Origin of the sequence: Microbacterium festucae (assembly GCF_025421715.1) — a bacterium.
Classification (GTDB): Bacteria; Actinomycetota; Actinomycetes; order Actinomycetales; family Microbacteriaceae; genus Microbacterium; species Microbacterium festucae.
On the sequence record NZ_JAOEFC010000003.1, the window covers coordinates 112,737 to 335,349 of the forward strand.

208 protein-coding genes, 5 tRNA genes, 1 other RNA gene and 1 pseudogene (2 of these 215 only partly in view) are annotated in these 222,613 nt (G+C 71.4%); 134 read left to right on the forward strand and 81 right to left on the reverse strand.

All coding sequences use genetic code 11. From position 1 onward, the window contains the following. From N3K63_RS10850 to N3K63_RS10875, 6 genes are all read left to right on the forward strand, one after another. A protein-coding gene (locus N3K63_RS10850; protein WP_261580194.1) for an ABC transporter substrate-binding protein crosses the window boundary here: on the forward strand, positions 1-1,352 show its 3' portion. Its footprint begins 271 nt before the window's first position; only the last 1,352 of its 1,623 coding nucleotides appear in the window; the start codon falls outside the window, past its left edge; the stop codon is at positions 1,350-1,352. After that, entirely contained in the window at positions 1,352-2,383 is a 1,032-nt protein-coding gene (locus N3K63_RS10855; protein ID WP_261580195.1) for an LLM class flavin-dependent oxidoreductase, read from the forward strand. The genes N3K63_RS10850 and N3K63_RS10855 overlap by 1 nt, the downstream gene beginning before the upstream one ends. A 150-nt stretch (positions 2,384-2,533) precedes the next feature. Then, complete coding sequence (locus N3K63_RS10860; protein WP_261580196.1) at positions 2,534-3,757, forward strand: LLM class flavin-dependent oxidoreductase; 1,224 nt, start codon at positions 2,534-2,536, stop codon at positions 3,755-3,757. A gap of 44 nt (positions 3,758-3,801) precedes the next feature. Then, on the forward strand, positions 3,802-5,172 hold the full coding sequence (locus N3K63_RS10865; protein WP_261580197.1) for an NtaA/DmoA family FMN-dependent monooxygenase: 1,371 nt from the start codon (positions 3,802-3,804) through the stop codon (positions 5,170-5,172). A 48-nt stretch (positions 5,173-5,220) separates the two neighbouring features. Beyond that, positions 5,221-5,436 (forward strand): hypothetical protein, encoded by a 216-nt coding sequence (locus N3K63_RS10870; RefSeq protein WP_261580198.1) that lies wholly within the window; start codon positions 5,221-5,223, stop codon positions 5,434-5,436. Further along, positions 5,433-6,530, forward strand: a complete 1,098-nt coding sequence (locus N3K63_RS10875; RefSeq protein ID WP_261580199.1) for an FAD-dependent oxidoreductase — start codon at positions 5,433-5,435, stop codon at positions 6,528-6,530. The genes N3K63_RS10870 and N3K63_RS10875 overlap by 4 nt, the downstream gene beginning before the upstream one ends. On the opposite strand, the gene N3K63_RS10880 is transcribed toward N3K63_RS10875, so the two are convergent. From N3K63_RS10880 to N3K63_RS10920, 9 genes are all read right to left on the reverse strand, one after another. Continuing rightward, positions 6,517-7,074: a GNAT family N-acetyltransferase gene (locus tag N3K63_RS10880; RefSeq protein WP_261580200.1), complete on the reverse strand. Its 558-nt coding sequence runs from the start codon at positions 7,072-7,074 to the stop codon at positions 6,517-6,519. The genes N3K63_RS10875 and N3K63_RS10880 overlap by 14 nt on opposite strands. Beyond that, a complete protein-coding gene (locus N3K63_RS10885; RefSeq protein WP_261580201.1) occupies positions 7,071-8,213 on the reverse strand; it encodes an LLM class flavin-dependent oxidoreductase in 1,143 nt (380 codons plus the stop codon). Before N3K63_RS10885 ends, N3K63_RS10880 begins: the two co-directional genes overlap by 4 nt. Positions 8,214-8,299: 86 nt before the next feature. Continuing rightward, complete coding sequence (locus N3K63_RS10890) at positions 8,300-9,295, reverse strand: ABC transporter substrate-binding protein (protein ID WP_261580202.1); 996 nt, start codon at positions 9,293-9,295, stop codon at positions 8,300-8,302. 53 nt (positions 9,296-9,348) lie between these two features. Beyond that, complete coding sequence (locus N3K63_RS10895) at positions 9,349-10,137, reverse strand: amino acid ABC transporter ATP-binding protein (RefSeq protein ID WP_261580203.1); 789 nt, start codon at positions 10,135-10,137, stop codon at positions 9,349-9,351. Beyond that, positions 10,134-11,219: an amino acid ABC transporter permease gene (locus tag N3K63_RS10900; RefSeq protein WP_261580204.1), complete on the reverse strand. Its 1,086-nt coding sequence runs from the start codon at positions 11,217-11,219 to the stop codon at positions 10,134-10,136. Before N3K63_RS10900 ends, N3K63_RS10895 begins: the two co-directional genes overlap by 4 nt. Positions 11,220-11,393: 174 nt before the next feature. Further along, positions 11,394-12,713, reverse strand: a complete 1,320-nt coding sequence (locus N3K63_RS10905; protein WP_261580205.1) for a M20/M25/M40 family metallo-hydrolase — start codon at positions 12,711-12,713, stop codon at positions 11,394-11,396. Between the two features lie 10 nt (positions 12,714-12,723). Next, positions 12,724-13,077, reverse strand: coding sequence for a carboxymuconolactone decarboxylase family protein (locus N3K63_RS10910; protein ID WP_261580206.1), 354 nt, complete (start codon positions 13,075-13,077; stop codon positions 12,724-12,726). Between the two features lie 160 nt (positions 13,078-13,237). Then, positions 13,238-13,924, reverse strand: coding sequence for a hypothetical protein (locus tag N3K63_RS10915; RefSeq protein WP_261580207.1), 687 nt, complete (start codon positions 13,922-13,924; stop codon positions 13,238-13,240). 39 nt (positions 13,925-13,963) lie between these two features. After that, a complete protein-coding gene (locus N3K63_RS10920) occupies positions 13,964-14,368 on the reverse strand; it encodes a bleomycin resistance protein (protein ID WP_261580208.1) in 405 nt (134 codons plus the stop codon). 464 nt (positions 14,369-14,832) lie between these two features. Between N3K63_RS10920 and N3K63_RS10925 the strand changes: the two genes are divergently transcribed. Further along, complete coding sequence (locus N3K63_RS10925) at positions 14,833-16,590, forward strand: hypothetical protein (protein WP_261580209.1); 1,758 nt, start codon at positions 14,833-14,835, stop codon at positions 16,588-16,590. A 124-nt stretch (positions 16,591-16,714) separates the two neighbouring features. On the opposite strand, the gene N3K63_RS10930 is transcribed toward N3K63_RS10925, so the two are convergent. The 3 genes from N3K63_RS10930 to N3K63_RS10940 all read right to left on the reverse strand — a co-directional run bounded on the left by N3K63_RS10930 (position 16,715) and on the right by N3K63_RS10940 (position 20,798). Further along, positions 16,715-17,173, reverse strand: coding sequence for an ASCH domain-containing protein (locus N3K63_RS10930; RefSeq protein WP_261580210.1), 459 nt, complete (start codon positions 17,171-17,173; stop codon positions 16,715-16,717). Further along, complete coding sequence (locus N3K63_RS10935) at positions 17,170-19,215, reverse strand: GNAT family N-acetyltransferase (RefSeq protein WP_261580211.1); 2,046 nt, start codon at positions 19,213-19,215, stop codon at positions 17,170-17,172. Before N3K63_RS10935 ends, N3K63_RS10930 begins: the two co-directional genes overlap by 4 nt. A 290-nt stretch (positions 19,216-19,505) precedes the next feature. After that, positions 19,506-20,798 (reverse strand): PIN-like domain-containing protein, encoded by a 1,293-nt coding sequence (locus tag N3K63_RS10940; protein ID WP_261580212.1) that lies wholly within the window; start codon positions 20,796-20,798, stop codon positions 19,506-19,508. Positions 20,799-21,914: 1,116 nt separating this feature from the next. Between N3K63_RS10940 and N3K63_RS10945 the strand changes: the two genes are divergently transcribed. The 5 genes from N3K63_RS10945 to N3K63_RS10965 all read left to right on the forward strand — a co-directional run bounded on the left by N3K63_RS10945 (position 21,915) and on the right by N3K63_RS10965 (position 27,078). Next, positions 21,915-22,490 (forward strand): hypothetical protein, encoded by a 576-nt coding sequence (locus N3K63_RS10945; RefSeq protein ID WP_261580213.1) that lies wholly within the window; start codon positions 21,915-21,917, stop codon positions 22,488-22,490. A 174-nt stretch (positions 22,491-22,664) separates the two neighbouring features. After that, positions 22,665-23,645 (forward strand): LacI family DNA-binding transcriptional regulator, encoded by a 981-nt coding sequence (locus N3K63_RS10950; RefSeq protein ID WP_261580214.1) that lies wholly within the window; start codon positions 22,665-22,667, stop codon positions 23,643-23,645. Positions 23,646-23,868: 223 nt separating this feature from the next. Beyond that, positions 23,869-25,185 (forward strand): ABC transporter substrate-binding protein, encoded by a 1,317-nt coding sequence (locus N3K63_RS10955; protein WP_261580215.1) that lies wholly within the window; start codon positions 23,869-23,871, stop codon positions 25,183-25,185. 41 nt (positions 25,186-25,226) lie between these two features. Further along, a complete protein-coding gene (locus N3K63_RS10960; RefSeq protein WP_261580216.1) occupies positions 25,227-26,135 on the forward strand; it encodes a carbohydrate ABC transporter permease in 909 nt (302 codons plus the stop codon). Continuing rightward, positions 26,125-27,078 (forward strand): carbohydrate ABC transporter permease, encoded by a 954-nt coding sequence (locus N3K63_RS10965; protein ID WP_261580217.1) that lies wholly within the window; start codon positions 26,125-26,127, stop codon positions 27,076-27,078. The genes N3K63_RS10960 and N3K63_RS10965 overlap by 11 nt, the downstream gene beginning before the upstream one ends. Positions 27,079-27,130: 52 nt before the next feature. Here the strand turns inward: N3K63_RS10965 and N3K63_RS10970 are convergent, their stop codons facing one another. Then, the gene (locus tag N3K63_RS10970) at positions 27,131-29,506 is read right to left on the reverse strand and encodes a glycoside hydrolase family 2 protein (protein ID WP_261580218.1); all 2,376 of its coding nucleotides are present in this window, start codon (positions 29,504-29,506) and stop codon (positions 27,131-27,133) included. A 50-nt stretch (positions 29,507-29,556) separates the two neighbouring features. Next, entirely contained in the window at positions 29,557-31,194 is a 1,638-nt protein-coding gene (locus N3K63_RS10975; RefSeq protein ID WP_261580219.1) for an FAD-dependent oxidoreductase, read from the reverse strand. A gap of 227 nt (positions 31,195-31,421) precedes the next feature. Between N3K63_RS10975 and N3K63_RS10980 the strand changes: the two genes are divergently transcribed. Both N3K63_RS10980 and N3K63_RS10985 read left to right on the forward strand, forming a co-directional pair. After that, complete coding sequence (locus tag N3K63_RS10980) at positions 31,422-33,926, forward strand: beta-xylosidase family glycoside hydrolase (protein WP_261580220.1); 2,505 nt, start codon at positions 31,422-31,424, stop codon at positions 33,924-33,926. Between the two features lie 185 nt (positions 33,927-34,111). Then, positions 34,112-34,537 carry an SRPBCC domain-containing protein gene (locus N3K63_RS10985; protein WP_261580222.1) on the forward strand — a complete coding sequence of 142 codons (426 nt, stop codon included), beginning with the start codon at positions 34,112-34,114 and terminating at the stop codon, positions 34,535-34,537. Between the two features lie 102 nt (positions 34,538-34,639). Here the strand turns inward: N3K63_RS10985 and N3K63_RS10990 are convergent, their stop codons facing one another. Both N3K63_RS10990 and N3K63_RS10995 read right to left on the reverse strand, forming a co-directional pair. Further along, positions 34,640-35,038, reverse strand: coding sequence for a hypothetical protein (locus N3K63_RS10990; protein WP_261580223.1), 399 nt, complete (start codon positions 35,036-35,038; stop codon positions 34,640-34,642). Between the two features lie 127 nt (positions 35,039-35,165). After that, on the reverse strand, positions 35,166-35,585 hold the full coding sequence (locus tag N3K63_RS10995; RefSeq protein WP_261580224.1) for a hypothetical protein: 420 nt from the start codon (positions 35,583-35,585) through the stop codon (positions 35,166-35,168). Between the two features lie 975 nt (positions 35,586-36,560). Between N3K63_RS10995 and N3K63_RS11000 the strand changes: the two genes are divergently transcribed. Beyond that, positions 36,561-37,085 carry a VOC family protein gene (locus N3K63_RS11000; protein WP_261580225.1) on the forward strand — a complete coding sequence of 175 codons (525 nt, stop codon included), beginning with the start codon at positions 36,561-36,563 and terminating at the stop codon, positions 37,083-37,085. A 48-nt stretch (positions 37,086-37,133) separates the two neighbouring features. Here N3K63_RS11000 and N3K63_RS11005 read toward each other — a convergent pair whose 3' ends face one another. Then, the gene (locus N3K63_RS11005; protein ID WP_261580226.1) at positions 37,134-37,874 is read right to left on the reverse strand and encodes a hypothetical protein; all 741 of its coding nucleotides are present in this window, start codon (positions 37,872-37,874) and stop codon (positions 37,134-37,136) included. Between the two features lie 118 nt (positions 37,875-37,992). Between N3K63_RS11005 and N3K63_RS11010 the strand changes: the two genes are divergently transcribed. Further along, a complete protein-coding gene (locus N3K63_RS11010) occupies positions 37,993-38,325 on the forward strand; it encodes a hypothetical protein (RefSeq protein WP_261580227.1) in 333 nt (110 codons plus the stop codon). 143 nt (positions 38,326-38,468) lie between these two features. Here N3K63_RS11010 and N3K63_RS11015 read toward each other — a convergent pair whose 3' ends face one another. Together N3K63_RS11015 and N3K63_RS11020 are read right to left on the reverse strand one after the other, a co-directional pair. Beyond that, complete coding sequence (locus N3K63_RS11015) at positions 38,469-39,068, reverse strand: dihydrofolate reductase family protein (RefSeq protein ID WP_261580228.1); 600 nt, start codon at positions 39,066-39,068, stop codon at positions 38,469-38,471. Between the two features lie 163 nt (positions 39,069-39,231). Then, positions 39,232-39,720: a YajQ family cyclic di-GMP-binding protein gene (locus N3K63_RS11020; RefSeq protein ID WP_261580229.1), complete on the reverse strand. Its 489-nt coding sequence runs from the start codon at positions 39,718-39,720 to the stop codon at positions 39,232-39,234. Positions 39,721-39,784: 64 nt separating this feature from the next. On the opposite strand from N3K63_RS11020, the gene N3K63_RS11025 reads away from it, so the two are divergent. The 3 genes from N3K63_RS11025 (at position 39,785) to N3K63_RS11035 (ending at position 41,465) form a co-directional block, all read left to right on the forward strand. Next, entirely contained in the window at positions 39,785-40,270 is a 486-nt protein-coding gene (locus N3K63_RS11025) for an FBP domain-containing protein (protein ID WP_261580230.1), read from the forward strand. A 79-nt stretch (positions 40,271-40,349) separates the two neighbouring features. Continuing rightward, positions 40,350-40,434 (forward strand) — tRNA-Tyr (locus N3K63_RS11030). Positions 40,435-40,484: 50 nt separating this feature from the next. Continuing rightward, entirely contained in the window at positions 40,485-41,465 is a 981-nt protein-coding gene (locus N3K63_RS11035) for a hypothetical protein (protein WP_261580231.1), read from the forward strand. 45 nt (positions 41,466-41,510) lie between these two features. Here N3K63_RS11035 and N3K63_RS11040 read toward each other — a convergent pair whose 3' ends face one another. Next, a complete protein-coding gene (locus tag N3K63_RS11040) occupies positions 41,511-43,076 on the reverse strand; it encodes a phytoene desaturase family protein (protein ID WP_261580232.1) in 1,566 nt (521 codons plus the stop codon). A 31-nt stretch (positions 43,077-43,107) separates the two neighbouring features. Between N3K63_RS11040 and N3K63_RS11045 the strand changes: the two genes are divergently transcribed. From N3K63_RS11045 to N3K63_RS11065, 5 genes are all read left to right on the forward strand, one after another. Then, positions 43,108-43,929: an inositol monophosphatase family protein gene (locus N3K63_RS11045; RefSeq protein WP_261580233.1), complete on the forward strand. Its 822-nt coding sequence runs from the start codon at positions 43,108-43,110 to the stop codon at positions 43,927-43,929. A gap of 251 nt (positions 43,930-44,180) precedes the next feature. After that, the gene (locus N3K63_RS11050) at positions 44,181-45,446 is read left to right on the forward strand and encodes a M23 family metallopeptidase (RefSeq protein WP_261580234.1); all 1,266 of its coding nucleotides are present in this window, start codon (positions 44,181-44,183) and stop codon (positions 45,444-45,446) included. 65 nt (positions 45,447-45,511) lie between these two features. Beyond that, a tRNA-Thr gene (locus N3K63_RS11055) sits at positions 45,512-45,583 on the forward strand. Positions 45,584-45,607: 24 nt separating this feature from the next. Continuing rightward, positions 45,608-45,681: transfer RNA gene (locus tag N3K63_RS11060), tRNA-Met, on the forward strand. Positions 45,682-45,863: 182 nt separating this feature from the next. Then, entirely contained in the window at positions 45,864-46,103 is a 240-nt protein-coding gene (locus N3K63_RS11065) for a hypothetical protein (RefSeq protein ID WP_261580235.1), read from the forward strand. Between the two features lie 13 nt (positions 46,104-46,116). On the opposite strand, the gene N3K63_RS11070 is transcribed toward N3K63_RS11065, so the two are convergent. Next, a complete protein-coding gene (locus N3K63_RS11070; protein WP_261580236.1) occupies positions 46,117-46,926 on the reverse strand; it encodes a DNA/RNA non-specific endonuclease in 810 nt (269 codons plus the stop codon). A 158-nt stretch (positions 46,927-47,084) separates the two neighbouring features. On the opposite strand from N3K63_RS11070, the gene N3K63_RS11075 reads away from it, so the two are divergent. The 7 genes from N3K63_RS11075 to N3K63_RS11105 all read left to right on the forward strand — a co-directional run bounded on the left by N3K63_RS11075 (position 47,085) and on the right by N3K63_RS11105 (position 54,125). Next, positions 47,085-47,321, forward strand: a complete 237-nt coding sequence (locus N3K63_RS11075; RefSeq protein ID WP_261580237.1) for a hypothetical protein — start codon at positions 47,085-47,087, stop codon at positions 47,319-47,321. Positions 47,322-47,419: 98 nt separating this feature from the next. Then, entirely contained in the window at positions 47,420-49,147 is a 1,728-nt protein-coding gene (locus N3K63_RS11080) for an ABC transporter ATP-binding protein (protein WP_261580238.1), read from the forward strand. Continuing rightward, a complete protein-coding gene (locus N3K63_RS11085) occupies positions 49,144-51,279 on the forward strand; it encodes an ABC transporter ATP-binding protein (RefSeq protein ID WP_261580239.1) in 2,136 nt (711 codons plus the stop codon). The genes N3K63_RS11080 and N3K63_RS11085 overlap by 4 nt, the downstream gene beginning before the upstream one ends. After that, on the forward strand, positions 51,276-52,079 hold the full coding sequence (locus tag N3K63_RS11090; RefSeq protein WP_261580240.1) for a sulfite exporter TauE/SafE family protein: 804 nt from the start codon (positions 51,276-51,278) through the stop codon (positions 52,077-52,079). The genes N3K63_RS11085 and N3K63_RS11090 overlap by 4 nt, the downstream gene beginning before the upstream one ends. Positions 52,080-52,139: 60 nt before the next feature. Next, positions 52,140-52,586, forward strand: a complete 447-nt coding sequence (locus N3K63_RS11095; protein ID WP_261580241.1) for a MaoC family dehydratase N-terminal domain-containing protein — start codon at positions 52,140-52,142, stop codon at positions 52,584-52,586. Next, complete coding sequence (locus N3K63_RS11100; protein WP_261580242.1) at positions 52,583-52,984, forward strand: MaoC/PaaZ C-terminal domain-containing protein; 402 nt, start codon at positions 52,583-52,585, stop codon at positions 52,982-52,984. The genes N3K63_RS11095 and N3K63_RS11100 overlap by 4 nt, the downstream gene beginning before the upstream one ends. A gap of 4 nt (positions 52,985-52,988) precedes the next feature. Then, positions 52,989-54,125 (forward strand): UDP-N-acetylmuramate dehydrogenase, encoded by a 1,137-nt coding sequence (locus tag N3K63_RS11105; RefSeq protein ID WP_261580243.1) that lies wholly within the window; start codon positions 52,989-52,991, stop codon positions 54,123-54,125. Between the two features lie 63 nt (positions 54,126-54,188). Here the strand turns inward: N3K63_RS11105 and N3K63_RS11110 are convergent, their stop codons facing one another. Then, positions 54,189-55,388 carry a pyridoxal phosphate-dependent aminotransferase gene (locus N3K63_RS11110; RefSeq protein ID WP_261580244.1) on the reverse strand — a complete coding sequence of 400 codons (1,200 nt, stop codon included), beginning with the start codon at positions 55,386-55,388 and terminating at the stop codon, positions 54,189-54,191. A gap of 123 nt (positions 55,389-55,511) precedes the next feature. Between N3K63_RS11110 and N3K63_RS11115 the strand changes: the two genes are divergently transcribed. Together N3K63_RS11115 and N3K63_RS11120 are read left to right on the forward strand one after the other, a co-directional pair. Next, the gene (locus N3K63_RS11115) at positions 55,512-56,384 is read left to right on the forward strand and encodes an ABC transporter ATP-binding protein (protein ID WP_261580245.1); all 873 of its coding nucleotides are present in this window, start codon (positions 55,512-55,514) and stop codon (positions 56,382-56,384) included. Then, positions 56,381-57,190, forward strand: coding sequence for an ABC transporter permease (locus tag N3K63_RS11120; protein WP_261580246.1), 810 nt, complete (start codon positions 56,381-56,383; stop codon positions 57,188-57,190). Before N3K63_RS11115 ends, N3K63_RS11120 begins: the two co-directional genes overlap by 4 nt. Before the next feature lie 48 nt (positions 57,191-57,238). Here the strand turns inward: N3K63_RS11120 and N3K63_RS11125 are convergent, their stop codons facing one another. From N3K63_RS11125 to aceA, 4 genes are all read right to left on the reverse strand, one after another. After that, positions 57,239-57,574 carry a YciI family protein gene (locus tag N3K63_RS11125; RefSeq protein WP_261580247.1) on the reverse strand — a complete coding sequence of 112 codons (336 nt, stop codon included), beginning with the start codon at positions 57,572-57,574 and terminating at the stop codon, positions 57,239-57,241. A gap of 104 nt (positions 57,575-57,678) precedes the next feature. Then, positions 57,679-58,974 carry a lipase family protein gene (locus N3K63_RS11130; RefSeq protein WP_261580248.1) on the reverse strand — a complete coding sequence of 432 codons (1,296 nt, stop codon included), beginning with the start codon at positions 58,972-58,974 and terminating at the stop codon, positions 57,679-57,681. A 245-nt stretch (positions 58,975-59,219) separates the two neighbouring features. Then, positions 59,220-60,887, reverse strand: a complete 1,668-nt coding sequence (gene aceB / locus N3K63_RS11135) for a malate synthase A (protein WP_390895172.1) — start codon at positions 60,885-60,887, stop codon at positions 59,220-59,222. Between the two features lie 110 nt (positions 60,888-60,997). After that, the gene (gene aceA, locus N3K63_RS11140; protein ID WP_261580249.1) at positions 60,998-62,308 is read right to left on the reverse strand and encodes an isocitrate lyase; all 1,311 of its coding nucleotides are present in this window, start codon (positions 62,306-62,308) and stop codon (positions 60,998-61,000) included. Positions 62,309-62,447: 139 nt separating this feature from the next. Here aceA and N3K63_RS11145 point away from each other — a divergent pair, with 139 nt between their 5' ends. From N3K63_RS11145 to N3K63_RS11165, 5 genes are all read left to right on the forward strand, one after another. After that, positions 62,448-63,926 carry a helix-turn-helix transcriptional regulator gene (locus tag N3K63_RS11145; RefSeq protein WP_261580250.1) on the forward strand — a complete coding sequence of 493 codons (1,479 nt, stop codon included), beginning with the start codon at positions 62,448-62,450 and terminating at the stop codon, positions 63,924-63,926. Between the two features lie 93 nt (positions 63,927-64,019). After that, positions 64,020-64,616, forward strand: coding sequence for a TetR/AcrR family transcriptional regulator (locus tag N3K63_RS11150; protein WP_261580251.1), 597 nt, complete (start codon positions 64,020-64,022; stop codon positions 64,614-64,616). 25 nt (positions 64,617-64,641) lie between these two features. Continuing rightward, the gene (locus N3K63_RS11155) at positions 64,642-66,087 is read left to right on the forward strand and encodes an MFS transporter (protein WP_261580252.1); all 1,446 of its coding nucleotides are present in this window, start codon (positions 64,642-64,644) and stop codon (positions 66,085-66,087) included. Then, complete coding sequence (locus N3K63_RS11160) at positions 66,084-67,385, forward strand: metal-dependent hydrolase family protein (protein WP_261580253.1); 1,302 nt, start codon at positions 66,084-66,086, stop codon at positions 67,383-67,385. The genes N3K63_RS11155 and N3K63_RS11160 overlap by 4 nt, the downstream gene beginning before the upstream one ends. A gap of 36 nt (positions 67,386-67,421) precedes the next feature. Beyond that, on the forward strand, positions 67,422-68,612 hold the full coding sequence (locus N3K63_RS11165) for a M20 metallopeptidase family protein (protein WP_261580254.1): 1,191 nt from the start codon (positions 67,422-67,424) through the stop codon (positions 68,610-68,612). Between the two features lie 48 nt (positions 68,613-68,660). Here N3K63_RS11165 and N3K63_RS11170 read toward each other — a convergent pair whose 3' ends face one another. Next, the gene (locus tag N3K63_RS11170) at positions 68,661-70,187 is read right to left on the reverse strand and encodes a helix-turn-helix domain-containing protein (RefSeq protein WP_261580255.1); all 1,527 of its coding nucleotides are present in this window, start codon (positions 70,185-70,187) and stop codon (positions 68,661-68,663) included. Between the two features lie 114 nt (positions 70,188-70,301). Between N3K63_RS11170 and gabT the strand changes: the two genes are divergently transcribed. The 6 genes from gabT to N3K63_RS11200 are packed head-to-tail and all read left to right on the forward strand — an operon-like array spanning position 70,302 to position 78,417. After that, entirely contained in the window at positions 70,302-71,654 is a 1,353-nt protein-coding gene (gene gabT / locus N3K63_RS11175) for a 4-aminobutyrate--2-oxoglutarate transaminase (RefSeq protein ID WP_261580256.1), read from the forward strand. 56 nt (positions 71,655-71,710) lie between these two features. Next, complete coding sequence (locus N3K63_RS11180) at positions 71,711-73,069, forward strand: flavin monoamine oxidase family protein (protein WP_261580257.1); 1,359 nt, start codon at positions 71,711-71,713, stop codon at positions 73,067-73,069. Then, the gene (locus N3K63_RS11185) at positions 73,066-73,989 is read left to right on the forward strand and encodes a universal stress protein (protein WP_261580258.1); all 924 of its coding nucleotides are present in this window, start codon (positions 73,066-73,068) and stop codon (positions 73,987-73,989) included. Before N3K63_RS11180 ends, N3K63_RS11185 begins: the two co-directional genes overlap by 4 nt. Next, the gene (locus N3K63_RS11190) at positions 73,986-75,539 is read left to right on the forward strand and encodes an APC family permease (protein ID WP_261580259.1); all 1,554 of its coding nucleotides are present in this window, start codon (positions 73,986-73,988) and stop codon (positions 75,537-75,539) included. Before N3K63_RS11185 ends, N3K63_RS11190 begins: the two co-directional genes overlap by 4 nt. After that, the gene (locus N3K63_RS11195; protein ID WP_261580260.1) at positions 75,536-77,023 is read left to right on the forward strand and encodes an NAD-dependent succinate-semialdehyde dehydrogenase; all 1,488 of its coding nucleotides are present in this window, start codon (positions 75,536-75,538) and stop codon (positions 77,021-77,023) included. Before N3K63_RS11190 ends, N3K63_RS11195 begins: the two co-directional genes overlap by 4 nt. A 26-nt stretch (positions 77,024-77,049) precedes the next feature. Then, positions 77,050-78,417 (forward strand): NAD-dependent succinate-semialdehyde dehydrogenase, encoded by a 1,368-nt coding sequence (locus N3K63_RS11200; protein ID WP_261580261.1) that lies wholly within the window; start codon positions 77,050-77,052, stop codon positions 78,415-78,417. Positions 78,418-78,425: 8 nt separating this feature from the next. On the opposite strand, the gene N3K63_RS11205 is transcribed toward N3K63_RS11200, so the two are convergent. Further along, on the reverse strand, positions 78,426-80,537 hold the full coding sequence (locus N3K63_RS11205) for a bifunctional lysylphosphatidylglycerol flippase/synthetase MprF (protein ID WP_261580262.1): 2,112 nt from the start codon (positions 80,535-80,537) through the stop codon (positions 78,426-78,428). Between the two features lie 101 nt (positions 80,538-80,638). On the opposite strand from N3K63_RS11205, the gene N3K63_RS11210 reads away from it, so the two are divergent. From N3K63_RS11210 to N3K63_RS11240, 7 genes are all read left to right on the forward strand, one after another. Then, positions 80,639-81,070 (forward strand): pyridoxamine 5'-phosphate oxidase family protein, encoded by a 432-nt coding sequence (locus N3K63_RS11210; RefSeq protein WP_261580263.1) that lies wholly within the window; start codon positions 80,639-80,641, stop codon positions 81,068-81,070. 138 nt (positions 81,071-81,208) lie between these two features. Next, positions 81,209-81,281, forward strand: a tRNA-Trp gene (locus N3K63_RS11215). 45 nt (positions 81,282-81,326) lie between these two features. Further along, on the forward strand, positions 81,327-81,602 hold the full coding sequence (gene secE, locus N3K63_RS11220; RefSeq protein ID WP_261580264.1) for a preprotein translocase subunit SecE: 276 nt from the start codon (positions 81,327-81,329) through the stop codon (positions 81,600-81,602). A gap of 52 nt (positions 81,603-81,654) precedes the next feature. Next, positions 81,655-82,668, forward strand: a complete 1,014-nt coding sequence (gene nusG / locus N3K63_RS11225) for a transcription termination/antitermination protein NusG (protein ID WP_261580265.1) — start codon at positions 81,655-81,657, stop codon at positions 82,666-82,668. 988 nt (positions 82,669-83,656) lie between these two features. Then, positions 83,657-84,088 carry a 50S ribosomal protein L11 gene (rplK, locus tag N3K63_RS11230; RefSeq protein WP_261580266.1) on the forward strand — a complete coding sequence of 144 codons (432 nt, stop codon included), beginning with the start codon at positions 83,657-83,659 and terminating at the stop codon, positions 84,086-84,088. A gap of 13 nt (positions 84,089-84,101) precedes the next feature. Continuing rightward, positions 84,102-84,791, forward strand: a complete 690-nt coding sequence (rplA, locus tag N3K63_RS11235) for a 50S ribosomal protein L1 (RefSeq protein WP_261580267.1) — start codon at positions 84,102-84,104, stop codon at positions 84,789-84,791. 76 nt (positions 84,792-84,867) lie between these two features. Then, positions 84,868-85,905, forward strand: a complete 1,038-nt coding sequence (locus N3K63_RS11240) for an NAD(P)H-dependent flavin oxidoreductase (RefSeq protein WP_261580268.1) — start codon at positions 84,868-84,870, stop codon at positions 85,903-85,905. A gap of 27 nt (positions 85,906-85,932) precedes the next feature. Here N3K63_RS11240 and N3K63_RS11245 read toward each other — a convergent pair whose 3' ends face one another. Then, the gene (locus N3K63_RS11245; protein WP_261580269.1) at positions 85,933-86,208 is read right to left on the reverse strand and encodes an acylphosphatase; all 276 of its coding nucleotides are present in this window, start codon (positions 86,206-86,208) and stop codon (positions 85,933-85,935) included. A 45-nt stretch (positions 86,209-86,253) separates the two neighbouring features. Between N3K63_RS11245 and N3K63_RS11250 the strand changes: the two genes are divergently transcribed. Then, the gene (locus tag N3K63_RS11250; RefSeq protein ID WP_261580270.1) at positions 86,254-86,598 is read left to right on the forward strand and encodes an iron chaperone; all 345 of its coding nucleotides are present in this window, start codon (positions 86,254-86,256) and stop codon (positions 86,596-86,598) included. Positions 86,599-86,608: 10 nt separating this feature from the next. Here the strand turns inward: N3K63_RS11250 and N3K63_RS11255 are convergent, their stop codons facing one another. Beyond that, positions 86,609-87,250: a LysE/ArgO family amino acid transporter gene (locus N3K63_RS11255; RefSeq protein ID WP_261580271.1), complete on the reverse strand. Its 642-nt coding sequence runs from the start codon at positions 87,248-87,250 to the stop codon at positions 86,609-86,611. A gap of 68 nt (positions 87,251-87,318) precedes the next feature. On the opposite strand from N3K63_RS11255, the gene N3K63_RS11260 reads away from it, so the two are divergent. After that, positions 87,319-88,242 carry a LysR family transcriptional regulator ArgP gene (locus tag N3K63_RS11260; protein WP_261580272.1) on the forward strand — a complete coding sequence of 308 codons (924 nt, stop codon included), beginning with the start codon at positions 87,319-87,321 and terminating at the stop codon, positions 88,240-88,242. Here the strand turns inward: N3K63_RS11260 and N3K63_RS11265 are convergent, their stop codons facing one another. Continuing rightward, entirely contained in the window at positions 88,243-89,274 is a 1,032-nt protein-coding gene (locus N3K63_RS11265; RefSeq protein ID WP_261580273.1) for an NADP-dependent oxidoreductase, read from the reverse strand. A gap of 157 nt (positions 89,275-89,431) precedes the next feature. Next, the gene (locus tag N3K63_RS11270; RefSeq protein ID WP_261580274.1) at positions 89,432-90,622 is read right to left on the reverse strand and encodes an ROK family transcriptional regulator; all 1,191 of its coding nucleotides are present in this window, start codon (positions 90,620-90,622) and stop codon (positions 89,432-89,434) included. Positions 90,623-90,733: 111 nt separating this feature from the next. On the opposite strand from N3K63_RS11270, the gene N3K63_RS11275 reads away from it, so the two are divergent. The 7 genes from N3K63_RS11275 to N3K63_RS11305 all read left to right on the forward strand — a co-directional run bounded on the left by N3K63_RS11275 (position 90,734) and on the right by N3K63_RS11305 (position 98,783). Continuing rightward, positions 90,734-91,837 carry a Gfo/Idh/MocA family protein gene (locus N3K63_RS11275; RefSeq protein ID WP_261580275.1) on the forward strand — a complete coding sequence of 368 codons (1,104 nt, stop codon included), beginning with the start codon at positions 90,734-90,736 and terminating at the stop codon, positions 91,835-91,837. 8 nt (positions 91,838-91,845) lie between these two features. Continuing rightward, complete coding sequence (locus N3K63_RS11280) at positions 91,846-93,387, forward strand: sugar ABC transporter ATP-binding protein (protein WP_261580574.1); 1,542 nt, start codon at positions 91,846-91,848, stop codon at positions 93,385-93,387. Further along, the gene (locus tag N3K63_RS11285; protein ID WP_261580276.1) at positions 93,384-94,505 is read left to right on the forward strand and encodes an ABC transporter permease; all 1,122 of its coding nucleotides are present in this window, start codon (positions 93,384-93,386) and stop codon (positions 94,503-94,505) included. Before N3K63_RS11280 ends, N3K63_RS11285 begins: the two co-directional genes overlap by 4 nt. Then, on the forward strand, positions 94,502-95,590 hold the full coding sequence (locus N3K63_RS11290) for an ABC transporter permease (RefSeq protein WP_261580277.1): 1,089 nt from the start codon (positions 94,502-94,504) through the stop codon (positions 95,588-95,590). The genes N3K63_RS11285 and N3K63_RS11290 overlap by 4 nt, the downstream gene beginning before the upstream one ends. Before the next feature lie 2 nt (positions 95,591-95,592). Continuing rightward, entirely contained in the window at positions 95,593-96,807 is a 1,215-nt protein-coding gene (locus N3K63_RS11295; protein ID WP_261580278.1) for a substrate-binding domain-containing protein, read from the forward strand. 91 nt (positions 96,808-96,898) lie between these two features. After that, positions 96,899-97,777: a sugar phosphate isomerase/epimerase family protein gene (locus tag N3K63_RS11300; RefSeq protein ID WP_261580279.1), complete on the forward strand. Its 879-nt coding sequence runs from the start codon at positions 96,899-96,901 to the stop codon at positions 97,775-97,777. After that, on the forward strand, positions 97,770-98,783 hold the full coding sequence (locus N3K63_RS11305) for a sugar phosphate isomerase/epimerase family protein (protein ID WP_261580280.1): 1,014 nt from the start codon (positions 97,770-97,772) through the stop codon (positions 98,781-98,783). Before N3K63_RS11300 ends, N3K63_RS11305 begins: the two co-directional genes overlap by 8 nt. On the opposite strand, the gene N3K63_RS11310 is transcribed toward N3K63_RS11305, so the two are convergent. The 3 genes from N3K63_RS11310 to N3K63_RS11320 all read right to left on the reverse strand — a co-directional run bounded on the left by N3K63_RS11310 (position 98,780) and on the right by N3K63_RS11320 (position 101,843). Continuing rightward, a complete protein-coding gene (locus tag N3K63_RS11310) occupies positions 98,780-99,238 on the reverse strand; it encodes a MarR family winged helix-turn-helix transcriptional regulator (RefSeq protein WP_315943089.1) in 459 nt (152 codons plus the stop codon). The two genes, N3K63_RS11305 and N3K63_RS11310, sit on opposite strands and share 4 nt — an antisense overlap. Positions 99,239-99,247: 9 nt before the next feature. Continuing rightward, complete coding sequence (locus N3K63_RS11315) at positions 99,248-100,936, reverse strand: MDR family MFS transporter (protein ID WP_390895174.1); 1,689 nt, start codon at positions 100,934-100,936, stop codon at positions 99,248-99,250. Between the two features lie 226 nt (positions 100,937-101,162). Then, positions 101,163-101,843, reverse strand: a complete 681-nt coding sequence (locus N3K63_RS11320) for a YqaJ viral recombinase family protein (RefSeq protein WP_261580282.1) — start codon at positions 101,841-101,843, stop codon at positions 101,163-101,165. A gap of 317 nt (positions 101,844-102,160) precedes the next feature. On the opposite strand from N3K63_RS11320, the gene N3K63_RS11325 reads away from it, so the two are divergent. From N3K63_RS11325 to N3K63_RS11360, 8 genes are all read left to right on the forward strand, one after another. Further along, positions 102,161-103,144: a hypothetical protein gene (locus N3K63_RS11325; RefSeq protein ID WP_261580283.1), complete on the forward strand. Its 984-nt coding sequence runs from the start codon at positions 102,161-102,163 to the stop codon at positions 103,142-103,144. A gap of 345 nt (positions 103,145-103,489) precedes the next feature. Then, positions 103,490-103,978: a 50S ribosomal protein L10 gene (rplJ, locus tag N3K63_RS11330; RefSeq protein ID WP_261580284.1), complete on the forward strand. Its 489-nt coding sequence runs from the start codon at positions 103,490-103,492 to the stop codon at positions 103,976-103,978. A 48-nt stretch (positions 103,979-104,026) separates the two neighbouring features. Beyond that, on the forward strand, positions 104,027-104,410 hold the full coding sequence (gene rplL / locus N3K63_RS11335; protein ID WP_261580285.1) for a 50S ribosomal protein L7/L12: 384 nt from the start codon (positions 104,027-104,029) through the stop codon (positions 104,408-104,410). 270 nt (positions 104,411-104,680) lie between these two features. Next, positions 104,681-105,607: a carbohydrate ABC transporter permease gene (locus N3K63_RS11340; RefSeq protein WP_261580286.1), complete on the forward strand. Its 927-nt coding sequence runs from the start codon at positions 104,681-104,683 to the stop codon at positions 105,605-105,607. After that, complete coding sequence (locus tag N3K63_RS11345; RefSeq protein WP_390895175.1) at positions 105,594-106,514, forward strand: carbohydrate ABC transporter permease; 921 nt, start codon at positions 105,594-105,596, stop codon at positions 106,512-106,514. Before N3K63_RS11340 ends, N3K63_RS11345 begins: the two co-directional genes overlap by 14 nt. 106 nt (positions 106,515-106,620) lie before the next feature. After that, complete coding sequence (locus tag N3K63_RS11350) at positions 106,621-107,955, forward strand: ABC transporter substrate-binding protein (protein ID WP_261580287.1); 1,335 nt, start codon at positions 106,621-106,623, stop codon at positions 107,953-107,955. Positions 107,956-108,098: 143 nt separating this feature from the next. Beyond that, positions 108,099-109,955, forward strand: coding sequence for a DUF6807 family protein (locus N3K63_RS11355; protein ID WP_261580288.1), 1,857 nt, complete (start codon positions 108,099-108,101; stop codon positions 109,953-109,955). A 32-nt stretch (positions 109,956-109,987) separates the two neighbouring features. Then, a complete protein-coding gene (locus tag N3K63_RS11360; RefSeq protein ID WP_261580289.1) occupies positions 109,988-111,103 on the forward strand; it encodes a Gfo/Idh/MocA family protein in 1,116 nt (371 codons plus the stop codon). A 44-nt stretch (positions 111,104-111,147) separates the two neighbouring features. Here the strand turns inward: N3K63_RS11360 and N3K63_RS11365 are convergent, their stop codons facing one another. Further along, a complete protein-coding gene (locus N3K63_RS11365; protein ID WP_261580290.1) occupies positions 111,148-112,149 on the reverse strand; it encodes a LacI family DNA-binding transcriptional regulator in 1,002 nt (333 codons plus the stop codon). Between the two features lie 225 nt (positions 112,150-112,374). Between N3K63_RS11365 and N3K63_RS11370 the strand changes: the two genes are divergently transcribed. The 4 genes from N3K63_RS11370 (at position 112,375) to N3K63_RS11385 (ending at position 118,817) form a co-directional block, all read left to right on the forward strand. Beyond that, complete coding sequence (locus N3K63_RS11370) at positions 112,375-113,709, forward strand: ABC transporter substrate-binding protein (protein ID WP_261580291.1); 1,335 nt, start codon at positions 112,375-112,377, stop codon at positions 113,707-113,709. Positions 113,710-113,807: 98 nt separating this feature from the next. Further along, positions 113,808-114,947: a carbohydrate ABC transporter permease gene (locus N3K63_RS11375; RefSeq protein ID WP_261580292.1), complete on the forward strand. Its 1,140-nt coding sequence runs from the start codon at positions 113,808-113,810 to the stop codon at positions 114,945-114,947. Continuing rightward, the gene (locus N3K63_RS11380) at positions 114,947-115,903 is read left to right on the forward strand and encodes a carbohydrate ABC transporter permease (RefSeq protein WP_261580293.1); all 957 of its coding nucleotides are present in this window, start codon (positions 114,947-114,949) and stop codon (positions 115,901-115,903) included. Before N3K63_RS11375 ends, N3K63_RS11380 begins: the two co-directional genes overlap by 1 nt. A gap of 70 nt (positions 115,904-115,973) precedes the next feature. Then, on the forward strand, positions 115,974-118,817 hold the full coding sequence (locus N3K63_RS11385) for an HAD-IC family P-type ATPase (RefSeq protein WP_261580294.1): 2,844 nt from the start codon (positions 115,974-115,976) through the stop codon (positions 118,815-118,817). 9 nt (positions 118,818-118,826) lie between these two features. Here the strand turns inward: N3K63_RS11385 and N3K63_RS11390 are convergent, their stop codons facing one another. Both N3K63_RS11390 and N3K63_RS11395 read right to left on the reverse strand, forming a co-directional pair. Beyond that, complete coding sequence (locus N3K63_RS11390; protein ID WP_261580295.1) at positions 118,827-119,486, reverse strand: DUF305 domain-containing protein; 660 nt, start codon at positions 119,484-119,486, stop codon at positions 118,827-118,829. Positions 119,487-119,499: 13 nt separating this feature from the next. Beyond that, positions 119,500-120,210, reverse strand: coding sequence for a DUF3105 domain-containing protein (locus tag N3K63_RS11395; RefSeq protein ID WP_261580296.1), 711 nt, complete (start codon positions 120,208-120,210; stop codon positions 119,500-119,502). A 171-nt stretch (positions 120,211-120,381) separates the two neighbouring features. On the opposite strand from N3K63_RS11395, the gene N3K63_RS11400 reads away from it, so the two are divergent. From N3K63_RS11400 to N3K63_RS11430, 7 genes and pseudogenes are all read left to right on the forward strand, one after another. Next, positions 120,382-121,710: a multidrug effflux MFS transporter gene (locus tag N3K63_RS11400; protein ID WP_390895190.1), complete on the forward strand. Its 1,329-nt coding sequence runs from the start codon at positions 120,382-120,384 to the stop codon at positions 121,708-121,710. A gap of 19 nt (positions 121,711-121,729) precedes the next feature. After that, positions 121,730-122,380: a phosphatase PAP2 family protein gene (locus N3K63_RS11405; protein ID WP_261580298.1), complete on the forward strand. Its 651-nt coding sequence runs from the start codon at positions 121,730-121,732 to the stop codon at positions 122,378-122,380. Between the two features lie 50 nt (positions 122,381-122,430). Then, on the forward strand, positions 122,431-124,317 hold the full coding sequence (locus N3K63_RS11410; protein WP_261580299.1) for a DUF853 domain-containing protein: 1,887 nt from the start codon (positions 122,431-122,433) through the stop codon (positions 124,315-124,317). Positions 124,318-124,396: 79 nt separating this feature from the next. Further along, complete coding sequence (locus N3K63_RS11415; protein ID WP_261580300.1) at positions 124,397-125,935, forward strand: SDR family oxidoreductase; 1,539 nt, start codon at positions 124,397-124,399, stop codon at positions 125,933-125,935. A 133-nt stretch (positions 125,936-126,068) separates the two neighbouring features. Further along, positions 126,069-126,482 (forward strand): annotated as a pseudogene (locus N3K63_RS11420) (GNAT family N-acetyltransferase); the annotation flags it as partial. A gap of 129 nt (positions 126,483-126,611) precedes the next feature. Further along, complete coding sequence (locus N3K63_RS11425) at positions 126,612-127,067, forward strand: MogA/MoaB family molybdenum cofactor biosynthesis protein (protein ID WP_261580577.1); 456 nt, start codon at positions 126,612-126,614, stop codon at positions 127,065-127,067. After that, positions 127,067-127,495, forward strand: coding sequence for a molybdenum cofactor biosynthesis protein MoaE (locus N3K63_RS11430; protein WP_261580301.1), 429 nt, complete (start codon positions 127,067-127,069; stop codon positions 127,493-127,495). Before N3K63_RS11425 ends, N3K63_RS11430 begins: the two co-directional genes overlap by 1 nt. A gap of 24 nt (positions 127,496-127,519) precedes the next feature. On the opposite strand, the gene N3K63_RS11435 is transcribed toward N3K63_RS11430, so the two are convergent. The 6 genes from N3K63_RS11435 to N3K63_RS11460 are packed head-to-tail and all read right to left on the reverse strand — an operon-like array spanning position 127,520 to position 131,522. Further along, positions 127,520-127,753, reverse strand: a complete 234-nt coding sequence (locus N3K63_RS11435; protein WP_261580302.1) for a MoaD/ThiS family protein — start codon at positions 127,751-127,753, stop codon at positions 127,520-127,522. Continuing rightward, positions 127,753-128,022 carry a DUF6457 domain-containing protein gene (locus N3K63_RS11440; protein ID WP_261580303.1) on the reverse strand — a complete coding sequence of 90 codons (270 nt, stop codon included), beginning with the start codon at positions 128,020-128,022 and terminating at the stop codon, positions 127,753-127,755. The genes N3K63_RS11435 and N3K63_RS11440 overlap by 1 nt, the downstream gene beginning before the upstream one ends. Continuing rightward, entirely contained in the window at positions 128,019-128,678 is a 660-nt protein-coding gene (gene mobA, locus N3K63_RS11445; protein ID WP_261580304.1) for a molybdenum cofactor guanylyltransferase, read from the reverse strand. The genes N3K63_RS11440 and mobA overlap by 4 nt, the downstream gene beginning before the upstream one ends. Beyond that, positions 128,675-129,145 (reverse strand): cyclic pyranopterin monophosphate synthase MoaC, encoded by a 471-nt coding sequence (gene moaC, locus N3K63_RS11450; protein WP_261580305.1) that lies wholly within the window; start codon positions 129,143-129,145, stop codon positions 128,675-128,677. The genes mobA and moaC overlap by 4 nt, the downstream gene beginning before the upstream one ends. Continuing rightward, positions 129,142-130,395 (reverse strand): molybdopterin molybdotransferase MoeA, encoded by a 1,254-nt coding sequence (locus N3K63_RS11455; protein ID WP_261580306.1) that lies wholly within the window; start codon positions 130,393-130,395, stop codon positions 129,142-129,144. Before N3K63_RS11455 ends, moaC begins: the two co-directional genes overlap by 4 nt. Beyond that, the gene (locus tag N3K63_RS11460; protein WP_261580307.1) at positions 130,392-131,522 is read right to left on the reverse strand and encodes a ThiF family adenylyltransferase; all 1,131 of its coding nucleotides are present in this window, start codon (positions 131,520-131,522) and stop codon (positions 130,392-130,394) included. The genes N3K63_RS11455 and N3K63_RS11460 overlap by 4 nt, the downstream gene beginning before the upstream one ends. Positions 131,523-131,653: 131 nt before the next feature. Between N3K63_RS11460 and N3K63_RS11465 the strand changes: the two genes are divergently transcribed. Genes N3K63_RS11465 through N3K63_RS11480 form a run of 4 tightly spaced genes read left to right on the forward strand, consistent with a single transcriptional unit; the run spans position 131,654 to position 134,791 of the window. Continuing rightward, entirely contained in the window at positions 131,654-132,040 is a 387-nt protein-coding gene (locus tag N3K63_RS11465; RefSeq protein WP_261580308.1) for a TOBE domain-containing protein, read from the forward strand. After that, positions 132,037-132,828: a molybdate ABC transporter substrate-binding protein gene (gene modA, locus N3K63_RS11470; RefSeq protein ID WP_261580309.1), complete on the forward strand. Its 792-nt coding sequence runs from the start codon at positions 132,037-132,039 to the stop codon at positions 132,826-132,828. Before N3K63_RS11465 ends, modA begins: the two co-directional genes overlap by 4 nt. Before the next feature lie 38 nt (positions 132,829-132,866). Continuing rightward, positions 132,867-133,697, forward strand: coding sequence for an ABC transporter permease (locus tag N3K63_RS11475; protein WP_261580578.1), 831 nt, complete (start codon positions 132,867-132,869; stop codon positions 133,695-133,697). Beyond that, a complete protein-coding gene (locus tag N3K63_RS11480; protein WP_261580310.1) occupies positions 133,694-134,791 on the forward strand; it encodes a sulfate/molybdate ABC transporter ATP-binding protein in 1,098 nt (365 codons plus the stop codon). The genes N3K63_RS11475 and N3K63_RS11480 overlap by 4 nt, the downstream gene beginning before the upstream one ends. A 22-nt stretch (positions 134,792-134,813) precedes the next feature. On the opposite strand, the gene cydC is transcribed toward N3K63_RS11480, so the two are convergent. Together cydC and cydD are read right to left on the reverse strand one after the other, a co-directional pair. Next, on the reverse strand, positions 134,814-136,514 hold the full coding sequence (gene cydC / locus N3K63_RS11485) for a thiol reductant ABC exporter subunit CydC (RefSeq protein WP_261580311.1): 1,701 nt from the start codon (positions 136,512-136,514) through the stop codon (positions 134,814-134,816). Continuing rightward, on the reverse strand, positions 136,511-138,163 hold the full coding sequence (gene cydD, locus N3K63_RS11490) for a thiol reductant ABC exporter subunit CydD (protein WP_261580312.1): 1,653 nt from the start codon (positions 138,161-138,163) through the stop codon (positions 136,511-136,513). The genes cydC and cydD overlap by 4 nt, the downstream gene beginning before the upstream one ends. Before the next feature lie 126 nt (positions 138,164-138,289). Between cydD and moaA the strand changes: the two genes are divergently transcribed. Continuing rightward, entirely contained in the window at positions 138,290-139,342 is a 1,053-nt protein-coding gene (moaA, locus tag N3K63_RS11495; RefSeq protein WP_261580313.1) for a GTP 3',8-cyclase MoaA, read from the forward strand. A gap of 73 nt (positions 139,343-139,415) precedes the next feature. Here the strand turns inward: moaA and cydB are convergent, their stop codons facing one another. The 3 genes from cydB to N3K63_RS11510 form a co-directional block, all read right to left on the reverse strand. Continuing rightward, complete coding sequence (cydB, locus tag N3K63_RS11500; RefSeq protein ID WP_261580314.1) at positions 139,416-140,447, reverse strand: cytochrome d ubiquinol oxidase subunit II; 1,032 nt, start codon at positions 140,445-140,447, stop codon at positions 139,416-139,418. A gap of 9 nt (positions 140,448-140,456) precedes the next feature. Then, on the reverse strand, positions 140,457-141,899 hold the full coding sequence (locus N3K63_RS11505; protein WP_261580315.1) for a cytochrome ubiquinol oxidase subunit I: 1,443 nt from the start codon (positions 141,897-141,899) through the stop codon (positions 140,457-140,459). A 147-nt stretch (positions 141,900-142,046) separates the two neighbouring features. After that, entirely contained in the window at positions 142,047-142,667 is a 621-nt protein-coding gene (locus tag N3K63_RS11510; protein ID WP_261580316.1) for a helix-turn-helix transcriptional regulator, read from the reverse strand. Between the two features lie 143 nt (positions 142,668-142,810). On the opposite strand from N3K63_RS11510, the gene N3K63_RS11515 reads away from it, so the two are divergent. Continuing rightward, a complete protein-coding gene (locus tag N3K63_RS11515) occupies positions 142,811-144,124 on the forward strand; it encodes an alpha/beta hydrolase (RefSeq protein ID WP_261580317.1) in 1,314 nt (437 codons plus the stop codon). Between the two features lie 658 nt (positions 144,125-144,782). On the opposite strand, the gene N3K63_RS11520 is transcribed toward N3K63_RS11515, so the two are convergent. Further along, positions 144,783-145,808 carry an LLM class flavin-dependent oxidoreductase gene (locus N3K63_RS11520; RefSeq protein WP_261580318.1) on the reverse strand — a complete coding sequence of 342 codons (1,026 nt, stop codon included), beginning with the start codon at positions 145,806-145,808 and terminating at the stop codon, positions 144,783-144,785. A gap of 90 nt (positions 145,809-145,898) precedes the next feature. Between N3K63_RS11520 and N3K63_RS11525 the strand changes: the two genes are divergently transcribed. Together N3K63_RS11525 and N3K63_RS11530 are read left to right on the forward strand one after the other, a co-directional pair. Next, positions 145,899-146,849 carry an aldo/keto reductase gene (locus N3K63_RS11525; RefSeq protein ID WP_261580319.1) on the forward strand — a complete coding sequence of 317 codons (951 nt, stop codon included), beginning with the start codon at positions 145,899-145,901 and terminating at the stop codon, positions 146,847-146,849. Between the two features lie 35 nt (positions 146,850-146,884). Then, positions 146,885-147,685: a methyltransferase domain-containing protein gene (locus tag N3K63_RS11530; RefSeq protein WP_261580320.1), complete on the forward strand. Its 801-nt coding sequence runs from the start codon at positions 146,885-146,887 to the stop codon at positions 147,683-147,685. A 73-nt stretch (positions 147,686-147,758) separates the two neighbouring features. Here N3K63_RS11530 and N3K63_RS11535 read toward each other — a convergent pair whose 3' ends face one another. After that, positions 147,759-148,418 carry a hypothetical protein gene (locus tag N3K63_RS11535; RefSeq protein WP_261580321.1) on the reverse strand — a complete coding sequence of 220 codons (660 nt, stop codon included), beginning with the start codon at positions 148,416-148,418 and terminating at the stop codon, positions 147,759-147,761. 135 nt (positions 148,419-148,553) lie between these two features. Between N3K63_RS11535 and N3K63_RS11540 the strand changes: the two genes are divergently transcribed. After that, positions 148,554-149,564 (forward strand): SDR family NAD(P)-dependent oxidoreductase, encoded by a 1,011-nt coding sequence (locus tag N3K63_RS11540; RefSeq protein WP_261580322.1) that lies wholly within the window; start codon positions 148,554-148,556, stop codon positions 149,562-149,564. Between the two features lie 38 nt (positions 149,565-149,602). On the opposite strand, the gene N3K63_RS11545 is transcribed toward N3K63_RS11540, so the two are convergent. Further along, on the reverse strand, positions 149,603-149,905 hold the full coding sequence (locus tag N3K63_RS11545; RefSeq protein WP_261580323.1) for a hypothetical protein: 303 nt from the start codon (positions 149,903-149,905) through the stop codon (positions 149,603-149,605). Between the two features lie 30 nt (positions 149,906-149,935). Here N3K63_RS11545 and N3K63_RS11550 point away from each other — a divergent pair, with 30 nt between their 5' ends. From N3K63_RS11550 to N3K63_RS11580, 7 genes are all read left to right on the forward strand, one after another. Continuing rightward, complete coding sequence (locus N3K63_RS11550) at positions 149,936-150,313, forward strand: DUF3054 domain-containing protein (RefSeq protein WP_261580324.1); 378 nt, start codon at positions 149,936-149,938, stop codon at positions 150,311-150,313. Beyond that, positions 150,310-150,819 (forward strand): GNAT family N-acetyltransferase, encoded by a 510-nt coding sequence (locus N3K63_RS11555; protein ID WP_261580325.1) that lies wholly within the window; start codon positions 150,310-150,312, stop codon positions 150,817-150,819. The genes N3K63_RS11550 and N3K63_RS11555 overlap by 4 nt, the downstream gene beginning before the upstream one ends. Positions 150,820-151,050: 231 nt before the next feature. After that, entirely contained in the window at positions 151,051-152,139 is a 1,089-nt protein-coding gene (locus tag N3K63_RS11560) for a DNA glycosylase AlkZ-like family protein (RefSeq protein ID WP_261580326.1), read from the forward strand. 149 nt (positions 152,140-152,288) lie between these two features. After that, positions 152,289-153,242 carry a squalene cyclase gene (locus N3K63_RS11565; RefSeq protein WP_261580327.1) on the forward strand — a complete coding sequence of 318 codons (954 nt, stop codon included), beginning with the start codon at positions 152,289-152,291 and terminating at the stop codon, positions 153,240-153,242. 30 nt (positions 153,243-153,272) lie between these two features. Further along, positions 153,273-154,037, forward strand: coding sequence for an NYN domain-containing protein (locus N3K63_RS11570; protein WP_261580328.1), 765 nt, complete (start codon positions 153,273-153,275; stop codon positions 154,035-154,037). Positions 154,038-154,170: 133 nt separating this feature from the next. Further along, entirely contained in the window at positions 154,171-155,490 is a 1,320-nt protein-coding gene (locus N3K63_RS11575; RefSeq protein WP_261580329.1) for an O-acetylhomoserine aminocarboxypropyltransferase/cysteine synthase family protein, read from the forward strand. Beyond that, positions 155,487-156,803 carry an LLM class flavin-dependent oxidoreductase gene (locus tag N3K63_RS11580; protein WP_261580330.1) on the forward strand — a complete coding sequence of 439 codons (1,317 nt, stop codon included), beginning with the start codon at positions 155,487-155,489 and terminating at the stop codon, positions 156,801-156,803. The genes N3K63_RS11575 and N3K63_RS11580 overlap by 4 nt, the downstream gene beginning before the upstream one ends. 985 nt (positions 156,804-157,788) lie before the next feature. On the opposite strand, the gene N3K63_RS11585 is transcribed toward N3K63_RS11580, so the two are convergent. Genes N3K63_RS11585 through N3K63_RS11600 form a run of 4 tightly spaced genes read right to left on the reverse strand, consistent with a single transcriptional unit; the run spans position 157,789 to position 161,074 of the window. Beyond that, positions 157,789-158,706: an ABC transporter substrate-binding protein gene (locus N3K63_RS11585; RefSeq protein WP_261580331.1), complete on the reverse strand. Its 918-nt coding sequence runs from the start codon at positions 158,704-158,706 to the stop codon at positions 157,789-157,791. A 45-nt stretch (positions 158,707-158,751) separates the two neighbouring features. Beyond that, on the reverse strand, positions 158,752-159,465 hold the full coding sequence (locus N3K63_RS11590) for an ABC transporter permease (protein WP_261580332.1): 714 nt from the start codon (positions 159,463-159,465) through the stop codon (positions 158,752-158,754). Then, on the reverse strand, positions 159,462-160,154 hold the full coding sequence (locus N3K63_RS11595) for an ABC transporter permease (RefSeq protein WP_261580333.1): 693 nt from the start codon (positions 160,152-160,154) through the stop codon (positions 159,462-159,464). The genes N3K63_RS11590 and N3K63_RS11595 overlap by 4 nt, the downstream gene beginning before the upstream one ends. Further along, positions 160,151-161,074: an ABC transporter ATP-binding protein gene (locus N3K63_RS11600; protein ID WP_261580334.1), complete on the reverse strand. Its 924-nt coding sequence runs from the start codon at positions 161,072-161,074 to the stop codon at positions 160,151-160,153. The genes N3K63_RS11595 and N3K63_RS11600 overlap by 4 nt, the downstream gene beginning before the upstream one ends. Positions 161,075-161,170: 96 nt before the next feature. Here N3K63_RS11600 and N3K63_RS11605 point away from each other — a divergent pair, with 96 nt between their 5' ends. Further along, positions 161,171-162,598, forward strand: coding sequence for a dihydrolipoyl dehydrogenase family protein (locus N3K63_RS11605; protein ID WP_261580335.1), 1,428 nt, complete (start codon positions 161,171-161,173; stop codon positions 162,596-162,598). On the opposite strand, the gene N3K63_RS11610 is transcribed toward N3K63_RS11605, so the two are convergent. Together N3K63_RS11610 and N3K63_RS11615 are read right to left on the reverse strand one after the other, a co-directional pair. Then, a complete protein-coding gene (locus N3K63_RS11610; RefSeq protein ID WP_261580336.1) occupies positions 162,583-162,789 on the reverse strand; it encodes a helix-turn-helix domain-containing protein in 207 nt (68 codons plus the stop codon). The genes N3K63_RS11605 and N3K63_RS11610 overlap by 16 nt on opposite strands. Then, positions 162,789-163,253: a DUF2975 domain-containing protein gene (locus N3K63_RS11615; RefSeq protein WP_261580337.1), complete on the reverse strand. Its 465-nt coding sequence runs from the start codon at positions 163,251-163,253 to the stop codon at positions 162,789-162,791. The genes N3K63_RS11610 and N3K63_RS11615 overlap by 1 nt, the downstream gene beginning before the upstream one ends. 236 nt (positions 163,254-163,489) lie before the next feature. Here N3K63_RS11615 and N3K63_RS11620 point away from each other — a divergent pair, with 236 nt between their 5' ends. Then, positions 163,490-164,362 carry an EamA family transporter gene (locus N3K63_RS11620; protein WP_261580338.1) on the forward strand — a complete coding sequence of 291 codons (873 nt, stop codon included), beginning with the start codon at positions 163,490-163,492 and terminating at the stop codon, positions 164,360-164,362. A gap of 71 nt (positions 164,363-164,433) precedes the next feature. Here N3K63_RS11620 and N3K63_RS11625 read toward each other — a convergent pair whose 3' ends face one another. Further along, a complete protein-coding gene (locus tag N3K63_RS11625; RefSeq protein ID WP_261580339.1) occupies positions 164,434-165,189 on the reverse strand; it encodes a GntR family transcriptional regulator in 756 nt (251 codons plus the stop codon). Positions 165,190-165,358: 169 nt separating this feature from the next. On the opposite strand from N3K63_RS11625, the gene N3K63_RS11630 reads away from it, so the two are divergent. The 6 genes from N3K63_RS11630 to N3K63_RS11655 are packed head-to-tail and all read left to right on the forward strand — an operon-like array spanning position 165,359 to position 171,920. Then, complete coding sequence (locus tag N3K63_RS11630; RefSeq protein ID WP_261580340.1) at positions 165,359-166,291, forward strand: phosphate/phosphite/phosphonate ABC transporter substrate-binding protein; 933 nt, start codon at positions 165,359-165,361, stop codon at positions 166,289-166,291. A gap of 53 nt (positions 166,292-166,344) precedes the next feature. Continuing rightward, complete coding sequence (phnC, locus tag N3K63_RS11635; RefSeq protein WP_261580341.1) at positions 166,345-167,163, forward strand: phosphonate ABC transporter ATP-binding protein; 819 nt, start codon at positions 166,345-166,347, stop codon at positions 167,161-167,163. Next, positions 167,160-168,908 (forward strand): PhnE/PtxC family ABC transporter permease, encoded by a 1,749-nt coding sequence (locus tag N3K63_RS11640; RefSeq protein WP_261580342.1) that lies wholly within the window; start codon positions 167,160-167,162, stop codon positions 168,906-168,908. The genes phnC and N3K63_RS11640 overlap by 4 nt, the downstream gene beginning before the upstream one ends. Next, a complete protein-coding gene (locus tag N3K63_RS11645) occupies positions 168,905-170,080 on the forward strand; it encodes a TIGR03364 family FAD-dependent oxidoreductase (protein ID WP_261580343.1) in 1,176 nt (391 codons plus the stop codon). Before N3K63_RS11640 ends, N3K63_RS11645 begins: the two co-directional genes overlap by 4 nt. After that, a complete protein-coding gene (locus N3K63_RS11650) occupies positions 170,077-170,787 on the forward strand; it encodes an HAD family hydrolase (protein ID WP_261580344.1) in 711 nt (236 codons plus the stop codon). Before N3K63_RS11645 ends, N3K63_RS11650 begins: the two co-directional genes overlap by 4 nt. Then, positions 170,787-171,920 (forward strand): zinc-binding dehydrogenase, encoded by a 1,134-nt coding sequence (locus tag N3K63_RS11655; RefSeq protein ID WP_261580345.1) that lies wholly within the window; start codon positions 170,787-170,789, stop codon positions 171,918-171,920. The genes N3K63_RS11650 and N3K63_RS11655 overlap by 1 nt, the downstream gene beginning before the upstream one ends. 82 nt (positions 171,921-172,002) lie before the next feature. Here the strand turns inward: N3K63_RS11655 and N3K63_RS11660 are convergent, their stop codons facing one another. Next, positions 172,003-174,609 carry a xyloglucanase gene (locus N3K63_RS11660; protein WP_261580346.1) on the reverse strand — a complete coding sequence of 869 codons (2,607 nt, stop codon included), beginning with the start codon at positions 174,607-174,609 and terminating at the stop codon, positions 172,003-172,005. 172 nt (positions 174,610-174,781) lie between these two features. On the opposite strand from N3K63_RS11660, the gene N3K63_RS11665 reads away from it, so the two are divergent. Both N3K63_RS11665 and N3K63_RS11670 read left to right on the forward strand, forming a co-directional pair. Next, a complete protein-coding gene (locus tag N3K63_RS11665; protein ID WP_261580347.1) occupies positions 174,782-176,059 on the forward strand; it encodes a M18 family aminopeptidase in 1,278 nt (425 codons plus the stop codon). Positions 176,060-176,207: 148 nt separating this feature from the next. Beyond that, positions 176,208-177,428: an MFS transporter gene (locus N3K63_RS11670; RefSeq protein WP_261580348.1), complete on the forward strand. Its 1,221-nt coding sequence runs from the start codon at positions 176,208-176,210 to the stop codon at positions 177,426-177,428. A gap of 45 nt (positions 177,429-177,473) precedes the next feature. Here N3K63_RS11670 and N3K63_RS11675 read toward each other — a convergent pair whose 3' ends face one another. Beyond that, entirely contained in the window at positions 177,474-177,848 is a 375-nt protein-coding gene (locus N3K63_RS11675) for a hypothetical protein (protein WP_261580349.1), read from the reverse strand. An 85-nt stretch (positions 177,849-177,933) separates the two neighbouring features. Here N3K63_RS11675 and N3K63_RS11680 point away from each other — a divergent pair, with 85 nt between their 5' ends. Then, positions 177,934-178,440 carry a bifunctional nuclease family protein gene (locus tag N3K63_RS11680; protein WP_261580350.1) on the forward strand — a complete coding sequence of 169 codons (507 nt, stop codon included), beginning with the start codon at positions 177,934-177,936 and terminating at the stop codon, positions 178,438-178,440. 12 nt (positions 178,441-178,452) lie between these two features. Beyond that, positions 178,453-179,166 (forward strand): NUDIX hydrolase, encoded by a 714-nt coding sequence (locus tag N3K63_RS11685; RefSeq protein ID WP_261580351.1) that lies wholly within the window; start codon positions 178,453-178,455, stop codon positions 179,164-179,166. 17 nt (positions 179,167-179,183) lie between these two features. Here N3K63_RS11685 and N3K63_RS11690 read toward each other — a convergent pair whose 3' ends face one another. The 3 genes from N3K63_RS11690 to N3K63_RS11700 are packed head-to-tail and all read right to left on the reverse strand — an operon-like array spanning position 179,184 to position 181,968. Next, on the reverse strand, positions 179,184-180,221 hold the full coding sequence (locus N3K63_RS11690; protein ID WP_261580352.1) for a hypothetical protein: 1,038 nt from the start codon (positions 180,219-180,221) through the stop codon (positions 179,184-179,186). Continuing rightward, entirely contained in the window at positions 180,218-181,111 is an 894-nt protein-coding gene (locus tag N3K63_RS11695; RefSeq protein WP_261580353.1) for an ATP-grasp domain-containing protein, read from the reverse strand. Before N3K63_RS11695 ends, N3K63_RS11690 begins: the two co-directional genes overlap by 4 nt. Positions 181,112-181,122: 11 nt before the next feature. Continuing rightward, positions 181,123-181,968, reverse strand: coding sequence for an ion transporter (locus N3K63_RS11700; RefSeq protein ID WP_261580354.1), 846 nt, complete (start codon positions 181,966-181,968; stop codon positions 181,123-181,125). Positions 181,969-182,046: 78 nt separating this feature from the next. Here N3K63_RS11700 and N3K63_RS11705 point away from each other — a divergent pair, with 78 nt between their 5' ends. Next, the gene (locus N3K63_RS11705) at positions 182,047-182,652 is read left to right on the forward strand and encodes a dihydrofolate reductase family protein (RefSeq protein WP_261580355.1); all 606 of its coding nucleotides are present in this window, start codon (positions 182,047-182,049) and stop codon (positions 182,650-182,652) included. Positions 182,653-182,751: 99 nt separating this feature from the next. Here the strand turns inward: N3K63_RS11705 and N3K63_RS11710 are convergent, their stop codons facing one another. Continuing rightward, positions 182,752-183,609, reverse strand: a complete 858-nt coding sequence (locus tag N3K63_RS11710; RefSeq protein ID WP_261580356.1) for an SDR family oxidoreductase — start codon at positions 183,607-183,609, stop codon at positions 182,752-182,754. 96 nt (positions 183,610-183,705) lie between these two features. On the opposite strand from N3K63_RS11710, the gene N3K63_RS11715 reads away from it, so the two are divergent. Further along, the gene (locus N3K63_RS11715) at positions 183,706-184,068 is read left to right on the forward strand and encodes a winged helix-turn-helix transcriptional regulator (RefSeq protein ID WP_261580357.1); all 363 of its coding nucleotides are present in this window, start codon (positions 183,706-183,708) and stop codon (positions 184,066-184,068) included. 9 nt (positions 184,069-184,077) lie between these two features. Here the strand turns inward: N3K63_RS11715 and N3K63_RS11720 are convergent, their stop codons facing one another. The 5 genes from N3K63_RS11720 to N3K63_RS11740 form a co-directional block, all read right to left on the reverse strand. Beyond that, positions 184,078-185,103, reverse strand: coding sequence for a lactonase family protein (locus N3K63_RS11720; protein ID WP_261580358.1), 1,026 nt, complete (start codon positions 185,101-185,103; stop codon positions 184,078-184,080). Positions 185,104-185,140: 37 nt separating this feature from the next. After that, the gene (locus N3K63_RS11725; protein WP_261580579.1) at positions 185,141-186,196 is read right to left on the reverse strand and encodes a DNA polymerase IV; all 1,056 of its coding nucleotides are present in this window, start codon (positions 186,194-186,196) and stop codon (positions 185,141-185,143) included. Positions 186,197-186,332: 136 nt separating this feature from the next. After that, on the reverse strand, positions 186,333-187,532 hold the full coding sequence (locus N3K63_RS11730) for a glycosyltransferase (protein WP_261580359.1): 1,200 nt from the start codon (positions 187,530-187,532) through the stop codon (positions 186,333-186,335). A 113-nt stretch (positions 187,533-187,645) separates the two neighbouring features. Continuing rightward, complete coding sequence (locus N3K63_RS11735; RefSeq protein ID WP_261580360.1) at positions 187,646-188,137, reverse strand: FBP domain-containing protein; 492 nt, start codon at positions 188,135-188,137, stop codon at positions 187,646-187,648. A gap of 229 nt (positions 188,138-188,366) precedes the next feature. Beyond that, the gene (locus tag N3K63_RS11740; RefSeq protein WP_261580361.1) at positions 188,367-188,657 is read right to left on the reverse strand and encodes a hypothetical protein; all 291 of its coding nucleotides are present in this window, start codon (positions 188,655-188,657) and stop codon (positions 188,367-188,369) included. 41 nt (positions 188,658-188,698) lie between these two features. On the opposite strand from N3K63_RS11740, the gene N3K63_RS11745 reads away from it, so the two are divergent. From N3K63_RS11745 to N3K63_RS11765, 5 genes are all read left to right on the forward strand, one after another. After that, positions 188,699-189,175 carry a DUF2975 domain-containing protein gene (locus N3K63_RS11745; RefSeq protein WP_261580362.1) on the forward strand — a complete coding sequence of 159 codons (477 nt, stop codon included), beginning with the start codon at positions 188,699-188,701 and terminating at the stop codon, positions 189,173-189,175. Continuing rightward, on the forward strand, positions 189,175-189,411 hold the full coding sequence (locus tag N3K63_RS11750) for a helix-turn-helix domain-containing protein (protein ID WP_261580363.1): 237 nt from the start codon (positions 189,175-189,177) through the stop codon (positions 189,409-189,411). Before N3K63_RS11745 ends, N3K63_RS11750 begins: the two co-directional genes overlap by 1 nt. Positions 189,412-189,472: 61 nt before the next feature. Continuing rightward, positions 189,473-189,970 (forward strand): DUF427 domain-containing protein, encoded by a 498-nt coding sequence (locus N3K63_RS11755; RefSeq protein WP_261580364.1) that lies wholly within the window; start codon positions 189,473-189,475, stop codon positions 189,968-189,970. Between the two features lie 90 nt (positions 189,971-190,060). Continuing rightward, positions 190,061-190,705: an NAD(P)-dependent oxidoreductase gene (locus N3K63_RS11760; RefSeq protein WP_261580365.1), complete on the forward strand. Its 645-nt coding sequence runs from the start codon at positions 190,061-190,063 to the stop codon at positions 190,703-190,705. A gap of 13 nt (positions 190,706-190,718) precedes the next feature. Beyond that, the gene (locus N3K63_RS11765; RefSeq protein ID WP_261580366.1) at positions 190,719-191,117 is read left to right on the forward strand and encodes a hypothetical protein; all 399 of its coding nucleotides are present in this window, start codon (positions 190,719-190,721) and stop codon (positions 191,115-191,117) included. A gap of 21 nt (positions 191,118-191,138) precedes the next feature. Here N3K63_RS11765 and N3K63_RS11770 read toward each other — a convergent pair whose 3' ends face one another. After that, positions 191,139-191,774, reverse strand: a complete 636-nt coding sequence (locus N3K63_RS11770; RefSeq protein ID WP_261580367.1) for an NADPH-dependent F420 reductase — start codon at positions 191,772-191,774, stop codon at positions 191,139-191,141. Positions 191,775-191,885: 111 nt separating this feature from the next. Here N3K63_RS11770 and N3K63_RS11775 point away from each other — a divergent pair, with 111 nt between their 5' ends. After that, a complete protein-coding gene (locus tag N3K63_RS11775; protein ID WP_261580368.1) occupies positions 191,886-192,773 on the forward strand; it encodes an SDR family NAD(P)-dependent oxidoreductase in 888 nt (295 codons plus the stop codon). Next, positions 192,770-193,618 carry a hypothetical protein gene (locus N3K63_RS11780; RefSeq protein ID WP_261580369.1) on the forward strand — a complete coding sequence of 283 codons (849 nt, stop codon included), beginning with the start codon at positions 192,770-192,772 and terminating at the stop codon, positions 193,616-193,618. The genes N3K63_RS11775 and N3K63_RS11780 overlap by 4 nt, the downstream gene beginning before the upstream one ends. Positions 193,619-193,628: 10 nt before the next feature. On the opposite strand, the gene N3K63_RS11785 is transcribed toward N3K63_RS11780, so the two are convergent. After that, positions 193,629-194,399 carry a siderophore-interacting protein gene (locus N3K63_RS11785; RefSeq protein WP_261580370.1) on the reverse strand — a complete coding sequence of 257 codons (771 nt, stop codon included), beginning with the start codon at positions 194,397-194,399 and terminating at the stop codon, positions 193,629-193,631. An 83-nt stretch (positions 194,400-194,482) separates the two neighbouring features. On the opposite strand from N3K63_RS11785, the gene N3K63_RS11790 reads away from it, so the two are divergent. The 7 genes from N3K63_RS11790 to N3K63_RS11820 all read left to right on the forward strand — a co-directional run bounded on the left by N3K63_RS11790 (position 194,483) and on the right by N3K63_RS11820 (position 201,076). Continuing rightward, positions 194,483-195,034: an NYN domain-containing protein gene (locus N3K63_RS11790; protein WP_261580371.1), complete on the forward strand. Its 552-nt coding sequence runs from the start codon at positions 194,483-194,485 to the stop codon at positions 195,032-195,034. Between the two features lie 44 nt (positions 195,035-195,078). Beyond that, complete coding sequence (locus tag N3K63_RS11795) at positions 195,079-195,867, forward strand: SDR family NAD(P)-dependent oxidoreductase (RefSeq protein WP_261580372.1); 789 nt, start codon at positions 195,079-195,081, stop codon at positions 195,865-195,867. A gap of 98 nt (positions 195,868-195,965) precedes the next feature. Beyond that, positions 195,966-197,528 (forward strand): ABC transporter substrate-binding protein, encoded by a 1,563-nt coding sequence (locus tag N3K63_RS11800; protein WP_261580373.1) that lies wholly within the window; start codon positions 195,966-195,968, stop codon positions 197,526-197,528. Positions 197,529-197,623: 95 nt separating this feature from the next. Further along, on the forward strand, positions 197,624-198,583 hold the full coding sequence (locus N3K63_RS11805) for an ABC transporter permease (protein ID WP_261580374.1): 960 nt from the start codon (positions 197,624-197,626) through the stop codon (positions 198,581-198,583). Next, positions 198,580-199,431 carry an ABC transporter permease gene (locus N3K63_RS11810; RefSeq protein WP_261580375.1) on the forward strand — a complete coding sequence of 284 codons (852 nt, stop codon included), beginning with the start codon at positions 198,580-198,582 and terminating at the stop codon, positions 199,429-199,431. Before N3K63_RS11805 ends, N3K63_RS11810 begins: the two co-directional genes overlap by 4 nt. After that, positions 199,428-200,195: an ABC transporter ATP-binding protein gene (locus tag N3K63_RS11815; RefSeq protein WP_261580376.1), complete on the forward strand. Its 768-nt coding sequence runs from the start codon at positions 199,428-199,430 to the stop codon at positions 200,193-200,195. Before N3K63_RS11810 ends, N3K63_RS11815 begins: the two co-directional genes overlap by 4 nt. Beyond that, entirely contained in the window at positions 200,192-201,076 is an 885-nt protein-coding gene (locus N3K63_RS11820; protein WP_261580377.1) for an ATP-binding cassette domain-containing protein, read from the forward strand. The genes N3K63_RS11815 and N3K63_RS11820 overlap by 4 nt, the downstream gene beginning before the upstream one ends. Before the next feature lie 628 nt (positions 201,077-201,704). On the opposite strand, the gene N3K63_RS11825 is transcribed toward N3K63_RS11820, so the two are convergent. Continuing rightward, complete coding sequence (locus tag N3K63_RS11825) at positions 201,705-202,424, reverse strand: DUF1684 domain-containing protein (protein ID WP_261580378.1); 720 nt, start codon at positions 202,422-202,424, stop codon at positions 201,705-201,707. 70 nt (positions 202,425-202,494) lie between these two features. Here N3K63_RS11825 and N3K63_RS11830 point away from each other — a divergent pair, with 70 nt between their 5' ends. Together N3K63_RS11830 and N3K63_RS11835 are read left to right on the forward strand one after the other, a co-directional pair. Next, the gene (locus N3K63_RS11830) at positions 202,495-202,677 is read left to right on the forward strand and encodes a hypothetical protein (RefSeq protein WP_261580379.1); all 183 of its coding nucleotides are present in this window, start codon (positions 202,495-202,497) and stop codon (positions 202,675-202,677) included. Between the two features lie 14 nt (positions 202,678-202,691). Further along, positions 202,692-202,783 (forward strand) — tRNA-Ser (locus N3K63_RS11835). A 120-nt stretch (positions 202,784-202,903) separates the two neighbouring features. On the opposite strand, the gene N3K63_RS11840 is transcribed toward N3K63_RS11835, so the two are convergent. Genes N3K63_RS11840 through N3K63_RS11850 form a run of 3 tightly spaced genes read right to left on the reverse strand, consistent with a single transcriptional unit; the run spans position 202,904 to position 207,405 of the window. Continuing rightward, the gene (locus tag N3K63_RS11840; RefSeq protein ID WP_261580380.1) at positions 202,904-205,132 is read right to left on the reverse strand and encodes a transglutaminase TgpA family protein; all 2,229 of its coding nucleotides are present in this window, start codon (positions 205,130-205,132) and stop codon (positions 202,904-202,906) included. Further along, on the reverse strand, positions 205,119-206,363 hold the full coding sequence (locus tag N3K63_RS11845; protein WP_261580381.1) for a DUF58 domain-containing protein: 1,245 nt from the start codon (positions 206,361-206,363) through the stop codon (positions 205,119-205,121). The genes N3K63_RS11840 and N3K63_RS11845 overlap by 14 nt, the downstream gene beginning before the upstream one ends. Positions 206,364-206,394: 31 nt before the next feature. Further along, complete coding sequence (locus tag N3K63_RS11850) at positions 206,395-207,405, reverse strand: AAA family ATPase (RefSeq protein WP_261580382.1); 1,011 nt, start codon at positions 207,403-207,405, stop codon at positions 206,395-206,397. 116 nt (positions 207,406-207,521) lie between these two features. Here N3K63_RS11850 and ffs point away from each other — a divergent pair. Then, an RNA gene (ffs, locus tag N3K63_RS11855) (signal recognition particle sRNA small type) lies at positions 207,522-207,618 on the forward strand. Here ffs and N3K63_RS15195 read toward each other — a convergent pair. Both N3K63_RS15195 and N3K63_RS15200 read right to left on the reverse strand, forming a co-directional pair. Beyond that, positions 207,613-208,044 carry an NUDIX domain-containing protein gene (locus N3K63_RS15195; protein WP_315943090.1) on the reverse strand — a complete coding sequence of 144 codons (432 nt, stop codon included), beginning with the start codon at positions 208,042-208,044 and terminating at the stop codon, positions 207,613-207,615. The two genes, ffs and N3K63_RS15195, sit on opposite strands and share 6 nt — an antisense overlap. After that, a complete protein-coding gene (locus tag N3K63_RS15200; RefSeq protein ID WP_315943091.1) occupies positions 208,035-208,310 on the reverse strand; it encodes a hypothetical protein in 276 nt (91 codons plus the stop codon). The genes N3K63_RS15195 and N3K63_RS15200 overlap by 10 nt, the downstream gene beginning before the upstream one ends. A 122-nt stretch (positions 208,311-208,432) precedes the next feature. Between N3K63_RS15200 and pta the strand changes: the two genes are divergently transcribed. From pta to N3K63_RS11880, 4 genes are all read left to right on the forward strand, one after another. Then, a complete protein-coding gene (gene pta / locus N3K63_RS11865; RefSeq protein ID WP_261580383.1) occupies positions 208,433-210,598 on the forward strand; it encodes a phosphate acetyltransferase in 2,166 nt (721 codons plus the stop codon). After that, positions 210,595-211,797, forward strand: coding sequence for an acetate/propionate family kinase (locus tag N3K63_RS11870; protein ID WP_261580384.1), 1,203 nt, complete (start codon positions 210,595-210,597; stop codon positions 211,795-211,797). The genes pta and N3K63_RS11870 overlap by 4 nt, the downstream gene beginning before the upstream one ends. 59 nt (positions 211,798-211,856) lie before the next feature. Continuing rightward, the gene (locus N3K63_RS11875) at positions 211,857-212,585 is read left to right on the forward strand and encodes an HAD family hydrolase (protein WP_261580385.1); all 729 of its coding nucleotides are present in this window, start codon (positions 211,857-211,859) and stop codon (positions 212,583-212,585) included. A 61-nt stretch (positions 212,586-212,646) separates the two neighbouring features. After that, complete coding sequence (locus N3K63_RS11880) at positions 212,647-215,196, forward strand: glycoside hydrolase family 65 protein (protein WP_261580386.1); 2,550 nt, start codon at positions 212,647-212,649, stop codon at positions 215,194-215,196. A 21-nt stretch (positions 215,197-215,217) separates the two neighbouring features. Here N3K63_RS11880 and N3K63_RS11885 read toward each other — a convergent pair whose 3' ends face one another. Next, a complete protein-coding gene (locus N3K63_RS11885; RefSeq protein WP_261580387.1) occupies positions 215,218-216,306 on the reverse strand; it encodes an NAD(P)/FAD-dependent oxidoreductase in 1,089 nt (362 codons plus the stop codon). 128 nt (positions 216,307-216,434) lie between these two features. Between N3K63_RS11885 and N3K63_RS11890 the strand changes: the two genes are divergently transcribed. Genes N3K63_RS11890 through N3K63_RS11900 form a run of 3 tightly spaced genes read left to right on the forward strand, consistent with a single transcriptional unit; the run spans position 216,435 to position 220,238 of the window. Next, entirely contained in the window at positions 216,435-218,648 is a 2,214-nt protein-coding gene (locus tag N3K63_RS11890; RefSeq protein ID WP_261580388.1) for a DNA polymerase III subunit gamma and tau, read from the forward strand. Further along, a complete protein-coding gene (gene recR / locus N3K63_RS11895) occupies positions 218,648-219,241 on the forward strand; it encodes a recombination mediator RecR (RefSeq protein WP_261580389.1) in 594 nt (197 codons plus the stop codon). Before N3K63_RS11890 ends, recR begins: the two co-directional genes overlap by 1 nt. A 55-nt stretch (positions 219,242-219,296) precedes the next feature. Next, positions 219,297-220,238 carry a DMT family transporter gene (locus tag N3K63_RS11900; protein ID WP_261580390.1) on the forward strand — a complete coding sequence of 314 codons (942 nt, stop codon included), beginning with the start codon at positions 219,297-219,299 and terminating at the stop codon, positions 220,236-220,238. Positions 220,239-220,274: 36 nt separating this feature from the next. Here the strand turns inward: N3K63_RS11900 and N3K63_RS11905 are convergent, their stop codons facing one another. Then, a complete protein-coding gene (locus N3K63_RS11905) occupies positions 220,275-220,763 on the reverse strand; it encodes a hypothetical protein (protein ID WP_261580391.1) in 489 nt (162 codons plus the stop codon). Positions 220,764-220,786: 23 nt separating this feature from the next. Continuing rightward, positions 220,787-222,178 carry a threonine/serine exporter family protein gene (locus N3K63_RS11910; RefSeq protein WP_261580392.1) on the reverse strand — a complete coding sequence of 464 codons (1,392 nt, stop codon included), beginning with the start codon at positions 222,176-222,178 and terminating at the stop codon, positions 220,787-220,789. Between the two features lie 171 nt (positions 222,179-222,349). Between N3K63_RS11910 and N3K63_RS11915 the strand changes: the two genes are divergently transcribed. Then, positions 222,350-222,613, forward strand: partial view of an aspartate kinase gene (locus N3K63_RS11915; protein ID WP_261580393.1) — the 5' portion only. Its footprint extends 1,023 nt past the window's final position; only the first 264 of its 1,287 coding nucleotides appear in the window; the start codon lies at positions 222,350-222,352; its stop codon lies off the right edge, out of view.

Consider the following 222,613-nt stretch of genomic DNA (forward strand, 5'->3'; position numbering starts at 1 on the left):
CCTGGCTCGCCACGTCGTACACGGCCAATGACGACGCCACCTCGTTCACGTTCGAGCTGCGCACCGACGTCACCTTCTCCGACGGCACGCCGCTGACCGCCGCGAACGTCAAGGCCACCTTCGACGACATCGTCGCCGCCGGTGCGCTCAGCCAGGCCGTCAGCAGCTTCGTCGGCTACCAGGGCACCGAGGTCGTCGACGAGCACACCGCCCGGGTCGACTTCGCCAGCCCCAACGCCGCCTTCCCCAACTCCACCGCCGCCGTCGCCCTGGGCATCGTCGGCGATGCCACCCTCGCCGTGCCCTACGACCAGCGCGCCGACGGCGCCGCGGTCGTCGGCACCGGGCCGTTCACCCTCGAGGCCTACACGAAAGACGTCGAGACCGTGCTCACCGCGCGCGACGACTACGCGTGGGCGCCCGGGGCGCTCGGCAACGACGGCCGCGCCCACCTCGACTCGGTCACCTTCCAGATCGTGCCCGAGGCGAGCGTGCGCACCGGCAGCCTCACCTCCGACCAGGTCGACGTGATCGGCGGCGTGCAGCCCACCGACGTCGACGCCCTCGACCAGTCCGGCTACCCGCTGGTGTGGCGCGGCAACCCCGGCGTCACCTTCGGGCTCTCGTTCAACGTGTCGCGACCGCTGGTGGCCGACGTCGCCGTGCGCGAGGCGATCTCGGCCGCCATCGACGCCACGGTGGTGCGCGACACCGCGCTCAACGACTACTTCAACGTCGCCACCAGCGCCCTGGCCAAGACCACCCCGTCCTACGCCGACCAGAGCTCGTACTTCTCGTACGACCCCGAGCGCGCCGCCGACCTGCTCGACGAGGCCGGCTGGCGCGAGGGAGCCGACGGCATCCGCGAGAAAGACGGCCAGCCGCTGGCGCTCGACCTGCTCTGGATCACCAACTTCGGCCCGAACCAGACCTCGCTCGAACTCATCCAGCAGCAGCTGAAGCAGGTCGGCATCGACCTGACGCTCAGCGGCAGCACCGTGCCCGAGTTCCTCGAGAAGCAGTCGGCCGGCGACTTCGACCTCGCCTGGGGCAACGTCTCGCGCGCCGACGGCGACATCCTGCGGGTCTCGTTCTCGAAGGCCACCACCCGGTACGACATCGACGACCCCGAGCTGGAGGCGCTGCTGCAGGGTCAGCTCGCCGCCGGCGACCCGGCCGCACGCGACGCGCTGCTGGCCGACGCCCAAGAGCGGCTGGCGAGCCAGTACTACCAGATCCCGGTGCACGAGCTCACGTCGATCCTCGGCACGCAAGAGGTCGTGCACGACATCACGCTGGGCGCCGACTCCCGGCTGAACCCGCTCGTGGCCGCCTGGAAGCAGGCCGACTGATGCCGATCACCGACACGACCACGCTCATCAGCGAGGCGGGGTTCACCCTCGCCGGCACCTACCCCGAAGACGACCCGCGCGCCGGGCTGGAGGAGACCCTGGGCCTGTTCGAGTACGCCGAGGAACTGGGCTTCCAGCTCGCCGGCATCCGACAGCGCCACCTGGAGCGGGGTGTCTCGTCGGCGCTCACCTTCCTCGCCGCCGCCACCCAGCGCACCTCGGTCATCCGGCTCGAGACCGCCGTGGTGCCGCTGGGCTACGAGACGCCGTTCCGATTGGCCGAAGACTTCGCCACTGTCGACGCCCTCTCGGGCGGCCGCATCAGCGCGGGGATCAGCACCTCGGCGCCGCACGGCGCGCTGCTGCGCCCGCTCGGCCGCACCGACGGCGCCGCCGACGTCGACGCCTACACGCTGATCGAACGGTTCCTCGACGCGCTCGAGGGGAGGCCCCTCGCGGGCGAGCCCATCGCCACCCCGTACGGCCCGCAGACGCCGCGCGTGCAGCCGCACGTGCCGTCGCTGCGGGAACGGGTGTGGCTGGGCGGCGGATCGCAGCGCTCGGTGCGCTGGGCCGCCGAACGCGGCCTCAAACTGCTGCTGGGCAACCTCGCCTCCAGTGCCGGCGGCGACGTGTTCGAGCCGGCCCAGCGCGCCCACATCGACGAGTACTACGACGCGTTCGCGGGCACCGCGCCGGCGGTCGGGGTGGAGCGGGTGATCGTGCCCACCGACAGCGCCACGGCCGCGCAGCGCGCGCACTACGCCGACTACGCCGCCGCGCGGGAGGCGCGCACGCACGTTCCCACCGGCGGGCTGGTGTTCCAACGCGACCTCGTCGGCACGTCCGACGAGATCGTGCGCCGGCTGCGCGACGACCCCGCCATCGACGGGCGCACCGAGCTGCGCATCGCGCTGCCCTACGCGTTCGCGCAGGCCGAGTACCGCCAGATCCTGTCCGACATCCGACACGCGGTGCTGCCGCAGCTGGGCTGGCGCCCGGCCGGGCAGACCGCGCCGGTGGCCGCCTGAGCCCCCGGCGTTACCCCGCGTGACGGCCGGTGTCGGTGCTTGACGTCACGCCCGACGGCGCCGCCGCGGATGCGGGAGCCTCGAGGCATCCGCCCATCCGAGGCATCCGCAACAGACCACGACCGCATCAGATCATCGAAGGAGAACCCCATGACCGCACCGGTCCGAACCTCAGCCGAACGACTGCGCATCGGCGTGGCGCTGGAGGGCGCCGGCTGGCATCCGGCCGCCTGGCGGGAGCCGTCGTCGCGCCCCGCCGAGCTGTTCACCCCCGACTACTGGGTCGACCTCGTGCGCACCGCCGAGGCGGGACTGCTCGACTTCGTCACCATCGAAGACTCGCTGGCGCTGCAGTCGGCCGAGCCCTTCGCCGGTGACGAGCGCACCGACGAGGTGCGCGGCCGTCTCGACGCGCTGCTGATCGCCTCCCGGGTGGCCCCGGTCACCTCGCGTATCGGGCTGATCCCCACCGTCACGGTGACCCACACCGAGCCGTTCCACGTCTCGACGGGCCTGGCGACCCTCGACTACGCCAGCGAGGGCCGTGCCGGCTGGCAGGTGAAGGTGTCGGCCCGCCCCGACGAGTCGGCCCATGTCGGCCGGCGGGAGCAGCCGCAGCTGGTCGGCCTGGACGACCCCGCCCTGCCGGGCCTTGTCGCCGAGTACTTCGACGAGGCCGCCGATGTCGTCGAGGTGGTGCGCCGGCTCTGGGACAGCTGGGAGGACGATGCCGAGATCCGCGACGCCGCCACCGACCGCTTCCTCGACGCCGAGAAGGTGCACCGCGTCGACTTCGAGGGCCGGTTCTTCAGCGTCCGCGGGCCGTCGATCACCCCGCGCCCGCCGCAGGGGCAGCCCGTCGTGGCGGCCCTGGCCCACGCCGAGGTGCCCTACCTGCTGGCGGCGCGCTCGGCCGACGTCGTGTTCGTCACGCCGGCCGACACCGCCCACGCCCGCGGCATCCTCGACGAGATCGCCGCCGCCGAACGCGCCGCCGACCGGGCGGGCGAGCCGCTGCGCGTGTTCGCCGACCTCGTGGTGCTGCTCGACGAGCCGGGCGGCGAGCGCGCCGCCGAGCGCCTGGCCCGCCTCGACCGGCTCGGGCGCCCGCTCGTCTCCGATGCCCGCATCGTCGCCGGGTCGGCGGCAGAGCTCGCCGATGTCATCGCCGAGCTCGACGCCCTCGGCTACGCCGGCGTGCGCCTGCGCCCCGCCGTCGCCACCGACGACCTGCCGCGCATCGCCGGCGACCTCGTCGCCGAACTGCAGCGCCGCGGGCTGCTGCCCGCCGAGGCCGACCAGGCCGCCACCCTGCGGGGCCTGCTCGGGCTTCCCGAGGGCATCCCCAGCCGCTATGCGGCATCCGTCGCCTGAGAACACCGACCGCGCGAGATCCCTGAGAGAGGACGCAGCACATCATGACCGGACGCAAGCAGATCATCCTCGCCGCCTATGTCGGCGGCGTGAACGAGCACACCGCGTGGGAGCACCCGGATGCGGGCAGCCAGATCGCCTTCTCCACGTTCCGCCACGTCGCCCAGACCGCCGAGCGCGGCCGCTTCGACTACTTCTTCCTCGCGGAGGGACTGGCCCTGCGCGCCCGCGACGGCGTGATCTTCGACCACGACATCGCCGGGCGCCCCGACACGCTCTCGGTGCTGGCGGCCCTGGCCGCGGTGACCGAGCACCTGGGCCTGGTGGGCACGCTCAACGCCACGTTCAACGAGCCCTACGAGCTGGCCCGCCAGATCGCGACCCTCGACCACCTGTCGGGCGGCCGGGCCGGCTGGAACGTCGTGACCTCGTTCGACGCGTTCACAGGTGCCAACTTCCGCCGCGGCGGCTTCCTGCCCCACGCCCAGCGCTACGTGCGGGCGGAGGAGACGGTCGCCACGATCCGCGAACTGTGGGACTCGTGGGCCGCCGACGCGATCGTCGCCGACAAGGATGCCGGGGTGTTCCTGCGCGACGGCCAGGCCGGCCGGTTCGCCCACCACGGCACGCAGTTCGACATCGAGGGGCGCTTCACGGTGCCGCGCAGCCCGCAGGGGCGGCCGGTGGTCGTGCAGGCGGGGGTCTCGCCGCAGGGCCGCGACTTCGCCGCCTCCACCGCCGACGCGATCTTCTCGCCCTACTCGACCCTCGCCGAGGGCAAGGCGTTCTACGCCGACATCAAAGACCGGGTGGCCCGGTTCGGCCGCAACCCCGATCACGTCAAGATCCTGCCGTCGGCGGGCTTCGTGCTGGGGGACACGACGGCCGAGGCGGTGGAGAAGGCGCGTTTCATCAAGGAGCAGCAGCTGAGCGACCGCACCATCCAGGTGACGTTCGAGCAGGTGTGGAACCGCGACCTGTCGGCGTTCGACCTCGACGGCCCGGTGCCCGATATCGACCCCGATCCCGCCGCGGCGCCGTTCATTCAGGGGCGGGCGTTCATCTTCCAGGACCGCTTCGAGACGGTGCGCACCTGGCGGGAACTCGCCGCCGAACGCGGGCTCACCCTGCGCGGGCTCGCTCACGCCGTGGCCCGCGAGGCGACCTATGTCGGCACCGCCGCCGAGGTCGCCGACCAGCTCGACGCCTTCGTGCAGGAAGACGGCGCCGACGGTGTCGTCATCGGGTCGCACGTCGTGCCGTCGGGCCTCGACGAGTTCGTCGACAAGGTGGTGCCGCTGCTGCAGGAGCGCGGATCGCTGCGCACCGAGTACGAGGGCACCACGCTCCGTGACAACCTGGGACTGCCGGCTCCCGAGTCGGCACCCGCGCTGGCCGCACCGGCCCGCGCCTGAGCCGTCCCGCATCCGCCCCGCCCTGCCCCGCCCCCTGAGGAAGAAGCCATGAGCACCGTTCCCGCATCGACCACCGCCGCTCCGGCCGCCGCGACGTTCGCGCGCGACTGGCAGCAGTGGCACCGCGACCACGAGACGCGGCGCGCCGATGCGCACGGCTTCCTCGCCATCACCGGGCTGCACTGGCTCGGCGACGAGGCCGCCCGCATCCCCGGGGTGCCCGGCAGCTGGTCGAGCGGGGCGGGCGGGCCGGTCGCCGCGTGAGCGGCGAGGTGATCGACGTCGCCGTGATCGGCGGCGGCGCGATGGGAGCGGCCACCGCGTGGCACCTGGCCCGCGCCGGGCGGGCGGTGACCGTGTTCGAGCAGTTCGAGCCGGGCCACCGCCACGGCGCCTCGCACGGCGCCTCCCGCAACTTCAACGTCGCCTACACCGAGCCCGACTATCTCGCCTGGCTGCGCGACGCGCGCCTGCTGTGGCGCGAGCTCGAAGCCGAGTCGGGCGCGCCGCTGCTGCAGCAGACGGGCATCGTCAACCACGGCCCCGGCCGCGACCTCGCCGCCGCCGCCGAGGCCATCGCGGCGGGCGGGTTCGCCACCGAGCTGCTCGACGCCCGCGCGGCCCAGGAGCGGTGGCCGGGGTTCCGGTTCGCCGGCACCGTGCTGCACACCCCCGACGCGGGCCGGCTGAACGCCGACGCCGCCGTCACGGCGTTTCTCGCCGGGGCACAGGCGCGGGGTGCCCGGGTCGCCTGGCGCACCCGGGTGACCGGCATCGACGTGCGCGGCGACGACGAGGTGCACCTGCAGGTGGAAGACGCCGACGGCGCCCGCACCGTGCGCGCGCGGCGGGTGGTCACCACCGCCGGCGCGTGGACGGGCAAGACCCTCTACGGCGTCCCCGGCCCCGCCCTGCCCGTGCTGCGGGTGACCCAGGAGCAGCCCGCGCACTTCACCCCTCTCGACCCCGCGGCGCCGTGGCCCGGCTTCAACCACATCCCGGCCGCCGACGACCCGGCGACGGCGTGGTTCGCGGCGGGGGTCTACGGCATGGCAACCCCCGGCGAGGGCATCAAGGCGGGCTGGCATGCCGCCGGCCCCGAGATCGACCCCGACCGGCGCAGCTACCTGCCCGACCCGGCGCTCACCGCGTCGCTCGTGCGCTATGCCCGCGAGTGGCTGCCGGGCGTCGACAGCACCCGGTTCACCGAGGTGACCTGCACCTACACCTCCACGCCCGATGCGCGCTTCGTGCTCGAGCGGGTGGGGCCGGTGGTCGTCGGTGCCGGGTTCTCGGGACACGGCTTCAAGTTCACGCCCGTCATCGGGCGCACGCTCGCCGCGCTCAGCGCCGACTGAGCTCGGGCTCGGCGTCGGCGACCGCGGCGTCGTCGTCGAGGTCGAGCCCGAAGGCGCGCAGGTCGAGCCATCGGCCCGGCTCCACCTCGATGGGCGCCTCGCGCTCGGTGAGCCGACGGAAGCCGAGCTTCAGGTACAGCGCGTGCGCGCCGGTCATCTCGGGGCCGCTGTTCATCACCACGCGCCGGGCGCCGCGCGCGCGGGCCAGCCCGATCACGTGCCGGGTCAGCGCGTCGCCGATGCCGCGGCCGCGGGCGGCGGGGGCCACCGCGAGCTGGCGGAAGTCGAACTCGTCGTCGCGGGCGAGCTCCGACAGGCGCTCCCCGGGCCGCGGCACCCACACCGATCCGACGACCGTGCCGTCGGCATCCACCGCCACCCACACCTCGCCGGCGGCGACCCGTCCGGGCACGTTGCGCAGCGACGCCAGGTACTTCTCGCTGAGCCCGCGGTAGCTGTGCTGGTAGGCCTCGACGGTGATGCGGGAGGTCTCGTCGTGCTCGTCGGGGCGCACGAGGCGGATGGTGAGACCGGCGCCGCTCACGCGTGCGCTCCTGCGGCCACCGGCGCGGCGGCCGCCGGCGGTGCGTCCCACGCGGTGGCGAGCAGCTCGAACGAGCGCTCGCGGTCGGCGGGGTCGTGGGTGATCGTGGTCACGAGCAGCTCGTCGGCGCCCGTCACCCGCTGCAGCGTCTCGAGCCGTTCCACCACCCGGTCGGGGGCGCCGACCACCCGCGTGTCGAGGCGATCGCGCACGACCGCCAGCAGGTCGTCGGGGTAGGGCGTCGGCAGGGCCGCTGCCGGGGCGGGGTAGGCGATGGCGCCCTGGCCGGCGCGGATGCTGTGCACCCATTCACCGTAACCGAGCGCGAGCCGGTGGGCCGCGGCCTCGTCGTCGGCGGTGAGCACGTCGACCGACACGATCACGTGCGGGGCGGCGAGCACCCCGGGGCGGAAGGCGCGGCGGTAGGCGTCGACGGCATCCGTCACGAACCCGCCGGCCACGTGGTAGTTCGCGCCGAACGGCAGCCCGAGGCGGCCGGCGAGGGCGGCGCTGGGCCCGGCGGTGCTGCCGTGCAGCCACACCTCGATGGGCTGCCCTTCGGCGGGGGTGGCGTGGATCGGCACGCCCTCGGGCGCGACGTATGTGCCGCGCAGCAGCGCGAGGATGTCGAGCACGTCCTGCTCGAAGCGCTCGGCGTCGCCGGGGGTGCGGCGCAGCAGCCGCGCCTGCGCGGCGAACCGGTCGGAGTCGAACGCGAACGGGCGGGCCGCGGGCAGCACCAGCCCGTCGACGACGCGGTCTTCGCTCACGGCCGGCGCGGCGGGCGGGGTGCTGGTGGTGCCCGAGCGGCCGATGCCGAGATCGAAGCGGCCCGGATGCAGCGCCGCGACCGTGCCGGCGGCCTCGACGACCTGCAGGGCGGAGGAGTTGCCGATGATCGTGGCGGCGGTGCCGACGCGGATGCGGTCGGTGGCGGCGGCGATGGCGGCCAGCAGCACGTGCGGCGCCGAGCCGGCGACCCCGGGGTTGAGGTGATGCTCGGCGAGCCAGAAGCGCCGGTAGCCCCACTCCTCGGCGCGGCGGGCGAGGGCGATGGTGGCGCGCAGCCCGTCGGCCGGGGTGGCGCCGGCGCCGAAGGGGGACAGGTCGAGCACGGAGAGCGGGGCGCGGGTGGTCATCGGGGTCCTTCGCGGGTGCGGGCGGGCGGATGCGGGGGCGAAACGGGTGCGGCCCGGTCGCGCACGACCGGGCCGCACCTGCGAGGTCACGACTTGGGCAGACCCTCGGGGTTCACGACCGACTCGTCGATGCCCTCCGACTCCAGGCCCCACACCTTGAGCACCTCGTCGTAGCTGCCGTCGGCGATGAGCGCGTTGATCACGATGCTCACCGGCTCGATGAGGCCGTTGCCCTTGGCGGTGCCCGCCGCGATCTCGGCCTGCAGCGGCCAGCCGCCGGGGATGATGCCGACGAGCTTGGTGTTGCCGGTCTCGCGGGCCGCCCACGCCGAGGTGGCGTTGGGGCCGAAGTTGGCGTCGGCGCGGCCCGACTCCAGCGCGAGGGTCGCCGCCGCGTTGTCGTCGAAGTACTGCAGCTCGGCGGGAGCCTTGCCGGCGGCGGTGAGCTCCTCGTTCCAGCTCAGCAGCACCTTCTCCTGGTTGGTGCCCGAGCCGACGATCACCTTGAGGCCCGAGATGTCGTCGGCCTTCTCGATGCTGTCGATGTCGCTGTCGGCGCGCACGTAGAAGCCGAGCAGGTCTTGCCGGTAGCTGGCGAAGTCGTAGAGCTCCTTGCGCTCCTCGGTGACGGTCACGTTCGAGGTGATGAGGTCGTACTTGCCCGACTGGATGCCCAGCGGCCAGTCGGCCCACGCGACGACGACGGGGTTGTACTCCAGCCCCAGGCCCTCGGCGATCAGCGAGCCGAAGTTCGGCTCGGTGCCGGCGGGAAGGGTCTCGCCGTCGGGCACATAGCTCAGCGGCGGCACGAACGCGCCGACGGCCACGGTGAGCTTGCCGGCCTCGATGGGCTCGAAGCCGCTCGCCTTGAGCGCGGCCACGGCCTCGGGCACCGCCTCGGTGTGCACCCATTCGATCTCGTCGGTGGCGATGTTCTCCGCGGCGGCGTCGGTGGATGCCGGCGCCGGTTCGGACGCCTCGGCCGGGCGGTTGAGGGTGAGGGCGGCGGTCACGCCGACGATCGCGGCGACCGCGACGGCGGCCACGCCGATCACGATGCCCTGCTTCTTGCTGAGTGCCATGCTGTGTGTCTCCTTGGTGGATGCGGGGGTGCCGCGGTTCGGGTCGTGCGGGGTCAGCCGAGCACTTTGGCCAGGAACTCCTGGGTGCGCGGGTTCTGCGGGCGGGTCAGCACCTGTTCGGGGGTGCCTTCTTCGACGACCCGGCCGTGGTCGAGGAACACCACGCGGTCGGCCACTTCGCGGGCGAAGCCGATCTCGTGGGTCACGATGATGAGGGTGGTGCCCAGCTGGGCGAGGTCGCGGATCACGTCGAGCACCTCGCCGACCAGCTCGGGGTCGAGGGCGCTGGTGGGCTCGTCGAACAGCAGCACCTTGGGCTTGAGGGCCAGGGCGCGGGCGATCGCGACGCGCTGCTGCTGCCCGCCGGAGAGCTGCCGCGGGTAGGCGTCGGCCTTGTCTGCCAGCCCCACCCGGTCCAGCAGCCCCAGTGCCAGCTCGCGCGCATCCGCTTTGCCCAGGCGCTTCAGGGCGAGGGGCGCTTCGGTGATGTTCTCGAGCGCGGTGAGGTGGGGGAACAGGTTGAAGTTCTGGAAGACGATGCCCACCTGGGTGCGTCGCTGCAGGATCTCGCGCTCACGCAGCTCGTGCAGCTTGCCGCCGCGCAGCTCGTAGCCGATCAGCTCGCCGTCGACGGTGACCGAGCCGCTGTCGACGCTCTCGAGGTGGTTGATGGTGCGCAGCAGCGTCGACTTGCCCGAGCCGCTGGGGCCGAGCAGGGCCACCACTTCGCCGGGGGCGACGGTGAGGTCGATGCCCTTGAGCACCTCGAAGCCGCTGTAGCTCTTGTGCACGTTGTGGATCTCGACGAGGCCGCGGGTGGCGGCCGGTGCCAGGGTGCTCATGCGCCTGCTCCTCCGAACTTCACGTCGTTGCGGTCGCCGCGGGGGGCCGTGGTGTCGTCGCCGGCCGTGCCGGCGCCATCCGTTCCCGGCAGGGGAGGCGGCGGTGCGGGGGCGTCGCCCAGGCGCGCCCACTGCACGCTCGTCCAGTGCCGCAGCCGCTGCAGCGGGGTCGGCGGCAGCGATCGGGCTGAGCCCCGGGCGTAGTGCCGCTCGATGTAGTACTGGGCGATGCTCAGGATGGTGGTGATGATCGTGTACCAGACCACGGCCACCAGCAGCAGCGGGATCACCCGGCTGTTGCGGTTGTAGATCACCTGCACGGCGTAGAACAGCTCGGGGATCGCGATGACGAACACGACCGAGGCGCCCTTGACCAGCCCGATGACCTCGTTGGTGGCGTTGGGGATGATCGAGCGCATCGCCTGCGGCAGGATGATGCGCAGCAGCCGCCGAGAGGCGGGGATGCCGAGGGCGGCGGCCGCTTCGGACTGGCCGGCGTCGACCGAGATGAGCCCGCCGCGGATGATCTCGGCCGAGTAGGCGGCCTGGTGCAGGCTGAGGCCGAGGATGGCCGCGGCGAACGCGCTGATCAGCTGGACGGTGGGGAACTCGACGAGCCAGAAGTCGGTGGTGAACGGGGTGCCGAGGCCCAGCGTGGGGTAGAGGTAGCCCAGGTTGTACCAGACGATGATCTGCACGACCAGCGGCACCGAGCGGAAGAACCAGATGTACGCCCACGCCGCCGAGTTCAGCAGCGGCGACTTCGACAGGCGGCCGAGGGCGATCACGGTGCCGAGCAGGAACCCGATCGCGGCCGAGATCGCGGTGAGCGAGAGGGTGTAGCCGATGCCGATCAGCACGGGCTCGGAGAAGAAGTACTCGCCGAACGTGCCCCACATGTAGCGGTCGTTGGTGACCAGACTCCACGCGAACTGCGCGATCACGAACACGACCAGTGCGCCGATGATCCAGCGCCACCAGTGGCGCGTGTGGACGACGGTCACCGTGCCGAGGTCGACTTTGCCGGTCGTCGGCGCCGCGGCGGGCGCGGTGTCGACGGGGGCCGTCACGATCTGGGTCATGGGGTGCTCCTCGAGCTTGAGGGGGCGCGGGCGCGCCGGGGTGAAGGTCACGCTAGGGCGGCGTGCGAGGGCGCCACGACCGGGTGTTTCACACGCCGCAATGGGCCGATACGTGCCGACGCGCGGGGATACCGGGCGTAACATTCCGCGCGCCGGTGCGGCGCGGCGGCTACGTCAGGCGCTGCGGAGGATGCGCGCGGTCACGCGCGTGCAGAAGTGCAGCGACGCGACGGGGATCGCCTCGTCGGCGGTGTGGAACTGCCCGAACACGTCGAAGTCGTCGGGCACCTGCAGTGGGATGAAGCCGTACCCGCGGATGCCGAGGCGAGCCAGGTGCTTGTTGTCGGTGCTGGCCGGCAGCAGGTAGGGGATGACCGTGCCGCCGGGGTCTTCGGCCGAGATGGCCTGCTGCAGCACGCCCAGCAGGTCGGCGTCGACGGGCGACTCGATCGCGCGCAGCTCGCGCCCCCACGCGATGTCGATGTCGTCGCCGACGACGGCGGCGAGCTCTGCCCGCAGCGCCTCGTCTTGGCCGGGGAGCACGCGGATGTCGAAGCGCGCCGACGCGGTCGCGGGGATGACGTTGGTCTTGCCGCCGGCCTCGAGCACGGTGGGGGAGACGGTGTTGCGCAGGCCCGCCCCGATGAGCGGGGCGGCGAAGCCGAGTCGGGCGAGCTCGTCGGGGCCGGGGTCGTCGCCGAACGGCCGGCCGGCGGCCGCGCCGAACAGGGTGAGGAAGCGCTCGAGCGTGGCGGTGCGGTGCACCCGGAAGCGGTGCGCGCCGACCGCGGCCACCGCGCGCGCGAGGCGCACCACGGCGTTGTCGGAGGTGGGGATCGAGCCGTGCGCGGCGTGGCCGCGGGCGGTGAGGGTCGCCCAGGTGACGCCCTTCTCGGCGGTGGCGACGAGATAGGCACGGCGCCCGGGGGTGCCCAGCGGCAGCGAGAAGCCGCCCACTTCGCCGATGGCCTCGGTGGCGCCGGCCAGCAGGTCGGGGCGCTGCTCGACGATCCAGCGCGCTCCCCACACGCCGCCGGCCTCTTCGTCGGCGAAGAAGGCGAAGATGAGGTCGCGCCGGGGCACCACGCCCTCCCGGCGGAAGGCGCGGGCGATGGCGAGGATCGTGCCCGCGTAGTTCTTCATGTCGACGGCGCCGCGTCCGTAGAGGATGCCGTCGTGGATCTCGGCGCCGAACGGGGGATGGGTCCAGTCCGCCGCCGTCACCGGCACGACGTCGAGGTGGGCGTGCACCACCAGCGCCCCCGCATCCGGGTCCGACCCGGCCAGTCGTGCGATCACGCTCGCCCGGCCGGCGCGCGGCTCGACGAGCTCGGTGGTGTAGCCCACCTCTTCGAGGCGCTCTTGCACGAACCGTGCCGCTCGCGTCTCGCCGTCGCCGATGGTGGCGGCGTCGCCCGTGTTGACGCTGTCGATGCGGATCAGCGCCCGGATGAACTCGAGCGCCTCGGCTTCCAGCGGGGACGGAGCGGACACGGTCGTCGTATCAGTGCTGGTGCGCAGGCCGCGCGTCGTCGGCGAGTTTGAAGGCGAGGCGGCCGTGGGCGTAGCCGCCGCCGGCGCGGATGGCGGTGGCCACCCACGCCGTCTCGGCCAGCTCGGCCTCGGTCGCGCCGGCCTTCACCGCGTTCTGGGAGTGCCCGTCGATGCAGTACACGCACTGGGTGGTGATGCCCACCGCCAGCGCGATCAGCTCCCGGTACTTCAGCGGGATCTCGCGGCCCTCGGCGGCGAAGACGGCCTGGTCGAACGCGGCGAACGCGGCGAGGATGTCGGGCGTCTCCGACTTGTACACGCGGGTGTACGACTTGTCGGCGGCGCGGTCGAAGTACTCGGACATTGCTCTCCAGATGACGGGGTCAGCGGTCGGATGCGGCGAGGATGCCGTCTTCGACGCTAGCCATGCCCGCCGCCGCGCGCCCCCGCCGCCGACGCGCGGCGTCATGCGGCGCGAGCGGGGTGAGGCTGCCTCAACTTCGGTGGTGCTGATCGCACGCTCATCACCCGGGTGGTCGCCGGCGGAACTCGAGTCTGAGATGCGGCAGGTGCTCTCTCGGCACGACCGTGGTGAGGACGCCGCCGCTGGGGAGGTTCGCGCCGATCGCATAGACGAAGGGATCAGTGTCGATTTCGGCGCCCACCACGGGAGCGCCATCGATCATCACGTCGACGCCATGGTGGACGACGCGCTCGGATGCCAGTCCGGGTGCGCTCCAGTCGTGAAGGTCCAGCCCGGCTTGCTCGCGGAAGTGGTTCATGAGGATGTGATTGACGTGGTGCACCAGCAATGCGTCGAGCGTGCTGCGCTCCGACTGCTCGCGGTGCCAGGTGGTCTGCACCGCTTCCCACAGCATCGGGTACCTCATCCGCTCCACGGATTCGATCAGCCAAGCAGGGCGTGGCCAGGGAGGAACCTCGTCGAGTGAGCGCCGCGTCACGTCGTCGAGGTCGGCGAGGTTGACGGGGTCGGATTTGTCGGTCGGGTTGCGCCACAACGTCGACGAGACCGCCACGGACATGTGGTCGACGGCCGTCCCACTGCCGCTGGTCGAGACGCTGAAGCTCGCGAACTCGATGGATGGCTGCGTCGCGAACTCGATGATCGGCACGGGCATCGCTTTCGCGAGTTCCTCGCGCTCGAACCGCGGATCGGGTGCATCTTCGGGCAGAACTCCGGCATAGCGCACATCTCATCGTGACCGAGCCCGTCGGCTCGCGCCAGACCCTCAGCGGGCAGTGAGAGGCAGCTCCGGCGGAGCTTGTTCGATCAAGGCCAACTGAGTGCCGTCGAGGTCGATGAGGTAGCCGGCGCGCAGCCCCCACGGCTGCGTCCGCACGGCGTGAAGTCGTGGCACACCGATCGAGCCGACGTTGACCCCTGCCCGGATGATGGCCTCGAAGAGCTCATCGACGTTTGCCACGCGGAGTGAGCACATGAAGTCGCTCTTCGCCGGGTCTAGCGCGGGGTGTGGGAAGAACTCCAGTTGCAGGCTGCCCCGGACGAGGATCATCCATCCGTCGTCGCGGAACGCGCGCTCGAACCCGAAGCTCGAGTAGAACGCTTCGGTGGCGTCGAAGTTTCGCGACGGAAGGTTGGGAACTGCGCGGTCCCATTCACCGGGCGATGACATTCCTCCATCGTGCCAGTGCCGACTTGTGTCGCACACGATCCTCATGCGGGCGATGCTCGATGAAGGACGTTGGCGGGGCAGCACATGCCGTCAGACACACCGAACGAGGACGCCTGAGGTCGCGTCGACCGCGCGTCGAAAGTGTCGTGTCAAGTGTGATGATCATGTTCTCGGTAGTACCTCGGCGAATCTAGGCTTCTTGGTGGTGTCGCGAACGAGCGTTGTGTCGTCGTCTGCGGCGCTTGATACACGCTCAGGGTCGCGGTAGACATTTGCTGACCTCGGAGGCGCATATGGGACAAGTTGGTTTCGCCGCAGGATTCGTTCAGCAGACAACATTTGGACCGGGGAATGTCGAGGTCTTCATCCCGTGGCCGTCGGGCGGGTTTGCCCAGTACTACCGTGACGCGGAGTCAGGTATCTGGCACGGGCCCCTCGAGTGCACGCCGGAGTATGACGGTCGCGTGTACTCACTTAGCTGGGTTGAAGGCGACTATTCCACCGGGAGCAACCACGGCCACTACAACTACGAGATGCTCTGCGTCGAGGACCATGGCCTGTCCTATTGGTTCAGGGAGAACGTGGCGCCCTTTACGTGGCACCTGATCACAAATCTGATGAACGCCGCGGGGCGCGAACAGGTCGACGCATGGGCAAGTGTCGCACTCGCTCGTAGCCACAACGCATTTCACCGGTCGGGTGAGCCCAAGAACGAGGATCACGAGTACCTTTCAGCGTTCGTGACAGCGCCCGGTCTGGCAAACATCCCCCTGCTACTTCGTGACCCCGAGAGAGGCGACACTTGGAGCACGTCGGCAGCCACAGAGTTTTCGGGGGGCGGAAAGCAGGGCTATCCGCCCATTTCCGGAAAGCAAATCGAGAACCGGCTCGGTTTTCTAGGCGCAGGGTGGGCCCGGGGCACGGTGGGGACGCCGTCGAGTGACTTCTCCGACTTCCGTGAGGACAAGACCGGGTACGCGGATGGCGACGACATCATGGTAGTCGTGCGCGGCGATGGGCTCTTCGTTGCATACGAGGAACGCCGGACTATGCAGATCATCGGGGCCGGCCTCCGAGGCGTCCCTAGCGTCATCGAAACGGATCGCGGGGCGGGTTCCCGGCCATTGCAATGGGATGACCACGGCAACTACGAGGCATTCGCAGCTCGCCGCAACGGTGGCATCGCCCACTTCTGGCGAGCAAACCCCGCGCAGCAGCACGAGCAACTCACCTCCGTCTGGAAACTTGGCGCCACATTCGGGTCAGAACTCTACGACGAGATATCCGCGGTCCAGGTAAGCGACGACCAAACGCCGGCGCAGGATAAGTCGGGATCCGTCTGGGTCTTCGCGCGCGTGCATGGCGAGACGTGGGTCGACGTCTTCATCCAGCGCAACACTGCCGACGACGACTTCGCCTGGTCTCAGAGCACAACGCTCGGCCACAAGCCCGAATCACGGATCTACCGAGTCGACTGCATCGAGACAGCCTTCGACCCTAAGAAGGTCGGCCCCGGTGCGCTGCTCGCACTGAACGGTGGCGACGCTGACGCACGCTGGCGTTTCACTGTCGAGGAAGCCATGGATCTCATCGCCAGCCGGAAAAGGCGCTTCCTTATCGCCCCACCCGACGAGGACCCAGCATGGCTGCACATTCAGTCGAACCGATGGGGCGACTCCCTCACCGCCGACTGGGGCAACACGAAGGGGTACCCCCTGGAACTGCTCCAGATATGTGGGCAGCCACCCCAACCGTCCCGCGCGCCCGGCGGCATCATCGGTCGCAAATGGAGAGAGCTCGGCGGCCGAGAAGCACTGGGATGGCCGACGTCAGACGAATACAGCTTCACCGGCGGCACAGACCGGCGGAGGGATTTTGAACGCGGGCAGATCGCCTACTGCCCCGATCAAGGACCCATGATGCTCACATGGGCGTACCTTAACTCGGGCGGCGGGGTGGAATTCGGATGGGGCGACTCCGACCCCTTTTCGTACGACAAATGGATCGTGCGGTACGCACACAGCGACACAGGACCCATGGTCCCAAACCAGCAGCACGAACAGAACGGCATTCGCACCCGCGGGGAAATGCTTTGCGGACTCCCCGATGGTCGCTGGTGGAGCTTCGTCGTCGAAGGTGCCGACGAACATTGGGATGGCACCGTTGCGCGCCAGGGATTCACCATCCCACTGGAGGTCCAGTTCGATCCGCCAAGTCCCTGAGGATCACTACGCCCCGCGGCGCGAGGTGATCGGCGAATGCCACATCAGCCGCACCCCGGACGATCCTTCCGCGCACTCCGGGTCGGACGCGACGCGCGACGGAGCTTTGCTGGGGTACGCCCTGTTATGCGCCGGCCACTGCACACGCCAAAGCGGGTGCCTCCCGCGCGCGCAACCCATCTAAGATCCGGACGTGCTCGTCGGTTAAGTAGCGGAAGCTCTGAGGGGGTTCGATGCCTAGACGCAGACGCAGGTCATGGAGGGGCACGGGGTGGCTCCATCGGTGGAAGTTGTTCACGCGCAGGATCGCGGCTGCATCGAGATCAGAGAGGTAATCGCCGAGCGCCGCCTTCTCGATTTCGATCTGATCTCGGTATAGATTCCAGACCCGGTCAACACGGGGGCGGTCGATCGAGTCCAGCTGCGCGGTGCCCATGATTGCCTTATCGGGCGTGCTCGAATACAGGTAAAGCGTCGTTCCCGGAGGCTGGTAGGGGAATCTGCGGCGAACTTCGGCGGTCTTGGTGCCAGCCAAGATCGCGTGGGCATATCGGGGTCGGACCGACAGTAGAACGGCGGTCATCGAGCTCCAAGCTGCTGCTGTCGTCGGAGAATGCTGTCGAAGAACTGCGGATCTACGCGACGCATCGACATTAGGGGGTGCCTCACGCTGTGGTTTCTCATCAGTTCCTCCAGCTCTTGTCCGCCCAACGGGTGATCCAGGATTTCAGTGTCCTCGAACCGTACGACAGTCACCATCCCGTCGCGGGAAGCCGCACCCTCGATGTGCCGGCGTGTAAAGACGCCTAGGTGCGCGTTAGCTTGATGAGCTGCCGTGGGGGGCAGGCGGGTAACGTCCAACGTTCGCGAATGGGCCATCACTTTGCGCACCGTTCCGCTGCGGTCGCTTGTGACGTACCAAAGAATGCGCGACCCCCGCTCGGGCACCGGCCGGCTGGATCCGCTGTAGTAGACGTGCTCTCTTGAGAGACCGAGTCCACGTTTCCGGTCGCTCCAGAGCGCGCCGCGATCGATACCGAACAGGAGCTCGGCGAACCCAGGTTGTACGGGAATCACGTAGGTGGGAACGGCGAGATCTATGAGCACCAATGGCCAGAGCCGGCGTTCGAGCTCGCGTACGGCCTGCAGATCAGGTTCATCGCCGAGCATCGGTATGTCGTACTTGGTTCCACTGACGCGACCGTCTACGAGAGTTGCGCGAGGGGGGTCACTTCCGACGTAGCCGTCTTGAGCAAGTGCCGACTGAATCACGGGGCCGCTTTGAGCGTCGGTGATCTCGATGGTGGTGAGGCTGTTCTGCCGAGCGACGGAACGCAGGTGTCGGGTGAGCTGTAGCGCAATTGTCGTAGACGACTCACCGCGGCCGGTCCGAAGGATTGAGACCCGCATCACCGGTCCAACGCTTTCCTCCGCGACTAATGCGAGCGGGCGGCCCGATGTATCCGACAGCACTCTCGTTATCGTCGGGTGCTGCGAGATCGCGGCGCGGAGCCGCCGAGCCAGTGTTGATGCCCGCTCTTGAGTCTCGTGTGTAACGAACTTGGTCGCGAGTTCCTCGACGGACCAGGCAGATGCGGGGCGCCATTCCAGATCGAGGGACTCGATAAGGCGGGACCGGAACGTAGGAAGATCCAAGCGTTCGAGCATTTCAGCCACGAGTTCGTGTGGTCGGACGACGCGCACTCCGGCGCCGTCTGGCAGAGCGCGAGTTGCGGCGTGTATGAAGTTCTCGTCGTTGGTCACGACGAACGAGGCCCCAGCAGTGATCGCGTCTACGAGGTGGCAGAAGTCGTTGCGCAGTGACTCGTCGGCGGAAAGGGCGGAGTCGCCAACTTGGCCGAGCAGCTGCGTCAGCAAGGTGTTATCGTCAGCTCGGGTCGAGCGCAGCCTCATCAGCTCTTGCGAGCGCTCGCGTTGCAGTTCGCGCTCGCCGCGATCCGAGATTGCGTTGAGTTCTACATCGACGCGTGGGGACACAACTGGAACGATCGCGGCCTGGAGCCAACCCGCGAGCAGGCCGAGCGATGACTCCCGATCAGGACGGCTCACACTCGGGGAAGCGTAGAGATCCGACACAACATTTGTGTCGTATGCGACGAGCGGTAGTCCCGCCCCCATCGCGGCTTCTTCAAGCAAGTCGAGGCCACCAAGGGGCCTCCACCAAGCGCACAAGATCGACCCTGCGACTGCTCGCCCGGCCTTTTCTCCGCGTGGCGAAAGACCTGCGGATTCCCAAAAGCGGTCGAGGCCTTCGTAGTCTCGCCGACAGTAGGCGAGAACTCCGATCGCCGACGGGTTGCGGCGGATGGCCTCATCGATCAATGCCTTTCCAGCTCCGAGGCCGCGCGCGTCCCCAGCAACGCAAACGTGCACGAGCTTGATGTGGCCCGCTCGCGGTAGGTCATACAGGCAATAGCCGACAACCTCGCCGTCGACCCTTGCCGCGATCAACGTGCGTTTGCGAAGTCGGTCGGCGAATGCAGAATCGGGAAGAAACCCCAAGGTGCCGCTGTGCGTCTTCGCAAGGCGGAGAATCTGGCGCCAGTTCTCTAGCTGCACCACGCTGGGCTCGAGGTGCTCTACCGTGAGCTCAGGGATGGGCATACTACATACCTAGTGGACCCAGCAATGTCACCGCGGTACCGGCGCGCGCATCACGCCGAATGCGGCTAAAGGACTGGTGCACGATCCGCATTCGCTCAAGCGTGAACCCGGGAACCCTGTGCGCACTCGGCACGATTGAACTCCGCGATCACGCGCCGTTCAACCCGCGCATCGACTTCACTGTCTGTGGCCGGGACGAACGACTCGATCGTTGGACTTAGACCGGAGACGATCTTCGCATGATGGCGGGTAGTGCCGTGAGCGGTTCGACGCCCGAAGTTGGCAGAGTTTCAGGGCTCGTCGTAGCGGAAGTCGCCGCCTGGGCCGCCATCCTCTTCCGCATCCCGGTTGTCGGACGCACCAGTCGTGCCTTCGATTGCTGAGCCACGACCAGTAGCGCGTGACGAGTCCGTCGGGCGCCTAAGTCGACGGAGCAGTGCATCGTGACGAGCAGCGGCCTGTTCTTCCGGGGTGAGAGTGTGAGCGAGGTAGTTGGAGAAGTTCGACCAGTCGATGTTAGGGACCTTGATGTGCGCGAGGTACTCGGCCATGGCGCGACCCACGGCGGCAGCTGCTGCTGGATCGATGTTTGGCATCGTTATCTCGCGGAGCGCCTGACGCAGTGCTTCCAGTTGCTCGGGGGGGATGTCGGCGATCACTCGATCCATCGATGCGCCTGTGCCTGAAGGTGGGGGGGGCGGCACGAGCCGAGCGCGGGACACCTGTTGCACTTCCTCGACCGCCTCGTCGCCGATGTCTGAACCCTTTCTCCTCGCCGTCTCCAGGAAACGATCTGGCGTATAGAAGTGAATCCGCTTGCCTGTGGCGGAAGAGAATTCGTCCACGAGTTCGACGCGCGCACCAAGACGTTTGCCTCCCACGATGCGCCACCAGTCCTCTTTCAGATCGTCTGTGACAAAGATCACCGCCCGACCGGACTCGGTTGCATGCTCAATGATCTGCAGCCAGATGACGAGGTCGCCATACTGATCGTTTCCGGGCTTGTCCGAGTCCTTGAACCCAGGCGGCACCTTGTTCTCGAACCGTGCCGCGCCGTCCACGTAGACCTTGGCGAGTTCCTCTTCGCTCCAGCGTCTCCCGACGTGTCCCTCGTATAGGGCCGTGACGGCATCGAAGGTCTTCTCGTGGCCCTCGTGGCTCTCGGCGAACTCAGTGTGCGCCTCTCGAGCTTCGCGGAGTGCTTTTCGGAGGCGCTTCGAGGACTTCTTGAGATGCTTCGGAAGATCGGCCGTGCTGAGCGAAGGGTGTCGCTTGAATCTGTCGACTGCAGTTCGGACCTTGGCCTCAGCCTCCTCAATGGCTTTCTCAATCTCGTCGAACGCTTGGTTCTGCGAGGAGAGGACCGTGAGGTGATTGCGGTGATACTCAACACCCACGTGGAACGGGATCCACAGTTGGTCGGACTTCTCGTTCAGAAGCTTCAGGTACTCGGTTCGCGTGTGCCCGGAGTAGCGAAACAGGCTGAGAAGTGCGCTGGAGTCGAAGACGATGAGGCCGCTCGACCAAAGCTCGGCGTCCTCCTCTTCCGTGGGCGGGTAGTAGCCCGGAAACTCTTTGCGCATCTCGCGACCTCCTCCTGCCACCGTAGCGAACCGCCGCACGCGCCAAGACGTGCGCCAAGGTGCGCGCGAATCGAACAATCGGAGATGCGACCTGCTCGTCGCGGGTGAGAGTCCTCAGGGGGTCGTCGTAGCAGCCGGCGTCCACCCCGAGAGTGGTCTCGAGCGCCCTGTTGGGCGACACCCATGCGGATCGGTCCGCTCTCGCGTTCATTCTTGGTGCTGGCGATCGTGCGCGGTCCCCGAACGGGCTCCGTTGGCGCGCCGATAGGGTCGCGCCATGCAGGAGATGACAACGATCGTGACCATGGTTTCCGCGATGTGGCTGACGGTCGCTATCCTCGCGGGCGGACTCGCACGTACCCGCAACCATTCGGCCTGGGCAAGGTTCCTGCTAACCGTTCTCCTTGGACCAATCGCCGCATTTCTCGTGGTCGTCTGGCCGTCGGCGCCAAATAGGCAGGTAGCGCTATCGACGACGCTCTAATCGTTGTCGCGCGTCGGCAGCACTCATTAGTGCGCGAAGGCGGTTGGCACACGTCCCGTCGCGCACCTGCATCGAGTGATGCGATGCCGCGGGAACCCCGTCGCGTATAGCCCGCCCGTACAAAATCTCAGTGAGCGCCCGCCAAACGCGACAACCGAGCCTCGCGGGTTCTGCATCGGCATCAACGCAGGGGAGGCGTGGTGACAGGAGCGTGATTTGGCGGGGAGGGCCAGCCGGACACCACACCCTCCTCAAGCTGCGTCACAGCTCGTCGCATCCGATCTCCGAGTACGATGCGACGTCGTCACGGGGCTAGCGCGGCAGCCGCCCCAGCCCCGCAGGCGCCTCATCGGTAGTTCGTGAACCGCAGGTCGCCGTCGAGGTCGGCGAGGTTGACGGGGTCGGACGTGTCGGTCGGGTTGCGCCACAACGTCGACGAGATCGTCACAGATCTGGTCGACGGACGCCCCACTGCCGCTGGTCGAGATGCTGAAGCTCGCGAACTCGATGGATGGCTGCTTCGCGAACTCGATGATCGGCACGGGCATCGCTATCGCGAGTTCCTCGCGCTCGAGCCGCGGATCGGGTGCATCTTCGGGGAGAACTCCGGCATAGCGCACTAGGTTCGACGCATGGCGGACTTCGCATTCGACACGGTGCTCTCCCGCAGCGACGCCGATGACGTGGTCCGTGCCGTTGCGGCTCTGTACGACGTGCGTCGTCTGTCGGGGAGGGGCGTGTCCCAGAGCAGGGGAGAGGGACACCGGTTCCAGTTCGCGGTGGACGAAGCGCAGCAGTGGTGGGTGCTGGTCTCCGACAATGGTCGTCGCCAGACCTATCGAAACGGCTTCGTCGACCTCGGCGGCGTGGAGCCGCCGCGCGAGAGCGAGTTCTTCGCATCGATGCCGAAGTCGCTGCGGATGCTGTGGCCGCTGCGAATGCTCACCTGGGGGCGCGGGCGAGAGAGCTTCTCCCCGGTGCTCGTTCAGCCCGTCGGCCGGCGCTCGCTGCTGTTCACCTTCGAGCACGTCGACGACCCCGCGTTCCGACAGACGCTCGTCATCGACCGGCACACGGGGATCGCCAAGCGCATGGTCGGGTACGACCAGGCGATCATCGTGACCGCCATCGACGACCTCGACGCGTGGTCGCCCGATGAACTCCCGCACTTCGAGCCCGTCACGGGCCCCGTGCCGACCGACTACTGACGGCCGCGGGGCCGGCTGCGTCGAGCCACCCGGCATCCCCGCGGCGGGCCCGTCGTTCGAGGTGTGGTCCCGTTTCTCCTGCCCGGCAAGGGTTCGCAGTCTGGCAAGGTGGGAAGGATCCGTAGCGGCCGAACGACAGGTGTGTCAGGCATGAGTGAACCACGAAGGCTCAAGATGGCCGAGGTCGCCGAACTCGCTGGCGTCTCGATCTCGACGGTGTCGAAGGTCGCCAACGGCAGCGCCGATGTCGGAGAAGAGACCCGCGCGCGCGTCGCAGAGCTGCTGCAGCGATACGAGTACGTCCCTCGCCGCAAGCGCAGGACCTTCCTCACCGTCACAGTACTCGTCAGAGACATCTCCCTCGCAACGAACGTCGAGTTCCTGGCGGGTGCGATGGCGGAGGCGCAGAGTCAGCGGGTGCAGCTCGCGCTCGAGCAGCATAAGGACGACGAGCCCGAGGAAGGGTGGATCGAGCAGTTCACTCCGCAGGTGACTCGTGCGGTAATCGCGCTGAGCTCCGCGCTGCGGGCGGAGCACCACGAACAGCTCGCGTCGCGTGGTATCCCGCTCATCGTCGTGTATCCGCAGGACACAGAGAACCTTGTCGCGCCGAGCATCGGGGCGACCGACTGGGCGGGCGGCGTCTCCGCGGCCAAGCACCTGCTCTCCCTCGGCCATTCGCGGTTCGCGATGCTCGCCGGACCCCACCACACCCTCGTTGCTCGCGCACGCCTTTCGGGGTTCCGTGACGCGCTCGAATCCGCGGGGGCACCGCTGGCACCCCAGCATGTAGTCGAGGGGACGTTCGACTACGAGTCCGGCATTCGTCAAGCCCTCGAACTGCTGCGCGGTCCGGACCGACCGACCGCGATCTTCGCAGCGAGCGACCGTCAGGCAATGGGTGCGCTGGAGGCCGCCCGCAGGCTGGGCCTCAGGGTGCCAGAAGATCTCAGCCTTGTCGGGTTCGACGACATCGCTCCCTCGTCCATGACCGCGCCCCCGCTGACCACCGTGGCGCAACCGCTCAAAGAGATGGGTGCGCTCGCCATCACGATGGCGCTGAGCCTCATCGAGAACCAGCCTCTCGCCGTGCGCGATGCCGTGCTGACCACCTCCCTGGTCGTGCGTGGATCGACCGGAACGCCCCCTGCGTGACGAAGAACTCAGCCGATTCACGAAACTTTTGTATTGAGTTTCGTTAAAAGTATCGAGATTCTCCATTGCAATTTTCGGGCTGCCGCGTTACGTTCGTGTCAGCAGAGCCGCGACGGTTCGGTTTCGACCGGACCGGCCCGTCGCGGCAACGGCCGCTGTGACGTGCGCTCAAGCGCCGAATCGGTGGCCACCCGAGGCTCGACCCACCCAATCAAGGAGAATCATGGGCACCACTACGAGAGGCCGCAAGGTTGCTGCCCTCACCGCCGGGATCGCCGCGCTCGCTCTCACCCTCGCGGGCTGCGCAGGAGGCAGTGAGGCCGGAGCGCCGTCCGGCGAGCTCGATCCCGACGCGCCGCTGGATCTGAGGATGACCGTCTGGACCGCCGACGAGCAGCAACTGGCGCTGTTCCAGGAGATCGCCGACGGCTACATCGAGGCTCACCCCGAGCGGGTGGCGTCGGTCTCTTTCGAGCCGATCGGATTCGACGACTACATCCAGACCCTGACCACGCAGCTCGCCGGCAACAACACCCCGGACCTCGGATGGGTGCTGGAGAGCTATGCGCCGGAGTTTGTGGAATCTGGCGCCCTGGTCCCCCTCAACGAGACACTCGAGAACAGCGAGGGGTACGAATTCGACGACCTCCTGCCGTCCTCATTGGCGTTGTGGGAGAAGGACTCCGAGCTCTACGCCTACCCGTTCTCGAACAGCCCGTTCGCGGTCTTCGTGAACACCGACATGCTCGCGGCCGCGAATCAGCCGATGCCCGCCGACCTCGTTGAGAGTGGCGAGTGGACTTTCGACAATGCGCGCGAGATCGCAGCCGCCACTGCGCAGCAGAGCGGCAAGCAGGGCCTGGTCGTGCGTGACTTCGAGTATCGCGTCTGGGAGTTCCTCGCCACGGTCTGGGGTGGATGGGGCGCTTCGCCATGGAGCGAAGACGGCTCCCAGGCGCAGTTCTCTTCTCCGCAGATGGTCGAGGCGCTCCAGTGGGTGCACGACGCAGCGTTCGTCGATGGCGCAATGCCCACGCCGGGTCAGACCGCCGACTTCTTCGCAGGCGAGTCCGCGATGACGATCACGCAGATCTCCCGCGCGTCCGCGCTCGACGGCAGCTTCGAGTGGGATCTCGTGCCACTGCCCGCGGGCCCGGAAGGAAAGCAGAACGTGATCGGACAGGCCGGGGTGGGGGTCTTCGCCAACGGCCAGAATCCCGCGGTCGCCGCCGACTTCCTGGCCTACTTCACGAACCCGGAGAACGCGGCGAAGCTCGCGACGTACTTCCCGCCGCCGCGCGAGTCACTGCTGAACGCCGAGGTCCTGGCGACGGCCAATCCGAAGCTGACCAAAGAGCAGCTGCAGGCCGTCGTGATCGAAGGCATCGAGGGTGCCGTCACGAAGCCGTCGCACAAGAACTTCGCGCGGCTCCAGGAGCAGGTGCGCATCCAGCTCGATGCCCTCTGGCAGCCGGACGCCGATGTGCAGGGCGTGCTGGAGAGCACCGACGAGGCGATCCAGCCGCTGCTGGAGGGCTAGTCCGCCCGATGAGCACTGCTGTTCGAACGAAGAAGCCGGTGGTGCGACGCGACCGATCGCGCCGCACCACCGGTGCGCTCGCCCGCCAAGACTGGCTCACCGGCTATGCAATGGTCGCTCCGGCCGTGCTCGGCTCGATCTGCTTCGTCCTCATCCCGCTCGCCGCGGTCGTCTTCTACTCGCTGCATGACTGGAACGTGCTGTCCAACACCTTCAACTGGACAGGGCTGAGCAACTACGAGGCAATGCTCAACGACCAGGGTCTCAAGGACTCGCTCTTGGCGAGCCTCTGGTTCTCCATCGGGCTCGTGGGGCTCAACATCACGCTGGCGCTGCTCCTGGCTGTGCTGCTCAATCAGAAGCTCCCCGGGACGACCACCTTCCGCACGTTCTTCTTCTCGCCGGTCGTCGTGACGCTCGTGGCGTGGACCATCGTGTGGAGCTTCCTGCTGCAAGCCGACGGCGGCATCAACGGGTTCCTTGCCACGCTCGGTATCGAGGGGCCGAACTGGCTGCGCAACGACGTCACAGCGATGCTCTCGGTGATCATCGTCCAGGTGTTCAAGAACGTTGGACTCAACATGATCCTCTTCCTCGCGGCGCTGCAAGGGGTGCCCGAGGAGCTCTCCGAAGCAGCACGGATCGACGGAGCCGGCGCATTCCGCCGCTTCCGGTCGATCACCCTGCCGATGATCAGCCCGACCGTGCTGCTGGTCAGCATCCTGACCATCGTCGGCTCGCTCGAGGTCTTCGCGCAGATCGCCGTACTCACCGGGGGCGGCCCGGGCAACAGCACGACGGTCCTCGTCTACTACTTCTACCAGCAGGCGTTCATCTACAACGACTTCGGCTACGGTTCCGCGGTCGCCGTGCTGCTGTTCATCATTGTCCTGATCCTGACGCTCGTGCAGTGGCAGACGAGGAAGCGGTGGGTGCACCATGAGAACTGACCTCGACGCGGCGAAGCCGGAGATCGCGCCGGTGCTCGACCTGCAGAGCACGAAGGCGGTACTCCCGCCCCCCAAGACGCGTGAGCGCCGGCGTCGCGCGAACGGCACGCCGCGCATGACGGTGGGGCGATGGCTAGTGGTGCTGCTGCTTGCCGTCCTCAGCATCCCGTTCGTCTTCCCGACGCTGTGGATGGTGACGTCGAGCTTCAAGCCGATCAGCGAGATCCTCGAACGCGTCCCGAGCATCCTCCCCCGCAATCCGACTTTCGACGCCTACCGTCAGGTGTTCGAGCTGCAGCCTTTCGCGCAGCAGTACTGGAACAGCCTGTACATAGCGGCCATCGTCACCATCGGAACGATGCTGGTGGCCGCCATGGCCGGATACGCCTTCGCCCGCATCTCCTTCCCGGGGCAGAACGCGCTCTTCCTTTTGGTGCTCATCGGGATGCTCGTGCCCACTGAGGTCACGATCGTGCCGCTCTTCCGATTCGTCGCCGGCGTCGGCCTCAACGACACTCACTGGCCGCTGATCGTCATCCCGATCTTCGGGGCGCCGGCGGTGCTCGCGATCTTCATCATGCGCCAGTTCTTCGTCGCGCTTCCGGCAGAGCTGGAGGAGGCGGGACGGATGGACGGCCTCACGCGGTGGGGGATCTTCCGACGGATCGCACTGCCTCTGGCGGGCCCCGCACTCGGGGCCGTCGCGATCTTCACCTTCTTGAAGAGCTGGAACCTCTACCTCGAGCCGATCGTCTACCTGTCGACGAAGACGAACTTCACCTTGCCCCAGGCGCTGACACAGTACGTCGACGCCTACGGTGGGCCGATCTGGAACGTTCAGCTCGCGGCGACGACACTCACCGTCGTGCCGGTGCTGCTGGTGTTCCTCTTCGCCCAGCGGCAGTTCGTTCAGGGCCTGGCGAACACCGGTCTGAAAGGCTGAGCACGACCAAGAAGCGGGGGGGGCCGGGGTGGCGCGCCCGCTTCTTCGTGCCTCACGGCGCGGTGGCCGCCGACGCCGCAACCGTCTCATGGGCGACCGACCGGGTGACGAGGTCGTTCGCGCTGATGAGGGCTGCCTCAATGGCTTCGATGCTCGTCGGCCCTGCCCCCCGCACGACGAACGTGTGCGTGTCGCTGGGGAGCAGCGTCACGAGCGCGGTGTCGACCACTGCGTCGGGACCGAGCATGTCGGCGCGAAGCGTCAGATCGACGCAGACGGTATCAGAGCGCACGGTCACGAGCAGCTGGCCCGACTGCGATGCCGCCGAGACGGCCAGCCGAGGGGAAGTCAACGGGCTCTCTCGCGGTTCGCGATCGAGCCGATACTGGCGCCCGAACGGGCTGTCGAGCACGACGATGCCGACGGCGTCACCTGTCGCGTGGAAGATCTCGGGCAACGGTCGGCGTTGCCGCGATCGCGCCGGCGCATGCAGCGCGATCGGGGCGGTCGCGACCACCATGCCATCGAGCGTGAACCGCGTGACCGTGACCGTCGACTCTGCGTCGATCGCCGTATCGTTCACGAAGGTGAGCTCGCGATCCCCGAGGATGACGGTGACGGGCTCGAAGTCGGCGCGAACGGCGTACCAGGCGGGCTTGCGCCTGCCGGCGCTGTCGACCAGCGACCATGAGACCGCGGGCCAGCAGTCGTTGAGCTGCCAGATGAGGATGCCGCCGCAGCTGATCGGCTGGCTCCTGAATCCACGGACGGCGTGCCGCAATCCGTGCGCCTGGTTCAGCTGCGTGGTGAAGATCCAGTCCGAGACGTCTGCCGGGGGCGGAAGGTGCGGCGCGAATGATCGCTCCATCTTCGCGAGCCCGTCGATCGCCTTCTGATGCGCGGCCAGTTGGCCCGCTGAAGGGTCGAGCGGGCGCTCATCGAGCGCGTCGAGCAGCGTTCGCTCGGCCGCTGCGCCCTGAATGCCGAACTCCGAGACGAACCGCGGCATCGTGTCGGTGTAGTGACGGTAGTCCAGAGCGTTCCATACGTCCCAGAGATGGCTGAGTCCGTCTTCGGGTGCGTTCTGGTCGTCGGATGCCCACGAGAACGGGCTGCTGGGAACGTATGCGCGCGCAGGGTCGAGCTCGGCGACAACGGCAGGCAGCAGTTCACGGTAGTACCGCTCGCCCCACGTGCGATCGCCGATGGTGGCGTTCCATCCCCACTCGGTCATACCCCAGATGTTCTCGTTCGAACCGTTCCAGAGCATGAGGGAAGGATGGTGTGCAAGTCGGTTGACCGCGTCGACGGCCTCGGCGCGCACCTCGGACCATAGCGGTTCGTCTTCGGGATACGCGGCACACGCGAACAGGAAGTCCTGCCAGACCAGCAGGCCCAGACGATCGCAGAGATCGTAGAAGTCGTCGGACTCGTATACGCCGCCGCCCCACACACGCAGGGTGTTCATGTTCGATTCCGTCGCGTCGTGCAGCGAGCGCTCCAGGCGTGTCGTGTCGAGTCGGCTGGGGAAGACGTCGTCTGGAATCCAGTTCGCGCCGAGCAGCGGGATGCGGGCCCCGTTCACGACGACCGTGAACGGGTGGCCGTCCGCATCCGGCGCGCTGTCGATCTCGATTGTCCGAAAGCCCAGGTTGCCCGACCAGCGGTCGTCTCCGGCGCGGACGGTCAGCTCGTAGAGATGCGCATCGCCCGACCCCCGCGGCCACCACAGGCGCGGGGCAGCGACCTGCAGCTGCAGGTGCGCTCGCTGCTCGGCAGCGACCTCGACGGCGACCCCGGCGACTTCCGCGTGTATCGAGACGGGGCCGGGGACCCCGGCATGCTCGAGGTCGACGTCGATGCGCACGTGACCGCTCGCATCCGCTGTCGGTCGCACCGCGGCGATCCGTGCTCCCGACCACGACTCCAGACGCACGGGCCGCCAGATGCCCGCTGTGATGACGTCCGGTCCCCAGTCCCAGCCGAAGTTGCAGGCGGCCTTTCGAAGGAAGGCGAACGGATGCGGGTAGATCTTGGGCAGCTCTCCGAGACGTGCCGCCGCTTCGCGAAGGTAGGCCGGCGCCGAGGCGAAGTCGACGACGAGCTCGTTCTGTCCGCGGCGCAGCGCGCCTCTGACGTCGAACCGGTGCACGCGATGCTGGTTGCGGGTCGACCCGATCTCGACGTCGTTGAGGACGATGGTGGCGATCGTGTCGAGCCCGTCGAAGACGAGATCGTGTCGCTCGTGGCCGGTGTCATCCCAGGCGAAGCTCGTGCGATAGCGCCACGTCGCCTCGCCGACCCAGTGCAGTTCGGCTTCGTTCGCGCCGGCGAGCGGGTCGTCGATGAGGCCCGCTCGCATCAGATCGGTATGGACTACGCCCGGCACGATCGCCGGGATCAGTCGACCGCCGATCTTCGTGGGCACGCGACCGTCGAGAGCTTCCAGCGTCCAAGCGTCGTGAAGCGTCCGCCTGATCACCGCTCCCAGCCCCAGCGCGTGCCCTCGGGCCAGTGCAGTTGCACGCCGCGGTCGACAAGCGTCTGCTGGTAGGCGTCGACGAGATCCGCGTCGGCGTACAGCTCGTGGCTGTCGATACCCCGATCAATGCAAAACGCGGCGAGCGCGCCGGCGGCCTCGCCGATCGACCACTCGACAGGATGTAGTCGATAGCAGCCATTCGTGATCTGGGTCGTGCCGATGTTCTTGCAGGCGGGCAGAAGATTGCGCACGCGCTGGGGGATCAGGGCGCCGAGCGGGATCTCGAAGGGCTGGGGGAGATCGCTCTGGTGTCGTCCGCTCACGGTAGACGGGTGTCGGTCGATCCAGAAGTAGTGGCCGACTCCGACGCTGTCGGGGTAGACCGGTGCCGGCTGGTCGCCGCGCACGCTCAGAGCGACCTCTTGCTCCACGATCGTCTGCTTCGCGACGATGCGGCGCGATTCGCGGATGTAGGGGTACTGAGCGAAGCCGTCGGCCGTGCCGGCGATGTCGGCCCGCAGTCGGATGCCGGGGTAGCCCTTGCCCCCGTCAGGGCGCGGCACATCCGTCTGCAGCCAGTAGAGCAGCGACTTGGCGAGCTCTTTCGCCTGCTCCCAGTGGTGCGCGGCGTCGGGGACGTCGAACAGCGCGCCGCCGACGTAGTCGTTCATCGGCCAGTTCACGATGGTGATGTCGCTGGTGTAGAAGCCGGGGGCGAACTGATGGCGCGCCGCGATGCGGCGATAGGTCCAGAGGTCGGGCGAGTTGCCCATGTTCCGGTGATCCAGATCCACGTCCGGGAAAGGATAGGCGTCGTCGGGGTTCAGCTCCAGGCGCCACAGGCGGTCGGGCTTCTGGCCCGGCTCGATCGTGTCGCCGAGGCTGAGGAGTCGCTCGTGGTCGAGTTGCTCCGGCTCCCAGTCTCGGAACTTCTCGTACTCCGCCGGGCGCTCGATCGTGTGATCTTCGCCCTCCCGGTAGTCGATCGCGAAACACCATGTCGCGCCCTGCATATCGGTCGGGTCTGCGGTCTCCGCAGCGTGTGGCTCGCCCGTCATCTCTCTCGACTCGCGCCCCGAGACGTACTCGACGCCGCCGAGGGCCAGTAGGTCGCCGAGCTCGGTGGCATCGATGACGAACGGAGCGCGCAGCTGCGTGACCTGACCGTCCTCTCCCCGCACGGTCACCTCGGTGACCCGGTCGCCCTCGGTGCCGACCGCGATGGCTCTCGTTCGAGTGAGGACTGTCAGTCGATCCGCGCTTTCGTATGCCATCAGCATGTTCGAGATGACGCTCACCGCCACGCGCGGATCGACGCTGATCGGGCTCACCCACGCCGCACCGGGGTTGAGAAGCGGGTCGCGGCGCGCATCTTCGGTGAGGGGAAAGTGGTCGCGGTAGTACTGACGCAGCGCTTCGCGGAAGCTGCGGTAGGAGCTGTTCGCGCCGGTGGTCTCTATGAAGAGGTGCTCGTCGGTGGGGACGAGCTGGCTGGTGAGCTGACCGCCGAGCCAGAGATTCTCCTCTGTGAGGATGACCGATCTGCCGGCTTCGAGCGCCGCCTGGGCGGCCGCAACGCCGCCGAGGCCCCCGCCGATGACGATCAGATCCGACGTGAGCGTCTTCGCTTCCATGCTGCTCCTCTTCCTGCGAGGTTCGCCGCATCGAGCGACCTCGCTTCTGGGATCCTAGCAATTCCCTCGAATAATTCCTTCAAGTTTCGCCATGAATCACGAAAATTATGCGAAAAAGACTAGACGGGCACGGATGCGGTGCCTAGCTTTTGAGTACAGGTGCCCGCGCCGTTGCGGGTGCCCAGAGCAAAGGAGCCAACATGAGACTGCGCCCTCAATGGGTCGCGATGGTTGCTGCCACTGCGTTGTCCGCGGGCGGGATCGTCCTTGCAGACACCTCCTCACCCGCACTCGACGAGGGCGGAGAGCTTCCGATCTTCACCTCGACCGGACCCATCCTCGACCCGATGACGACGGAAACCTGGAACCCCACCCAGGAGTTCATCTTCCCGACGATCTTCCACGCCGGCGAGCACCTGGCGGATCCGCTGGGCGAGTGGTACTTCTACTTCGGACCGCACGACGCCCCCGGCGGCATCAACATGATGTACGCCGACTCGCTCGACGGGCCGTGGACGTTCTATGAGAACAATCCGATCGTGACCAGAACCTGGGAGCCGCATTACGACGTGTCGCACGTGGCAGCGGCGGACGTCGTCTACAACGATGAGCTCGACAAGATCGTGATGTACTTCCACGGCGAGAACGACACTGCCCGGTACGCGACGAGCGACGACGGCGTCACGTTCGAGTACGGAGACGTCTTCATGACGACCGACACTTTCGGCCAGAACTCCACGGAGACCTCCTACCATCGCGTCTTCGAGAACCCCGAGATCGACAACCCCGACTCAGCGGTCTTTGGCTACGCATGGGCCCAGTACTTCATGGTGAACGACCGGGACAACACCCGTCGCGTCGGGCTTGCCGTCTCCCACGATGGCCTCACGTGGGAGCCCCAGAGCGGGTGGGTCGCCGAGCCGAATGCGCAGACGGGTCCGAACATCGCGCCTTCCGGCTTCTGGCAGTACGAAGGCCAGAACTACGTGCTCTTCCACGGCAGCGTGGGAACGATCTTCGCCAAACGCGTCGACGAGGACCTTCGGTCGTACGGAGAGACCGAGGTCCTGTACGTGCCCGATGTCATCCCCCCAGAGGCAGGACGCTCGTCGTCGCCTCGCATCATCGAGTACGAGGGCGAGACGCGGATGTTCTACGAAGCGGGCGTGCGCGGGCACACGACGATCTTCCAGGCAGTGCTCGATCCCGAGGGCACGCGTGATCCGTTGAACCGCCGCCCGGCCGACCCGATGTATGAGGAGTGTCAGGCGGAGGGCTCGGACGAGTTCGATTCGACGGAACTCGGCGAGCAGTGGACGGTCGTGAACGGCGACCAGGCCGACGCGCGGCTCGAGAACGGCTCGCTGGTGCTCGACACGGCGGTCGCCACCACGGCGAACTTCGGGCTCGCTCCGAGCGTGCGGCAGAACCTGCCGACCGACCGTGCGTGGGAGTACACGACCGAACTGGAGTTCGACCCGACTCAGCTGCATCAGCAGGCCGGGATCCTTCTTCACCGCGACGACCGCAACAACGCACGAGCGACGTTCGGGTATGCGCGGCGTGGGGGCGAGAACTTCCAGTTGCGGTTCGACTTCACCTGGAAGCGCAACGGCACCGATCGGTTCGACACATGGGTGTGGGAAGACGCGTACTTCCCGGGCGACACGACCGGCGACCGCGTCTGGCTGCGGGTGACGAACCAGGGCGAATACATCACCGCCGCGCTCTCGCTCGATGGGCAGCGGTTCCTGAAGCTCGGTCAGCCGATCCCCACGGCACAGCTCGCGCCGACGACCGTTGGGCTCGGCGCGGCACGCAGCTCGGAGAGCATCGCGGAGATTCCCGCGGCGTTCCACTGGTTCCGCGGCTCGCCGAACGTCGCGCAACCTCTCTCGTGCGATGAGCCGCCAGTGCACGAGGCTCCCACCGTGACGGGATCGGTCTCCGGGCGCACGGTCACCCTGGAGGCGCGGCCGTTCGGCACGGCGACGATCGCGAACTTCGGCTACGTGATCAACGGTGGACGGTTCATTCCCTACACCGGTCCGTTCGACGTGCCCGGGACCGAGGCTGCCACGATCCGGTTCAGTGCGCGGGACTCGTTCGGGGCGAAGTCGGAGGACGGCGTCCTCGAGATCCCGGCGGTCGTCGAACAGGACAACGCGCGGCCGGAGGTGAAGTTGGCGGCTCCCGCGACCTCGGATGCCATGCAGGCGCTGGATGTTGTCGTCGAGGCGACCGACGCCGTCGGGCTCGCCAAGGTGATCGCCAATGTCTACGACAACGCCACTGGGAAGCTGGTGAAGTCGACGCAGTCGACCGCGGGCGGAGCAACGGCGTTCACGCACAAGGCGTCCGTCGCGCTCCCGGAGGGCGCGTACACCGTGCGCTACAACGCGCACGACACGTCGGGAAACGTCTCGCAGACGGGGTCGTTCGCGTTTGTGATCGACACCACACCGCCGCGTGCGACCGTCAAGGCGGACGGGCCGGGCGGCTACACGGTCGCCACCGGGGAAACCTACGACGTGATCTCGTTCAAGCTCTACGACGCACATAAGATCGACAGGGTCGAGCTGAACGGGAAGGTGAAGGACCTCACCGACAACGTGTGGTCGGACGTCAACTTCATCGCTCCGTCGACGTTCGGTGCGGTGGAAGGGGAGAACACCCTCGTGGTGCACGACGTGGCTGGCAACACCGCCGCTGTGTCGTTCACCCTGAACTGACGGTCAACGGGAGTGCGCGCCCGGGCCTTGCCTGGGCGCGCACTCTCGTGTTCCCGCTGATCCGCTGCAGAGCGAATCGGACCGGCGACGGGGTTCCGGTCGCAGGGCTGGTCTTGAGGCGAGGATCAGCCCGTGATTAGCATCGAGGAATGGGGCGGGTAGACCGAGCAAGTGTGTTGGTGCACGTGGCTCCTGAGCTGGTGTTTCGGGCGTGGACCGATTCGGCTGCCCTGCTGCAGTGGTTGCCGCCGAAGGGCATGCACGCGCGGTTCGAGCGGTTCGACATGCGGGAGGGTGGCTCCTACCGCCTCGCGCTCGTGTACGACGATGCGTCGGAAGCGCCGGGAAAGACGACCGCTGATGCTGATGTCTCCGACGTTCGGATCAGTCGGATCGTGGAGGGCTCCCGCATTGTGCAGGAGGTTGATTTCGAATCTGACGATCCTGCGTTCCAAGGGACGATGACAATGGAGTGGAGGCTGCGCGCCGACCGCGAGGGAACCACGGTGGAGTTTGAAGCGCGGAACATCCCCTCCGGAATCCGAGCTCGAGACCACGCCGAGGGTCTCACGTCATCCTTGGCAAACTTGGCCGGCTACCTCGAGCCCTAGCGGGGCGCCGCGGAGACTGTCTGATGGGGTCGGTCAGCGCGCGGCCTCGATCTGCATCCTCTCGCCGGTCGCACGCCGGCTCGCTGCGCGCGACTTCGCGGCTCAGGACGTGAATGCAAAGAGGTAATTCGCCTGAGCGAACCCGAACGCGCTCACGAACACAACGCCTCCCAAGATGGCCGATCCGACGAGCGCGACCAGAGCCCAGAGCCAGCGCGCCCCGCCCGCCCGACGGGGCGGCCAGATCGCGACGGCGGTGGCTCCCATGAACGCGACCGCGAATCCTCCCCATTCAAGCCCGCTCGCGGTGCGGTACACCGTCTCCTCCGCCTGGGTCGCCGGCCATGGGATATCGCCTTGAACGGTTCCGAAGAGAAAGCCACTCGCTCCGAAGAGAAGAACCACCAGAGCGGCAGTGACAACTAGCGGCCTCCAGGAGATGCGCGCGGTGCGCGGAGCCGCATCGAGAACTGACGTCGTCTGCTCCGCAAGCGTGCCCATGGGGACATCGTCCCCCGTGACTCTCGAGCAGGCAAGATGGTTGCCTGCGAAGTCCGCATGACGAGCCTCTATCGCGCGTGACGCTTGGGTGAACGGAGGCTCGAGTCGAGTTCCGCAATGCCGACTCTCAGCGATGTGTGAGCGGCTCGAGCGCCGAGCCTCGGCGATTCATGAACTGTAAGAGCGCCGATCCAATGGTGCCGACCCCTAGGCCAACAGCGAGCCCGATTGCGGCAAAGGCGATCGATCCGATCGCTGGCGCGGGCCCTGGAACAAACTCGCCGTTCAATCCCGCTGTGGAATCGGGGATCTGCGAAATGATCCCCGCTGCGGGAAACGCTAGCCCGAGAGCCAGCCCGATGAGCCCGACCAGAACCGATGGGCGATAGCGCGCGAGGCGAGAGTCCGACTTGTCAGCACCGACAAGGCTCGCGATCAAGAATGCGCACCCGCACACCGACGCCCCGAGCGGCACGGTCAGGAGCCAGCCCAGCGCAACGGCGCGACTTTCTGACTGAACCAGCGCACCGACGGAGACGACGAGCATCCCGCCTAATAGCAGCGCTACGCCAAGGGCGAAAGAGAGCCGTCGCATGAGCCGAACGTACAGCTCGCCCGCCGCGATGAGAAGAGTAAGCGCTCGCTGAGGTCGCATGCACGCCGGTCCTGTTCTGGCACGCTCGTATCACCGAGAGGAGCCATGCGATGTCGAGAGAACATCGGGGAGCGCCCACCGCTTTCATCGCGTTGACGGTGTTCGCCATGATCGCCTTGCCTGGTTGCGCCTCTCTTCTGTCTGCGCCCGGTGCGGTCCCTTCCCCTCGACAGCCGGAATGCGCGGTCGCCGAGGATCCCCATGGGGAGCCGCCGCCTGAGGGTTGTGTCGTTTACGACCCCGAGCAGAACATGGCCGACAACCAGCGCTGGCGTGAGCGTGTCGCGATCTCGGCTGACGCCCACGCAGCGGGAGATTCGCACGTCGAATCGGTCACGCGGGGCCTGACTGACCTGCGAGCCTCTGGCACAGTCACCGCGGAGTCAGTCCGACAGGTCTTCCTCGACGAAGGGTTCCCCGCCCAATCGATCGCGACTCTCGGGGATCGGGGAAACGTAGGCTTCGGAGTGACCGTCAGTTCTCCCAGCCAGGAGTCCACCGCGTGTCTCTTTGGGGTGGTGGGACCGAACGGCGTCAGCGTTGACGTCGGCGGCCCCATCATGGACGGTGGGTGCCTCGAAGGCTTAGGAGGGCACTAGGTCGCTCGACGGTCCCTCCGCGGGCAGCCGAGATCTGCGGTCCGGAAACGTGCACTGTCGGGCGGCGTGAGCTGAGTGACTCTCGTCCAGATCGTTGGTTGCCGTTGCGGCCGGCGCAGGGTTTGCAGATTGTGGGCTTTGAGGACTGATGCTGTCCGGATTGTCGGCGAGCATTGAGCAGATACGCGAAGGAGTACCCATGTCCACGTTGCCGTCTCATCCCATTCCGCCGGCCCCAGCCGGCTCGAACACCGTGAACTCGTTCATCATGACGGATGACGCGCCCGGCCTCATCGCGTTCGTCGGCGCCGTCTTCGATGCCGTCGAGAACACCGACGCCCGTACGGGTGATACCGACGGACTCGTCCTCCACTCCGAGATCCACATCGGCGACTCGCTCCTCACCATCGCCGACCGCAAGCCGACCTGGCCCTACACCCCCGCGTTCACGCGGGTTTACGTCGTAGACGCGCGAGCGACTCTCGAGCGGGCGGTCGAGCACGGTGCACGAATCGTCACAGAGCCGACCGAATTCTGGGGTGACGTGTTCGCGCGTTTCGCCGACCCGTTCGGTCACCTGTGGTGGGTGTATCAGCACACCGCCGCAGCGCAGGAATGGGATGCGGCATCCGACACCTCCGACGCGTCTGACCACACCGGCGAGTGGAGTGCCGCAGATCCCTCCGATGCCAGCGGCTCGTGGGAGGACTTCGCCACACCCGAACTCGACTACATCCACTCCACGCTCATCGAGGCCATGGGCAGCTTGCGCGACCCGCGAGAGAAGAGCTGACCGCTGGCGGCGGACTATTCGGGCGCCTTGCGCCCTGAAGCCGGTCTGCTAGTGGGCGTCCTCGAGGATCATTTGGGCTGCCTCAACGGCGAGCGTAGCGGCGCTTTCGATGCTCATCATGGTGCCGTCAGCGATCACCCATAGGTCGTCTTTGATGGCATACGCGATGGCCGTGCCGATCCCGTCTTCGACGTAACGAGCGAACACAGAGACGTCGCCCTGCGGTGTCGCGGTGTACTCGGCGGACTGGTTGAGCGCGGAGGTCAGCTCCTCGAGCGACTCTGCTGGTACGACAGCGACGTCTACGAACATGAGCCCGTCCGATCCGGGGATGCCCCACCCGCAGTTGATCGTGTCGGTCGCGCCGCGGTACGTCTCGTTCGCGAGCGGGCCGGGTAGCCAGTCCCGGTTGCGGTCAGCGGTCAGGTCGAACATCGGTTCCACCTGCGGGCTGGTCTGAGCGCGGACCTGCTCAACGGTGAGCATTTCATCGCAGGCGGGGATCGCCGCAACACCCCGGTCGACCATGGGCGGAATGGGGCTCTGGGTCCCGGTCGGTGTGGAATCGGGCGTCACTTCCGCGGTGACTGTCTTTGTCGGTAGTGGTGTGACTGAATTTCCTCCGGCGCACCCGGTGAGCATGACCACTAAGCCAGCGGCAGCGACTGGCCCTCCGATGCGAAGAACGATCAGCTCGTGTCCTGTTCGAGCACTCTGCTTGAGGGGTTGCTGGCGCAGTGCTTTGACGAGTCGGGAGAACCGTGCGGCCGGGAACGCTGCGTCGATCATGATGTCACCGTATCGGCACTCACCGGAAGGATCGGCGCGCCGAAAGGACCGCCAACGTTCGCGAGCCGACGTCAGCGATTTACTGCTCTCAATCCGGTCTGACCGATAACTTGAGCGGATGACCGCCAAAGCTGATAGGAGCGCAGCGGGGGCGGTTGTCGTCGTCGCGGTCGTGCAGGTGTTCGTGTTTGTTGTGACCACGGCGGTGTACGGCTGGAGCACGATCTTTGCAGGCAACGCTTGCGATCCGAACTGCGACTGGGCCGGTGCCGAGCGTGCTGGCCTGACGTACTTCTTCGTCTCGCTGGTCATGTTCCTGTGCACAGCGGTCGCTGTGGTCTACGCCTGGCGAACCGGAAAAGCACTCACATGGGTGCCAATGCTGGCAAGTGTGGGTGTCTTGGCCGGCCTGCTGATCTCCCTCGGCCTTTTCCGTGCTGCGATGGGCTGATTGGCACGTGCGCCGCAGCTACAAGCCGCCGCGGCCATCGTGATCGAACGCGCCGACGGGCTGATCCCATCCGACTTCAGCCTCGGGAGCACCACAGATTGCTCCGGGCGCGTCACCTGACGGTGGGTGCTCGGGCGTCTACCTCAGGCGCCCGCTCGATGCGCTCGGCGATCGAACGTGAGAACGCGAACGCCGCCGTCAAGCAGGATCTCGTCCACGGGTTGGAAGAGTGTCGGAACGAACGGGCCGTCGAAGAGGGGCACGCCGGAGCCGATGACAGAGGGATTCTGTTTGAGGATGAGTCGATCGATCTCGGGCAGCAGCGCCGCGGCGATGGCTCCGCCCCCGACGAGCCAGATATCGCTGCCCGGTTGCGATTTCAGCTCACGCACGTAGGCGGTGGGGTCGGAGGACACGATCTCGACCGCCGGGTCTGGGCTATCGGTCACGGTGCGTGAGAACACGATGTGTCGAAGGTGCGGATAGGCGTTGGTGATGCCCGCGGCCAGACCGATCTCGTAGGACTTTCGGCCTTCCACAACAGTGTCGAAGGTCAGGGGCGGGCCCACGATGCCGAGCGCGTCTCTGGCTGGCGCCGGCAGCGTTTCGGCGTAGTTCTCGGCGATATAGGCGACGAGATCGGGAGTGATCGGAAAGTACTCCTGGCCGCTCGGGTCCCCACGGTCGGGCGCTGCGATGAATCCGTCCAGAGTCGTCGCGACAAAGTAGACAAGCTTGCGCATGTGTTCCTTCTGAGGTGGCCGGGCAGGTCGTCTCGAGTCTCTCAGTTCGCGTCGTACCCGCGCACGCCGCCGTACCCGCTGTCAGCGGTTAGCACGCGTCCTGTCGCGCTCTTGCGTCGACCAAAGCGATGCGCGCGGAAGCCGCCCCGGCCCCGCAGGTGCCTCAGCGGTAGTTCGTGAACTGCAGGTCGACGTCGAGGTCGGCAGCCTTCAGCAGACGCTGCACTTCCTGCAGGTCGTCGCGCGACTTCGAGCTGACCCGCAGCTCGTCGCCCTGAATCTGCGACTTCACCGACTTGGGGCCCTCGTCGCGGATGATCTTGCCGATCTTCTTCGCGCTCTCCTGCGAGATGCCCTCCTTGAGCGAGGAGGTGATGCGGTACTCCTTGCCGCCCGCGACCGGCTCGTCGGTCTCGAGCGACTTGAGCGAGATGCCGCGCTTGATGAGCTTCGTCTGGAACACGTCCAGCACCGCCTTCGCGCGCTCCTCGGAGTTCGCCTTGATGAGGATCTGCTCGCCGCTCCACGCGATCGACGCGTCGGTGCCCTTGAAGTCGTAGCGCTGCTCGACCTCCTTGCGGGCCTGGTTGAGGGCGTTGTCGGCCTCCTGGCGGTCGATCTTGGAGACGATGTCGAAAGAGCTGTCAGCCATGCCCGCGATTCTAGCCGCGGGGCGTTCGGCCCCGGCATCCGTTCGGTCTTTCTAGACTGGCGGGATGCGGGCACTCACCGAGCACCAGCTGCGCGAGACGCTGGTCAACGCGTCGGCCGAGGAGCGACAGCGGCTGGCGCTGCCGGCTGACTTTCTCTTCGTCGACTGGGATCACCTCGACTTCTACGCCTGGCGCGACCCGCGCACGAAGGGGCGCGGATATGTCGTAGCAGAGGTCGGCGGCACAGCCACCGGCATCGTGCTGCGCGCCTCTGACAGCTCGTCGCATGCGCGCGCGGCGATGTGCAACCTGTGTCACACGATGCAGCCCGGCGATCAGGTGACGATGTTCACCGCGCGCAAGGCCGGCGACGCGGGGGAGCGGGGCGACAGCGTGGGCACGATCGTGTGCGCCGATCTGTCGTGCCACGAGAACGTGCGCCTGGCCGCGCCGCTGGCTCCCAACGAGTACCGGGCCAGCGTCGACCGGCGCATCGACGGCACCCGACACCGCATCGAAGCCTTCGTCGAACGCGTCTGGGAACCCTGATTTCTGCCAACGGTTCTGACCGGGTAGCATTGTGGATCGCGCCTCCGGTCGACTGTACAAGCTGGGCGGGTGCGCACTTGGCGAGTTACCCAAGCGGCCAAAGGGATCTGACTGTAAATCAGACTGCACTGCATTCGGGGGTTCGAATCCCTCACTCGCCACCACGTGAAAGCCCCCGGACCGGGGGCTTTTCGCGTCCGACGGAGGAGCGACCATGAGCGAGCCGATCACCTCACCCGCCTCGAGTCGCGTGCTGCGCGCGTCGGTCTGGATCGCCATCGGCGCCCTGATCGCCGCGGCGCTGGTCTGCGTCATCTGGGTGCTCGTCGGCGATGAGAACGGCATCGTCGGCCGCGCGTTCCTCACCGTGCTGCTGCTGGCGGGCTTCGCCGGCATCGCGGTGGCCGAATCGCACCTGGCCTCACGCCGGCCCGCGTGGTTCGCGCTGGCGAGCATGGTCGTCTGGGTGCTGACCCTGCTGCTGGCGGCCGTGTTCATCTGGATGCCGTTCGCAGGATCCAGCTACGGCCAGGGCATCGAGCGGTTCGCCCGCTTCTTGCTGGTGGTGCTCATCCTGCAGGCGGCGCTGCTGCACGCGCGCCTGTTCGTGAAGGCCTATGAGCGGCACCGCACCACGTTCACCACGATCGTGGCGTACGTGACGATCGGGCTCGTCGCCATCCTCGCCTTCATGCTCGTGCTGCCGCTCACCCTCGAAGAGCACGTGCGCTTCCTCTCCTTCTACTGGCGCGTGGTCGTGGCCCTCGCCATCCTCGCCGCCGTCGGCACCGCACTGCTGCCGCTCGTGAACGCGCTGTCCGCGCCGAAGCGGCCCCGACCGGCGCGGCCCGAGCCGGCGCCCTACGGCGCTCCGGCGCTCGGCTACGCCGCCCCGGCCGCCTGGCCGACCTATGCCGACGGGCGCACGCCCCTGCCGGTGCTGCCCGACGGCACCCCCGACTGGAACGCCTACTACACGGGCCAGCCGACCTACCCGCATGGCTTCCTCGCCCCGAGCAGCGCGGCGCCCGCACCGGCACCGCAGCTGCCCCCGCCGGCACCGCACGCGGCCGCCCCGCAGGCGTCCGCACCGGCACCGCAGCAGCCCGCTCCGGCGCCCGCTCCCGGGCACCCGGCACCGGGCCAGGCTCCCGGCTACGAGAGCTTCCCGCCGCCGCCTCCGCTGCCGCGCTGACCGCCAGCGCCGCGCTGACCGCGTGACGCGCGCTGACCGCCCGCGTCAGCCCAGCAGCTCGAGTGCCGCCGCGGCGGCGTTGTGACCGCCGATGCCGCTGACGGCGCCGCCCCGCCGCGCGCCCGATCCACACAGCAGCACCCGGTCGAACGCGGTCGACACGCCCCAGCGCCGCGCCGGGGTGTCGAGCGGCTCGTCGTCGTCGGCCCACGGCCAGTCCAGGCCGCCGTGGAAGATGTCGCCGCCGCGCATCGCCAGACTCGACTCGAGGTCGGCCGTCGTGCGCGCCTCGATGCACGGGCTGCCGTCCGGGTCCTCATAGATGCAGTCGGCGATCGGCTCGGCCAGCACACTGTCGAGCGACCGCTGGGCGGCCGTCAGCAGCGCGGCGCGTGCCGCGTCGGCATCCGCGTGCGCGACGAGCCGATGGGGCACCTGCAGGCCGAAGAGGGTGAGGGTGTGGGCGCCCGACTGCTGCAGCTGCGGCCCGAGAATCGACGGGTCGGTGAGCGAGTGGCAGTAGATCTCGGCGGGCAGCGGGTCGGGCACGGCGCCGGCGACGGCCGCGGCGTGCGCGGCGTCGAGCTGGGTGAGGGTCTCGTTGATGTGGAACGTGCCGGCGAAGGCGGCCTCGGGCGCCACATGCGGGTCGCGCAGCCGCGGCAGCCGCCGCAGCAGCATGTTCACCTTCACCTGCGCACCCTCGGGAGCCGGTGCCGCGGCGACGTCGGCGCCGCCCGCACGCAGCAGATCGGCCAGCACTGCGGGGGCCGCCCCGCACAGCACCAGCCGACCGGCGACGACCTCGCCGCCGGCGAGCGTGACCTCGCCGTCGGGTGAGATGGCGGTGACCTCGGCATCGGTGCGCAGGGTGGCGCCCGCGGCGCGGGCCGCGCGTTCGAGCGCGCCGCTCACCTGCCCCATGCCGCCCACGGGCACGTCCCAGTCGCCGGTGCCGCCGCCGATCACGTGGTAGAGGAAGCAGAGGTTCTGCCGCAGCGACGGGTCGTCGGCGGTGGCGAAGGTGCCGATGAGCCCGTCGGTGAGGGCGATGCCGCGGGCGAGGTCGGAGTGCAGCGACCGGCGCACCAGGTCGCCGAGCGGCCGCTGGGTGAGCTCCTCCCACAGGTCGCCTCCGAACAGGCCCGACACGTCGCGCGCGCGCCGCAGCGGCGCGGTGACCGTGGGGAACAGTGCCGCCGCCATCGGCAGCAGCCGGTCGGAGAGGGCCGCGAAGCGCTCGGCCTCGCGGGCGTCGCCGACGGTGCGCGCGAAACTCGCCACCGTCGCCGCGGCATCCCCGTTGTCGACCAGGATGCCGCGTGAGGGGTCGGCCGGGTCGGGCGTGTACGACGAGTAGCGGCGCCGGCGCAGATCGATGCGCAGATCCAGATCGTCGATGATCGTGCGGGGGAGCAGGCTCACCAGGTAGGAGTAGCGCGAGAGGCGCGCGTCCACCCCCGCCCAGGGGCGTTCCGACACCGCCGCGCCGCCGAGATGGTCGGAGCGTTCGAGCACCACCACCGAACGGCCCGCGCGGGCGAGATAGGCGGCGGCGACCAGGGCGTTGTGGCCGCCGCCGACGATGACGGCATCCCAGGCGTCTCTCATGGGTTCACCGTAACCGCGTAGCGTGGTCGACATGGTGGATGCCGTGAACGCAGACCTTCCCGCACCCGACGAGCTGCTCGCGCTCGCCGTCGAGATCGCCGAAGAGGCGGGTGCGCTGGCCCGCCGGCGACGCACCGAGGGGGTGGCGATCGCGGCGACCAAGACGGCGCTGGCCGACATCGTCACCGAGGCCGATCGCGAGGTCGAAGACCTCGTGCGGGCGCGACTGGCGCAGGCGCGCCCCGGCGACGGGTTCCTGGGGGAGGAGTCGGGCGCCGAGACCGGCACGAGCGGCATCACCTGGGTCGTCGACCCGATCGACGGCACCGTCAACTACGCCTACGGCATCCCGCAGTACGCCGTCTCGATCGCCGCGGTCACCGGCGAACCCACGCCCGAGACGTGGGAGGCGCTCGTCGGCGTCGTGCACAACCCCGCCGTCGTCGAGACCTTCCTCGCCCTGCGCGGCGGCGGCGCCTGGCTCGCCGGTCGCCGCCTGGCCGTGTCGCAGAGCGGGGATGCCGGTGCGCTGCTGGCGACCGGGTTCGGCTACGACCCCGCCACCCACGCCGGCGACCTGGCGCGCCTGGCCGAGGTGATGCCGCTGGCCCGCGACATCCGCCGCGCCGGCGCGGCATCGCTCGATCTCGCCTTCGTCGCCGCCGGGCGCCTCGACGGCTACTTCGAGCGGGGGCTCAACCCCTGGGATCACGCGGCCGGAGCGCTGCTGGTCACCGAAGCCGGCGGCGTCGTCAGCGGCCTCCCCGGCGGCCGTCCGGGCCGCGACATGACCATCGCCGCGGGCGCCGAACTCCACGATCGGATCGCCGAGACGGTATATCGGCCGCGTTGATGACACTTTCAGGTCGATCCGGGTAATGTGTTTACCCGATCGTTACTTTCGCCGCCCGAACGGCGGATGACGATCATCCCCCCGAAGTAACAGCCCCCCGAAGTAACAGCGCTGTGCAGTGCGACCGCACTCCTGCGCGCCCGACCCGAGAGCTCCACCGCTTGTCCCACGAAGCATCCCCGGCCGACGTCGCGCTCACGCGACGCTCCAGCCGTCCCGCCGCGCCTGCCGCGGCGACGGGCGCGCCCGGGATGACGCGTGCGCAGTGGCGCCTGCTGCAGGCTTCCGCCGCGGCCGGTGCAGCCGAGACCGAGGTCGTCGCATCCGCTCCGGCCGCAGCCCCGCAGCCGACCGTGATCGAGTTCGTCGACGAGCAGGCCGCCGAAGAGGCGATCGAGCCGTCGCACCAGGCATCCATCGCCGAGGCCATCCTCGCCGAGGCGGCCATCATCGCCGAGGCCACCGTTATCGCCGGCCCGCCCGCCGCGGCCCGCCGCCGCGACCGTCGCACCGCGGCGCCGGTCGTCTCGGTGACGGGTGAGGGTGTCGCCACTGCGGATGCCGGTGCCGTCGGCATCCCGGCCACGTTCGCCGCCGCGCCTTCGGCCTCCTCTGGCCACGACGACGAGTTCGAGCGCGTCGCCCGCCTCTTCTCCTTCACCGGTCAGACGCCGGTGCAGACCCCCGCCTCGCGGGCCAGCGAAGCCGTCTTCGCCGAGCCCCGCCCCGCCGCCGCACCCGCGCCGGCCGCATCGCGCCGCCGCATCAGCCGCCGCGACCTGACCGCGCGCATCGCCGCCGGCTCGTTCTCGATCGGTGCGATGGCCATCGTCGGACTGCTCGCGATCGGCACCACGTCGCCCGCGATCGCCGCCGCGGTGTCGTCCGACGCGACCTCCGACATCTCGCTGGCCGCCACCACCGCGACCGCGTCGACGACCAAGCAGACCAAGGACATCCAGGCCTTCGTCTCGGCGCCGGGCACCGACGTGACCATCGAGCGCTCCGACACCTACGACGTCGCCTCGATGGCCGATGTCGCCGCCGACTCGGGCGTGACGATCTTCGCCGGCACGTGGGTCAACGACCCCACCGCCGAGGTGCAGTGGCCGTTCCCCGTCGGCGTGCCGATCTCGGCCGCGTACGGCTCGCAGAGCTACCTGTCGAAGTTCTCCTCGCCCCACCGCGGCGTCGACCTGACTCCCGGCCTGGGTGCCGAGGTGCACGCGATCGCCGCGGGCACCGTGCGTCTGGCCACCGAGGCCGGCGGCGACTACGGCGTGACCGTGATCATCGACCACGTCATCGATGGGCAGATGGTCTCGAGCCGCTACGCGCACATGCTGCGCGGCTCGCTCGACGTGAAGCAGGGCGACACCGTCACGGCGGGACAGGTGCTCGGCAAGGTCGGCCAGACCGGCAAGGCCACCGGACCGCACCTGCACCTCGAGGTGCTGCTCGGCGGCACCGCGAACACCGACCCGATGGCCTGGCTCGAGGAGCACACCTCGAGGTAGGCGCCGGTTCGGAGAGGGGCCGGGAACCTGGTATCCTCTTCTAGTTGCCCGCATGCGGGCAGCACGCCCCGATAGCTCAGTGGCAGAGCACTTCCATGGTAAGGAAGGGGTCGTCAGTTCAATCCTGACTCGGGGCTCGCAAGCACCATTCGGTGTCTCGCGGCAGGGTAGCTCAGTTGGTGAGAGCGCACGACTCATAATCGTGAGGTCGCGGGTTCAAGCCCCGCTCCTGCTACAGATCAAATCCTCGGCATCGCCGGGGATTTTTTCGTTTCCTGGGTGGGTCTGTTGCCGGGTGTCCGGCGCGGGCTGCCCGTCCCTGGATCACATCGTCGCGGGGCGCGCAAGGCACTGCGGAACGCGGGGACCGCGTGGTGGACTGTCGTTCCATCGTCCCCACGACCCTCGGAGCACGCCATGACCGATCCGTTCCCCGGCGCCCCCTCTCCCGCGCCCGGCGCCCCGACGCCCCCGGCTCAGACCCCGCCCGGCGAGATCCCGCCCGGGCCCGACCCGGCCGTCCCCGACGAGACCCCGCCGGGCCCTGCCGTGCCGTCGACACCCGGCGAGCCGATGCCCGCCCACCCCGAAGAGCCGCTGGCTCCCACCCCCGAAGAGCCGCTCGCCCCGAGCCCCGACTTCTCCGCCCCGGCCTGACCCGGACAGCCGGTCACCAGCGCACGCTCTGCAAGGGCCGCAGCAGCGGCGGGATGCCGACGGCACCGGCATCCGTCGGCGCCTCCCAGCCCGCATAGGCCGAGAAGTCGACCCCCGTCGCCGCGGTCAGCCGCGCCAACGGGTAGCGGTAGGTGCGCCAGCGCTCGTCGGGGAAGGCCCCGGGGCCGAGGTCGTCGAGCGACTGGCGCAGCAAAAAGGCCTGGGCGCGCGGGCGCCCCGACAGGCTGTAGACGAACATCTTCCAGAACGCGGTCGGGATCGCGGCGCCCCGGTAGGCGGGGTCGGCGTCGGTGAACAGCGGACCGCCGAACACGCTGATGCGCTGACGGTCGAGCGTCGCCAGAGCCAGCAGATCGTCTTCGAGCCTGCCCCACAGCCCGCCGCGTGACGCCTGATTGAAGTCGTTCATCTGCGGGGTGATGTTGGTGAAGAAGAACGAGTCGCGGTTGGCCTGCGCGGCCGCCTCGCCCCACAGCAGATCGGCGCGACGGGCGACGTGCCCGCGGTCGAGGTCGTTGCGGGCGTAGAGCTCGTCGCCCCACTGCCCGTCGGCCGGCACCCGCGGATCGAGGCGGAACGGGATGCCCGCGCGCGAGATCGTGTCGCCCGAGACGATCGTCGGGCCGTCGATGTTCCACGCCACCACCCGGGCCATCCGCCGCTCCCGGCTGAGGGCCAGCGAGAAGTGGGCGTAGTCGAGCCAGGGGGTGCCGTCGATGCGGCGCGTGTCGTCGTCGGCGGCGCCGGTGAAGCCCGGCAACGGCGTGGTCTCGGAGAGGAAGGTCGCGTCGAATCCGGTCATACCGGCACGCTACGGGGCGTCGCCGACACGGGCGGGTGCGGCGCCGTGCGTCGCGGATGCTTGCCCCCGTGGCATCCGCTCTGGTATCTCTGGTTCATTGAGGCGGGGGCCTCGACGCGGGATGTGGGATCCCGCACGATCGATCTCTGGGGTTGTCGATGAGTACGCTCACGCTCGTTCCTGCTGTGTACCGCTGTCCCGACCACGACAATGTCGAGGTCATCACCGCCCGCGTGCTCGAGCGCGTCGGCCGCGAGGCGCTGGTGCGCGCCGACGTGGGCCGCGCCCCGTTCCGCGTGAGCGTCACCTGCCCCGGGCGCCGGGGAGATGACAGCACCGCGCACACCCGCGTGTGCGAGGGCACGTGGGAGAGCGCGCTGCAGCACGCCTCCTGACAGGGGCGCCGGCCTCGGCGCGGGCGGCCCGCTGACGATGTCGGCGGCGGCGGATACGATGAACCGTTCCCTCTGAGCGGTGTGATCGGAGATGCCCCATGCTCGGAAAGCTCCTCGTTCGCTATCTCAAGCCCCATCTCGGGCTGCTGATCGGCGTGCTGGTCTTCCAATTCGCCTCAGCGATGGCCTCGCTGTACCTTCCGCGACTGAACGCCGAGATCATCGACAAGGGCGTCGCCACCGGCGACACCGCGTTCATCTGGTCGCAGGGCGTGACGATGCTCGCCATCGCGTTCGGCCAGATCGTCGCGTCGATCATCGCCACCTACTTCGCCGCGAAGGCGGCGATGGGCATGGGCCGTGACATCCGCCGCGACGTCTACGGCAAGGTCAGCGGGTTCTCCGAGCGCGAGGTGTCGCGATTCGGCCCTGGCACGCTCATCACCCGCAACACCAACGACGTGCAGCAGGTGCAGATGCTCGCGATGATGGGCGCGACCATGCTCGTCACCGCACCGCTGCTGGCCATCGGCGGCGTGATCATGGCCGTCCAGCAAGACGTCGGGCTCAGCTGGCTCATCGCCGTGTCGGTGCCCGCGCTGCTGGTGGTCGCCGTGATCATCGTGGCGCGCATGGTGCCGCTGTTCCGCAGCTACCAGACCAAGCTCGACAACGTGAACCGCATCATGCGCGAGCAGCTCACCGGCGTGCGCGTCGTGCGCGCCTTCGTGCGCGAGCGCATCGAAGAGGGCCGCTTCCGCGTCGCCAACACCGACATCATGGTCGTCGGCCGCAAGGTGGGCTCGCTGTTCGTGCTCATGTTCCCGCTCGCGATGCTGGTGCTCAACGTCACCGTCGTGGGCGTCATCTGGTTCGGCGGCATCCAGGTCGATGCCGGCAATGTCGAGATCGGCACGCTGTTCGCCTTCATGCAGTACGTCGGCCAGATCCTCATGGGTGTGCTCATGGCCACCTTCATGACGATCATGATCCCGCGGGCCGCGGTGTCGGCCGACCGCATCGGCGAGGTGCTCGACTCCGACGACGCCCTCGAGCGCCCCGCGCAGCCGATCACCACGTTCCCCGCCCCCGGCACCGTCGAGTTCGACGACGTGAGCTTCACCTACCCGGGCGCCGACGCGCCGGTGCTGCAGGGCATCACGTTCACCGCGGCCCCCGGCGAGACCGTCGCCGTGGTGGGCTCGACCGGTTCGGGCAAGACGACGCTCGTCTCGCTCATCCCGCGCCTGTTCGACGTCACCGGCGGCGCCGTGCGCGTCGCGGGCGTCGACGTGCGCCAGGCCGACCTCGACGGGCTCTGGCAGGGCATCGGATTCGTGCCGCAGAAGGCGTTCCTGTTCACCGGCACCGTGGCCTCGAACCTGCGGTTCGGGCGAGAGGATGCCACCGACGACGAGCTCTGGCACGCCCTGGCCATCGCGCAGGGGCGCGACTTCGTCAGCGAGATGGAGGGCGGGCTCGGCGGCCGCATCGCCCAGGGCGGCACCAACGTGTCGGGCGGGCAGCGCCAGCGCCTGTCGATCGCGCGGGCCATCGTGCGCCGGCCCGACATCCTCGTGTTCGACGACTCGTTCTCGGCGCTCGACCTCACCACCGACGCGCGACTGCGTCAGGCGCTGTGGCGGGAGCTTCCCGCGGTGACGAAGATCGTCGTCGCCCAGCGCATCTCCACCGTCACCGAAGCCGACCGGATCGTCGTGCTCGACGACGGCCGCATGGTCGGGCTCGGCACGCACGCCGAACTGCTCGCCACGAATGAGACGTATCGCGAGATCGTCGAGTCGCAGCTGGGAGTCGACGCATGAGCACCCTCAACACCACCGAAGAGCTGACCGAAGAGGAGCGGCTCGAACTCGAGCTCGCCGAGCAGGCGCGGCAGAACTCGGGCGACTGGGACAGCGTCGCCCCCGGCAAGGCCGCCAACTTCGGCCCCAGCTTCCGCCGCATGATCGGTCTGCTGCGGCCCCACGCCGTCGCGTTCGGGTTCGTCTCGCTGCTGGGCGCGATCGGCGTCGTGCTCGCCGTCATCGCCCCCAAGGTGCTCGGCGAGGCCACGAACATCATCTTCGAGGGCGTCGTCTCCGCCTCCCTCGGCGACACCTTCCCCGCCGGCACCTCGCAGGCCGACGTGGTCGCGGCGCTGCAGGCCGCGGGCCAGACCGACATCGCCAACATGGTCTCGGCGATGCCGAACTTCCAGGTCGGCGCCGGCGTCGACTTCGAGCGGCTGCGCTGGGTCGTGGTCGCCGTTCTCGCGATCTACGTGGTCTCGGCCGTGCTCACCTGGCTGCAGGGCTACGTCATCAACATCATCATGGTGCGCACGATGTGGCGCCTGCGCGAAGACGTCGAGTCGAAGATCAACCGCCTGCCGCTGGCCTACTTCGACCGCGTGCAGCGCGGTGAGCTCATCTCCCGCGTCACCAACGACATCGACAACATCACCCAGACGATGCAGCAGTCGCTGTCCACGGCGCTGACCAACGTGCTCACCGTCGTCGGCGTGCTCATCATGATGTTCTCGATCTCGTGGCAGCTCGCGATCGTCGCCCTCGTGGCGCTGCCGCTGATGGGTGTCATCTTCGGCATCATCGGGCCGCGGTCGCAGAAGGCGTTCCAGATCCAGTGGCGCAAGGTCGGGCGCCTCAACGCCCGCGTCGAGGAGTCGTTCTCCGGTCACGCGCTCGTGCGCGTCTACGGTCGCGAGCGCGACATGGCCGACAAGTTCGCCGTCGAGAACGACGAACTCTACGACGCCGCGTTCAAGGCCCAGTTCCTGTCGGGCATGATCATGCCGGGCATGATGTTCATCGGAAACCTCACCTACGTCGGCATCGCCGTGCTGGGCGGGCTCATGGTCGCCTCCGGCCAGCTGCGCCTTGGCGATGTGCAGGCCTTCATCCAGTACTCGCAGCAGTTCACCCAGCCCCTCAGTGAGCTGGGCGGCATGGCCGCGGTCGTGCAGTCGGGCACCGCCTCGGCCGAGCGGGTGTTCGAGCTTCTCGACGAAGACGAGCAAGACCCGGATGCCGGTGACGCACCCGCGATCGCCGGCGGCTCGGGCGTCATCGAGTTCGAGCACGTGCGCTTCGCCTACACCCCCGACCGACCGCTCATCTCCGACCTGTCGTTCCGGGTCGAGCCCGGTCAGACGGTGGCCATCGTCGGCCCGACCGGCGCGGGCAAGACCACGCTGGTCAACCTGCTCATGCGGTTCTACGAACTCGACGGCGGTCGCATCCTGCTCGACGGGCAAGACATCGCCGAGCTCACCCGCGACGACGTGCGTGCGCGCACCGGCATGGTGCTGCAGGATCCGTGGCTGTTCGCCGGGTCGATCCGCGAGAACATCCGCTACGGCCGCGAGTCGGCCACCGACGACGAGATCGTCGCCGCCGCCGTCGCCACCCGCGTCGACCGGTTCGTGCACTCGCTGCCCGAGGGCTACGACACCGTCCTCGACGAAGAGGCCTCCAACGTCTCGGCCGGTGAGAAGCAGCTGATCACCATCGCCCGCGCGTTCGTCGCGCAGCCGAGCGTGCTCATCCTCGACGAGGCGACGAGCTCCGTCGACACCCGCACCGAGCTGCTGCTGCAGCACGCCATGTCGGCGCTGCGCGAAGGCCGCACCTCGTTCGTCATCGCGCACCGCCTGTCCACCATCCGCGACGCCGACCTCATCCTGGTGATGGAGCACGGCGACATCGTCGAGAAGGGCACCCACGACGAGCTGATCGCGGCGGAGGGCGCCTACTGGCGCCTCTACCGCTCGCAGTTCGAGCAGGCCGCCACCGACGGTGCGGCTGCGGTCGACGGCGCGGTGCCTGTCGACGGTGCGGAAGAGACCGACACGACGGATGCCGCGGCCAACGCGGCGCCGGCCGATGCGGCATCCGTGCGTTCTGCTGACGCGGACGCGTCGGAGTCGACCCGGTGAGCGGCGCGACACAGCGCGCCGCGCGCACGCCCCGGTTCATCCTGTCGTGCGTGGGCATCGGCCTCGCGGCGGGTCTGCTGTCGGGCCTGTTCGGCGTCGGCGGCGGCACGGTCATCGTGCCGCTGCTGGTGCTGCTGCTCGCCTTCGACCAGCGTCTGGCCGCCGGCACGTCGCTGGCCGCGATCGTGCCCACCGCCGCCGTCGGCGTGATCTCCTACGCCGTGCACGGGTCGGTCGCCTGGATCCCCGCCGTCATCCTCGCCGTCGGCGCGGTGATCGGCGCCCAGATCGGCACCTGGCTGCTGGCCAAGCTGCCGCAGAGCCTGCTGCGCTGGGGTTTCGTCGGGTTCCTCGTCATCGTCATCGTGATGCTGTTCGTGGTCGTCCCCGAGCGCGGCGAGGGCATCCCCCTCACCTGGTGGTCGGGCGCGGGGCTGCTGGTGCTCGGCCTGTTCACCGGTGTGATGGCGGGCCTGCTCGGCGTCGGCGGCGGCGTGATCGTGGTGCCCGCCCTGATGATCCTGTTCGGGTCGGACGACCTCATCGCCAAGGGCACCTCGCTGCTCATGATGATCCCCACCGCCATCTCGGGCACCATCGGCAACCTGCGCCGCGGCAACGTCGACCTGCTGGCCGCCGCGTGCATCGGCGTCGCCGCGTGCACCACCACCGCCGTCGGCGCGTGGATCGCGACGCTGCTCACCCCGCTGGTGGCCAACATCCTGTTCGCCGCGTTCATGACCTTCATCGCCGTGCAGATGTCGGTGAAGGCCATCCGCCAGCGCCGCAAGGAGTCCTGAGCGCCGACCCGTGCCGGCCGGCCCGGCGGCACGGGCCGACCCCCTCGGTAGGATGGAGGGGTGTCCGTGAACCCCGAGCTGGTCGGCCGAGAGTTTCCGCCGACCGCCCCCTACCTCGTCGGGCGTGAGAAGGTGCGCGAGTTCGCGCGCGCCGTGCTCGCGACCGATCCGCAGCACACCGACCCGGCGGCCGCGCAGGCCCTCGGCTACGCCGACGTGGTGGCCCCGCCCACCTTCGCGATGGTCGTGCAAGACCTCACGCTGCAGCAGCTGCTCGCCGAGCCCGACTCCGGCATCGCGCTGGAGCGCACCGTGCACGCCGAGCAGCGGTTCCGCTACTCGCGGCCCATCGTCGCGGGGGATGAGCTGGTCGCGCAGCTGCGCGTCACCGGCATCCGCCCGTTCGGGAAGGGCGCCATGGTCACCAGCGAGGCCGAGGTGGCAGACGCCGCCGGCGCGCACGTCGTCACCGCCACGTCGGTGCTGCTGATCGGAGGCGAGGAATGACCGCGATCGAGATCGGCACCGTCGTCGCCGAACGCACCGTGCACCTCACCCGCGAATCGCTCGTGCGCTACGCCGGCGCCTCGGGCGACTTCAACCCCATCCACTACCGCGACGACGTCGCCACCCGCGTCGGGCTGCCCGGGGTGCTCGCCCACGGCATGCTGACCATGGGCCTGGCCGTCGAGACGATCGTCGAGTGGCTCGGCGATGCGGGCCGCATCCTCGAGTACGGCGTGCGGTTCACTCGCCCCGTGGTCGTCGACGCCGAGGCCGGTGCCGACGTCACCGTGGTCGCCAAGGTCGGCGCCGCCGACGACGAGACGCTGCGCATCGACCTCACCGTCAGCAGCGGCGAGACCACCGTTCTCGGAAAGGCGCAGGTGCGCGTCCGCGCCTGACCGCATGCCCGAGATCGCCCCCGTCCCGCTGTCGCGGCTGACCACCCTGCGCGCCGGTGGTGCGCCCACCCGACTCGTCGAAGCCCGCACCACCGCCGAGCTCGTCGACACGCTGCGTGAGCTGTGGGCCACCGGCGAGCCGTGGCTCGTGGTCGGCGGCGGCTCCAACCTGCTCGTCGGCGACGAGCCGTTCGACGGCACCGTCGTGCTCGTGCGCACCGAGGGCATCGAGCAGCTGCCCTCACCGCACGAGGGGCGCACCCGCCTGCGGGTGCAGGCCGGCCACAACTGGGACGCGCTGGTCGAATACGCCGTGACCGCGGGACTGTCGGGCATCGTCGCGATGTCGGGCATCCCCGGCACCGTGGGCGCGGCGCCCGTGCAGAACGTCGGCGCCTACGGGCAGGAGATCGTGCAGACCCTCGTCGAGGTCGACTTCCTCGACGAAGACACCGGCGAGGTGTCCACCGTGCCCGCCGCCGACCTGGGCCTGGGCTTTCGCACCTCGGTGCTGAAGAACCACTACGGGTCGGTCGCCGAGCGCCGCGGCGTGATCTTGTCGGTCACCCTCGACCTGCGGGTCGTGGGACACGGCGAGTACCTCCTGCAGAGCGCGCAGCTGCGCACCGCCCTCGGCGTCGAGGCCGGTCAGCCCGTCACCCTGCGCTGGGTGCGCGAGACGGTGCTGGCCACCCGTGCCCGCAAGGGCATGGTGCTCGACGACGCCGACCCCGACACCCACAGCGCCGGATCGTTCTTCCAGAACGCGGTGGTGTCGGCATCCTTCGCGCGCACGCTGCCCGAGGCCTGCCCCCGCTGGCCCGTCGCGCCCGACCTCGACCCGGTCACGGTGATCCCGCTCGACCGGTACGACGGGGTCGTGCCGCCGCCCGCGCAGGGATCGCCCGACGTCAAGGTCAGCGCCGCGTGGCTGATCGAGCACTCCGGACTGCGCAAGGGGTTCGCGCTGCCGCGCTCGCGCGCCGCACTGTCGACCAAGCACGCCCTCGCCCTCACCAACCGCGGCGACGCGACGGCCGCCGAGCTCGCCGAGCTGGCCCGCTTCATCCAGGGCCGCGTGCAGTCGGAGTTCGGCCTGATCCTGCAGCCCGAGCCCGTCCTCGTCAACGTCGAGCTCTGACCCGCTCCGGCGCGCGCCGGCGCCGCGCGGCGCGCGTGCGCCGGGCGGCCCGGGAGCCCCGGGTCAGGAGAAGAGGCGCTGGATGCGCTGCACGCCCTCGAGCAGGGCGTCGTCGCCGAGCGCGTACGACAGGCGCAGGTATCCCGAGGGGCCGAAGGCCTCGCCGGGAACGACCGCGACCTCGGCCTCGTCGAGGATCAGGTCGGCCAGCTCGAGCGACGTGTTCACGGTCTTGCCGTGCCACTCGCGGCCGAGAAGCCCGCGCACGTCGGGGTACGCGTAGAACGCGCCGAGCGGGTTGGGCACGGTCACGCCCGGGATCTTCGACAGCTCGGCGACGATCAGGCGGCGGCGGCGGTCGAACGCTGCGCGCATCTGCTCGACCTCGGTCTGCGGCCCGGTGAGGGCGGCCAGCGCCGCGCGCTGGGCGACGTTGTTCACGTTCGAGCTGAGGTGCGACTGCAGGTTGCCGGCGAGCTTGATCGCGTCGGCGGGGCCGATCATCCAGCCCACCCGCCAGCCCGTCATCGCGTAGGTCTTGGCGACGCCGTTGACAAGGATCGTCTGCTCGGCGAGGGCGGGGACGGCCTCGACGATCGAGACCGCACGGGCACCTTCGTAGACGAGGTTCTGGTAGATCTCGTCGCTGATCACCCAGATGCCGTGCTCGAGCGCCCACTCGCCGATGGCCTTGGTCTCCTCCAGCGTGTACACCGACCCGGTCGGGTTCGACGGAGAGACGAACACGAGCACCGTGGTCTTGTCGGTGCGGGCGGCCTCGAGCTGCTCGACGGTGACCTTGTACTCCTGCTCGGCTCCGGCGAACACCTCGACGGGGATGCCGTCGGCCAGCGCGATCGCCTCGGGGTAGGTGGTCCAGTACGGCGCGGGCAGCAGCACCTCGTCACCGGGGTTCACCACCGCCTGGAACGCCTGGTACACGGCCTGCTTGCCGCCGTTGGTGACGATGATGCGGGACGCCGGCACCTCGAGGCCCGAGTCGCGCGAGGTCTTCGCGGCGATCGCCTCGCGCAGCACCGGCAGGCCGGCGGCGGGCGTGTAGCGGAAGTTCGCCGGGTCGTGCAGCGCCTCGGCCGCGGCATCCACGATGAACGACGGCGTCGCGAAGTCGGGCTCGCCGGCGGCGTACGAGACGACGGGGCGGCCGGCGGCCTGCAGGGCCTTGGCCTTGGCGTCGACCTTGAGCGTCGCCGACTCGGCGATGGCGGTGAGTTTGCGGGACAGAGGAGCGCGTTCGGTCACGCTTCGAGCGTAGTGGCCGCACCCGGCCCGCACAGCGTGATGACGTCATCACGCGACGGTCGGATGCCGTCAGTTCCCGGCGAACACTGGCCGGGAAGCCGCGGGGAAGGCACGCTGGTGCATATGGATGACAAAGCCGTGCAGGTCACCGACCTGCGCAAGACCTATGGCGACCGCACCGTCGTCGACGGCGTGAGCTTCGAGATCGCCCGGGGGGAGACGTTCGCGCTGCTGGGTCCGAACGGCGCCGGCAAGTCGACGACCGTCGAGATCCTCGAGGGGTACCGCCGGCGCAGCGGGGGAGAGGTGCGGGTGCTCGGCACCGACCCCGGTGCCGGCGGTCGCGCGTGGCGCGCCCGGCTGGGGGTCGTGCTGCAGTCGACCGGACAGTCGCAGGTCTACACGGTGCGCGAGCAGCTGACGCAGTTCGCGGCCTACTACCCGCGTCCGCGCGAGGTCGATCAGGTCATCGACGCGGTCGGACTCGGACCGCAGGCCGGCACCCGCATCGCCAAGCTCTCGGGCGGCCAGCAGCGGCGCGTCGACGTCGCCCTCGGCATCATCGGGCGCCCCGAACTGCTGTTCCTCGACGAGCCGACCACCGGGTTCGACCCGCAGGCGCGGCGCGAGTTCTGGCAGCTGATCCGCTCGCTGCAGGACGAGGGCACCACGATCGTGCTGACCACCCACTATCTCGACGAGGCGGCAGAGCTGGCCGACCGGCTCGGGGTGATCACGCGCGGCACCATGCGGGCGATCGGACCGGTCGCCGGCTTCGGCGGGCCCGACGCCCACACCCCGCGGGTGCGCTGGCGGGAGGACGGACGGCTGCGGGAGGAGAGCACCGACCGGCCGTGGGCGTTCACGCAGGCCCTCGCCGCCCGGCTCGGCGCCGAGCCCGACGAGCTCGAGATCCGGCGGCCCACCCTCGAAGAGGTGTACCTCGACATGGTCGACGAGGCCCCGGCGGCGTCGGTGGAAGCGGGGGCGCGATGAGCGTCGTCGCCCTCGGCGCGCACCGCGCCGGCTACGAGATCCGGGGCTACTTCCGCTCCGGCGACACGATCTTCTTCACGTTCCTGTTCCCCGTGTTCATGCTCGCGCTGTTCTCCACGATCTTCGGCGGCAGCGGCGACATCACCGGCGGCCCGGGCGTGCCCGCGCTGTCGGCGGCCGAGCTGTACCTGCCCGGCATGCTCGCCGCCGGGCTGCTGCTGTCGGGCTTCCAGAACCTCGCCGTCGACATCGCGATGGAACGCTCCGACGGCACCCTCAAGCGGCTCGGGGGCACGCCGCTGTCTCCGGTGAGCTACTTCGCGGGCAAGATCGGGCAGGTGCTGGTCACCGGCGCCTTCCAGGCCGCGATCCTGCTCATCGTGGCCGCCCTCGTCTTCCAGGTGCCGATGCCCGACACCCCCGAGGCCTGGGCGACGTTCGCGTGGGTGTTCGTGCTGGGGCTGATCGCCTCGGCGCTGCTGGGCATCGCCGTCTCGGCGCTGCCGCGCACCGGCAAGAGCGCCACCGCCGTGGTGGTGCCGATCGCACTGGTGCTGCAGTTCATCTCCGGCGTCTACATCTTCTTCTGGCAGCTGCCGGAGTGGCTGCAGAACGTCGCGGGCATCTTCCCGCTGGCGTGGATGGCGCGCGGGATGCGGGCCGCGTTCCTCCCCGACGAGTACGCCGTGCTCGAGCCCGGCGAGACGTGGGGCCTCGGCTGGGTGGCGCTCGTGCTCGTGGCGTGGCTCGTGGTCGGGCTCGTGCTCAGCCGCCTCACGTTCCGCTGGATCCGCCGCGACGCCTAGCCGGCCACCCGCCGGTGCGCGCACGGGGCGCGCACCGGCGGTGACTCGTCACAGGTCGAGAGGCCAGGCGGGGTGCAGCTGGATGACGCCGGCGCTGGCCATCGGATGCCGCGACGCGATCTCGATCGCCTCTTCCGGCGACGCGGCTTCCAGCACGTCGAAACCGCCGATCAGCTCGTACCCCTCGGCGAAGGGGCCGTCGCTGACGATCACCTCGCCGCGGCGGCGACGCACCGTCTTGGCCTCGGCGGCCGGGCGCAGCCGGTCGCCTTCGACCGCACGGCCCGCGCCGTAGGTCTCGTCGACCCACTGCTCGATCGTGATCGGCCCCTCCTCGGCATCCGAGAGTGCGGGGTCGGTGAGCACCAGCATCAGGTAGCGCATCGTCGTGTCCTTTCCGTATGCGAACGACGTTACGAGGAAGCGTCGATCGGCGGCCACCGGAATCGACATTCCGGCGACAAGGGACTTTCCGGCGGGGCCGAGTGTCAGGGCAGCAGCGGCAGGGCGGCGCAGTTGCCCGAGACCGGTCGGCTCTGCAGGCGGTCGACCAGCCACTGCTGGCTGAACACCCCGCGCGTGATCGCCGGGCCGAGGTGGTTCAACGCGGTGCCGCCGGTGCCCACGGGCTGCACGACGGGCACATAGGTGACGTTGACGCCCTGGGCGCACCAGTCCTTGGCGAGCTGCTTGGCCTGTGCGTGGGCGACGATGTCGTCTTTGGTGCCGGTGAGCACCTGCACGGGCACCGCGGGCTTCAGCCGCCCGATGCGCTGGGCGTCGACGGCCTCGCGCACGGCGGGGATGTCGTCGGCGAGCTGACGGAACGAGCGGCCCGTCGTGGTCCAACCGGAGGTGTGCGTGAACGCGGTGCCCGTGGTCAGCAGCGCGTCGCCGATGCAGGCGTTCGCCAGGCGCGCCAGCGTGTCGCGCCCCTGCGGGGTGAGCTCGGTCTCGAACACCGCGGCCAGGCCGGGTTCGTACTGTGCGATCGCGTTGAAGGCGAAGCCGACCACGCCGGTCAGCGAGCTGCCGTCCGCCGAGTTCATGACCTCGAGCAGGTCGGCCGGTGGCGCACCGGCGAACGCGCCGCGGATCGGCAGCTCGGGGGCGTAGCTCGGGGCGAGCTCGGCTGCGGCCGCCACGGCGCCGCCGCCCTGCGAATAGCCGTACAGCCCGATCGGCGAGGCATCGGTCACCGACGCCGGCTCCAGGCCGCGCGCGGCGCGGGCGGCGTCGAGCACCGCGTGGCCGGAGTCGAGGCGCACGACATAGGAGTGCACGCGGTCGGTCATGCCGAGCCCGATGTAGTCGGTGACGACGACGGCGATCCCGCGCGCGAGAAAGCTGTAGATGCTGGGGATCTCGTAGCCGATTGCGATGGCATCCGACGACACCACGATGCCCGACTGCAGCGTGCGCGACGGCGCGCACGCATCGCCCTGGCCCTGGGTGCCGGCGGCGAACGAGACCAGCGGGCGGTCGCCGGCGCCGGTCCAGCGCTTGGCGGGCTCGATGTAGACGCCGGTGGCGGCTGCGGCCCGGCCGTCGGCATCCGTCGTGCCGTACATGATCTGCGTGGCGGTGCCGGGGAGCGGGGTGACCGACCCGCCGAACGACACCGACGCCGCCAGGCGCATCGGCGCGGTCTTGATCAGGGCGCCGGGCGCCGCATCGAAGCTCGTTGGCGGGTCGTAGAACGATCCGGCCGCGTGGGCGGGGGCGGCCACCAGCAGGGAGAGGGAGAGTGCTCCGAGTACGGCCAGCGCGAGGGGGCGACGCATAAGTCCTCCATTGGGCTCATGTGGGTGGGTGGGAACACGCCGCACGTTAATGAGAGTTCACGTGCCGTCAGACGGATTGTGGGGATGTCGACAAGGCGCGGCGGCTCGGAGCGCTCCCACTTGTGGGGAACCGGGTGTCGTCATACGTGGCATCCGGTTTCATTGTTCGGCGCCGCCGTGTGCCGCGCCCAGATGCACGGATGCCCCCGATCCGGGGACCGGGGGCATCCGCAGGGTCGTCGAGGCTACGCCGACTCGACGAGGTACCGGCTGTAGGCGCCGAGGGTGAGGAACGTCGGGAAGTCCTCGCCCAGCGCCACCTCGCGGAACACCTCGGCGGCATCGTCGAAGCGGTCGCCGTCGTGGCGCTGCACCTCGTCGAGCACCTGGGCGATCAGGTCGTCGATGTACGCCCGGGTGATCGGCGTGCCCTCGGCGGTGGTGCGGTCCTGGTGGATCCACTGCCACACCTGCGAGCGGCTGATCTCGGCGGTCGCGGCGTCTTCCATGAGGTTGTCGATCGCCACCGCACCCAGCCCCCGCAGCCACGCCTCGATGTAGCGGATCGCCACCGACACGTTGCCGTGCACGCCCGCCGCGGTGATCGGGCTGCCGATGTGGCAGTCGATCAGCTGGTCGGCGCTCACGTGCACGTCCTCCCGCAGCCGGTCGACCTGGTTCGGCCGGTCGCCGAGCACGGCGTCGAACTCGGCGCGCGCCACCGGGATGAGGTCGGGGTGGGCCACCCACGTGCCGTCGAAGCCGTCGCCGGCCTCGCGCTTCTTGTCGGCGGCCACCTTCTCGAACGCCTGCGCGGTGACCTCGGGGTCGCGGCGGTTGGGGATGAAGGCGCTCATGCCCCCGATCGCGAACGCGCCCCGCTTGTGGCAGGTCTGCACGAGCAGCTCGGTGTAGGCGCGCATGAACGGCACCGTCATGGTGACCTGGCTGCGGTCGGGGAGCACGAAGCGCGCCCCGCGGCCGCGGTAGTTCTTGATCATCGAGAAGATGTAGTCCCAGCGGCCCGCGTTCAGGCCCGCGATGTGGTCGCGCAGCTCGAAGAGGATCTCCTCCATCTCGAAGGCGGCCGGCAGCGTCTCGATCAGCACGGTGGCGCGGATCGTGCCGTGCGCGATGCCGAGGCGCTCCTCGCTGAAGGTGAACACGTCGTCCCACAGCCCCGCCTCTTCTGCCGACTCGATCTTCGGCAGGTAGAAGTAGGGGCCGCGGCCGCCGTCGATGAGCGCCTGCGCGTTGTGGAAGAAGTAGAGGCCGTAGTCCACGAGCGAGCCGGATGCCGCGAGCGTGCGGCCGTGGCGGTCGGTGTAGCGCAGGTGCTCCTCGACCAGGTGCCAGCCGCGCGGACGCATCACGATGGTGGGGGTCTGCTCGGCGGTGACCGCGTACTCCTTGCCCTCGGGCGAGGTGAAGCTCAGCTGCCCGCGGATCGCGTCGAACAGCGACAGCTGGCCCTCGATCACGTTGCGCCAGGTCGGGCTCGTGGCATCCTCCTGGTCGGCCAGCCACACCTTCGCGCCCGAGTTGAGCGCGTTGATGGTCATCTTCGGGTCGGTCGGGCCGGTGATCTCGACGCGCCGGTCTTCGAGGCCGGGACCGGGCCCGGCGACACGCCAGCCGGCATCCTCGCGGATGTGCGCGGTGTCGGCGCGGAACTGCGGGTCGTGCCCGTTGCCGATCTCGAAGCGGCGGCGCATGCGCGCGGCCAGCCGATCGTGGCGGCGGCCGGCGAAGCGCGTGTGCAGCTCGGTGAGGAAGGCGAGAGCCTCGGGGGTGAGGATCTCGTCGTAGCGCTCGCGCAGCGGGCCGGTGACCTCGATGCGCGGCTCGACGGTGGGGATGGGGCCGGTGGTGGGGCGGATGGTGGGCGCGATGCCCATGGTCGAGAGGGACATGGTGATCACTTCCTGTCGTTTCCGGATGCCGAGTGTCCAAGACACGCGGTTGGCCGCGGTCGCGGACGGCGTGTCTTGGACACTCGGCGAAGGGGGTGGGGGTGTGGAGGTCAGTGGAACTGGGCGGTCTCGGTGGAGCCGGCCAGGGCCAGGGTCGCGCTGTCGGGGTTGAGCGCGGTGGACACGAAGTCGAAGTAGCCGGTGCCCGCCTCGCGCTGGTGCTTGGTGGCGGTGTAGCCGCGGGACTCCGCGGCGAACTCGGCTTCCTGCAGCTCGACGTAGGCGCTCATGGCGCGCTCGGCGTAGCCGCGGGCGAGGTCGAACATCGAGTAGTTGAGGGCGTGGAAGCCCGCCAGCGTGATGAACTGGAACTTGTAGCCCAGCGCGGCCAGCTCGGCCTGGAACGTCGCGATCTGCTGGTCGTCGAGGTGGCGCTTCCAGTTGAAGCTCGGCGAGCAGTTGTAGGCGAGCAGCTTGCCCGGGTACTGGGCGTGGATCGCCTCGGCGAACGCGCGCGCCAGCTCGATGTCGGGCTCGCCGGTCTCGACCCAGATGAGGTCGGCGTGGGGAGCGAAGGCCAGACCGCGGCTGATGACCGCGTCGAGGCCCGGGCGCACCCGGTAGAAGCCCTCGCTGGTGCGCTCGCCGGTGGTGAACTCCTGGTCGCGCGGGTCGACGTCGCTGGTGAGCAGGTCGGCGGCGAGGGCGTCGGTGCGGGCGATGATCACGGTGGGCACGCCCGCCACGTCGGCGGCCAGGCGCGCCGCGTTGAGCGTGCGGATGTGCTGCTGGGTGGGAACGAGCACCTTGCCGCCGAGGTGACCGCACTTCTTCTCGCTGGCCAGCTGGTCTTCCCAGTGGATGCCGGCGGCACCGGACTGGATGAGCGACTGCGCCAGCTCGTAGGCGTTCAGCGGTCCGCCGAAGCCCGCCTCGGCATCGGCGACGATGGGCGCGAGCCAGTCCTGGGTGAGGTGGCCCTCGGCGTGCTCGATCTGGTCTTGCCGGATGAGCGCGTTGTTGATGCGGCGCACGACGGCGGGCACCGAGTTGGCCGGGTAGAGGCTCTGGTCGGGGTAGGTCTGCCCGGCGAGGTTGCCGTCGGCGGCCACCTGCCAGCCCGAGAGATAGATCGCCTTGAGGCCGGCGCGCACCTGCTGCACGGCCTGGCCGCCGGTGTAGGCGCCCAGCGCCCGGATGTACTCCTCGGTGTGCAGCAGGTTCCACAGGTTCTCGGCGCCGCGGCGGGCGAGCGTGTTCTCTTCGCGCACCGAGCCCCGCAGCCGGATGACGTCTTCGGCGGTGAAGGTGCGCTCGACGCCGTCCCAGCGCGGGTCGGTGTCCCAGATCTCCTGCAGCTCGGCGGCGGTCTGAACCTGGTCGCCCGCTCGCAGCGGTGCGTTGCTGGCCTGGATGCTCATGTCGTCTCCTTCTCGGATGCCGGTGCGTCGTCGCCCGGCCGGGTCGTGGCATCCACTCTGTGAGAAGAATCACCGTCGAAACCGCCATTTGCGGGGAGAACTTTGACGGATCTTCTGCATTGGTGACAGACTCCCCGTCATGACGAACGTCGATGTTCTGCACGCCGCCCCGTCGGACGACGCCGAAGAGGCCGCCGACGCGCTCACGATCGGGCGGCGCATCCGCCAGCTGCGCACCGCCCGGGGGATGACCCTCGACGAGCTCGCGGCGGCGGTGGGCCGCGCCCCCAGCCAGCTGTCGATGATCGAGACCGGCAAGCGCGAGCCGCGCCTGAGCATGCTGCAGGCCATCGCCCGGGCGCTGGAGACGACGCTCGACGCGCTGCTGGAGGCGGACCCGCTCGACGAACGGGCGACGCTGGAGATCTCGCTGGAGCGGGCCATGAAGGGCGGCACCTTCCAGGCGCTGGGTATCGCCCCCTTCCGCATCGGCAAGACGGTGCCCGACGAGGCGCTGCGCGCGATGCTCGCCCTGCAGTCCGAGATCGAGCGGCTGCGCGACGAGCGCTCGGCCACCCCCGAAGAGGCCCGGCGCGCCAACGTCGAGCTGCGCGACCTCATGCGCCGGCAAGACAACCACTTCGCCGAACTCGAGCAGCGCGCCGCCGACATCCTCGCCGCCGTCGACCACCCCGGCGGTCCGGTGACCCAGCGCACCGCCAGTGATATCGCCGCCCACCTGGGCTTCTCGCTGCGCTATGTGCCCGACCTGCCGGCATCCACCCGCAGTGTCGCCGACCTCAAGAACGGGCGGCTCTACCTGTCGAGCACGGTGCCCGCGCGCGGCGACTCGCGCACCGCCGTGCTGCAGGCGCTCGGCAGCCTCATCCTCGGGCACACCGAGCCCCGCTCCTACGCCGAGTTCCTGCGGCAGCGCGTGGAGACGAACTACCTCACCGGCGCGATCCTCGTGCCCGAAGCCCACGCCGCGCCGTTCCTGCAGGATGCCAAGGCACGCCGTGCCATCTCGATCGAAGACCTGCGCGATGCCTACTCGGTCAGCTACGAGACGGCGGCCCACCGGTTCACGAACCTCGCCACGCGCCACCTCGACATCCCGGTGCACTTCCTGAAGGTGCACGAGTCGGGCACGATCACCAAGGCCTACGAGAACGACGACGTCAACTTCCCCGCCGACCGGCTGGGGTCGATCGAGGGGCAGCTGTGCTGCCGCCGCTGGACGAGCCGGGTGGTCTTCGACGAGCCCGACAAGTTCAACCCCTATTTCCAGTACACCGACACCGGCAACGGCACCTACTGGTGCACCGCGCGGGTGGAGCGTTCGAGCGAGGGTGCGCACTCGGTGAGCGTGGGTGTGCGCTTCGACGACACGAAGTGGTTCATCGGGCGCGAGACGACCAATCGCGGCGTCTCCCGCCACGCGGTGGAGGTGTGCTGCCGGCGTGCGCCGGCCGAGCTCGAGACGCAGTGGCGCAACCAGGCATGGCCCAACGTGCGCACGCCGCGCACCCTGCTGGCCACCCTTCCCACCGGATCGTTCCCCGGCGTCGACACGACCGACCTCTACGAGTTCCTCGAGGCGCACGCCCCGGCTTGAGCTGGCGGGGAGCCGCGACCACTTGGTCACGTTCCGGTAACGAAACGATACGCACCGTTTCGTAAGTGGGGCGGGACTGATTAGCGTCATGCCATGCCGGAGCCGCAGCGGATCACCAGAGGTCGCCCCCAGGACGAAGACCTGACGGGGCACATCCTCGCCGCGACGTTGGACGAGCTCATGGACCAGGGCTACGCGGCGCTGCGCATCGAGCGGGTCGCCGCCGCCGTCGGCTGCGGCAAGACCGCCATCTACCGGCGGTGGGCGACCAAGGGCGAACTCGTCGCCGCGGCCATGAACCACGGAACGACGATCGGCGCGATCCCCGACACCGGCTCGATCGCCGAAGACCTCGTCGCCCACGCCCGCCAGAACGCGAAGAACCAGGGTCAGCACGCGGGCAACCACAATCCGTACACCGCCATGGTCGCCCCCGAGGTCCACGAGATCCTCTGGGACGGCGGCTTCCTGGCGCAGCGGCGCGACATGGGGCGAACGCTCCTCGCGCGCGCCATCGAGCGTGAGGAGCTGCCCGGCGATACCGATGTCGACGCGATCCTCGACACGCTCGCGGGATTCGTCCTGTACCGAAACACGATTCGGCGTGAGCCGGTGTCGGAGCAGGACCTGCGCGAGCTCGCGCAGGCGCTGACCGCCGCCCCGCCGCGTCGTGGACCGTCCGCGCAATGACGCGCGCCCACTGAGAGAGCACACCATGTCAGAAACGTTCACGGCCCCCATCCGGGTCAAAGTCGGGGCGGTCGTCGGCTTCCTCGTGTTCGTCGAGTTGACCAGCGGATTCATCCAGGGCTACTACCTGCCGCTGATCGCCGCGATCGCGGGACACCTGTCGGTGAGCGATGCCGACATCACGTGGTTCGCGACCCTGCAGACCCTCGCGGCCGGCGTCAGCGTGCCGATCCTGTCGAAGCTCGGCGACATCTTCGGCCACCGCCGCGTGCTGCGCATCGCGATCGCCGTCGTGCTCGTGGGGACCCTGCTCATCGCCCTCGCGCCGAACTTCACGCTGGTGCTGGTGGGCCGCGTGCTCATGGGGCCGCTGGCCGTGTGGCTCCCGCTCGAGGTCGCGCTCGTGCACAACCGCATCACCGGCGAGACCGCCCGCAAGGCGATCGGCATGCTCGTGGCCGCGCTGACGATCGGCGCGCTGATCGGCGGGCTGGCCGCCGGCGCGCTCGGCACGGCGATCCCGAACCTGCTCGTCGTGCTGATGATCCCGGCGGTCATCGTCGCGGTCTGCCTCGTGATCGTCTGGACGCTGGTGCCCGAATCGACGATCCGCACCAACCCGAAGATCGACGTGCTCGGCTTCGTGCTGCTCGCACTGTTCATGCTCGCCCTCCTCTCGGGCCTGCGCCTGGCCCAGACCGTCGGCTTCGCCGATGCCGCCACCGTCGCGCTGCTGGTCGGTGCGGTGATCCTCATCGTCGTCTTCGTGGTGTGGGAGCTGCGGGCCAAGGTGCCCGCCGTCAACATCCGCCTGATCGCCTCGCGCGCGCTGTGGCCGGTGTACCTCACGGCGTTCGTCTTCGGCATGGTGCTGTTCGGAACCCAGACCCTCATCACGACCTTCCTCGCCGCCGACCCCTCGGTGAACGGCTACGGATTCGCCCTGGTGCCCGGAACGCTCAGCCTGTTCACCGCCGGCAGCGCCCTGCTCGGCGCCATCGGCGCCTCGACGTTCGCCTTCCTCGCACGGGGGATCGGCATGCGCAACGTGCTGCTGGCCGGCGTGCTGCTGAACATCGTCGGCAACGGCGTGCTCGCGCTGCTGCACGACTCGCTGCCCGCCGTCATCGCCGCGTTCGTGGTCAACGGCCTGGGATCCGGTCTGCTGCTGGGCGCCCTTCCCGCGCTGGTGGCCGAACTCGCCCCGGCCGATGAGACCGGGATCGCGGCGGGCGTCTACAACTCGCTGCGCACGCTGGGCGGCGCCGTGGCCGGCGCGGTCTTCGGCGTCGTGCTCGCCTCGTTCCTCGTGCCGGCCACCCACGCCTCGAGCGTGGGCGGGTACGCGACGGTGTGGACCGTCTGCGCCTCGCTGTTCGTGCTGGCCTTCATCGCCCTGCTGTTCCAGCGTTCGCCCCAGAGACACGCCGCCGGTGCGCCCGCGCGCGTGGGAGAGAAGGTGTCGGCATGACCGCCCGCCTGCCACTGACCCCGCCCACTGAGGGGCGCCTGCGCCTGATCGGCGGCGTGCTCATCGACGGCACCGGATCGGCTCCGATCGTCGACGCCGAGATCGAGATCGACGGGGATCGCATCGTCTGGGCCGGACCCCGCCGCGGCGACGGCGACGCCGACCCCGACGTCGTGACGGTCGACCTGCAGGGCGCGACCGTGCTCCCCGGCTTCTTCGACACCCACGTGCACCTCGCCCTCTCGCTGGAGGCCGACCCGCGGGTGGTCATGGCCGAGTTCCCCAGCGAACGGGTGCTCGGGGCGGCCACGACGATCCGTCAGACCCTGATGGCGGGGATCACCACGGCCCGCGACCTCGCCGGGCTGGATGCCGGGTACCGGTCGGCCATCGCCGCCGGCACCATCCTCGGGCCGCGCCTCCACCTGGCGCTGCAGGCGCTGTCGCCCACCGGCGGACACACCGACTTCCATCTGCCCAACGGCACGCCGGTGCAGCCCGCCGCCGGGCCGGAGATCAGCCCGATCATCGACAGCGACGACGATGTGCGGCGCACGGTGCGCCAGCTCGTGCGCGCCGAGGCCGACGTCATCAAGGTCTGCACCACGGGCGGCGTGTCGAGCCCGTCCGACACCCCGCACGATCTCGGCGTGCCCGAGCGTCACGTGCGCATGATCGTCGAAGAGACGGCGCGGCGGCAGGGCCAGCCGGTCGCCGCGCACGCGCAGGGGGCAGAGGGCATCAAGGAGGCCATCCGCGGCGGCGTGGCCAGCATCGAGCACGGCTACGAGATCGACGACGAGGGCATCGACCTGATGCTCGAGCGGGGCACCACCCTGGTGCCGACGCTGAGCTCGGCGCTGCGGGTGCCCGATCCCGCGCGCGTGCCCGGCTACCTCTACGAGAAGAAGGTGCGCTGGTCGAAGATCGCCCGCGAGCACGTCGCGAAGGCCATCCAGGCCGGTGTGCCGGTGGCCCTCGGCACCGACTCGGGCGTCTGCCCCCACGGCCGCAACCTCACCGAGCTGGGGCACATGGTCGACCTCGGCCTGTCGCCTATGGCGGCGATCCAGGCGGGCACGATCAACGCCGCGCGGCTGCTGCGTCTCGAAGAGCACCTCGGCACGATCGAGGCCGGCAAGCTCGCCGACCTCGTGATCACCGACATCGACCCGCTCGCCGACATCCACGGGCTGGCCGATCCCGTCGCCATCGACGCCATCGTGCAGGGCGGGCGGGTCGTAAAAGACACCCAGGGCCGCTTCCCCTCCCTCCCCGCCGTCACCGCGCTGGGCTGAACCCCACTGGGCTGAATCACCGTGAAAGGAACCGCGATGGACTTCCGCGCCGAGGGCGAGGCCCTCCTTCCCGACCTGCAGGCGCTGCGGCGGCAGCTGCACCGCGACCCCGAGGTGGGGCTCGACCTGCCCCGCACCCAGCAGACGGTGCTCGACGCGCTCGCTGACCTCGATCTCGAGATCGCGCGGGGAACCGACACGACATCGGTGGTCGCCGTCCTCCGCGGCGCGCGGCCGGGGCCGGTGGTGCTGCTGCGCGGCGACATGGACGCGCTGCCGATCGTCGAGCAGACCGGGCTCGACTACGCGTCGCACAACGGTGCGATGCACGCCTGCGGCCACGACCTCCACACCGCCGGTGTGGTCGGCGCCGCCCGCATCCTGGCAGGTCACCGCGATGAGCTGCCCGGTGCGGTGGTGTTCATGTTCCAGCCGGGTGAAGAAGGCTGCAACGGCGCATCGATCATGTTGCGCGAAGGCGTGCTGGATGCCGCGGGCGAGAAGCCCGTCGCCGCGTACGCCGCACATGTCGCCCCCGGCGAGTTCGGGGTGTTCGGCACGCGGCCGGGCACGGTGATGGCGGGGTCGAACGCGCTGTCGATCACCGTGAACGGCAGGGGCGGACACGGGTCGATGCCGCACACGGCGACCGATCCCGTCCCGGCCCTCGCCGAGATCGTCACGGCCCTCCAGGTGATGGCCACGCGCGACTTCGACGCGTTCGACCCGGTGCTCATCTCGGTGACGATGCTGCAGGCGGGCAACGCCCAGAACGTCATCCCCGAGAAGGCGTCGCTGCGCGCCACGGTGCGTGCGCTGTCGGATGCCGCGGTCGAACGCCTCATCGCCCGCACGCGCGAGCTGGCCGAGGGCATCGCGGCGGCGCACCAGTGCACGGCGGATGTCGACTTCGAGGTGCTCTACCCGGTGACCGTCAACGACCCGGCCGAGACCGAGGCGTCGGTGTCGGCGCTGCGGGAGCTGTTCGGCGACGAGCGCGTCGCCGTGCTGCCGAACCCGGCCATGGGGTCGGAGGACTTCTCCTTCGTGCTCGGCGAGGTGCCCGGAACGTTCGTCATGCTCCAGGCCTCCCCGCCCGAGCTCGATGCCGCCACGCTGGCCGTCAACCACTCGCCGTTCGTCGTGTTCGACGACCGCGTGCTCGGCGACCAGGCGGCTGCGCTCGCCCACCTGGCGTGGACGCGGCTGCACGCCACGCGCGACTGACCGCCTGAGAGCGCCGGCCTGCACCGGCTGAGGCGCCGCAGCGTCGCCTCAGCCGGTGGCGACCAGGGCCGCCCACAGCTCGGCGCGGGCCGGGAACGCACCGAGATCGGTGCCGAGCAGGGTCTGGGCCTGGGCGACGCGGGCGCGCACGGTGTGGCGGTGCACCCCCAGGGCGGATGCCGCGGCGTCGATGCGCGCGTCGTGCTGCAGCCACACGCGCACCGTCTCGACCAGGGCGCTGCCGTGCGCGGCGTCGTGGGCGCGCAGCGGCGCCAGGTGCGCGTCGGCGCGGGCGCGGGCATCGGGGGAGTCGAGCCCGGCCAGCACGCCGGTGGCGGCGACCTCGGCGAAGGCCACGGCGCTGCCGGGTGCGGCGCGGCGCAGGGCGGTGACGGCCTGCGCGTGCGCGCGGGAGACGGCGCTGTAGGGCGCCGGGTCTGCCACGCCCACCGCGGCCTCGAACAGCTCGGCGAGCTGGGCGGGCACGGGGGAGCCCTCGGCGGTGACCAGCACGAGGCCGTCGGGCCCGCGCCCGTGGAAGAGGCTCGCCCGCGTCTCGGTGGCCTGCAGTTCGAGCCACCCGGCGGCGGCATCGGCGCGACCGCTCGGGATCTGCGCGACGGCGACCACGACGGGCGCCGGCGGCAGGGCGCCCCAGATCTCGCGCCCGACCCGGCGGGCTAGGGCGGGGTCGTCGGTGAGCAGGCTCTGCACCAGCCCGGCGCGCAGCGCCGCATAGGCGCGGTCGAGGCCGACGTTCTGCTCCAGCGCGAGCCCGGCCATCGCGATCACCGAGGTGACCACACCGCGGCCCTCCAGGTCGAGCCCGGCCCCGGCGATGACGATCGCGCCGCGCAGATGCCCGCCGCGGCCGAGGGTCTGCAGGGTGAACCGGGCGCCGTCCCGCTCCAGCGTCGAGCCGGCGCGGGCGCCGCGCCGCAGCACGGTGCCGACCTCGGCCGCGAGCCCCGCGAGCACCTCGTCGGACAGCCCGCCGGTGTGGTGGGTGAGCAGACCCGCCGCGTCGTAGAGGCCGACCCAGGTGTCGAGCTGCTTGGCGAGCTCGGCCACCGTGGCGGTCAGGCCGTCGGGGCGCAGGGCCGCCAGCGACAGGGCGCGCTGCGCCGACAGCGCCCACGTGCGGCGCGCATAGGCCTCGGCGGCGATGGCTTCGGCGTTGGCGCGGGCGAGGGCGATGAACGGCGTGCGGTACGGCACCTCGAACAGCGGCATCCCCGCCTCGCGGCACGCGACGGCCAGCGCGGGCGGGATGCCGTCGCGGGCCACCTCGGTGCCGAACCCGAGGCCGCGCACCCCGCGGGTCTGCAGGCGGGCGACGTAGGCGACGTAGCGCGCGTCGTCGTCCTCATCGCCGTCGCCCGCGGCGAACTGCGTGCCCGTGGTCAGCAGGAGCAGGTCGTCGGCCAGGAACGGCGTCGGATCGACGAGGTCGGAGCTGTGCACCCAGCGCAGCGGGGCATCGAGGGCACCCGCGGGCAGGTCGGGGTCGGCCAGGGCCAGGCCCAGGTCGCGTCGACTGAGCAGCGAGCGCAGCGTGGGGGCGGGTTCGGTCATCGGATCCTCCGCCGGCGAATCTACCCGATCGCCTGTACGCGGTGTACATGCACCCCGCGAGGACATACGTCGCGAACAGTGCCGGCCGCCGGGAAGGCCTCATACGATCGCCGCATGAGCCTCGCCCCCGTCACCGTCCCGCTCGGCGGACCTACCCTGCCGCAGGAGCGCCGCCTGGTCACCGCCATCCCCGGCCCCCGCTCGCAGCAGCTGCTCGACCGCAAGGCCGCCGCGGTCGCGGCCGGAGTCGGCCACACCGTGCCCATCGAGGCGGTCGCCGCCGGCGGCGGCGTGGTCGTGGATGCCGACGGCAACTCGCTCATCGACCTGGGCTCGGGCATCGCGGTCACCACCGTGGGCAGCGCCCACCCGCGCGTGGCCGAGGCCATCGCCGCGCAGGCCGCGCAGTTCACGCACACCTGCTTCATGATCTCGCCGTACGAGTCGTACGTCGCGGTGGCCGAGGCCCTCAACCGCCTCACCCCCGGCGACCACGCCAAGAAGTCGGCCCTGTTCAACTCGGGCGCCGAGGCGGTGGAGAACGCCGTCAAGATCGCCCGCAAGTACACCAGGAAGCAGGCGGTGGTCGCCTTCGACCACGGCTATCACGGCCGCACGAACCTCACCATGGCCCTCACCGCCAAGGCGATGCCCTACAAGTCGGGCTTCGGGCCGTTCGCGTCAGAGGTCTACCGCGCCCCGATGTCGTACCCGCTGCGCGACGGACTCACCGGCCCCGAGGCGGCCGCCCGTGCGATCTCGATCATCGAGAAGCAGGTCGGCGCCGACAACCTCGCCGCCGTGCTCATCGAGCCCATCCAGGGCGAGGGTGGCTTCATCGTCCCCGCCGACGGCTTCCTCCCCGCCATCGTGGAGTGGTGCCGCGCCAACGACGTGGTCTTCATCGCCGACGAGGTGCAGTCCGGGTTCGGACGCACCGGCACGATGTTCGCCAGCGACCTGTTCGGCATCGTCCCCGACCTGATCACCACCGCCAAGGGCATCGCGGGGGGCATGCCCTTGGCGGCGGTCACGGGGCGCGCCGAGATCATGGACGCCTCGCACGCCGGCGGCCTCGGCGGCACCTACGGCGGCAACCCCGTCGCCTGCGCCGCCGCGCTCGCCGCGATCGACGCGCTCGAGAACGACGGCCTGCTGGGGCGCGCCCGCGAGATCGAGGCGCTGCTGCGCGGCCGCCTCGAGCAGCTGCAGTCCGCCGACCCCCGCATCGGCGAGGTGCGCGGCCACGGCGCCATGATGGCGGCCGAGTTCGTCGACCCCGCCACCGGCGCACCCGACGCCGCCCTCACCGCGGCCGTCGCCAAGGCGGCCATCGCCGAGGGCGTGATCGTGCTCACCTGCGGCACGTACGGCAACGTCATCCGCTTCCTCCCGCCGCTCACCATCGGCGACGACCTCCTCGGCGAAGGACTCGACGTCGTCGCCGCCGCCCTGTCCCGCGCCTGACCGCCGGGCCACCGGCATCCGAACCCGCGCAAGCGCACCCTCTGCAAAGGAGCACCATGACCGACCTGACGCGTGATGTCGTGATCATCGGGGCGGGAGCCGCCGGGCTCACCGCCGCCACCGAGGTGAAGAAGGCGGGCCTGTCGGTCGCGGTGCTCGAGGCGCGCGACCGGGTCGGCGGGCGGCTGTGGACCGACACGATCGAGGGCGCCATGCTCGAGATCGGCGGCCAGTGGGTCTCGCCCGATCAGGAGGCGCTGAAGGAGACGATCGCCGAACTCGGTCTCGACACCTTCAGCCGCTACCGCGACGGCGACTCGGTCTACGTCGCACCGGACGGCGAGGTGCACCGCTTCCGCGGCGAGATGTTCCCGGTGGCGCCCGAGACCGAGCAGGCGATCGCCGAGATCACCGCCCGGCTGGATGAGATGGTCGCCGAGATCGACCCCGACCGGCCGTGGGCGCACGAGAAGGCCGCCGAGTGGGACGCGATCACGTGGGACGCGTGGCTGCGCACGCAGACCGACGACGACGAGGCGGTGCGCAACCTCGCCTTCGCCACCGGCTCGGCCATGCTCACCAAGCCCACCCACGCGTTCTCGCTGCTGCAGTCGCTGCTCATGGCCGCCAGCGCCGGCAGCTACTCGAACCTCGTCGACGCCGACTTCATCCTCGACAAGCGGGTCGTCGGCGGGCTGCAGCAGGTGCCGCTGCTGCTGGCCGAGCGCCTCGGCGACGACGTGTTCCTCAGCCAGCCGGTGCGCACCATCGAATGGTCGGATGCCGGTGCCACCGTGATCTCCGACGGGATGCGGGTGCACGCCCGCCACGTCGTGCTGGCCCTAGCTCCCGTGCTCTACGACCGCATCTCGTTCGTGCCGGCCCTGCCGCGCCTGCAGCAGCAGATGCACCAGCACCTCTCGATGGGGTTCGTCATCAAGGTGCACGCCGTCTACGACCGCCCGTTCTGGCGCGAGAAGGGCCTCTCGGGCACCGCGTTCAGCCCCTACGAGCTCGTGCACGAGGCCTACGACAACACCAACCACGGCGACGAGCGCGGCACCCTGGTCGGCTTCGTCAGCGACCGCACCGCCGACGACCTCTTCCGCCTCGACGCCGACGAGCGCAAGCAGCGCATCCTGACCTCGCTGTCGCACTACTACGGCCCCGAGGCGATGGACACCGTCGTCTACTACGAGAGCGACTGGGGCTCGGAGGAGTGGACCCGCGGCGCGTATGCGGCGAGCTTCGACATGGGCGGGCTGCACCGCTATGGCGCCGACCTGCGCGCACCCGTCGGACCGATCTCGTTCGCGTGCAGCGACCTGGCCGGCGCCGGCTACCAGCACGTCGACGGCGCGATCCGGATGGGGCGCCTGGCCGCCGCCGGCATCCTCTCCCCGGTGCGCGGATGACCTCCCCGGCCGCGGACACGCACGGCGCGTCGCCGGCGCGCCGCGTGGTGGTCGGCTACTCGGCCACCAAGGCCGGGCGCGACGCGCTCGCCTTCGCCGCGCGGCTGGCGCAGGCCACCGATGCGGTGCTCGATGTCACCGTCGTGCTCCCCGGCGAGGGCCGCAGCGTCATCACCCCGCACGACCCGTCGTACACCCGCTACCTGCGCGAGCAGGCCCAGCAGTGGATCGCGACGGCCATCGACCGCATCCCCGCCGACGTCACCGCCCACGCCCACGTGCGGCAGGCCGACTCGTTCGCCGAAGGGCTCATCGAGGTGGCCGACGCGCTCGAGGCCCGCTGCATCGTCGTGGGCGCCGCCGACGGCGCCAGCCGCGGCCGGCATCGCCTGGGCGCCACCACCGACGAACTGCTGCACTCCTCCGACGTGCCGGTCGTGCTCGTGCCGCGCGGCACCCGCAAGATCCCGGCATCCACCGGCATCACCCGTCTCACGGTGGGCATCGGCGTGCGCCCGGGCGCCGACGCGCTGCTGCACGACACCGCGTCGCTGGCCGACGCCACCGGCGCCCCCGTGCGCCTGCTGTCGCTGCTGCCCGTCGATGTGCCCGTCGGCGCCGACACCGGCACCATCCGCCTGGCCGGCACCACCGAGATCGCCGAGGTGCTCGCCTCCGCGCGGGCCACGCTCCCGGGCACGCTGGACGCGGAGGTCGTCACGGCCGAGGGAGACAGCATCCAGGATGCCGTCGCACGTCTGGACTGGGAGCCGGGCGAGGTGCTGCTGGTGGGGTCCAGTCGCCTCGCCCAGCCCCGCCGGCTGTTCCTCGGCTCGACGGCGGCGAAGATGCTGCGCGAGGTGCCCGTTCCGGTGATCGTCGTCCCCCGCACCCGTGCCCACGCAGGAGGTGCGCGATGAGCGCTCCCGAGACCACGCCCACCGGCGAGGCGCCCGAGACCGGAGGCCTCAGCAAGAAGGGCCTCGGCGCCGGCACCGTCGGGCTCATCGGCGCCATCGTCATCGGCATCTCGTGCATCGCGCCGGCCTACACCTTCACCGCCGCGGTGGGCCCCACGGCCTCGGCGGTCGGGTCGCAGATCCCCGCGGTGATCCTCGTCGGCTTCATCCCGATGCTGCTGGTCGCCTTCGGCTACCGCGAGCTCAACAGCCGCATGCCCGACGCCGGCACGAGCTTCACCTGGGCGGCGCGCGCGTTCGGACCGTGGATCGGCTGGATGGCCGGCTGGGGCCTGGTCGTGGCGACCGTGCTGGTGCTGTCGAACCTCGCCGGGGTCGCCGTGGACTTCCTGTTCCTGCTGCTGTCGCAGCTCACCGGCAACGCCGACATCGCCGCCCTGGCGGGGGAGACGTGGATCAACGTGGGGGTGTGCCTGCTGTTCATGCTCGGCGCCACCTTCGTCTCCTACCGCGACATGCAGACCACCCAGCGCCTGCAGTACGTGCTGGTCACCTTCCAGCTGCTCGTGCTGGTGTTCTTCGCCGTCGCCGCCATCGTCGAGGCGGTCTCGGGCGACGGCTTCGACTACACGCCGTTCACCCTGTCGTGGTTCAACCCGTTCGCGATCGAGTCGTTCGGGGCGCTGGTGGCGGGGCTGTCGCTGTCGATCTTCATCTTCTGGGGGTGGGATGTGACCCTCACCATGAACGAGGAGACCACCGACCCCGAGCGCACCCCCGGCCGCGCCGCCACCATCACGGTGGTCACGATCGTCTCGGTGTACCTGCTGCTGGCCGTCGCGATGATCATGTACGCGGGGGTGGGAACCGGCGACCTGGGCCTGGGTAACGAGGAGATCCAGGAGAACGTCTTCTTCCACCTGTCGGGACCGGTGCTGGGTCCGCTGGCCTTCCTCGTCTCGCTGGCCGTGCTCACCAGCTCGGCCTCGTCGCTGCAGTCGACCTTCGTCGGCCCCGCCCGCACCCTGCTGGCGATGGGGCACTACGGCGCCCTCCCGAAGGCCTTCGCCCACGTGAGCCCGCGGTTCTTCACCCCCGGGTTCGCCACGGTCGTCTCGGCGGTGGTCGCCTCGGCCTTCTACGCCGTGATGCGCGTGGTCAGCGAGAACACGCTGTGGGACACGATCCTCACCCTCGGCATGATGATCTGCTTCTACTACGGCATCACCGCCTTCGCGTGCGTCTGGTACTTCCGCCGCCAGTGGTTCGACTCGGTGCGCAACGTCTTCTTCACGCTGCTGTTCCCGCTCGTGGGCGGGGTGATCCTCGCGATCCTGTTCGTCACGACCCTCATCGACTCGATGGACCCGGCCTACGGCTCGGGCGCCGAGGTCGGGGGCGTGGGCATCGTGTTCGTGCTCGGCATCGGCATCATCGTCGTGGGCATCATCGTGATGATCGTGCAGTACTTCCTCCGTCCCGACTTCTTCCGCGGTGCGACCCTCTCCGTCGACGCCCCGCCCAGCCTCAGAAAGCGAGCACGCCGATGACCTCCGCCCCCTCCGCAGCCTCCGCCGCAGAACGCGAGCGCACCCTGCTGGATGCCGTCCCGACCGGGCTGCTCATTGGCGGGGAGTGGACGGCCGGTGCCGACGGCACCTTCCCGGTGTCCGACCCGGCCACCGGCGACGTGCTGGTGCGCATCGCCGACGCGTCCGCGGCCGACGGCATCCGCGCCCTCGACGCCGCCGTCGCCGCGCAGGAGGAGTGGGCGGCGACCCCGCCGCGCCGTCGCTCCGACATCCTGCGCCGCGCCTTCGACCTGCTGCAGGAGCGCAAGGAGGACTTCGCGCTGCTGATGACCCTCGAGATGGGCAAGCCGCTGGCAGAAGCGCGCGGCGAGGTCGCCTACGGCGGCGAGTTCCTGCGCTGGTTCAGCGAAGAGGCGGTGCGCATTTCGGGCCGCTACGGGCTGAACCCCGAGGGCACCGGGCGCATGATCGTCTCGCAGCGCCCCGTGGGGCCGTGCTACTTCATCACGCCGTGGAACTTCCCGCTGGCGATGGCCACCCGCAAGATCGCCCCGGCGCTCGCCGCCGGCTGCACGGTGGTCGTCAAGCCCGCCGAGCTCACCCCGCTGACCACGCTGCTGTTCGCGCAGCTGCTCATCGACGCGGGGCTTCCCGCTGGGGTGCTCAACGTCGTCACCACGACCCACTCGGGCACCCTCTCCGAGCCGATCATCGCCGACCCGCGGCTGCGCAAGCTCTCGTTCACCGGCTCGACGCCGGTGGGGCAGAAGCTCATTGCCCAGTCGGCGCAGGGCGTGCTGCGCGTGTCGATGGAGCTCGGCGGCAACGCCCCCTTCGTCGTGTTCGACGACGCCGACCTCGACCAGGCCGTCGAGGGGGCGATGCTCGCCAAGTTCCGCAACATCGGGCAGGCCTGCACCGCCGCCAACCGCTTCATCGTGCACGAGGATGTTGCCGAGCAGTTCGCGGCGCGCCTCACCGACAAGGTCGCCGCCCTCTCGGTGGGCCGCGGCACCGACGACGGGGTGCAGATCGGTCCGCTCATCGACGACCGCGCCGTCGCCAAGGCCGACGAGCTGGTGACCGATGCCGTGCAGCGCGGCGCCCGCGTGCGCACCGGCGCCCATGCCATCGACGGCGCCGGCACGTTCTACGCGCCGACCGTCATCGACCGCGTCGCCGCCGGCAGCGACATCCTGCGCGAAGAGATCTTCGGTCCCGTGCTGGCCATCGCCACCTTCGCCGACGAAGACGAGGCGGTGCGGCTGGCCAATGACACCGAGTACGGCCTCGTCTCCTACGTCTTCACCCGCGACCTCGCCCGCGGGCACCGGATGATCGACCGCCTCGAGACCGGCATGATGGGGCTCAACGTGGGCGTCGTCTCCAACGCGGCGGCCCCCTTCGGCGGTGTCAAGCAGTCCGGCATCGGCCGGGAAGGCGGCGCCGAAGGCATCCACGAGTTCCTCGAGACCAAGTACACCCTCCTCCCCGTCGACTGATCCCTCGCCACGAAACGGAGCATCACATGAGCGACTACGCCGTCACCGACCCCGCCACCGGTCAGACCCACGCCACCTACCCCGTCGCCACCGCCGACGAGCTCGAAGCGGCCGTCGCCGGCGCCGCCGAGGCCGCGCGCGGCTGGGGGCGTTCCTCGACGCCGGCCGAGCGGGCCGCCCTGCTGCGCCGAGTCGCCGAGCTGCACCGCGAGCGCCGCGACGAGCTGGCGGCCATCATCGTGCGCGAGATGGGCAAGACCCTCGCCGCCGCCGAGGGCGAGGTCGACTTCTCCGCCGACATCACCAAGTACTACGCCGACCACATCGACGAGATCACCGCCGACCAGCCGGTGGCCATCGACGGCGACGGCACCGCCGTCATCCGCCGCGCTCCGCTGGGCGCGCTGCTGGGGATCATGCCGTGGAACTTCCCCTACTACCAGGTGGCCCGTTTCGCGGCGCCCAACCTCGCGATGGGCAACACGATCCTGCTCAAGCACGCCCCGCAGTGCCCCGAGTCGGGTGCGGCGCTGGAGAAGATGTATGCGGATGCCGGGTTCCCGGCGGGCGCCTACACCGACGTGCGCCTCACCAACGAGCAGGCCGCCGAGGTCATCGCCGACCGCCGCGTGCAGGGCGTCTCGGTGACCGGCTCGGAGCGCGCGGGCGCGGCCGTGGCCGAGATCGCCGGTCGCAACCTCAAGAAGGTCGCCCTCGAGCTGGGCGGGTCCGACCCGTTCGTGCTGCTGAGCACCGACGACCTCGACGCGGTGGTGGCCCAGGCCGTCGACGCGCGCCTGGACAACACCGGGCAGTCCTGCAACGCCGCCAAGCGGTTCATCGTCGTCGACGACCTCTACGACGCGTTCGTGGAGAAGTTCACCGCCGCCATGTCGGCGGCCACCGTCGGCGACCCCAACGATGAGGACACCGTGCTGGGCCCGCTGTCGTCGCTGACGGCCGCCGAGCGCCTGCAGGAGCAGGTCGACCGCGCCGTCGCCGGCGGCGCGACGCTGGTGACCGGCGGCACCCGTGACGGCGCCTTCTTCACGCCGACGGTGCTCACCGACGTGACCGCCGACATGGACGCGTACCGCGAGGAGTTCTTCGGCCCGGTGGGCGTGGTGTACCGCGTGGCCGATGAGGACGAGGCCGTCGAGGTCGCCAACGGCACGCCGTTCGGGCTCGGCTCGTACGTGTTCACCACCGACCCGGCCCAGGCCGAGCGGGTGGCCGACCGCCTCGAGGCGGGGATGGTCTACGTGAACCTCGTGCTCGCCGACGAGCCCGGGCTGCCTTTCGGCGGCGTCAAGCGCAGCGGCACCGGCCGCGAGCTGGGCCTGCTGGGCGCCGACGAGTTCGTCAACAAGAAGCTCGTGCGCATCGGGGCGTGAGCTGCGGCTCAGTCCTTCTTGCGCACGATGTCCAGACCCGCCCGGGCGAACTGGCCCAGGGTCGCGTCGGGCAGGAAGGCGCCGGTGAGCGCGCGCCCGATGCGGGGGAGGTCGCCCGCGTCGCGGTAGAGCAGGAAGAGCGTCTCGTGGCGCGGATTGAACTTCTGCTTGAAGCGGTGCAGCGACTTGAAACCGTAGACGGGCTCGAGCATGTCGGCCAGCCGCGTGCTCAGGGTGGCGATGAGGTCGGCCTCGGGCGGGTACTCGTGGGTGAGGGGAGCGCCCGACAGCGACATGATCTCGGCGCCCTCGTCGCGGAAGGCGACCGCCGACATGCCGATCAGGTACTCCATCACCGGCGGGAACGTGCCGCCGTCGCGACGCCGCATGAGGTCGAGGGTCCAGCCGCGGATCGCGCCCTCGCCGTAGATGGGCAGCCACGAGAGGAACCCCTCGACGTCGCCCTTGGTCGTCTTCGCGATCGCCACGCGCGCCTCGCGGTCGGCGGCCTCGTCGAGCGTGCCCAGCGTGAAGCGCATCTCGGGGAGATCCTTGTCGCCCACCCACTGTCCCGAGATCACGTCGAGCTGCGCCTGCACACCCCACGGCTCGTCCTTCAGGGTGCCCAGGTGGAAGTCGATCTCGTCGCGCCCCGCTCGGTTGATCGAGGTGCGCACCGAGTTCCAGCGCTTGCCGGTGTAGGCCAGCCCCGGCAGATCGACGATGGTGTCGTCGGCGACGATCAGCGCACCCCACGGCTCGGGCAGCGCTGCCCGCGTGGGTTCGCTCGCGCTGAAGAAGCACGGCACGAGCCCGGCGTGCTCGACCATCTCGATGAACTCGCGCGCCGACTGGGCGCGGGTGTCGGCCGGTCCGAGCGGATCGGCCAGCGCCAGGGCGACCCCGGCGCGGCGCTGATAGGCGACGATGCCGTGGGTGGTGCGGGCGTATGCCATCCCCTCCCACGTCGTCATCCATGACAGGGTGCCGCCGCCATGCTGACGGATCATGTCGGCGACCTCGTCGCGGGTGGGGGAGGGAGCAGCGCCCAGCGGGCTCTTCCGGCGCCAGCGGAAGGCGCGCCGGATGACGATGAGGTAGACGAGCAGGCACAAAGCCAGTACACCGGTCGCGATCTCGGTGGTCACCCCGAGCTGCTGGGCGGTCTCCGAGACGACGCTGTCGTCGGCGAGGAGGTACAGCACATAGAGCAGGAGGGCGGCCAGCACGTTGAGCCCCAGCTGCACCATCGCCACCAGCCAGGCCCACCGCCTGGCGCGGCGGATGCCGTCGGCCACGATCAGCACGAGAACGGTGTTGATGACGTTGTCCCAGGGCGTCGAGTCTTCCAGCGCCACAGTCGATCCCACCGGACCGACGATCGGCACGACGGCCGCGACGATCGAGATCGCACCGAAGGCGAGCAGTCCCACGAACGCGATGAGCCGCTGTTCTCGCACCGTCGTGCGTCGCGGCTGGAAGCTGCGGTCGACGACGAGCACGAGCAGGACCGCCAGCAGGTGTTCGACGTCGGCGAGGCTGCCGATGAACAGGAAACCGACGATCACGACGCCCAGCAGCACCAGCCACGCGCGCAGCCTCCAGGGCGACGGCAGGCGCCCGGCCAGTGCCGCGAGGCACGCGAAGGCGCCGCCCGAGGCTCCCACGTCGAGTATGGTCGCCATGTCCTGCGCCCAGTCCCAGTCGGTCACGAACGAGGCCAGCCAGATGAGCAGCGCCGCGCCGAGCACCGCGAACAGCTGCCCCACCCAGAAATAGCCGAGGGCCACGCGGGCGCCGCAGCGGTACTCGAGCACGAGCATGCCGACCAGTCCCAGCAGCATCGGCACGTAGACCCACGGCGCATCGACCAGGAACGTCCCTGTGACGGGCGTCCACCAGCGCCCCTCCTCGAGGGCGGGAAGGCCGTAGCCCCAGATACCCAGCGCCGGGCTGTCGGCGAACGGGCTCCACAGGGCGCCCGAGATCACGCCGACCACGAGGATCGCGACGATCAGCGTCCAGGTGGCGGCCGTGCGCCGCAGCACGCCGAGCGTGCGGGCAACGCGAGAGGGTCGGGTGGGGGCAGCTGCGGCATCCGGGAGGGTGTCGGTCTCCATGACGCCCACGATAGGGGCCGAGCCCCCTCCCGCGCAGGCGCCGCACCCGAATCGCCGCGGACCGCTGTGCGCGGCGGGCCCGGGAGGAGGAGGATGGGGTCATGCAGAACGATGCCATCACCTACCTCACCGATGAGCTGTGCTGGGAGAACCTGGCGGTGCAGCAGCTGGGGCGGCTGGTGACCCACGCCGGCGATGTGCTCGACATCTTCCCGGTGAATTACGTCGTCGACGGACAGTCGATCGTGTTCCGCACCGCGGAAGGATCGAAGCTCACCGAGCTGACGGTCAGCGACGAGGTGCTGTTCGAAGTCGACGACTACACCGACACCGACGCGTGGAGCGTCGTGGTGCGCGGCCACGCCCAGCGCCTGCAGACCGAGGTCGAGGTGCGCGCCGCCGACGACCTGCCGCTCACCCCGTGGGTTCCCACCCTGAAGTACAACTACGTGCGGGTGGTGCCCACGTCGGTGTCGGGGCGCGAGTTCCGGCGCGGCCCCGAGCCGGATCGCTACGGCGTGCAGCAGTACTGACCCGGTTCGCGTGCCCGGTCGGGCATGACGTACACTGGGAAGTGCAGTCGAAGTCTGCATTCTTTCGCCATGCCCGGGGCCGGATCCTCCGATCCCGACACGGCGGAAATGCAGGCTCGCCGAGGTCGTCAGACCTCTAGGGCGGTAGCTCAATTGGCAGAGCAGCGGTCTCCAAAACCGCAGGTTGCAGGTTCGATTCCTGTCCGCCCTGCGCGTCAGCACTCGCTGGCACGAAGTACGTCACACAGGTGGGTCAATGGTCCAGGATGAAGCATCCGGCGAGGTCGTCGCGTCAGGCGGCGCCACCCGCGAGAAGAAGCTGAACTTCTTCCAGCGGATCGCCCTGTTCATCCGCCAGGTGTTCGCCGAGCTCCGCAAGGTCGTCACCCCGACCCGCCAGGAGCTGCTGAAGTTCACGGCGGTCGTGCTCGGTTTCGTCGTCGTCATGATGGCGGTCGTCTACGGCCTCGACCTGCTGTTCACGTGGGTCGTCCAGATCGTGTTCGGTGTGCCGGGCGGCACCGTCGGCTGACGTCCCGCTCCGAAGTGCCGTTTCGCACCAGGAACCGATGGAAGAGAACGAAGTGTCAGAACGATATTCCGACGACGCCGATTGGGCGACCGCTGCCGAGCAGTCCAGCGAGGACGACGAAGCCCAGGAGGGCAACATCCTCGCCGCCGAGGAGCGTGCCTCGCAGTCGGCCGAGACGGCCGCGATCCACGTCGTGGACGAGGACGGCGCCGATGAGTCCGGCGATGACCTCGAAGACATCGACATCGACGACCCGGAGGCGGATGCCATCGTGAACGACGCGCTCGAGATCGACCAGGCCGCCGAGGCCGAAGCCGCCGCCGAGGTGCTCACCGACTCGCTCGCCGAAGAGCAGGCCGAGCGCGCCGCCGAGGCCGCCGACGAGGTCACCCCCTACGACGGCCCCGACGTCAACGGCGAGGAAGACGACGCCGACGCGTCCGACGACCCCTACGAGGCCTTCCGCACCGAGCTGCGCTCGCTGCCGGGCAAGTGGTACGTCATCCACTCCTACGCCGGCTTCGAGCGCAAGGTGAAGGCCAACATCGAGCAGCGCAAGTCGACGCTCGAGGTCGAAGAGGACATCTACCAGGTCGAGGTCCCCATGGAGGACGTCGTCGAGATCAAGAACGGTCAGCGCAAGATGGTCACGCGCGTCCGGATCCCCGGCTACGTGCTCGTGCGCATGGAGCTGACCGAAGACACCTGGTCGGTCGTGCGCCACACCCCCGGCGTCACCGGCTTCGTGGGCAACGCCCACAACCCGACGCCGCTGCGCTTCGAAGAGGCGTTCACCATGCTGCAGTCGCTGGTCGAGGTCAAGGAGGCCGCCGCGCCCGCCAAGGGTGGAGCCCCCGCCAAGGGCGGCGCCACCGCGCGTGCCATCCCGGCCGAGGTCGACTTCGAGATCGGCGAGACGATCACCATCAAGGAGGGCTCGTTCGCGGGTCTTCCCGGTTCGATCAGCGAGATCAAGCCCGAAAGCGGCAAGCTCACCGTGCTCGTCTCGCTCTTCGAGCGCGAGACCCCCGTCGAGCTCTCGTTCGACCAGGTCACCAAGCTCTGACGCGGAGCGCGTTTCTACTCGCTGCGCTCGCTCAACGACCGGGTGGTGGCGCGTTTCGATTCGTGATGTGAGAAGAGCGGATGCCGATGGCATCCGCTCTTCTGCGTGTGCGGCGTGCGCGTCGCGCACGTTGCTCGTGCAGGCGGCGGATGCCGCGGTTTGCGGGACATGGGTTCGGGGCGCGTCCCGCGAAGCGTGAGTGCGCGCGGCGGATGCGACGGTTTGCGGGACATGGTTTCGGGGCGCGTCCCGCGAAGTGTGAGCGCGCGCGGCAACGGCGACAGATTGCGGGACATGGCTTCGGGGTGCGTCCCGCGAATGGTGGGTGCGGACGCCAACGGTCGCGGTTTGCGGGACATGGTTTCGGGGCGCGTCCCGCGAATGGTGGGTGCGGACGCCAACGGTTGCGGTTTGCGGGACATGGTGCCGGGGCGGGTCCCGCGATTGGTGGGTGTGGCCTGTGGATGCCGCGGTTGGCGGGACGCGGTCGGCGAAGCCCCGGCATCCGCCGATCGCGGTTGCCGCCATCGGCCAGCGCGCGGCATGAGCGCCACGTGTCACGCAGACCGCTCGAGCGGGTGTCAGATGTCGCTGTTGACGTGACATGGCCTCCGGGCATGTCCCGCGAATGGTGAGTGCGCGAAGCGGATGCGACGGTTTGAGGGACATGGTGCCGGGGCGGGTCTCACGAGTGGCGGGTGTGGACGCCAGTGGCGACCGTTTGCGGGACATGGTTGTGGAGCGGGTCCCGTCAATGGTGGGTGCGCGCGGCGGATGCGACGGTTTGCGGGACACGGTTCGTGAGCCGGGTGACCCGGGGCGCACGCGCCGGGGCGCACGCGCCGGGGCGCGGGAGCGCGCGGCATCCGGTAGACTTGTCGATTGGTCCGCACTCCGGACCGAAACCCACCACATCCAGGATCCGCCTGGCACGTGGCAGCGCGCCCGCTGAGCTCCGGCACGGCGGCGCTCGACCAAAGGAAGAAGTATGGCACCGAAGAAGAAGGTGACCGGCCTGATCAAGCTTCAGATCAACGCCGGTGCAGCCAACCCGGCGCCGCCGATCGGCCCCGCGCTCGGTCAGCATGGCGTCAACATCATGGAGTTCTGCAAGGCGTACAACGCCGCGACCGAGTCGCAGCGCGGCAACGTCATCCCCGTGGAGATCACCGTCTACGAGGACCGCAGCTTCACGTTCATCCTGAAGACCCCGCCCGCCGCGGAGCTCATCAAGAAGGCCGCCGGCGTGGCCAAGGGCTCGCAGACCCCGCACACAGTGAAGGTCGCGAAGCTCACCAAGGACCAGGTCCGTCAGATCGCCGAGGCCAAGATGCCCGACCTGAACGCGAACGACATCGAGGCCGCCTCGCTGATCATCGCCGGCACCGCCCGTTCCATGGGCATCACGGTCGAAGGCTGAGGGGGAGACGACAATGGCTAAGTCCAAGGTTTACGAAGCAGCAGCGGCGAAGATCGACCGCGACAAGTTCTACTCGTCCACCGAGGCGGTGAACCTGGCGAAGGAGACCGGCTCGAAGAAGTTCGACTCCACCGTCGAGGTCGCCCTCAAGCTCTCGGTCGACCCGCGCAAGGCGGACCAGATGGTCCGTGGCACGGTCATCCTGCCCCACGGCACCGGCAAGACCGCCCGCGTCATCGTCTTCGCGACGGGCCCGGCCGCTGAGGCCGCCATCGCCGCGGGCGCCGACGAGGTCGGCGGCGCCGAGCTCATCGAGAAGGTCGCCGCCGGCTGGACCGCGTTCGACGCGGCCGTCTCGACGCCCGAGCTCATGGGCCAGGTCGGTCGCCTCGGCAAGGTGCTGGGTCCCCGTGGCCTCATGCCCAACCCGAAGACCGGCACCGTGACCCCCAACGCGGCCAAGGCCGTCGAGGAGATCAAGGGCGGCAAGATCGAGTTCCGCGTCGACAAGCACGCCAACGTGCACTTCGTCGTCGGCAAGGCCTCGTTCACGGCCGAGCAGCTCGACGAGAACTTCAAGGCCGCGCTCGAAGAGATCGTGCGTCTGAAGCCCTCGAGCTCGAAGGGCCGTTACATCCAGAAGGGCGCCGTGTCGACCACGTTCGGCCCCGGCATCCCGCTGGACGTCAACGCTCTCGCCTGATCGCGCTGAGACAGCAAGGGGCTCCACCTTCGGGTGGGGCCCCTTCGTCGTCTCAGCCGCGCGGTAGCGTCGGATCATGACCGTGCAGCGCGCCCTCGGCATCGACGTCCCCCTCGTGCTCGGACCGTTCGGCGGGCTCTCCTCGGTGGGGCTGGCCGCCGCCGTGTCGGATGCCGGAGGCCTGGGCTCCTACGGCCTGTACGGGTACGACCCCGACCGCATCACCGCGACCATCGCCGCCCTGCGCCAGGCCACGACCCGGCCGTTCGCCGTGAACCTGTGGCTGCCGACGGGCGATGAGGTCACCCCCGACGCCGTGGATGTGACCGCCGCCGCCGCGACCGCCCAGCCCCTCTTCGACGCGGTCGGGGCGACGGTTCCCGCGCTGCCCGACCGGTTCCTCCCCGACATCGACGCGCAGCTGGATGCCGTGCTGAGCGCGGCCCCGCCCGTGCTGAGCGTCGTCTACGGCGTGCCCTCGGCGCGGCTGCGTGCGCAGACCGCCGACCGCGGCATCCGGCTGGTCGGCACAGCCACCAGCGTCGCCGAGGCGCGGGCGCTGGACGAGGCCGGCGTGGATGCGATCGTCGCCTCGGGCGCCGAGGCCGCCGGGCACCGCGTGTCATTCCTCGCGCGCGCCGAGGACTCGCTCGTGGGCACGATGGCCCTCGTGCCGCAGGTGGTCGACGCCGTGACGGCCCCGGTGATCGCCGCGGGCGGTATCGCCGACCGGCGCGGTGTGGCCGCTGCCTTCGCCCTCGGCGCCACCGGTGTGCAGGTCGGCACCGCGTTTCTGCGCACCCGGCAGTCGGCGGCGCCGGCCGGTCACCGCGCGGCCATCGCCGCCGCCGGCGACACCGACACCGTGCTCACCCGGGTGATGAGCGGACGCCTGGCCCGCGGCATCCCCAACGAGGCGACGCGCACCCTCGGCGCCGGTGCGAGGCTGCCCTTCCCCGCGCAGAACTGGCTCACCGGCCGCTTCCGCGCCGCCGCGGCCGCGCAGGACCGTGCGGAGTACCTCTCGCTGTGGGCCGGGCAGGCCGCGGCACTGGCGCGATGGGACGACGCGGCCGACGTGTTCGCCGAGCTGGCCGCCGGGCTGCCGCGCTGACGGCGGGCCGACGGGAGCGGGGGCGCCTCAGCCGTCGCGGCGCACGTCGAACCCGGTGCCGCCCGCCGCAGGGATGTCGGTGACCTCGGCGCCGGTGACCCGGCCGCCCCGCGGCCCCTGCGACATCCACGCCAGCACGGCCTCGACCTGCGCCGGGGCGCCCTCGACCTCGGCCTCGACGCGGCCGTCGCGCAGGTTCCGCACCCAGCCCGCCACGCCCTCGCGCTCGGCGACCGTCCGCATCGTGTACCGGTAGCCGACCCCCTGCACGTCGCCGTCGACGATCACATGCACGCGTTTCATGACTCCATCCTGTCGTGGCCGCGGCGCAGATGACAGGATGCCGCCATGGGAACCATCGACGACTACCTCGCCGGGCTCGACGAGACCGACGCCGCGATCATCGCCCGCGTGTACCGTGTGGCCACCGAGGTCGTGCCCGAAGCCGAGCAGGGCCTCGGCTACGGCATGCCGGCCCTCGTCTATCGCGGCTCGTCGCTGCTGTCGGTCATGCGCGCCAAGAAGCACTTCGGCGTGTACCCGTTCAGCCCCGCCGCCGTCGCCGAGGTGGTGCCGCTGCTGCACGGCTTCGACCACGCCAAGGGCACCATCCGCTTCACCGCCGACGCGGTGCTGCCGGACGACGTCGTGCGCCGCCTGGTCGCCGCGCGCCGCGCGCAGATCGACGGCTGACCCGCCGGCCTCAGCCGGGCAGCACCAGGCCGACGCCGAGCGCGATCATCACGACGGCGATCACTCCGTCGAGGATGCGCCACGCCCGCGGGGTGGCCAGCACTCGCCCGAGGTACCGCGCGCCGAAGGCCAGCCCCGAGAACCAGGCAGCGCTCGCGATCACCGCCCCGGCGGCGAACCACCAGCGCTCCGCCCCGTAGGTGCTGGCCACCCCGCCCAGCAGGAACACCGTGTCGAGGTAGACGTGCGGGTTCAGCCACGTCAGCGCGAGGCAGGTGAGCAGCGTCGGCGCCAGCGCGGTGCGCGTGAGGGTCGAAGCGGGCCCGCCCTCACCCCGCGTCGGGGTGTCGGCTGCCAGGGCGGCGCCGCTCGGGCGCAGCGCCCGACGGGCCGCGAGCAGGCCGTAGCCGACCAGGAACACGCATCCCGCCCACCGCACCGCCACCAGCAGCCACGGCACCGCGTGCACCACCAGGCCCACCCCCGACACGCCCAGCACGATGAGCACCGCGTCGCTGGCCGCGCACACCGCCGCCACCGCCGCCGCGTGCTCGCGGCGCACGCCCTGGCGCAGCACGAAGAGATTCTGCGCGCCGATGGCGATGATGAGCGAGAGGCCGAGTCCGAGACCGGCCAGTGCAGCGGTGATCACACGACGACGGTACGGTCGGCGTTCCCCTAAGGCCAGTTCAGGTTTCTTCCGCACCCTAAGCTGTGCTCATGACGCGCCTGCCGGCCGACCTCGTCGCCACCCTCGCCGCCGTCGTCGACGAGGGATCGCTGGAGGCCGCGTCGCATCGGCTGCACATCACCGCGTCGGCGGTGAGCCAGCGCCTGCGCGCGCTCGAGCAGGCGGTCGGCCGCGTGCTGCTGGTGCGCTCGAAGCCGGTGCGCCCCACCGACGCCGCGCTGCCGATCCTGCGCTACGCCCGCCAGCTCGCGCTGCTCGAACACGACGCCCTCGACGGCCTCGGCATCGGGGTGGGCGGTGCCGAGGGTGCGGATGCCGCGGCGGCGGCCGCGACGCGCGTGTCGGTGCCCCTGGCCGTCAACGCCGACTCGCTGGCGACCTGGTTCCTGGCGCCGTTGGCGCGCGCCGCCCGCCGGCATCCGGTCGTGTTCGACCTGCATCGCGACGACCAGGACTTCACGGCGGGACTGCTCGAATCGGGCACCGTGATGGGTGCGGTCACCTCGCGCGCCGACGCGGTGGCCGGGTGCCGGGCGAGCCCGCTCGGCGTGCTGCGCTACGAGGCGGTGGCCACGCCCGAGGTGATGGCCACGTGGTTCGCGGGCGGCGTCGACCCGGCTGCGCTGGCCGCAGCCCCGCTGATCGACTTCGACCGGCGCGACGATCTGCAGACGCGCTGGCTGCGCGCGCAGGGCGCCGACCCGGCGGCGCCCCCGCGTCACCGGGTGCCGGCCTCGCACGACTTCGCCGCCGCCGTCGAGGCCGGCCTCGGCTGGGCGCTGCTGCCGCGCCTGCAGTCGGCGGCGGCGCTGGCCAGTGGAGCGCTCGTGCCGCTGGGCGGTGCGCCGGTGGACGTGGCGCTGTACTGGCAGCAGTGGAACCTGCGCTCGCCGCTGCTGGATGCCGTCGCCGACGAGATCATCGCCGAGGGGCGGCGGGTGCTCGAGGGGTGATCAGCCCTCGGCCACCCGCAGCACGATCTTGCCGCGGGCGTGGCCGCGCTCGATCTCGCGGTGGGCCTCGGCGGCGTCGGAGAGCTCGAACACCCGGTCGACGAACACCTGGATGGCGCCCGAGTCGAGGAGGCGGGCGAGCGTGGCGAGCACGCCGCCGTCGGGCACCACCTTGTACGACGTGGCGCGCACGCCGGCCGCGGCGGCCGCCTCGGCGTAGTCGGGCCAGGCCCCCGACGGGACCATGATGTACAGCCCGCCCGGGCGCAGCACGCCGAGCGAACGGGTGCCGGTGTCGTCGTGCACGTTGCCGACGAGGTCGATCACGACGTCGACGTCGCTGACGATGTCTTCGAAGCGGGTCGTCGCGTAGTCGATGGTCACCTGCGCGCCGAGCTCGCGCAGCCACGGCAGGTTGCGCTCCGACCCGGTGGCCACCACGTGCGCGCCGAAGTAGGCGGCCAGCTGCACCGCGAAGTGCCCCACCCCGCCCGAGCCCGCGTGGATGAGCACGCGCTGGCCCTCGTGGGCGTGGGCGGTCTCGACCACCAGGCCCCACGCCGTCAGCGCCGCCAGCGGCACCCCGGCGGCCTCGACGTGCGAGAGGGTCGCGGGCTTGCGCGCGACCGAGAGCGAGGGCACCACGGCGAACTCGGCATACGACCCGCCGGTGCGGGGGAAGGGGAGCATGCCGAACACCTCGGTGCCCGGCGGCAGCGGATGCGCCTCGTAGGGGGTGGAGATCACGACGCCGCTGAAGTCGAAGCCGGGGGTGGCGGGGTAGGCGGCGATCGCGCCCGAGACGCCGCGGCCGGCGCGCGTCTTGGCGTCGATGGGATTGGTGCCCGCCGCCACGATGCGCACGAGCAGTTCGCTCATCACCGGCTGCGGCACCGGCGTGCTGGCCTCGTGCAGCACGCCCGGATCGCCCGGGGCGTCGAAGACGATGGCGCGCATGTCGGCGGGCGGTTCGGAGACGGGCAGGAGTGTGGCACCCTCGCGGGGTGCGGTGCGCAGCGGCCGGAATCTCATCGGTCGCTCCCTTCGCGTGCGTGTCGACATCGGCAGCACTCGTTGCTGATGAGGCCAGTCAACCCTGCGATTGTGTCGTACGTGTGACACGGCGGTCACTATGCCGCTACGTCGCCGTCACCGCGTCGCACCGCCCCCTGTGGGGCACCGTGGGGCCTCACCCGCGAGCGGTGCGCGCCTCGACGGCCGCGGGGGAGAGCACGAGCTGGGTGACCATGATGGCCGCCCCCAGCACGCCCGCCGTCGACCCGGCACGCGACTGCACGATGCCCAGATGCTGGGTGGCGAGCGGAATCGAACGCCGGTAGACCACCTCGCGCACACCTGCCAGCAGGTGCTCTCCGGCGCGCGAGATGCTGCCGCCGATGACGATGATCGACGGGTTGAGCAGGTTCACTACCGTCGCCAGCACTTCGCCCACCTCCCGCCCCGCCTGGCGGGTGGCGGCGATGGCGGCGGCGTTGCCGGCGCGCACGAGCTCGACCACCTCGGTGCTGCCGGCCGCGTCGATGCCCTGGGCGCGCAGCTCGGCGGCGATCGCGGTGCCGCTGGCGACCGCCTCGAGGTCGCGCTCGTCTTCGGGCGGCCGGGGGGAGTCGCGGCTGTAGGGCACCTGCACGTGTCCCATGTCGCCCGCCGAGCCCTGCGCGCCGCGCTGCAGGGCGCCGCCCGAGATGATGCCCGAGCCGATGCCGGTGGACACCTTCACGAAGACGAGATCGTCCACGGCGGGCCAGCTGAGCGCCTGCTCGCCGAGGGCGAGGATGTTGACATCGTTGTCGACGAGCACCGGCACATCGCACAGCCGCTGCACGTGGCCGGGGATGTCGAAGCGGTCCCACCCCGGCATGATGGGCGGGTTGGTGGGCCGGCCGGTCTCGTGCTCGACGGGGCCGGGCACGCCGATGCCGATGCCGACCAGTCGATCGGCGCCCCCGTCGGCCGACTCGAGCAGGCTCAGCCCCTCGGCGATCACGGCATCCAGCACGACCTCGGGACCCTCGGCGATGTCTTGCGTGCGCGTGCGGGTGGCCAGCAGATGCCCGGCGAGGTCGGCGACGGCGACGGTGGCGTGCGTGGCACCGAGGTCGATGGCGAGGATGACCCCCGCCCGCGGGTTGAAGGCGATGCGGGCCGGCGGGCGGCCCCCGGTGGAGGCGGCCTCGCCGGCGGGGGCGACGAGCTCGGCGGCCAGCAGCGCGTCGACGCGCGTGGAGACGGTGGAGCGGGCGAGCCCGGTGATCGCGGCCAGTTCGGCTTTGGTGCGTGCGGTGCCGTCGCGCAGGATCTGGAAGATCTCCCCGGCGCCGGGGGTGGGCGCACCGGCGGTGCGGACGACGTCGACCATGCGGTCAGTCAACCACAACGGTGATCGTGGGCAACCAACTTCGTCACGATTTGCAAACGACTTTTGACAGACCTCTAGCAAAAGTCATCGCGGCCGTGTCATCATCGCCGCATGACAACGGATGTCACCGACATCGGCGTCGGCACCATCCGCCAGGGGATCATCGGCGGCGGGTTCATGGCGCGGGTGCACGCGGGAGCGGGCCGCACCGCAGGGGCCGCGCTGACCGCGGTCGCCACCTCGACCGCCGACGGCGCCGCGCGGGCCGCGCACAGCCTCGGCGCCCGGCGGTCGGCCGAGGCCCTCGCCCTCGTCGCCGCGGGCGACGTCGACGTCGTGCACATCTGCACCCCCAACGCCACCCACGCGGCCCTCGCCACGGCGGCGCTGGCGGCCGGCAAGCACGTGGTGTGCGAGAAGCCCCTCGCCACGACCGCCGCGGCCGCCCGGGTGCTGGCCGCCGCCGCCGACGAGGCGGGCGTCGTGGCCGCCGTGCCGTTCGTCTACCGCTACCACCCGATGGTGCGCGAAGCGCGCGCCCGCATCGCCCGCGGCGACATCGGCGCCCTCCTCAGCATCGACTGCGCCTACCTGCAGGACTGGCTGCTGCAGCCCGGCGACGACGACTGGCGTGCCGATGCCGACGCCGGCGGCCCCTCGCGGGCGTTCGCCGACATCGGCTCGCACCTGTGCGACCTGGTCGAGTTCGTCGCCGGTGAGCCGATCGTGCGCCTGGCCGCCCGCACCCGCCGCGTCTTCGACGAGCGGGGAGGTCGTGCCGTGGCCAACGAAGACATCGCGGCGGTGCTGTTCGAGACGGCATCCGGCGCGCTCGGCACCGCGCTGGTGTCGCAGATGGCCGCCGGCCGCAAGAACGCACTGACGCTCGAGGTGCACGGCAGCGCCCGCAGCCTCGCGTTCGCACAGGAGCGGCCCGAAGAGCTGTGGGTGGGCGACCGGGCCGGTTCGCAGCTGCTGCTGCGCGACCCGGCCACCGGCGCACCCGACGCGGTGCGACTGCAGACGGTGCCCGCCGGGCACCCGATGGGCTATGTCGACGCGTTCGCGGCGTTCGTCGCCGACGTGTACAGCGCCGTACGCGGCGAAGACGTCGACGGTCTTCCGACCTTCGCCGACGGCCTGCGCGCCGCGGTGCTGACCGAGGCCGTCCTGGAATCGGCGCGGATGCGCGAATGGGTGGAGGTGGCACCGTGAGCGGCACGATGCTGGAGGGGACGGCCGCCGCGGCGGGCACGGGTGAGATCGTGCTGCGCGCGGTGGGTGTCGGCAAGTCGTTCTTCGGGGTGCGGGTGCTCTCGGGCATCGACCTCACGGTGCGCCGTGGCGAAGTGCACGGGCTCGTCGGCGAGAACGGCGCCGGCAAGTCGACGCTCATGAAGATCATGGCGGGGGTCCACCAGGCCGACGAAGGCCACGTCGAGTTCGACGGGGAGCGCACCGCGTTCACCCACCCGCGGCAGGCGATGGATGCGGGACTGGTGACCGTCTTCCAGGAGTTCAACCTGCTGCCCGAGCGCACCGTCGCCCAGAACGTCTTCCTCGGCCGCGAGCCGCGGCGGGCGGGCTTCCTCGACACCGGCGCCATGGTGCGCCGCACGCGCGACCTGCTCGACGACCTCGGGGTCACCTTCATCGACCCCACCGCCCGGGTGGGATCGCTCACCGTCGCCGAGCAGCAGATCGTCGAGATCGTCAAGGCGCTCTCGTTCGATGCCCGTGTCATCTCGATGGACGAGCCCACCGCCGCCCTCAGCGACCCCGAGGTCGAGCTGCTCTACGCGATCATCCGCCGGCTCACCGCCCGCGGGGTGGCCGTGGTCTACGTCTCGCACCGGCTGAAGGAGATCTTCGACCTCTGCGACACCATCACGATCCTCAAAGACGGGGCGCTCGTGTCCACCGACCCGGCCGGCGCCCTCGCGCCCGCCGAACTCGTGCGCCGCATGGTGGGCCGCTCCATCCAGTCGTTCTTCCCCACGGCGGTGGCCGGCACCGCGGTCGGCGCCGAGCGCCTGAGCGTCGCCGGCGGCGGCAACGGCTTCGTCACCGAGATCGACCTCACCCTGCGCGCCGGCGAGATCGTCGGCATCGCGGGGCTGCAGGGCGCCGGGCGCACCGAACTGGTCGAGGCGATCTTCGGCGTCGAGCCCTTCACCCGCGGCGAGCTGCGCCTCGACGGCGCCGCCACCCGGATCGGCTCGCCGCGGGCGGCCGTGAAGGCGGGGCTCGCGCTCGTCACCGAAGACCGCAAAGCCCACGGGCTCGCGCTCGGCCAATCGGTGCTCGACAACGCCCTGCTGGTCATCCGCAGCGTCTTCGCGGGCCGCACCCGCGCCTCGCGCGCCGCCGTCCCCGGCATCCTGAGCTCGCTGGAGGTGAGCTCACGCGGCCTCGACCAGGAGGTGCGCTTCCTCTCCGGCGGCAACCAGCAGAAGGTGGTGCTGGCGAAGTGGCTGGCCACCGACCCGCGCATCGTGCTGTTCGACGAGCCCACCCGCGGCATCGACGTCGGCGCCAAGATCGCCGTCTACCAGCTGATGCGCGACCTGGCCGCCGACGGCAAAGCGGTGCTCATGGTCTCCAGCGAACTGCCCGAGATCATCGGCATGAGCGACCGCATCCTCGTCATGCGCGACGGCGAGATCGTCGCCGAGCTTCCCCCCGGCACCGCCGAGCACGAGGTGCTCGCCGCGGCCACCGGGGCCGATGCCGGCGGCCGCGCCGGCGGGGAGGAGCAGCGATGAAGCGCTTCCGGGTCGATTCGACCCTCATCGTCCTCGGCATCCTGCTGCTGGTGATCGTCATCGGCGCGATCCTCGTCTCCACCGTCGGGCGCAGCTTCTTCAGCCCCGGCAATATCCGCGACATCCTCACCGGCATGAGCGTGCTCGGGCTCGTCGCCATCGGGCAGACCCTCGTGATACTCGGGGCCTCGCTCGACCTGTCGGTCACCTACGTGATGAGCCTGGCGAGCCTGCTGGCGGCCACGACCATGGCCGGCAGTGCGGCGAACATCCCCGCCGCGGTGGGCCTCACCCTCGTGGTGTGCGCCGGCATCGGCCTGGCCAACGGCCTCATCGTCACCGTGCTGAAGGTCAACGGCTTCATCGCCACCCTCGGCACCGGCCTCATCCTGCAGGGCGTGCTCAACACCAACTTCCAGGGCAGCGCCGGGGCGGTGCCGTGGGAGTTCCAGGTGATCGGCGCCACCGGCGTCGGCCCGGTGCCGGTCTCGACGATCATCATGCTCGCCCTGGCGGTGATCGTCTGGTTCCTGCTCGGCCGCACCCGCACCGGCGCGCACCTGTTCGCCGTCGGCGGCGACCCCGACGTGGCCCGCCTGTCGGGGCTGCGCACCCGCCCGCCGATCATCGTCGCCCACGTGCTGTGCTCGCTGTTCGCGGGACTGGCCGGCCTGCTGCTGGCCAGCCGCCTGGGGGTCGGAAGCCCCACCGTCGGGCAGCAGGGCGGCTATGCGCTGCTGTCGATCGCGGCGGTGGTGCTCGGCGGCACGCTGCTGCTGGGCGGCCGCGGCTCGGTGTGGGGCACGATCGGTGGCGTCGCCATCTTCGCCGTCGTCGACAACGTGATGAGCGTGCTGCAGGTGAACCCGTTCCTCAAAGACGTCGTCCGCGGCGTCGTGATCGTCGCCGCCGTCGGCGTCTACAGCCGCCGCGCCATCGTGCGCCGCCGGCCGCGGTTCGGTCCGGGCGGCACCCGGATGCGCGGCGACGAGGCCGCCGCCGCAGCGGCCCCCGCGATGGTCGCCGCCGCCTCGTCGCTCGATCCGGGCGCACCCGGTCCGGGGCCGGGAGCCGCGGCATCCGCCTCAGCCGACCCCGCGAAGGGAGAGACGCGATGAACGTCGTGCGCACGCTCGTGAGCCCCCGGGGCGCCGTCTTCCTGCTGCTCGTGCTGCTGCTGGTGGCCGTCACCGTGCTCAACCCGAACTTCGCCGAGCCGGGCCAGATCATGCGGTTCATCCAGCGCGTGGCGCCCATCGCCATCGTCGCCATCGGACAGTTCTTCGTGATCATCGCCGGCGAGTTCGACCTGTCGCAGGGATCGCTCATCACCGCGCAGGTGATCATCGCGGGAAACCTCGTGGGTCAGGACGACAGCCGCACCGTGCCGGTGCTCGTGCTGATGGCGGTGTTCGGCGTCGTCGTCGGCATCGTCAACGGTCTGCTCACCACCCTGCTGAAGATCCCGTCCTTCATCGTCACGCTCGGCATGATGCTCGCCCTGCTGGGCGGGGTCATGTGGTGGACCGGCGGGGCGGCGACGGGCAACCCCGCCGACAGCTTCCGGCAGATCGGCCGCGGCGGCATCCGCGATCTTCCCGTCATCGACCTGCTGCCGTGGTCGGTGCTGGTGCTGGCCGGGTGGCTGGCGCTGGCCATCTGGCTGACCAAGCGCCCCTACGGCAAGGTGCTCGTCGCCCTCGGCGACAACTCCCGCGCCGCCGCCTACGCCGGTGCCCGGTCGTGGTGGATCGTCACCCGCGCGTTCGTCATCTCGGCCCTGTCGGCGACCCTGTCGGCGGTGCTGCTGGTCGGCTACGCCGGCGTGCACCCGTCGGTCGGCCGCGGCTACGAGTTCGTCGCCATCACCGCCGTCGTGCTCGGCGGCGTCGTGCTCGGCGGTGGCCGCGGCTGGATCGTCGCCGCCGTCGCCGGTGCCTTCGTGCTCGAGGCCCTGTTCCTGCTGCTGAACATCGCCGGGGTCCCCTCGACCCTGCGCGACGCGGTGCAGGGCGTCATCATCATCGCCGCCGTGGCCTACTCCGGCGTCGCCTTCCGCGTGCGCCGCCGTCGCGGCGACGACGCGCCACCTGCTTCTCCCGATCCGGGGAAGGAACCGCCGGCGCAGGGACGCCACGCGGTTCGCCCGTCCGCACCACCAGCCCTCGTCGCCGAGGGGAACACAGAAACCAGAGGAGACTAGCTATGCGACGATCAGTGAGGATCGCCACCGCCGGGGTGGCGCTCGTCGGCCTCTTCGCGCTCGCCGGGTGCACGACCGACCCGAGTGTGGCGCCGCCGGATGCATCCGGCTCAGCCAGCGCCCCCGCCGCCGAGGGCAACGAATGGTTCGACCAGGCGCTGTTCGACAAGCAGGACGCGGAACGCGACGTCGTTCCCGAAGGGCCCGAAGACGAGCCCTACCTGCAGTACATCAACGCCGAGATGGTCGACACCGCCGCGTACGCCAGCGAGGGCGCCAAGAAGGCGTGCTTCGCCAACGCGTCGATCTCCAACCCGTGGCGCCAGACCGGCTGGATCACCATGAACCAGCAGTTGAAGGTGCTGCAGGAGCAGGGTGCGATCAGCGAGATGGAGACCCGCGACGCGCAGGACTCCGACGACACGCAGATCGCCGACATCGACTACTTCATCTCGGAGGGCAACTGCGACGTCTTCCTCATCTCGCCCAACAGCACGGCCGCGATGACGCCCGCCGTCGAGCGCGCCTGTGAGACCGGCAAGCCGGTGATCGTGTTCGACCGCGGTGTCAACACCGACTGCCCGGTCACGTTCATCCACCCCATCGGCGGGTTCGCGTGGGGCATCGACACGGCCGAGTTCCTCATCGAGAACCTCGACGAGGGCGCGAAGGTCGTCGGGCTGCGCATCCTGCCGGGCGTCGACGTGCTCGAGCAGCGCTGGGCGGCCGCCGAGCACCTGTTCGACGAGGCCGGCATCGAGGCGGTGGACTACTTCACCGGCGCCGACCCGGCCGAGATCAAGAGCATCATCGCCGACGAGCTCGCCAAGGGCGATGTCGACGGCATCTGGATGGATGCCGGTGACGGCGCCGTGGCCGCCATCGAGGCGTTCGAGGACGCCGGGGTGGACTACCCGGTGATGACCGGTGAAGACGAGATGAGCTTCCTGCGCAAGTGGAAGGACACCGGCCTCACGGGTCTGGCGCCCGTCTACTCGAACTTCCAGTGGCGCACCCCGCTGCTGGCGGCGGCGAAGATCTTCCAGGGTGAAGAGGTGCCCAAGGAGTGGGTGCTCCCGCAGAGCCCCATCACCGCCGAAGAGGTCGATCAGTACCTCGAGGCCAACGACGGCATGCCCGACGGTCACTACGCGAAGTTCGGCGGCGAGAACCTGCCCGGCTACCCGCAGGTGTGGCAGCAGCGGCAGATCCCGTAACCGGCACGCAGGGGCGCACGAGCCGTCCCGCCGGGCGATCGGTGGTCTGCCACCGGTGGCCCGGCGGGCGGCCCGTCACGGAAGGAGCGCGATGAGGCGCACGATCGGCGTCAACACGTGGGTGTGGACCTCGCCGCTGCGGGACGACACCCTCGACACCCTCGCCCACCGGGCGGCGGGCATGGGGTTCGGGGCCCTCGAACTGCCGTGGGAGAACCCCGGCGACTGGAACCCGCGCCGCGCCCGCGACCTGCTGGGCGGCCTCGGGCTTATCCCCGTCGTCATCGGCGCGATGGGTCCGGGCCGTTCGCTCGTGGCCCGGGCGGGCGACGTGCCCGCCACCCAGGACTATCTGCGCTCCGCGATGGCGGCGGCGCGCGAGGTCGGGGCGACGATCGTCGCCGGACCCTTCTACGCCCCCACCGGCGTCACCTGGCGCATGGACGACGCCGAGCGCGCCGACGTGGTCGCCGAGCTGCGCGCGAACCTCGCCCCGCTGGTGGCGGAGGCCGCCGCGGGCGGCCTGACCCTCGCCGTCGAACCCCTCAACCGCTACGAGACCAGCATCCTCAACACCGTCGACCAGGCGCTCGACGCCCTCGGCCCACTGCTCGGACCGGGTCTCGGGCTGGCGCTGGACACCTACCACCTGAACATCGAGGAGAAGCACCCCGCGGATGCCATCCGCCGGGCCGGCGCGGCGATCGCCCACGTGCAGGTGTGCGGCTCCGACCGCGGCGCCGTCGGCGATGATCACACCGACTGGCCCGGCATCCTCGCCGCCCTCGACGATGCGGGATACCGGGGAGTGCTGGGCCTGGAGAGCTTCACGGGAGAGAATGCGACCATCGCGGTCGCCGCCTCGGTGTGGCGGCCGCTCGCGCCGAGCCAGGACGAACTGGCCACACGCTCGCTCGCGGCCCTCACCGCGCTGCAGGACCACCGGCCTCGAGGAGGAGACCATGGCTGAGCATCCCGTCACGCTGTTCACGGGGCAGTGGGCTGATCTGCCGTTGGAGGAGGTGGCGCGGTTGGCGGCGTCGTGGGGGTATGACGGGTTGGAGATCGCGGCGTCGGGGGATCATCTGGATCTGGCGCGTGCCGACGAGGACGACGCGTATCTCGCGTCGCGGGTGGAGATCCTGGATCGTCATGGGTTGGGGGTGTTCGCGATCTCGAACCATCTGGCGGGGCAGGCGGTGTGCGATGCGCCGATCGACTTCCGGCATCGGGCGATCCTGCGCGAGTACGTGTGGGGGGATGGTGAGGGCGAGGGGGTGCGGCGGCGTGCGGCTGAGGACATGATGCGGGCCGCGCGGGTGGCGCGGCGTCTGGGTGTGGATACCGTCGTGGGGTTCACGGGGTCGTCGATCTGGCCGTATGTGGCGATGTTCCCGCCGGTGCCGGCGGAGGTCATCGAGGCGGGCTTCGATGACTTCGCGGCGCGGTGGAACCCGATCCTCGACGTGTTCGACGGGGAGGGGGTGCGCTTCGCGCACGAGGTGCATCCGGGGGAGATCGCGTACGACTACTGGTCGAGTGTGCGGGCGTTGGCCGCCGTCGATCATCGGGGTGCGTTCGGGTTCAACTGGGATCCGAGTCACATGATGTGGCAGCACATCGATCCGGTGGGGTTCATCGTCGATTTCGCCGACCGGATCTATCACGTGGACTGCAAGGACACCCGAATGCGGCCGCGTAACGGTCGTGCCGGGGTGATGGGGTCGCATCTGCCGTGGGGGGATCCGCGGCGGGGGTGGGACTTCGTCTCGACCGGGCACGGGGATGTGCCGTGGGAGGACGCGTTCCGCGCGCTCGACGCGATCGGGTACGCCGGCCCGATCTCGATCGAGTGGGAGGACGCGGGCATGGACCGTCTGCACGGGGCGGCCGAGGCAGTGGGCTTCGTGCGGTCGCTGCTGTGGCCCGCGCCGACGGCATCCTTCGACGCCGCCTTCTCGAACCAGGAGCGCTAGGCGGGAACCACGCCGGTGGTCAGGGCGTGCAGCAGCCGGGTGAGGCTGTGGATGTCGTCGACCGGCCAGTCCTCGAGGGCGTCGAGCAGGGTGTTCTCCTGCGGGGCGCGCGCCTCGGCCAGCCGCTCCAGCCCGAACGGGGTGGGGAACAGGATGCTGGCGCGTCCGTCGGCCGGGTCGGGCTCGCGCCGGATGAGTCCCAGCTGCTCGAGCTCGCGCACCGTGCGACTGAGCTGCCCCTTGTCGACGATGAGCGTGTCGGCCAGGGCCGACTGCGAGATCGACTCGCGCCGCGCGATCGTCGTGAACACCTTGTATGCGCCGGGGAGCATGCCCGGGCTCACCCGGTTGGCGTTCTCCGTCAGGATCCGCCGCATCCGGGTGATCAGCTCGCTGAACTCCGCCTCGAGGGCGCGCACCGCGTCGGTGCGCGCCTCTCGAGTGTCGGTGGTCACGATCCGAGCCTAACGGGCGTCCGTCGCGTCGCCGCGGCGGCCGGTCTCGGTGGTGGGGATCGTGCCGGTGGCGGCCAGCACCGCCATGCCCTCGGGCGCCGAGACGGTCGCGAGGTCGGCCCCCGAGGCCTCCAGGCGCTCCGAGGTCGTCATGCGGGTCAGCGGCTTGTTGGGCAGGAACACGATCGCGATGAGGCTGATCACGGCGAACGGCACCGCGATGAGGAACGAGTGCGAGATGCCCTGGGCGTAGATGTCCTCGAAGATCACCCGCAGCGAGTCGGGCATCGCCGACACCTGGGGCAGCGCCCCCGACTGCAGCTGCTCGGCCCAGTAGCCCGCCTTGTCGCCGAGGCCGGCGATCGCCTGGCCGATGGCATCCTTCGCGCCGCCGACGAGGTCGACGACCTGCGAGGCCAGTGCCGCACCCATCACCGAGACGCCGATGGTGCCGCCGAGGCTGCGGAAGAAGGTCACGCCGGAGCTGGCGACGCCGATCTCGGTGGGGGAGGTGGTGTTCTGGACGACCAGCACGAGGTTCTGCATGGTCATGCCGACGCCGGCGCCGAGCAGGAACATGTAGAGCGAGACGAGCGCGAAGTTCGTGTCGTAGTGGATGGTCGACAGCAGCGAGGCGCCCGCGATGAGCGAGATGCTGCCCACGATGAGGTAGGGCTTCCACTGGCCGTACTTGGTGACCAGGCCGCCCACGCCGACCGAGGCCAGCAGCAGACCCGCGATCATCGGGATCGTCATGAGACCGGCCTGCGTCGGGGTGGCGCCGCGGGCGAGCTGCATGTACTGGCTGAGGAACACCGAGGCGCCGAACATCGCGATGCCCGTGGCGATGGAGGCCACGACCGACAGGGTGAAGGTGCGGTTGCGGAACAGGGTCAGCGGCACGAGGGGCTCGCGCACCTTGAGCTCGGTGAACACGAACGCCACGGCGGCGATGAGCGCGCCGCCCACCATCAGCACGGTCTGGGTGCTCCACCAGTCGAAGTCGGTGCCGGCGTTGGTGACCCAGATGAGCAGCAGCGAGACGGCCGTGGACAGCAGCACGATGCCGATGTAGTCGATCGAGACCTTGCGCGAGGCGCGGGCCGGGATGTGGAGGGTCTTCTGCACGAGCAGGAGGGCGGCCACGGCGAAGGGGAGGGCGACGAAGAAGTTCCAGCGCCAGCCCCACGCGTCGGTGATGAGTCCGCCCAGCAGCGGACCGCCGACGGTGGCGACGGCCATCACGGCGCCGAACAGGCCCATGTAGCGGCCGCGCTCACGCGGGCTGATGATGTCGGCCATGATGACCTGGCTGAGGGCGGCGAGGCCGCCGGCGCCGATGCCCTGCACGGCGCGGAAGGCGATGAGGGTGCCCGGGTCCTGCGCGAAGCCGGCCGCGGCGGTGGCCAGCACGAACACGACGATGGCGACCTGGAAGAGCACCTTGCGGTTGGTGAGGTCGGCGAGCTTGCCCCAGATCGGGGTGGAGATGGCGGTGGTCAGCAGCGTCGCCGTGACGACCCACGTGAAGGCGGTCTGGTTGCCATCGAGGTCGTGGATGATCACGGGCAGCGAGGTCGAGACGACCGTGGAGGCCAGCATCGACACGAACATGCCGAGCAGCAGGCCCGACAGGGCCTCGAGCACCTGCCGGTGCGTCATGCGCGGTGTGTCTACCGCAGCGGGGGTGGAGGACATGCGTACTTCCTTAAGGCGTGGAACGAATCGTTGATGTTCGTCAATGGTTGATCGACGTCAACTATAGGTCTAATCGTTGAGGCGCGTCAACTATTCCCAGAAGTCGGGATGTGGATGCCGGGAGGTCGGCGGGGCCGGGGCGGGGGCTGGGTCGGGGCGGGGCCAGCGCGCGGGAGTGTCCGGGCGCGCGGAAGCGCCCGCTCGCGCGGGTTAGGGAGGACGCGGGTCAGTCGCTGAGGGCGAGGGCGCGGTAGGGCTCGCGGGGCCGCGCCGGCGCGGCATCCGGGCGCTTGCCGCGCTGCGTGCGCAGGTAGAGCTCGTCGATCAGCTCGGTGGCGAGGTTGACGAGGCCGCGGATCTCGCGCTCGTCGCGGTCGACCCAGGCGCAGCGGGGCTCGTCGCCGACGGGCACGAAGCCGTCGTGCTCCTCCCAGACGACGAGGGTGCGCTCGGCGCCGAGCACGTGCTGCTGCCACCAGATCTGACGCAGGTAGGTGCGGGGGATCGAGCGCCAGGTCTTGTTGGTCGTCTTGATCTCGCACAGGGTCACCCGGCCGGCCGGGTCGACGGCGATGCCGTCGGGGGTGGCGAGGTGGCGCTTCTCGACGACGGCGTGGAACAGCGCCGACGAGGGCTGGATGCCGTGGGTCGCGGCCACCCAGGCGGCGATCTCCGGCTCGCGCCGACGGCCGTGCGCCGTGTAGGCGTTGCCCGAGAAGCCCGAGCCCTGCAGCTTGGCGTCGGCGGCGCGGCCGATGGCGGTGTGGCTGGTGAGCTGGGCGACGTCGGTGGCGGTGATGCCGCGCGAGCGGGCCCGCATCCAGGCGACCCGGTCGCGCGAGTCGGCGACGATGCGCGCTGCCAGTTCCGGGGTGACGCCGGCGCGTGCGAGATCCTCCGGAACCATGTCTTCGAGGCTAACCCTCCCCGGCGATCTCTCGCGCCGCGACACCCGCCACCCCCGCATCCGCTCCTCGTCGCGCGCCCGTCGGGCGCTCGCCTATCGCTGTCCGCCGAGTGCACGGCGTGCCGCCGAGACCACCGGATGTCGGCGCGCCACAGGCCGTGCTCTCGGTGCGAGGTCGTGCACTCGGCATCCGCGGGGCTTCCTCACCCGGTGCGCCGCCGGGCGATCGCTCCCCAGATCGGGGGTGGGGAGGCCCGACGGCGGCGGGGGCGGGGCAGGGTTCCGGCATGACCGGCAGGCATGAGAGAGGGGCGGACATGGGGGAGCGACTGTCGCTGACGGCGCTGGGCGAGCTGCTGACCTCGCGGCGGCACCTGCTGGCGTGGGGGAGCACCGAGCGCGAGGTGGCCGCGCGGGTGCGGGCGGGCGAGTTCGTCGTCGTGCGGCGCGGCTGGTACGTGGAGCAGCAGGCGTGGGCGGCGCTGTGGCCCGAGGATCGGCACCGCCTGCACGTGCTGGCGGTCGTGCGTGACGGCTCCGGGGCGGGCGTCGTCTCGCATGCCTCGGCCGCGACGCTGTGGGGCCTGCCCGCCTACCGGGTGCGCGCGGAGCGGGTGCACCTGACGCTGCCCGCGGCCGGACGGATCTCGAGCGGCCCCGATGCGCTGCGCCATGTCGCCACGCTCCCCGAGGCCGATGTCGCGCTGGTCGACGGCATCCGCTGCACCTCGCTCGCGCGCACCGTGTTCGACGCCCTGCGCACGCTGCCGGTCGAGGCGGCCCTCGCCGTCGCCGACGCCGCCGAGCGGTCGGTCGCCGTGCGCGGATGGGAGTGGGACGCGGATGCCGGTGACGCGTGGCGCCACGACCTCGCCGCGCGCATCGACCGCGCGCCCGGTGCCCGCGGCATCCGTCGGGCGCGGTGGATCGCCGAGTTCGCCGACGGGCGGGCCGAGTCGGTGCTCGAATCGGTCAGTCGTGTGCAGCTGTGGCGCGTCGGGTTCCGGCGGCTGCGCCTGCAGGTGCCGGTGCGGGCGCCGTTCGGCGGCGAGTACCGGGTCGACCTCGGCATCGACGACGTGAACGTGCTGGCCGAGTGCGACGGCCGGCAGAAGTACGAGGACGAGGCCCTGCGCGCCGGGCGCAGCATCGACCAGGTGCTCCTGGACGAGAAGCGCCGCGAGGACTGGATCCGCGGCGTGACCCAGTGCCGACTCGTGCGGTGGGAGGAGCCACACGCCCGCACCCCCGGCGCCCTCGCCGCGCGCCTGGCGTCGTTCGGCATCCGCCCGCCGGGATGAACAGTCCAGCCGATTGCACGACCTCGCGCCGAGTGCACGGGGTGCGACGCGCGCAGAGCCCGTGCGCTGGGCGACAGGTCGTGCACTCGGCGGATGCCGGGACGATTTGGGGGAGCGGGGGGTGAGCGGGTACAGTGGTCGGAGCCAAAGACCGCTGGTCTCGGTGTGCGCGTGAGCGGACATCGACGAAGAACTGCACTGCAGGGGCCCGCGCAGGTGACACCGAATGTATCCCGGGAGACCGGAATCCAGCTCCGTGCGCTTGCGCCGGAGCTTTTTTCATGTGCGGGGGTCGAGGCTGACGCTCCGCCACCGCGGCGCGTCACGTACACACAAGGAGTGACCATGGCGCACAAGGATGCATCGGTCGCCGAGCTCACGAAGAACTTCGAGGACTCGAACGCCGTTCTGCTCACCGAGTACCGCGGTCTGACGGTTGCCCAGCTCAAGCAGCTGCGCAACAGCATCCGTCAGGACGCGGAGTACGCCGTGGTGAAGAACACGCTGACCAAGATCGCGGCGCGCAACGCCGGGGTCGAGGGACTGGACGAGGACCTCAAGGGCCCCTCGGCCATCGCTTTCGTGCACGGCGACTTCGTCGCCACCGCGAAGGCTCTGCGTGACTTCGCCAAGGCCAACCCGCTTCTGGTGATCAAGGGCGGTGTGTTCGAGGGCAACGCTCTCAGCGCCGACGAGGTCAACAAGTACGCCTCCCTGGAGAGCCGTGAGGTTCTGCTGGCGAAGGCGGCGGGCATGATGAAGGCGACGATGGGCAAGGCTGCGGCCACCATCGACGCGCTTCGCGAAAAGCTGGAGACCGCCGAGGCCGCGTAAGCGTCCGGCGACAGGCTCCCACAACCCCATCTATCTAGGAGATACATCATGGCGAAGCTCACCACTGAGGAACTGCTTCAGCAGTTCGCCGACCTCACCCTCGTCGAGCTCAGCGAGTTCGTGAAGGCGTTCGAGGAGAAGTTCGACGTCACCGCTGCTGCTCCCGTCGCCGTTGCCGGCGCCGGTGGCGCGGGTGCCGCTGCCGAGGCCGAGGAGGAGAAGGACTCGTTCGACGTCATCCTCGAGGCTGCCGGCGACAAGAAGATCCAGGTCATCAAGACGGTCCGCGAGCTCACCTCGCTGGGCCTCGGCGAGGCCAAGGCCGTCGTCGACGGTGCCCCCAAGGCCGTCCTGGAGGGCGCCAACAAGGAGACCGCCGAGAAGGCGAAGGCTGCCCTCGAGGAGGCCGGCGCCACGGTGACCCTGAAGTAATTCAGGTTCCTCTTCTCGAAGGCCCCCGGGTTCGCCCGGGGGCCTTCGTCGTGCCCGGCTGACGACGACGACACGGCCCGGCATCACCCCGAACACCCTCGGATGCCGTCCGCTGAGACTGCGCATTCTCCGCATGATCACGCGGTTTCGCATTGATTTCCCGCGGATGCTTGCATCCTCTGGCCCTTCCGTGTAGACATGGGGAAGCGCATTCCAGAAAGCGCATTCTCAGACATCGAAGAAGATGAAGGGGTCGACGGTGACCAACCAATGAGCGCGCTCAGCGAGCTCGGCAAGCTCAAAACCCAGGGCGGTGCCGGCAAGAAGCAGAACAAGGTCGCGTACCTGTTCCTGCTGCCGTGGTTCGTGGGACTGCTGCTGGTGACGATCGGGCCGATGATCGCCTCGTTCGTCCTGTCGTTCACGCGGTACAACCTGCTGAGCCCCCCGAAGTTCACCGGCCTCACCAACTGGGAGCGGATGATCGAGGACGAGCGCCTGCACAAGGCGCTGGAGGTCACCTTCCAGTACGTCTTCATCTCGCTGCCCATCCAGCTGGCGGTGGCGCTGCTGCTGGCGATCGTGCTCGATCGCGGCATGCGCGGCCTCTCGTTCTACCGCTCGGCGTTCTACCTGCCGTCGCTGCTGGGCGCCAGCGTCGCCATCGCGATGCTGTGGCGCCAGCTGTTCGGCGTCGACGGGCTCATCAACCAGGTGCTCGCGATGTTCGGCATCGAGGGGCAGGGCTGGATCTCGAGCCCCGACACAGCGCTGGGGACCCTCATGATCCTCAACGTCTGGACCTTCGGGTCGCCGATGGTGATCTTCCTGGCGGGCCTGCGCCAGATCCCCACCATGTACTACGAAGCGGCATCGGTGGACGGCGCCTCGCGCTGGCAGCAGCTGTGGAAGATCACCATCCCGCTGCTCACGCCGATCATCTTCTTCAACGCCGTCCTGCAGCTGATCGGCACGTTCCAGTCGTTCACGCAGGCCTACATCGTCTCGGGCGGCTCCGGCGGCCCGGTCGACTCGACGCTGTTCTACACGCTGTACCTGTATCAGCAGGGCTTCGGCAACCTCAACATGGGGTACGCCTCGGCCATGGCCTGGCTCCTGCTGATCATCGTGGCGGTGCTCACCGCCCTCGCCTTCTGGACCTCGAAGCTGTGGGTTTTCTACGATGACCAAGATTGAGTACACCGAGGCCCCGGCCTCCCTCGCCACCGAAGCGATCGTCACGGGGCGCCCCTCGCGCCGCCGCCGCGACCCGTTCCGCAAACCCGTGACGAGCATCATCCGTCACGCACTGCTGATCGCCATGGCCGTGCTGATGCTCTACCCGATCATCTGGATGGTCGTCAGCTCGCTGCGGCCCAACGACGAGATCTTCCGCGAACCCGGCATCGTGCTGGACAGCTTCGAGTTCTCGAACTACACCGACGGCTGGAACGCCCTGGCGAACCCCTTCGGGCTCTACATCTGGAACTCGGCCGTCATCGTGCTGGGGAGCATCGTCGGCAACCTGGTGTCGTGCTCGCTGGCCGCCTACGCCTTCGCGCGGCTCGAGTTCACCGGCAAGCGGCTGTTCTTCGGGCTGATGCTGCTGAGCATCATGCTCCCGATCCACGTGATCATCGTGCCGCAGTACGTGCTGTTCTCGCAGCTGGGCTGGGTGAACACGTTCCTGCCGCTGATCCTGCCGAAGATGCTCGCCACCGACGCGTTCTTCGTCTTCCTCATGGTGCAGTTCATCCGCGGCGTGCCGCGGGAGCTCGACGAGGCGGCGCGCATCGACGGCGCCGGCCACCCGCGCATCTTCCTGCAGATCATCCTGCCGCTGATGGTGCCGGCCCTGGCCACCACCGCGATCTTCACCTTCATCTGGACGTGGAACGACTTCTTCGCCCAGCTGATCTACCTCACGCGGCCGGAGCTGTACACGGTGCCGCTGGGGCTGCGCTCCTTCGAGGATGCGCAGTCGGCCACCAACTACGCGCAGATGTTCGCCATGAGCGTCGTCTCGCTGGTGCCGATCTTCCTGGTCTTCCTGTTCGGGCAGAAGTTCCTCATCAAGGGCATCGCCACGACCGGGATCAAGTGAGTCCGCACCGCAGCGGACCCACGCACCCTTCGCGGACCCACCGGCGGGTCCACCCTCATCACACGCACCACACCCATACCCGACTCCGGTCGAAAGGAAGCAAGACATGCGAACCACACCCGCACGACGCTGGTTGATGTTCACAGCCGCCGGCGCAGCGACGGTGCTCGCGCTGACGGCGTGCGGCGGCTCGTCCACGCCCGAAAGCACCGGCCCGACGCTGTCCACCGAGCCTGTGACCCTCAGCTTCACCTGGTGGGGCAACGACGTCCGCCACGAGATCACGCAGCAGCTCATCGACGCCTTCGAGGCCGAGCACGAGAACATCACCATCGAGCCGCAGTTCACCGACTGGGCCGGCTACTGGGACAAGCTGTCGACGACCGTCGCCGCCGGTGACACCCCCGACATCATCCAGATGGACGAGAAGCAGCTGTCGACGTACGCCGCCAACGGTGTGCTGCTCGACCTGGGCTCGCTCGGCGAGGCCCTTCCCACCGGCGACTTCCCCGACGGCACGCTGGGCACCGGCGCCCTCGAGGGCACGCAGTACGGCATCCCGGTCGGCATCAACACCTACACGATCATGGCCAACCTCGACCTGCTCGAGTCGCTGGGCATCGAGGCCCCCGACGACGAGACCTGGTCGTGGGACGACTTCGCCGCGCTGGCGGAGGAAGTGACCACGAAGTCGGGCGGCGCCACCATCGGCTCGCAGTCGTGGGGCTTCGAAGACGGCGGCCTGAACAACTGGCTGCGCCAGCAGGGCGAGTCGCTGTTCGCCACCGACGGTTCGCCCGAGGTCGCCGCCACCGAAGACGCGCTGGCCGGCTTCTGGCAGTTCCTGCTCGACACAACCGAGGCCGGCGGCACCCCCGACCCGTCCGCCACGATCGAGCGCGAGTCGGCGGGTCTGGCCGAGTCGTTCACCGCGACCAACGCCTCGGCGTTCGGCCCGTGGTGGTCGAACCAGGTCTCGGCGCTGCGCTCCGCCAGCGGCCAGAACCTCGTGCCGCTGAAGGTGCCCACCCCCGATGAGGGCGCCGACAAGGCCGCGTACTACAAGCCGTCGATGTTCTGGTCGGCCTCGGCCAAGACCGAGCACCCCGGTGAGGTGGCGCTGTTCCTCGACTTCCTCGCCAACAGCGAAGAGGCCGCCGACCTGCTGCTGGCCGAGCGCGGTGTGCCCGCCAACGACAAGATCCGCGAGTACATCACCCCGAAGCTCGACGAGACCAACCAGGAGGTCGTGACCTTCCTCGACTCGATCAGCGAGCGCGTCGGCGACGCCCCGCCGGCCACGCCCCCGGGCGGCGGCGCGATCGAGACGATCGTCGACCAGCACACCCAGCAGGTGCTGTTCGGCGAGCTCACCCCCGAAGAGGCGGCGGCGAGCTTCATCAAGGAACTGCAGCGGGCGCTCGACGACGCTGCGATCTGACCGGACGAGGGGCGGCGGCACCCGAAGCCGCCGCCCCCACGTCCGCCAGGCCCGTGGGACCGGGCCGAAGTGATGAGGGGTCCGGTCCCACGCGGTACCCGCATGTCACCGAGTAGATTCACATCCCGCGAAAGGGGAGTCCGTTGGTCGAGGTCACGTCCCGTCCGATCACGATGGCGCAGGTCGCGCGCCACGCCGGAGTGTCGCAGGCATCCGTCTCGCGCGTGCTCAACGGCGTCTCGACGGTCGACCCCGCGATCGTCGCGAAGGTGAACCGGGCCGTCGCCGAGCTCGACTACTCGCCGAGCGAGACCGCGCGCAGCCTCGTGCGGGGCCGCAGCCACACGATCGCCCTGCTGGTGCCCGACCTCGAGAACCCCATGTTCCAGGGGGTGCTGAAGGGGCTCACGGTGGCCGCCGCCCGCGACGGATACCGGGTGCTCGTGGCCGACAGCGCCGAGGCCGTCGACATCGAGGCCGACATCGCGCTCGAGGCGCGCACCAAGGGAGACGCGCTCGTGCTCGTCTCGCCGCGCATGCCGGATGCCGTGCTGGAAGACCTCATCCGCCGCGCGGCCCCCGTGGTCGTCGTCAACCGGTCGATCACCGCCTCCGGCACCGGACAGCTCTCGGTCGACTACGCCTCGGCCGCGAAAGAGCTCGGCGAGCACCTGGTGGGCTTCGGCCACACCCGCATCGCCTACATCGGCGGGCCCGCCGGCAGCTACGCCAACCACCTGCGGCTGCAGGGCCTGGCCGATTTCACCCGCGCCCACCCCGATGTGGAGCTGCTCACCATCACCGCCGGATCGTCGATGGAGGCCGGCTACGATGCCGCCGACACCGTGCTCGAGACCGGGGCCACCGCCGCCATCGCCTTCAACGACCTCGTCGCGCTCGGCGTGATGTCGCGCCTGCGCGAGGTGGGCGTCGCGGTGCCCGACCAGCTGTCGATCGCCGGCATCGACGACATCCCGCAGGCCCGCTTCGCCGCGCCGCCGCTCACGTCGATGTCGGTGCCGCGCGCCGAGATCGGCCGGCAGGCCTGGCTGCGGCTGCGCGACCTCATCGACGGCCACGACGCGGCATCCGGGCTCTTCTACCGCCCCACGATCATCGCCCGCGACAGCACCGGACCCGCCTCGCACGCCAGCGGCTGGCTGGGACCGGCCCGCCCCGTGCTGCGCCTGGGCTCGACCGTCGTCGCGCACTACGTCGACGGCGCCGCGGTCGACTCGGTGCTCTCGCCGCGCCCCTACCTGGATGCCGTCGTCTCGCGCGCCGGCACCCCGCTCACCGTCACCGAGCCCACCGACCACCCGCACCACCTCGGGGTGAGCCTGGCCATCGCCGACGTCAACGGCACCTCGTACTGGGGCGGTCGCACCTTCGTGCGCGGCGAGGGCTCGATCATGGTGCCCAACCACGGCCGCCAGCGCCGCGACGACCTGAAGATCGACGATCACGCGCTGCACGAGCGGCTGAGCTGGGTCGACCACCACGGCACCACCCAGCTCGTGGAGGTGCGAGAGATCCGCACCGCCGAGTTCGACGGCGGCTGGGCGCTCAGCTGGCGCAGCCACCTGAAGGCGACGCTGGATGCCATCACCTTCGGCTCGCCGGCATCCAACGGACGCCCGGGTGCCGGCTACGGCGGCATCTTCTGGCGCTTCGCCCCTGACATCGCGAGGGTGTACAGCCCGGCGGGGAGCACCGAGAAGGATGTGCACGGCGCCGCGACCCCGTGGGTGGCCTTCGCCTTCCCGGAGCGGGGGACCACCGTCATCCTGCACCAGGCACGCGAGCCGCTGCCCTGGTTCGTGCGCTTCGGCGAGTACCTCGGCGCCGGCCCCGCCGTCGCGTGGGACGCGCCGCGCCGCCTGCCCGAGGGTGGGTCGCTCGACCTCGAACTGGGCGCCTTCGTGCTCGACAGCTACCTTCCCGGCGCCGACGAGGTGGAGCAGCTGCTCCCCGGCCTGCGCGCACGGACGGGCCTGTGAGCACGGACGGGACTGTGAGCGCGGACGGGCCGGTGAGCACGGACGGGCCGGTGCGGATCGGCCTGGCGGGGGTGCACGGTCACGGCCGCACCCACGTGGAGGCCGCCCTCGCCCTGCAGCGGGACGGCCGCGCCGAGATCGTCGCCGTCGCCGACCCGCGCGGGCCCGGCGACGTGCCCGACGGGGTGGCGCACTTCACGGCCGCGGAAGAGATGATCGCCGCCGGCGGGCTCGACATCGTCGTGCTGTCGACCCCCATCCCCAGCCACGCCGCGCTCGCCGAGGCGGCGCTGGAGGCCGGTGCCCACGTGATGCTCGAGAAGCCGCCGGTGGTCTCGGTCGCCGCGCACGAGCGGCTGCTGGCAGTCTCCGCCCGCACCGGACGCGCCGTGCAGGTGGGCTTCCAGTCGCTCGCCTCCGACGGGGTGGCCGCCACTGCGGCAGCCGCCGCCGGGATCGGCGAGATCCGCCACATCGCCGCGGTCGGGGTGTGGTCGCGCTCCGAGGAGTACTGGCGACGCGCCCGCTGGTCGGGGCGCCGCGTGCTCGACGGTCAGGTGATGGCCGACGGCGTGGTCACCAACCCGCTCGCCCATGCGGTGGCCACCGCGCTCGTCATCGCCGGCGCGCGGGGAGCGGCGGACGTCGCCGCCGTCGAGACCGACCTGCGCCGCGCGAACGACATCGACGCCGACGACACCTCGACGGTGCGGGTGCGCCTGACGGGCGGCCCCGACGTCGTGGCGGCGCTGGCCACGACGGGGGAGCGGCGGCACGAGCCGTTCGTGCTGGTGCGCGGCACGGGCGGCCACCTGATCTACCACTACACGCTCGACGTGCTGAGCGTCTTCGCCGACGACCGGCCGCTGCCGCGCACGTTCCACTTCGCACGCACCGGCGTGCTCGACGACCTCGTGCGCCACGCCGCCGACGGCACCGCCGTGCGCGTGCCGCTGGATGCCACGGGCGCGTTCACCCGGGTGCTCGAAGAAGTCGTGGCCGCGCCTGCCCCGACTGCGATCGAGCGGTTCGAGGTGCACGAGCGCGCGGGGGAGCGCTACCGGGTCGTCCCCGGTATCGGCGCGGCGATGGAACGGGCCGCGTGGGACGGGCTCCTGCTGCGGGAGTTCGACAGCGGCATCGGCTGAGGCGCCCCGGCCCACCGTTCGCCGGCAGGCTCAGCGCGACGGGCTCAGCGGGGTGGGCCGGCCGTGGAGGTGCGGACGATGAGGCGCGCCCGCGTGTGCAGCACGGTGCGAGGCCGCTCGGGGTCGTCGATCTCGGCCAGCAGCGTCGCCACCGCCGCCGCGCCCTGCTCGCGCGGCACCTGGCGCAGCGTGGTGAGGGAGAACATGTCGGCGTACTCGTGGTCGTCGATGCCGACGACGCTGAGGGTGCCCGGCACCTGGATGCCCTGCCGGCGTGCGGCGATGATCGCGCCGACGGCGACCTCGTCGCACACCCCGACGATGGCGGTCGGGCGCTCGCGGGCGTCGCCGAGGATGTCGGCGGCGGCGGCATAGCCGCCGGGCAGGCTCACCTCGGCCGGCACATGTCGGATGAGGGCGGCCAGGCCCGCCTCGGCCATCGCCGAGCGGTAGCCCTGCAGGCGCTGCTGGTCGACGAACGCCGCGTGGGGACCGGCCCCGCCGATGAACGCGATCGCGGTGTGCCCGAGACCGATGAGATGCTCCGTGGCCAGCCGGGCGGCGTGGTCGTCGTCGATGGCGATGACGCTCGTGGACTCGCCGGTGCCCACGACGCTCACGATCGGGCGGCCGATGCGGGTGAGCTGGTCGAGTTCGTGGTCTTCGGGCTCCAGGCCCACCGCGATGAGCCCGTCGAACCTCTTGCGGGCCAGGAAGTCGTCGAAGATGCGGCGTCGGCCGTCGGTGCCCGGGCGCGCGTCGTAGAGGGTGAGATCGAGGCCCTCGGTCAGCAGGGCCGCCTGCACGCCCTCGAGCACCTCGGCGAAGAACCAGCGGTTCAGATAGGGCATGACCACGCCGATGTTCTTCGTGCGGCCGGTGGCCAGGCTCACCGCGCTGGTCGAGGCGACGTAGCCGAGTTCTTCGGCCACCTCCTGCACGCGGGTGCGGGTGGCGGCCGAGACGTATCCCGTGCCGGTCAGGGCGCGACTGGCGGTGGCCTTCGAGACTCCCGCGCGTGCCGCGACATCCGCGATGCCCGTCATGCTCCTCCTCATCGAGTGGTCACAGGATACCCGACCGTCCGCGCAAATGTGGAACCGCTTCCTTCTCCGTGGGTGCGCTCTCATAGACGCTGAAGGACGTTATGGGGCCGTAATGAGTGAAATCTTGTGTGTTCGCCGGGAGTCGCCTACCGTGGGTGTGGAATCGGTTCCCTACGGGAGCCATGTGCATCAGGAACAGCCGAGCACTCAACGAGGAGGATTCACATGGGGATGTCACGGCGGCGCTGGATTGCGCCGATCGCGCTGATCGGAGCGACGGGAATGGCGCTGGCGGGTTGCAGCGGCGGCCCGGGATCGACCGGCGGTGGTGACGACGCCAGCGGCGGCGGCGACAACGTCGTCACGGTGTACGGCACGATCGCCGACACCGAGGCCGAACTGCTGGAGCAGTCCTGGGCCGACTGGGAAGAAGAGAACGACATCGACATCCAGTACGAGTCGTCCAAGGAATTCGAGGCGCAGATCGCGGTGCGCGCACAGGGCGGCAACGCCCCCGACCTCGCGATCTTCCCGCAGCCGGGCCTCATGGCCGACATCGCGAACCGCGATTACCTGAAGCCGGCCCCGCAGGCCGTCGCCGACAACGTCGCCGAGGGGTGGACCGAGGACTGGGCCAACTACGGCACGGTCGACGGCACCCTCTACGGCGCGCCGCTGATGGCCAGCGTCAAGGGCTGGATCTGGTACTCGCCCTCGATGTTCGCCGAGAAGGGCTACGAGGTCCCCACCGACTGGCAGGGGATGCTCGACCTCACCGCGAAGATCCAGGCCGACTCCGGCAAGGCGCCGTGGTGCATCGGCTTCGGCTCCGACGCGGCCACCGGATGGCCGGGCACGGACTGGATCGAAGACCTCGTGCTGCGCCAGTCGGGCACCGACGTCTACGACCAGTGGGTGGCCAACGAGATCCCGTTCACCGACCCGCAGATCAAGTCGGCCTTCGACGAGTTCGGCAAGATCGCGCTCAACCCGCAGTACGTCAACGCGGGCTTCGGCGACGTCGCCTCGATCGTGACCACGCCCTTCGGAGACACGGCCACGGCCCTCGCCAGCGGCGAGTGCGCGCTGCACCACCAGGCCTCGTTCTTCGACGGCTTCATCACCGACGCCGGCGCCACCGTGGCCGAAGACGGCGACATCTGGGCCTTCCTGATGCCGCCCTTCGAGGCCGGCGGCGAGGCCGAGGGCGACGTCGTCACCGGTGGTGGCGAGATCGTCGCCGCGTTCGACGACTCCGAGGCGACGCAGAAGGTGCAGGAGTACCTCTCCAGCGCCGACTGGGCCAACTCGCGCGTCAAGCTCGGCGGTGTGATCAGCGCCAACAAGGGCCTCGACCCGGCCAACGCCTCCAGCAAGATCCTGTCGGCGGCCATCGAGATCCTCCAGTCCGACACGACCACGTTCCGCTTCGACGCCTCCGACCTCATGCCGGGCGCCGTGGGTGCGGGATCGTTCTTCAAGGGCATGATCGACTGGGTCAACGGCTCGTCGACCGACACCGTGCTCGAGCAGATCGAATCGGGCTGGCCCTCCAGCTGACCTGATCGTGAGCGGGGCCGTCCCTGAGGGGGCGGCCCCGCTTCTCACCCGCGGCACCGCCGCATCCGCGTTCCCCGCCGTGCTCGAAAGGCCCGTGCATGACCATCCAGAACTTCTTCCGATGGCTGGCGACGCTCAACCCGTGGCTGGAGATCGTCGTCATCGTCGCTCTCTTCCTCGCCGTCGTCGGTCTCATCCTCTTCTTCATCGAGATCGCCCCGCGCGAGGGCAAGATCTACACGTGGATCCGCCTGGCCGCCTGCGTCGTCGGCCCCGCTCTCGTCTTCATCATCATGGGCTCGTGGCTCGAGGCGGCCATCGCCGCCGGCGTGCTGGGCCTGCTCTTCTTCTTCCTCGACAAGCGCGCCAAGGGCGGCGCGGGGTCGATGTTCCAGCTCATCGGCTTCCTGACCCCCGCGCTGGCGCTGCTGGCGGTGGGCCTGGTGGTGCCGACCATCCAGACGATCGTGCAGGCGTTCATGAACTCCCGCGGTACCGAGTTCGTCGGCGCCGACAACTTCATCTGGATCTTCACCCAGCCGCAGAACGTGCGCGTCATCGTCAACACGATCATCTGGGTGCTGGTGGCCCCGATCGTCTCGACGATCGCGGGTCTGGCCTACGCGTACTTCATCGACAAGACCCGCGGTGAGAAGTACTACAAGATCCTCGTGTTCATGCCGATGGCGATCTCGTTCGTCGGCGCGTCGATCATCTGGCGCTTCATGTACACCGCCCGTCCCGAGGAGATCGGCCAGATCGGCTTCCTCAACCAGGTGATCGTCTGGTTCGGCGGACAGCCGTACAACTTCCTGGCCGACGACCCGTGGAACACGCTCTGGCTGATCGTCGTGTTCATCTGGATCCAGACCGGTTTCGCGATGGTCGTGCTCTCGGCGGCGATCAAGGGTGTGCCCGCCGAGCAGCTCGAAGCCGCCGAGCTCGACGGCACGAACGCCTGGCAGCGCTTCATCAACGTCGTCGTCCCCGGCATCCGGCCCGCCCTGATCGTGGTGCTCACCACGATCTCGATCGGCTCGCTGAAGGTGTTCGACATCGTGCGCACCATGACCGCCGGAGCCAACAACTCCTCGGTGCTGGCCAATGAGATGTACACCCAGTTCCGCAGCTTCGAGGCCGGACGGTCGGCGGCATTCGCGCTCATCCTGTTCGTGCTCGTGATGCCGATCGTCATCTACAACGCCGTGCAGCTGAAGAAGCAGAGGGAGATCCGCTGATGACCGTCGCACCCGCAGCACTCGCCGTCGACGACCAGTCGGCGCGCCGCTCCAAGCGCGGCGAGAAGAAGATGCTCGCCGACACCAAGAACCGCCTGAGTTCGCGCTGGGCCACGGCGGCCGCGCTGATCATCGCCGCCGTCTGGACGGTGCCGACCTTCGGCCTGTTCCTCACCTCGTTCCGCCCGCCCGAGCTGATCAACACCACCGGCTGGTGGACGATCTTCCAGAACTGGGGCTTCACGCTCGACAACTACGCGACCGCGCTGCAGACCGGCAACAGCCAGCTCGACATGGCGGGCGCGTTCGTCAACTCGATCGCGATCACCATCCCCGCCGTCGTGCTGCCGATCTCGGTGGCGCTGCTGGCGGCCTACGCCTTCGCGTGGATGGACTTCAAGGGCAAGAACGTGCTGTTCGTGTTCGTGTTCGCCCTGCAGATCGTCCCGATCCAGATGGCCCTGATCCCGCTGCTGCAGCTGTTCTCGCAGGGCACGATCTTCGGCTTCCCGGTGTTCGAGGCGTTCGGGTCGGCCGGGTACGCGCAGGTGTGGATCGCGCACACGATCTTCGGCCTGCCGCTGGTGATCTACCTGCTCCACAACTTCGTGTCAGAGATCCCCGGCGACGTGATCGAGGCCGCCCGCGTCGACGGCGCCGGTCACGGGCAGATCTTCTTCCGCATCATCCTGCCCCTCACGGCGCCGGCGATCGCGTCGGTCGCGATCTTCCAGTTCCTGTGGGTGTGGAACGACCTGCTCGTGGCGCTGATCTTCGCCGACGGCAACGTGGCGCCGATCACCAAGCTGCTCGCCGAGATGACCGGCAGCCGCGGTCAGGACTGGTACCTGCTCACCGCCGGTGCGTTCATCGCGCTCGTCGTGCCGCTCATCGTGTTCCTGTCGCTGCAGCGCTTCTTCGTGCGCGGCCTGCTGGCCGGCTCGACGAAGGGCTGACACCGGCGCACGGAAGGCGGGCGGGGCGCGGAGCCTCGCCCGCCTTCCGCTTTGGCCCTAGCCTGGGCGTATGGAGCAGACGGATGCCGCGGCGGCGGCGGTCACGACCGGCACCGACCCCGAGGTCGGTCTCACCGCGGCAGCCGTGCAAGAGCGGGTGGCGGCCGGCGAGGTCAACGCCTACCGCGGCGGCACCAGTCGCAGCGCGGGGAGCATCATCCGCGCGAACGTGTTCACCCTGTTCAACGGGATCGTCTTCGCCTGCTTCGCCGTGCTGTTCGCCCTGGGGCGCTGGCAGGACGCGCTGTTCGGGTTCTCGGCGGTGGCCAACGCGATCATCGGCTCGGTGCAGGAGTTCCGCGCCAAGGCCGCGCTCGACAAGCTGGCGCTGCTCAACGCCGCTCCCGCGCGCGTGCGCCGGGACGGCCGTGAGGCCGAGATCGCGCCCGGCGAGGTCGTGCGCGGCGACATCCTCGTGCTGCGTGCCGGCGACCAGCTGCCCGCCGATGCGGTGATCGTCGCCGCGCGCGGACTGCAGATCGACGAGTCGATGCTCACCGGCGAGTCGGAGGCCGTCGACAAGAAGCCGGGCGACGAGTCGCTGTCGGGCTCGATCGTGGTGGCCGGCGAGGGGGCGGCCGAGGTCGTGCGGGTGGGTGCGGACTCGTATGCCAACAAGTTCGCCGACGAGGCCAAGCGCTTCTCGCTCGTGGGTTCCGAGCTGCGCGACTCGATCAACCGGGTGCTGCGCTGGGTGGGCTGGGGCATCGGTCCGATCGGCCTGCTGGTGCTCAACGCCCAGATGCAGGTGGCGGGCGGCTGGGCGCGGGCGTGGGAAACGGGCAGCTGGGTGCAGGCGACGGTCAACACGATCGCATCGCTGACGGCGATGATCCCGCTCGGTCTCGTGCTGATGACCTCGATCGCCTTCGCGGTGGGGGCCGCCAAGCTCGCCGGCCGCCAGGTGCTCGTCAACGAGCTGCCCGCGGTGGAGGGCCTCGCCCGCATCGACGTCATCTGCCTCGACAAGACCGGCACGCTCACCGTCGGCGAGATCGCCTTCGCCGACGCCGAGCCGCTGGTCGAGGTCGACGGCTGGCGCGACGCGCTGGCCTGGTACGGCGCGGCCCCCGAGGCCAACGCCACCGCCCGCACCCTCGCCGGCGCCTTCCCGGTGGGCGTCGCCCGCACCGCGGCGCAGGCCGTGCCGTTCTCGTCGGCGCGCAAGTGGAGCGCGGTGTCGTTCGCCGAGGCGCCGGGCACCTGGGTCATGGGTGCCCCCGAGATGATCTTCGGCGACGAGGCCACCGACACCGGACAGGCCCTCGGCGCCCTGGTCACCGCCCGCGCCTCGGCCGGGCGGCGCACCCTCGTGCTCGGCTACGCCCCCACCGCCCTCACCGACGCGCAGGCCCGGGCCGAGCAGCTGCCCGGCGACGTGCGACCGGCGGTCGTGCTGACCTTCCGCGAGCAGGTGCGCCCCGACGCCGCCCAGACCCTGACGTACTTCCGCGAGCAGGGGGTGGGCATTCGCATCATCTCGGGCGACAACCCGCGCACGGTCGCCGCCATCGCCCGCGAGGTCGGCGTCGAGGTCGACGAGGGCTTCGACGCGCGGTTGCTGCCCACCGACGAGGCAGAGCTGGGCGCCGTGCTCGACGCCCACGCCGTGTTCGGCCGGGTGACCCCCGAGCAGAAGAAGAGCATGGTCACCGCCCTGCAGGCCCGAGGGCACACCGTGGCGATGACCGGCGACGGCGTCAACGACGCCCTCGCGATCAAGACCGCCGACATGGGCATCGCCATGAACTCCGGCTCGCCGGCCACGAAGGCCGTCGCGCGCCTCGTGCTGCTGGACGGGCAGTTCTCGCACCTGCCCGACGTCGTCGCCGAGGGGCGCCAGGTGATCGCCAACATCGAGCGGGTCTCGATGCTGTTCCTCACCAAGACCGTCTACGCGACGGCGCTGGCCATCCTCTTCGGGGTGATGGTGCTGGAGTTCCCGTTCCTGCCGCGGCAGCTGTCGATCACCGACGGGCTCACCATCGGCATCCCCGCCTTCTTCCTGGCGCTGCTGCCCAACGCGCGCCGCTACGTGCCCGGGTTCCTGCGCCGCTCGCTGAGCTTCGCCATCCCCGCTGGCATCATCGTGGCCCTCGCGCTGACGGTGTACACCCGCGCCGCGCTGGCCCTCGGGGTCGAGCAGGACGCGCTGCGCACTGGGTCGACGATCATGCTCGCCGTCATCGGCATCTGGATCCTCGCGGTGCTCGCCCGCCCCCTCAACCGCTTCACGGGGGCCGTGGTCGGCGGGATGTTCATCGCGCTGGTCGTGCTGTTCTCGGTGGGGCTGGCCCGGCAGTTCTTCGTACTGGTCGACCCGGGCGGGGACGCCGCCTGGGTGCTGGCGCTGGTGACGGTCGTCGCCATCGTGCTGATCGAGGTGCTGCGGGTGTTCCACAAGCGCTTCGTGCAGCGTGAGCTCGCTGCCGGCGGGTCGCCGGCCATCATCGATCGGCCGCTGCGCCGGCCCATCACGATCACCGTGGCCGTCGCGCTGGTCTACCTGGCGGGCCTCGTGAACGCGCTGTACGGCCTGCTCGTGCTGCTGCTGCGCTACGACGTGCCGGGCGATCTGGTCTTCGCGTTCTCGCTGATCGGGGCCGGCACCATCCTGTTCGGCCTGCTGTCGATCGGCGCGGCGGCGGGGCTCTCCCGCGGCAGCGGACTGTCGCGGCTCTACGTCACGGTGCTGGCGGTGGCCCTCATGCTGCTGCAGGTGGCCTCGCTCGTGGCCGCGCAGACCTGGAGCACGGTGTCGATCGTGCAGATCGTGGTCTACCTGGCGGTGCTCACCGTGCTGTGGACGCCCCCGGGCGCGCGCTTCTTCCGGCCCGTCCGCACCGCGGGCTGAGCGCCCGGGTCACCCGGCGCACGACAGCTGCGACTGCAGCGAGCGCATCAGGTCGATTTCGGCCGACTGCGTCGCCAGCACTCCGCGGGCCACCTGCAGGGCGCGCGGCTCGGAGCCGAGGTCGATGAGGGCCTGCGCCATGGGCAGCGCGCCCTCGTGGTGGCGGATCATCAGCTCCAGGAACAGGCAGTCGCCGGCGGTGCCGGTGGCCTGCTGCAGCTGCTGCATCTCGGCGGCCGAGGCCATGCCCATCTGCGTCATCAGCTCGGCGTCGGTCGCCGTCTCGCCGGCCCCGCCGTGCGCGTGGTCGGTGCCGGCCATCCACGCCATCAGCGGTCCGCCCGCCTGCGGCAGGTTCCACTTCACCAGCCAGTCGTAGAACTCGCCGCGCTGGGCCGACTGCGTCGTGGCGATGTCGTAGGCGAGCACCCGGATGCCGGGATCGTCGGTGGTGCGGTAGGTCTGCATCGCCATCTCGACGGCCTGACCGTGGTGCACCTGCATGTCGCGGGCGAACCCCGCCTCGGCCGACGTGCTCAGCGGGGTGGACGGGGTCTGCCCGAACGTCGAGAACCGGCCGATCGCGAAGGCCACCGCCACGACGCCGACCGCCACCAGCAGCACCGCCCACCAGGGCGGCAGGGCGCGGCGGGGCTGGTCGCCTGTCATGCGGGTGCGTCGGTCACGACTGCTTGCCGGGGCCGTCGATCGCGCCGGCGCAGCTCGCGCCGGGCTCGGGCACGTTCTGGCTGCGCCAGTACTCCTCGAAGAACTCGGGGATGCGGGTGTCGGAGGCGCTGTCCAGCTGCAGCTGCGAGTTCCAGCCGCTCAGCACGATCGGGCTCGGCAGGCCCTCGTAGGGGGAGAGGATCACGTAGCTGCTGGGGAGGTGGCTCCTGAGCGTCGCCAGTTCGTCGGCCGAGACGGCATCCGCGTCGTAGGTGACCCAGATCGCGCCGTGCTCGAGCGAGTGCACCGCGTTCTCGTCGGTCTGCGGCTGGTCGTAGACGCCGCAGTTGAGCCAGTACTGGTTGTGCGGGCCGCCCGCGGGCGGCGTCTGGGCGTAGTCGACGGTGCCCTCGACGTGGGTCGTCTCGTTGGTGAACGTCTCGACGCCCTCGATCTCGGCGCCCGAGCTGTCGCCGGCGGTGTAACTGGCGGCGCGGGGGGTGAAGGCGATCGAGGCGACGACCACGGCGATCACGACGAGGGCGGCGGTGGATCCGACGATCCACCACATGAGCTTGGTGCGCCGGCGGCGGGCCAGCTGGCGCTGGTACTCGGCGAGCTTCTGCTGCTTCTGCTGCTCGCGCTGCTGCTTGACGGTGAGGGTGATGTCGGCCTGCGTGGCGGGGTTGCCGCTGGTGCGCTTGCCGGGGGAAGTCGGGGTCATGATGAGTGATCTCGGCTCTCGATGCGGGCCGCGCGGGAAGAGTGCGGCCCTTTCATCCTATGCAGGCGCATGGGAGCGGCGGCTGGGAGAGCGCTATGATCGTGGAGGCCCTCGAATCGTTTCGGGCCCTCTCGCCGGTCTCTCGGCACACCCCCCTCACTTCGTCTGGACATCGTGCGCGACACTGCCTCCATCCGTCTGCCCGCCGCCGGTCGCCCCGCGACCGGCGCGATCCGCACCCTCGGCGCGAACCCCGCGACCGCCCCGATCGTGCTGCACCCGGGGGATGCCATCCCGGGGCGGCGCCGCGTGCTGTACATCATCCTGCTGGGCGCGCTGACGGCCCTCGGCCCCTTCACCATCGACCTCTACCTGCCGGCCTTCCCGGTGCTGCAGGAGGACTTCCAGACCACCGCCGCCGCCATCCAGCTCACCCTCACCGGCACGATGATCGGCTTCGCGCTCGGTCAGCTGATCGTCGGTCCGCTCAGCGACAAGGTCGGCCGACGCCTGCCGCTGCTGGCGGTCACCGCACTGCACGTGGCGGCGAGCATCGCCGCGGCCCTGGCCCCCGACCTGCTGCTGCTGAGCCTGGCCCGCGTGCTCATGGGCATCGGCGCCGCCGCCGGCGGCGTGGTGGCGATGGCCATCGTGCGCGACCTGTTCGGAGGCCGGCGCCTGGTGGTCATGCTCAGCAGGCTGGCGCTGGTGTCGGGGGTCGCCCCGGTGCTGGCCCCGCTGGTGGGCTCAGCACTGCTGGTCGTCATGCCCTGGCGCGGCATCTTCATCGTGCTCGCCGCCTACGGTGCGGTGATGCTCGTCTCGGCGATCGTCTTCATCCCCGAGACGCTGCCGCGCGAGCGCCGGCAGGAGAAGGGCACCACCACGGTGCTGCAGCGCTACAAGAACGTGCTGTCGGACCGCGTGTTCATCGGTGTGCTCATCATCGGCGGCATGACCTTCTCGGGCCTGTTCTCCTACCTGTCGAGCTCGTCGTTCCTCTTCCAGGAGTCCTACGGCTTCAGCGCGCAGGAGTACGGCGTGCTGTTCGCGGTCAACTCGCTCGGCGTCGTGCTGGGCGTGCAGACCGCCTCGCGACTGGCCGCCCGCTTCGGCCCGCAGTGGGTGATCGCCTTCTCGACCGCGGCGCTCGTCGTCGCCGCCGTCGCCATCGTCGTCGCCGACCAGGCGGGCCTCGGGCTGTGGGGCACGATCGTGCCGCTGTTCTTCTTCATCACCGCGTGCGGGTTCACCTTCCCCTGCGTGCAGGTGCTCGCCCTCGACCGCCACGGCAAGGCCGCCGGCACCGCCGCCTCGCTCATCGGCGCCTGCAACTTCGGCGTCGCCGGCATCATCAACCCGGTCGTGGGCTGGGTGTCGCAGGGGTCGGGCATCACCGCCACCACGATGGCCGCCGTCATGGCCGGCTGCGCCGTGATCGCGGTGCTCTCGCTCTGGCTCGTGGTGCGCCCGCGCACGGTGGAGCGCCTCGCCCCCTGACATGGGGCACAATGGCCCGATGACCGCGCGCGCCACCGATCCCGAGATCACCGCGGCGCTGCGCCTGCTCGTCGTGGGCGTCGTGCTGCTGGTGATCGGCCTGACGCTGGGCGTCGTGCTGGAAGCCGGCGAGACCGACCTCATCGACGTCGACGCCTGGTGGAACTCGGTCGTGGGCACCTTCGCGCCCGGGCTGCTGGGGCTGTCGATGTTCATGAACACGATGGGCGGCGGTGTCATCGCCACCTACGTGATCCCGCTGGTGGGGGCGCTCGTGCTGGTGCTGGTGCGCCGGCCGTGGGGCGCGCTCTACTTCCTCACCGCGTCGGCGGTCAGCGCCGGCACCGTGCAGGTGCTGAAGTCGATCTTCGGGAGGGTGCGCCCCGAAGAGATGCTCGTCATCTCCGACCACGGCTCGTTCCCCTCGGGCCACACCGCCAACGCGGCGACGATCGCCGTGGTGGCCGTGGTGCTCTTCCCCCGGCTGTGGGTGGCGCTGCTGGGGCTCGGCTGGCTCTCGCTCATGGGCTTCAGCCGCACGCAGGTGCACGCGCACTGGCTCACCGACACGCTGGGCGGTGCCATCATCGGCGCGGCCATGGCCCTCATCGTCGCCGCCGCCTACGGCATCCCGCTGCTGCGCGAACGCGAGCGCGCCCTCGGACCCTGACCGCGCGACACCCTTGCGTCGACGGGGTGCGGGCTGGCTAGGCTGACCGCATGAGCGCCGCCGCCGAGCCGTCCGATCCCGCCGCTGCGGCCGAACTGGCGCGGCTGCGCGCCGAGGCCGAAGCCGCCGAAGCCGCCCTCGCCCTCGCGCAGGCCAAGGCCGCGCTCGCCGCCGCCGAGGCCGCCGCCGCCCGTGCCGCACAGGCGCCCGCGCCGACGTCGCCTGCGGCGGATGCCGCGGCCACGGCGCCCGAGCCAGCAGCGCCCGAGCCCGAGCCGGCCGCGCCGACGGCATCCGCCCCTGCCGCCCCCGCACCGCTCACCGCCGACGAGGTCGCGGCCGTCACGGCGGGCTACACGTTCGAGGGGGCCACCCTCGACCTGGGCGCGCTCGTCAACGGAGATCCCGTCGCCGAGGCGCAGGTGCGCATCCCGCTCGCGATGCTCAACCGCCACGGGCTGGTGGCCGGGGCCACCGGCACCGGAAAGACGCGCACGCTGCAGGGCCTGGCCGAGCAGATCGCCGCCCAGGGCGTGCCGGTGTTCGCCGCCGACATCAAGGGCGACCTGTCGGGCATGGCCACGCCGGGCGAGCCCAGCGACAAGCTGCGGGCCCGCACCGCCGCGATCGGCCAGGACTGGGCGCCGGCCGCGTCGGCCGTGGAGTACTTCGCCCTCGGCGGCATCGGCACCGGGGTGCCGGTGCGGGCCACCGTCTCGGGCTTCGGTCCGCTGCTGCTGAGCAAGGTGCTGGGGCTCAACGCCACGCAGGAGTCGAGCCTCGGCCTGGTGTTCCACTACGCCGACGCGCACGGCCTCGCCCTGGTCGACCTGTCGGACCTGCGCGCGGTGCTCGGCTACCTCACCAGCGACGAGGGCAAGGGCGAGCTCAAAGAGCTCGGCGGACTGTCGGCGGCCACCGCCGGGGTCATCCTGCGCGAACTCATCACCTTCGCCGACGGCGGGGCCGACGTGTTCTTCGGCGAGCCCGAGTTCGACGTCGCCGACTTCCTGCGCACCGCCGCCGACGGCCGCGGCATCGTGAGCCTGCTCGAAGTGCCCGGCATCGCCGACAAGCCGGCCCTGTTCTCGACCTTCCTCATGTACCTGCTCGCCGAGCTGTTCGAGCTGCTTCCCGAGGTGGGCGACACCGACAAGCCGAAGCTGGTGTTCTTCTTCGACGAGGCGCACCTGCTGTTCCGCGACGCGTCGAAGGACTTCCTCGCCGCCATCACCCAGACCGTGCGCCTCATCCGCTCCAAGGGGGTGGGCGTCTTCTTCGTCACCCAGACCCCCAAAGACGTGCCCGCCGACGTGCTCGCCCAGCTGGGCTCGCGCGTGCAACATGCGCTGCGCGCCTTCACCCCCGACGACGCCAAGGCGCTGCGGGCGACGGTGGGCACCTACCCCAAGAGCGGATACGACCTGGAGCGCACGCTGCAGGAGCTCGGCACCGGCGAGGCGATCGTCACCGTCATGAGCGAGCGCGGGTCGCCGACGCCGGTCGCCTGGACGCGGCTGCGCGCGCCGCTCGGGCTCATGTCGCCGACGCCCGAACCGGCGATCGTCGCCGCGGTGACGGCATCCCCGCTGCGGGCCCGCTACGGCACCGCGCTCGACCGCGAGTCGGCGCGCGAGATCCTCACCGCCAAGATGAACGCCGCCGCCGCGGCAGACGCCGCTGCCGAGCAGGCGGCGCAGCAGGCGAAGACCGATGCCGAGTTCGCCCGGCAGCAGGCCGCTGTCAAGAAGCAGGCCGACGCCGAGGCCGCCGCCCGCCAGAAGGAGTACGAGCGCCTCATGAAGGCGACCTCGGGGCGCTCGCGCACCAGCCGGGCCGCGCAGAAGAGCCCCCTCGAGCAGGTGCTCAGCTCGAAGACGACGCAGACGATCCTCGGCAGCGTCATCCGCGGCATGTTCGGCAACGGCCGCCGCTGACGGGTCGACCCACGGGCAGGTCACCGGCTGCCTGTCAAGGTCCTCGGGCGTGCCGGGATGCGCGCCTAGCATCGGGAGCATGACCGAGCTCACCGCACCCACCGGCCGCGAAGACGCCCTGCGCGCGCAGCCCCGCGCCGACGGGTCGGCGCCCCGGGCGCTCGTGCTCGGGGCCACCGGCTACATCGGCGGACGACTCGTGCCGCGGCTGCTGGCCGCCGGCTACCGGGTGCGCGTGCTGGCCCGCGACGCCGCCCGGGTCGCGGCTTTCTCATGGGGGCCCGAGGTGGAGATCGTCGAGGGGGCGGCCGAAGACCCCGCCGCCATGGCGCAGGCCGCACCCGATGTCGACGTGCTCTACTACCTCGTGCACTCGATGGCCGCCGGGGCCGGATTCGAGGATGCCGACCTGCGCGCCGCCGAGACCGTCGCCGCCGCGGCGGCCGAGGCCGAGGTCGCGCGCATCGTGTACCTCGGCGGACTGCACCCGGACGACGCCGCCCTCTCGCCGCACCTGCGCTCGCGGGTCGCGGTGGGCGAAGTGTTCCTCGCCTCGGCTGTGCCCACCATCGTGCTGCAGGCCGGTGTCGTGATCGGTTCGGGGTCGGCCTCGTTCGAGATGGTGCGCCACCTCACCGACGTGCTGCCCTACATGCCGGCGCCGCGGTGGGTGCGCAACCGCATCCAGCCCATCGCCGTGCGCGACGTGCTGCACTACCTGCTCGGCGCCGCGCGGGTGCCCCGGGACGTCGACCGGGCCTTCGACATCGGCGGACCCGACGTGCTGCGCTACGGCCAGATGATGAACGGGTACGCCGTGGAGGCGGGCTTGCGGCAGCGGGCGATCGCCGCCCTGCCGGTGTTCACCCCCGGGCTCGCCTCGCACTGGGTGAACCTCGTCACCCCCATCCCGCGGGCGATCGCCCGGCCGCTGGTGGCCTCGCTGCAGAACGAGTGCGTCATGCGCGACCACGACATCGACGACGTCATCGCGCCCCCCGAGGCCGGGCTCACGCCCTACCGGCGCGCGGTCGCGCTGGCGCTGGGGCGCGTGCGCGCCGACGACGTGGAGACCAGCTGGCTCGACGGCGAGGTGAGCGGGGTGCCCTCCGACCCCCTGCCCAGCGACCCCGACTGGGCCGGGCGCACCGCCTTCACCGACCTGCGCACCGCCGAGACGACCGCGTCGGCCGAGAAGCTGTGGGCCGTCATCAGCGGGATCGGCGGTGAGAACGGGTGGTACTCGTCGCCGCTGCTGTGGGCGGCGCGCGGCTGGATGGACCGCCTCGTGGGCGGAGTGGGGCTGCGCCGCGGCCGCCGCAGCCGCACCCGCATCGTCGTGGGCGACGCCATCGACTTCTGGCGCGTCGAGCAGGTCGAGCCCGGGCGCCTGCTGCGCCTGCGCGCCGAGATGAAGGTGCCGGGACTGGCGTGGCTCGAACTGCGCTGCACGCCCACGGCGGACGGCGCCCACTACGAGCAGCGCGCCGTGTTCTTCCCCACCGGGCTGGCCGGCCGGCTGTACTGGCTGGCCGTGCTCCCCTTCCACGGCTTCATCTTCCGCGGCATGGCCAATCGCATCACCGCGACGGCGGAGGCGACCGGCGGGGGAGAATAGGGGCGTGCCCACCATCCGCCCCGTGCGCCCCGGAGACGAGCCCGCCCTCGCCGAGATCTGTCTGCGCACCGCCGACGCCGGCGCCGACGGGACGGGGGTGCTCGACGATGACGCGCTGTGGGCGGAACTGTTCGTGCTGCCCTACGCCGCACGGCATCCCGAGCTCGCCTTCGTCGTGGTCGGCGACGACGACGTGCCGCTGGGCTACGTGGTGGGCGCTCCCGACACCGCCGCCTTCGACCGCTGGTTCGCCGCCGAGTGGTGGCCGCCCCGCGCGCACCGCTGGCCCCGCCCCGACGGGCCCGCCCGCACGCGGCAGGACGAGATCGCCGCGATCGGCCACGACCGCGGCGGCGCACCCGCCCCCTACGCCGACCACCCTGCGCACCTGCACATCGACCTGCTGCCCGTGCTGCAGGGCCAGGGCTTCGGCCGCCGCCTGATCGACCGGTTCGTCGCGGCGCTGCGCGCCCAGGGGGTTCGCGGGGTGCACCTGGTCGCCGACGCGCGCAACGCGGGCGCGGTGGCCTTCTACGAGCGGCTCGGCTTCACGCGTCTCCCCGCAGACGACGGCGCCGCCGCCTTCGGGCTCACGATCGCGCCCGACACTCCCACCGATGCCCCTGCGGATGCCGACGCGCACGCTGCGCCGGATGCCGCACGTGCGGCCGCGGTCATCACGGTGTCCGACCGCAGTGCGGCGGGGCTGCGCGAGGACCGCAGCGGCCCGGTGGCCGTCGCGGCGCTGCGCGAGGCCGGGTTCGCCGTGGCCGACGCCACCGTCGTGCCCGACGGCGCCGGCGCGGTGGCCGCGGCTCTGCGGGCCGCCCTGGACGGCGGTGCCCGGGTGATCGTCACCACCGGCGGCACCGGGGTCGCCCCGCGTGATCGCACCCCCGAGGGCACCGCCGAGGTGCTCGACCGCGAGCTGCCCGGCATCGCCGAAGAGCTGCGCCGCCGCGGTGCCGCCGAGAAGCCCGCCGCCGTGCTCAGCCGCGGGATCGCGGGCGTGGCCGGCCGTGCCCTCATCGTCAATCTGCCCGGGTCGACGGCCGCCGTGGCATCCGGCATGCCGGTGATCCTCGCCGTCGCCGGTCACGTGATCGACCAGCTCGAAGGAGGAGACCACTGATGCGCGAGGTCAGGATCGCCCGGATCAGCCAGGCGCCCCTCGATGTGGCGGCCCATCTCGCCGCCGTCGAAGACCCGCGGGTCGGCGGGGTGACGAGCTTCATCGGCACCGTGCGCGACCACGACCCCGACGCCAGCGACGCGGTGGTCGCCCTGGAGTACTCCGCCCACCCGGATGCCGAGGCGGCGCTGCGCGAGATCGCACTGACGGCCATCGGGTCGGCGTCGGCCGTGGTGGCCGTCAGCCACCGGGTCGGCCGGCTGCAGGTCGGCGAGGCGGCCGTGGTGATCGCCGTCGGGGCCGCCCACCGCGGCGATGCGTTCGCGGTGTGCCGCGAGGTGATCGAGGCGATCAAGCGCGACCTGCCGGTGTGGAAGCGCCAGCACGCCGCCGACGGGTCGGCGGCGTGGAAGGGCATCGGGGGCTGAGACGCCCCCGCCGTTCGCGGCGGGTCAGCCGCCCGCGAACGGCGGCAGCACGTCGACCAGCGCGTCGGCGCCCAGCGGCTCGCCGTCGTCGGCGCGGCGACCGTCGACGAGCACCGCGCACCGCGGCAGGATCCGGCCCAGCTGCGGGTAGTCGGCGGTCAGGGCGCTGCGCAGCGCCCCGAGGTCGGTCTCCGGCCGCACCTCGTCGGCGCGGCCGGCGAACTCCTCGGCCGCGGCGAAGTAGCGCACGTGGGCCATCAGGACTCCGGCTGCCAGTCGGCGGCCCGGGCGGTGACGGTGGCCACGGCCGCGGCGATGTCGTCGGGCGATCCGCCCGCGCGGCCGGCGGCCAGGCCCGCGGCGAAGGCGCTCAGCGGCGCCGCGGGGCGCGCGACCCCCTGCGCGACGTCACGCGCCAGATCCAGCACCAGGGTGATGGGCAGGTCGCCGGGTTCCAGTCCCAGCGCCGTGCGCAGCTCGGCCGCCCACGCGTCGAGGGCCTCGGGGGGCAGTGTGCGCTCGCTCATGCTCGTTCCTCCTCCATGTGTCGGCGCGCTCGCGCCAGGTCGTCCCAGGTGTCGACGTCGTCGGTCTCGTGCGCGGGGGCGGCGACGACGGCCACCGCCACATCGTCGAGCAGGGCGCGCATCGAGGCGCCCCGTCCGGCATCCGGCAGCGCGGCCGCCGCGCGGCGCAGGGCCGCCGTGCGGTAGACCCCGATGAGCCACTGCGGGCGGGAGGCGGCGTCGGCCAGGCACAGTCCGTCGGTGTCGGCGGGCAGCAGCGCCCGGTCGCGGCGCAGCCGCGCGACGGCGTCGGCGATGCCGGGCAGGTCGCAGGCCAGCAGGTAGGTCCACGTCGGGTCGGCCCCGGCGCCCGGGGCGGGGGCGAGCGCGGCGAGGGCGGCGACCACCGCGGCGGCGGGGCCGGCGAACGGCGGGTCCTCCCGCGTCCAGCGCACGCCACCGGCGGCGGGCTCGGCAGGTGCGGCGGGTTCGGCGGGCGGCGGATCGCCGACGACGATCACCGGCGCGCAGTCCGACACGGCCACCAGCGCGCGCTGCAGCAGCGTCGCCCCGGCCACCTCGAGTGCGGGCTTGTCGGTGCCGCCCATGCGCGACCCGCGGCCGCCGGCGAGCAGGATCGCCCCGTCGACGCCGTCACCGCCGGTCACGGTGCTCATTCCGGCCGGGTCCACGCACCCGACTTGCCGCCGGTCTTCGCGGTGATGCGCACGTGTTCGATCGAGGTGGCCTTGTCGAGGCCCTTCACCATGTCGACGATCGCGAGGGCCGCCACCGACACGGCGGTGAGGGCCTCCATCTCCACGCCGGTGCGGTCGGCGGTGCGCACCGTGGCGCGCACCTCGACGCCGTCGTCGACGAGCTCGAGGTCGACGGTCGCGCCGTGCACGCCGATGACGTGGGCCAGGGGCAGCAGCTCGGGGGTGCGCTTGGCGGCCTGGATGCCGGAGATGCGGGCCACGGCCAGCACATCGCCCTTGGGCACGCTGCCGTCGCGCAGGGCCGCGACCACCTCGGGGGAGCAGCGCACGAAGCCGGCCGCGCTGGCGGCGCGCACTGTCGGCTGCTTCTCGGTGACATCCACCATGCGGGCGTGGCCCGCCTCGTCGAGGTGCGTGAAACTCATGCGCCCCATCCTTCCAGCAGCATGACGTCGACGTCGTCGCCCGCGGCGACGGCATCCGTCTCGGCGGGGACGACGGCCAGCGCGTGGGCGCGGGCGAGGCCGCCCGCCAGGTGCGAGCCCGACCCGCCCCCGGTGGCGGGGCGCACCGTCAGGCCGCCGGGGCCGGTCTCGACGACGGCGGGGAGGTACTGGCGACGGCCCGGCGGGGTGCGCCAGCCGGTGCCGGCGGCGACACGCAGCGTGGGGCGGTGCAGCTGCGCTCGCCCCTGCAGGGCCAGTAGCGCCGGGCGCACGAACACCTCGAACGAGACGGCGGCGCTCACGGGGTTTCCGGGGAGGCCGAACAGCAGCGTGCCGCCGGGCAGCACCCCGAAGCCCTGCGGTTTGCCGGGCTGCATGGCCACCTTCGTGAAGGACATGGTGCCCGCCAGCTCGATGCGCACGACCTCGAAGGCGCCGGCGCTGACCCCGCCCGAGAAGACGACGACATCCGGCGGTGCGGCGTCGGCGGCCACGCGCGCGAGGGCGTCGCGCAGCGCGTGACCCTCGTCGTCGACGCTCAGCCGTGCGACGACCTCGGCGCCCGCGGCGACGACCATGCCGGCCAGCAGCACGCTGTTGGACTCGGGGATCTGCCCGCGGCGGAGCGGGGATCCGGCGGGCACCAGCTCGCTGCCGGTGGAGATGACGGCCACCCGCGGGCGGTGCGAGACCACGACCTCGGCGACCCCGGCGGCGGCCGCGGCCGACACCTGGAACGGGCCGAGCAGGCTGCCTGTCTCGATGATCACCTCGCCCGTGCGCACGTCGTCGCCCGCGCGGCGCACGTGCGCGCCGGTGGCGGCGGGCGCCTGCTGCACGACGACGGTCACCAGCGAGTCGGCCAGGCCCCCCGCGGTCGCCTCGAACGGCACGACGGTGTCGGCGGCGGTGGGAACGGGGGCGCCGGTCATGATGCGTGCGGCCTCGCCGGGGCCGAGGGCCGGATCGGCGTCGGTGCCGGCCGGCAGATCGGCGACCACCCGCAGGTGCACCGGATGGGCGGCGGTGGCGCCCTCGACATCGGCGCCGCGCACGGCGAAGCCGTCCATCGCCGAGTTGGCGAACACCGGGATGTCGACGGCGGCGTGCACGTCTGCGCGGAGCGTCGCCCCGAGCGCGTCCGGCACGGCGAGGGTCTGCGTGCCCAGGGGGCGCACCGCGGCGAGCACCTCGGACAGCTGCTCTTCGACGGTGCGCAGCGCGCTCATCCCTGCGTCCACGCGGCCAGCCCACCCGCCAGGATGTCGGCGTCGACGCCGTGACCGCGCAGGGCCATGGCGGCCTGACGCGCGCGCACGCCGTGCGCGCAGATGACCACGACGCGGTCTTCGCCGAGCTGCGCTGGGTCGGCCAGGAACGTGCCGAGGGGGATGACCACAGACCCCGCGACGACGCCGCGCTCGGTCTCCCACGGCTCGCGCACGTCGAGCAGCACCGCGCCGCCGGCCTGCGCCTCGAGCATCTCGGGGGCGCTGAGCTCGCGCGGTCCCGTCGCGGCGGGGGCGGGTGCGGGGGCGGATGCGGGTGCGGCAGGGGCCGGTGCGGCGGGCGCCGCGGTCGCGGGGGCGGTCACCGGGTGCAGCGCCACCTCGCGGGTCGTGGCCTTCAGCGCGTCGATCAGCAGCACGCGGCCGAGCAGCGTCTCGCCCACACCGGTCACGAGCTTGATCGCCTCGACGGCCATCAGGCTGCCCGTCTGCAGGCAGAGGGCGCCCAGCACCCCGACGGCCGCGCAGGTGGGCGGCTCGCCGACCGTCTCGGGCGGGTGGAGGTCGGACAGCCGGGTGGCGGTGGCGCCGGCGGGCGGGTCGCTCCAGAACACGGTCACCTGCGCGTGGAACTCCTGCACGACGCCCCACACCAGCGGCACGCCCGCGCGCTCGCACGCGGCGGCGACGTCGGCGCGGGTGGCGAAGGTGTCGCTCGAGTCGACGACGAGGTCGGCCCCAGCCAGCAGATCGTCGGCATTGTCGGCGGTGAGGCGCTCGCGGCGGGCGATCACGCGGGTCTCGGGAGAGAGGTCGGCGGCTGCGCGCACCGCCGAATCGATCTTGTCGGCGCCGATGTCGCGCTGCCGGTGCAGCACCTGACGCTGCAGGTTGCCGGCATCCACGACGTCGTCGTCGATGACGGTGAGCGTGCCCACCCCCGCGGCGGCGAGGGCGAGGATCACGGGCGAGCCGAGACCCCCTGCGCCGACGACGGCGATGTGCGCGGCGGCGAGGCGGCGCTGGGCGAGGTCGCCGAAGCCGCCGAGGGCGGTATGGCGGGCGGTGCGCTCCTGCTCGGGGGGGCTGAGCGCGGCGACGGGGGCGACGAGAGGGGGGAGGGGCACCCGACCAGGCTACGCCCGCGCGCGATCGCCGGGTCGGTGCACGACCGGGGGAACCGTCGCATCGGCCGCGTTCCGCTGATGCGCGTCTTTGCGCCCTCTTTCTCCGCGGATGCGGTGATAGCGTGGGCGCCATGACGAGTTTCCGGATCTCCGAGGCCGCCCGGCTGCTCGGCGTGAGCGATGACACCGTGCGGCGCTGGGTCGACCAGGGGGCTCTCCCGGTCACCGACGCCCACCCGGCCGAGATCCCCGGCGACGCGCTCGCCGCCCACGCGGTGCGCCTCGCCGACGCCCCCGACGCCGACGGCCGGTCCAGTGCCCGCAACCGCTTCGTCGGGCTGGTCACCCGAGTGCAGATCGACGGCGTGATGGCGCAGGTCGACATCCAGGCCGGGCCCCACCGCGTCGTCTCGCTGCTGTCGGCTGAGGCCGCCCGCGAGCTCGACCTCGAGGTCGGGTCGCTGGCCACCGCGGTCGTCAAGGCCACCGCGGTCATCGTGGAACGGCCGAAGGCATGACCGCCCGCCGCCTCGGCGCCGCCGCGCTGGTCACCGCCGCGCTGCTGCTGGCCGGATGCGCCTCGGCCGCCGATCCCGCACCCGCTCCCTCGTCGACACCGACCGCCGCCGGCCCCACCGGCGAGCTCACGGTCTTCGCCGCCGCCTCGCTCGCGACGGCCTTCGACGAGCTGGCCGCGCAGTTCGAGCAGGCCCACCCCGGCCTGGACGTGCTGCCGATCAGCTACGACGGCTCATCGACGCTGGCGACCCAGCTGATCGAGGGCGCGCCGGCCGACGTATTCGCCTCGGCCGACGAGAAGAACATGCAGAAGGTCGTCGATGCGGACGTCGCCACCGGCCCCGAGCTGTTCGCCACCAACGTGCTCACCCTCGTCGTTCCCGCCGGCAACCCCGCCGGCATCAGCGGCCTCGACGACCTCGCCGCCGCCGACCGCACCGTCGTGCTGTGCGCCGCCGAGGTGCCCTGCGGGGCGGCATCGGCCACCCTGCTGCAGAACGCGGGCGTCACCCCCAGCGTCGACAGCTACGAGCAGAACGTCACCGCCGTGCTCACCAAGGTCGCCGCCGGCGAGGCCGACGCGGGCCTGGTGTACGTGACGGATGCCGCGACCACCGACGACGTCGAGACGGTGGACACCCCCGGTGCCGACGCGGTCGTCAACCGCTACCCGATCGTCGCCCTCGACGCCGCCCCCAACCCCGAGGCGGCCGCCGCCTTCGTCGCCTTCGTGCGCGGGCCGGAAGGGCGCGCCGTGCTGACCGGGCTCGGCTTCGGGTCGCCGTGACCTCGGCCGCGCCGCACCGCGCGGCATCCGCGCGACGCGTGCGCAGGCAACGGCGGGGGGCGGGGGAGCGCGGCTTCGTGCCGCAGATCCTCATCCTCCCCGCCGTGCTCGCCCTGGCGCTGCTCGTGGTGCCGCTGGCGGCCCTCGTCGGGCGGGTGGAGTGGTCGACCCTCGGCGCCGACATCACCTCGCCGGCGGCGCTGTCGGCCCTCGGGCTGTCGCTGCTCACGGGCCTCATCGCCACCGTGGTGTGCGTCGTGCTCGGGGTGCCGCTGGCCCTCCTCATCGCGCGCACCGGGCCGCGCACCGCGGCGCTGCTGCGCGCGGCGGTGACCGTGCCCCTCGTGCTGCCGCCGATGGTCGGCGGCGTCGCGCTGCTGTTCCTGTTCGGGCGCACCGGCTGGCTCGGACCGGTGCTGGCCGATCTCGGCATCCGCATCCCGTTCACCACCGCCGCGGTCGTGCTCGCGCAGACCTTCGTCGCGCTGCCGTTCCTCGTGCTCGCCCTGGAGGGCGCCCTGCGCTCGACGGGGGTCGGCTACGAGCAGGCCGCGGCGGCGCTCGGGGCCGGCCGCTGGCGCATCCTCTTCCGGGTCACCCTGCCGCTGGCCGCGCCGGGGCTGATCGCCGGCACCGTGTTGTGCTTCGCCCGCGCGGTGGGCGAGTTCGGGGCGACCGCGCTGTTCGCCGGCAACGCCCCCGGTGTCACCCAGACGATGCCGCTGGCCATCTACACCGCCTTCAACGGGGCCGGGGTGTCGCAGGGCACCGCGGTGGCCCTGGCGCTGCTGCTGCTGGTCACCGCCGTCGCGGTGCTGCTGCTCGTGCGCGCCTGGCGGCCCGGAACGGTGCGGGAGGGCGCCCGATGACCGGCGCACGGCTCGACGCGCGAGTGGTGCTCACCCGAGGCCCACTGGACATCGACGTGGCCGTCACCGCCGACCCCGGCCAGACTCTGGCGGTGATGGGCCCCAGCGGCGCGGGCAAATCGTCGCTGCTGGCCGCGATCGCCGGGCTCCTGCCGCTGCGGGGCGGGCACGTGCGGGTCGACGACCGCGAGCTCTCGCGCCGTGGCCGCACCACCGCGCCGCCCCGACGCGGCATCGTGCTGCTCGGGCAGGACCCGCACCTGTTTCCGCACCTCGACGCCCGCGACAACATCGCGTTCGGGCTGCGCGCCCGCGGCGTGCCGCGCGCGCAGGCGCTGACCGAAGCCGACGAGTGGCTGTGGCGCATCGGCATGTCGGGCTCGGGCGGCCACCGCCCCGCCGAGCTGTCGGGCGGGCAGCAGCAGCGTGTGGCCCTGGCCCGGGCGCTGGCCACCCGCCCCGCCGTGCTGCTGCTCGACGAGCCGCTCACCGCGCTCGACCCCGAGACCTCGTCGGGGGTGCGCGCGGTGCTCGCCGCGCAGCTGGCCGCGGCCCGCACGACCACGGTGATGGTCACCCACGACGCCATCGACGCGGCCGCCCTCGCCGACGCGCTGCTGATCGTCGAGGGGGGACGCGTCACCCAGCACGCGCCGGTGCGCGAGGTCTTCGCCGCCCCGGTCACCCGCTTCGGCGCGGCGATCTCGGGCGTGAACCGCCTGGTGGGCGACGTCGCCGACGGCACCTGGCGTTCGGGGGCGCTGGCACTGCCGGCATCCGCCCTCGCCGACGGACCCGCCGTGGCCCTCATGCGCCCCGAAGACATCGCCTTCGCGCCGGTGCCCGAGACCACCTGGACGGCCGCGCTGCGTCTGCAGGATGCCGACGGGCCGCCGCACCCGGGGGAGTGGCTGGCGCGCATCGAGCGGATGGAGCCCACCCCCTCGGGGGTGCGGGTGCACACCGCCGACCCCGACCTGGCGGTGGCCGTGCCGCTGGATGCCGTCGCCGCGCACACCCTCGCCATCGGGCGCCCGGTGCGTCTGCGCGTCGACCCCGCCGCCGTGCGGCTGCACGCCGCCGGCGCGGCGTGACGCGCGCGGGGGCGACGGGCGCTCAGGCGATCGTGCCGTGGTCGAGCCGCACGACCCGGTCGACGAGTGCGTCGGGCACGCTCACGTGCGAGATGAGCACCACCGCCTGATCGGGGCCCACGGCCGTGAGCAGGTCGGTCAGCAGCGCATCCGACGCGTCGGCGTCGACCCCGGCGGTGGGCTCGTCGAGCACCAGCACCGGGAAGCCGTGCAGGATGCCACGGGCCAGCGCGATGCGCTGGGCCTGCCCGCCCGACACCAGCGCGCCGCGCTCGCCGACGCGGGCGCCGAGACCCCCGCGCTCGGTGAGCCACGCGCCCAGTCCGACGCGCCCCAGCACCGCGACGAGCTCGTCGTCGGTGGCGGTGTCGCGGGCGAACAGCAGGTTCTGGCGGATGTCCTCGTCGAAGAGCATCGGCTGCTGTTCGCACAGCCCCACCGTGCGGCGCACGTCGTCGGCGGCGAGGGTGTCCACCGGCGTGCCGCCGATCGTGTAGCTGCCGCCGGCGGGGAGGAACCGCACCAGCACGTGGGCGAGGGTCGTCTTGCCGGCGCCGCTCGTGCCGACCACCAGCAGCCGCTCCCCGGGGTGCACGTCGAGGTCGATGCCGTGCAGGGCGGCATCGGCGGTGCCCGGCCACGACGCGGTGACCCCGCGCAGCCGCAGGCCGTCGCCGAGGGCGGGACCGGTGCCGGTGGGGGTGCGCAGCTCGCCGGTCGGGTCGGCGGTGTCGGCGGGCGGCACCGCGTCGGCGATGCGCTCGGCGGCCGCGCGCACTTGCCGCCACGAGGAGGCGGCCAGCGGCACCGCGGCGAACACCTCGAACACCGCCATCGGCACGAGCACGACGACCGCCAGCGCCGGGCCGTCGAGCGCGCCCGACAGCACGCCGGGGGCGGCGACCAGCACCGCCAGCAGCGTCGCGGCACCGGCCAGCAGCGACACGACGGCGCCGGTGGCGGCCTGCGCGCTCGCGCGGCGGGTGACGGCGCGGCGCAGGGCCTCGTCGGCGGCGCGGATGCGGGCGGCACTGTCACCGGCGGCCCCGCACGCCATGAGCACGTCGAGGCTGCCGAGGTGGTCGAGCACGGCATCGGCGAGGCGGCCGCGCAGCGGCGCGATCGCGCGCTCGGCGCGCGCGCCCCACACCCACCCCGATGCGGTCGCGAGCACCGCGGCCATCGCGAGGCAGGCCAGCAGCGTGAGTGCCGCCGGCCACCACAGCGCCGCCACGAGTGCGACGGCCGCCAGTGCCACCGTGGCCGACGAGACGAGCGGCAGCACGACCCGCAGCGGCAGGTTCTGCAGCTCGTCGACGTCGTCGACCAGCGAGCCGAGCACCGACCCGCCGCGGGTGCGGGTCAGACCGTCGGGGGCGGGCGGGATGAGGCGGCGCACCATGTCGGTGCGGGTGGTGGCGAGCTGACGCAGTGCCGCGTCGTGGCTCGTCAGACGCTCGAGGTAGCGGAACACGGCGCGCGACAGGGCGAAGGCGCGCACGCCGACCACCGCCGCGGTGATGTACATGACGGCGGGCTGCTCGGCGGCGCGGACGATCAGCCACGCGCTCACCGCGAGGAGGGCGACCGCCGAGGCCTCGGAGAGGAAGGCCGAGGCGGCGCCGGGCCAGAAGCGGCGGGCAGAGGGCATCGCGCCGCGCAGCACGTCGGCGGTCGTCACCCGTGCCGATGCCGGACGGGGAGGGGCGACGGGGGCGCTCATGCCGACACCTCCGCGGGCACCAGGTCGACGGTGCGGTCGGCGATGGCTGCGGCGCTGGACCGGTGCGAGACCAGCAGCACGGCCGCGCCGTCGTCGGCCAGACGTCGCACCGACTGCCACAGGGCCGCTTCGGTGACGGCATCCAGCGCGGCGCTCGGCTCGTCGAGGGCGATCACCGGTCCGGTGCCGCGCAGGTGCCGGTAGAACGCGCGGGCCACCGCCACGCGCTGGGCCTGGCCGCCGCTGAGCCCCGCGCCGAGCACCCCGAGCTCGGCGTCGGGGTCGATGCCGTCGGCTTCGGCCAGGGTCAGGGCGCGGGCGACCAGGTCGCGGTCGGCCTGCCGGTCGCCGAGGGCGACGTTGTCGGCGACGGTGCCCGACACCAGTCCCGGCTGCTGGCCGGCCCACGCCAGCCAGCGCGACGCGTCGAGGGTGTCGACCTCGTGGCCGCCGAAGGTCGCCGTGCCCTCGTGGGCGGCCGCGCCGCGCAGCACCGCGAGCAGGCTCGATTTGCCGGCGCCGCTCGGCCCCCGCACCAGCACGACCTCGCCGGCGGCGACCCGCAGCGAGACGGGCGGCAGCAGCCGCTCACCGCGGCGCACGCGCACCCCGTCGACCACCAGGTCGCCGGTCGCGGGTGGGGCGGCGACGGCGCGCTCGGGGGCGGCGCGGGCGGCGTCGAGTACCGCGAACACGTCATCGGTGGCGGCCACGCCCTCGGCGGCGGCGTGGAACTGCACGCCCACCTGGCGCACCGGCAGGTAGGCCTCGGGCGCCAGCAGCAGCACGAACAGGCCCACCGTCAGTGCCAGCGTGCCGTCGAGCAGGCGGAACCCGATGGTCACCGCGACGATGGCCACCGAGATGGAGGCGAGGAACTCCAGTGCGAAGCCGGAGAGGAACGAGACGCGCAGCACCCGCATCGTCTCGCGCCGGTAGCCGGCGGTCACCCGCTCGATCGAGTCGACGGCGCGGTGCTGGCGGCCGAACACCTTGAGGGTCGACAGGCCCCGCACCGTATCGGCGAAGCGCGCCGCGAGGCGGCCGAGCGTCTGCCACTGCTTCTGCTGCACCGTGCGGGTGGCCAGGCCGATGAGCACCATGAACAGCGGGATCAGCGGGAGGGTGAGCAGCACCGTGAGCCCCGAGATCCAGTCCATCCACCACATCACCGCGACGAGGATCGGCGTGGCGATCGCCGTCTGCGCCAGCTGCGGGAGGTACCGGCCGAAGTAGGCGTCGAGGGCGCCGAGCCCGCGTCCGGCGGTCACGGCCAGCCGCGCGGTGCTCGCCCCGGCCAGCCAGCCGGCGCCCAGCCGGTCGACGGCCGTCATCAGCTGGGCGCGCAGCTGCCCCTGCACGCGGGCAGCGGCACGGGCGGCGATGTCTTCGCGCAGCCACAGCAGCGCGGCGCGCAGCGCGATGACGCCGAGAAGGGGGAGCACGACGGGTGCGAGGTCGTCGCCGGCGACGGCGCGCACGACCGCCTGGGTCACCAGCCACGCGAACGCGACGATCGTGAGGGTCTGGGCGAGGCCCAGCAGCGCGATCGCCACGACGAACCGGCGGGATGCCGACGCGTAGCGCAGCAGCCGGGGGTCGACCGGTCCGGCGAAGCCTTTCGGCTTGGGCGGATCCGTCGAAGCCATGCTTCGATGATGCCACCCCGCCGCGGCCCCTCCTCGCCCGCGGGCCGGAACTTTCAGCCTGCCTGCAGGCGCCGTTGTCACGGCCGTCTCCGCGCCGACCGGTGGTGGCGCAGGTACCCTCGAACCATGCCCGCCGTCAACCTCTCCCTCACGCCCCGGCCCGCCGCCGTCGCGGCGCCGGAAGAGGGGGCCCTGGTCGACCGATTCGGGCGCGTGCACCGCGACCTGCGCATCTCCCTCACCGACCGCTGCTCGCTGCGTTGCACCTACTGCATGCCCGAGCAGGGCAACGAGTGGCTGGCGCGCAACGGCATCCTCACCGCCGACGAGATCGAGCGCGTCGCCACCATCGCCGCGGCCGCGGGCATCACGACCTTCCGTCTCACTGGCGGCGAACCGCTGCTGCGCACCGACCTGATCGACATCGTGGCGCGACTGGCGCGCATCGCCGGGCCCGCCGGGCCGGTGGAGATCGCGATGACGACCAACGGCATCCGCCTGGGCGAGAAGCTGCCGGCGCTCATCGACGCGGGCCTGTCGCGCCTGAACATCTCCATCGACACGCTCGACCGCGAGCGCTTCCACGCCCTCACCCGCCGCGACCGCCTCGACGACGTGCGCGCCGGCATCGCGGCCGCCGCCGCCTCGGGCCTGCGCCCCCTCAAGCTCAACGCCGTCGCCATGCGCGGTGTCAACGACGACGAGCTCGTCGACCTGGTCGAGTTCGCCCTCGCCCACGACGCGCAGATGCGCTTCATCGAGCAGATGCCGCTGGATGCCGGTCACACCTGGGACCGCAACACCATGGTCACCCGGGAGGAGATCCTCGCCGCCCTGGCCACCCGCTGGGACATCGAGCCGGTCCCCGCCCGCGGCGGCGCCCCCGCCGAGCGCTTCGTGCTCGACGGCGGTCCGGCCACCGTCGGCGTCATCGCCTCGGTCACCGCGCCGTTCTGCGGCGACTGCGACCGGCTGCGCCTCACCGCCGACGGGCAGCTGCGCAACTGCCTGTTCTCGCTCGACGAGTACGACCTGCTGCCTGTGCTGCGCTCGGGGCAGGGCGACGACGCCGTCGAGGCGATCCTGCGCAGCTGTGTGCACGGCAAGCTCCCCGGTCATGCGATCGACGACCCCTCGTTCCTCCAGCCCGCCCGCGGCATGAACGCGATCGGCGGCTGACGGCCGCACCTCGCGGGTGCGGCGGCGTCGACCGCCGATCGGCTCTGCTGGCTGCAGGTCGGGTGCTCCCGGTTCAGTGCGCGTCGGCCGCGGCCTTCTCGATCGTCGAGCGGGTGACCCGTTTGCGGAAGATCCAGTAAGTCCAGGCCTGGTAGGCGAGCACCAGCGGCAGGAAGATCACCGCGGCCCACGTCATGATCCCGAGCGTGTAGTCGGTGCTCGAGGCGTTCTCGATCGTCAGGCTGAAGGCCGGGTCGGTCGACGACGGCATCACGAACGGGAACAGCGCCAGCCACAGCGTCAGCACGGCGAACACGATCGACACGGCGCCCGCGGCGAAGGCCCGGCCGTCACGGTCGATCCAGTTGAAGACCACGGATGCCAGCAGCGCCACGGCGGCCACCACGCCGCATCCGATCACGGCCCACAGCAGCGGCGCCTCGCGGCCCGCGGCGATGAAGATCGTCCACACCACGGTGCCGGCGGCGAAGACGACCGTGGGGAGGGCGAGCTTCTTGCCCAGCGCCTGGGCGTCGTGGTGCACCTCGCCGTCGGTCTTGAGCCCGATGAAGTACACGCCGTGCAGGAAGAACAGCAGCAGCGTGGTCACGCCCACCCACAGGCCGTAGGGGTTCAGCAGCGTCAGCAGCGACCCGGTGAACTCGTGGTCGGCGTCCAGCGGCACGCCCTGCACGATGTTGCCCACCGCGACGCCCCACAGCAGCGCCGGCAGCGCCGAACCGATGACGATCATCCGGTCGTAGCGGCGCCGCGAGCGCTCGTCGGTGGCACGGTGGCGGTACTCGAACGAGACGCCCCGCAGGATGAGCGCCAGCAGGATGAGCAGCAGCGCCAGGTAGAACCCGCTGAACAGCGTCGCGTACCACTCCGGGAACGCGGCGAACAGGCAGGCGCCGGCGACGATGACCCAGGTCTCGTTGAGATCCCAGACCGGGCCGATCGTGTTGATGATCTGTCGGCGGGCGACGTCGGTCTTGCCCAGGAAGGGCAGCGACATGCCCACACCGAAGTCGAAGCCGTCGAGGACGAAGTAGCCGACGAACAGCACGCCGACGATGAAGAACCAGAGGTACGCGAGATCCATCGTGTGCTCCTAGTAGACCGTGGCCAGGGTGTCGTCGTGCGGTGCGGAGTCCTCGCCGGGCGGCGCGATCTCTTCGGGGCCCTTCTGGGCGGCACGGACGATGAGTTTGAACTCCACCACCGCCAGGACGGCGTAGATGGCGGTGAAGGCGATGAGCGAGATGAGCACGTTCCAGCCGGGCACCGAGGGCGAGACGCCGTCTTCGGTGAGCATGAGGCCGAACACGATCCAGGGCTGGCGGCCCATCTCGGTGAACACCCAGCCGACGAGGCTGCCGAGCATCGGCAGCGGCGCCGCCCAGATCGCGACCCGCCAGGCCCACTGCGGCACCGGGCGCTTCGCGTTCTTGCGGGTGAGCCACAGGCCCGCGACGGCGATGAGCGCGGCGAGCCCGCCGAAGCCCATCATCCAGCGGAACGACCAGTAGGTGACCCAGATGGTGGGGGCGAAGCTCAGGCCCTCGCCGCCGAGCTGGTCGGCCCACGCCGGCCACTGCGCGGCGTACTGGGCGTTGAGGTCGTTGATGCCCTCCACGCAGCCGTCGAGGGTGTGCGTCGACAGGAACGACAGCAGGTAGGGCACGCGCAGCGACCAGATCTCGCTCGTGCCGTCGGGGGTGCCCAGCGAGAAGATCGAGAACGAGGCATCCGCGCCGCACGCGGTGTTGTAGAGCGCTTCGGCGGCGGCCATCTTCATCGGCTGGGTGGCGACCATCTGCAGGCCCAGCAGATCGCCCGACACGGCGACGCCGGCGAACGAGATCACCAGGAACCACAGCCCGAACCGCAGCGCCTTGCGCATGCTCTCCAGGTGCTGGCCGCGGCGCAGGTGCCAGGCGGCGGTGGCGATGACCACGGCCGCGGCGAACATGAACGCCGCGAAGATCGTGTGCGGGAATGTGGCCAGCACCACCCGGTTGGTGAGCACCGCGAAGAAGTCGGTGAGCTCGGCGCGCCCGCCGTCTGCGGCCATGGTGTAGCCGACCGGGTTCTGCATGAACGAGTTGGCGGCGAGGATGAAGTAGGCCGAGAGGGTCGCGCCGATCCAGGCGACCCAGATGCTCGCCAGGTGCAGGCCGCGGGGCAGGCGGTTCCACCCGAAGATCCACAGGCCGAGGAAGGTGGCTTCGAGGAAGAAGGCGAGGAGGCCCTCGAAGGCCAGCGGCGCCCCGAACACGTCGCCGACGAAGCGCGAGTAGGCCGACCAGTTCATGCCGAACTGGAACTCCTGGACGATGCCGGTGACCACGCCCATCGCGAAGTTGATGAGGAACATGCCGCCGAACAGGCGGGTCAGCTGCAGCCACTTCACGTCGCCGGTGCGGTGCCACACCGTCTGGAAGATGGCCACGACCAGGCCCATGCCGAGGGTGAGCGGCACGAAGATGTAGTGGTACAGCGTCGTCAGGCCGAACTGCCATCGGGCGAGGATCAGCGGATCCAGGAACTCCATGCTCGTCTTCCCCTCGGTCGGGCGGGTCTTCCTCGGGACTGAAGGTACACAGAGTGCTCCCAGCCTTCCAGGGGCCCCGCGCCGTGTTTAATCGGTCGGCGGACTCGTGTTGCTCGGTCGGTGGATTCAGGCGCGCTGTCGGTGGGCTCAGGCGCGCGCGGCGAGCATCAGCTGGATCACGCAGTCGCGCGGGTCGCAGGAGGTGCGCATCCCGTCGATCGCCAGCGGGCCGCCGGCCTGGTTGAGGACGGACTGCATGAGTCCCAGGTGCACGGCGCACAGCACCTCGCGGTGGGCGGCCTGTGCTTCGGCCTGCGCGCAGGGGGTCAGTTCGACGGTGAGGTTCGTCTCGTCGATGATCGGGTCGAACCCGGCGTCGATGAGGTCTTCGACCAGCGCGTCGACCTGGTGCAGCGCGTCGGTCTCGAGCACGGGCGGAGCGCCGGGCAGCACGCGGCGCATGAGGTCGCCGCGCTGGGCGGCGTCTTTGACCTTGCGCTCCTGCACCGCGCTGAAGGTGGCCTCGCCGTCGGCGGCGCTGTAGAGCACGCGCGGCCGGCCCCGCGTGGTGCGGTGCTCGGTCTCGGCGACGACGTAGCCGTCTTCGATGAGTCGCTGCAGGTGCTCGCGGACGGTGTTGGGGTGCAGGTCGGTCGCGCCGACCACATCGGCGACCGTGCGCTGGGGCTCACGCTGGATCAGATTGAGGATCTCGACGCGGGAGTAGCTGGAAATCGCGCTGTAGGTGAGCGGTCGTCCTGAGGTCATACCACTCATTATTCACGTTTTTCACGGTCAGTCCAGTGGTCTGAGCACATCGGTTCTTCCGGTCCCCTGGCAGGTCTTTTCCGACGGTGCGTCGGGGTGGGATTCCGCAGGTGCCGCGCCGTACTCTTCTGCAAGGAGGCATGATGAACATCTGGCAGCTGCAGGTCATCGACGGACCGTTCCCGTGGGCGGTCTACGCCCTGGCGGCCGTGCTCGTCGTCATCCTCGTCGTGCGGCGGTGGCGCCGGCGGGCGCTGCGCTGGGCGCTGGTCGGCGCGGTCATCGGCGGCCTCATCGCCACCGCGGTGTGGGTCTACGCCAACGTCTCGCTCGTCTTCGGCGACCCGCTGCCGCTGGCGGCCCTCGCGTGGGCGGGCGCGGCACTGGCCGCCTCGGGGTTCGCCCTGGGCGGGCTCGTCGGCGCGCGCGTGTGGCGGCGCATCGTCTCGATCCTCGCGGTGCCGGTGTTCCTGTTCACCGCCATGCTCGGCATCAACGACTGGTACGACCTCAACCCCACCCTCGGCAGCATCTTCGGCATCTCGGGATTGAACGAGCTCGACCTGCCCGACGGTGCGTCGACCGCCGCGGCGCCGGCACCCGACGCGCAGATCTATCAGACCTGGCAGGCGCCGGCGGGGATGCCTGCCAAGGGCACGCGCGGCACGCAGAAGATCCCGGCGACCGCGTCGGGTTTCGATGCGCGCGACGCCGGCATCTACCTGCCGCCCGCCGCCCTGGGCGCCGACGCCCCCGCGCTGCCGCTGGTCATCATGATGATGGGCCAGCCCGGCAACCCCGATCCGACCGCCATCGGCGACGTGCTCGACGAATTCGCCGCGCAGCACGACGGCCTGGCGCCCATCGTCATCGTCGCCGATCAGCTCGGTCAGGACGGCGCAGACCCGGCCGGCAACGACCCCGCGTGCGCCGACTCGCAGGGCTTCGGCAACGCGCGCACCTACATCACCACCGACGTCGTGGCCTGGGCGAAGCAGAACCTGCACATCATCGACGACCCGCGCTACTGGGTGATCGCCGGCTACTCCAACGGCGGCGGATGCGCCATCACCTACGGGGCCGCCTTCCCCGAGAAGTGGAAGAACATCCTCGACGTGTCGGGCGAGGAATTCCCCGGGTCGGAGCGGGTCGACCAGACCCTCGCCACCGTCTACGGCGGCGACCAGAGCGCGTTCGAGGCCTCCAAGCCCGTCACCATCATGCAGAAGGCCCCCGCCGGCGCCTACCGCGGCATGACCGCGGTGTTCACCGCCGGCTCCGACGACCCCGGATTCTCTGCCGCCTCGGTCAAACTCGCCGACCAGGCCAAGGCGGTCGGCATGACCGTCACCCAGTACGAGGTCCCCGGCGCCGGCCACACCGGCCCCGCCCTCGCCGGCGGCCTGGAGGAGGGCTTCTCCGTGCTCTACCCCGTGCTCGGTCTCTCGGCCGGGTAGGCGGGTGGCGGCATCCGCGGGCCACGCATTTCGGAGGGTGCGATCCATCTCGGAGGATGCGCCCGGAATCCTCCGAGTCGGGTGCTGCGCTCCGAACTCGATGCTGCGGAGGGGACGTTGTCGGGGCGGGACGGCCCCGGGATCGCCGCTGCTGTGGTGCGGAGGGCGCAGGGGAGGCGCGCGCCGCAGCGAACGATCTGCGCGGCTCGGCATCCAAGGTTAAGCATTCTCGGAGTGCGCGATCTGTCTCGGAGGATTCGCCCGGAATCATCCGATCCCGGTACTGATCTCCGAAACGGATGCTGGGGAGGCGGAGTTCTCGACCGCGGGCGAGTCCTCGGGGCCGCGCTGTTGCGGTTCGAGGGGTGGCCGATGCGCGCCGACGTTCGCGGGTGTCCGGGTGGCGGCATCCGCGGGTGGCGCATTTCGGAGTGTGCGATCCATCTCGGAGGATGCGCCCGGAATCCTCCGATCCCGGTACTGATCTCCGAGACGGATGCCGCGCGTCGGGCGGCCGAATGCCGACCGTATGCCGCGCGTCGGGCGGCCGGACGCCGACCGGATGCCGTGCGTCGGACGGAAGAACCGCGACCGGATGCCGCGAGCCGGCGACCCGCACCCCCCGCACGGATGCCGCAGCACCCGGCATCCGGTCAGGTCACGCGGTGGAGGGCTTCCAGCCGAGCGCCGGGGCGACGTGGGTCGCGAACGACTCGATGACCCGCAGGTTGAACGCGACGCCCAGCTGGCTCGGGATGGTGAGCATGAGGGTGTCGGCGCTGGCGATGGCGGCGTCCTGTCTGAGCTGCTCGACGAGCACGTCGGGCGCAGCGGCGTAGGTCTTGCCGAAGGTCGAGCGGAAGCCGTCGATGTAGCCGATGCCGTCGCCCTCCTGGCTGTGGCCGAAGTAGAGCTCGTCTTCGGCGGTGGTGATCGGGAAGATCGACCGGCTCACCGAGACCCGCGGGGTGCCGGGGTGTCCGGCATCCGCCCAGGCGGCGCGGAACGCGGCGATCTGCTCGGCCTGCAGCACGTCGAACGGGCGGCCGTCGGCTTCGGTGACGAGCGTCGACGACATGAGGTTGAGGCCCTGTGCGCCGGCCCACTCGGCCGTGCCGCGGGTGCCCGACCCCCACCAGATGCGCGAGGGCAGTCCGGGGGACTGGGGTTCGATCTGCTGCAGTCCGCTGCCGCCGCCGAAGGGGCTGTCGGCATCGCGCTCGGCGAGGCCCTCGCCGTGGATGGCGCGCCAGAACAGCTCGAAGTGCTCGCGGGCGAGGTCGGCCCCGCGCGGGTCGTCGGCGGCGTAGCCGAACGCCTCGTAGCCGCGCACGACGGTCTCGGGTGAGCCGCGGCTCACGCCGAGGGCGAGGCGTCCGCCCGAGATGAGGTCGACGGCGGCGGCCTCTTCGGCCAGGTAGAGGGGGTTCTCGTAGCGCATGTCGATCACGCCGGTGCCCATCTCGATGCGCGTCGTCTTGGCGGCGATGGCCGCCAGCAGCGGCATCGGCGAGGCCTGCTGCCGGGCGAAGTGGTGCACGCGGAACGAGATGCCGTTGACGCCGAGGTCGTCCATGCCCTGGGCGAGGTCGATCGCCTGCAGCATCGAGTCGGCGGCGGTGAGTTGGCGTCCGCCGCCGAGGGGGCCGTAATGGCCGAAGGAGAGGGTTCCGAAGCGTTCCATGTCGTTGGCAACCGTACGCCCGTCCGGTTCATTCCAGTGAATGGATGCCGTCGGCGGAATACCCCGCGGTCGGTCAGACTTGACCTCATCATGACCCGCATCGGAAACAGCGACCTCGACGTCTTCCCCCTCTCCCTCGGCGGCAACGTGTTCGGCTGGACGGCCGACCGCGACACCTCCTTCGCGATCCTCGACGCGTTCGTCGCCGGCGGTGGCGACTTCATCGACACGGCCGACTCGTACAGCGCCTGGGTGCCGGGCAACACCGGCGGCGACAGCGAGCGGATCATCGGCGCGTGGCTGGCCGACCGCCGCCCCGCCGGGGTCACCGTCGCCACCAAGGTGAGCCAGCACCCCGACTTCAAGGGTCTCGCGGCCGCCAACGTGCGCGCCGCCGCCGAGGCCTCCCGCGAGCGACTCGGCGTCGAGTCCATCGACCTGTACTACGCCCACTTCGACGACGCCGAGACCCCGCTGGAAGAGACCGTCGCCGCCTTCGGCGCGCTCGTGGCCGACGGCATCGTGCGCCACACCGCCGTCTCGAACTACTCGGCCGACCGCATCCGCGAGTGGGTGCGCATCGCCCGCGAGCTGGGCGTGGCGGAGCCGGTGGCGGTGCAGCCGCACTACAACCTCGTGCACCGCGAGACCGAGAACGACATCATCCCCGCCGCCGAAGAGCTCGGCCTGGGCGTCGTTCCCTACTTCTCGCTGGCCAAGGGCTTCCTCACCGGCAAGTACCGCTCCACCGACACCGAGGGGCAGTCCTCGCCGCGTGCCGCCGGCGCCGCCCAGTACGCCACCCCGCAGGGCCTGCAGATCATCGACACCCTCGAGCGCATCGGCTCGGCGCACGGCGTCTCGATCGCGGCCACCGCGATCGCATGGCTGCGCGCCAAGCCCGCCGTCGTCGCGCCGCTCGCGTCGGCCTCGCGCCCCGATCAGCTTCCCGACCTGCTCGCCGGTGCGTCGACGCAGCTGACGGCCGACGAGGTCGCCGAGCTCGACGCCGTGTCGGAGTGGACCCCCGCCGACATGTGAGCGCGGCGGGGCGCCCGCCCCGCCACAATGAGTGCATGGCCGACGACTACACCCACGGACATCACGAGAGCGTGCTGCGCTCGCACCGCTGGCGCACCGCCGAGAACTCGGCGGCGTACCTGCTGCCGCACCTTCGGGCGGGCCTCGACCTGCTCGACGTGGGCGCCGGGCCGGGCACGATCACCCTCGACCTCGCCGCGCGCGTGGCTCCGGGGCGGGTGCGGGGCATCGACGCGTCGGCGGCGGTCGTGGCCGAGGCCGAGGCCGCGCGGGCAGCGGCCGGGGTCGCCGGCGTGGAGTTCGCCGTCGACGACGCCTACGCCCTGTCGGATGCCGACGCCACCTGGGACATCGTGCACGCGCACCAGGTGCTCCAGCACCTCACCCGGCCGGTCGAGGCGCTGCGCGAGTTCCGTCGGGTCGTGCGCCCGGGCGGCGTGGTCGCGGTGCGCGACGTCGACTACGAGGGGGCCATCTGGTGGCCGCGGCTGCCGGGACTGGACGAGTGGCGCGAGGTCTACCTCGCGGTGCACCGCGGCACCAGCGGCGAGCCCGCCGCCGGGCGCCGGCTCAAGGCGTGGGCGCAGGATGCCGGTTTCGCGCGCATCGACGCCACGGCATCCCTCTGGCTGTTCGAGACGCCCGCCGACCGCGCCTGGTGGGGAGGCGCGTGGGCCGACCGTGCACTGCACTCGTCGTTCGCCGACAACGCGCGCCGGCTCGGGCTGGCCGACGACGCCGCGCTGCAGCGCATCAGCGACGCGTGGCGGGAGTGGGCGGCCGCCGACGACGGCTGGCTTCTGATGCCGCACGGCGAGGTGCTCGCGCGCGACTGACCCGATGTCGGGGCCGGCGGCGCGCGCCGCGCTCCGCCGCGCCGCGCCGCGCCGCGCCGCGCCGCGCCGAGGCTCAGGGGAGCAGGCGCTCGATGCCGGCGACGAACGCGTCGAGGTCGAAGGCGAGCTGCTCCTCGCCGAAGTTGTCGACCCGTTCGTCGACCAGGCGCCGCAGGGCGGGGTAGCCCTCGTCGGTCTGGGCCAGCGCATCGCGCAGCGCCTCGATCTGCGGGTGGCCGCCGGCGCGGGCGCCGATGATCGCGTCGCGGGCGAAGCCGGTGCAGGTAGTCACCAGCAGGTGCATGGCGCGGCTGGTGGTGACCGGGTCGAGGCCCGCGGCCAGCAGTCGTTCGGCGACGATCTCCGAGCCGTCGGCCACGACGAGGTCGCGCGGGCTCGTGAACCGGAAGTGGGCGACCCATTCGCCGGTGTCGACGGTGCTGCGCCACATCGCCCGGCCGTAGGCGCGGCAGGCGTCCTGCCAGGTGACGCCGAGGTCGAGCTCTTCGTCGGCGAGGCGGGAGCGGTAGGCGTCGATGGCCAGCAGCTCGAGCAGGCTCTCGCGGTCGGTGATGTGGTGGTTGAGCGCTTTGCGGTCCACGCCCAGCGCGTCGGCGACCCGTTGCATGGTGACCTCGGCGGGCGGGATGCCGCGGGCGGCGTCGACGATCGCATCCAGGTCGATGCCGGCGCGGATGCCGCGTCCGCGTCGCGGAAGCTGTGCCTTCGCCATGGGTTCCCCGTCTCTTGCGTCGTGCCCCTTGGCATTCCGACGCCCCCGAGCCTATTCTTTCCCGCGCGGGAATTGTTTTTCCCGGTCGGGATTTGGAGTATCGGACCCGCCCGAGGTCCGAGGAAGCGAAGCATCATGTCAGCGAAGAAGCTCACCGCCGCGAGCCCCATCGGCGAATGGCTCGATGACGAGGTGGGAGGCCCGCTCGTGGGCGGTCTGCTCGCCGCCAGCGGCGCCACCGCCGAGACCCTCGCGCCGCTGCGCGCCCTGCCGCTGCAGCAGCTGGTGGCCCTCAGCCAGGGGCAGCTGCCGCAGTCGGTGGTCGACGACCTCGTGCGCCAGGCCAACGGCGGCGAGATCCCCGACGACGAGGCGCCGTCGGGCTGGGTGGAGAAGATCACGGCGGGGCGCTTCGCGGGGCAGACGGTGGTCGTCACCGGCGCCGCCAGCGGCATCGGGCGCGCCACTGCGGCCCGCGTGGCGCGCGAGGGCGGCCGGGTCGTCGCCGTCGACGTCTCGGCCGACAAGCTCGCCGAGTTCGCGGCATCCCTTCCCGAAGCCGACATCGTCACGGTGGCCGGCGACATCACCCGGCAGGAGTCGATCGACGAGATCGTCGCCGCCGCGGGGGAGCGCATAGACGCGCTCGCCAACGTCGCCGGCATCAACGACGACTTCTCGCCCCTGCACGAGACGACCGACGCCATGTGGGACCGCGTGATGGGCGTCAACGTCACGGGCGCCTTCAAGCTCACCCGCGCGGTGCTGCCGGCGATGATCGCGGCCGGCCGCGGCTCGGTCGTGAATATCGCCTCCGAGGCGGGCCTGCGCGGCAGCGCCTCGGGCAACGCCTACACGACCAGCAAGCACGCCGTCGTCGGGCTCACCCGCTCGGCCGCGTTCATGTACGGACCCCACGGCATCCGCGTGAACGCCGTCGCCCCCGGCGGCGTGGCCACCGGCATCCCCTTCCCGCCGCACGTGTCCGAGGCCGGCTCCGCCCGGCTGCAGCCGTTCCAGTCCGCGATCCCGACGCTCGCCACGGCCGAGCAGCTGGCCGCCTCGATCACGTTCCTGCTGTCGGATGACGGGGTGAACCTCAACGGGGTCATCCTGCCCAGCGACGGCGGCTGGTCGGTGCAGTAGGTGCGGGGCCGGCGGCCAGAGGCGCGGGGGCGCCGAGGTCAGGGCGCGGGCCGCAACCCGGTCTCGATGATGATGCGACCGCCGTCGATCACGCCGGGGCCGTCGCCCGGGATCGGTGCGGGTGCGGGCATGATCTGCTCCGCCTCCCACACCGCCTGCGCCTCGGCCGCCGACGGCCGCCACACCTCGTCGAAGCCGACGATGCCGCCGCTGGAGAGGGCCCGCGGGCGCCCCTGGCGACGGGAGCGGCGCGCGTCCCACCACAGCCACACGCCGTAGACGGGGAACAGGGCCAGCACGGTGAGAAAGCCCCACATCAGCGCGCCGCCGAACCCGTCCATGCGCACAGGATACGTCCGTAGGCTGGAGTGATGGCATCCGTGCGCTCTGTGCTGTCCGCCCTGCTCGTCGACGTCGTGCTGGTGGTCGTGTTCGCGGTGATCGGGCGCGCCAGCCATGCCGAAGACCTGCTCGCGGGGCTGTGGACCACCGCCTGGCCGTTCCTGGCCGCGCTCGCCGTCGGCTGGCTGGTCGCGCAGGCCTGGCGCGCCCCGCTCGCGCCGCTGCGCACCGGACTGCCCGTGTGGGCCGTCACCCTCGTCGGGGGCATGCTGCTGCGCGCCGCGTCGGGGCAGGGCACCGCCGTCGCGTTCATCGTGGTCGCCGCCCTCTCGCTGCTGCTTCTGCTGGTGGGGTGGCGTGCGCTCGCGTCGCTCGTGACCCGGCGGCGTGCGATGCTCGAGGCATGACTGTGCGCACCCTCCCCGGCGACGCGACCCTCCGCGCGGCCCGGCCGGGCGACGAGCCCGGCATCCTCGCCATGATCCAGGCGCTCGCCGACTACGAACGCGAGCCGGATGCCGTGCAAAACACCGCATCGATGCTCACCGACACGCTGTTCGGCGCCGATCCGCGCGCCTTCGCGCACGTCGTCGAGCGTGACGGGCGCATCGTGGGCATCGCCGTCTGGTTCCTCACCTACTCCACCTGGACCGGGCGTCACGGCGTCTGGCTCGAAGACCTCATCGTCGACGAGGGCGAGCGCGGCCGCGGCTACGGCAAGGCGCTCATCGCGTCGCTGGCCGAGGTGTGCGTCACGCGCGGCTACTCCCGGCTCGAATGGACTGTGCTCGACTGGAACGCCCCGTCGATCGCGTTCTACCGCTCGCTCGGCGCCGCCCCGCAAGACGAATGGACCACCCAGCGCCTCGTCGGCGACGACCTCGTGCGCCTCGCGGGGGTCGGCGCCCGCTGACCCGGAGCCGCTGGCCCGGGGCGCGGGGCGCGGGGCGCGGGTGCGGGTGCGGCACCGGATTCGGAGGTCGGCACCGGACTCGGAGCTTTTCGCCCGGATCCTCCGAACCCGGTGGCGTCCTCCGATCCGGATGCGGGGCGGCACGCCCAGGGCCGCCGCCCGCACGGATGCCGGGGCACCGGCCCGCGGCATCCGGCCGCCCGTGTCGGACGGGGCCGCTACGCTCTCCCCATGCATCGGCTGACCCGCGACGAGGCGCGCCGCATCGCCGTGCGCGCGCAGCTGCTCGACGCCGACCGGCCGGGTGGCATCGTCGAGGTCGCCGAGCAGCTCGGCGCGATCAAGATCGACCCCACGGCCACCATCGCCCCGGCCGAGCAGACCATCCCGTGGACGCGCATCGGCTGGTCCTACGAGCCCGGCCAGCTCAAGAAGGCCGTCGAAGACGACCGGCAGCTGTTCGAGCATGCGGGGCAGTTCCGGCCGGCGTCGCTGCTGCCCCTGATGGCGGCGCGGATGCGGGGGCGCGAGCTGCGCGCGTCGACCGTCGAGTACCTCGACGCCAACGCGCGGTTCCGGCGCGACATCACCCGGCGCCTCCAGAAGGAGGGGCCGCTGCTGGCCTCCGACATCCCCGACACCAGCGTCGTGCAGCGATCGAACGAGAGCGGCTGGTACGGGTCGAACCAGGTGCCGCGCATGCTCGACCTGCTCGAAGCCATCGGCGAGGTCGCCATCGTCGGGCGCGAGGGGCGCCTGCGGCGGTGGGACGTCACCGAGCGCGCCTGGCCGGCGAACCTGCCCGCCCCCGGCTACGACGAGGCCGAGCGGATGCTGGAGGCACGGCGCCTGCAGGCCCTCGGCATCGCGCGCCGCAAGACGTCGTGGTCGGGCGTCGGCGACGCCGGCGAGCCCGCCGAGGTCGAGGGGAGCGCCTGGAAGTGGCGCGTCGACCCCGAGGCGCTCGCCGCGCTCGATGACGACCCCGGCGGCCGCGTGGCGATCCTCAACCCCTACGACCGCATGCTGTTCGACCGGCCGCGGCTGGCGGAGCTGTTCGAGTTCGACTTCGTGCTCGAGCAGTTCAAGCCCAAGGCGCAGCGCCGCTACGGCTACTTCGCGCACCCGATCCTCATCGGCGACCGCTTCGTGGGGCAGCTCGACGCCGAGCTCGACAAGAAGAAGGAGAACCTCGTCGTCACCGCCGTGCACGAGATGATCCCCTTCGACGACGAGGAACGCGAGATGGTGGATGCCGAGATCCGCGATCTCGCCGAGTGGATCGGCGTGCCCGTCGTCTTCGCCTCGGGTCGCGCCTGACGGGTCGCGCCTGACGGGTCGCGCCTGACGGGTCGCGTCTGACGGGGACGCGCCCGACGGGGAAGCGCCCGACCGGGCCGGGCCTGCCCGGTGGACTCGCGCGCCGAACCCCCTCGCGCGGTGTCGGAGGGGCGTCCTACGGTGGGCGCATGACCGACACCGCCGTCCTGGACTGGCTGCTCGACTCCGACCCCACGCTGCGCTGGCAGGTCGAGCGCGACCTCGCCGGGGCGCCCGAAGAGGTGTGGCGCGCCACGCGCGCCCGCATCCCGCGAGAAGGTCACGGGGCGCAGCTGCTGGCCCATCAAGACCCCGACGGCCAGTGGGCCGGGGGTGCGTTCTTCCCCGCCGGGTGGGAGAACGAGGATCACTCCGACGAGGCCGGCCAGCCCTACACCGCGACCACGTGGACGCTCACGACACTCCGCGAATGGGGGACGGATGCCGCCGCCCTGGCGGGCACGGGTGACAAGCTCACCGCCGCCCGGTGGGAGTACGACGACCTGCCCTACTGGGACGGCGAGGTCGACGTGTGCATCAACGCGATGACCCTCGCCAACGGCGCCTGGCTCGGGCGCGACATGAGCGCCCTGGCGGCCTGGTTCGGCGAGCACCAGCTGCCCGACGGCGGCTGGAACTGCGAGTGGGTGGAGGGGTCGACGCGCTCGTCGTTCCATTCCACGATCAACGCGGTGCGCGGGCTGCTGGCCTACGAGCAGCTCACCGGCGACGACGCCACCGCCGAGGTGCGCCACCGCGGCGAGGAGTACCTGCTCGAGCGGCGCCTGCGCTACCGGCTGTCGACGGGCGAGGTCGTCGGGCCCTGGGTGGGGATCGGCGTCTACCCCTTCCGTGCGCCGTTCACCGCCGTCAAGGCGGTCGATCACTTCACCCAGGCCGCCGTCCACGACGGGCGCCGACCCGACCCGCGCATCGGCGAGGCGATCGAGGGCGTGCGCGCCGACCGGCAGCCCGACGGCCGGTGGCTGCAGGAGCACCGGTTCGAGGGGCGGGTGTGGTTCCCGCTCGATGTCGACCCGGGTGAGCCGTCGCGGTGGGTCACCTTCTTCGCCCAGCGCGCGCTCGACATCTGGGACGCGTGACCCACGCGGGCCACCTGCGAGACTGGACCCATGCCGCAGACCACACCGTCCACACCCGGCGACCTGCTCGCCGTGCTCATCGACGCCGACAACGTCTCGCCGTCGCGCATCGGCGCGGTCCTCGCCGAGATCGCGCAGTACGGCACGGCATCCGTCAAGCGGGTCTACGGCGACTGGACATCGAACCAGCTCGCCAAGTGGAAGGTCGCCGCCAGCGAGCACGTCATCCAGCCGATGCAGCAGTTCGCCAACACGACGGGCAAGAACGCGACCGACTCGGCCCTCATCATCGACGCGATGGACCTGCTCTACACCGAGCGCTTCCGCGGGTTCTGCATCGTCTCCAGCGACAGCGACTTCACTCGCCTGGCCTCGCGCATCCGCGAAGACGGCGTGACCGTCTACGGGTTCGGTGAGCGCAAGACCCCCGAGGCGTTCCGCAACGCCTGCGACCAGTTCACCTACCTCGAGGTGCTCGAAGCGCCCGCCCAGCCGGATGCCGTCGCCGAAGACGCCGCGCCCGCCCCGCGCCAGGAGCGCCTCCCCGCCGCGAAGCTCAAGCAGGACGCGCGCCTGGTGGGCCTGCTGCGCTCCAGCGTCGAGGCCGCCGCCGACGACGAGGGCTGGGCCGGGCTCGGTGCGGTCGGCCAGCTCGCCCGCAAGCAGCAGCCCGACTTCGACTCCCGCAACTGGGGGTACGCGAAGCTGTCCGACCTCGTGAAGACCATCGGGCTGTTCACCGTCGAGGTGCAGCCGGTGGGCGTGCGTCTGCGCAACAAGAAGACCGCGAAGTAGCCCGGTCTCCGGGGGTCGCCGCGCCGTCGACGCCTGTCCCGCCGCCCGCGCCGATCCGTAACAGGGCGACTCCGATCCGGGGATCGCGCCGGGCTCGTTGCACCATGGGTGGACGAGTTCTGGGAGGACGGTCATGGGGCGAGGATTCACGACGCGGCAGGTGCACGACCGGGTGCGCCTGCATGGGGCGACGCCGCGGGCGACGCCGATCCACCTGACGGCCGGGTTCGAGTTCGACGAGTACGGCGCCGCCGCCGCGCACTTCGGTGCCGGCGAAGGCTACGCCTACACGCGCATCGGCAACCCCACCGTCGAGACCGTCGAGTCGACACTGGCCCGGCTCGAGGGCGGGTCGCAGGCGCTGCTGCTGGCCAGCGGCCAGGCCGCCACCACCGTCGCGCTGCTCGCACTGGCCGCCGCGGGCGATCACCTGGTCGTATCGACCCACATCTACGAGGGCACCCGCGGGCTCATCCGCGACAACCTGAGCCGGTTCGGCATCACGGCATCCTTCGTCGACGACATCGGCGACCCCGCCGCGTGGGAGGCGGCCATCCGCCCCGAGACGCGGGCGCTGTTCGCCGAGTCGATCTCCAACGCCACCAACCGCATCCTCGACATCGAGGCCGTCGCCGCCGTCGCCCACGCGCACGGCATCCCGCTGGTCATCGACAACACCTTCGCCACGCCCTACCTGCTGCGGCCGATCGAGCACGGCGCCGACGTGGTCGTGCACTCGGCCAGCAAGTTCCTCGCAGGCCACGGCAATGTGCTCGGCGGCGCGATCGTCGACAGCGGCACCTTCGACGCCGAGCGTTCGGGTGCCCTCTTCCCCCATCTGGTCGAACCGGGTCGCGGCGGCACGCCGTCGATCGCCGAGCGCACCGGCGGTGACGCCCGCATCGCCTACGCCCGCGAGTCGGTCGCGCCGCGACTGGGACCGACCCCCTCGCCGCTGAACGCCTTCTTCATCGGGCAGGGCATCGAGACGCTGAGCCTGCGCGTCGACAGGCAGAGCCGCGGCGCCCTCGCCGTCGCCCAATGGCTGCAGACCCGGCCGGAAGTGGCCGCGGTCGACTACGCCGGTCTCGCCTCGCACACCGATCACGCGCTCGCGGCGAAGCTGCTGCCCGACGGATACGGCGCCGTGTTCACCTTCACCCTGCGCGGCGACGCCGACACGGCGCGGCGCGTGGTCGAAGGGCTCGGCACCTTCACGCACATGACCCACCTGGGCGATGTGCGCTCGCTCGTGCTGCACCCGGCCACCACCAGCCACGTCGCCCTCACGCCCGAGGAGCGCGCCGCGCTGGGGGTGTTCGACGGCACCCTGCGCCTGTCGATCGGCATCGAAGACGTCGTCGACCTCATCGACGATCTCGAGCAGGCCTTCGAGGCCGCCGGGATCGCGCGGATCGCGCCCGTGCACGACACGGTGGTCGTCACGGCATGAGCCGGCCGCAGCATTTCGGCTGGTTCCTCGCGCGCGGCTTCGGCCCGCACGGGTGGGGGTATCCCTCCCTCGACTGGGATTACGACTGGACGCGCCCCGACCTCTACCAGCAGTCGGCGCGTGAGCTGGAGCAGGCGGGCTTCGACTTCCTGCTCATCGAAGACGCCCCCTCGCTGGGCTCGGAGCGCACGATCGACCTGCGGGTGCGGCACGCGTTCGGCGGGCCCAAGCACGATCCGCTGCTGCTGGCGCCCTACCTTTTCCAGGCCACACGCACCCTCGGCGTCATCCCGACGGTCAATCCCGCCGCCTCCCTGCCGTACACCGCCGCGCGCCAGTTCGCGACGCTGCAGCACCTGAGCGGGCACCGCCTCGGCCTCAACGTCGTCACCGACACCGGCAGTGCGCGGCACTTCTCGGATGCCGCGCCGCTCGCACACGACGCCGCCTACGACCGCGCCGAGGAGTGGCTGGCGGGTCTGCGCGAGCTGTGGCACTCGTGGGGCGACGGCGCGCTGGTCGCCGACCCGGCATCCGGGGTCTACGCCGACGGCGGGCGCATGGATGCCGTGCGTCACCGCGGCGAGCACTTCTCGTTCGACGGTCCGCTCAACGCGCTCCCGTTCCCCAGCGGCGACCCGGTGATCGCCTCCCCGGGCGGATCGGGCCGGGGGCTGGCATTCGCCGGCGCCAACTCCGATATCCAGCTGGCGCTGGCGCCCCTGCACGAGAAGAGCGTGCGCGAGTATCGGGCGCGCATCCACGAGGCGGCCGTCGCCGCCGGTCGGGCGCCCGAAGACATCCGCATCATGTTCGCGATCCAGCCGACCATCGTCTCCAGCCGCGACGAGGCCGACCGGATCGTCGCGGCATCGGCGGCCCCCGACGACGCCACGCTCGTGCAGGTGGCCCGCAAGCAGTCGAGCGACCTCGAGACCGACCTCACCGCCCTCGACCTCGACAAGCCGCTCGATGTCGCCGTCTTCGGCGACCACGTCTCGCACGGCTCGATCCGCCGGCTCACCGGTGACCGCGACGTGGACACCACACCGCTGCGCGTGCACCTGACCGCGCTCGCGCGCCTCGGACGTCTCTCCGACCGGTCGGGCTTCGTCGGCACCGCCGACGAGTTCGCCGACCTCATCGAAGAGCTCGGGGGCTGGGGCAACGACGGCGTGCTGCTGTGGGGCGACCTGCATCCGGTCACCGTGCACCGCACGCTCGACGAGCTCGTTCCGGTGCTCCGCCGCCGCGGCATCCTGCGTCGTGAGCAGATCGACGGCGGTCTGCACGCGACCCTCCGCGCTTTCTGAGGCGGGGGTAGGGCGGCGCTCGGGTGGCGGCTGGGCGCGGGGGCACCTGGTTGCGGCGGGGCGTGTCCCGCAGAGTGCGGGTGTGAGGCCTGGAAGTCGCTGTTTCCGGGACGTGCTCGGGTGGCGTGTCCCGTGATGTGCGGGTGCGGTGGCCGGTAGTCGCTGTTTGTGGGACGTGCTCGCGGGCCGTGTCCCGGGCTGTGCGGGTGTGGTGGCCGGGAGGCGCCGTCTGTGGGACGTGCTGGGGTGGCGGGTCCCGCAATGTGCGGGTGTGGTGGCTGGGAGTCGCTGTTTGTGGGACGTGCTCGCGGGTCGTGTCTCGGACTGTGCGGGTGGGTGGCCGGGAGTCGCTGTTTGTGGGACGTGCTCGCGGGCCGCGTCCCGCGATGTGCGGGTGCGGTGGCCGTAAGTCGCCGTTTGTGGGACGTGCTCTCGGGCCGTGTCCCAGATTGTGCGGGTGTGGTGGCCGGGAGTCGCTGTTTGTGGGACGTGTCCAGTGGCGGGTCCCGCAATGAGCGGGTGGGGGCGTAAGTCGCCGTGTGCGGGACCTGGTGGCCGGCCCGGTACCGAAGACTGCGGATGCGGCGGCGGTCGCGCACTCGTGGCATCTACCTCCGATTCGTCCCGCCGACGGCAGCTGTGACGGCGGCATCCGACTATCTGCGGGACATGCTCGGGGCGCGGGTCCCGCGAACGGTGGGTGCGGGCCTCGCGACTCGCGCTTTGCGTGACAGGCTCCGGAGCCGGGTCCCGCGAACGGCGGGTGCGGGCCCTGCAACCCGCACATTATGGGACACGCACCCGCGGCCCGTCCCGCACACAGTGGGTGCAGGCCCCCGCAACCCACCGATTGCGGGACATCCCCCACCCCCACCGCCACCCCCACCCCCACCGGCACCTCGAAAACAACACACCCCCCCCCAACCCAAAGCCCCCGCCTCCCCAGAGTCGGGGCGGCGGGGGCTCGGGTGCGCGAGCGCGGGTGTCAGTCGAGCAGGCCCTCGTCGGTCAGCCACTGCGTCGCGATCTTGTCGGACGAGAGCTGGTCTTCGGTGGACTGCACGTTGAGGGCGACCAGGCCCTCGGGGGTGAGGGCGGCCGAGACCTTGTTGATGACGTCGGCGATCTCGTCGGAGACGGAGGCGCTCACCAGCGGCACCACGTTCGACGCGAGGAACAGGCCCTCGGGGTCTTCGAGGGTGACGAGGTCGTTCGTCTTGATCAGCGGGTCGGCCGAGTAGACGTTGGCGAGCTGGATGCTGCCGGCGACGAGCTCGTCGACGGTGGTGTCGGCGGTCGCCTCGAAGGTGACGTCGACGCCGTAGGTCTCCTTCAGGCCGGCGGGGCCGTAGGGGCGCTGCTCGAGCTCGGGCGCGCCGCCCAGCACCAGCGGCGAGATGCCGGCCAGGTCGCCGATCGTGGTGAGGTTGTTCTCCTCGGCGAAGGCGGCGGTGACGTTGTAGGAGTCCTGGTCGGTCGCGGGCGACTGGTCGAGCACGGCGAGGCCCTCGGGGAGGGCGTCCTGCAGTGCGGCGTAGACATCGTCGGAGGTCGTGGCGGTGGTCTCGGGGTCGAAGAACTGCAGCAGGTTGCCGGTGTACTCCGGCGTCAGCTGGATGGTGCCGTCTTCGAGCGACGGGATGATGGCGTCGCGCTGACCGATGTTGAACTGGCGGTCGACGGTGAAGCCGGCGTTCTCGAGCGCCTGGGCGTAGATCTCGGCGATGATCTCGTTCGAGTAGTAGGCCTGCGAGCCGATCGTGATCGTCGACGACGAGCCCGACGGGGCCGTGGTGGCCTCGCCTTCGGTGAGCGAGCCGCTCGAGCCGCAGGCGCTCAGGGCGAGGGCGGTGGCAGCGGCGGCGCCGACGACGAACGTCAGGCGGGTGCGGGTGCGGGACATGGCGGGTGCCTTTCTGTGGATGCTGTGTGGTGCGGGAGGGAAGGGTCAGGCGGGGGCGGGCTGGGCGGCGGGCGCGGATGCCGGTGCGGCACGGCCGCTGACCCCGCGCGGCACGACGAGACGCTGCAGCAGCGCGAACAGCCCGTCGAGCACGAGGGCGAGGGCCACCACGAGGATCGAGGCGCCGAGGATCTGGTCGGTCTGGCGCAACTGGATGCCCTGGATGATGTAGAAGCCCAGGCCGCCGAGGCCGATGTAGGTGGCGATGGTGACCGTCGCCACCACCTGCAGCGTCGCAGAGCGGAGCCCGCCGATCAGCAGCGGCAGGCCGAGGGGCACCTCGACCTTCCAGAGGATCTGCCACTCGGTCATCCCCACGGCGCGCGCGGCCGAGATCACCGATCGGTCGATAGCCTCGAAGCCGGCGTAGGCCCCGGCGAGGATCGACGGGATGGCGAGGATGACGAAGGCGAGCACCGCCGCCTCGCTCTTGTAGACGACGCCGAAAACGAGGTACAGCAGCACGACCAGGCCCAGCGTGGGGATGGCGCGCGCGGCGCCCGAGAGGGCGACGGCGAACTCGCGCCCCCGTCCGGTGTGCCCGATCGCCCAGCCGACGGGGATGGCGATGAGCGCGGCGATCAGCACCGACCCGAACGTGTAGGCGAGGTGCTGGGCGATGGCCTCGGGCAGCGGCAGCGAGCCGGTGAGCCGGTCGGGGGAGAAGATCCACGCGAACGCGTCGACGAAGAGGTTCATGCCACCCCCTCCGCGGCCAGCCGCTGCATGGCGCGACGCTCACGACGACTGTTCTCGCGGCGCGGCACCCACGGCATCAGCACGCGGCCGGCGAGCACCAGCAGCAGGTCGACGACGAGGGCGATGACGATCACCAGCAGCACGCCGGCCAGCACCTCGGGGATGATGCGCCGCTGCGACCCGTTGGTGAACAGGTAGCCGAGGTTCTGCACCCCGATCAGGATGCCGACGGTGGCCAGCGAGATGGTCGAGGTGGCCGTCACGCGCAGCCCCGCCAGCAGCACCGGGCCCGACAGCGGCAGATCGACGGTCCAGAAGCGGCGCCACGGGCCGTAGCCGACGGCGACGGCGCTGTCGCGGGTGGCCGGGTCGACCGAGTCGAGCCCGTCGGCCACCGAGCGCGTCATGATCGCGACGCCGTAGATGGTCAGCGCGATGATGAGGTTCGTCTCGGACAGATAGGGGATGCCGAACACCGCCCACAGCAGGGCGAACAGGCCCAGCGACGGGATCGTGTAGAGCAGGCCGATGGTGGTGAGCACCGAGCCGCGCAGCTTCGTGAACCGCCACGCGAGCCAGCCGATCGGCAGGGCGATGACGAAGCCCAGCACGATCGCGATGACGCTCTGCCGCAGGTGCGCGACGGTGAGCTCCCCGATCAGGTCGAGGTTGTCGAGCACCCAGTTCACGGGCCGGCCTTCTCGCCACCGCCACCGGCCCCGACGCCCGCAGCCCCCACGCCACCGACCCCCACGCCCGCGCCACCGGCGCCGGCACCGACGGCATCCGCCTGGCCCGGCACGAGCACGCCCTGGGTGCGCCCGTCGCTGTCGACGAGCACCTGCCCGCGGGCGGTGTCTTTCAGGTGCAGCGCACGGGCACCGCGCTCCGAGCCGATGAAGTCGGCGACGAAGTCGCTGGCCGGGTTTTCGAGGATCTCGCTGGGGCTGCCCACCTGCGCGATCTTGGCGCCCTTCTCGAGGATGACCACCTGGTCGCCCAAGAGGAACGCCTCGTCGATGTCGTGCGTGACGAACACGACGGTCTTGTCGAGGTCGCGCTGCAGGCGGCTGGTCTCGGCCTGCAGCTCTTTGCGCACGATGGGGTCGACGGCGCCGAACGGCTCGTCCATCAGCAGGATGTGCGGGTCGGCCGCGAGTCCGCGGGCCACGCCCACGCGCTGCTGCTGACCGCCGGAGAGCTGCCGCGGGTAGCGGGTGGCGAGGGAGCGGTCGAGGCCCACGACGTCGAGCAGCTCGAGCGCACGGGCGCGCGCCTGCGCACGCGGCACGCCGCTGAGCACCGGCACCGTGGCGACGTTGTCGACGACGGAGAAGTGGGGGAGGAGCCCCGAGTTCTGCATGACGTAGCCGATGCCGCGGCGCAGCTTCACGGGGTCGCCGGTGGTGATCGGCTCGCCGTCGATGCTGATGACGCCCGACGACGGCTCGACGAGTCGGTTGATCATGCGCAGCAGGGTGGTCTTGCCGCACCCCGAGGAGCCGACGAACACGGTCGTGCGGTGCGCGGGGATCACGAGGCTGAAATCGTCGACGGCGAGGGTGCCATCGGGGAACTGCTTCGTGACGGAGCGGAACTCGATCGCCAATGTCACCTCCGGGTCGGGGTTCCACCCAATCACAGCCCTCCGACACCCTCGCAAGGGGGTGGTTTATTGCGTCACAGTCGGATAGAGGTGGAGACCATGGATGCAGCCCTCTACGACCTCATCGTGATCGGTGCCGGACCCGTCGGCGAGAACGTCGCCGACCGTGCCGTGCAAGGCGGACTGACCGCCGTCATCGTGGAGAGCGAGCTCGTCGGCGGCGAGTGCTCCTACTGGGCGTGCATGCCCTCCAAGGTGCTGCTGCGCGCCGGCGCCGCCCATCACGCGGCGCTCGACGCGCCCGGGGCCGGCGAGATCGGCGACATCGACGTCGCCGCGGTGCTGCGCCGCCGCGACGAGATCGTGCACGAGTGGGACGACTCCGGCCAGGTCGGCTGGCTGCAGAGCGCCGGCATCGACCTGGTGCGCGGCCACGGGCGGCTGAGCGGCCCGCGTGAGGTGACGGTGACGGATGCCGGGGGCACCGAGACCGTGCTGCGCGCCCGGCACGCGGTGGCGGTGTGCACCGGATCGGCCGCGCTGCTGCCCGACGTCGACGGCCTGGCCGAGGCATCGCCGTGGACGAGCCGTGAGGCCACCGGCGCGCCGGAGGTGCCGGCGTCGCTCGTGGTCGTCGGCGGCGGCGTCGTCGCGTGCGAGATGGCCACCGCCTACGCCTCGCTCGGATGCCGGGTGACGGTGCTCGCGCGCACCCGCCTGCTGGGCGGCATGGAGGAGGTGGCCGGCGACGCGGTCGCCGACGCCCTGCGCGCCGCGGGCGTGGACGTGCGCCTGCGCACCGAGCTTGCGGCCGTGCGCCGCGACGGGGAGAGGGTCGTGGTGACCCTGGCCGGCGGCGACGAGGTGGAGGCGGCGGAGATCCTCGTGGCGACCGGGCGCGTGCCGCGCACCGGAGACCTGGGACTGGAGACGGTCGGGGAGGAGCCCGGCGCGTGGCTCGAGGTCGACGACACCCTGCGCGTGCGGGGCAGCGACTGGCTCTACGCCGTCGGCGACGTCAACCACCGGGCGCTGCTGACCCACCAGGGCAAGTACCAGGCCCGCGCGGCCGGCGACGTGATCGCCGCCCGGGCTTCCGGCGCCCCGGTCGACGACGCGCCGTGGGGCGTGCACGTGGCCACCGCCGACCACGACGCCGTGCCGCAGGTGACCTTCACCGACCCGCAGGTCGCCTCGGTCGGGCTCACCGCCAGGGCGGCGGAGGAGAAAGGGCTGCGCGTGCGCGTGCTCGACATCGACCTCGCGCAGATCGCGGGCGCGTCGACCCAGTCCCGCGACTATGTCGGGCACGCCCGGGCGATCGTCGACGAGGACCGCGAGGTGCTGGTCGGGGCGACGTTCGTCGGCCCCGAGATCGCCGAGCTGCTGCACAGCGCCACGATCGCGGTCGTCGGCGAGGTGCCGCTGCGGCGACTGTGGCACGCGGTGCCGTCGTACCCGACGGTGTCGGAGGTGTGGCTGCGCTGGCTCGAGCAGTACGGCCGGCCCGCTCAGTCGGCGTCGTAGCGCAGCAGGTCGCCGGGCTGGCAGTCCAGCGCCCGGCACAGCGCCTCGAGGGTCGTGAAGCGCACCGCCTTGGCGCGGCCGTTCTTGAGCACGGCGAGGTTGGCCGGGGTGATCCCGACCAGCTCGGCGAGGGTGCCCACCGACATCTTGCGGCGGGCGAGCATCACGTCGACGTCGACGACGATCGGCATCAGATGACCTCGTCCAGCTCGAGTCGCAGCTCGGTCGCCTGCCGCAGCAGTCGCTTCATGACCACCACCAGCAGCGCCATGCCGCCGAGGGTCAGCGCGCCGCCGCACAGAAGGGCCACCACCCCCGGCGCGGTCCGACCGGGCGCGAGGGCGACCGCCAGGCCCGCCGTCAGCACCGCGGCGGCGGCCACCGCGCCGACGATCACGTCGACGTCGCGGAACGCCGCGGGCGAGAACACCGCGCCGCGGCGCACGAGCGTGAGCAGGCGCCAGACGCACACCGCGAACACCTGCAGGCACGCCACCCCGAGCACCACGGTGGCGCACACCCAGATGCGCCCCCACAGCGCCTCCGCCGACAGGTCGAGCCACAGCAGCGGCACGAGCACACCCTGCACGACCAGCGAACCGGCCAGGCTCACGGCGATGATGACGCGCAGGATCACGATGGTGGCCGCATGCATGGCATCCTCCGTTGTTCGATGGGAATCTATCGAAAAACGATAGCATCGGGCGGGGCGATGCGACAGGGCGGATGCTGATAGCGTCGGTGTCGACAGCGCCTAGGGTTCCGGGGCCTCACCGCCCGCCTGGTCCGAGCGGCGCCACGCACGACCCCCAGCGGTCGGGCGTCATCTGACAGGACAAAAGCCCGGAGGACCCCGCTCGTCGCGCCTCGCGCCGGGCCGAAGGGTCCCGCATGTCCGCTCTCGCCATCGTCCTCGTGCTCGGCGCCGCCGTGGCCCACGCCGCCTGGAACGTGCTCGCCCACGGCAGCAGTCGCCTGGGCCTGCCCTTCCTGTGGTGCGGGGCGCTGGTGAGCACGCTGATCTGGGCGGTCGCGCTGCCGTTCACCGGCGGCATCGGCGACGACCTCGCCGGGTTCCTGCTCGGGGTCGGCGTCTCGGCGGTGCTGCACGTGGCCTACATGCTCGTGCTGCAGCGCGGCTACGCCGCCGGGAGTCTCTCGACCGTCTACGCGATCGCCCGCGGCACCGGGCCCCTGCTGGCCGTCGTCGCCGCCATTGTGCTGCTGGGCGAGCGCCCCGCCCCCGTGGCCCTGGTCGGCGTGGTCGCCGTCATCGTCGGGGTCGTCGGCATCGGCCTCGTCGACCGCGGCGGCGAGCGGCCGGCGGGGCGGCGCGGACTCGACCCGGCGATCGTGTTCGGCCTGCTCACCGGCGTCGCCATCGCCGCCTACACGATCTGGGACGCGCACGCCCTGCGCGCCTGGCAGGTGTCGCCGGTGGCCTTCATGGTCGGCTGCACCGCGCTGGAGGTGCCGCTCTTCTCGATCACGCTGCTCGTGCGCCGCCGTCACCGCGAGGTGGTCGCCGTGGCCCGTGCGGCGTGGCGGCCGCTGATCGCCTTCGGCATCCTCTCGCCGCTGTCCTACATTCTGGTGCTCACCGCGATCACGATGGCCCCGGTCGCCCTCGTCGCGCCGATGCGTGAGCTCAGCGTCGTGCTGGTGAGCCTGTTCGGCGCATTCGTGCTGCGCGAGCCGCGCCCGGGCGCGCGCATCGCGGCGTCGGTCGTGGTCGCCGGCGGCATCGTGCTGCTGGCGCTGTGAGCGGCCCGCTGTGAGCCGCCCGCACCGAGCCGCCCGCACCCGCCGCCCGCACCCGCGGCGGCGTGCCGGGGTCAGGACGAGCCGCGCAGCGCCCGCACGTAGTGCTCGCCGGTGCGCGAGCGACCGGATGCCGAGACGGTGAAGCGCACGATGTCGCTGCGGTAGCGGTCTTCCGAGGCTTCGAAGGTGCGCCCCTCGCCGTCGCGGGAGACGCGATGCAGGCGCAGCACGGGGGAGCCCTCGGCGATCGCCAGGTGGCGGGCGTCGAGCTCGTCGGCGGCCACCGCGTCGATCTCGTGGTCGACGTCGTGCGAGCCGAACCCGTGGGCCTCGAGCACCTCGGTGATCGACACCGCGTCGAGGTCGACGCCGAACAGCACCCGCCCGGCGGCCTCGGTGTAGCAGAGCCGCTCCAGCATGGTCGGGATGCCGCCCAGCAGCCGCAGGCGCAGCACCTGCACGATGGGGTCGCCCTCGGCGATCTCCAGGAGCGCGGCGCGTTCGGCATCCGCCCGCCGCAGCGACAGTTCGTGGGTGACCGCTCCCGGGGCGGCGCCGATCTCGCGCGCCCAGCGGGTGAACGGGATCGACACGTCCACCGCCTGCTGCGCCTTGCGGTCGAGCACGCGGGCCGGGCGCCCGCGGGTGGTCTCGATGAGGCCCTCGTGGCGCAGTTCGGCCAGGGCATTGCGGATCGGGCCGCGCGAGGTCTGCCAGCGCTCGGCCAGCTCCGCCTCGGTCGGCACGTCTTCGCCCGGTGAGAACTCTCCGTTGACGATGCGTGCGCGGAGGTCGTCGGCGATCTGCTTGTACATCACGTCAGCCACATAGGAACACTACTCATGACGGGCCTCGACGGTCCAGAACGCACCGATTGTTCACCTTGCGGAGACATAGGTGAACAACGTTTGAACATTGCAAAGGTAGGTAGTTTTCTCCGGCGAACGGGTGCGAGAGTTCTCGAGGTTCGTCCCTCACACCACCCGAAAGGCACTCATGAACCTCCGTGCACGCAAGGCGTCTCTGGCTCTGGCCGGCGCCGCGCTCCTGGCCCTCGGCCTCTCCGCCTGCTCCGGCACCGCCGACGCCGCCGAGCAGTCCGGCGCCGCCGACGCGAACGCCGGCTACGCCGTCGACGCGAACACCCTCGTCTTCGGGGTCGTCCCCGACTCGGCCGACACCGAGACCAACTACCAGCCGCTCATGGACTACATCGCCCAGGAGACCGGCAAGACCGTCGAGTACCACGAGTCCACCGACTACGCGGCCCTCATCGAGGCCGCCATCGCCGGCAAGGTCGACGTCGCCTCGTTCTCGGGCTTCACCTACATCACCGCCACCAACAACGGCGCCCAGCTCACCCCGATCTCGTCGATCGTCACCGCAGAGGGCCAGGAGCCCGGCTACTACTCGCAGGCCATCGTCCCGGTGGACAGCGACATCACCTCGCTCGCCGACTTCAAGGGCAAGAAGGTCTGCTTCGTCGACCCGTCGTCGACCTCGGGCTACCTCTTCCCGACCTACAACCTGCTCGGCGAGGACATCGACTCCGAGACCGACGTCACCCCCGTCTTCGCGGGCAAGCACGACGTGTCGGTGCAGAAGGTCGGCGAGGGCGTCGAGTGCGAGGCCGGCTTCGCCGAGGACAGCGAGGTCGAGAAGAGCGACAAGGTGAAGGTGATCGCCGAGACCATGGTCCCCGGCGCCCCCATCGTCGAGTCGGCCACCCTGCCCGACGAGCTCAAGCAGCAGCTGCGCGACATCCTCTCCGAGGTCACCATCGACGAGATCATCGCCTCGGGTGTCACCAGCGCCGACAGCGACGGCTTCCGCAGCGTCTTCTACGCGACCAAGCCCGTCGACGATGCGTACTACGACACGATCCGCGACATCTGCGAGAAGACCAACGCGAAGCAGTGCCAGAGCTGAGCCCGGCTCGGCCCTGACCACCGCACCCGACAGCCCCTGATCCGGAGAACAGCATGAGCAGCACGACGAACACCATCGTCCGCCTCGACGGCGTGACCAAGCGCTTCGGCGTCACGACCGCACTGGAAGACGTGTCGCTGAGCGTCGAGCGCGGCGAGATCGTCGTGCTGCTCGGCCTGTCCGGATCGGGCAAGTCCACCCTGCTGCGGCACCTCGACGGCCTGGAGGTTCCCACCTCCGGCGCCGTCGAGGTGCTGGGCGAGCAGGTCACCCGCCTCTCCGGGCGGCGCCTGCGGGCCCTGCGCGGCCAGGTCGGCTTCATCTTCCAGCAGTTCGAGCTGGTGCCCTCCCTCACGGTGCTCGAGAACGTGCTCACCGGCGCGCTCGCCGGCATCCGCGGCCCGCGCCTGGGGCTCTTCTCCTACGCCAAGGCGCGCAAGCTCGCCGCCCTCGGCCACCTCGACCGCGTCGGCCTGCTCGACCGGGCCTACCAGCGCGCCGACACCCTCTCCGGCGGGCAGCAGCAGCGCGTGGCCATCGCCCGCGCCCTCATGCAGAACCCCAAGGTGCTGCTCGCCGACGAGCCGGTCGCCTCGCTCGACCCCGAATCCAGCGACCAGGTGATGTCGCTCATCCGCGAGATCGCCGCCGACGAGGGCCTCACCGTCATCTGCTCGCTGCACCAGGTCGACCTCGCCATCTCGTGGGCCGACCGCATCGTGGGCCTGCGCCACGGCCGCGTCGTGCTCGACACCCCCACCGAGCAGCTCAGCAAGGCCGAGGTCATGGAGATCTACGGCCGCGTGGCCACCTCCACCGCCGAGCTGCGCGTCGTGCAGGACGAGCTGCTGGCCGCGGAGGTCGTGCAGTGACCACCCTCGCCAGCCCGCCCCGCGCCGGCGCCCCCGCCGCGAGCGTCGCCGAGCGCGCGCCGCGGCGCCGCGTCTCGCCCGAGCGCATCGCCGCCGGGCTCACCCTCGTCGCCATCCTCGGCCTGTCGGTGGCCGCCCTGCAGGGCGTCGAGATCTCGATCCCCAACATGCTCGCCAGCTGGGAGAACGCGGAGCGCTTCTTCGCGCGCGTCGGCGGCATCGAGTTCCCGCCCGCCGACGAGCTGTGGAACCTCATCTGGCTCACCCTCGGCCTCGTGCTCACCGGCACGCTGCTGGCCGCGGTCATCTCGGTGCCCGTCGCCTACCTCGCCGCCGCCAACACCACCCCCGGCAACGGCTGGCGCGCCGCCGCCCGTTTCTTCGGCGTCTTCACGCGGGCGCTGCCCGACGTCGTGCTGGCGATGGTGTTCGTGCTGATGTTCTCGCTCGGCGCGCTCCCGGGCATCCTCGCCATCGGCATCCACTCGATCGGCATGATCTCGAAGATGTTCGCCGATGCCATCGAGCAGATCGACGAGGGGCCGCGCCTGGCCATCCGCGCCGCCGGCGGATCGAAGCTGCAGGAGTTCACCGGCGGCGTGCTGCCGCAGGTGATGCCCTCGTGGGTGGCCACCGTGCTGCACCGCAACGACATCAACCTGCGCGGTTCGGTCGTGCTCGGCTACGTCGGCGTGGCGGGCCTGGGCCTGGAGATGTCGTACGCGTTCAAGTCGCTCGACTACGCGCTCGGCCTCGGCATCGCCGTCGTCGTGTTCGTGCTGTGCGTCGTGATGGAGATCGTCTCGTCGCTGGTGCGCGCGGCGATGCTCGGCGAGACCGGCAACCGCGGCTCGTGGGCCGACCGGATGCTGCGCCGCGGGCGCCGCGGCGGCGTCGCGGCCGCCGTCGCCCCGCGCACCGGCGAGAAGCACACGCCCGCCTGGGCCGCGAGCCCCGCCGCGGCGCTGCGCCGCCCGTGGACGGTGCACCGGGTGCGCAACGTCGTCGCCGGATGGGTGGCCGCCGCCCTCGTCGTGGCCGCCGTGTGGGTGTGCGACATCACGTGGAGCGACTTCGTCACCTTCTGGGCGAAGATCCCCGCCGTGGCGGTGCAGTTCTGGCCGCCCACCTTCGGCGTCTACGGCGCCGAGCGGATGCTGGGCGCCATGGCCGAGACCGTCGCCATCGCCCTGGCGGCGACCCTGCTCACCCTCGCGCCGTCGATGATCATCGGCTCGTTCGCCGCGCGCAACGTCGCCCCGAACGGCGGCATCCGGGGACTGGCCCGCTTCCTGCTGGTCGGGGTGCGCGGGGTGCCCGAGATCATCCTCGCCATCGTGCTCATCGTCATCACCGGGCTCGGCACCCAGGCCGGCGTCATCGCGCTCGCCTTCGGCAGCATCGGCCTGCTCGGAAAGCTCGTCGCCGACTCGCTGGAAGAGGTCGACCGGGGACCCGAGCGCGCGCTCACCGCCGCCGGCGCCACGCGTCTGCAGGTGTACGCCGGCGCCACGGTGCCGCAGGGCACCCGCGCCCTCATCGGCCACTCCTTCTACGTGCTCGACACCAACATCCGCGCCGCGACGATCCTCGGCGTGGTCGGCGGTGGCGGCATCGGCTACTACCTGCTCAACGCGAGCCAGGGCTCCAACTACGGCATGGTCACCGCGATCGTGCTGATGATCCTCGTCACCGTGCTCGCGGTGGAGGGCATCGCGATGTGGATGCGCAAGGTGTTCCGTTGAGCGCCGCGCACGGCCCGGTCGACGTCCTCGTCATCGGCGGCGGCATCGTGGGGCTCGGCGCCGCCTACGCGGCCCACCGCCGCGGGCTGAGCGTCGCCGTCGTCGAGCGGCAGCAGCGCGCCACCGGCGCCAGCATCCGCAACTTCGGCCACCTGTGCGTCACCCCGCAGACCGGCCAGGCGCTGGCCTACGGCACCGTCGCGCGAGAGCTGTGGCGGCAGCTGGCCGCCGAGGCGGGGCTGTGGCTGCGCGAGACCGGCACCGTCGTCGCCGCGCGTCACCCCGACGAGCTCGCCCTCATCGCGGCGCTGCGCCGTGAGCGCGAGACGGCCGGGCGCCCCGGCGAGGTCGTGGAGCTGGGCGCCGACGAGGTGCGCCGGCTCACCGGCATCACCGCCCCCGAGCTGCAGGGCGGCGCGCTGCTGCCCCGCGACCTGCAGGCCGACCCGCGCGAGGCCGTGCCCGCCGTCACCGCCCACCTGCAGGCCCAGGGCGTGCGCTTCCACCTGCGCACCGCCGTCACCGGCATCCGCTCCGCCGACGGCGGGGTGCGCGTCGAGACGACCCGCGGCCCCCTGTCGGCGGGCACCGTGGTCGTCGCCGTCGGCCACGACATCGATCAGCTGCTGCCCGAGCTGGCCGAGAGCGCCGACGTGCAGCGCTGCACCCTCGACATGCTGCGGGTCGCCATGCCCGCGGCGGTGCGGCTGGAGGCGCCGGTGCTCACCGGCTGGTCGCTCATCCGCTACGGCGCGTTCGCGTCGCTGCCCGAGGCCGCCCCGGTGCGCGCGCGGCTGCACGGCGACCGGCCCGACCTCGCCGCCATCGACCTCAACCAGATGTACACGCAGCGCCCCGACGGCACCCTGCTGGTCGGCGACACCCACGCCCGCGACATCTCGCCGTCTCCGTTCCAGACCGAGGTCGCCGCCGACCTCATGCTCGCCGAGACGCAGGCGCTGTTCGGCGCGGCACCGCGGGTGATCGAGCGCTGGCAGGGCGTCTACGCCTCGGGGCGCGGCGACTACCTCGTCGCCGAGCCGCAGCCGGGCGTGCACGTGGCCGTGGTCACCACCGGCATCGGCATGACCACCGGCCTGGGCCTGGCCGAGGCCACCATCTCGCGGGTCTTCGGCCCGGCTCCCGCCCTCTCCCACGAAGGAACATCATGACCACGACGCTCGTCTCCGCCCCCGTCGCCACCGTCCCCGCACTGATCGTGCTCGACATGGCCGGCACCACCGTCATCGACGACGGCATCGTCGAGCAGGCCTTCGCCCGCGCCGCCGAGCGCTCGGGGTTGCCCATCACCGACCCGGATGCCGCGCTGCAGTACGTGCGCGACACGATGGGCCAGTCGAAGATCGACGTGTTCACCCACCTCGCCGGCGGTGACCGCGCCGCCGCCGAGCGTGCCAACGCCGCCTTCGAAGCCGCGTACCGCGACCTCATCGCCGAGGTCGGCGTGAGCGAGATCGACGGGGCCGGCGAGGTCATCGCCGGGCTCGCCGCGGCCGGGGTGCCGGTCGTGCTCACCACCGGCTTCGCCCCCGACACCCGCGACGCCATCCTCGCCGCGCTGCCGTGGGCCGGCGCCGTCACCGCCGCGCTGTCTCCGGTTGACGCCGGGCGCGGCCGCCCCGCACCCGACCTGGTGCTCACCGCCGTCGTGCGCGCGCAGGCGCCGTCGCTGGCGGCGACGGTCGTCGTCGGCGACACCGCCAGCGACGTCGAGAGCGGCCGCCGCGCCGGCGCCGGGCTCGTGGTGGGCGTGCTCACCGGGGCCCACGACCGGGCGGCCCTCGAGGCCGCCGGTGCCGACGCCGTCATCGACGGCATCCGCGACCTGCCCGCCCTCCTCGCCGCGCGCGGTCTGTGATGCCCGCCGGGACGGCTCTGCGCGGCGCCGCCTACCGCTACCGCTTCGCCCCCGAGGCGGCCACCGCGATGGTCTGGATGGGGCAGGGGCGCCCCTTCGAGGCGGTGGCCGTGCTCGACATCGAGTTCGGCCCGCGCGACGTGCTCGTCGAGATCGAGCTCGCCACGGTGTGCGGCTCCGACGTGCACACCATCGACGGCCGCCGCTCGTCGCCGGCGCCCTCGGTGCTCGGCCACGAGTACGTCGGCCGGGTCGTGGCCGCCGGCGTCGACGCGCGGCTGGCCGACGGCTCCCGCGTGCAGCTGCGCGACCGCGTGGTGTGGTCGGTGACCGTCTCGTGCGGGGTGTGCGTCACCTGCCGCCGCGGCATCCCGCAGAAATGCGTCGAACTGCTGAAGTACGGGCACGAGCGCTTTGACGGCGACTGGCCGCTGTCGGGCGGCTTCGCCACGCACGCGCACCTGCGCGCGGGCACCGCGATCGTGAAGGTGGCCGACCACGTCGCCGCCGAGGCGCTGGCGCCGGTGTCGTGCGGTGTCGCCACCGCCGCTGCGGCCCTCGCCGCCGCCGAGCAGCTGCACGACCTCGACGACGCGACGGTGCTCGTCAGCGGCGCGGGCCTCATCGGCCTGGCCGCCGCGGCACTGGCCGCCGACGCCGGCGCGCATGTGGTCGTCGTCGACCCGGTGCCCGCCCGGCGCGAGCTCGCCCTGCGCTTCGGCGCGGCGGCGGCCGTCGACCCCGGCCGCGGCTCGTCGGCGCGCACCGTGGCCGCCGCCTGCGACGGCGGGGCGCCCGACGTGGTGATCGAGGCCTCCGGCTCGCGCCGCGGCGTCGAGCTGGCCCTCGCGGCTCCCGCCGTCGGCGGCACCGCCGTGCTCGTGGGCAGCGTGTTCCCCGACGACCCGGTGGGACTCGACGCCGAGCGCGTCGTGCGGGGCCTGCTCACCGTGCGCGGGGTGCACAACTACACCGCCGCCGACCTCGCCCGCGCGGCGCGCTTCGTCACGGCATCCGAACGGCGGATGCCGTGGGCCGAGCTCGTCGGCGCGACCCTGCCGCTGTCCGACCTGGCCGGCGCCGTCGCCCTCGCCCAGACCGGCCGCCACGTGCGCGTCGCCGTCCGCCCCTGACCCCCCGCCTGGCCCGGCGGGGCGCTCGCCGAGACGGTGCACCATCTCGGTGAGAGAAGGTGCACCATCTCGGCGAGGTGGGCTAGGGGAGCGGCTCCCAGGGGCCCCAGGGGGTGCCGGGGGCCTGGCCGCGCGTCCACCACTGGGCGCGCCACAGGGTGCCGTCGGCGTCGGTGACCACGTCGCCGGCGGTGAAGATGCGCGACGCCGTCCAGCGCGCGACGCCGCTGGGGGCCGCGTCGACCTCCTGCCACGGGCCGGTGCTGCCGCCGGGGCGCTGCCCGCGGGTCCACCACGAGGCCACCCACACCGCGCCGTCGAAGCCGACGACCTCGCCGGTGTCGTAGGTCGCCGACGACGACCACTGCGCCGGGGCCGCGGCGGCCGTGTCGTCGCCGACGATGATGCCGCGGCCGTTGGTGGCCACGTACACCCGCCCGAACACGTCGGGGTCGCCCTCGATGTCGGCGCCGATCCAGCCCCACTCGTGCTCGTCGTCGTTGATGCGCAGCCACGTCGCGCCGTCGTCGGTCGACCGCCAGATGCCGCGGATGCCGTCGCGCTCGGCCGCCGTGAAGATCGTCGGCGACCCGGCACCCGGTGCCGCCTTCCCGAAGCCCACGGTGTCGGCCTCGTCGAAGCCGTCGACCGCCGTCCAGGTGCTGCCGGCGTCGCCCGAGCGCCACAGCCCGTAGGCGCCGTCGTCCTCGCCGCCGGCGAGCCAGACCTCGCCGGGAGCGCCCGGGGTCGCCGCGAAGCGCACCGGCCCCTCGGACGGCAGGCCCGTGCCGACGGCGGCGAAGGTGGCCCCGGCATCCGTCGAGCGGAAGAACCGCCCGCCCGAGAACCCGTAGACGAGGGAAGCGTCGACCCGGTCGGCCTCCACGCGCGCGCCGTCGGGCAGCCCCGTGACGCTCGCCCACGTCGCGCCGCCGTCGCCGGTGCGCCGCGCGGCCGCGCCGGCGGGGGCCCACACCGCCGCCGCCCCGTCGGCGGTGACGGCGATGGTGCCCGAGTCGGTGGCGCCGTCGGCGGCCGGCGAACCGGTCCAGGTGGCGCCGCTGTCGGTCGAGACGGCCGCCACCCGCGCGCCCGCCCCGTCGGTGCCGGCCCGCGCCAGCACGGCGGGGGCGAGGCCCGCGGCGTCGACACTGGTCGCGCCGCCGAAGTAGGGGCCCTGGAAGGTGTTCGTGGCGACGGTGATCTCCTCATGCACGAACCCGCCCAGGTCGAGCATCGCCGAGACGAGGTCGACGTCGCCGGCGGGGGCGACGAGGTCTTGGATGGCGGTCTCCTCGATGCCGTCGGCCGCCGGCGCGATGTGGATGACGCCCTCCTCCTCGTCCCAGGCGGTCAGGTCGGAGGCGCGGTAGATCGTCGCCCCGGTGCCGTAGAGCAGCTCGTCGGGGTCGAACGGGTCGATCTCGAGCGCCGACACCATCCAGCCGAGCTTCGGCGTCGGCTCGGCCCACGGGTCGGGGCCGGAGACGGGCTTGCCGAACGCGAGCCAGGGCGCGCTGTCGATGGACTGCTCGTAGCGCGTCTGCACGCTGGTGCTGCCGTCGGCGCCGAAGACGTAGTCCCACGCGGGGGTCCAGGTGGCGCCGCGGTCGGTGCTGCGGAAGAAGAGGATGTCAGGCCACCACTGGATCTGCGCGGCGACCATGATCGTGTCGGGATGGGTGCGGTCGACGGTGAGCCCGCCGAAGCCGAAGTCGCCGCCGACGGGGCGCTGCGGGGGCGTGATCTCGGTCCAGGTGCCGTCGTCGATGCCGTAGCGCCACACCTGGCCGTCGGAGCCGTCGTAGGGGCCCGAGGTGTTGCTCGTCGTCAGGTAGAGCACGCGCCCGGCCTCGTCGATCACCCCGCGGTGGGGGAGGAACCCGGTGGGCGCCCCGGCGACCGGCTGCCAGGTGGCGCCCGCGTCGTCGGAGCGGTAGAGGATGTCGTCGGTGTCGGCCACGGCGGTGAACAGGGTGCCGGTGGCCTCGCCCGCCGACCCGGATGCCGTGTCGAAGGCCGTCCACAGCACGCCGAGGTTCTGCGAGAGGTAGGAGTTGCCCGACGCGGCGTCGGGAACGAAGTCGCCGGCGTTGGGGAACGGCGACACCTGGGCGAAGGTGGCCCCGGCATCCGTCGATCGCCACAGCCCCTGGCCGCCTTCGGCGCCGAAGTAGACGACGTCGTTGTCGTTGGGGTCGACCTGCAGGCGCTCGCCGATGCCGCGGCCGGGCATGTTGCCGCCGACCTTGAAGGGGAGCGGTGTGGCCTCCCACGTCTCGCCGTAGTCGGCCGAGCGCAGGATGGCTCCGTTGTTCGGATCCCAGTCGTTCGTGTACATGCCGACGGCCGCATAGACCCGCGCGGTGTCGACGGGGTCGGTGGCCAGGCTCAGCACGCCGAGGCGGTTCCAGTCGTCCCAGCCGACGTGGTCGAGCAGCGGCACCCACTCGTCGGCGGCGCGGTCGAGGCGATAGGCGCCGCCGATGTCGGTGCGGGCGTACACCAGGCCCGGCTCGGTCTGGTTGTAGACGATGCCGGGAACGTACCCGCCGCCGCCGATGGCGACCCCCGACCAGTCGTAGGCGGGGGCCGCGGCGTCGTCGGCGCCGGATGCCGGCGGAATGCCGAGCGGCATCAGCATCGCGGCGGCGGCGATGCCCTTGATCGTCTTGGTCGTCTTGCGCACCTGCACACTCCTTCGTGTCCCGGCGGACCGCTGCGGCCACCGGCGGCTCGTCGCCTGCCGCGAGGTTATCGAAGCGTTTCGAATTCGACAACGGGCGGGCATGAGAATCGCCTCATCCGAGACCGGGGCGCCGAACTACGATCGAAGGACCGTCGTCCCGAGGAGTCCCGCTGTGACCGCTGCCCGCACCCATGCCGCCGATCTCGCCGAGTTCGTCGCGGCCTCACCGTCGAGCTTCCACGCGGCCGCCGAGGTTCTGCGCCGGCTGACGGATGCCGGATTCGTCCCGCTCGACGAGCGCGAGCCCTGGCCGTCCGCTCCCGGCGCTCGTCGGATCGTCGTGCGCGACGGCGCCGTGATCGCCTGGGTCGTTCCCCCCGGCGCGACCGCCGACACCCCGGTGCGCGTGTTCGGCGCCCACAGCGACTCGCCCGGGTTCAAGCTCAAGCCGCGGCCGACCACGGGGCGGCTGGGCTGGCTGCAGGCCGGGGTCGAGGTGTACGGCGGGCCGCTGCTGAACTCGTGGCTCGACCGCGAGCTGCGCCTCGCGGGCCGGCTGACCCTCGACGACGGCTCGAGCGTGCTGGCGGCGACGGGGCCGCTGCTGCGGCTCCCGCAGCTGGCGATCCACCTCGACCGCGAGGCCAACGACCACCTCGCCCTCGACAAGCAGCGCCAGACCCAGCCGGTGTGGGGGTTGGGCGAGGCCGACTCCGCCGACCTGCTGGCCGAGCTCGCCGGTGTCGCCGGCGTCGACGCGTCCCGCATCCGCGGATACGACATCGTCACCGCCGACGCCGCGCCCGGGGCCGTGTTCGGGCGGGACGACGTGTTCTTCGCGTCGGGGCGCCTCGACGACCTGGCTTCGGTGCACGCCGGTGTGGTGGCGCTGCAGGCCGTCGCCGACGACGTCGCTGCCGACCACATCGCGATGCTCGCCGTCTTCGACCACGAGGAGGTGGGCTCGGGCACCCGCTCGGGGGCGGCCGGGCCGTTCCTCGCCGACGTGCTCGAGCGCGTGTGGGCGGGGCTGGGCGCCGACCGCGAGCAGCAGTTGCGCGCCCTCGCCGGCTCGTGGTGCGTCTCGAGCGACGTCGGCCACGCCGTGCATCCCAACTACGCCGAGAAGCACGACCCGGTCGTGCAGCCGCGACTGGGGTCGGGCCCGATCCTCAAGATCAACGCGAACCAGCGCTACGCGACGGATGCCGTGGGTGCGGCCGCCTGGAACGACTGGTGCGCCCGGGCGGGGGTGAGCTCGCAGGAGTTCGTGTCGAACAACGCCGTGCCCTGCGGGTCGACGATCGGTCCGATCACCGCCACCCGCCTCGGCATCCGCACGGTCGACGTCGGCATCCCGATCCTCTCGATGCACTCCGCCCGCGAGCTCGCCGGCGTCTCCGACCTGCACGACCTGTCGCTCGTGGCCCGCGAGTTCTTCGGCGCCTGACCCGGGCTCGCCCCACCCAGGCGCCGCGCAGGAGGGCGGCGTAGAATGGGGGAGTGCGTTCGCGGGTGCGGACGCGCAGAGGTGCATCTACCTGCTCGACCGGAGCAAGGCGGCACGTGAGAACGAGCCGACTGTTCCGGGAGAGTCCATGGCATCCGATTCCCTCATCCGCACGACCGGGTGGGCCTACTGGCCCATCGCGTTCCTGGCACGACTGCCGTTCGCGATGATGACCGTCGGCGTGCTCACCCTCGTCACCTCGGCGACCGGCTCGGTCGCCCTCGGCGGACTGACCTCGGCGGCCGTCGGCATCGGCGTCGTGGGCTCCGGCCCCGTCATCGGCGACCTCGTCGACCGGTTCGGCCAGCGCCGCGTGCTCGTGCCGGTGGGCCTGGCCAACGGCGTGCTGCTGGCCATGTTCCCGCTCGTGGTGACCCTCGGCTTCGGCGCCGACCTGCTGCTGGCCACCGCCCTGTTCATCGGCCTGACCGCCCCGCAGGCCGCCGCCATGTCGCGCAGCCGCCTGATGGCGCTCATCCTGCTGCGCCTGGCGCCCGAGCGGCGCTCGCGCACGTTCACCCGCGTGATGTCGTACGAGTCGGCCGCCGACGAGACCGCGTTCGTCATCGGCCCGTTCCTCGTCGGCATCTTCGCCGCCCTCATCGCGCCGTGGGCGCCGATCGCGATCGCCGCGGTGCTGAGCTTCGCCTTCGTCACCGCCTTCGCCCTGCACCCCACCGCCTCGGCCGCCGGGCGGGCGACGGATGCCGGCGCGCGAGCGCCGCTTCGTGCGGTGCTCAGCGGCCCGGTGCTCGTGCTGGTGGCCGCCACCTTCGCGGTCGGCCTGTTCTTCGGCTCGACGCTCACCTCGCTCACCGCGTTCGCGCAGAGCCTGGGGGGCGGCGTGGAGGCGGGCCTGCTCTACGGCCTCATGGGCATCGGCTCGGCCGCGCTCGCCCTGGCCGTCGCCGCCCTGCCCGACCGGTTCTCCCTGCGGCTGCGCTGGCTCGTGTTCGCGGCGGTGCTGCTGCTCGGGGCCGTGGGCTACACGGCATCCGCTTCGGTGGGCACCGTGACCGTCTGGCTGCTGCTGATGGGCCTGGGCGTCGGCCCGACGCTCGTGACGCTGTTCAGCCTGGCCGGGCGCCGCGCGCCGGCCGGGCGCACCGCCACGACCATGACGCTGCTCGGTTCGGCGCTCACGCTGGCGCAGGCGCTGGCCTCTGCGGTCACCGGATGGGTCGCCGAAGACGTGTCGCTCACCGTCGCGATGGCGCTGCCGGCGGCGGCCGCGCTGCTGGTGCTGATCTTCGGCGGCGCCAACGCGCTGGCCGAGCGACGCACCGCCGACGTGCTCGTCACCGCCTGAGCGCGGCGCACAGCGCGCCGCACACCGGCGCGGCGCACCCGCGGGTCAGAAGACGAAGAGCTGCCCGAGGATGACCACGGCGAGGAAGAACACGCCGACGATCACGGCGATCGCCGCGAGGGTGCTCTTCGACATCTTCGCGACGCCCCAGCCCACGAGAACGGGCGTGGCCAGCAGGCCGAGCGCGACGATCCACCAGAACGTCACGTAGCCGCCCGTGGTGGCCTCTTCGAGCCGGCCTCCGAACAGCTGCTGCGACAGCGGGTGGGTCGCGAAGCGCACCGCTGCCGAGATCGGCACCGCCACGAACGCGAAGACGATCAGACCGAGCAGGGTCCCCCACATCGCGGGGCTGCCGTCGCCGCTGAGCACGCCTCCGCGCAGCGGGGTCTCGTCGTGGTGCTTGTCGCTGGATGCCATACGACAGAGCGTATCGGGTGCCCGGGGTGCGGCCACCGGTGCGACACTGGGGAGAACACGTCAACGCGGCGGAAGGGGTGAGGTCATGGTCCAGGTCATCGTGGGCGGCATCGCCCTCGACGCGGCCGGCGAGCACGTCATCCTGCTGCGCCCGGTGGGCCAGCTGCCCGGCGCCGGCAAGGTGCTGCCGATCTGGATCGGCGCGCAAGAGGCCACGTCGATCCTCATCGCCGTCGAGGGGGCCGTGGCCCCGCGTCCGCTCGCGCACGACCTGATGCGCACGATGCTCACCACCGTCGGCGCCGTCGTCGAACGTGTCGAGGTCACCCGCATCGACGAGGGCACCTTCTACGCCGAGGTCACCCTTCGGCACGGCGGCGGCGTGCACCGCGTCGACGCGCGACCCTCGGATGCCATCGCGCTGGCCTCCCGCACCGCCGCTCCCATCTTCGTGGCCGACGACGTGCTCGACACGGCCGGCATCGTCGACGTCATCGGCGACGACGACGAGACCCCCGAAGAGGTGGAGCGCAGCGTCGAGGAGTTCACCCGGTTCCTCGACGACGTCGACCCCGAAGACTTCAAGGGCTGAGGCCGGCCGCCCATGGGTCGCACCGCCACCGACAGCGCCCGCGCGCAGCTGAGCGCGCTGGCCGCCGGCGCGCCCGCCCTCGTGCCCGCCGCCGCCGGTGACGCCGCGCCGGGCCCGTCGGGCGCGCCGGCGCGACCGGCCGCGGTGCTGATCCTGTTCGGCGTGCTCGACTCCCTGCCCAGCGACCACGACGCCCAGTCCCACGCGGTCTCGCGCGACCTCGACGTGCTGCTGCTGGCGCGTGCGACGACGCTGCGCTCGCACCCGGGGCAGGTCGCCTTTCCGGGCGGGCGGGTCGATCCGGGGGATGCCGACACCGTCGCCGCGGCGCTGCGCGAGGCGCGGGAGGAGACGGGTCTCGACCCGGCGGGCGTCGACGTGCTGGGCGCACTCGACCCGGTCATGCTCGACTACTCCCAGCACCGCGTCACTCCGGTGCTCGGCTGGTGGCGGCATCCGTCGCCGGTCGGCGTCGTCGATGAGGCCGAGTCGGCCGACGTGTTCCGCGCGCCGGTCGCCGACCTGCTCGACCCCGCCAACCGCGGCGTGACGGTCATCCACCGCGACGGCCGCAGCTGGCGCGGGCCGGGCTTCCTCGTGCGGCACGCGACCGGCGAGCACCTGGTGTGGGGGTTCACCGGCATGCTGCTGGACGGACTGTTCGACCGCCTCGGCTGGACCGAGCCGTGGGACCGGCGCCGCGAACTGCCGCTGCCGACCCTGTGACGCGGATGCCGGTCGGGTCAGTCCTCGCTCGGTGAGGGCGACACAGTCGGTGCGGGCGCCGGTGTCTGCGCCGCCCGCCGCCGGGCGATCACCCCGCGCAGCAGCAGGCCGAGTGCGGCGGTGATCACGGTGGCGAGGATCGGACGCAGCGCGAGCTCGGGGGTCAGCAGCGCCAGGCCGAACACGGTGAGGCCGAAGTCGAGCATCTCGCCGGGCGCCGTGGCGTACACGCGGGTGCCGAGCGCGTTGGCGATGCCGGTCATCGCCGCGGGGGCGACCCACACCAGCAGCAGCGCGCCGACCGCCGCGACGATGCGGCCGGGGGTGCCCACCCCCGCCCACGCGATCGCGACGCCGGTGAGCACCGGGGCGATCCACTGCACGAGGGTGAGCAGGAACGGGTAGTCGGTCGGCACCGAGCCGAACGGCACGATGAGGGCGGCCACCCACGAGCCGAACGCGATCGCGCCGGCGGTGAGGCCGATCACCGCGCCGCCACGGGGCGCGCGGGCGATGAGCACGGTGGCGAGCACACCCAGCAGCACGGTGACCACCGCGCCCGCGGTGAGACCGGCGAGGTAGATGATCGCCTCGTCGGTGTCGGGCAGCAGCGTCGAGAGAACGAGCGCGGTCTGCACGACCGCGAGCAGCTGGATGACGACGACGCCCGCGACGAGCGTGGTCGTGCCGGCGCGGGCGCTGCGGGCGCGCAGGGCCCGGCCCGCGATGCCGGCGGCGGCGGAGCCGACCATCAGCAGCGCGAAGATCAGCGACACCGCGTACTGGCTGAACGGCAGCAGCACCACCGGCAGGGCGCTGGGGATCTCCGACCAGAAGTTCTGGATCGGCAGGCGCGCTCCGGTCAGCAGCCACGGCACGAGGGCCACGACGGCGGCCACCGCGCCCACGCCGAACAGCAGCCAGCGCGACTGCGGCGGTGCGGTGACGGCATCCGGCGAGGAGGGTGCCGTGGTCTGCGGTGTGCTGGCCGCCGCGTTCTCGGCTGCGCCGGCCGAGCCCTTCGCGGTGTGGGCCCGGCGCTTCGGTGTGCTCATCGTGCGGCCTCCACAATGGCGTCGGCGATGGGGCCCACCGCATCGGGGGCGACGTGCAGGTTCAGGGCCGGCTCGATCAGCTCCACCTCGATGACGACCAGTCCGAACGCGGCCGAGTCGACGGTGTCGACGCGGGCGTAGAGCGGCACGTCGCCGCCGGTCACGGCGGCCACGGCGCGCAGCACGTCGTCGGCGAAGGCCCGCTCGGCGTCGGTGGTGGCCACCGGCACCGGGTTCTCCTGGTAGACGCCGCCGATCAGTCCGCCGCCGCGGGCCAGGAGCGCCCCCTTCGCGATGGCGTGGCTGAAGTGCCCCGACATCGCGTACAGCGCCTTCTCGGCCCCGGCCGACAGTTCGGGGATCTCGGGCTGGATCATCGCCACGCCGCCCGTGGCGATGATCCGCTCGGCGAGGGCCTGCGCGGCGGGGTCGTCGGCGTGGAACAGTCCGGTGTCGCGGGCCGCCGCCGACACGGCCGGCTTGACGACGACACCGCCGTCGGCGTGCGCGGCCAGCGCGCGGCGCGCCTCGTCGCTCGTGCGGCAGTACGCGGTGGGCACGACCGCCACGCCCGCCTCGGCGAGCTGGCGCAGGTAGTGCTTGTCGAGGTTCCACCGCACCACCGCGGGGGTGTTGCGCACGCGCGTCAGCGCCTCGGCGCGGTCGAGCCAGGCCTGGAACTCGTCGAGCCGATCCGGGTAGTCCCACGGGGTGCGGATGACGAGCAGGTCGAAGGCGGCGAGGTCGACGGCTGCGTCATGCCACACCACCGCTTCGGCGCGTGCGCCACGGGCGATGAGGGCGGCCACCAGCGGTGCGGTGTCCTGGTCGGGGTCTTCGGGGGCGTAGAAGCCGGCGTCGGTGACGACGATGCCGATGCGGGGAGACACGGTCACCGAGCCTACTCGGACCCGGCCGATCCGCTCCCGCCGCGCTCTTCCTCCAGCAGTCGTCGCAGCTCGGCGGCCGAGGCCTCCGTCTGCGCGAGCAGCGCCTGCAGCTGCGCGGCGCGGTCGGTCTCGGTGCCCACCGCGGCGGGCTCGGTCGTCTCGGCCTCGGCGGCGGCGGCGTGCGCGCGCTGGCGCGGGGTGAGGAAGAAGTTCGCGAGGAAGCCGGTGAAGGTGCCGAAGATGCCCACGCCCACGATGATGATGAGCGTGCCGACGATGCGCCCCGCCGCGGTGACGGGGTACTGGTCGCCATAGCCGACGGTCGAGATGGTCACGAGCGTGTACCAGAGGGCATCGGATGCCGTGGTGATGTTGGCGGTCGGATCGGCCGCCTCCGCGTACAGCACGACGAGGCTGCCGAACTGCATCACCAGCACGCCCGCCAGCAGCAGCAGCAGCAGCGCGCTGTTGGCGCGATCGCGCACGACCGTGAGGAGGATGTGGCGCGCGCCGGTGCGGTGGAACAGGTGCACCACCCGGCGCAGCCGGAACACGCGCAGGATGTTCAGCTGGGTCGCCGGCACCGCCGACAGCAGGTCGGCCCACCCGAAATCGCGCCAGAAGTAGTGCGCGCGGGCGGGCGCCGTGAAGAACCGGTAGAGGAAGTCGACGAGGAACACGACGGTGAACAGCGCGGTCATGGTGGTGAGCACGGTCTGGATCTGCGGGTCGTTGTAGAACACCCACCACAGCACGATGTTCACGATCGACAGCACCGACAGCAGCCCGATGAAGACCTCGTACGGGATGTTCTTCAGTTCGTCACGCTGTCGTGGGCGCACGAGGCGTCTGGCCATCGGGATCCTCTCGTCGGCTGCGCCCATCGTCCCACCGCACCCTGTCGGGCGGTGGCGGCGCGCGATAGCGTGTCCGCCATGTCGACCGTGATCGCCACCATGTCCCTGTCGCTCGACGGCGTCGGGGCGGGCGAGAACCAGACCGAGCAGCGTCCGTTCGGCGACATGCCCGAGGGCGTGCTGCACCGGTGGATGTTCGAGACCCCCGACGAGAACCGGGCCGAGATGGACGCGATCGTCTCGGCGGGCGCCTATGTGATGGGCCGCCACATGTTCGGCCCGGTGCGCGGCGAGTGGTCGAGCCACCCCGGCCCGTGGCGCGGCTGGTGGGGCCCGAACCCGCCGTACCACGCGCCGGTGTTCGTGCTCACGCACCACCCGCGCGAGAGCCTCGAGATGGAGGGCGGCACCGTCTTCCACTTCGTGACCGACGGCATCCACGCCGCCCTGGAGCGTGCCCGCGAGGCCGCCGGCGAGCGGAACGTCCACATCGCCGGGGGCGTGTCGACCACCCGCGCCTACCTGCAGGCGGGGCTCGTCGACGAGCTGATGCTGCAGATCGCGCCGGTGGTCGTCGGCGACGGGCTGCGGCTGTTCGAGGGGATCGACGGGCTCGCGCTCGAGCAGCTCTCGGTGCGGGCCGCGTCGTTGGTCACGCACGTGCGCTACCGCGTCGTGCGCTGACGGCGCGCCCGTGACCATCCGTCGGAGCCGTGGGGCAGGTGTTGCCTCCCGGGTCACGCCCGTGCACACCTGCCCCAGCGGTCCGACGGATGGTGCCGGTCAGGCCAGCGCGGCGCGCAGTCCGTCGACGAACGGCGTCGTCGGGCGGCCGATGAGGCGCGAGAGGGTGCCGTCGGTGTCGGCGAGCACGCCGTCGCGGATGCCGGTGTCGATGCCGGCGACGAAGCCCGCCACCTCGGCGGGGAGCCCGGCGCCGACGAGTGCGGCGACGTGCTCGTCGGTGGTGAGGCGCACGTACGAGACCTCGCGGCCGAGCACCTCGGCCGCCGCCGCGGCGATGTCGTCGTAGCCGAGGACGGTGTCGCCGGCCAGCTCGTAGACCTGGCCGATGTGTCCGTCGCCGGTGAGCACGACCGCGGCCGCCTCCGCGTAGTCGCGGCGGGTGGCCGGTGCGATCACGGCCTCGCCGACCGAGGCGGCGATCACGCCCGAGTCTGCCGCGCGCTGCACGTCGGCCACGTAGTTCTCGACGTACCAGTTGTTGCGGAGGATCACCGCGGGAAGGCCGGCAGCGGCGATCGCCTCTTCGGTGGCCTTGTGCTCGCCGCCCAGCGCCCAGTCGAAGGTGGTGGCCTTCGGGGCGCTGGTGTAGACGAACTTCGCCACGCCGGCCGCGACGGCGGCGTCGATGACGTTCTGGTGGCCGGCGAAGCGCGCGCCGGGCTCCGAGCCCGAGATGAGCAGCACCGTGTCGACGCCCTCGAGGGCGGCGGCGACGGTGGCGGGGGCGTCGTAGTCGACGTGCGCGGTGCGCACCCCGCGGTCGGCGAGGTCGGCGACCTTGTCGACCGAGCGGGCGCCCGCGACGATGTCGGATGCCGGTGTGCCGCGCTCGAGCAGGGCGTCGACGACGAGGTGGCCGAGCTGTCCGCTGGCGCCGGTGACGAGAATGGTCATGAGGGGAGTCCTTTCGATGGGATCACCGGTCAGAACCTCCCCCGCCCGGGTTTACATTCCTTCTCGGGGGTACCCACTTTTCGGTAAGGTACCCACATGGCAGTGAGTTTTGCGGAGATCCGGGCGTCGCGTGACAAGGTGTTCACCGAGAACTGCCCGACGCGGGTCGTGCTCGATCATGTGATGAGCAAGTGGGGCGTGCTCGTGCTGCTCGCCCTCACCGACGGCACCCTGCGCTGGGGCGAGCTGCGCCGCACGGTCGACGGCATCAGCGAGAAGATGCTCGCCACGACGCTGCGCACGCTCGAGGCCGACGGCATCGTGCAGCGCACCGCCTATCCCGAGGTGCCCCCGCGCGTGGAGTACGCCCTCACCGCACGCGGCGACGCCCTGATGGAGCGGATGCTGCCGCTCATGGCGTGGATCGCCGACGAAGCCGACGACATCGTCGCCCGCTGACGGGCCCGCTCAGACGAAGCGCACCCAGTTGGCGCCGTTGCCGGTCTCGGCACGCTGGCGCAGCTCGAGGCGGTCGCCGCCCACCGCGTACAGCGACACGGTGGTCGACTTCTCGCCGGCGGCGACGAGCCAGGCGCCGTCGGGGCTCACCGCGAAGCCGCGCGGCTGGGTCTCGGTGACGGTGAAGGTCTCGGCCGGGGCGAGCGTGCCGTCGGCGGCGACGGTCACGGCGCCCAGCGTGCTCTCGGTGCGCTCCGAAGCCCACAGGCGGTCGCCCGCCAGGTGCAGGTCGGCGCCCCAGATGTAGTGGTGATCGAGCGGGTTCGCGCCGAACTCGCTGTGCCCGAGTCCTGCGGCGGTGTCGTAGACGGTCGCCGCGTCGGCGGCGGTGAGCACGCCCGTGAAGGTGTCGCGCACGTAGCGCAGCACCTCGCCCGAGAACTCGGTCATCACGTACACGGCATCCTGCGCCTCGCTGAGCACGAGGTGGCGCGGGCCCGATCCGGCGGGGGCGGCGACGGTCGCGGGCTCGAGCGGCACCAGGCCCAGCTCGTCGGCGATCGCGTACTGCGCGATGAGGTCGGCGCCCAGCGACACGAAGTACGCGAAGCGGCCGTCGGCGCTGGGGAGCACCGAGTGCAGGTTGGGGAACTCGACGGTCGACACCGGCTCGCCGACCTCGCCGTCGGTGACGGGGGAGAGGATGCCGTAGCCCGCGCCGTAGGCGGCGCCCAGCAGGGCCGTGCCGCCGCGGGTGAGGGCGAGGTAGTTCATGCCGCCGCGGGGCAGGTCGCGGCGCGAGAGCGGGGTGAGCACGCCCGTCGCGCGGTCGAGGGAGAGGGTGACGATGCCGGCCACGTCGCCCTTGACGGCGGCGTAGACGAGGTCGCGGTCGGCGTCGACGGCGAACGTCGACGTGCCGGTGAGGCCGTCGGTGGTGGCGAGGAGCTCGAGGGCTCCGTCGTCGAAGCGGAAGACCGAGATGGAGCCGTCAGTGGCGTTGGCGACCAGAACGAGGGAAGCGGGAGAAGTCACCCTTCGATCGTAGGCGCCGTGGCCGCGGCGGGGCCGCTCACCACCCTCCTCGGGTGGGGGTGTGACCGTCGCGGGCATCGGCGGGCATCGCCATTTCGGCGCGCACGCCGAGCAGGCGCACGGCTCGGTCGGCGTCGATCTTGTCGACCAGCCGCAGGAGCTCCGCGGTGACGGTGGCCTCGTCGCCGGTCTCGTCGATCTTGTGCACGAGGTTCTTCGTCGTGAACGGCGCGTAGCGCACCTTGATCCCCACCCCGACCACGGGGCGGCCCTCGGCGGCCACATCGGCGAGCACCTGGCCGATGAGCGCCCGTGCCGCCTCGACGATGTCGGCGCGGTCGGTGAGGTCGGTCTGGAACGTCGTCTCGCGGCTGTGCCCGCGGGCCACCCACGGGGTGTCGTCCACCGTGGCCGACCCGTCACCGCGCCCCAGCTGCCGGTACCACGGCCCCATCTTCGGGCCGAACTCGGCCGCCAGCGGCGCCGTGTCGGCGGCGGCCAGTTCGGCGACGGTCGTGATGCCCAGCGCCGCGAGCCGCTTCGAGACCTTCGCCCCCACGCCCCACAGCGCCGCGGTGGGCCGCGCGCCCATGACGTCGAGCCAGTTGTCGGCGGTCAGGCGGAACCGGCCCTGCGGCTTGCCGAAGTCGGTGGCGTTCTTGGCGCGGATGAGCGTGTCGCCGATCCCCACGCTGCAGTGCAGCCCGGTGCGGGCGAGCACGGCGGCCTGGATGCCGCGGGCCGCGGCATCGGGATCGGCGGTGCGCAGGCCCACGAAGGCCTCGTCCCAGCCGAGCACCTGCACCACCGCGCCCGGCTGCGCGCGCAGCGTCGCCATCACCTCGTCGGATGCCGCGGTGTAGGCGGGCGCGTCGACGGGGAGGAACACGGCGTCGGGGATCTTGCGAGCGGCGATCTTCAGCGGCATCCCCGAGCCCACGCCGAACGCGCGGGCCTCGTACGACGCGGTCGACACGACGGCGCGCTCGGTGGGGTCGCCGCGGCCGCCCACGATCACGGGAAGGCCGACCAGCTCGGGGCGGCGCAGCAGCTCGACCGCCGCGATGAACTGGTCGAGGTCGACGTGCAGCACCCAGCCGGGCGGCTTCGCGCCGGCCGGATCCGCCGCCGCCTCCGCGTCCGGTTCCGCGGGGGTCGACCCCGACGAGGGCACGGCGTCGTCGCTCATGCGACCAGTGTGCACCCGGGCGGCGACAGCGGGCGAGGCCTCAGGCGGCGACCTCGGCGGCCACCGTGAGCGCGCCGACCACCGAGCGGTACTCGTCGACCATGCGTGCACGGTCCAGGCGCGGGCGCGCGGCGAGGGCGAGCACCCGCAGGCGGGCGCGGTCGGCAAGCACCGCCGCCCATGCCTCGGCGATCGCCTGCTCGTCGTGCGGGGTGACCACGCCGATGCCGGCGACCACCGACGGGGCGTCGCCGACGGCGGTGGTGACGGGGGTCGCGCCGCACGCAGCCCCTTCGATGAGGCACAGCGGCGAGGCTTCGCCGAACGCGCTGGTGAGCGCCACGATGTCGGCGATCCCGTAGACGGCGGGCATGTCGTCGCGGATGCCGAGGGGGTGCAGTCGTGCGTCGTCGGGGTCGAGCCCGGCGTCGGCGATGAGATGGCGCAGCGGGGCGTTGGCGGGGGTCATGCCGGCTCCGCACAGCACGTAGTGCGTCTCGGGGGCGCGGCGCAGATGCCGGGCGACGGCGCGCAGGAACAGTCCCGGGTCTTTCATCGCGTCGAACCGCGCTGCGAAGACGACCACGGGCGCACCCGCCGGGATGCCCAGGGTGCGACGGGTCTCGGCGCGCTCGGCGGCGCCGGCCGGACGGAACCGGTCGGTGTCGATGCCGTTGGCCACCACGTGCCGCCGGCCCGGGGTCGTGCCCAGGCGCGAGTAGGCCTCGTCCGTGGCATCCGCGCACGAGATCGTCGCCGTCAGCAGACCCGTGGCGGTGGCCTCGGCCAGCCACGACAGGGCCGCGCCGGAGTGCACGGGGTCGGAGCGGTGCAGGCACGCCGCCACCGGCACGTCCGGCATCCAGCCGCGGCGCTGCAGCGCCACCAGCAGTCCCAGCGGCTGCTCCTTCAGCGACAGCACGACGTCGACGCCGGTGAGGGCGGCGCGGGCGGTGAGCAGTTCGCGGATGCTGTAGGTCTCGGGGTCGAGGGGGCGGTCGCCGGCGGTGCGGTCGAGCGTGTGCACCGCCACCCCCGCCGCCGTCAGCCGACGGAAGCGGGGGTCGTCGGTCATCTCCTGCACCGACGCGTCGCGCACCGCGCGCGAGGCGAGGGCGAGCACGCTGTGCTGCTGCGAGGCGCCGTCGTGCAGTCCCGCCACGACGTCGCTGTGGAGGATGCGGGCACCGCCCGCGAAGAAGCCTTCGTAGAGCGACAGGACTCGCAGCGGTCGGGTCATCGTCATCCTTCGGTCGGGGGCCCGGTGGGGGAGGCGGTGTCTGGCTTCAGCCAGTGTCATCCGTGGGCCGCGACGGCGGGTGAACGTGGTGTTACAGGGGTGTGACCTTTGCCTCAGCGGCCGTCGCGCACGGCGCGGGCGAACGCGGCGACGTTCTCGCGCAGGGCGTCGATGCGTCGATCGCGGGCGGCTTCGCGGTCGAACCCCAGATAGGCCGACGGCGGCAGCTTTCGCACGTTGGCCGAGCACTCGAAGTTCTCGCACACGAGCACCCCGACGGTGTCGCCGCGGCGTCCCGCCTCGCCGGCGCGCTTGGCGATGTACATCACGACGTCGTTGGGCAGCGTGATGTCGGCGCACCACGAGCACTGCGCGCGTCCGCGCGGCTTCGCGTCGGCGCGGCGCAGCATGAGCGAGGCGGGCGCGCCGTCGAGGTCGACGGTGACGTAGGCCACCTGGGCGAGCTTGCGGTCGTGCCAGCCGAGGTAGTCCAGCGACTCCCAGGCGGTCTCATCGAGATCGTCGGGAAGCAGTGCGGCTTTGCGCTCGCGCAGGCTGGCGTTGAGGAATGAGGCGCGGATGTCGGCCTCGGAGAAGGGTCGCATGTGAATCCTGTCGTGACGGTGCGGCCGAGGCCGCGAAGAGGGGCGCGTCGATGACGCGGAGAAGCTGACGGATGCCGTCAGGCTCTGACGCCGGCGCGTGCAGCGCCGACGACCTCCTCTCGCCCCGCGAGGCGGGACCGGACCGGGATGTTCACGCCGTCCAGGCTACGCCTGTGCGTCGGCCTCGGGGCGCACGAGGAAACGCCGGACGCCGCCGCGAACGACTCCCTCAGCCGAAGACGGCGTAGCCCTCGCCGAACACCCGGAGGGCCGCGGCCGCCAGGAGCCCCGCGCCGACCACGAACGCGGCGCCGCCCACGATGCCGACGGCCGGGCGCGGCCTCGCCCGCCATCGCAGCATCCCCACCCCGATGAGCGCGAACACCGCTCCGACGATCAGGTTCAGCCCCACGTCGCGCTGCAGCGCGAGCGCCGATCCCGCGATGAACACCCCGAGCGCGACCCACACTGCCCCGGCCGCGCGCAGGAGCAGGAGCGGGGTTGATCGCGATGAGAGCATCGTTCTACGATATCTGAGTATCGAAAAACGATAGGGGCATCATGCAGAGCAGCACCGTCGTCGCCGCGAAGATCGCGCTCGCCCTGATCGCCCTGGTCACCGTCGTCGCGCAGCTCGTCGTCATCCCGGCACTGGCCGACAGCACCGTGTCGATGTACCCCGAGGCCGCGCACCTCCGGGTGCCGGGGATCGTGGGATGCGTCGCCCTCGTGGTGTGCGTGCAGGTCGCGGTCGTCTGCGTGTGGCGCTTGCTGACGATGGTCGACACGGCCTCGATCTTCACCGACGCCGCATTCGTCTGGGTAGACGCTCTGATCGCCGCGGTGGCGTCGTTCACCGGGCTGCTGGCGGCCGCCTTCGTCGTGCTGAGCCTGTCGGCGGCGCTGAGCCCCGGGGTGATGCTCCTGCTGATCGCCGGTGGTGCTCTCGCCCTGGGGGTGACGCTGATCCTCGTCGTGATGAAGGGGCTGCTGCGCAAAGCGAGCGCGCTCGAGCACGAGCTCGCCGAGGTCGTGTGATGCCCGTCGTCATCAACCTCGATGTCGAACTGGCCAAGCGGAAGATGAGCGTCGCCGAGCTCGCCGCGGCGATCGGCATCACTCCCGCGAACGTGTTCGTACTCAAGAGCGGGCGTGCCAAGGCGGTGCGGTTCAGCACCCTCGAGGCGATCTGTCGCGTTCTCGGCTGCCAGCCGGGCGATCTCCTGGCCTACGAGCCGGCCGAGGCGACAGCATCCGAGACGCCGGTCACCTGACCATCCCCGGCCCGCACGGATCCCCGGCCCGCACACACCCCTGGCGTGAGAGGGTGGGCGCATGCGGCATCCGAAGCCCGATCCCGTCCGTGCCGGCCAGGAGTCGGTGTGGGATTACCCGCGCCCGCCCCGTGTCGAGCGGGTCGCCGCCCGCGTGACCGTCGACCTCGGCGGGCAGCGCATCGTCGACACCGATGACGTGGTGCGGGTGCTGGAGACGAGTCATCCGCCGGTCTACTACCTGCCCGTCGACGCGTTCGTCGCCGGCGCGCTGCGCCCCGCGGCGGGATCGTCGTGGTGCGAGTTCAAGGGCCAGGCGTCGTACTTCGACGTGGTCGGGGGCGCCGTCGAGCGCCCCAAGGCCGCGTGGGGGTACCCGTCGCCGTCGGCGGGGTACGCCGATCTCATCGGACGCGTCGCGGTCTACGCCGGGCCGATGGACGCGTGCACCCTGGCGGGTGAGACGGTCACCCCGCAGCCGGGCGGCTTCTACGGCGGCTGGGTGAGCGCCGCCATCGCCGGTCCGTTCAAGGGCGGCCCGGGCTCGATGGGCTGGTGACGCGAACCGTAGGCCCTCGTGGGGCGTCTGTCGACCCCGGCCCCGGCGCGGGGCGTGCGACATAGGCTCGATGAGACGGAAGGAGCCCCCATGGCCCGCATCCTGCTCATCGGCGGTCACGGAAAAGTCGCCCTCATGCTCGAGCCGCTGCTGGTGGCAGCCGCCCACCACGTGACCGCGGTCATCCGCAACCCCGACCACGAAGCCGACGTCGCCGCGACCGGTGCCACGCCGCTCGTGGCCGACGTGGCCTCGTTCGACCTCGACCAGTTCACGAACCTCGTCGGCGGCAACGACGTGGTCATCTGGTCGGCGGGCGCCGGCGGGGGAAGCCCCGAGCGCACGTACGCCGTCGACCGGGATGCCGCGATCCGCTCGATCGACGCCGCGGTGGCGGCCGGGGTGCCGCGCTACCTGATGGTGTCGTACTTCGGTGCCGGACCCGACCACGGCGTCGACCCCGACGACGCGTTCTTCGCGTACGCAGAGGCCAAGGCCGCCGCCGACGAGCACCTGCGCGCCACGCGCCTGGACTGGACGATCCTGGCGCCGTCGGCGCTCACCCTCGACGAGGGCACCGGGCGCATCGACGTCGACGCCGTCTCGTCGGGGTCGGTCGCGCGCGCCGATGTGGCCGCGGTGCTGGCGGCCGCCGTCGACGAGCCGGCCACCATCGGCCGCACCGTCTCGTTCAACACCGGCGACGAGCCGATCGTGCAGGCGCTGCGCCGCTGAGCGCCCCGCGCACATGACACGCTTCGCGATCGATGCGCCCACCGCGCTGCGGCTGGTGACAGGCGATCGCGCCGTCGGCGAGGGGCACGCCCTGGTCGGCCCGGCGGTGCTGCGCTCGCACGCGCTGGGACTTCTCTACCGCGACGTGCGCACCGGTGTGCTCACGGATGCCGTGGGCCGCCGCCGGCTCGAAGGTCTCGCGTCGCTGAAGATCCGGCTGCTGGGCGACCGCGTCTCACGTGCCACGGCGTGGCGGATCGCCGGCGACCTCGGGTGGGACGATCCGGCACCGGCGGAGTATCTGGCGGTGGCCGTGCTGCAGGCCGACGCGCTCATCACCGACGACCCGCTGCTGCGGGCCGGGGCCGCCGGGCTCGTTCCCCTCGCCGGGATCGACGCCCTCACGGCCTGACCGGCCCGCGGCCGGCCAGGCTCAGCGCTCGGCGCGGGCGAGGTTGGCGCGCAGCTCGTCGGCGTCCTGCCGCACGACGTACGCGGGCCGGTCGCGCTCGACGCGCCAGCTCTCGTCGACCGAGCCGACGTCGACGGTGTCGAAGCCGAGTTCGTCGTAGACCGCCGTGGCGAGGGCGGCGGCGTCGGCGTGGTCGCTGGCGATGGCGAGGGCCCGGCGGCCCTCGGTGCCGGCCGGGGTGCCGTCGGTGAGGATCTGCGCGGCGGCGATGTGGTTGAACGCCTTCACGACGCGCGCGCCCGAGAGGTGCTCCTGCACGAGCCGCGTGGTGGTGGTCTGCTTGTCGTCGAGCGCGGCGATCCGCCCGTCGCGCTCCCAGTAGTAGTTGTTGGTGTCGAGCACGACCTTGCCGGCCAGCGCCGCAGCCGGCAGCGCGTCGACCGCCTTCAGCGGCACCGTGACGATCGCCCAGTCGGCGGCCTCGGCCGCCTCGACGGCGGTGGCGGCGCGCACGCTGTCGCCCAGCCGGGCGACGAGGTCGGCCAGCGTCTCGGGCCCGCGCGAGTTGGCGATCACGACGTCGTAGCCGCGGGTGGCGAGGCCCTCTGCCAGGGCGCTGCCGATGTGTCCTGCTCCGATGATTCCCACTGTTGTCATGACGGGGGCAACCGGGGGCCGCCCCGCACGATTCCCGCCGCGCCGACTGTGACGCCGGATGTCGCCACGGCGGGGCAGGATGGGAAGCACCGTCGATCCCCGAGGAGACCCATGACCCGCACCATCGTGATCACCGGCGCGAGCGACGGCATCGGCGCGGCCGCCGCGCGGCAGCTGCACGAGGCCGGCGAGCGGGTGGTGGTCGTGGGGCGCGACCCGCGCAAGACGGATGCCGTCGCCGACAGCCTCGGCGTCGACCGCTTCGTCGCCGACTACGCCGAGCTCGACCAGGTGCGCACGCTCGCCGCCGGGCTGCTCGAGCGCTACCCCCGCATCGACGTGCTCGCCAACAACGCCGGCGGCATCTTCGGCGAGCGCCGGGTCACCGCCGACGGCAACGAGCTCACCTTCCAGGTGAACCACCTCGGCGGGTTCCTGCTCACGAACCTGCTGCGCGACCGGCTCATCGAGAGCGCGGCGACGGTCATCCAGACCTCCAGCCTGGCCGCCCAGCGCTTCTCCCGTTTCGACATCGACGACCTGCAGGCCCAGCGCCGCTACTCGGCATCGTCGGCCTACGGCAACGGCAAGCTCGCGAACATCCTCTTCACGAAAGAGCTGCACCGTCGCCACGGCGACGCCGGGCTGTCGGCGGTGGCCTTCCACCCCGGTGCCATCGCGTCGAGCTTCGCCTCGACCTCGCGCGGGGCGTGGCGCTGGATGTACACCAACCCCATCGCCACGCGGCTGCTCACCTCCACCGAGGTGGGCGGATCGCGCCTCACGTGGCTCGCTCTGGGCAAGCCGGGCGTCGACTTCGCGCCGGGGGAGTACTACGCCGAGAACAAGCGCGCCCGCACCCACCGCATCGCCGCCGACCCGCTGATCGCCAAGCGGCTGTGGGATGCCAGTGCAGCGCTCACCGGCATCACCGAGGCCGGCGTCGCCGAGGCCGACAAGGCCGAGGCCGGGACCCCCGAGGCCGAGGCCGACCGATGACCTCCCGCCCGGCGACCTCGACGCAGCGCACCTATCGTTACCTGCGCATCGCGATCGCCGGGTCGGTGGTGGCGGTGTTCGCCGCGATGGTCACCGCGATGCCGATCGTCGGGCTGCTGCCCTCGCTCAGCCACTACTACTACACGCCCGCCCGCACCGTGTTCGTCGGGGCGGTCATGTCGGTGGCGGTCGGCTTCTTCGCGCTGTCGGGGCGGGGTCCCGAACGGGCGCTGCTCGACGTGGCGGCGGTGCTCGCCCCGCTGGTGGCGATCATCCCCACCGTCATCTCGCCCCATTCGGTGCCCGGGCTCGATTCCACCTGCCCCGACGGCCGGCTCACCTGCATCCCCGCGGCCTTCGACGCCGACGTCGACAATGGCGTGGCGACCTATCTCATCGTCGGCGCCCTGGTGCTCGTGCTGGCGGTGGCCCTCGCCGTCGCGGGTCAGGTGTCCCGCCCCGCAACGGCACTGTCGGTGGGGATCGCGGGCGCGCTGCTGCTGGCGGTGTGGCTGAGCTGGTGGCTCGCCCACGACTGGTTCCTGCAGTGGGCGCACGTGGCCGCCGCCGTCGGTTTCTTCGCGGTGATCGCCGCCGTCGCCGTCGTCACGGCGGTGCGCCCCTCCGACGGGCCGCGGCCGCCGCGCTGGCTGCAGGTGGCCTACGTCGTCATCGCCGTGCTGCTGGGGGTGACCGTGGTGGGGATGCCGCTCTACGGCGCGCTGCACGTCGGCGACGTGTTTGGCGTGTTCGTGGGCGAGATCGCCGCCCTCGTGCTGTTCGCCGCGTTCTGGGTGCTGCAGTCCATCCAGTACTGGCGCACCGACGACCCGGCCCTGCGTTGACCCGCCGCAGCTAGAGGATCTGGCCGATCGGCTCGCGCTTCTCGGCCTGGAAGCGGTCTTCGGTGCGTCCGCGTGCCCAGTAGCCCGACAGTGACACCTGCCCGCGATCGAGCTCCCGCTCGTCGAACAGCACCCGCCGGATCGCCTTCATCGACTCGCGCTCGCCGTGCGCGAACACCTGCACGCGCCCCTCGCGCCAGGGGAGGGTGCGCAGGGCCGAGGCCAGGCGCTCGGCGTCGTGCTCGGGTTCCACGAGCCACAGCACCGCGACCCCGGCGGGGGCGGTGAGGGGCAGCTCGGCATCGGGGGCGTCGATCTCGATGACGGCGACGCCCTCGGCATCCGCCGGCAGCGCCTCGAGGGCGGCGGCGATCGCCGGCACCGCCGACAGGTCGCCCGCCAGCAGGTGCCAGTCGGCCTCCGGGTCGGGGCGGTAGCCGCCGCCGGGGCCCATCAGGCTCACCCGGTCGCCGGGCTGTGCGGCGGCCGCCCACGGACCGGCCAGTCCTTCGTCGCCGTGCACGACGAAGTCGATCTGCAGCGTGCGCGCGTCGTGGTCGACGCGGCGCACCGTGTAGGTGCGGGTGACCGGATGCCCGTCGGGCGTCGCGAACTTGAGCTTGGCGTACTTGTCGGTCTCGGGACGGTCCTCGAACTGCGCGAAGGCGTCGCCGCCGAGGGTGATGCGTACCAGGTGCGCGCTCAGCCGTTCGGATGCCACGACCTCGAACTCGAGGGTGGGGCGGGGCGGACGGGCTGTCGTGCGGGAGGAGAGGGCCACCGTTCCACGGTAGTCGCCGCCCGGGCGGCCGGGCGCGTGCTGGTACGTTACGGAGCATCGACCCTCGATCCGCTGGAGGACCTTTGTCAGAGCGCACCACGTGGGTGCTCGTCGACGGCGAGAACATCGACGCCACCCTCGGCGGATCGATCCTCGGCCGTCGCCCGCAGTCCGACGAGCGTCCCCGCTGGGACCGTCTGCTGGCCTTCATCGAGGAGCGGTGGGGGCAGTCGGCCCAGGGCCTGTTCTTCCTGAACGCCTCCACGCACCTGCCGATGCCGTTCGTGCAGGCGCTGCTCGCCCTCGGCTACCGGCCGGTGCCGCTGTCGGGCCCCGCCGAGGCCAAGGTCGTCGACATCGCCATCCAGCGCACCCTGCGGGCGCTGCGCGACCGCGACGCCGACGTGGCCCTGGTCAGCCACGACCGTGACTTCGTCGACGACCTCGCCGCGCTCGCCGACGGCCGTCACGTCGGGCTGCTCGCGTTCGCCGAGTTCCGCAGCTCCGAGTTCGCCGCCGTGCCCGGCGTCGAGTTCTTCGACCTCGAATACGACGCGCACGCCTTCGACGTGACCCTGCCGCGCGTGCGGGTCATCCCCATCGAGCAGTTCGACCCCGCCGAGTTCCTCGGCTGAGGCGGCGCCCGGCTCGGCTCGCGTCGCGCCGATACGATCGGGCCATGCCTCCCAGAGACGTCACCGCCGCCACCTCGACCCTGCTCACCGGGAAGGTCGTGCTCGTCACCGGCGCCGGCCGCGGCGCCGGGGTGGGGATGGCCCGCCGCCTGGCCGCCCACGGGGCGACCGTGGCCGTCAACTACGCCGCCAGCCGTGCCGGTGCCGACGCGCTCGTCGACGAGATCCGCTCGGCCGGCGGCACGGCATCCGCCTTCGCCGCCGACGTGCTCGACCCCGCCGCGGTCGACGGGCTCATCGCGGCCGTCGAGGCCGAGTTCGGCCGCCTCGACGCGGTCGTCAACAACGCGATCGCCGGCGATCAGCAGAAGGACTTCGACCAGGCGACCACCGCCCACTTCGACCGCATGTACGACTTCGCCGTGCGCGCCGTCGTGCACACCGCCACCGCCGCCCTGCCCGCGTTCGACCGGGCCGGCGGCGGGCGCATCGTCAACATCGTCTCGGAGCTGTGGAACGACGCTCCCGCGGGCTGGTCGCCCTACGCCGCCGCCAAGGGTGCGATGGTCGGCCTCTCGCGGAGCCTCTCGGCAGAGCTCGCCCCGCGCGGCGTCACCGTCAACATGGTCGCCCCGGGCTGGATGATCGCCGACGCCGCCGACGAAGCATCCGAGGGTTCGCGCTCGTACACGGCCGGCCTGCCCCTCGGTCAGCGCCCCTACCCCGAAGACATCGGCGACGTGATCGCGTTCTATCTCAGCGACCTCGCAGCCGGGGTCACGGGGGCGTATCTGCTGGTCAACGGCGGGCGCATCACCCAGGCCGGACTCTGAGGGCCACGTCACAGTTCGACACCGATGGGAATTCCCGGCTGAGCATTCCGCTTAGCCTTGGGGTGCGCATTCGCGCAGGACACACAGCTGAGGACAACATGCACAAGAGACGATTCGGCCTGGCCGCGGTCATCGCCGCCGCCGCGCTGGCGATCACCGCCTGCGCTCCGAGCACCGGCACGACGAGCGAGCCCACGACGAGCGCCGCCACCGGCACCTTCACCTACGCGATCTCCAGCGACCCGAGCTCGCTGAACCCCATCAACGTGGGCGACCGCTGGGGCCTGACGGTCACCAACCTCATCTACTCGCCTCTCGCCCGTGTCGAAGGCGACGGCACCGTCGTCAACGAGCTCGCCGAGTCGATCACCCCCGCCGAGGACGGCCTGTCCGTCACCGTCGTGCTCAAGGACGGCCTGCTCTGGTCGGATGGCGAGCCCGTCACCGCCGACGACGTCGTGTTCACCTACACGAACAAGGCCGTCAAGGCCAACGGCAACGCCGACCTGCTGTGGGTGGGCGACCAGCCCATCACCGCCGAGGCCACCGACGAGAAGACCGTCGTCTTCCGCCTGCCCTCCATCAGCGCCGCCGCCCTGAGCAACATCGCCACCGAGACCTACATCATCCCGGAGCACATCTACGGCCAGGTCACCGACTTCTCGGCCGCCGAGCTCGACCCGATCGCGGTCGGCTCGGGCCCCTACAAGCTCACCAAGTACGAGCGCGGCCAGTACCTCACCTTCGAGGCCAACGAGAACTACTTCGGCCCGAAGCCCAACATCCCCGAGCTGACGCTGCGCATCGTGGCCAACGCCGACACCGTCAAGACGGCGCTGCAGACCGGCGAGGCCGACGCCTCGTTCGTCACCGCCGACCAGATCGACGAGCTCACCGCCTCCGGCCTCGACATCTACCCCTACGCCGAGGGCCGCGTCGCCTACCTGGGTCTCAACGCCGCCAAGCTCACCGACCCCAAGGTGCGCCAGGCGATCTTCTACGCGCTCGACCGCGAAGAGATCGACACCGCCGCGTTCCTCTCCGACGAGTACTACCAGCCCGCCTACACGATCCTCCCGCCGAGCAACCCGTTCGCGACCGAAGACGTGAACACCTACGAGCAGGACACCGACGAGTCGGCGAAGCTGCTCACCGAGTCGGGTGTGCAGGACGTCGACTTCACGCTGGCCTACGCCGGCGCCGACCCGGTGCAGACCACGCAGGCCACGATCATCCAGCAGCAGCTGCAGGCCATCGGCATCCGCGTGCAGCTGGCCGGCATCGAGCCGCAGGCCGTGTTCACCGAGATCGAGAAGGGCGCGGCGTCGCAGTACGACGCGTTCCTCGGCGGCTACATCATGGGTCAGGACCCCGACGCGTACAGCCTGCTGTACCGCAGCGGAGCCTCGTCGAACTACTTCGGCTACTCCAACCCGGCCACCGACGCCCTCTTCGACCAGGGCGTGACCGAGCTCGACCCCGACAAGCGCAAGGCCATCTACGCCGACCTTCAGGCGCAGATCGCCGAGGACGCCGTGGTGTACCCGCTGGCCGACAACCTCAAGATCCTCGCCGTGAACTCGCGCATCGGCGGCGTCGACGAGGCGCGCACCGTGCCGATCTACACCCTGGAGAACTTCGGTCTGCTGACCGAGAAGTGATCCGCCGGATGCCGTGGGCCGCGCCGCGCGCGTGACCCACGGCATCCGCATGCCCCACCCCGACAGACACCCCCGACCGACACCCCAGGAACGCCGTGACCCGCTTCATCCTCCGTCGCCTCGCACAGGTGATCCCGATGCTGCTGGTGCTCACCTTCGTGGTGTTCTTCCTCATCCAGCTGGCGCCCTACGACGTGGTCGACTCGATCACCACGCCGAACATGTCCGACGAGACCGTCGCGATCATGCGGGAGCGCTACGGCCTCGACCAGCCGGTGATCGTGCAGTACCTCTCGTGGCTGGGCAACGTGCTGCAGGGCGACCTGGGCTACTCGCTCACCAGCCGCCAGCCCATCACCGCCGAGCTGGCCGCCCGGGTGCCCAACACGATCATCCTCGTCGCCCCGGCCTACCTCGCCGCCCTCGTCATCGCCATCGTGCTGGGCCTGGTCGCCGGCTCTCGCCGCGGCAAGCTCGCCGACCGGGTCATCGACTCGCTGGCCGGCGTCGGCATCGCCACCCCGTCGTTCTGGTTCGCGCTGCTGCTCATCTACCTCTTCGGGTACGTGCTGCGCTGGTTCCCGATCATCGGCATGCACTCGGTGGGCAAGGAGGGCGACCCCGTCGACTTCCTCCTGCACTTCATCCTGCCGTTCACGGTGCTCGTGGTCGCCTTCTTCCCCGAGCTGGCCCGCTACGTGCGCTCGGCGACCATCACCCAGACCTCGCAGGACTACGTGCTCGTGCAGCGGGCGTACGGCGCCTCGCGCAGCCGCATCCTCGGCTTCCACGTCAGCCGCAACGTGCTGCTGCCGATCATCACGCAGCTCGGCCTGGCCCTGCCGCTGCTGGTGACCGGCGCCATCGTCACCGAGTCGGTGTTCGCCTGGCCGGGCATCGGCCCCTACTTCCTGTCGGCGACCAAGAGCCTCGACTACCCGGTCATCCTCGCGGTGCTCATGCTCTCGGCGGTGCTGGTGATCGTCGGCAACCTCATCGCCGACATCCTCTACGTCGTCGTCGACCCGCGCATCCGCATCGGGGGAGCCTCATGACCGCCCCGATCACCCTGGCCAGCGTCCGCCAGCGCGGCCGGTCGCTGCGCTCGCTCCCGGCCATTGCCGCGGCGGTGTTCCTCGGCATCGTCGTCGCCGTCAGCGTGCTCGCGCCGCTGCTGCCGTTGGACCCCACCACCACAGACCTCACCGCGCGGTGGCAGCCGCCCAGTGCCGAGCACCTGTTCGGCACCGACGACCTCGGTCGCGATTACTTCTCACGCGTGGTCTACGGCGGTCAGATCTCCCTCACCGTGGGCGTGCTCGCCATGCTCGCCGCCACCTCGATCGGCGTGGTCGTGGGGCTCGTCGCCGGCTATGCCCGCGGCTGGCTCGACGAGACCCTCATGCGCCTGGTCGACTTCCTCTCGTCGATCCCGTGGATGGTGCTCGTCATCGTCGCCAGCGTGTTCCTGCGCCCCGGGCTGTGGACGATCATCCTCGTCATCGGCCTGTTCGCCTGGATGCCGACGGCACGACTCGTGCGCGCCGAGACCATGTCGCTGCGCGAGCGCACCTACGTCGGCTACGCGCGCTTCCTCGGTGAGAAGCCGCGCAGGGTCGTCTGGCGCCACGTGCTGCCCGACGCCGCCCCGACGATCATCGTGGCCGCCGCCGCGACCATCTCGTCGGCGATGCTCACCGAGTCGGCCCTGAGCTTCCTCGGGCTCGGCATCCAGCCCCCGATGGCCTCGTGGGGGTCGCTGCTGGAGACCGCGCAGGGGGCGCTCGCCCGCAACCCGTGGCTCGCGCTCATCCCGGGTCTGCTCATCACCGGAACCGTGCTGTCGTTCAACGTGCTCGGCGACGCGCTGCGCCGCACCATCGTGGAGAGGTCGGACGCATGACCGCGCTCCTGCGCATCGACGACCTCACCGTCGACCTGCCCGCCGCCGGCGGCACCTTCCGCGTGCTCGACGGGCAGCGGCTCGAGGTCGAGGAGGGCGGCATCCTCGGCATCGTCGGCGAGTCGGGCTCGGGCAAGACGATGCTGCTGCGCACCATCATGGGCATCCTGCCCGAGGGCGCCACCCGCACCTGGACCGCCGCCTTCGACGGCCGTCCCATCGACGACGTCGCGCGCCTGCCGATCGCCATGGTCTTCCAAGACCCCATGACCTCGTTCAACCCGCTCGCGCGCATCGGCACCCACCTGGTCGAAGTCGCCCGCCGTCACGCCCGGCTCTCCCGCGGCGAAGCGCGCCGCCGCGCGGTCGAGGCGCTGGCCGCCGTGCGCGTGCCCGACCCCGAGCGGGTGTTCGGCCGCTACCCGCACGAGCTGTCGGGAGGCCTGCGCCAGCGCGCCATGATCGCGATGAGCCTGCTCGCCGAGCCGCGCCTGCTGCTGGCCGACGAGCCCACCACCGCGCTGGATGCCACCGTGCAGGCCGAGATCCTCGCGCTGCTGCGCCAGCTGCAGGCCGAGCGGCGCCTCACCGTCGTCGTGGTCACCCACGACCTCGGAGTCGTCGCGGCCCTGTGCGACACCGTCGCCGTCATGAAGGACGGCGCGATCGTCGAACGCGGACCGGTCGACGACGTGTTCTCGCAGCCCCAGCATCCGTACACGCGGTCGCTGCTGGATGCCGCGCCGGAACGGGGGACCCTGTGAGCGACGACGTCCTCGTCTCCGTCTCGGGGGCGCGCAAGACCTACCCGGTGCGCAACGCCTGGGGCCGGGTCACCGGACACCTCGACGCCGTCGCGGGCGTCGACCTCGACGTGCGCGCGGGCGAGACGCTCGGCGTGGTGGGGGAGTCGGGGTCGGGCAAGTCGACCCTCGGACGGCTGATCCTGCAGGTCGAGAAGCCCACCGCGGGTGAGATCGTCTTCGCCGACGATGTGCCGGGAGCCCTCGCGCGGCGGATGCAGGTCATCTACCAAGACCCCTTCTCGTCGCTGAACCCGCACCGCACCGCGCTGCAGAACGTGCTCGAGCCGCTGCAGGTGGCCGCCGACCTCGACGCCGCCGCCGCGCTCGAGCGGGCCCGCGAGTCGCTGGCCGCGGTGGGCATCGAAGGCGACGCGGTGCACAAGCGCCCCCGCGCCTTCAGCGGCGGTCAGCGTCAGCGCATCGCCATCGCGCGCGCGATCGCCCCGCGCCCCACCTTCATCGTCTGCGACGAGCCGGTCTCGGCCCTCGACATGCAGGTGCAGGCGCAGGTCACCGAGCTGCTGCAGAAGCTGCAGCGCGAGTTCGGCCTCACCTACCTGTTCATCTCGCACGACCTCTCCGTCGTGCGCGAGATCGCCACCCGCACCGCCGTCATGCGGCGCGGACGCATCGTCGAGCTCGCCCCGACCGCCGCGCTGTTCGACGACCCGCGGCACCCCTACACGCAGCGGCTGCTCGAGGCCGTGCTGGTGCCCGATCCCGCGCGCGCCCGCGAACGCCTCGCGCAGATCGCGACCCGCCCCGCCGAAGACGCCGACACCGGCGCCCCCGAGCGACCCCTCGTCGAGGTCGCCCCCGCCCACTTCGTCGCCCTCTGACCCGGGGTCGGGTGCGGTCGTTCGCTGGCTGGCTCGCTGGCTCGTTCATCGCCGAGTGCACGGCTTGGCGCCCAGCGAACGGCTTGCGCACCCGCAGAACCCCGTGCACTCGGCGGGAGGTCGTGCACTCGGCATCCGATCGGCGCTGCGCGGGTCGGCGGGACTCGGTCAGCGCTAGCTGGGGCGGCCTCGCTCGCCTCGCGCACGCTTGAGCCCGCGTCCATCGCCGAGTGCACGGCTTGGCGCCCAGCGAACGGCTTACGCACCCGCTGAACCCCGTGCACTCGGCGGGAGGTCGTGCACTCGGCATCCGGTCGGCGCTGCTGTGAGCGCGGGGCTCGGGCGCTGCCGTGGGTCAGGCGCCGTGCTTCCGGCCGGTGTCACTTGGCCGGCGGCGGTGGTTGCGGTCGGCCGCGGTCGCCTCGCGCACGCCTGAGCCCGCGTCCATCGCCGAGTGCACGGCTTGGAGCCCAGCGAACGGCTTACGCACCCGTTGAACCCCGTGCACTCGGCGGGAGGTCGTGCACTCGGCGACAACCACGGGCGCACAAGCGACCCGGGGCACAACCCCGGAGCGCAACCACGGGCCCCCAGACGCCCGGGGCGCAGCCCCGGGGCGCAACGCCGCTCAGGCGCCGGCGCGGAGGGCGCGGCGCTCGCCGGCGGGGATCGGGAAGGCGAAGCGGTTGCCGGCGGGCGGCAGCGGGCAGACGTACTCGTCGCTGAAGGCGCAGGGCGGCAGGTAGGCGCGACCGAAGTCGACCTCGACGGTGCCGTCGGCGGCGGGCAGGTCGATCGGCAGGAAGCGGAAGCGGTACGCCCCGTCGGATGCCGTGGCGTCGGCGATCACGGCCGAGAGGCCGTCTTCGTCGGCAGCGACCGACAGGTGCACGGGGGTGCCCGCCACCTCCAGGTCGATCGTGCCGCCTGCCGGGGCCACCCGTTCGTGACCGTCGACGCTGCGCACGGTCACGGTCGCCCCGTCGGGTGCGGGGGTGAAACGGCCGCGCACGCGCCACGCGTCGTCGGCGGGGAAGGACTCGATGCCGGTCAGCGCGAGGCGCCCGGGGGCTTCGGGGTCGAAGACCCGCAGCGCGTGGGCGCCGTCGCGCGCGAAGGCCCGCAGCAGCAGGCGGCCCTCGCGGACCTGCTCGAACGGCGCGAGGACGACCGCGCCGCTCTCGGGCAGGTCGGTGCCGTGCACGCCGTCGGCGTCGGCCCACCAGCGACCCGGTGCGCCCTCGAACTCACGGGGGGTGGCGTCGAGCCAGTGGGTGTGGCGCAGCGACGCAGTGCCGAACGGGGCGGAGACGGCATCCCAACGGGACGCGACGGGCGCGGTGGTCATGCCTTCACGCTACCCGCGCGGGAGGCCCCGGGCGCCGCCCGGCGACGCACGACGACATAGGCTGGATGCCGTGAACAAGAACACCGTCTGGACCGTCATCGGCGTCATCGTCGCGGTCATCATCGCGTGGTGGCTCGTCAACGTGCTGTTCGCGGTGCTGGCCTTCGCCTTCAAGCTGCTGGTCGTCGCGGTCGTCGCCGTCGTCGTCTTCTTCCTCATCCGGATGCTGGTCGGCCGAGGCAGCAGCGACTGATAAACTCGTCTGTTGGAAGTGTGTCCGAGCGGCCTAAGGAGCATGGCTGGAATCCATGTAGGCGGGGTAACTCGCCTCGCAGGTTCAAATCCTGTCACTTCCGCCACCAGATGAGCGTCGTCCCCCACCGGGGCGGCGCTCATCGCTTTCCCCCGCCCAGCCCGCCCTCCCCGCCCTCCCCGCCGAGCCCGTCCAGCCCGCCGAAGCCCCGCCAAGCCCCCGCCGGTCACCCCGAGGCGAAGGCCGACCCGGGCCGCACGACCAGCGAGCGGGGGAGCAGCAGCGCGCGGGCGCGCACCGCGCCGTCGGCGGCGGCGAGCATGGCGGCGCGCACTGCGACGGCGTCGTCGACCGGAGCGGCCGAGACCGCGCCGGGCCGGGCGTAGCTGGCGCGTTCGACGGCGGAGACCAGACGCGCGACGGCCGCGGCATCCGCCCCGCCCTCGGCCACCAGGCGCACCCCGAACGCGCGCGGCGATTCGGCAGCCGGCACGTGCATGCCGATGTCGAGCGCGGCATCCTGCACGAGGCGCCACGCCGCGGTCACCCCGGCGGCCCCCGCGAGGCCGCCGCGGCGGCGCAGCCACAGCCGCCGCACCGCTCCGGCCAGCAGCGGCAGCAGCGCCACGAGCAGCACGGTGCCCAGGGTCGCGAAGTAGGGGCCGAAGTCGACGGCGGGGGTGGTCGGGTTCAGCGGGTCGGCGTCGATGGGCCGGTCGGGGGCGGTGGTCGCCTGCGTCGGCGCCGCGCTCGGGGTCGCGCTGGGCGTCTGACCCTCGGCCACGTCGACCCCGCCGTCGTCGGGGACGGGCTCGGTCTCGGCGGCGAACTGCGTGGCCACGCCCAGGCTCTTGGTCGGCTCGAAGGGCACCCAGCCGATGCCGCTGAAGAACACCTCGGGCCAGGCGTGCAGCTGGCTGGTGGTCACCTCGCCCACCCGCTCGTCGTCGATGCGCTCGCCGGTGTAGTTGCCGGGCAGGAACCCGATGGCGATGCGCGAGGGCATGTCGAGGGCGCGGGCCATCAGGGCGAACGCGCCCGCGAAGTGCACGCAGTAGCCCGACTTCACCTCGAGGAAGTCGGCGACGGCGTCCGAGCCGGTGCCGTCGAAGCCCTCCTCGACGGGGGCGTTGAGCGAGTAGCTGAACTCGGGCCCGCGGAACCAGTCCTGCAGGGCGACGAGCTTGTCGTAGTCGGTCTCGGCTGCCGCGGTCACCTCCCGCGCGGTGTCGGTGATCGACTCGGGCGTGCCGGCGGGCAGGCTGTACACGCCGATGCGCGACTCGCTGAGGGTGGCCTCGGATGCCTGGATCTGCTCGCGCGTGGGCCGGGGGACGTGCGAGATGATCTCGTACTCCTGGCCCTGCGTGTTGGACTGCCCGGTGCGCACGGTGCGGCTGAACGGCACCGCGCGCCACTGCCCCTCCAGCCCCGTCACCGACACCGCCGGGTACGACACCGGCAGGTAGACCGAGTTGAGCTGATCGATGCGCACGTCGGTGCGGTATTCGGTGACCCGGATGCCGTCGGTGACCTCGACCGGGTCGAACCCGCCCTCGTCCAGTGGCACCGAGCGCAGCCGGTCGGGCTGCCACACCGCGCCGTCGAAGGTCGACAGGGTCGTCACGCGCAGGTAGGGCAGGGTCGGCGCGTCCGAGCGCACCGACAGCACCTTCGCGTCGCTGCGCTGGCGCAGGTCGTCGCCGAGCTCGAGGGTCGGGTCGATGCTGGCGGGAAGGCCCGCTCCGGCGGCGACGTTGGGCGCCGGCAGCGCCGAGCCGCCGATGAGGGCGGCGACGATGGCCACGACGCCGATCGTGGCGGCCACGGCGGTGACCCCCGCCGACCGGCGCTCGAGGGTCGGCGCCTCGCGGGTGCGGGTCTCGGCGCGGATGAGGAACAGCAGCGCCGCGGCCATCAGGGCGAAGCCGATCACGTTGACGGTGGCGGGCACGGCGATGGCGGGGATGAGCCACACCGCGATCAGGGCGACGGCGGCGAGCAGCGGCATCCGCGCGGTGATGACCACGTGGTCCAGTGCGATGGTCAGCAGCCCCATCGCCGCGACGATGACGAAGCTCACGGCGGTCGTGGGCTCGAGCGGGGCGACCCCGACGAGGATCTCGTTGGATGCCTGCTGCACGAGCTGCGGTGCGGTGTGCAGCACCCCGCCGGTGGGGATGATCAGCAGCAGCGCCTGGTCGGCGAAGAACGTCGCGGTGACCCCCGCCACCCAGGCGGCGAGCTCTGCGGCGGTGGCGATGCCGGCGGCCAGCCCCGCCCGGCGCAGGCCGTAGCCGAGGCCCAGCAGCGCGGCGGCGCCGGCGAAGACCGCCAGCAGCCACGCGCCGGTGCCCACGACGGCCAGCAGCGGTGAGACGGCGGCGACCACCGCCAGCCACAGGGCGACCGTCAGTCGGCCGTCACCGCGGCGCCACGACTCACGCCTCCACACGGGTCGCCCCCCGATCGACGGCCGCGGCCCACGCGGCGGCGAGATCGCCGCCCGGATGCACGGCGGCGGTGTGCCAGCCGGCGCGGGCGGCCAGGTCGAGGGCGTCGTGCTGCGGCGCGACGGCCAGCAGCACCGGCAGGGCGCTGTGGTGGGCCAACGGTGCGAGCACCTCGGCATCGGCCTGGTCGACGCGACCGGTGATCAGCACGAACGGGCCGGTCATCGAGCCGTGGAAGCGCCGCACGAGGGGCTCCAGCGGCAGGTCGCGGCGGGCCACGGTGGTGGCGAGGTCGGCGGCCAGCGCTTCGACGCCGGCGGTGTCGTGGGCCTGCACGCTCTCGCCGATCTCGGTGCCGTCGACGTCGATGAGGTGCACGGCGAAGCCCTCGTGCACGAGGCGCGCGACGACCGAGATGGCCGCGCTCACCGCCTCTTCGAAGCCGGGGTCCTCGCCGGGGGCGCGGAAGGCCTCGGCCGTCCAGCGGTGCACGCCGCGGTCGAGCACGACGATCGCCTCGGGCGTGGTCTCCTGCTCCTCCTGGCGCACCATCAGCTGGTCGCGGTGGGCGCTGGCGCGCCAGTGGATGCGGCGCATCGAGTCGCCGGGCACGTAGTGGCGGGGCACGAGGTTGTCGGCGCCCTGACCGAGCTGGTTCGTCGAGGTGTGCACGCTGCCGCCCGCCTCGCCGGGCAGGTCGGACACCGCGCCGAGGTCGACGACCGCGGGGGCGACGGTGACGGCCACCGGCGCGCCGACGGTGTGGCGGCGCCGCGCGAAGCCGAACGGATCGGTCGAGGTGACGGTGAGCGGCCCGACCGAGCGGATGCCGCGGCGCACCGCGTCGATCTCGTAGTCGAGCTCGACGGCCTCGAAGCGGGTGCCGGTGGCCGACGACAGGGCCGGGAACACCCCGGCGGCCTCGCCCTCGAGCCCCGCCGGCAGGTGCTCGCGCCACACGCCCTGCGCGGTGGGCAGCGCCGAGCGCACGGTGACCTGCAGACGCACCCGCACGGTGCGCCCGACGGTCACCCCGTCGGGGGAGAAGGAGCGGGTCACCGACTCGGAGCGGCCCACCAGATACACCGTCAGCACGCTGGCGGCCACGACGGCCAGCAGCAGCACGCACACGTAGAGCAGCTCGGCGATCTTGAACTCGTGCGCCAGCAGGAAGCACGCGATCGCGAGGATCACCGCGCCGGTGCCCCGCAGCGTCAGCGGCCACTTGCTCATCGGTCCACCGCCTCCCGTCCCGGCCCGCCGCTCAGCGGGTGGCCAGCGGCACGCGCACCGAACCGGCGATCGACTGCAGCACCGCGGCGATCGCCTCCGGCGCCGATCGCCCGCGCGAGGCCGACGAGCGGGCCGCGATCACGCGGTGGGCGAAGACCGGCTCCAGCAGCACGGCCACGTCGTCGGGGATGACGAACTCGCGCCCGTCCAGCGCCGCCCACACCTTGGCCGCGCGCACGAGCTGCAGCGTCGCCCGCGGGCTCGCGCCCAGGCGCAGGTCGGGGTGGGAGCGGGTGGCGCGGGCCAGGCCCACGGCGTACTCCTCGACGGCGGGGGACAGGTGCACCCCGCGCGCCCACGCGATGAGCGCGCGCACGCGCGTGGCGTCGATCACGGGCCGCAGCGCATCGAGCGGGTTGACCGCGTCGCGCTGGCGCAGCATGAGCGCTTCGGCGCCGGCATCCGGGTAGCCCATCGAGATGCGCATCATGAACCGGTCGCGCTGGGCCTCGGGGAGCGCGTACGTGCCCTCCATCTCGAGCGGGTTCTGCGTGGCGACCACCAGGAACGGGTCGGGGAGGGGGCGGGAGGTGCCGTCGACGGTGACCTGCCGCTCCTCCATCGCCTCCAGCAGCGCCGACTGCGTCTTGGGGGAGGAGCGGTTGATCTCGTCGGCGATGACGAGGTGGGCGAAGATCGCGCCCGGCTTGAACTCGAACACGCGGTCGACCGGGTTGTAGACGCTCACGCCGGTGACATCGCCCGGCAGCAGGTCGGGGGTGAACTGGATGCGGCGCACCGTGGCATCCACCGACGCGGCCAGCGCCCGCGCCAGCATGGTCTTGCCCACCCCGGGGACGTCCTCGATGAGCAGGTGCCCCTCGGCGAGCAGACACACCAGCGCCGCGCGCACCGCGGCGGGCTTGCCGTCGATGACCTGCGAGACCGAGGCGGCGATGGCGGCCGTGTCGCGCGCGAACGTGTCGGCGTCGACCGGCGCGCTCTCGTCGATGTGTGCGTTCGGGCTGACGGACTGCGTCATGCGACTCCCTCGTTGCGCGTCGGATCCGCGTCGTTTCAGATGCTAACCCGCGCACGCGCGCCCGTGGCTGAGGATCTGCCACGGGCGGGGGAGCTCCGCCGATCCGGTAGACTCGTGTCAGCTCTCCGCGAGGCGGCACCCAGGCCAACTCCCCCAGGACGGAAACGTAGCAAGGGTAACCAGGCTCTGCCGGGTTCGCGGAGAGTCTTATTCTTTCCGGGCGGATGCCGGTGGGACGGCGAAGGGGCCGTCGAGCACCGCCCACTGCAGCAGCATGATCGTCTTGGCATCCTGGATGCGGCCGCCCCGCACCATCGCCAGCGCCTCGTCGATGCCCACCTCGACCAGCTCGATGTGCTCGCCCTCCTCGGCAAGACCCCCGCGGTCGCCGTGGCGGGCTGCGCCGTCGTAGGGCGCGGCGAAGAAGTGGATGCGCTCGGTCACCGACCCGGGGCTCATGTACACGTCCCACACGTGGGTGAGCTCGCCCACCTCGACCCCGGTCTCCTCGGCCGCCTCGCGCCGGATGGCGGTGGCCGGGTCGTCGTCGTCGAGCAGTCCCGCCGCCGTCTCCAGCGGCATCCCGTCGGGGTGGTCGTTGACGTAGACGGGGTAGCGGAATTGACGGGTCAGCAGCACGCGACGGGACTGCGGTCGTAGAGCAGGATCGTCGCGCCGTTGCCGCGGTCGTACGTCTCGCGCTGCTGGGTCTCCCACTGACCGGTCGGGGTGCGCACCTCCAGCGTGGTGCGCCGCAGCACGTGCCAGGCCGAGGCGACCAGCTCGACCGCGCTCACCCGCACGTCGGGATTGCGGTCGAGTCCGATGCCGGTGCGGTGCAGTCCGGTGCGTCCGCGGTGGTCGGGGATCTCGGCGCCGGGGCGCGGCGGGGTGGGGTCTGTCATGGTGACGAGCCTATGCAGACGGCATCCGCATGCGCCCGGATGCACCCGGTGCCGGGGGTGCGGCAGGTTTTCTCCCGGCCGCTCCCTGGCCGCTCGCAGGACCGCGAGCCTAGGGTGGACCCGTGGCACAGAGCATCTACATCACATCGGTGGAAGGACTCTCGGGGAAGTCGACGATCGTGCTGGGGGTGCTCGACGCACTGGGACGCACCACTCCCCGCGTCGGCGTCTTCCGGGCGATCGCGCGTTCCACCGTGGAGCGCGATTACGTCCTCGAGATGCTGCTCGACCACGTCGGCGTCGACCTCGACTACGAGGAGTGCATCGGCGTCACCTACGACGAGGTGCGTCGCGACGCGGATGCCGCGCTGTCGAAGATCGTCGAACGCTTCAAGGCCGTGGAGGCCCAGTGCGACGCCGTCGTGATCGTCGGCAGCGACTTCACCGACGTCGGCTCCACCTCCGAGCTCGGCTACAACGCCCGCATCGCCGCCAACCTGGGCGCGCCCGTGCTGCTGGTGGTCAACGGCCGCGCCAGCCAGGGCGACCGGCTCGGGGTGAGCGTGGCCCGCACGCCCGAGCAGCTCGGCCAGCTCACCGCACTGGCCCTGCCCGAGCTCGCCCACCAGCGCGCCGAGCTGTTCGCGGTGATCACCAACCGCGCCGATCCCGAGCGCCTCGACGAGATCAACGCCGCCATCCGCGCGGTCGTCACCGACGTGCCCGCCGCCGACGGCCACCGCGAAGCCGCGGTGGGGGTGTGGGCGCTGCCCGAAGACCTCTTCCTCGTCGCGCCGTCGGTGCGCGACGTGATGCTCAACCTCGGCGGCCGCCTGCTGCGCGGCGACGACGAGCTGCTCGACCGCGAGGTGCTCGATGTGATCGTGGCGGGCATGTCGCTGAACAACGTGCTGCCGCGACTGAGCGACAGCGCGGTGGTCATCGTGCCCGCCGACCGCACCGAGGTGCTGCTGGCGATCCTGCTGGCCCACTCGTCGGGCACCTTCCCCTCGGTGGCCGCGATCGTGCTCAACGGGCCGTTCGAGCTGCCCGAGGCGGTGCAGCAGCTGATGGCTGGCCTGGACTCGACCCTGCCGATCGTGCAGACCGACCTCGACACCTACGACACCGCCCTGCGGGTGATGAGCACCCACGGCCGCCTCGCCGCCGGCTCGCAGCGCCGCTTCGACACCGCCATCGCGCTGTTCGAGCAGAGCGTCGACACCGTCGAGCTCACCGCGTCGCTGGGCCTGGCCCACTCGAGCGTGGTCACCCCGCTGATGTTCGAGTACCAGCTGCTCGAGCGCGCCCGCAGCCACCGCAAGCGCATCGTGCTGCCCGAGGGCGGCGACGACCGCGTGCTGCGCGCGGCGGCCACCGTGCTCGCCCGGGGCATCGCCGACCTCGTGATCCTCGGCGACGAGGCATCCGTACGGGGACGGGCCACCGAGCTCGGTCTCGACCTGTCGGCGGCCACGGTGCTGAGCCCCCACGACCCCGAGTACGTCGACCGGTTCGCCACCGAGTACGCCGAGCTGCGCAAGCACAAGGGCGTCACCTACGCCCAGGCCGCCGACACCGTCACCGACGTGTCGTACTTCGGCACGCTCATGGTGCACCTGGGGCTGGCCGACGGGATGGTCTCGGGCGCCGCGCACACCACCGCGCACACCATCCGGCCCGCGTTCGAGATCATCAAGACCCGCCCCGGCGTCTCGGTCGTCTCCAGCGTGTTCCTGATGGCGCTCGCCGACCGCGTGCTCGTCTACGGCGACTGCGCCGTCATCCCCGACCCCAAGGCCGAGCAGCTCGCCGACATCGCGGTCAGCTCCGCCGAGACGGCCCACCAGTTCGGCATCGACCCGCGCGTGGCGATGCTGTCGTACTCGACGGGGGAGTCGGGCTCCGGCGCCGACGTCGACAAGGTGCGCACCGCCACGACCCTGGTGCGCGAGCGCGCCCCCGAGCTGCTCGTGGAGGGTCCGATCCAGTACGACGCCGCCGCCGACGCCGCGGTGGCCGCCACGAAGATGCCGCAGTCGCAGGTGGCGGGCCGGGCGACCGTGTTCGTCTTCCCCGACCTCAACACCGGCAACAACACCTACAAGGCGGTGCAGCGCTCGGCGGGCGCCGTGGCCATGGGCCCGGTGCTGCAGGGGCTGAACAAGCCCATCAACGACCTGTCGCGCGGCGCCCTCGTCGACGACATCGTCAACACCATCGCCATCACCGCCATCCAGGCCCAGGGCCCGCAGCCCGGGCAGGACCAGCAGGGAGTCTCCGCATGACCGTCGTCCTCGTCATCAACAGCGGCTCATCGTCGTTCAAGTACCAGCTGATCGACGTCGAGACGCAGATGCCGCTGGCATCCGGCCTCGTGGAGCGCATCGGCGAGCCCGTCGGCGCCGCCAGCCACAAGAACGTGGAGGGCGACACCAAGAGCGAGACCGAGCTGCCGATCCCCGACCACACCGCCGGGTTCGCCGTCATGCTGCGCGCCTTCGAGCAGCACGGGCCCTCGCTCACCGAGAACCCGCCCGCCGCGATCGGCCACCGGGTCGTGCAGGGCGGAGCGCGCTTCTTCCACCCGACGCTCATCACCGACCTCGTCGAGATCAACATCGACGAGCTGTCGGTGCTGGCCCCGCTGCACAACCCCGGCGCCGTGCAGGGCATCCGCGCCGCCCGCGCCGCCTTCGCCGACCTGCCGCACGTCGCGGTGTTCGACACCGCGTTCCACCAGACGCTGCCGCCGGCCGCCTACACCTATGCGATCGACCGCGAGATCGCCCGCAAGCACCGCATCCGCCGCTACGGCTTCCACGGCACCAGCCACAAGTTCGTCAGCGAGACCGCCGCCGACCACCTCGGGCGGCCGCTGCGCGACCTCAAGCAGATCGTGCTCCACCTCGGCAACGGCGCGTCGGTCACGGCCGTCGACGGCGGGCTGTCGGTGGAGACCTCGATGGGCCTCACGCCGCTGGAGGGCCTGGTCATGGGCACCCGCTCGGGCGACATCGACCCGTCGGTGCTGCTCGTGCTCGCCCGCCGCGAAGAGATGTCGCCGGCCGAGCTCGACACCTTCCTCAACAAGCGCTCCGGCGTGCTGGGGCTGGCCGGCGTCTCCGACATGCGCGACATCGAAGACCGCCGCGAGGCCGGCGACGGCGCGGCCATGCTCGCCTTCGACGTCTACGTGCACCGGCTGCGCGCCTACATCGGCTCCTACATCGCCCAGCTGGGCGGCGTCGACGTCATCTCCTTCACCGCCGGCGTCGGCGAGAACTCGCCGCTGGTGCGCGCGGCCGCCCTCGAGACGCTCGGCTTCCTCGGCATCCGGATCGACCCGGCCCGCAACGAGGAGCGGCGCCGCGACACCCGCGTCATCTCCACCGACGACTCCGCCGTGACCGTGCTCGTGGTCCCCACCAACGAAGAGCTCGAGATCGCGCGCCAGACCCTGTCGGTGGCCGGAGTGACGCTCTGACCCCGGCCGGTCGGCCGTCCTTCACCCGCCCGTAACAGCATCCGACTACGCTGGCGAAGGTGGCTTCCGCACTCCCCGACCTGACCGCCTACGACGCGGTGCTCTTCGACCTCGACGGCGTTCTCACGCCGACCGCCGAGGTGCACATGCACGCCTGGGCGACGATGTTCACCGAGCTGTTCGCGGCGTGGGGCATCGAACCCGCCTACACCGAAGAGGACTACTTCGTGCACCTCGACGGCAAGAAGCGCTACGACGGCGTGGCGAGCCTGCTGCGCTCGCGCGACGTCGAGGTGCCGTGGGGCGAGCCCGCCGACCCGCCCACCGCCGACACCGTCTGCGGCATCGGCAACCGCAAGAACGAGGTGTTCTCGCGGGTGCTGCGCGACGAGGGCATCGCGCCCTACCCCGGCTCGCTCGCCCTCGTCGACCTGCTGCAGGCGGCCGGTGTGCCGATCGCGGTGGTGTCGAGCTCGAAGAACGCCGAAGAGGTGCTGCGCGTGGCGGGCCTGCGCGACCGGTTCCCGGTCGTGATGGACGGTGTCGTCGCCGAGCGCGAGAACCTGCCCTCCAAGCCCGACCCGGCCGTCTTCGCCGAGGGCGCGCGGATGCTGGGCGTCGACCCCGCCCGCAGCGTGGCCGTCGAAGACGCCCACTCCGGCGTGCAGTCCGCCGCCGCCGCCGGCTACGCGCTGGTGGTCGGCGTCGATCGCGGCGCCGGCGCCGAGACGCTGCGCGCATGCGGCGCCCACGTGGTCGTCGACGACCTGTCCGAGTTCGTGGCCTGACCCCGGCCACTCCCTCACCCCTCCTACCCGAGATCTCCCGCCCCACCCCCGAGAGGACCGCATGATCGATCGCGACCGCTTCCCCGTCGACCCCTGGCGGCTCGTCGAGACGCGCGCCTCCCTGGAGGATGCCGGCGTCACCGAGACGCTGTTCTCGTTGGGCAACGGCTACCTGGGCCTGCGGGGGAACCACTGCGAGGGGCGCCAGGCGCACGAGCACGGCACGTTCATCAACGGCTTCCACGAGGTGTTCCCCATCCGTCACGCCGAGCAGGCGTTCGGGTTCGCCGAGACGGGCCAGACGATCATCAACGCCCCCGACGCGAAGGTGATGCGCGTCTACGTCGACGACGAGCCGCTCGCCTTCGACGTGGCCGACGTGCGCGAGTACGAGCGCGCGCTCGACTTCCGCGCCGGTGTCGTCACCCGTCACGTGCGCTGGGTCACCCCCAGCGGCAAAGACGTCGTCATCGACGTGGACCGCATGGTGTCGTTCGAGGAGAAGCACCTCGCGATCATGCGGCTGACGGTCACCGTGCTCAACGCCGACGCCCCCGTCACCGTCAGCTGCCAGCTGATCAACCGTCAGGACGGCGAAGACGTCTACGGCGGCGCGCGCAGCGCCAACAAGGGCGGCAACGGCTTCGACCCGCGTCGGGCCGAGAAGATCCACGAGCGCGTGCTCGAGCCGCAGGAGTACTGGCAGGACGGCATGCGGTCGGCCCTGTCGTACCGGGTGGCCGAGTCGGGGATGACGCTGGCCGTCGTGGCCGACCACGTCGTCGAGACCGAGAACGAGTACTCGGCGCGCACCCTGGTCGAGCCCGACATCGCCAAGAACGTCTTCCGCGTGCAGGCCAAGGCGGGCGTGCCCATCTCGGTGACCAAGCTCGTCAGCTACCACACCTCGCGCGGCGTGCCCGCCCGCGAGCTCGTCGACCGCGGCCGGCGCACCCTCGACCGGGTGCGCGCCGAGGGCGTGCAGGTGCAGTACGACCGCCAGGCGGCGTGGTGCGCGGCGTTCTGGGAGCGCTCCGACGTCGAGATCGAGGGTCACGACGACCTGCAGCAGGCCACCCGCTGGTGCCTGTGGCAGCTGGCGCAGGCCGCGGCGCGCGCCGACGGCCAGGGCGTGCCCGCCAAGGGCGTGTCGGGCTCGGGCTACTCGGGCCACTACTTCTGGGACACCGAGATCTACGTGCTCCCGTTCCTCATGTACACGACCCCGCAGTGGGCGCGCAACGCCCTGCGCATGCGCTACCTGATGCTGCCGGCCGCCCGGCGCCGTGCCGCCCAGCTCAACGAGGCCGGCGCGCTGTTCCCGTGGCGCACGATCAACGGCGAAGAGGCTTCGGCCTACTACGCCGCCGGCACCGCGCAGTACCACATCAACGCCGACGTCAGCTTCGCGCTGGCCAAGTACGTGCGCGCCACCGGAGACGAGGAGTTCCTCCACCGCGAGGCCATCGACATCGCGGTGGAGACGGCCCGCCTGTGGGCCACCCTCGGCTTCTGGCGCTACAACGAGAACGGCGAGCCCGAGGTCTTCCACATCCACGGCGTCACCGGCCCCGACGAGTACACGACGGTCGTCAACGACAACCTGTTCACCAACGTCATGGCCCGCTTCAACCTGCGCTTCGCGGCGCGGGTGGTGCGCCAGATGGCCGACGAGAACCCCGCCGAGTACACGCTCATGGCCGATCGGCTGCGGCTCGACCCGGCCGAGCCCGAGGCGTGGGAGGCGGCGGCCGAGGCCATGCACATCCCGTTCAGCGAGGCCCTCGGCATCCACCCGCAGGATGCCGTGTTCCTCGAGCGCGAAGTGTGGGACCTCGACAACACGCCCGCCGAGCAGCGACCGCTGCTGCTGCACTTCCACCCGCTGGTGATCTACCGCTACCAGGTGCTCAAGCAGGCCGACGTCGTGCTCGCGCTGTTCCTGCAGGGCAACCACTTCACCGACGAGGAGAAGCTCGCCGACTTCGACTACTACGACCCGCTCACCACGGGGGATTCCACCCTGTCGGCGGTCGTGCAGTCGATCCTCGCGGCCGAGGTGGGCTACCAGGACCTCGCGCTGGAGTACTTCCGCGAGTCGATCTTCGTCGACCTCGGCGACCTGCACAACAACGCCGCCGACGGCGTGCACGTGGCCTCGGCGGGTGGGGTGTGGACGGCGCTGGTGTCGGGCTTCGGCGGCATGCGCGACCACGTCGGCGAGCTGTCGTTCGACCCGCGGCTGCCCGCCGACTGGCCGTCGCTGGCGTTCACGCTGCACTGGCACGGCACGTCGCTGAAGGTGCACATCACCGCCGACGCGCTGCGGGTGACCGCCGGCCCCGGCGAGGCGGTGCCCTTCTCGGTGCGCGGCGCCGCCTACACCGTCTCGGCGGGGGAGACCGTCGTGGTCGCCCTCGACGGCCGCGGACCGCTGCGGGCGGGACGGCCGACCCTCGACGACATCGGCGAGCAGCTGCGCGAAGACGGCACGATGCTCTCCGCCTCGGTGCCGGTGTCGACCGCGACGACGCCGATCCCGGTGATCACCGGCACGATGCCGGTCATCGGCCACCCGGCCGACCAGGGCAACCTCGGCATCGACAGCTGACGCGCGTGCCGCCGTCGCCGCTCAGCCGGCGGCGGCGGGCTCGCGTGCGGCCATGATCTGGCGCACCGCGTCGCGGCCGGCGCGGTTGGCGCCCACCGTCGACTGCGACGGCCCGTAGCCGATGAGGAACAGGCGCGGCTCGTCGGTGCTGCGCCCGTCCGCCACGCGGATGCCGCCCGCCGCGGTGCGCAGCCCCAGCGGGGCGAGGTGGCCGATGTCGGCGCGGAAGCCGGTGGCCCACAGGATGACGTCGGCCGGCTCGAACGCGCCGTCCGGCATCCGCACCCCGCCCGGCTCGATCGCGCGGAACATCGGATGCCGCACCAGCACGCCCCGTCGCTGCGCGGCGCGGGCCCACGGGGTCCAATGCTGACCGGTGACCGAGATCACGCTGCCCGGCGGCAGGCCCCGCCGCACCCGCTCTTCGACCCCCGCGATCGCCGCCACGCGGGCGGCGGTGTCGAACTCGGCGGCCTCCCACGTGATCTCGCGCCGGGTGGTCCAGAACGTGTCGGCCACGTGGGAGATCTCCTCGAGCAGCTGCACCGCCGAGATCCCGGCGCCGACGACGACCACCCGCCGACCGGCGAACTCGTCGGCCGAGACGTAGTCGTGCACGTGCAGCTGCCGGCCGCCGAAGCTCTCCGCCCCCGGGTACACCGGCCAGAACGGCCGGCGCCATGTGCCGGTCGCGTTGATCACGTACCGGGCGTCCCACGTGCCGGCATCCGTCTGCACCCGCAGCCGCCCGCGCGGGTCGTCGTCGACGCGACGCACCGCCGCCACGCGCACCGGGCGGCGCACCCGCAGGTCGAAGCGCTCCTCATAGGCGGCGAAGTACGCCGGCAGCACGTCGCGGGCTGGGGTGGCGGGGTCGGCCGGGGGCACCGCGAAGCCGGGCAGCTCGTGGATGCCGTTGACGGTGGCCATCTTCAGTGACGGCCAGCGGTGCCGCCACGCGCCGCCGGGGGCGTCGTCGGCGTCGAGGGTCACCAGCGAGGCGGCCGCGCCCGGATCGGGCTCGAAGCCGCGCCGCCGCAGATGGTAGGCCGCCGACAGGCCCGCCTGCCCCGCGCCGACCACGGCGACGTCGACGAGGGTGGGTTCCACGGTGCGGTGCAACGCCGCGGCGGGGTGCGCTGTTCCCGCCGGGCGCGGGTGCATGCCGGGGTCGCCGCCGTGCCGCCGGAGCCCCGCGCCGGGGGCCGATGTCGCACGCACGCCGTAGTCTGTTCATCGTGACCACCGCCCTGTATCGCCGCTACCGGCCCGAGACGTTCGGCGAGATGATCGGGCAGTCGCAGGTCACCGATCCGCTCATGACGGCGCTGCGGGGCGACCGGGTGGGTCACGCCTATCTGTTCTCCGGCCCGCGCGGCTGCGGCAAGACCACCTCGGCGCGCATCCTCGCCCGCTGCCTCAACTGCGCACAGGGCCCCACCGACACCCCGTGCGGCACGTGCGACAGCTGTGTCGAGCTCAGCCGCGGCGGCGGCGGGTCGCTCGACGTCGTCGAGATCGACGCCGCCTCGCACAACGGCGTCGACGACGCCCGCGACCTGCGCGAGCGCGCCGTGTTCGCCCCCGCCCGCGACCGGTTCAAGATCTTCATCCTCGACGAGGCGCACATGGTCACCGCGCAGGGCTTCAACGCCCTGCTCAAGCTCGTCGAAGAGCCGCCCGCGCACGTCAAGTTCATCTTCGCGACGACCGAGCCCGAGAAGGTCATCGGCACGATCCGCTCGCGCACCCACCACTACCCGTTCCGCCTCGTCGCCCCCGGGCCGATGCTCGAATACGTCGAGCAGCTGTGCACGGCCGAGGGCGTGCAGGTCGAGCCGGGTGTGCTGCCGCTCGTGGTGCGCGCCGGCGGCGGGTCGCCGCGTGACACGCTGTCGCTGCTCGACCAGCTGATCGCCGGGTCGGAGGCGGGCGCGGTCACCTACGCCCGCGCCGTGGCGCTGCTGGGCTACACGCACGCCGAGCTGCTCGACGAGGTCGTCGACGCCTTCGGCGACGGCGACGCCTCGGCGGCGTTCGCCGCGGTCGACCGTGTCGTGCAGACCGGCCAAGACCCCCGCCGCTTCGTCGACGATCTGCTCGAGCGGCTGCGCGACCTCATCATCGTCGCCGCCACCGGCCCCGGCGCCGCCGCGGTGCTGCGCGGCATCCCCGACGACGAGCTCGAGCGGATGAACCGCCAGGCGTCGCTGTTCGGAGCCGCGCGCCTGTCGCACATCGCCGACATCGTCGCCAAGGCCCTCGACGACATGGGCGGTGCCACCTCGCCCCGCCTGCAGCTGGAGCTGCTCGTCGCGCGCGTGCTCGCCTCGACCGGCCAGCCGCTGGCACCCGCGGCCCCGGTGTCGTCGGGCGCGCCGGTCGCTGCGGCAGGTGCCGCGCCGGCTGCGGCGCCGGTCGCCTCGGCGCCGGCAGCGCCGGCCCCGAGCGTCCCGGCCGCCAGTGTCCCGGCCCCGAGTGGTCCGGCCGCCGGAGCCCCGGCATCGGGCGGTCCGGCATCGGGTGGCCCGGCATCCGGCGGTCCGGCACCCGGTGGTCCCGCCGCGGGCGGTCCGGCCGAGGCCGCGGCGCCCGCTCCCGTGGTCGCCCCGTCCGGGCCCATCACCTTCACGCAGCTGCGTGACGCGTGGCCCGAGATCCTCAACCGGCTCGAGCCGGTGAGCCGGTCGTCGTGGATGCTGGCCACCGCGGCCCGCCCGGTCGCCTTCGCCGACGATGTGCTCACCCTCACCTTCCAGAGCCAGACCGACGTCGCCTCGTTCAAGAAGCTCGCCGGCGGCAAGGGTCCCAGCGAAGACCTCCGCGGCGCGATCCGCGAGGTGCTCGGCATCCGTGTGAAGTACGTCGCCCGCCACGACGGCGACGGCGCTGCCGGTGGTGGCGGTGCAGGCGGTGCCGGCGGCGCGCCCGCGCCCGCGGGCCCCGCGCCGACTTCGTCTGCACCCGCCTCGTCGGCTCCCGCGTCGTCGGGCCCCGCGCCCGCCTCGTCGGGCCCGGCCCGCACCGGGGGAGCACCGGCCGGCGCGCCGTCCGGATCGGCATCCGCCCCGCCTGCCGGCGGCCCGCGGGCGTCGTCGGCTGCCGCCGCCCCCGTCACCGAGTGGGCGGTCGCCCCGATCCCGACCGACGACGCCGCGCCGCTGGCCATCGACGACGAACCCGAAGACGCGCAGGCCGCGCCCGTGCGCACCCTCACCCGGGTGCACGACGGCGACGTGCTGCCCGCCGAGCCCCCGCCCCTCGACGACGAAGACGCCCCGCCGCCGCCCTTCGACGACGACGCGCCGATCCCGGCACGCGTCGTCGTCGAAGCGCCGACGCCGCCCCGCCGCCCCGGCATCGAGCGGGTGGGGGAGTCGGTCGTGCGCCAGGTGCTCGGTGCGACCTTCGTGCGTGAAGAGCCCCACACCGCGCCGACGAGGTTCAACTGATGTACGACGGCATCGTCCAAGACCTGATCGACGAGTTCGGCCGCCTGCCCGGCATCGGCCCCAAGTCGGCCCAGCGCATCGCGTTCCACATCCTGCAGACGCCGTCGTTCGACGTCGCCACGCTGTCGCGCCTGCTGGGCGAACTGCGCGAGCGGGTGCGGTTCTGCGAGGTGTGCGGCAACGTGTCCGAGCAGGACCGGTGCGCCATCTGCCGCGACCCGCGGCGCGACCAGACCCTCATCTGCGTCGTTGAAGACGCCAAAGACGTCTCCGCCATCGAGCGCACCCGCGAGTTCCGGGGGCTCTACCACGTGCTCGGCGGGGCGATCAGCCCGATCGCCGGCATCGGCCCCGACGACCTGCGCATCGCCCAGCTGATGCAGCGCCTGGCCGACGGCACGGTGCAGGAGGTGATCCTCGCCACGAACCCCAACCTCGAGGGCGAGGCGACCGCCACCTACCTCAGCCGGCTGCTGCACACCCTCGAGATCCGCGTGACGCGCCTGGCGTCCGGCCTCCCCGTCGGCGGCGACCTCGAGTACGCCGACGAGGTCACCCTCGGCCGAGCCTTCGAAGGGCGCCGCACCCTCTGACCGCACGGCGACACCCGCCACCCGCGATGTCGGTGCCCCGCGCTAACGTGAGCGCGTGACCACGGCATCCGGCCCCGCGACGACGCGGGGCTTCACAACACGAGGGTGGATCCTGTTCGCCGTGATGGCGGTGCTCTGGGGCGTGCCCTACCTGTTCATCAAAGAGGCCGTCGAGTCGCTGTCGCCGGCGGCCGTCGTGTCGGGCCGCACACTGCTGGGCGCCCTCATCCTGCTGCCCGTCGCCCTGCACCGCCGCGCGCTCGGGCCCGCGCTGCGCCTCTGGCCGTGGGTGCTCGCGTTCGGGGCCATCGAGATGGCGGGGCCGTTCCTGCTGCTCAGCCACGCCGAGCAGACCCTGCCGTCGGGGCTCACCGGGCTGCTGGTGGCCACGGTGCCGCTGTTCGCGGCGATCATCGCGTTCACGCGCGGCGACCGCGGGGCGCTGCGCCCCGCGCGGGTGGTCGGGCTCGCGGTCGGCTTCGCCGGGCTGGTCGTCATCGTCGCCGGCCCCGGGCTGGCCGTCGCCGGGGCGCCGGGGCTCGTCGCGGTCGGCGAAGTGCTCGTCGTCGCGCTCTGCTACGCGATCGCGCCGTTCATCATCGCCACCAAGCTGCGCGACGTGCCCTCGCTCGGCACCATCACCCTTTCGCTGGCGGCGGTCGGCCTGTTCTACCTGCCGATCGCCCTGCTCACCCAGCACGAGGTGCCCACCGTGCGCAGCACCGTCTCCCTGGTCGCCCTCGCGGTGCTGTGCACCGCGCTGGCGTTCCTCGCGTTCTTCGCCCTCATCGCCGAGGTCGGACCGGTGCGCGCGCCGCTGTTCACCTACGTCAACCCGATCGTGGCCATCCTCCTCGGCGTCATCGTGCTGGGCGAACACCTCAGCCCGGCGCTGCTGGTCGGGTTCCCGCTCGTGTTGGCCGGTTGCTGGCTGGCTGCCACGGGCGGCTTCACGCGTCGCCGCCGCGACGCCCTCCCGCCCGTCGCCCCGGGCTGAGGCCGCCGTCTCGGTCGCGCCCGGGCGGCGCCCCGGTCAGCGCAGCACTTCGACGAGCACGACCCACGAGACGAACAGAGCCGCCACGATCGCCGCGATGGCACCGGCGGCGAGCCAGACGAGGCCGCTCGTGCTCCCCGACGCCAGCAGCACCCCTCCCACGAGGTAGACCACCGGAGTGAGGAACGACACCGCGGCCTTGCCGGCGCGCAGCCGGTTGGCGGGGTGCCGGTTCTGGAAGATGCGCACCGACGCGTCCACGGCGAAGGCGGCGGTGAGCGCGGCCGCCACGATGACGATCACCCCGAACGTCACGGCATCCAGACCCGGGATCAGCCCCACCGCGCACACCACGATCGCCAATACCAGTCCCGCGATCGCCGAGGCCAGGCGCGCGGTGAGCGCGGGCGCCTTGATGATCACCTCGATGTTCACACTCGCCGCGACGATCACCAGGCCCGCGAGGGCGGCCGTGGCCCCCAGCATCGCCACATCGAACTCGTGCCACGACTCGAGCGCGTCCATGGCCGCATCGTAGCGGCGGGCGTTCAGCCGCGCAGGCGTGCGCGCGAGCGCAGCACCGAGTCCAGCGACGCCCGCACCGGCTGTCCCAGGTAGATGCCCAGAGACGCGCCCACCGCCAGGGCGGCGCCGATCGTCCCCGCCCCGGCCAGGGTGGCAGCCCCCGCCAACAGCAGCGAGGTGTCATCGCCGGCCTCGACGACGGTGAGCAGCCCCCGGAACACGGCGGCACCGGGCACCATCGGCAGGATGGCCGCGGTGGTGATCGCCACCGACGGCACATGCAGGCGGAAGGCGAGCAGGATGCCGACGAGGCTCGCCGCGAATGCACCCACCGCCGCTCCGGCGGCCGGGTCGAAGCCCGCCGCGACCACGCCCAGATAGCCGAGCCAGCCGATGAGGCTCAGCACGATGCTCACCACGACGATGCGCAGCCCCGCCCCGTTGAACACCGCCACGGCCAGGGCGATGAGCGCCGCGCCGGCGAACTGCGCGGCCACGGGGCCGAGGGGGAGGGCGTCGCTGGGCGGATCCATCCCCAGGCCGAACACGCGGGCGACCTCGAGCCCGGCGAGGATACCGACCACGACCCCCAGCGTGTTCGTGGTCAGTTCGAGGATGCGGCCGACGGCCGTCAGCGCGAACCCGTCGATCGCGTCCTGCGCGGCGCCGACGACCGTCAGGCCCGCCAGCATCAGCACGATCCCCGCCGCCACGATCACCGACGGCCGCACCGACGCGGCGGCATCCCAGCCGGTCGCCGCCAGCAGCGGCGCCGCCGCGGCGAACAGTGTCAGCACGAACGCCCCGGCGATCTGGCTGAAGAAGTACGGCACGGATGCCTTCGCGAGGGCGAACTGGGTGACGGCGGCCAGCGCGGCGGCCACGAACGACAGCAGCAGCACCAGCCAGTTGCCGCCGAACATGACCGCCACGCCCACGGCCAGCAGCGCCTGGGCGGCGACGATCACCAGCGGGCCGTAGCGGAACGGCATCCGTCGGATCACCCTCGCCCGCGCGACGGCGTCGTCGAGCGAGGCGCCCGCGGCGATGTCGGCCACGAGCGCCTGGATGCGCTGCAGCTTGGTGTGGTCGGGAACGGCGCCGCGCACGACGCGCAGCAGCGTCAGCGGGCGGTCGGCGTCGCTGCGGTGATGGGCGACGGTGATGGCGTTGTAGGTGACGTCGACGTTCACGGGGCGCAGCCCGTAGGCGCCGGCGACCCGCACCACCGTGAGGGTCACTTCGCTGGCGGGAGCGCCGGCGACCAGCATGGTCTCGCCGATGCGGATGGCCAGGTCGAGCACCCGCACCGCGAAGGCGTCGTCGATGATCGGCAGCGCCTCGGTGAGCGCCCCGTCGCCGGTGGGCTGCACGAGTCCGCGCAAGGATGAGATCAGGCGTCTGGATGGCGTCATGGTGCGTTCCGCTCCCGGTGGATGGGCCCCTCACGATGGTAATCGGGCACCGCCGCGGCCCCGTCACATGACCGTGGGCGCATGGGCCGCTCCGTATGATGGGGCGTTGGGCGCGGCATCGGCCCGCCCGCGGGTCGCCGCGCGACCGCACATCACCCGGGAGTACGAAACGTGGCGCTGATCGTCCAGAAGTACGGCGGATCATCCGTCGCCGACGCCGAGAGCATCAAGCGCGTCGCGAAGCGGATCGTCGACGCGCGCCGCGCCGGCCACGACGTGGTCGTCGCCGTCAGCGCCATGGGCGACACCACCGACGAGCTCATCGACCTCGCCCACCAGGTCGCCCCCATCCCCGCGCCCCGCGAACTCGACATGCTGCTCTCCAGCGGTGAGCGCATCTCGATGGCGCTCGTTGCGATGGCCATCCACTCGATG

What these genes read in the sequence shown, in the direction of transcription:
- N3K63_RS10855 (WP_261580195.1), top strand. Translation starts at nt 1,352, where the DNA reads ATGCCGATCACCGACACGACCACGCTCATCAGCGAGGCGGGGTTCACC.
- N3K63_RS10860 (WP_261580196.1), top strand. Translation starts at nt 2,534, where the DNA reads ATGACCGCACCGGTCCGAACCTCAGCCGAACGACTGCGCATCGGCGTG.
- N3K63_RS10865 (WP_261580197.1), top strand. Translation starts at nt 3,802, where the DNA reads ATGACCGGACGCAAGCAGATCATCCTCGCCGCCTATGTCGGCGGCGTG.
- N3K63_RS10870 (WP_261580198.1), top strand. Translation starts at nt 5,221, where the DNA reads ATGAGCACCGTTCCCGCATCGACCACCGCCGCTCCGGCCGCCGCGACG.
- N3K63_RS10885 (WP_261580201.1), bottom strand. Translation starts at nt 8,213, where the DNA reads ATGACCACCCGCGCCCCGCTCTCCGTGCTCGACCTGTCCCCCTTCGGC.
- N3K63_RS10890 (WP_261580202.1), bottom strand. Translation starts at nt 9,295, where the DNA reads ATGGCACTCAGCAAGAAGCAGGGCATCGTGATCGGCGTGGCCGCCGTC.
- N3K63_RS10895 (WP_261580203.1), bottom strand. Translation starts at nt 10,137, where the DNA reads ATGAGCACCCTGGCACCGGCCGCCACCCGCGGCCTCGTCGAGATCCAC.
- N3K63_RS10900 (WP_261580204.1), bottom strand. Translation starts at nt 11,219, where the DNA reads ATGACCCAGATCGTGACGGCCCCCGTCGACACCGCGCCCGCCGCGGCG.
- N3K63_RS10910 (WP_261580206.1), bottom strand. Translation starts at nt 13,077, where the DNA reads ATGTCCGAGTACTTCGACCGCGCCGCCGACAAGTCGTACACCCGCGTG.
- N3K63_RS10920 (WP_261580208.1), bottom strand. Translation starts at nt 14,368, where the DNA reads ATGTCATCGCCCGGTGAATGGGACCGCGCAGTTCCCAACCTTCCGTCG.
- N3K63_RS10930 (WP_261580210.1), bottom strand. Translation starts at nt 17,173, where the DNA reads ATGACCGCCGTTCTACTGTCGGTCCGACCCCGATATGCCCACGCGATC.
- N3K63_RS10935 (WP_261580211.1), bottom strand. Translation starts at nt 19,215, where the DNA reads ATGCCCATCCCTGAGCTCACGGTAGAGCACCTCGAGCCCAGCGTGGTG.
- N3K63_RS10940 (WP_261580212.1), bottom strand. Translation starts at nt 20,798, where the DNA reads ATGCGCAAAGAGTTTCCGGGCTACTACCCGCCCACGGAAGAGGAGGAC.
- N3K63_RS10945 (WP_261580213.1), top strand. Translation starts at nt 21,915, where the DNA reads ATGGCGGACTTCGCATTCGACACGGTGCTCTCCCGCAGCGACGCCGAT.
- N3K63_RS10950 (WP_261580214.1), top strand. Translation starts at nt 22,665, where the DNA reads ATGGCCGAGGTCGCCGAACTCGCTGGCGTCTCGATCTCGACGGTGTCG.
- N3K63_RS10955 (WP_261580215.1), top strand. Translation starts at nt 23,869, where the DNA reads ATGGGCACCACTACGAGAGGCCGCAAGGTTGCTGCCCTCACCGCCGGG.
- N3K63_RS10965 (WP_261580217.1), top strand. Translation starts at nt 26,125, where the DNA reads ATGAGAACTGACCTCGACGCGGCGAAGCCGGAGATCGCGCCGGTGCTC.
- N3K63_RS10975 (WP_261580219.1), bottom strand. Translation starts at nt 31,194, where the DNA reads ATGGAAGCGAAGACGCTCACGTCGGATCTGATCGTCATCGGCGGGGGC.
- N3K63_RS10980 (WP_261580220.1), top strand. Translation starts at nt 31,422, where the DNA reads ATGGTTGCTGCCACTGCGTTGTCCGCGGGCGGGATCGTCCTTGCAGAC.
- N3K63_RS10990 (WP_261580223.1), bottom strand. Translation starts at nt 35,038, where the DNA reads ATGGGCACGCTTGCGGAGCAGACGACGTCAGTTCTCGATGCGGCTCCG.
- N3K63_RS10995 (WP_261580224.1), bottom strand. Translation starts at nt 35,585, where the DNA reads ATGCTCGTCGTCTCCGTCGGTGCGCTGGTTCAGTCAGAAAGTCGCGCC.
- N3K63_RS11000 (WP_261580225.1), top strand. Translation starts at nt 36,561, where the DNA reads ATGACGGATGACGCGCCCGGCCTCATCGCGTTCGTCGGCGCCGTCTTC.
- N3K63_RS11005 (WP_261580226.1), bottom strand. Translation starts at nt 37,874, where the DNA reads ATGATCGACGCAGCGTTCCCGGCCGCACGGTTCTCCCGACTCGTCAAA.
- N3K63_RS11010 (WP_261580227.1), top strand. Translation starts at nt 37,993, where the DNA reads ATGACCGCCAAAGCTGATAGGAGCGCAGCGGGGGCGGTTGTCGTCGTC.
- N3K63_RS11015 (WP_261580228.1), bottom strand. Translation starts at nt 39,068, where the DNA reads ATGCGCAAGCTTGTCTACTTTGTCGCGACGACTCTGGACGGATTCATC.
- N3K63_RS11020 (WP_261580229.1), bottom strand. Translation starts at nt 39,720, where the DNA reads ATGGCTGACAGCTCTTTCGACATCGTCTCCAAGATCGACCGCCAGGAG.
- N3K63_RS11025 (WP_261580230.1), top strand. Translation starts at nt 39,785, where the DNA reads ATGCGGGCACTCACCGAGCACCAGCTGCGCGAGACGCTGGTCAACGCG.
- N3K63_RS11035 (WP_261580231.1), top strand. Translation starts at nt 40,485, where the DNA reads ATGAGCGAGCCGATCACCTCACCCGCCTCGAGTCGCGTGCTGCGCGCG.
- N3K63_RS11040 (WP_261580232.1), bottom strand. Translation starts at nt 43,076, where the DNA reads ATGAGAGACGCCTGGGATGCCGTCATCGTCGGCGGCGGCCACAACGCC.
- N3K63_RS11045 (WP_261580233.1), top strand. Translation starts at nt 43,108, where the DNA reads ATGGTGGATGCCGTGAACGCAGACCTTCCCGCACCCGACGAGCTGCTC.
- N3K63_RS11050 (WP_261580234.1), top strand. Translation starts at nt 44,181, where the DNA reads ATGACGCGTGCGCAGTGGCGCCTGCTGCAGGCTTCCGCCGCGGCCGGT.
- N3K63_RS11065 (WP_261580235.1), top strand. Translation starts at nt 45,864, where the DNA reads ATGACCGATCCGTTCCCCGGCGCCCCCTCTCCCGCGCCCGGCGCCCCG.
- N3K63_RS11070 (WP_261580236.1), bottom strand. Translation starts at nt 46,926, where the DNA reads ATGACCGGATTCGACGCGACCTTCCTCTCCGAGACCACGCCGTTGCCG.
- N3K63_RS11075 (WP_261580237.1), top strand. Translation starts at nt 47,085, where the DNA reads ATGAGTACGCTCACGCTCGTTCCTGCTGTGTACCGCTGTCCCGACCAC.
- N3K63_RS11080 (WP_261580238.1), top strand. Translation starts at nt 47,420, where the DNA reads ATGCTCGGAAAGCTCCTCGTTCGCTATCTCAAGCCCCATCTCGGGCTG.
- N3K63_RS11085 (WP_261580239.1), top strand. Translation starts at nt 49,144, where the DNA reads ATGAGCACCCTCAACACCACCGAAGAGCTGACCGAAGAGGAGCGGCTC.
- N3K63_RS11100 (WP_261580242.1), top strand. Translation starts at nt 52,583, where the DNA reads ATGACCGCGATCGAGATCGGCACCGTCGTCGCCGAACGCACCGTGCAC.
- N3K63_RS11105 (WP_261580243.1), top strand. Translation starts at nt 52,989, where the DNA reads ATGCCCGAGATCGCCCCCGTCCCGCTGTCGCGGCTGACCACCCTGCGC.
- N3K63_RS11115 (WP_261580245.1), top strand. Translation starts at nt 55,512, where the DNA reads ATGGATGACAAAGCCGTGCAGGTCACCGACCTGCGCAAGACCTATGGC.
- N3K63_RS11120 (WP_261580246.1), top strand. Translation starts at nt 56,381, where the DNA reads ATGAGCGTCGTCGCCCTCGGCGCGCACCGCGCCGGCTACGAGATCCGG.
- N3K63_RS11125 (WP_261580247.1), bottom strand. Translation starts at nt 57,574, where the DNA reads ATGCGCTACCTGATGCTGGTGCTCACCGACCCCGCACTCTCGGATGCC.
- N3K63_RS11130 (WP_261580248.1), bottom strand. Translation starts at nt 58,974, where the DNA reads ATGCGTCGCCCCCTCGCGCTGGCCGTACTCGGAGCACTCTCCCTCTCC.
- aceB (WP_390895172.1), bottom strand. Translation starts at nt 60,887, where the DNA reads ATGTCCCTCTCGACCATGGGCATCGCGCCCACCATCCGCCCCACCACC.
- aceA (WP_261580249.1), bottom strand. Translation starts at nt 62,308, where the DNA reads ATGAGCATCCAGGCCAGCAACGCACCGCTGCGAGCGGGCGACCAGGTT.
- N3K63_RS11145 (WP_261580250.1), top strand. Translation starts at nt 62,448, where the DNA reads ATGACGAACGTCGATGTTCTGCACGCCGCCCCGTCGGACGACGCCGAA.
- N3K63_RS11150 (WP_261580251.1), top strand. Translation starts at nt 64,020, where the DNA reads ATGCCGGAGCCGCAGCGGATCACCAGAGGTCGCCCCCAGGACGAAGAC.
- N3K63_RS11155 (WP_261580252.1), top strand. Translation starts at nt 64,642, where the DNA reads ATGTCAGAAACGTTCACGGCCCCCATCCGGGTCAAAGTCGGGGCGGTC.
- N3K63_RS11160 (WP_261580253.1), top strand. Translation starts at nt 66,084, where the DNA reads ATGACCGCCCGCCTGCCACTGACCCCGCCCACTGAGGGGCGCCTGCGC.
- N3K63_RS11165 (WP_261580254.1), top strand. Translation starts at nt 67,422, where the DNA reads ATGGACTTCCGCGCCGAGGGCGAGGCCCTCCTTCCCGACCTGCAGGCG.
- N3K63_RS11170 (WP_261580255.1), bottom strand. Translation starts at nt 70,187, where the DNA reads ATGACCGAACCCGCCCCCACGCTGCGCTCGCTGCTCAGTCGACGCGAC.
- gabT (WP_261580256.1), top strand. Translation starts at nt 70,302, where the DNA reads ATGAGCCTCGCCCCCGTCACCGTCCCGCTCGGCGGACCTACCCTGCCG.
- N3K63_RS11180 (WP_261580257.1), top strand. Translation starts at nt 71,711, where the DNA reads ATGACCGACCTGACGCGTGATGTCGTGATCATCGGGGCGGGAGCCGCC.
- N3K63_RS11185 (WP_261580258.1), top strand. Translation starts at nt 73,066, where the DNA reads ATGACCTCCCCGGCCGCGGACACGCACGGCGCGTCGCCGGCGCGCCGC.
- N3K63_RS11190 (WP_261580259.1), top strand. Translation starts at nt 73,986, where the DNA reads ATGAGCGCTCCCGAGACCACGCCCACCGGCGAGGCGCCCGAGACCGGA.
- N3K63_RS11195 (WP_261580260.1), top strand. Translation starts at nt 75,536, where the DNA reads ATGACCTCCGCCCCCTCCGCAGCCTCCGCCGCAGAACGCGAGCGCACC.
- N3K63_RS11200 (WP_261580261.1), top strand. Translation starts at nt 77,050, where the DNA reads ATGAGCGACTACGCCGTCACCGACCCCGCCACCGGTCAGACCCACGCC.
- N3K63_RS11205 (WP_261580262.1), bottom strand. Translation starts at nt 80,537, where the DNA reads ATGGAGACCGACACCCTCCCGGATGCCGCAGCTGCCCCCACCCGACCC.
- N3K63_RS11210 (WP_261580263.1), top strand. Translation starts at nt 80,639, where the DNA reads ATGCAGAACGATGCCATCACCTACCTCACCGATGAGCTGTGCTGGGAG.
- secE (WP_261580264.1), top strand. Translation starts at nt 81,327, where the DNA reads ATGGTCCAGGATGAAGCATCCGGCGAGGTCGTCGCGTCAGGCGGCGCC.
- rplK (WP_261580266.1), top strand. Translation starts at nt 83,657, where the DNA reads ATGGCACCGAAGAAGAAGGTGACCGGCCTGATCAAGCTTCAGATCAAC.
- rplA (WP_261580267.1), top strand. Translation starts at nt 84,102, where the DNA reads ATGGCTAAGTCCAAGGTTTACGAAGCAGCAGCGGCGAAGATCGACCGC.
- N3K63_RS11240 (WP_261580268.1), top strand. Translation starts at nt 84,868, where the DNA reads ATGACCGTGCAGCGCGCCCTCGGCATCGACGTCCCCCTCGTGCTCGGA.
- N3K63_RS11245 (WP_261580269.1), bottom strand. Translation starts at nt 86,208, where the DNA reads ATGAAACGCGTGCATGTGATCGTCGACGGCGACGTGCAGGGGGTCGGC.
- N3K63_RS11250 (WP_261580270.1), top strand. Translation starts at nt 86,254, where the DNA reads ATGGGAACCATCGACGACTACCTCGCCGGGCTCGACGAGACCGACGCC.
- N3K63_RS11260 (WP_261580272.1), top strand. Translation starts at nt 87,319, where the DNA reads ATGACGCGCCTGCCGGCCGACCTCGTCGCCACCCTCGCCGCCGTCGTC.
- N3K63_RS11265 (WP_261580273.1), bottom strand. Translation starts at nt 89,274, where the DNA reads ATGAGATTCCGGCCGCTGCGCACCGCACCCCGCGAGGGTGCCACACTC.
- N3K63_RS11270 (WP_261580274.1), bottom strand. Translation starts at nt 90,622, where the DNA reads ATGGTCGACGTCGTCCGCACCGCCGGTGCGCCCACCCCCGGCGCCGGG.
- N3K63_RS11275 (WP_261580275.1), top strand. Translation starts at nt 90,734, where the DNA reads ATGACAACGGATGTCACCGACATCGGCGTCGGCACCATCCGCCAGGGG.
- N3K63_RS11280 (WP_261580574.1), top strand. Translation starts at nt 91,846, where the DNA reads ATGCTGGAGGGGACGGCCGCCGCGGCGGGCACGGGTGAGATCGTGCTG.
- N3K63_RS11285 (WP_261580276.1), top strand. Translation starts at nt 93,384, where the DNA reads ATGAAGCGCTTCCGGGTCGATTCGACCCTCATCGTCCTCGGCATCCTG.
- N3K63_RS11290 (WP_261580277.1), top strand. Translation starts at nt 94,502, where the DNA reads ATGAACGTCGTGCGCACGCTCGTGAGCCCCCGGGGCGCCGTCTTCCTG.
- N3K63_RS11295 (WP_261580278.1), top strand. Translation starts at nt 95,593, where the DNA reads ATGCGACGATCAGTGAGGATCGCCACCGCCGGGGTGGCGCTCGTCGGC.
- N3K63_RS11300 (WP_261580279.1), top strand. Translation starts at nt 96,899, where the DNA reads ATGAGGCGCACGATCGGCGTCAACACGTGGGTGTGGACCTCGCCGCTG.
- N3K63_RS11305 (WP_261580280.1), top strand. Translation starts at nt 97,770, where the DNA reads ATGGCTGAGCATCCCGTCACGCTGTTCACGGGGCAGTGGGCTGATCTG.
- N3K63_RS11315 (WP_390895174.1), bottom strand. Translation starts at nt 100,936, where the DNA reads ATGTCCTCCACCCCCGCTGCGGTAGACACACCGCGCATGACGCACCGG.
- N3K63_RS11320 (WP_261580282.1), bottom strand. Translation starts at nt 101,843, where the DNA reads ATGGTTCCGGAGGATCTCGCACGCGCCGGCGTCACCCCGGAACTGGCA.
- N3K63_RS11325 (WP_261580283.1), top strand. Translation starts at nt 102,161, where the DNA reads ATGGGGGAGCGACTGTCGCTGACGGCGCTGGGCGAGCTGCTGACCTCG.
- rplJ (WP_261580284.1), top strand. Translation starts at nt 103,490, where the DNA reads ATGGCGCACAAGGATGCATCGGTCGCCGAGCTCACGAAGAACTTCGAG.
- rplL (WP_261580285.1), top strand. Translation starts at nt 104,027, where the DNA reads ATGGCGAAGCTCACCACTGAGGAACTGCTTCAGCAGTTCGCCGACCTC.
- N3K63_RS11340 (WP_261580286.1), top strand. Translation starts at nt 104,681, where the DNA reads ATGAGCGCGCTCAGCGAGCTCGGCAAGCTCAAAACCCAGGGCGGTGCC.
- N3K63_RS11345 (WP_390895175.1), top strand. Translation starts at nt 105,594, where the DNA reads ATGACCAAGATTGAGTACACCGAGGCCCCGGCCTCCCTCGCCACCGAA.
- N3K63_RS11350 (WP_261580287.1), top strand. Translation starts at nt 106,621, where the DNA reads ATGCGAACCACACCCGCACGACGCTGGTTGATGTTCACAGCCGCCGGC.
- N3K63_RS11365 (WP_261580290.1), bottom strand. Translation starts at nt 112,149, where the DNA reads ATGACGGGCATCGCGGATGTCGCGGCACGCGCGGGAGTCTCGAAGGCC.
- N3K63_RS11370 (WP_261580291.1), top strand. Translation starts at nt 112,375, where the DNA reads ATGGGGATGTCACGGCGGCGCTGGATTGCGCCGATCGCGCTGATCGGA.
- N3K63_RS11375 (WP_261580292.1), top strand. Translation starts at nt 113,808, where the DNA reads ATGACCATCCAGAACTTCTTCCGATGGCTGGCGACGCTCAACCCGTGG.
- N3K63_RS11380 (WP_261580293.1), top strand. Translation starts at nt 114,947, where the DNA reads ATGACCGTCGCACCCGCAGCACTCGCCGTCGACGACCAGTCGGCGCGC.
- N3K63_RS11385 (WP_261580294.1), top strand. Translation starts at nt 115,974, where the DNA reads ATGGAGCAGACGGATGCCGCGGCGGCGGCGGTCACGACCGGCACCGAC.
- N3K63_RS11390 (WP_261580295.1), bottom strand. Translation starts at nt 119,486, where the DNA reads ATGACAGGCGACCAGCCCCGCCGCGCCCTGCCGCCCTGGTGGGCGGTG.
- N3K63_RS11395 (WP_261580296.1), bottom strand. Translation starts at nt 120,210, where the DNA reads ATGACCCCGACTTCCCCCGGCAAGCGCACCAGCGGCAACCCCGCCACG.
- N3K63_RS11405 (WP_261580298.1), top strand. Translation starts at nt 121,730, where the DNA reads ATGACCGCGCGCGCCACCGATCCCGAGATCACCGCGGCGCTGCGCCTG.
- N3K63_RS11410 (WP_261580299.1), top strand. Translation starts at nt 122,431, where the DNA reads ATGAGCGCCGCCGCCGAGCCGTCCGATCCCGCCGCTGCGGCCGAACTG.
- N3K63_RS11415 (WP_261580300.1), top strand. Translation starts at nt 124,397, where the DNA reads ATGACCGAGCTCACCGCACCCACCGGCCGCGAAGACGCCCTGCGCGCG.
- N3K63_RS11430 (WP_261580301.1), top strand. Translation starts at nt 127,067, where the DNA reads ATGCGCGAGGTCAGGATCGCCCGGATCAGCCAGGCGCCCCTCGATGTG.
- N3K63_RS11435 (WP_261580302.1), bottom strand. Translation starts at nt 127,753, where the DNA reads ATGGCCCACGTGCGCTACTTCGCCGCGGCCGAGGAGTTCGCCGGCCGC.
- N3K63_RS11440 (WP_261580303.1), bottom strand. Translation starts at nt 128,022, where the DNA reads ATGAGCGAGCGCACACTGCCCCCCGAGGCCCTCGACGCGTGGGCGGCC.
- mobA (WP_261580304.1), bottom strand. Translation starts at nt 128,678, where the DNA reads ATGAGCACCGTGACCGGCGGTGACGGCGTCGACGGGGCGATCCTGCTC.
- moaC (WP_261580305.1), bottom strand. Translation starts at nt 129,145, where the DNA reads ATGAGTTTCACGCACCTCGACGAGGCGGGCCACGCCCGCATGGTGGAT.
- N3K63_RS11455 (WP_261580306.1), bottom strand. Translation starts at nt 130,395, where the DNA reads ATGAGCGCGCTGCGCACCGTCGAAGAGCAGCTGTCCGAGGTGCTCGCC.
- N3K63_RS11465 (WP_261580308.1), top strand. Translation starts at nt 131,654, where the DNA reads ATGACGAGTTTCCGGATCTCCGAGGCCGCCCGGCTGCTCGGCGTGAGC.
- modA (WP_261580309.1), top strand. Translation starts at nt 132,037, where the DNA reads ATGACCGCCCGCCGCCTCGGCGCCGCCGCGCTGGTCACCGCCGCGCTG.
- N3K63_RS11480 (WP_261580310.1), top strand. Translation starts at nt 133,694, where the DNA reads ATGACCGGCGCACGGCTCGACGCGCGAGTGGTGCTCACCCGAGGCCCA.
- cydC (WP_261580311.1), bottom strand. Translation starts at nt 136,514, where the DNA reads ATGAGCGCCCCCGTCGCCCCTCCCCGTCCGGCATCGGCACGGGTGACG.
- cydD (WP_261580312.1), bottom strand. Translation starts at nt 138,163, where the DNA reads ATGGCTTCGACGGATCCGCCCAAGCCGAAAGGCTTCGCCGGACCGGTC.
- moaA (WP_261580313.1), top strand. Translation starts at nt 138,290, where the DNA reads ATGCCCGCCGTCAACCTCTCCCTCACGCCCCGGCCCGCCGCCGTCGCG.
- cydB (WP_261580314.1), bottom strand. Translation starts at nt 140,447, where the DNA reads ATGGATCTCGCGTACCTCTGGTTCTTCATCGTCGGCGTGCTGTTCGTC.
- N3K63_RS11505 (WP_261580315.1), bottom strand. Translation starts at nt 141,899, where the DNA reads ATGGAGTTCCTGGATCCGCTGATCCTCGCCCGATGGCAGTTCGGCCTG.
- N3K63_RS11510 (WP_261580316.1), bottom strand. Translation starts at nt 142,667, where the DNA reads ATGACCTCAGGACGACCGCTCACCTACAGCGCGATTTCCAGCTACTCC.
- N3K63_RS11515 (WP_261580317.1), top strand. Translation starts at nt 142,811, where the DNA reads ATGAACATCTGGCAGCTGCAGGTCATCGACGGACCGTTCCCGTGGGCG.
- N3K63_RS11520 (WP_261580318.1), bottom strand. Translation starts at nt 145,808, where the DNA reads ATGGAACGCTTCGGAACCCTCTCCTTCGGCCATTACGGCCCCCTCGGC.
- N3K63_RS11525 (WP_261580319.1), top strand. Translation starts at nt 145,899, where the DNA reads ATGACCCGCATCGGAAACAGCGACCTCGACGTCTTCCCCCTCTCCCTC.
- N3K63_RS11530 (WP_261580320.1), top strand. Translation starts at nt 146,885, where the DNA reads ATGGCCGACGACTACACCCACGGACATCACGAGAGCGTGCTGCGCTCG.
- N3K63_RS11535 (WP_261580321.1), bottom strand. Translation starts at nt 148,418, where the DNA reads ATGGCGAAGGCACAGCTTCCGCGACGCGGACGCGGCATCCGCGCCGGC.
- N3K63_RS11540 (WP_261580322.1), top strand. Translation starts at nt 148,554, where the DNA reads ATGTCAGCGAAGAAGCTCACCGCCGCGAGCCCCATCGGCGAATGGCTC.
- N3K63_RS11545 (WP_261580323.1), bottom strand. Translation starts at nt 149,905, where the DNA reads ATGGACGGGTTCGGCGGCGCGCTGATGTGGGGCTTTCTCACCGTGCTG.
- N3K63_RS11550 (WP_261580324.1), top strand. Translation starts at nt 149,936, where the DNA reads ATGGCATCCGTGCGCTCTGTGCTGTCCGCCCTGCTCGTCGACGTCGTG.
- N3K63_RS11555 (WP_261580325.1), top strand. Translation starts at nt 150,310, where the DNA reads ATGACTGTGCGCACCCTCCCCGGCGACGCGACCCTCCGCGCGGCCCGG.
- N3K63_RS11560 (WP_261580326.1), top strand. Translation starts at nt 151,051, where the DNA reads ATGCATCGGCTGACCCGCGACGAGGCGCGCCGCATCGCCGTGCGCGCG.
- N3K63_RS11565 (WP_261580327.1), top strand. Translation starts at nt 152,289, where the DNA reads ATGACCGACACCGCCGTCCTGGACTGGCTGCTCGACTCCGACCCCACG.
- N3K63_RS11570 (WP_261580328.1), top strand. Translation starts at nt 153,273, where the DNA reads ATGCCGCAGACCACACCGTCCACACCCGGCGACCTGCTCGCCGTGCTC.
- N3K63_RS11575 (WP_261580329.1), top strand. Translation starts at nt 154,171, where the DNA reads ATGGGGCGAGGATTCACGACGCGGCAGGTGCACGACCGGGTGCGCCTG.
- N3K63_RS11580 (WP_261580330.1), top strand. Translation starts at nt 155,487, where the DNA reads ATGAGCCGGCCGCAGCATTTCGGCTGGTTCCTCGCGCGCGGCTTCGGC.
- N3K63_RS11585 (WP_261580331.1), bottom strand. Translation starts at nt 158,706, where the DNA reads ATGTCCCGCACCCGCACCCGCCTGACGTTCGTCGTCGGCGCCGCCGCT.
- N3K63_RS11590 (WP_261580332.1), bottom strand. Translation starts at nt 159,465, where the DNA reads ATGAACCTCTTCGTCGACGCGTTCGCGTGGATCTTCTCCCCCGACCGG.
- N3K63_RS11605 (WP_261580335.1), top strand. Translation starts at nt 161,171, where the DNA reads ATGGATGCAGCCCTCTACGACCTCATCGTGATCGGTGCCGGACCCGTC.
- N3K63_RS11610 (WP_261580336.1), bottom strand. Translation starts at nt 162,789, where the DNA reads ATGCCGATCGTCGTCGACGTCGACGTGATGCTCGCCCGCCGCAAGATG.
- N3K63_RS11615 (WP_261580337.1), bottom strand. Translation starts at nt 163,253, where the DNA reads ATGCATGCGGCCACCATCGTGATCCTGCGCGTCATCATCGCCGTGAGC.
- N3K63_RS11620 (WP_261580338.1), top strand. Translation starts at nt 163,490, where the DNA reads ATGTCCGCTCTCGCCATCGTCCTCGTGCTCGGCGCCGCCGTGGCCCAC.
- N3K63_RS11630 (WP_261580340.1), top strand. Translation starts at nt 165,359, where the DNA reads ATGAACCTCCGTGCACGCAAGGCGTCTCTGGCTCTGGCCGGCGCCGCG.
- phnC (WP_261580341.1), top strand. Translation starts at nt 166,345, where the DNA reads ATGAGCAGCACGACGAACACCATCGTCCGCCTCGACGGCGTGACCAAG.
- N3K63_RS11650 (WP_261580344.1), top strand. Translation starts at nt 170,077, where the DNA reads ATGACCACGACGCTCGTCTCCGCCCCCGTCGCCACCGTCCCCGCACTG.
- N3K63_RS11655 (WP_261580345.1), top strand. Translation starts at nt 170,787, where the DNA reads ATGCCCGCCGGGACGGCTCTGCGCGGCGCCGCCTACCGCTACCGCTTC.
- N3K63_RS11670 (WP_261580348.1), top strand. Translation starts at nt 176,208, where the DNA reads ATGGCATCCGATTCCCTCATCCGCACGACCGGGTGGGCCTACTGGCCC.
- N3K63_RS11675 (WP_261580349.1), bottom strand. Translation starts at nt 177,848, where the DNA reads ATGGCATCCAGCGACAAGCACCACGACGAGACCCCGCTGCGCGGAGGC.
- N3K63_RS11680 (WP_261580350.1), top strand. Translation starts at nt 177,934, where the DNA reads ATGGTCCAGGTCATCGTGGGCGGCATCGCCCTCGACGCGGCCGGCGAG.
- N3K63_RS11685 (WP_261580351.1), top strand. Translation starts at nt 178,453, where the DNA reads ATGGGTCGCACCGCCACCGACAGCGCCCGCGCGCAGCTGAGCGCGCTG.
- N3K63_RS11690 (WP_261580352.1), bottom strand. Translation starts at nt 180,221, where the DNA reads ATGAGCACACCGAAGCGCCGGGCCCACACCGCGAAGGGCTCGGCCGGC.
- N3K63_RS11700 (WP_261580354.1), bottom strand. Translation starts at nt 181,968, where the DNA reads ATGGCCAGACGCCTCGTGCGCCCACGACAGCGTGACGAACTGAAGAAC.
- N3K63_RS11705 (WP_261580355.1), top strand. Translation starts at nt 182,047, where the DNA reads ATGTCGACCGTGATCGCCACCATGTCCCTGTCGCTCGACGGCGTCGGG.
- N3K63_RS11710 (WP_261580356.1), bottom strand. Translation starts at nt 183,609, where the DNA reads ATGACCATTCTCGTCACCGGCGCCAGCGGACAGCTCGGCCACCTCGTC.
- N3K63_RS11715 (WP_261580357.1), top strand. Translation starts at nt 183,706, where the DNA reads ATGGCAGTGAGTTTTGCGGAGATCCGGGCGTCGCGTGACAAGGTGTTC.
- N3K63_RS11730 (WP_261580359.1), bottom strand. Translation starts at nt 187,532, where the DNA reads ATGACCCGACCGCTGCGAGTCCTGTCGCTCTACGAAGGCTTCTTCGCG.
- N3K63_RS11735 (WP_261580360.1), bottom strand. Translation starts at nt 188,137, where the DNA reads ATGCGACCCTTCTCCGAGGCCGACATCCGCGCCTCATTCCTCAACGCC.
- N3K63_RS11740 (WP_261580361.1), bottom strand. Translation starts at nt 188,657, where the DNA reads ATGCTCTCATCGCGATCAACCCCGCTCCTGCTCCTGCGCGCGGCCGGG.
- N3K63_RS11745 (WP_261580362.1), top strand. Translation starts at nt 188,699, where the DNA reads ATGCAGAGCAGCACCGTCGTCGCCGCGAAGATCGCGCTCGCCCTGATC.
- N3K63_RS11750 (WP_261580363.1), top strand. Translation starts at nt 189,175, where the DNA reads ATGCCCGTCGTCATCAACCTCGATGTCGAACTGGCCAAGCGGAAGATG.
- N3K63_RS11755 (WP_261580364.1), top strand. Translation starts at nt 189,473, where the DNA reads ATGCGGCATCCGAAGCCCGATCCCGTCCGTGCCGGCCAGGAGTCGGTG.
- N3K63_RS11760 (WP_261580365.1), top strand. Translation starts at nt 190,061, where the DNA reads ATGGCCCGCATCCTGCTCATCGGCGGTCACGGAAAAGTCGCCCTCATG.
- N3K63_RS11765 (WP_261580366.1), top strand. Translation starts at nt 190,719, where the DNA reads ATGACACGCTTCGCGATCGATGCGCCCACCGCGCTGCGGCTGGTGACA.
- N3K63_RS11770 (WP_261580367.1), bottom strand. Translation starts at nt 191,774, where the DNA reads ATGACAACAGTGGGAATCATCGGAGCAGGACACATCGGCAGCGCCCTG.
- N3K63_RS11775 (WP_261580368.1), top strand. Translation starts at nt 191,886, where the DNA reads ATGACCCGCACCATCGTGATCACCGGCGCGAGCGACGGCATCGGCGCG.
- N3K63_RS11780 (WP_261580369.1), top strand. Translation starts at nt 192,770, where the DNA reads ATGACCTCCCGCCCGGCGACCTCGACGCAGCGCACCTATCGTTACCTG.
- N3K63_RS11795 (WP_261580372.1), top strand. Translation starts at nt 195,079, where the DNA reads ATGCCTCCCAGAGACGTCACCGCCGCCACCTCGACCCTGCTCACCGGG.
- N3K63_RS11800 (WP_261580373.1), top strand. Translation starts at nt 195,966, where the DNA reads ATGCACAAGAGACGATTCGGCCTGGCCGCGGTCATCGCCGCCGCCGCG.
- N3K63_RS11810 (WP_261580375.1), top strand. Translation starts at nt 198,580, where the DNA reads ATGACCGCCCCGATCACCCTGGCCAGCGTCCGCCAGCGCGGCCGGTCG.
- N3K63_RS11815 (WP_261580376.1), top strand. Translation starts at nt 199,428, where the DNA reads ATGACCGCGCTCCTGCGCATCGACGACCTCACCGTCGACCTGCCCGCC.
- N3K63_RS11825 (WP_261580378.1), bottom strand. Translation starts at nt 202,424, where the DNA reads ATGACCACCGCGCCCGTCGCGTCCCGTTGGGATGCCGTCTCCGCCCCG.
- N3K63_RS11845 (WP_261580381.1), bottom strand. Translation starts at nt 206,363, where the DNA reads ATGAGCAAGTGGCCGCTGACGCTGCGGGGCACCGGCGCGGTGATCCTC.
- N3K63_RS11850 (WP_261580382.1), bottom strand. Translation starts at nt 207,405, where the DNA reads ATGACGCAGTCCGTCAGCCCGAACGCACACATCGACGAGAGCGCGCCG.
- N3K63_RS15200 (WP_315943091.1), bottom strand. Translation starts at nt 208,310, where the DNA reads ATGACAGACCCCACCCCGCCGCGCCCCGGCGCCGAGATCCCCGACCAC.
- N3K63_RS11870 (WP_261580384.1), top strand. Translation starts at nt 210,595, where the DNA reads ATGACCGTCGTCCTCGTCATCAACAGCGGCTCATCGTCGTTCAAGTAC.
- N3K63_RS11880 (WP_261580386.1), top strand. Translation starts at nt 212,647, where the DNA reads ATGATCGATCGCGACCGCTTCCCCGTCGACCCCTGGCGGCTCGTCGAG.
- recR (WP_261580389.1), top strand. Translation starts at nt 218,648, where the DNA reads ATGTACGACGGCATCGTCCAAGACCTGATCGACGAGTTCGGCCGCCTG.
- N3K63_RS11905 (WP_261580391.1), bottom strand. Translation starts at nt 220,763, where the DNA reads ATGGACGCGCTCGAGTCGTGGCACGAGTTCGATGTGGCGATGCTGGGG.
- N3K63_RS11910 (WP_261580392.1), bottom strand. Translation starts at nt 222,178, where the DNA reads ATGACGCCATCCAGACGCCTGATCTCATCCTTGCGCGGACTCGTGCAG.